This window comes from Desulfoferrobacter suflitae (assembly GCF_022603395.1).
GTDB lineage: Bacteria > Desulfobacterota > Syntrophobacteria > Syntrophobacterales > Syntrophobacteraceae > Desulfoferrobacter > Desulfoferrobacter suflitae.
Genome location: NZ_JAIBKA010000007.1, coordinates 112,805 through 287,146, shown reverse-complemented (window position 1 = coordinate 287,146; position 174,342 = coordinate 112,805). Strand labels below are relative to the sequence as shown.

150 protein-coding genes, 1 tRNA gene and 2 pseudogenes (1 of these 153 running past the window's edge) are annotated in these 174,342 nt (G+C 54.2%); 77 read left to right on the top strand and 76 right to left on the bottom strand.

What is annotated here, in order from left to right; all coding sequences use genetic code 11:
• From K1V27_RS14350 to K1V27_RS14340, 3 genes are all read left to right on the top strand, one after another.
• A partial coding sequence (locus K1V27_RS14350; protein WP_258930727.1) for a nitroreductase family protein occupies positions 1-306 on the top strand: 306 nt, incomplete at its 5' end.
• Between the two features lie 418 nt (positions 307-724).
• Positions 725-1,084, top strand: a complete 360-nt coding sequence (locus K1V27_RS14345; protein ID WP_258930726.1) for a hypothetical protein — start codon at positions 725-727, stop codon at positions 1,082-1,084.
• 198 nt (positions 1,085-1,282) lie between these two features.
• A complete protein-coding gene (locus K1V27_RS14340; protein ID WP_258930725.1) occupies positions 1,283-1,987 on the top strand; it encodes a PP2C family protein-serine/threonine phosphatase in 705 nt (234 codons plus the stop codon).
• Between the two features lie 185 nt (positions 1,988-2,172).
• Here the strand turns inward: K1V27_RS14340 and K1V27_RS14335 are convergent, their stop codons facing one another.
• Together K1V27_RS14335 and K1V27_RS14330 are read right to left on the bottom strand one after the other, a co-directional pair.
• Positions 2,173-3,879 (bottom strand): potassium channel family protein, encoded by a 1,707-nt coding sequence (locus tag K1V27_RS14335; protein ID WP_258930724.1) that lies wholly within the window; start codon positions 3,877-3,879, stop codon positions 2,173-2,175.
• 266 nt (positions 3,880-4,145) lie between these two features.
• Positions 4,146-4,583, bottom strand: a complete 438-nt coding sequence (locus K1V27_RS14330; protein ID WP_258930723.1) for a hypothetical protein — start codon at positions 4,581-4,583, stop codon at positions 4,146-4,148.
• A gap of 787 nt (positions 4,584-5,370) precedes the next feature.
• Between K1V27_RS14330 and K1V27_RS14325 the strand changes: the two genes are divergently transcribed.
• Positions 5,371-7,038 carry an ATP-binding protein gene (locus K1V27_RS14325; protein ID WP_258930722.1) on the top strand — a complete coding sequence of 556 codons (1,668 nt, stop codon included), beginning with the start codon at positions 5,371-5,373 and terminating at the stop codon, positions 7,036-7,038.
• Between the two features lie 93 nt (positions 7,039-7,131).
• Positions 7,132-8,523, top strand: coding sequence for a sigma-54-dependent transcriptional regulator (locus tag K1V27_RS14320; RefSeq protein WP_258930721.1), 1,392 nt, complete (start codon positions 7,132-7,134; stop codon positions 8,521-8,523).
• Positions 8,524-8,581: 58 nt separating this feature from the next.
• On the opposite strand, the gene K1V27_RS14315 is transcribed toward K1V27_RS14320, so the two are convergent.
• The 3 genes from K1V27_RS14315 to K1V27_RS22840 all read right to left on the bottom strand — a co-directional run bounded on the left by K1V27_RS14315 (position 8,582) and on the right by K1V27_RS22840 (position 11,722).
• Positions 8,582-10,684, bottom strand: a complete 2,103-nt coding sequence (locus tag K1V27_RS14315; RefSeq protein ID WP_258930720.1) for a heavy metal translocating P-type ATPase — start codon at positions 10,682-10,684, stop codon at positions 8,582-8,584.
• A gap of 146 nt (positions 10,685-10,830) precedes the next feature.
• On the bottom strand, positions 10,831-11,457 hold the full coding sequence (locus K1V27_RS14310; RefSeq protein WP_258930719.1) for a hypothetical protein: 627 nt from the start codon (positions 11,455-11,457) through the stop codon (positions 10,831-10,833).
• Between the two features lie 154 nt (positions 11,458-11,611).
• Positions 11,612-11,722: a helix-turn-helix domain-containing protein gene (locus tag K1V27_RS22840; RefSeq protein ID WP_353740580.1), complete on the bottom strand. Its 111-nt coding sequence runs from the start codon at positions 11,720-11,722 to the stop codon at positions 11,612-11,614.
• Between the two features lie 590 nt (positions 11,723-12,312).
• Here K1V27_RS22840 and K1V27_RS14305 point away from each other — a divergent pair.
• From K1V27_RS14305 to K1V27_RS14270, 8 genes are all read left to right on the top strand, one after another.
• Positions 12,313-12,618, top strand: coding sequence for a hypothetical protein (locus K1V27_RS14305; RefSeq protein WP_258930717.1), 306 nt, complete (start codon positions 12,313-12,315; stop codon positions 12,616-12,618).
• 59 nt (positions 12,619-12,677) lie between these two features.
• Positions 12,678-13,163, top strand: a complete 486-nt coding sequence (locus K1V27_RS14300; protein WP_258930716.1) for a hypothetical protein — start codon at positions 12,678-12,680, stop codon at positions 13,161-13,163.
• A 123-nt stretch (positions 13,164-13,286) separates the two neighbouring features.
• Entirely contained in the window at positions 13,287-14,717 is a 1,431-nt protein-coding gene (locus tag K1V27_RS14295; RefSeq protein WP_258930715.1) for a TolC family protein, read from the top strand.
• A gap of 18 nt (positions 14,718-14,735) precedes the next feature.
• Complete coding sequence (locus tag K1V27_RS14290) at positions 14,736-15,014, top strand: YHS domain-containing protein (RefSeq protein WP_258930714.1); 279 nt, start codon at positions 14,736-14,738, stop codon at positions 15,012-15,014.
• Positions 15,015-15,074: 60 nt separating this feature from the next.
• The gene (locus K1V27_RS14285) at positions 15,075-17,342 is read left to right on the top strand and encodes an efflux RND transporter periplasmic adaptor subunit (protein ID WP_258930713.1); all 2,268 of its coding nucleotides are present in this window, start codon (positions 15,075-15,077) and stop codon (positions 17,340-17,342) included.
• Positions 17,335-21,273, top strand: coding sequence for an efflux RND transporter permease subunit (locus K1V27_RS14280; RefSeq protein ID WP_258930712.1), 3,939 nt, complete (start codon positions 17,335-17,337; stop codon positions 21,271-21,273). The genes K1V27_RS14285 and K1V27_RS14280 overlap by 8 nt, the downstream gene beginning before the upstream one ends.
• A gap of 218 nt (positions 21,274-21,491) precedes the next feature.
• Entirely contained in the window at positions 21,492-21,812 is a 321-nt protein-coding gene (locus K1V27_RS14275; RefSeq protein WP_258930711.1) for a hypothetical protein, read from the top strand.
• 322 nt (positions 21,813-22,134) lie between these two features.
• Positions 22,135-22,551, top strand: a complete 417-nt coding sequence (locus K1V27_RS14270) for a hypothetical protein (protein WP_258930710.1) — start codon at positions 22,135-22,137, stop codon at positions 22,549-22,551.
• Positions 22,552-22,572: 21 nt separating this feature from the next.
• Here K1V27_RS14270 and K1V27_RS23165 read toward each other — a convergent pair whose 3' ends face one another.
• Both K1V27_RS23165 and K1V27_RS14260 read right to left on the bottom strand, forming a co-directional pair.
• Entirely contained in the window at positions 22,573-22,911 is a 339-nt protein-coding gene (locus K1V27_RS23165; RefSeq protein WP_435051671.1) for a HEAT repeat domain-containing protein, read from the bottom strand.
• A 497-nt stretch (positions 22,912-23,408) separates the two neighbouring features.
• On the bottom strand, positions 23,409-24,995 hold the full coding sequence (locus K1V27_RS14260) for a peptide chain release factor 3 (protein WP_258930708.1): 1,587 nt from the start codon (positions 24,993-24,995) through the stop codon (positions 23,409-23,411).
• A gap of 497 nt (positions 24,996-25,492) precedes the next feature.
• Between K1V27_RS14260 and K1V27_RS14255 the strand changes: the two genes are divergently transcribed.
• Positions 25,493-26,659 (top strand): D-alanyl-D-alanine carboxypeptidase, encoded by a 1,167-nt coding sequence (locus K1V27_RS14255; protein ID WP_258930707.1) that lies wholly within the window; start codon positions 25,493-25,495, stop codon positions 26,657-26,659.
• Positions 26,660-26,892: 233 nt separating this feature from the next.
• On the opposite strand, the gene tmk is transcribed toward K1V27_RS14255, so the two are convergent.
• The 3 genes from tmk to K1V27_RS14240 form a co-directional block, all read right to left on the bottom strand.
• Entirely contained in the window at positions 26,893-27,549 is a 657-nt protein-coding gene (gene tmk / locus K1V27_RS14250) for a dTMP kinase (protein WP_258930706.1), read from the bottom strand.
• Positions 27,550-27,613: 64 nt separating this feature from the next.
• Positions 27,614-28,252, bottom strand: coding sequence for a dUTPase (locus tag K1V27_RS14245; RefSeq protein WP_258930705.1), 639 nt, complete (start codon positions 28,250-28,252; stop codon positions 27,614-27,616).
• Positions 28,249-29,277: an FAD-dependent thymidylate synthase gene (locus K1V27_RS14240; RefSeq protein ID WP_258930704.1), complete on the bottom strand. Its 1,029-nt coding sequence runs from the start codon at positions 29,275-29,277 to the stop codon at positions 28,249-28,251. The genes K1V27_RS14245 and K1V27_RS14240 overlap by 4 nt, the downstream gene beginning before the upstream one ends.
• Before the next feature lie 237 nt (positions 29,278-29,514).
• Between K1V27_RS14240 and K1V27_RS14235 the strand changes: the two genes are divergently transcribed.
• Together K1V27_RS14235 and K1V27_RS14230 are read left to right on the top strand one after the other, a co-directional pair.
• Positions 29,515-30,114: an MlaC/ttg2D family ABC transporter substrate-binding protein gene (locus K1V27_RS14235; protein WP_258930703.1), complete on the top strand. Its 600-nt coding sequence runs from the start codon at positions 29,515-29,517 to the stop codon at positions 30,112-30,114.
• Between the two features lie 511 nt (positions 30,115-30,625).
• The gene (locus K1V27_RS14230) at positions 30,626-31,621 is read left to right on the top strand and encodes an Lcl C-terminal domain-containing protein (protein ID WP_258930702.1); all 996 of its coding nucleotides are present in this window, start codon (positions 30,626-30,628) and stop codon (positions 31,619-31,621) included.
• Positions 31,622-31,777: 156 nt separating this feature from the next.
• Here K1V27_RS14230 and K1V27_RS14225 read toward each other — a convergent pair whose 3' ends face one another.
• A complete protein-coding gene (locus tag K1V27_RS14225; protein ID WP_258930701.1) occupies positions 31,778-32,062 on the bottom strand; it encodes a hypothetical protein in 285 nt (94 codons plus the stop codon).
• A 176-nt stretch (positions 32,063-32,238) separates the two neighbouring features.
• On the opposite strand from K1V27_RS14225, the gene K1V27_RS14220 reads away from it, so the two are divergent.
• The 7 genes from K1V27_RS14220 to K1V27_RS14190 all read left to right on the top strand — a co-directional run bounded on the left by K1V27_RS14220 (position 32,239) and on the right by K1V27_RS14190 (position 38,140).
• The gene (locus K1V27_RS14220) at positions 32,239-32,454 is read left to right on the top strand and encodes a hypothetical protein (RefSeq protein WP_258930700.1); all 216 of its coding nucleotides are present in this window, start codon (positions 32,239-32,241) and stop codon (positions 32,452-32,454) included.
• 33 nt (positions 32,455-32,487) lie between these two features.
• Positions 32,488-32,637: a hypothetical protein gene (locus tag K1V27_RS14215; protein WP_258930699.1), complete on the top strand. Its 150-nt coding sequence runs from the start codon at positions 32,488-32,490 to the stop codon at positions 32,635-32,637.
• Positions 32,638-32,657: 20 nt separating this feature from the next.
• Positions 32,658-33,407: an arginase family protein gene (locus K1V27_RS14210; protein WP_258930698.1), complete on the top strand. Its 750-nt coding sequence runs from the start codon at positions 32,658-32,660 to the stop codon at positions 33,405-33,407.
• A 55-nt stretch (positions 33,408-33,462) separates the two neighbouring features.
• Positions 33,463-34,299: a rhodanese-like domain-containing protein gene (locus K1V27_RS14205; protein WP_258930696.1), complete on the top strand. Its 837-nt coding sequence runs from the start codon at positions 33,463-33,465 to the stop codon at positions 34,297-34,299.
• A gap of 599 nt (positions 34,300-34,898) precedes the next feature.
• Positions 34,899-35,912 carry an ABC transporter substrate-binding protein gene (locus tag K1V27_RS14200; RefSeq protein WP_258930694.1) on the top strand — a complete coding sequence of 338 codons (1,014 nt, stop codon included), beginning with the start codon at positions 34,899-34,901 and terminating at the stop codon, positions 35,910-35,912.
• A 142-nt stretch (positions 35,913-36,054) separates the two neighbouring features.
• Entirely contained in the window at positions 36,055-37,287 is a 1,233-nt protein-coding gene (locus K1V27_RS14195) for a quaternary amine ABC transporter ATP-binding protein (RefSeq protein ID WP_258930693.1), read from the top strand.
• Positions 37,280-38,140 carry an ABC transporter permease gene (locus tag K1V27_RS14190; protein ID WP_258930692.1) on the top strand — a complete coding sequence of 287 codons (861 nt, stop codon included), beginning with the start codon at positions 37,280-37,282 and terminating at the stop codon, positions 38,138-38,140. Before K1V27_RS14195 ends, K1V27_RS14190 begins: the two co-directional genes overlap by 8 nt.
• Before the next feature lie 72 nt (positions 38,141-38,212).
• Here the strand turns inward: K1V27_RS14190 and K1V27_RS14185 are convergent, their stop codons facing one another.
• Both K1V27_RS14185 and msrA read right to left on the bottom strand, forming a co-directional pair.
• A complete protein-coding gene (locus K1V27_RS14185) occupies positions 38,213-38,662 on the bottom strand; it encodes a SpoIIAA family protein (protein WP_258930691.1) in 450 nt (149 codons plus the stop codon).
• Positions 38,643-39,278 carry a peptide-methionine (S)-S-oxide reductase MsrA gene (msrA, locus tag K1V27_RS14180; RefSeq protein WP_258930690.1) on the bottom strand — a complete coding sequence of 212 codons (636 nt, stop codon included), beginning with the start codon at positions 39,276-39,278 and terminating at the stop codon, positions 38,643-38,645. The genes K1V27_RS14185 and msrA overlap by 20 nt, the downstream gene beginning before the upstream one ends.
• A 474-nt stretch (positions 39,279-39,752) precedes the next feature.
• Between msrA and K1V27_RS14175 the strand changes: the two genes are divergently transcribed.
• From K1V27_RS14175 to K1V27_RS14165, 3 genes are read left to right on the top strand one after another with little or no spacing between them, the layout of a single operon-like run.
• Positions 39,753-40,604 (top strand): CheR family methyltransferase, encoded by an 852-nt coding sequence (locus K1V27_RS14175; protein WP_258930689.1) that lies wholly within the window; start codon positions 39,753-39,755, stop codon positions 40,602-40,604.
• A gap of 13 nt (positions 40,605-40,617) precedes the next feature.
• Entirely contained in the window at positions 40,618-44,391 is a 3,774-nt protein-coding gene (locus tag K1V27_RS14170; RefSeq protein ID WP_258930688.1) for a response regulator, read from the top strand.
• A gap of 10 nt (positions 44,392-44,401) precedes the next feature.
• On the top strand, positions 44,402-46,384 hold the full coding sequence (locus tag K1V27_RS14165) for a response regulator (protein ID WP_258930687.1): 1,983 nt from the start codon (positions 44,402-44,404) through the stop codon (positions 46,382-46,384).
• Between the two features lie 56 nt (positions 46,385-46,440).
• Here K1V27_RS14165 and aat read toward each other — a convergent pair whose 3' ends face one another.
• From aat to clpS, 3 genes are read right to left on the bottom strand one after another with little or no spacing between them, the layout of a single operon-like run.
• A complete protein-coding gene (gene aat, locus K1V27_RS14160) occupies positions 46,441-47,142 on the bottom strand; it encodes a leucyl/phenylalanyl-tRNA--protein transferase (protein ID WP_258930686.1) in 702 nt (233 codons plus the stop codon).
• Between the two features lie 31 nt (positions 47,143-47,173).
• Positions 47,174-49,471, bottom strand: coding sequence for an ATP-dependent Clp protease ATP-binding subunit ClpA (clpA, locus tag K1V27_RS14155; protein ID WP_258930685.1), 2,298 nt, complete (start codon positions 49,469-49,471; stop codon positions 47,174-47,176).
• The gene (gene clpS, locus K1V27_RS14150; RefSeq protein ID WP_258930684.1) at positions 49,472-49,786 is read right to left on the bottom strand and encodes an ATP-dependent Clp protease adapter ClpS; all 315 of its coding nucleotides are present in this window, start codon (positions 49,784-49,786) and stop codon (positions 49,472-49,474) included.
• Positions 49,787-50,060: 274 nt separating this feature from the next.
• Here clpS and aroC point away from each other — a divergent pair, with 274 nt between their 5' ends.
• From aroC to K1V27_RS14115, 7 genes are all read left to right on the top strand, one after another.
• A complete protein-coding gene (gene aroC, locus K1V27_RS14145) occupies positions 50,061-51,119 on the top strand; it encodes a chorismate synthase (RefSeq protein ID WP_258930683.1) in 1,059 nt (352 codons plus the stop codon).
• Between the two features lie 110 nt (positions 51,120-51,229).
• Positions 51,230-52,486 (top strand): glycosyltransferase family 9 protein, encoded by a 1,257-nt coding sequence (locus K1V27_RS14140; protein WP_258930682.1) that lies wholly within the window; start codon positions 51,230-51,232, stop codon positions 52,484-52,486.
• Positions 52,487-52,567: 81 nt separating this feature from the next.
• Complete coding sequence (locus tag K1V27_RS14135) at positions 52,568-54,049, top strand: B12-binding domain-containing radical SAM protein (RefSeq protein WP_258930681.1); 1,482 nt, start codon at positions 52,568-52,570, stop codon at positions 54,047-54,049.
• Positions 54,050-54,064: 15 nt separating this feature from the next.
• Complete coding sequence (locus K1V27_RS14130; RefSeq protein WP_258930680.1) at positions 54,065-55,321, top strand: DegT/DnrJ/EryC1/StrS family aminotransferase; 1,257 nt, start codon at positions 54,065-54,067, stop codon at positions 55,319-55,321.
• Positions 55,322-55,348: 27 nt separating this feature from the next.
• A complete protein-coding gene (locus K1V27_RS14125; protein WP_258930679.1) occupies positions 55,349-56,524 on the top strand; it encodes an aminotransferase class I/II-fold pyridoxal phosphate-dependent enzyme in 1,176 nt (391 codons plus the stop codon).
• A gap of 10 nt (positions 56,525-56,534) precedes the next feature.
• Positions 56,535-57,581: a lysylphosphatidylglycerol synthase transmembrane domain-containing protein gene (locus K1V27_RS14120; protein ID WP_258930678.1), complete on the top strand. Its 1,047-nt coding sequence runs from the start codon at positions 56,535-56,537 to the stop codon at positions 57,579-57,581.
• 33 nt (positions 57,582-57,614) lie between these two features.
• Positions 57,615-59,216, top strand: coding sequence for an ArnT family glycosyltransferase (locus tag K1V27_RS14115; protein WP_258930677.1), 1,602 nt, complete (start codon positions 57,615-57,617; stop codon positions 59,214-59,216).
• On the opposite strand, the gene K1V27_RS14110 is transcribed toward K1V27_RS14115, so the two are convergent.
• Complete coding sequence (locus K1V27_RS14110) at positions 59,213-59,545, bottom strand: hypothetical protein (RefSeq protein ID WP_258930676.1); 333 nt, start codon at positions 59,543-59,545, stop codon at positions 59,213-59,215. The genes K1V27_RS14115 and K1V27_RS14110 overlap by 4 nt on opposite strands.
• 262 nt (positions 59,546-59,807) lie before the next feature.
• On the opposite strand from K1V27_RS14110, the gene K1V27_RS14105 reads away from it, so the two are divergent.
• The 4 genes from K1V27_RS14105 to K1V27_RS14090 all read left to right on the top strand — a co-directional run bounded on the left by K1V27_RS14105 (position 59,808) and on the right by K1V27_RS14090 (position 63,771).
• On the top strand, positions 59,808-60,674 hold the full coding sequence (locus K1V27_RS14105) for a sugar phosphate isomerase/epimerase family protein (protein ID WP_258930675.1): 867 nt from the start codon (positions 59,808-59,810) through the stop codon (positions 60,672-60,674).
• Complete coding sequence (locus K1V27_RS14100; protein ID WP_258930674.1) at positions 60,665-60,961, top strand: MTH1187 family thiamine-binding protein; 297 nt, start codon at positions 60,665-60,667, stop codon at positions 60,959-60,961. Before K1V27_RS14105 ends, K1V27_RS14100 begins: the two co-directional genes overlap by 10 nt.
• A gap of 35 nt (positions 60,962-60,996) precedes the next feature.
• Positions 60,997-61,227: a KH domain-containing protein gene (locus K1V27_RS14095; protein ID WP_258930673.1), complete on the top strand. Its 231-nt coding sequence runs from the start codon at positions 60,997-60,999 to the stop codon at positions 61,225-61,227.
• 78 nt (positions 61,228-61,305) lie between these two features.
• Positions 61,306-63,771 carry a Lon protease family protein gene (locus tag K1V27_RS14090; RefSeq protein ID WP_258930672.1) on the top strand — a complete coding sequence of 822 codons (2,466 nt, stop codon included), beginning with the start codon at positions 61,306-61,308 and terminating at the stop codon, positions 63,769-63,771.
• Positions 63,772-63,876: 105 nt separating this feature from the next.
• On the opposite strand, the gene K1V27_RS14085 is transcribed toward K1V27_RS14090, so the two are convergent.
• From K1V27_RS14085 to K1V27_RS14075, 3 genes are all read right to left on the bottom strand, one after another.
• Positions 63,877-64,803 (bottom strand): ADP-ribosylglycohydrolase family protein, encoded by a 927-nt coding sequence (locus K1V27_RS14085; protein ID WP_258930671.1) that lies wholly within the window; start codon positions 64,801-64,803, stop codon positions 63,877-63,879.
• A gap of 156 nt (positions 64,804-64,959) precedes the next feature.
• Positions 64,960-67,293 (bottom strand): PAS domain S-box protein, encoded by a 2,334-nt coding sequence (locus K1V27_RS14080; protein WP_258930670.1) that lies wholly within the window; start codon positions 67,291-67,293, stop codon positions 64,960-64,962.
• Positions 67,294-67,536: 243 nt separating this feature from the next.
• Positions 67,537-67,905: a response regulator transcription factor gene (locus tag K1V27_RS14075; protein WP_258930669.1), complete on the bottom strand. Its 369-nt coding sequence runs from the start codon at positions 67,903-67,905 to the stop codon at positions 67,537-67,539.
• Positions 67,906-68,209: 304 nt separating this feature from the next.
• Between K1V27_RS14075 and K1V27_RS14070 the strand changes: the two genes are divergently transcribed.
• Positions 68,210-68,896, top strand: a complete 687-nt coding sequence (locus tag K1V27_RS14070; protein ID WP_258930668.1) for a response regulator — start codon at positions 68,210-68,212, stop codon at positions 68,894-68,896.
• 119 nt (positions 68,897-69,015) lie between these two features.
• Here K1V27_RS14070 and K1V27_RS14065 read toward each other — a convergent pair whose 3' ends face one another.
• Both K1V27_RS14065 and K1V27_RS14060 read right to left on the bottom strand, forming a co-directional pair.
• Positions 69,016-69,654, bottom strand: a complete 639-nt coding sequence (locus tag K1V27_RS14065; RefSeq protein WP_258930667.1) for a zinc-ribbon domain-containing protein — start codon at positions 69,652-69,654, stop codon at positions 69,016-69,018.
• 189 nt (positions 69,655-69,843) lie between these two features.
• A complete protein-coding gene (locus K1V27_RS14060; protein ID WP_258930666.1) occupies positions 69,844-70,044 on the bottom strand; it encodes a hypothetical protein in 201 nt (66 codons plus the stop codon).
• A gap of 3 nt (positions 70,045-70,047) precedes the next feature.
• On the opposite strand from K1V27_RS14060, the gene K1V27_RS14055 reads away from it, so the two are divergent.
• Together K1V27_RS14055 and K1V27_RS14050 are read left to right on the top strand one after the other, a co-directional pair.
• Entirely contained in the window at positions 70,048-70,323 is a 276-nt protein-coding gene (locus K1V27_RS14055) for a helix-turn-helix domain-containing protein (RefSeq protein WP_258930665.1), read from the top strand.
• 91 nt (positions 70,324-70,414) lie between these two features.
• Complete coding sequence (locus K1V27_RS14050) at positions 70,415-71,068, top strand: transposase (protein ID WP_353740584.1); 654 nt, start codon at positions 70,415-70,417, stop codon at positions 71,066-71,068.
• Between the two features lie 135 nt (positions 71,069-71,203).
• On the opposite strand, the gene K1V27_RS14045 is transcribed toward K1V27_RS14050, so the two are convergent.
• The 10 genes from K1V27_RS14045 to K1V27_RS14000 form a co-directional block, all read right to left on the bottom strand.
• Positions 71,204-72,187 carry an ABC transporter ATP-binding protein gene (locus tag K1V27_RS14045; RefSeq protein WP_309574016.1) on the bottom strand — a complete coding sequence of 328 codons (984 nt, stop codon included), beginning with the start codon at positions 72,185-72,187 and terminating at the stop codon, positions 71,204-71,206.
• 17 nt (positions 72,188-72,204) lie between these two features.
• Positions 72,205-73,179, bottom strand: a complete 975-nt coding sequence (locus tag K1V27_RS14040) for an ABC transporter ATP-binding protein (protein ID WP_258930663.1) — start codon at positions 73,177-73,179, stop codon at positions 72,205-72,207.
• A 56-nt stretch (positions 73,180-73,235) separates the two neighbouring features.
• Positions 73,236-74,069, bottom strand: coding sequence for a transporter substrate-binding domain-containing protein (locus tag K1V27_RS14035; protein ID WP_258930662.1), 834 nt, complete (start codon positions 74,067-74,069; stop codon positions 73,236-73,238).
• Positions 74,070-74,329: 260 nt separating this feature from the next.
• Positions 74,330-75,259 carry a formate dehydrogenase accessory protein FdhE gene (locus K1V27_RS14030; RefSeq protein WP_258930661.1) on the bottom strand — a complete coding sequence of 310 codons (930 nt, stop codon included), beginning with the start codon at positions 75,257-75,259 and terminating at the stop codon, positions 74,330-74,332.
• Between the two features lie 90 nt (positions 75,260-75,349).
• On the bottom strand, positions 75,350-76,090 hold the full coding sequence (locus K1V27_RS14025; RefSeq protein WP_258930660.1) for a 4Fe-4S dicluster domain-containing protein: 741 nt from the start codon (positions 76,088-76,090) through the stop codon (positions 75,350-75,352).
• Positions 76,091-76,144: 54 nt separating this feature from the next.
• Positions 76,145-79,183 (bottom strand): formate dehydrogenase-N subunit alpha, encoded by a 3,039-nt coding sequence (gene fdnG / locus K1V27_RS14020; RefSeq protein ID WP_258930659.1) that lies wholly within the window; start codon positions 79,181-79,183, stop codon positions 76,145-76,147.
• A gap of 207 nt (positions 79,184-79,390) precedes the next feature.
• Entirely contained in the window at positions 79,391-80,215 is an 825-nt protein-coding gene (fdhD, locus tag K1V27_RS14015; protein WP_258930658.1) for a formate dehydrogenase accessory sulfurtransferase FdhD, read from the bottom strand.
• Positions 80,216-80,221: 6 nt separating this feature from the next.
• The gene (locus K1V27_RS14010) at positions 80,222-80,641 is read right to left on the bottom strand and encodes a winged helix-turn-helix domain-containing protein (protein ID WP_258930657.1); all 420 of its coding nucleotides are present in this window, start codon (positions 80,639-80,641) and stop codon (positions 80,222-80,224) included.
• Between the two features lie 9 nt (positions 80,642-80,650).
• The gene (locus tag K1V27_RS14005; protein ID WP_258930656.1) at positions 80,651-81,397 is read right to left on the bottom strand and encodes a DUF364 domain-containing protein; all 747 of its coding nucleotides are present in this window, start codon (positions 81,395-81,397) and stop codon (positions 80,651-80,653) included.
• Between the two features lie 228 nt (positions 81,398-81,625).
• Entirely contained in the window at positions 81,626-83,260 is a 1,635-nt protein-coding gene (locus K1V27_RS14000; RefSeq protein WP_258930655.1) for an FmdE family protein, read from the bottom strand.
• A gap of 184 nt (positions 83,261-83,444) precedes the next feature.
• On the opposite strand from K1V27_RS14000, the gene modA reads away from it, so the two are divergent.
• From modA to K1V27_RS22835, 8 genes and pseudogenes are all read left to right on the top strand, one after another.
• Positions 83,445-84,239 (top strand): molybdate ABC transporter substrate-binding protein, encoded by a 795-nt coding sequence (modA, locus tag K1V27_RS13995; RefSeq protein ID WP_258930654.1) that lies wholly within the window; start codon positions 83,445-83,447, stop codon positions 84,237-84,239.
• Positions 84,239-84,937, top strand: a complete 699-nt coding sequence (gene modB / locus K1V27_RS13990) for a molybdate ABC transporter permease subunit (protein ID WP_258930653.1) — start codon at positions 84,239-84,241, stop codon at positions 84,935-84,937. The genes modA and modB overlap by 1 nt, the downstream gene beginning before the upstream one ends.
• A 3-nt stretch (positions 84,938-84,940) precedes the next feature.
• Positions 84,941-85,603: pseudogene (modC, locus tag K1V27_RS13985) on the top strand (molybdenum ABC transporter ATP-binding protein); the annotation flags it as partial.
• Between the two features lie 210 nt (positions 85,604-85,813).
• Entirely contained in the window at positions 85,814-88,495 is a 2,682-nt protein-coding gene (gene fdhF, locus K1V27_RS13980; RefSeq protein ID WP_258930651.1) for a formate dehydrogenase subunit alpha, read from the top strand.
• A 723-nt stretch (positions 88,496-89,218) separates the two neighbouring features.
• Positions 89,219-89,398 carry a hypothetical protein gene (locus tag K1V27_RS13975; protein WP_258930650.1) on the top strand — a complete coding sequence of 60 codons (180 nt, stop codon included), beginning with the start codon at positions 89,219-89,221 and terminating at the stop codon, positions 89,396-89,398.
• Positions 89,389-89,465: transfer RNA gene (locus tag K1V27_RS13970), tRNA-Arg, on the top strand. Before K1V27_RS13975 ends, K1V27_RS13970 begins: the two co-directional genes overlap by 10 nt.
• A gap of 885 nt (positions 89,466-90,350) precedes the next feature.
• A complete protein-coding gene (locus K1V27_RS13965) occupies positions 90,351-91,160 on the top strand; it encodes a DUF3786 domain-containing protein (protein WP_258930649.1) in 810 nt (269 codons plus the stop codon).
• 438 nt (positions 91,161-91,598) lie between these two features.
• Positions 91,599-91,838 (top strand): CGGC domain-containing protein, encoded by a 240-nt coding sequence (locus K1V27_RS22835; RefSeq protein WP_353740579.1) that lies wholly within the window; start codon positions 91,599-91,601, stop codon positions 91,836-91,838.
• A 199-nt stretch (positions 91,839-92,037) separates the two neighbouring features.
• Here K1V27_RS22835 and K1V27_RS13960 read toward each other — a convergent pair whose 3' ends face one another.
• The 3 genes and pseudogenes from K1V27_RS13960 to ilvB form a co-directional block, all read right to left on the bottom strand.
• Complete coding sequence (locus K1V27_RS13960) at positions 92,038-94,719, bottom strand: cation-translocating P-type ATPase (RefSeq protein ID WP_258930648.1); 2,682 nt, start codon at positions 94,717-94,719, stop codon at positions 92,038-92,040.
• Positions 94,720-95,028: 309 nt separating this feature from the next.
• Complete coding sequence (ilvN, locus tag K1V27_RS13955; RefSeq protein WP_258930647.1) at positions 95,029-95,361, bottom strand: acetolactate synthase small subunit; 333 nt, start codon at positions 95,359-95,361, stop codon at positions 95,029-95,031.
• Positions 95,354-97,034 (bottom strand): annotated as a pseudogene (gene ilvB / locus K1V27_RS22830) (acetolactate synthase large subunit). The gene ilvN and the pseudogene ilvB overlap by 8 nt, the downstream one beginning before the upstream one ends.
• A 583-nt stretch (positions 97,035-97,617) precedes the next feature.
• On the opposite strand from ilvB, the gene K1V27_RS13940 reads away from it, so the two are divergent.
• Positions 97,618-98,013, top strand: a complete 396-nt coding sequence (locus tag K1V27_RS13940) for a phage holin family protein (RefSeq protein ID WP_258930646.1) — start codon at positions 97,618-97,620, stop codon at positions 98,011-98,013.
• 289 nt (positions 98,014-98,302) lie between these two features.
• Here the strand turns inward: K1V27_RS13940 and K1V27_RS13935 are convergent, their stop codons facing one another.
• Genes K1V27_RS13935 through fadR form a run of 4 tightly spaced genes read right to left on the bottom strand, consistent with a single transcriptional unit; the run spans position 98,303 to position 104,075 of the window.
• Positions 98,303-100,348, bottom strand: a complete 2,046-nt coding sequence (locus K1V27_RS13935) for a 3-hydroxyacyl-CoA dehydrogenase NAD-binding domain-containing protein (RefSeq protein ID WP_258930645.1) — start codon at positions 100,346-100,348, stop codon at positions 98,303-98,305.
• A gap of 3 nt (positions 100,349-100,351) precedes the next feature.
• Positions 100,352-101,563, bottom strand: a complete 1,212-nt coding sequence (locus K1V27_RS13930) for a thiolase family protein (RefSeq protein ID WP_258930644.1) — start codon at positions 101,561-101,563, stop codon at positions 100,352-100,354.
• Between the two features lie 23 nt (positions 101,564-101,586).
• Positions 101,587-103,446 (bottom strand): acyl-CoA dehydrogenase, encoded by a 1,860-nt coding sequence (locus K1V27_RS13925; RefSeq protein WP_258930643.1) that lies wholly within the window; start codon positions 103,444-103,446, stop codon positions 101,587-101,589.
• On the bottom strand, positions 103,443-104,075 hold the full coding sequence (fadR, locus tag K1V27_RS13920) for a fatty acid metabolism transcriptional regulator FadR (protein ID WP_258930642.1): 633 nt from the start codon (positions 104,073-104,075) through the stop codon (positions 103,443-103,445). The genes K1V27_RS13925 and fadR overlap by 4 nt, the downstream gene beginning before the upstream one ends.
• A 134-nt stretch (positions 104,076-104,209) precedes the next feature.
• Between fadR and K1V27_RS13915 the strand changes: the two genes are divergently transcribed.
• Complete coding sequence (locus tag K1V27_RS13915; RefSeq protein ID WP_258930641.1) at positions 104,210-105,817, top strand: MBL fold metallo-hydrolase RNA specificity domain-containing protein; 1,608 nt, start codon at positions 104,210-104,212, stop codon at positions 105,815-105,817.
• A gap of 65 nt (positions 105,818-105,882) precedes the next feature.
• On the opposite strand, the gene K1V27_RS13910 is transcribed toward K1V27_RS13915, so the two are convergent.
• Complete coding sequence (locus K1V27_RS13910; RefSeq protein ID WP_258930640.1) at positions 105,883-106,680, bottom strand: inositol monophosphatase family protein; 798 nt, start codon at positions 106,678-106,680, stop codon at positions 105,883-105,885.
• A 339-nt stretch (positions 106,681-107,019) separates the two neighbouring features.
• Here K1V27_RS13910 and K1V27_RS13905 point away from each other — a divergent pair, with 339 nt between their 5' ends.
• From K1V27_RS13905 to K1V27_RS13895, 3 genes are read left to right on the top strand one after another with little or no spacing between them, the layout of a single operon-like run.
• Positions 107,020-107,610, top strand: coding sequence for a flavodoxin family protein (locus K1V27_RS13905; protein WP_258930639.1), 591 nt, complete (start codon positions 107,020-107,022; stop codon positions 107,608-107,610).
• 19 nt (positions 107,611-107,629) lie between these two features.
• On the top strand, positions 107,630-109,468 hold the full coding sequence (locus K1V27_RS13900; RefSeq protein ID WP_258930638.1) for an ABC transporter ATP-binding protein: 1,839 nt from the start codon (positions 107,630-107,632) through the stop codon (positions 109,466-109,468).
• The gene (locus K1V27_RS13895; protein ID WP_258930637.1) at positions 109,458-111,296 is read left to right on the top strand and encodes an ABC transporter ATP-binding protein; all 1,839 of its coding nucleotides are present in this window, start codon (positions 109,458-109,460) and stop codon (positions 111,294-111,296) included. Before K1V27_RS13900 ends, K1V27_RS13895 begins: the two co-directional genes overlap by 11 nt.
• A 95-nt stretch (positions 111,297-111,391) precedes the next feature.
• Here K1V27_RS13895 and K1V27_RS13890 read toward each other — a convergent pair whose 3' ends face one another.
• Positions 111,392-112,090, bottom strand: coding sequence for a DUF554 domain-containing protein (locus K1V27_RS13890; RefSeq protein ID WP_258930636.1), 699 nt, complete (start codon positions 112,088-112,090; stop codon positions 111,392-111,394).
• A 16-nt stretch (positions 112,091-112,106) separates the two neighbouring features.
• Complete coding sequence (locus K1V27_RS13885; protein ID WP_258930635.1) at positions 112,107-113,411, bottom strand: M48 family metallopeptidase; 1,305 nt, start codon at positions 113,409-113,411, stop codon at positions 112,107-112,109.
• A 207-nt stretch (positions 113,412-113,618) separates the two neighbouring features.
• Here K1V27_RS13885 and K1V27_RS13880 point away from each other — a divergent pair, with 207 nt between their 5' ends.
• From K1V27_RS13880 to K1V27_RS13870, 3 genes are all read left to right on the top strand, one after another.
• Positions 113,619-113,810, top strand: coding sequence for a rubredoxin-like domain-containing protein (locus K1V27_RS13880; protein ID WP_258930634.1), 192 nt, complete (start codon positions 113,619-113,621; stop codon positions 113,808-113,810).
• A gap of 278 nt (positions 113,811-114,088) precedes the next feature.
• The gene (locus tag K1V27_RS13875; protein WP_258930633.1) at positions 114,089-114,517 is read left to right on the top strand and encodes a hypothetical protein; all 429 of its coding nucleotides are present in this window, start codon (positions 114,089-114,091) and stop codon (positions 114,515-114,517) included.
• Positions 114,518-114,671: 154 nt separating this feature from the next.
• Positions 114,672-115,310 (top strand): hypothetical protein, encoded by a 639-nt coding sequence (locus tag K1V27_RS13870; RefSeq protein ID WP_258930632.1) that lies wholly within the window; start codon positions 114,672-114,674, stop codon positions 115,308-115,310.
• A gap of 61 nt (positions 115,311-115,371) precedes the next feature.
• Here the strand turns inward: K1V27_RS13870 and K1V27_RS13865 are convergent, their stop codons facing one another.
• The 10 genes from K1V27_RS13865 to K1V27_RS13820 form a co-directional block, all read right to left on the bottom strand.
• Positions 115,372-116,895: a B12-binding domain-containing radical SAM protein gene (locus K1V27_RS13865; RefSeq protein WP_258930631.1), complete on the bottom strand. Its 1,524-nt coding sequence runs from the start codon at positions 116,893-116,895 to the stop codon at positions 115,372-115,374.
• 213 nt (positions 116,896-117,108) lie between these two features.
• Positions 117,109-117,798, bottom strand: a complete 690-nt coding sequence (gene mtgA / locus K1V27_RS13860; RefSeq protein ID WP_435051670.1) for a monofunctional biosynthetic peptidoglycan transglycosylase — start codon at positions 117,796-117,798, stop codon at positions 117,109-117,111.
• Positions 117,799-117,921: 123 nt separating this feature from the next.
• Positions 117,922-119,748, bottom strand: a complete 1,827-nt coding sequence (locus K1V27_RS13855; RefSeq protein ID WP_258930629.1) for a diphosphate--fructose-6-phosphate 1-phosphotransferase — start codon at positions 119,746-119,748, stop codon at positions 117,922-117,924.
• A 311-nt stretch (positions 119,749-120,059) separates the two neighbouring features.
• Positions 120,060-120,461, bottom strand: coding sequence for a pyridoxamine 5'-phosphate oxidase family protein (locus K1V27_RS13850; protein ID WP_258930628.1), 402 nt, complete (start codon positions 120,459-120,461; stop codon positions 120,060-120,062).
• 208 nt (positions 120,462-120,669) lie between these two features.
• A complete protein-coding gene (locus K1V27_RS13845; RefSeq protein WP_258930627.1) occupies positions 120,670-121,629 on the bottom strand; it encodes a YheT family hydrolase in 960 nt (319 codons plus the stop codon).
• A gap of 75 nt (positions 121,630-121,704) precedes the next feature.
• The gene (locus K1V27_RS13840; protein ID WP_258930626.1) at positions 121,705-122,361 is read right to left on the bottom strand and encodes an HAD family hydrolase; all 657 of its coding nucleotides are present in this window, start codon (positions 122,359-122,361) and stop codon (positions 121,705-121,707) included.
• Positions 122,362-122,508: 147 nt separating this feature from the next.
• Positions 122,509-122,946, bottom strand: coding sequence for a PilZ domain-containing protein (locus tag K1V27_RS13835; RefSeq protein WP_258930625.1), 438 nt, complete (start codon positions 122,944-122,946; stop codon positions 122,509-122,511).
• 22 nt (positions 122,947-122,968) lie between these two features.
• A complete protein-coding gene (locus K1V27_RS13830; protein ID WP_258930623.1) occupies positions 122,969-125,503 on the bottom strand; it encodes a mechanosensitive ion channel domain-containing protein in 2,535 nt (844 codons plus the stop codon).
• Positions 125,504-125,879: 376 nt separating this feature from the next.
• On the bottom strand, positions 125,880-126,308 hold the full coding sequence (locus tag K1V27_RS13825) for a complement resistance protein TraT (RefSeq protein ID WP_258930622.1): 429 nt from the start codon (positions 126,306-126,308) through the stop codon (positions 125,880-125,882).
• Between the two features lie 181 nt (positions 126,309-126,489).
• A complete protein-coding gene (locus K1V27_RS13820; protein WP_258930621.1) occupies positions 126,490-126,762 on the bottom strand; it encodes a DUF2845 domain-containing protein in 273 nt (90 codons plus the stop codon).
• A 575-nt stretch (positions 126,763-127,337) separates the two neighbouring features.
• Between K1V27_RS13820 and K1V27_RS13815 the strand changes: the two genes are divergently transcribed.
• Together K1V27_RS13815 and K1V27_RS13810 are read left to right on the top strand one after the other, a co-directional pair.
• Positions 127,338-127,631, top strand: coding sequence for an HU family DNA-binding protein (locus tag K1V27_RS13815; RefSeq protein WP_258930620.1), 294 nt, complete (start codon positions 127,338-127,340; stop codon positions 127,629-127,631).
• 171 nt (positions 127,632-127,802) lie between these two features.
• Positions 127,803-128,111: a hypothetical protein gene (locus K1V27_RS13810; protein ID WP_258930619.1), complete on the top strand. Its 309-nt coding sequence runs from the start codon at positions 127,803-127,805 to the stop codon at positions 128,109-128,111.
• A 182-nt stretch (positions 128,112-128,293) separates the two neighbouring features.
• Here K1V27_RS13810 and K1V27_RS13805 read toward each other — a convergent pair whose 3' ends face one another.
• Positions 128,294-128,452: a hypothetical protein gene (locus tag K1V27_RS13805; protein ID WP_258930618.1), complete on the bottom strand. Its 159-nt coding sequence runs from the start codon at positions 128,450-128,452 to the stop codon at positions 128,294-128,296.
• A gap of 333 nt (positions 128,453-128,785) precedes the next feature.
• On the opposite strand from K1V27_RS13805, the gene sppA reads away from it, so the two are divergent.
• The gene (gene sppA, locus K1V27_RS13800) at positions 128,786-129,769 is read left to right on the top strand and encodes a signal peptide peptidase SppA (RefSeq protein WP_258930617.1); all 984 of its coding nucleotides are present in this window, start codon (positions 128,786-128,788) and stop codon (positions 129,767-129,769) included.
• 171 nt (positions 129,770-129,940) lie between these two features.
• Here the strand turns inward: sppA and cooS are convergent, their stop codons facing one another.
• Entirely contained in the window at positions 129,941-131,899 is a 1,959-nt protein-coding gene (gene cooS, locus K1V27_RS13795) for an anaerobic carbon-monoxide dehydrogenase catalytic subunit (RefSeq protein WP_258929200.1), read from the bottom strand.
• Positions 131,900-132,377: 478 nt separating this feature from the next.
• Positions 132,378-133,664: a CBS domain-containing protein gene (locus K1V27_RS13790; protein WP_258930616.1), complete on the bottom strand. Its 1,287-nt coding sequence runs from the start codon at positions 133,662-133,664 to the stop codon at positions 132,378-132,380.
• Between the two features lie 171 nt (positions 133,665-133,835).
• Between K1V27_RS13790 and K1V27_RS13785 the strand changes: the two genes are divergently transcribed.
• On the top strand, positions 133,836-134,078 hold the full coding sequence (locus K1V27_RS13785) for a YMGG-like glycine zipper-containing protein (RefSeq protein WP_258930615.1): 243 nt from the start codon (positions 133,836-133,838) through the stop codon (positions 134,076-134,078).
• Positions 134,079-134,178: 100 nt separating this feature from the next.
• On the opposite strand, the gene K1V27_RS13780 is transcribed toward K1V27_RS13785, so the two are convergent.
• On the bottom strand, positions 134,179-134,328 hold the full coding sequence (locus tag K1V27_RS13780) for a hypothetical protein (protein WP_258930614.1): 150 nt from the start codon (positions 134,326-134,328) through the stop codon (positions 134,179-134,181).
• Positions 134,329-134,646: 318 nt separating this feature from the next.
• Here K1V27_RS13780 and K1V27_RS13775 point away from each other — a divergent pair, with 318 nt between their 5' ends.
• From K1V27_RS13775 to K1V27_RS13765, 3 genes are all read left to right on the top strand, one after another.
• Positions 134,647-135,312, top strand: a complete 666-nt coding sequence (locus K1V27_RS13775) for a CDP-alcohol phosphatidyltransferase family protein (protein ID WP_258930613.1) — start codon at positions 134,647-134,649, stop codon at positions 135,310-135,312.
• Positions 135,309-135,869 (top strand): nucleotidyl transferase family protein, encoded by a 561-nt coding sequence (locus K1V27_RS13770; RefSeq protein WP_258930612.1) that lies wholly within the window; start codon positions 135,309-135,311, stop codon positions 135,867-135,869. The genes K1V27_RS13775 and K1V27_RS13770 overlap by 4 nt, the downstream gene beginning before the upstream one ends.
• Positions 135,870-135,930: 61 nt before the next feature.
• The gene (locus tag K1V27_RS13765) at positions 135,931-136,224 is read left to right on the top strand and encodes a hypothetical protein (RefSeq protein WP_258930611.1); all 294 of its coding nucleotides are present in this window, start codon (positions 135,931-135,933) and stop codon (positions 136,222-136,224) included.
• A 20-nt stretch (positions 136,225-136,244) separates the two neighbouring features.
• Here K1V27_RS13765 and K1V27_RS13760 read toward each other — a convergent pair whose 3' ends face one another.
• The 12 genes from K1V27_RS13760 to K1V27_RS13705 form a co-directional block, all read right to left on the bottom strand.
• Positions 136,245-136,655: a YidH family protein gene (locus K1V27_RS13760; RefSeq protein ID WP_258930610.1), complete on the bottom strand. Its 411-nt coding sequence runs from the start codon at positions 136,653-136,655 to the stop codon at positions 136,245-136,247.
• Between the two features lie 58 nt (positions 136,656-136,713).
• The gene (locus tag K1V27_RS13755; protein ID WP_258930609.1) at positions 136,714-137,925 is read right to left on the bottom strand and encodes a nucleotidyltransferase family protein; all 1,212 of its coding nucleotides are present in this window, start codon (positions 137,923-137,925) and stop codon (positions 136,714-136,716) included.
• A 141-nt stretch (positions 137,926-138,066) separates the two neighbouring features.
• Positions 138,067-138,210, bottom strand: coding sequence for a hypothetical protein (locus K1V27_RS13750; RefSeq protein ID WP_258930608.1), 144 nt, complete (start codon positions 138,208-138,210; stop codon positions 138,067-138,069).
• 80 nt (positions 138,211-138,290) lie between these two features.
• Positions 138,291-139,742: a B12-binding domain-containing radical SAM protein gene (locus K1V27_RS13745; RefSeq protein WP_258930607.1), complete on the bottom strand. Its 1,452-nt coding sequence runs from the start codon at positions 139,740-139,742 to the stop codon at positions 138,291-138,293.
• 36 nt (positions 139,743-139,778) lie between these two features.
• Complete coding sequence (locus K1V27_RS13740) at positions 139,779-140,462, bottom strand: hypothetical protein (RefSeq protein ID WP_258930606.1); 684 nt, start codon at positions 140,460-140,462, stop codon at positions 139,779-139,781.
• Positions 140,463-140,846: 384 nt separating this feature from the next.
• A complete protein-coding gene (locus K1V27_RS13735; protein ID WP_258930605.1) occupies positions 140,847-141,185 on the bottom strand; it encodes a lasso peptide biosynthesis B2 protein in 339 nt (112 codons plus the stop codon).
• Between the two features lie 149 nt (positions 141,186-141,334).
• The gene (locus K1V27_RS13730) at positions 141,335-141,604 is read right to left on the bottom strand and encodes a PqqD family protein (protein WP_258930604.1); all 270 of its coding nucleotides are present in this window, start codon (positions 141,602-141,604) and stop codon (positions 141,335-141,337) included.
• Positions 141,605-141,848: 244 nt separating this feature from the next.
• Positions 141,849-143,099, bottom strand: coding sequence for a sensor histidine kinase (locus tag K1V27_RS13725; protein ID WP_258930603.1), 1,251 nt, complete (start codon positions 143,097-143,099; stop codon positions 141,849-141,851).
• A gap of 3 nt (positions 143,100-143,102) precedes the next feature.
• Positions 143,103-144,173, bottom strand: a complete 1,071-nt coding sequence (locus K1V27_RS13720; RefSeq protein ID WP_258930602.1) for a cobalamin-dependent protein — start codon at positions 144,171-144,173, stop codon at positions 143,103-143,105.
• Positions 144,174-144,708: 535 nt separating this feature from the next.
• On the bottom strand, positions 144,709-145,419 hold the full coding sequence (locus K1V27_RS13715) for a Crp/Fnr family transcriptional regulator (RefSeq protein ID WP_258930600.1): 711 nt from the start codon (positions 145,417-145,419) through the stop codon (positions 144,709-144,711).
• Positions 145,420-145,445: 26 nt separating this feature from the next.
• A complete protein-coding gene (locus tag K1V27_RS13710) occupies positions 145,446-146,099 on the bottom strand; it encodes a flavodoxin family protein (RefSeq protein ID WP_258930599.1) in 654 nt (217 codons plus the stop codon).
• Between the two features lie 557 nt (positions 146,100-146,656).
• The gene (locus tag K1V27_RS13705; protein ID WP_258930598.1) at positions 146,657-147,484 is read right to left on the bottom strand and encodes a hypothetical protein; all 828 of its coding nucleotides are present in this window, start codon (positions 147,482-147,484) and stop codon (positions 146,657-146,659) included.
• A gap of 602 nt (positions 147,485-148,086) precedes the next feature.
• Between K1V27_RS13705 and K1V27_RS13700 the strand changes: the two genes are divergently transcribed.
• Positions 148,087-150,483 carry a PEP/pyruvate-binding domain-containing protein gene (locus K1V27_RS13700; RefSeq protein ID WP_258930596.1) on the top strand — a complete coding sequence of 799 codons (2,397 nt, stop codon included), beginning with the start codon at positions 148,087-148,089 and terminating at the stop codon, positions 150,481-150,483.
• On the opposite strand, the gene K1V27_RS13695 is transcribed toward K1V27_RS13700, so the two are convergent.
• The 5 genes from K1V27_RS13695 to K1V27_RS13675 all read right to left on the bottom strand — a co-directional run bounded on the left by K1V27_RS13695 (position 150,480) and on the right by K1V27_RS13675 (position 155,915).
• Positions 150,480-150,809: a carboxymuconolactone decarboxylase family protein gene (locus K1V27_RS13695; RefSeq protein ID WP_258930595.1), complete on the bottom strand. Its 330-nt coding sequence runs from the start codon at positions 150,807-150,809 to the stop codon at positions 150,480-150,482. The two genes, K1V27_RS13700 and K1V27_RS13695, sit on opposite strands and share 4 nt — an antisense overlap.
• 432 nt (positions 150,810-151,241) lie before the next feature.
• The gene (coaE, locus tag K1V27_RS13690; RefSeq protein ID WP_258930594.1) at positions 151,242-152,663 is read right to left on the bottom strand and encodes a dephospho-CoA kinase; all 1,422 of its coding nucleotides are present in this window, start codon (positions 152,661-152,663) and stop codon (positions 151,242-151,244) included.
• On the bottom strand, positions 152,663-153,892 hold the full coding sequence (locus K1V27_RS13685) for a PHP domain-containing protein (protein ID WP_258930593.1): 1,230 nt from the start codon (positions 153,890-153,892) through the stop codon (positions 152,663-152,665). The genes coaE and K1V27_RS13685 overlap by 1 nt, the downstream gene beginning before the upstream one ends.
• Before the next feature lie 31 nt (positions 153,893-153,923).
• A complete protein-coding gene (locus K1V27_RS13680; protein WP_258930592.1) occupies positions 153,924-154,421 on the bottom strand; it encodes a hypothetical protein in 498 nt (165 codons plus the stop codon).
• A 486-nt stretch (positions 154,422-154,907) separates the two neighbouring features.
• Positions 154,908-155,915, bottom strand: coding sequence for a LuxR C-terminal-related transcriptional regulator (locus tag K1V27_RS13675; protein WP_258930591.1), 1,008 nt, complete (start codon positions 155,913-155,915; stop codon positions 154,908-154,910).
• A gap of 276 nt (positions 155,916-156,191) precedes the next feature.
• Here K1V27_RS13675 and K1V27_RS13670 point away from each other — a divergent pair, with 276 nt between their 5' ends.
• From K1V27_RS13670 to K1V27_RS13655, 4 genes are all read left to right on the top strand, one after another.
• Positions 156,192-158,789, top strand: a complete 2,598-nt coding sequence (locus tag K1V27_RS13670) for a hybrid sensor histidine kinase/response regulator (RefSeq protein WP_258930590.1) — start codon at positions 156,192-156,194, stop codon at positions 158,787-158,789.
• Positions 158,786-159,820 (top strand): alkaline phosphatase, encoded by a 1,035-nt coding sequence (locus K1V27_RS13665; protein WP_258930589.1) that lies wholly within the window; start codon positions 158,786-158,788, stop codon positions 159,818-159,820. Before K1V27_RS13670 ends, K1V27_RS13665 begins: the two co-directional genes overlap by 4 nt.
• Positions 159,821-160,471, top strand: coding sequence for a hypothetical protein (locus K1V27_RS13660; protein WP_258930588.1), 651 nt, complete (start codon positions 159,821-159,823; stop codon positions 160,469-160,471).
• Positions 160,472-160,589: 118 nt separating this feature from the next.
• Complete coding sequence (locus K1V27_RS13655) at positions 160,590-161,291, top strand: phosphatase PAP2 family protein (protein ID WP_258930586.1); 702 nt, start codon at positions 160,590-160,592, stop codon at positions 161,289-161,291.
• Here K1V27_RS13655 and lptG read toward each other — a convergent pair.
• From lptG to K1V27_RS13640, 3 genes are all read right to left on the bottom strand, one after another.
• Complete coding sequence (gene lptG, locus K1V27_RS13650; RefSeq protein WP_258930585.1) at positions 161,275-162,351, bottom strand: LPS export ABC transporter permease LptG; 1,077 nt, start codon at positions 162,349-162,351, stop codon at positions 161,275-161,277. The two genes, K1V27_RS13655 and lptG, sit on opposite strands and share 17 nt — an antisense overlap.
• 1 nt (position 162,352) lies before the next feature.
• Complete coding sequence (locus tag K1V27_RS13645) at positions 162,353-163,546, bottom strand: LptF/LptG family permease (RefSeq protein WP_258930584.1); 1,194 nt, start codon at positions 163,544-163,546, stop codon at positions 162,353-162,355.
• Positions 163,547-163,762: 216 nt separating this feature from the next.
• On the bottom strand, positions 163,763-165,478 hold the full coding sequence (locus K1V27_RS13640; protein ID WP_258930583.1) for an ABC1 kinase family protein: 1,716 nt from the start codon (positions 165,476-165,478) through the stop codon (positions 163,763-163,765).
• 269 nt (positions 165,479-165,747) lie between these two features.
• Between K1V27_RS13640 and K1V27_RS13635 the strand changes: the two genes are divergently transcribed.
• The 9 genes from K1V27_RS13635 to xseA all read left to right on the top strand — a co-directional run.
• Positions 165,748-166,755: a DMT family transporter gene (locus K1V27_RS13635; RefSeq protein ID WP_258930582.1), complete on the top strand. Its 1,008-nt coding sequence runs from the start codon at positions 165,748-165,750 to the stop codon at positions 166,753-166,755.
• On the top strand, positions 166,727-167,533 hold the full coding sequence (locus tag K1V27_RS13630) for an SAM hydrolase/SAM-dependent halogenase family protein (RefSeq protein WP_258930581.1): 807 nt from the start codon (positions 166,727-166,729) through the stop codon (positions 167,531-167,533). Before K1V27_RS13635 ends, K1V27_RS13630 begins: the two co-directional genes overlap by 29 nt.
• 120 nt (positions 167,534-167,653) lie before the next feature.
• Positions 167,654-167,893, top strand: a complete 240-nt coding sequence (locus K1V27_RS13625) for a hypothetical protein (protein ID WP_258930580.1) — start codon at positions 167,654-167,656, stop codon at positions 167,891-167,893.
• A gap of 232 nt (positions 167,894-168,125) precedes the next feature.
• Positions 168,126-168,962 carry an undecaprenyl-diphosphate phosphatase gene (locus K1V27_RS13620; RefSeq protein WP_258930579.1) on the top strand — a complete coding sequence of 279 codons (837 nt, stop codon included), beginning with the start codon at positions 168,126-168,128 and terminating at the stop codon, positions 168,960-168,962.
• Between the two features lie 177 nt (positions 168,963-169,139).
• Positions 169,140-169,787, top strand: coding sequence for a YqaA family protein (locus tag K1V27_RS13615; RefSeq protein WP_258930578.1), 648 nt, complete (start codon positions 169,140-169,142; stop codon positions 169,785-169,787).
• Complete coding sequence (locus K1V27_RS13610) at positions 169,780-171,390, top strand: peptide-binding protein (RefSeq protein WP_258930577.1); 1,611 nt, start codon at positions 169,780-169,782, stop codon at positions 171,388-171,390. The genes K1V27_RS13615 and K1V27_RS13610 overlap by 8 nt, the downstream gene beginning before the upstream one ends.
• A 15-nt stretch (positions 171,391-171,405) precedes the next feature.
• Complete coding sequence (locus K1V27_RS13605; protein ID WP_258930576.1) at positions 171,406-172,404, top strand: ABC transporter permease; 999 nt, start codon at positions 171,406-171,408, stop codon at positions 172,402-172,404.
• A gap of 61 nt (positions 172,405-172,465) precedes the next feature.
• On the top strand, positions 172,466-173,500 hold the full coding sequence (locus K1V27_RS13600; RefSeq protein WP_258930575.1) for an ABC transporter permease: 1,035 nt from the start codon (positions 172,466-172,468) through the stop codon (positions 173,498-173,500).
• Between the two features lie 184 nt (positions 173,501-173,684).
• Positions 173,685-174,342 carry the beginning of an exodeoxyribonuclease VII large subunit gene (gene xseA, locus K1V27_RS13595; RefSeq protein ID WP_258930574.1) on the top strand. 773 nt of this gene lie beyond the right edge of the window, so only the first 658 of its 1,431 coding nucleotides appear in the window; the start codon lies at positions 173,685-173,687; its stop codon lies beyond the right edge, outside the window.

Here is a 174,342-nt window from a genome sequence, read left to right as displayed (position 1 = left end):
TATATACCAAAAGAGATCATTTGTCATGAAAGCGAAATGGATGAGCGAGGTCGCTTTCATCTTGAATTCAAGAGGCACAGTCGTCTTCTGAGTGCTTCCGCGCTCATCCAGAATTTGCTGTTGATTGCCCATGCCAGAGGACTCGGGACCTGCTGGATGACCGGTCCCCTGTATATGAGCCAGGAGATCAATGAATTCCTCGGGCGGCAGCAGAAAGAACTGGTTTCTCTCATAACCATTGGATATCCGGATCAATCCCCACCGGCACCGGTGAGAAAAGAACATGTGATACACTGGATCGATTGATGGTCATGAGATCTACTCTGACACCGGCGTCAAGTTTTTCGAAAAAACGATGAAGTCGACAGATCTTGATGTCCGGTCCTGCGGACTACTCCATTCAATTCCAGTGAAACAGCAGTCATGTCCCGCATGGCCCGGCCCTGTCCACGGCCTTGTTTCAGTTTGATCCTGTGGCTATTTTTATTTTGTGGTAGACGGGAAAGTCTTCTGGGGAGTTGCCTTGAGTACAGCACCACACAAGAGAGTGCCCGAAATGCAGCGGACTTACAGGGGCTTAGGTGGAGTGGAGCTGTTCTTAAACTTATGCACGAGTCAGACAGATAAGCTTTGCCGGGTACGTTTCCGAGCGATCTTGGAAGGGACCTGGAGATCAGTCTGTAGAAAATGGTGGGCGAAGCTTTAATCAGCAAAAGAATGATTCATGGCGCATGATGAGCAGCGGGTGAAGCGAATTGCGATGATAAAAAGAAATCCTGTCGGATATCTTGATAGCGCTTTAAAGACCTTGAAAACTTGTCATTGTGAACAACTTGTTGATTGCCTGTATGTTTTCGAGCGGCTGGGCAGCGGAAAAGCCGGGCAATTGCTCGGTTCAACAGAAGAAACGGCGAGCGTGCGCGATCAAATCCCCGCGGGTCTGTGGCTGAAGCATTTACCGCCAGAGGAGCGGGACAAGGTGAAATTGACGCTCAGCACATTTGGCATAAACATCAACAGGAAAAGCACCGCAGAGGTCATCGCCGAAGTTGAGGCGAAGTTGCAGGAGCTGCTCAAGGCTTGAAAAATCGGAGGTGCAGACCAGTGCGGCTGTGCCCCACAGCGATGCCGCTGCAAAAACCGGCAAAGAAGGTGTTGGGTTGCGCCGCGCGAGCCGCGCAGCTCAAACCAGTCTGAGACTGATTAGTCGGCTCGATCCCCGTGAAAAGTCTGGGTTGAGCGAAGCTGATTTCCGGGGAGTGCGAGGTATCATAACAGCAATATGAAAACACATGGCGTGACCCATATCGGACGGCGCGAGAGCAATGAGGATCGTTTTGCCGTCAAGGAGTTTGGTGACCGTAAGGTGTTATTGGTCGTCGCAGATGGAATGGGCGGGCATGCCGCCGGTGAGAAAGCTGCAGAAATTGTGTGCGCGAGCCTGCTGAAGTATGACAGCCATGCGGCTGGTCCCGAAGACGAGTTGGCCAGGCTTGCGCGCGAGGCCAACCGAAGAGTTTTGCAGCAGGTGCGGCTGGATTCCGGGCTGGAAGGCATGGGATCTACTCTGACCGCTGTGTTCGTTGATAATGGTGTGGCGTATTGGGGGAACGTGGGTGACAGTAGACTTTATTTGGCCCGTGGGGGCATCGTGGTGCAAATCACGGACGATCACACCGTTCCGGGTGTGATGCTTCGACAGGGTACTCTGGAGCGCGAAGGGGCGCGTCTTCACCCCCTGAGGCATATGCTGTTGAGCTGTATCGGCAGAGAAGAATTTCGCATGGATACCGGCCGTTTCACTCTGGATTCCGGGGATCTGTTGCTGTTGTCCACCGACGGTCTGCACGATCAGCTCACGCAGGAACAGGTGGCATCCATTGTACATGGCAAGGCCGACCTCAAATCCCGGCTGTGCGCCCTGGTAGATGCGGCACTTGCCGCCGGGGGGCGGGACAACATCACGGTGGTGGCGCTCGAGACTTAAAACTATTGCAACATTATGCTTTATCGTCACCCGGTACGTGCCGGGATACGGGAATGGCCGAAATCCTGGATTCCGGTTTTTGGTGAAACGGTCTGTGAACGAGGTTTCCCATGTGTTGCGATAGCCAATCTTAAATTGGCCGGCTGCGTTGCGACGCCATCTCGGCCAATCGGGTTTTGGGCGGCTCAATAGACCATGTGCGGAAACTCATGGATAAACCTCTTCTCGGCGTCGGCGACGCCGATCAGGACCAGGTCGTCATGTTCCCTGAGGATAATGGACGGTTCCGGGTTGATGATCAACTGCTCCCCACGCTTAACGGCAATCACACTGCAGCCGGTTTTTTCTCTTATGCGGTTTTCGCGCAACTGCTTGTTGATGAAGGAGGGACCGACAGTCGCCCGGAATATGCTCAAGCCTTCTGAAAGCATCAGCAGCTGGCCGGGTTTGAGTAGATTTATGATGGTGTTGGTGCACAGGGAAGTGAAAGACATGACGAGGTCAGCCCCCGCCCGATGCAGCGTTTCGACGTTGCGATCGAGACTGGCTCGGCTGATGATTTGTGCATCGCGTCTCAGGCGGCGGCAGTAGATGGTCAGATAGATGTTCAAATCGTCGTCATGAGTGGTGATAATGACGGCGGGGGTATCGTTGATGCCTGCTTTGAGCAGAACTTCAAGATCACCGGCGCTCCCGAGGATGAAAGTTGATCTCTTGTCGACGATGTCGCGTCTCTTTTCCACCACTCGGTAATGGATCCCTCGCTCTTCAAAGTTGTCCGCGATGGACTGGCCTACCCTCCCGCCGCCCAGAACCAGCACCGGGCCTTGGTTGAGGTGGTGCTGGCCGGCACTGCTGATCAGCCTGTCATAACGTTCGAATTGTTCCGCGGAACCGGCTAGAAGCAATACATTGGAAGCATCTATGATGGTGTCGGGATGGGGAATTTCAAGCTTTCCCCGTTCCCAAATCCCCGCAACAGTGACACCGGTGATTTCGCGCAAACGACTTTCGGCCAGTGTCTTCCCCTTGAGGCCCGTGTGCAGAGCCGGCGCCTCGGCGATCAACAGTCGATCAAACCTGCCGACAATGTTGGCCTGCATGTCATGTCCTGCGACTCTTCGAGCCAGGGATTTGCCCAACATCTTGGTGAACTGGAACACGTGGGTGCTTCCGGCCAGCTGCAAAATATCCAGCGAATCATCCAAGTCCGCATTGGTCACCGTGGTCACCTGGTCACTGAGTCCCCTGATGGTGAACAGAATATTGGTGCTTTTCATATCTTCGTTCAGGACCACCACCAAAGCAGCCTGTTGCACGTTGAGTCGCTCATAGGTTTGCGGGCTGTCCAGATCGCCCACCATCACCTTGAAACCCATGTCATGCAGCTCCAGCGCCCTGTGTAGATCTTCGATCAGGATGACGTAGGGTATGCCGAACTGTTTCAATCGATCCACCACATTCACCGTTACTGAATCGAATTGAGTAAAAATAACATGATTCCTGATATCTTTGTCCAGCGCGCGCGGTGCACGGGCTCTGTTTTGAGCTTCCAGCCAGGGGGCATAGAAAAACTGAATAAAGGTAAAGGGCAGCATGACCAGGAGAAACACGATGCCGGTAAGCAGCACTGTTATGGAAAACAGGCGGCCGAGATCCGTCGCAAAGGTTATGTCACCGAATCCAAGGGTGGACATAACAGTCAGAGTCCAATAGAAACCGGTGATCCATGAATAATCGCGCCCTTCCCATCCCATGATCAGGTGGAAAATTATCGTATACACTACGAAAAAAAAGGTGAGTACTGCGAGGAATTTGAGCAGCAGGCGCACATTACTTTGACCGAACTTGTCGCGCAACAAAGCAGCCACTTGAGAAGATATGGACTTCATCAATTTAAAAATCCCAGAAAAGTCTGTTTCAGCAAACGGTTCTTTCTGCAGATCGCCCTCCCCGTAGGGCGGCTACGGCATCCTTCCCCGGCAGCCCTCGTGTACTCCCCTGGTGAGAGGGCTTTGCTCCCTGCTTCCATGATTGCCGGGACTGGAGACTATCGCTGCAGGAGAATTCGTGAAGGCATTGAGCTTAGTCTGGACCATGAGCTGCCCGATACGCGGCCATATGCTCTGCCGCGGCGAGAAGTCTGATTCGGGGCGCTTTAATAGATGGATTCGATGCTTCCCGTTTCCTTGGTTACTCGCCATGTATCCACCGGCGACCCATTCTTTGAGGTGATTTCCACCAGGTAATGATCTCCCTCATCGGAAATCTTGCCAAGTCTCAGGTTGGGGTTCCTGGTCGCCTCGAGTTTGTCCTTAACGAGCCGCTCGGCTTCCCTTTCGGAAACAGGGCCGCTTGCCGTCTGTGAAGCCTGCTCGGGGCTCGCCCGCCAACCACCACCCTTCCACGGGCAGCGTCCTCCGGGCTGTGGCTGCTGACGTTGGAAAGCCTGTCGACTGGCTTTCCAACCGCTCCCCGCCCAGGGACAGCCGTGCCCTCCCGCTTTCCGCCCGCTGCCCTGCTGGGCCAAAACCGTCTGAGCCAGGATAAGCGCTGCGACTACCGGCAGCGCAACCATTAAAAAAGTGCTGCGCATTACAAAGCGCCCTCGGTTACTCCCTGCACGCTGCCTTTTGTCGCCACCCGGACAGCGTGTGTACAAAAGCGATCCCCTGAAAAATTCTATTCCCATGATAATACTTCTATACCGGTTTTGCATTAGAGGTTTCATTATTCGCAGGCCTTGTTGATGGGTTTCGCTTCGCTCTACCCATCAGTGACTAAACAGTCTGCAAAATTCTGGAATGCAGGATTCGATCTTCAACAAGGATACAAGGCGCCGAGTAAAAGTATCAAAAAATGTGCCCATCAGTGTACCATGCGATCTGCTTTCTGCAATCGTGAGGGGAAATGTTTCCCTAAACAGGGGCTTGTCCGGAATGCAGGATCCCTCGCAAGGGAGAGGGAGCCCTCGGACAGCCCCCTGGCACTAAAACCGGCATTTCCTTCCCTTCTCCCGCCCTTGCGGGGGAAAAGGTCCGACGCAGGGGACATCCTAAGCTGATTTCTCCCTCATCCTGAGCCTCACCCGAAAGGCAGGGAAACACGCGTGATTCCAGGCAGGGCAAGGAATCTTCAGTATAGCAATAGTACGGGTGGATCAGCGGGCATTGGTTAAAAATTATCCATTCTATTGGTAATTTTTAACCAATGGGCTAAAAAATATTGACCCATACGCTGTCTGACAAGATCGACGCGGGTTGGCATCAAATCTGGAAAGCAGTGAAATATGGCTCATGCACGACGCCATAAGAGCCGCTGGCATGGAATGTGACTGAGGTTTGCAGTCTTCGCCTTGAAATCCTCGGTACAAGGGATGTGAAATGAACAGGCAAACGGATTCTTGTGCAGCACAGCCCTCCGCATGGTCGTGGCTGTCGCCCTGGATGATACTTGGCATGGCTGGTATCCTCGGGGGCATCCTCATGGTTTTGGCCCTCAAGAACGTGCATCGTGAGCGGGAATTCATGGAGCAGGCGCTGCTTTCCGAAGCGATTGTTCTGATGAATGCGCTGGAAGCGAGCAGCCGCATGAGCGGATGGGGGCAGCATCAGACCCAGTTTTTGCTGGAGCAGACCGCCCAACAGCCGGGAGTCCTGTACGTGGCTTTAGTGGCCGCTAACGGGCAGGTGATTGCCGACAGCAATCCCGACCGGGTGGGCATGGCCATGCCCTTTCAATCACCCCAGCCCGGCGAAGTTTTGCACCGTTTTTCGCAGCAAACCGCGGGCAAATCCTTTGACGTCATTCGTTCCTTCAAACCCCGCCCAGGGCGTCGCACCTCCCGCCATGGGCCAGCGCCGGAAGATGATCTGTTCATTGTGGTGGGGCTCGATCCCGCGCCTTTCGAAGAGGCTGTGCGGCAGGACCTGCACCAGACCATTCTGCTTTTTTCCATCATGTTTTTGGTGGGGGCGGGCGGTTTCATTTCTCTGGTATGGGCCTCCCATTATCGGCAGGCAAAACGTTCTTTGAGGGATGCTCAAGCATTCACGGCAACCATCATCAATCAAATGCCGGTGGGCATGATAGCAACCGATGAGCGTGGTCGGATTCAACAGATCAACAACGCAGCGAAAGCCATACTCAGGCTTCCCGGGGATTCTTTGGGAAGCCTTCAGGATTTGCCGGGTCTTGCCCCTGTCGTGCGTGAACTGGAAAGCGAAGAAACCGTGCTGGAAGAAGAGATCCAATGTGAGCTGGACGGCAACGTGTGCGTTCCGTTACTGGTCAACGCAGCGGTGATCCGTGATGGGGAGCGACATGTGGTGGGCCATGTCTTCCTGTTCACAGACATGACGGGTATCAAGCAGCTGGAAGAGCAGTTGCGCAGGAGCGAACGGCTCGCTTCACTGGGCAAGCTGGCAGCCGGGGTGGCACATGAAATCCGCAATCCACTGGGATCCATTAAGGGTTTCGCCACCATTCTGGCCGGCCGTTCGCAACAGGATGAACGCAGCCAGGAGATCACCCGGGTGATGAAGGATGAAGTGGATCGATTGAATCGGGTCGTTACGGAGCTCCTGGAGTTTGCCCGCCCCACTGAAATAACCAAGCGGCTCTATCCTTGCAGACATCTCCTGCAACACACTCTTGAGCTCATCAGAAGTGATGCGGCGCATCATTCGGTGGAGATTGACTGGCGCGTGGTGCCCGACGACCTTGAAGCGGCTGTCGATCTGGACAGGTTTTCGCAAGTTCTTTTGAATCTTTACCTGAATGCCCTCCATGCCATGGAGCATGGGGGTGTTCTTCAAATCGCCGTTTACCGCGAAGCTGACGCGGTGGTATTTAGGGTGGAAGATACCGGCGCGGGCATTGCGGCGGAAGATTTGCCGCATATTTTCGATCCCTATTTCACCACCAAGGCTAAGGGTGTCGGGCTTGGCCTGGCAAATGCGCACAAGATCGTCGAGGCGCACGGAGGAACGATTACCGTGTCGAGCAATGCGGGCGAAGGTGCGGCCTTCATTGTTCGGCTTCCCTTCTGATCTGTGCTTGCAGCTGGCTAAAGATACTGGAAGCCTTGCCTATCGAGCAACTGTGATCTCCAGGCAAGGCAGGAGGATTGGACAGGATTTCCCATGGCAAATAAGACTCTCCCGCTGGTGCTCGTTGCGGATGATGACGGAGCACATCGTCTGATGTTGAGGACTCTGCTTAAGGATTGGGGCTATGCTGTTGAAGAGGCACCGGATGGCCGGATGGCGGTGGATTTTGTCCGGCTGAGGCCGGTGGACCTGATCTTGATGGATATGCGCATGCCGGTTCTGGACGGTCTCGAGGCAACCCGTCAGATTCATCAATTCAATCCGGCCATCCCCATCATCATCATCACCGCCTATTCGTCTATCCCAACCGCTGTGGAAGCGCTTAAATCCGGTGCCTTCGATTACCTCACCAAACCCCTCGATTTTGATGCCGCCAGGGTCGTGATTGACAGGGCCCTCAAACATGTTCGACTTGAACAGGAAAATGAAGGACTTCGGCAGCAGCTTGCACGCCTACAGGTGTCCCGGCTTGTCGGCAACAGTCCGAGCATGCAGGGCCTCTTGGAAATGGTTGCCCTGGTCGCTCCCACGGAAGCCACCGTGCTGATCACGGGTGAGAGCGGTACCGGAAAAGGGCTGGTGGCGAGAGCCCTGCATGCCAACAGCGGCCGCAGGGAAAAACCCCTGATAGAAGTCAATTGCGCTGCCATTCCGGAGAATTTGATGGAATCGGAATTGTTCGGCCACGAGAGGGGCGCCTTTACCGGAGCCGACCGCAGACGTTCCGGGCGCTTTGCCCTGGCGGACGGCGGTACCATTTTTCTCGATGAAGTGGGGGATTTGCCCTTGCTGATGCAGGTAAAGTTGCTGCGAGTGCTGCAGGAGGGAGACATTCAGCGCGTTGGAAGCGATTCGGCTATACCTGTTGATGTCAGGGTGGTTGCCGCGACCAATCGAGATCTCGAACAGATGGTTAAGGATGGAACTTTTCGCGAGGACCTCTACTACCGGCTCAATGTGGTGAGAATCAATGTCCCTCCCTTGTATGAAAGGAAGGAGGATATTCCACTGCTGGCCGAATATTTCCGGCAGCGATTTGCTGAAAAAAACCGCAAAACCGTGCGCGGAATCACACCCCGGGCTATGGATCTTTTGGTCAAGCACATGTGGCCGGGTAATGTCAGGGAGCTTGAAAATGCCATGGAAAGGGCAATCATCCTGGTGCAGGGAGACTACATTTCCGAGAGGGAATTGCCCGCGCCCATCCGAGAACTGGCGGCCGAGTATGGTGGAGAGGAACTAGGCGAGAAGGAACCCTTTGCACTGAATGCGGACTGGACACTGGCTGAAGTGGAAAAGCAGATGATTATGAAAATGCTGGAGGAGACCGGAGGCAACAAGAGTGAAGCAGCGCGCCGTCTGGGCATAACCCGGCGGACTCTCAAGCTGAAGCTGAAAAAGTATGAAGAGCAGGGTCAAAGGTAGAGGGTGGGGGATCTTGTCGCTGGCGCCTTTGTGCCGGCGGTATGCCGGCGTCGATGAATTACTTCGGAGGAGTTTGCTGGTGCCGCAGCAAGCGGGCGGAGTTGGCCAGGATTCCCAGGTCCGGCAGCGATTGAGCGGCTGCGGCAAGGATGGGCGGCAAAAACCCCAGGGCGGCGAGCGTCAAACCGACAACATTGTAGATTCCCGTAAAAACCAGGTTTGATTTGACCACGGACATGGTGCGGCGAGCAGTCAGGAATGCTTCCGGAATGAGCCCCCAGTCTTCGCGCATCAGGGCGATGTGGGATGCCTCGATGGCGATGTCCGTCCCGGCGGCTCCCATGGCAATGCCGACATCCGCCTGTGCTAATGCCGGCGCATCGTTCACCCCGTCCCCGACCATCACTACAACACGCCCCAGCGCCTGATATTCTTTGACTGCGGCAATCTTAAGTTCGGGCAGGAGGTTGGCTCGATAAGCCACTCCAATCTGCCGCGCAAGGGCCGCTGCAGCCTGCTCATGGTCACCGGTCAGCAGCTCGATGTCACGCATGCCGAGAGCGCGCATCCTGTGAATGGCTGTCGGAACTTCCTCGCGCAAGGTATCTGCAGCGGCCAGGACTCCAACCAGGCGGCCGTCACGTTCAACATACAGGAGGGTCTTGCCCAGTGCTTCCAAGTGTTGTGCGGGTGGCACCGGATCTGTCAATGAAAGCATTTGCCGGCTTCCCACGACAACCTGTGCTCCTTCGACGGTGGCGCGAACACCCTTGCCGGGAACTGCTGCAAACTTGGAGGCTTCAAAAAGCCTGAGGTTTCGCGCTCTCGCAGCAGCGACCAGTGCTTGGGCCAATGGATGTTCGGAATAGCGCTCGACGGAAGCGGCCAAAGCAAGGATTGCATCCGCTGACAGGTGACCGCAGGGCACAATGTCGGTGATCTCTGGGCGTCCGAGGGTGAGCGTTCCGGTTTTGTCGATCAACAAAACATCGGCCTTTGCCAAAGATTCAATGTACTTGCCTCCTTTTATCAGGAGTCCTCGTTTGGCACTGGCGCCCACCGACGCAAGCATGGCAATTGGGGTGGCGAGCGCGATGGAACACGAACAGGCGACAACCAAAACCGCCGCAACCGACAGCGGATCACGCCTGAGGATAAAGGTGAGCAGAGCTATGGCCGCCACTATGGGTAAAAAGTAGCCACTGAATTTGTCTGCAAAACGCTGTACGACGGCTCGGTTGGCTTCCGCCTGCTCCACCATTCGCACCACCCGTCCAAAGGCAGAGTCGGCCCCGATGCGGGTGGGCCGGATTTTCAGACTCCCCAGCTGCACAATGGTGGCTGCATAGACATGGGAACCGGCGGTCGCTTCCGCCGGCATGGATTCACCGGTGATGGCCGCCTGATCGATGGTTCCGTGCCCCTCCAGCACAGTTCCATCGACGGGTATTTTTTCCCCCGGCCGGACAATCACCAGGTCTTCCGGAGTGACGGCATCCATGGCGACTTCCTGCTCGCTTCCGCCTCTTTCAACCCTGGCGGTCTGCGGCGCCATTTGCATCAGGTCGTTGACGGCTGTACGAGCACTCTCGGTGGTGAAGCTCTCGGCGTAATCGCCAACCCGCATGAAGAATACGATCACTGCAGCAGTCGTCCATTCTCCAACGACCAGTGCAGCCAGCAATCCCATGGTCATCAGGGTGTGAGGTGTGGCCCGCCCCCTGAGCGCGCTATGCAAGACGTTTTTCAGAACCGGCCAGCCGGTCAGAAGAACAATCGTCACGCCAAGCCAGAAAGGAACCAGTGAAGTGATTCGCCTGAAAAGACCGAGCCATTCTCCGAGCACAACGACGCATAGCACGGCCCCGAAAACAAGGGCAAGGAGCCCCAGGATCCGCCGTGAATAATTCTGGATGCCGCGTTTATCCTGGTTTTCTCCAAGGGGCCCGGTCGTATTATAACCGGCCCGCTTCAGGGCCATGCGTATGGCCGCAGGATCGGTAAGCGCCGGGTCGTATTGGACGACGGCTTTCCGCGAGCCCACAAAAAGCTTGGCGGACCTTACGCCGTGCAGCTGTTCGATGGCCTGCCGAACATGCCGTGCACATTCGGAGCAATCGAGGCCCGAAATGTTGGTTTCAAAAGTCTCAAGATCAGCCAATAGAGCCTCGCACCTTTCTATGCGGCAGCTGTCCAAAACCCCACAATTCCTCTATCGCAGCTTGCCCGAGGATCCCTCTTCCTTGATGGTGGCGAATATACCATTTGCGAACAGTCTCCTGGAGAGACCGGAGTCTGGAACAGGCACTACCTGGGAACAAAATATTCGATGCCGGGGAGTTCCTTTGCCGCTTTTGTCCTGGTCGGAGTTCTCCGACCGGATTGCGCCGATTTTTCGGCATGGCACTGGCGTTCTCTTTCCACGGCCGTCCAGTTGGTCAGCTTGATCACGTTGCCGTCCGGATGGTCCAGGTTCCCTTCCACGGCATGCTGGAGTATCATGCTGATGCTGTCTTTGTTGCTGTTCTTGAAGGACCATTTCCAGGCGATGAAATGATGAAAAGCATCACCTCGCCACTCGCTGGGCCGCCCGAATTTCTTCTTGAAGGCGTTCAACAGACTTTCGTAGAATTGTTTGGAAGAATCGGCATACTTCATTTTGATTCTTACGATTTCCCCCGGTTCGGTGCAGGTTCCATAAACCACGGTTCCTTTCTCGTAGCCGAGCGCGGGTTTGGTATTGACTTCGGTGAGGAACCTCATGTCAGCGACCGGAATCGCGGTTTCCTGGTCAATAAGGTCCTGGTACTGGCTGATGTCTGCGCCTAACCTGAAGCCGGCCACTTCGGTGGGATTTGGTGCGGCTTTTGCCTCAGGAATGCTACCCATTGCAAAGCAGAAAACAATCACCGCCAAAGATGAAAATGTGCGCATCGATTTCCTCCTTTTGCTGGAGTTAGTTTTGCGGAGCCATGGCTCATACCCGGGACAGGTTTGCAACTGTATCAAATTGTATTCTAAAACGATGTTCGGAAGAACACCTATGAAAAAAATATTCACTCAGGACTTCCGAAAGCCACCATTTCTGTTAGCGCTCCTCCTCGATGCCATAGTCGTGCAGCTTCTTCCTGAGAGTCGGACGGCTCACCCCAAGTATTCTGCACGCTTCCCCATAGTTACCGGTGGTATGTTGCAGCAAATAGCGAGCGGGTTCTGTCGATCGCGACGACGGATCAATTCAATACGTCGTTTTGGGGGGAATTGCCAAAGCCGATCAAAAGAAAGCCATTCCAGCACCCATCCAGCGTTATCCGTGGGAAGCTTTCGACCAGGTCGGATTCCGTTGTGCGCTGGATATCGAGGTGGAGTGATCTCCTTCCGTCCAACCGGTCAAGCGTTTTGTTGAGCTGTATCGGATGTCAATCCCTGCAGGGTTCCGCGGTGGGTCTCGGGGTATGAGCCTTCAGAAGTGAAAATATTTTACAGGCCGATGAAAGTTTCTTTCAATTTCTTCTTCCGATCAGTCCAAAACGCTCATAACAACAGCCAAATCAGGTTGGCATAAGTATTGCTTCACCAACAAATGTAAAATGCCCGAAGGAATCTCTTGTAAGCCTTCAGTCGGCCTGGCAAGAGAAACTTTACAACCCTTAGCCAATAGAATCAAAGTTGGCAAGGCGAGACCTCAAAGGGTGGTTTACGATGGAGAGGGATCTATATGCTCCCTTTTTGAGGGATATGATCCTTGCCCTGACCATTCCCGAACAACCATCAAACAGGAGGCCGATCATGGCAAACGAAAAGACTAAAGGGCGCGAATCTGACCGGGGAATTTTTGACCGAGACGACGACTCGTCCATCCCGGGCAAAGACGGGATGAGTGCCGCTACGGCTAAAGCCGTCATTGACCGCGATCTTCGGCAAAAGATTATGCAGGATTACGATCTTGTTGAGCTGGAAAATAAGGGCCGTTACTATGCTGCTAAGGCATATAGCAAAGACGGCTGTTGGCTCAATGAACTTCTGATCGACAAGCAAACAGGCAGCATCAGTGTGGTGAGCCGAATCGAAATGCACCGAGATGGAAACGCTTGAGCACCTTCTGCGAGATACTGACTGTGATGAAGGTGATTGCAGCAGGAAAGGAAAACACTATGAAAACAAAGATTATTGTCCTCGCGATACTGGTGATCGTTTTTTCCTTCACATCCCACATCCCGGCGCAGCAAACCGACCCTGACGCGCATCAGGCGGAATCGAGTGAGAGGTCTGGTCATGCACAGCACCATGCGGTGGTGGAAGAGAACATCGGGCAGGACGAATCGGCTGATATGATGTCAGAGCACGGCCGCATGATGTCCATGATGCAGAAAATGGATCAGGAACTGGCGAGCAGAGTTGCTGCCATGAACTCGGCAACCGGCGACAGAGAACAAATCGAGGCTATGAAGGCGGTCATCAATGAGTTGGTGTCGCAGCGCAAACGAATGCACCAGAAAATGATGGGTATGCAGGGTAAAATGTGCAAAATGATGGGTCGAATGAAAGCCCGCAACAGGGGGGAGAAACCTGTCACACTGAGAATGGGCCAAAAGGAAGATGGCAAAGACAAGAACATGATCATAATCATTCAGGAGTAACCTCATTTCTAAAGCACGACAGCGAACCAAGGGTGATGCGATTCGCAGGAAGATTGGAGCTGACTGGGACGAGCAGGGTGCTTATGGTAACTATGGTGGTGTATTTTGCGAGGAGGCGGGACAATGAAACGAGCGGCCCAATGGTGGTTGCTGATGCTGGTCGCAGCGGGCGGTTGGAACTGCACAGCCGGTCCATCCGAGAAGCTGCGGTGGGATAAGCCCTATATTGAGACCGGCGCAATGGCCTCCACAGTCCAAAGAGAGGAAGTGCTTCCGCAACTGCACGATCAGTCTGGTCTCAGTGATTACCTGACATATGCCGCACTGAACAATCCCGGGCTCAAAGCGGCGTTCTTGCGCTGGCGTGCGGCCTTGGAGAAAATTCCCCAGGTGACTGCGCTTCCCGATCCTCGTTTCACTTATGGTTACTACATTCAGTCTGTGGAAACCCGAGTGGGACCTCAGAATAACCGGTTTGGGCTGCTGCAGACTTTCCCCTGGTTCGGTAAGCTCGAATTGCAGGGCGGTGCCGCCGCCGAGGCCGCTCGCTCGGAAAAGGAGCGCTATGAAGCTGCCAAACTAAAACTTTTCTACCAGGTTAAAGAGGCTTATTTTGAATATTACTATCTCGCTCGGGCCATCCTGGTGACCGAGGAAAATCTTGGACTGATGCAACAGTTGGAGAGTGTCGCACGGACTCAGTATGCCGCGGGCTTCACACCTTACTCCAATGTGATGAGAGCCCAGGTGGAGCTCGGCAAACTTGAAGACCGGGTCAAGACCCTCGAAGATCTCCGTGAACCCATTGTGGCAAAACTGAATGCCGCCCTCAACAGGCCTGCCGATGCGCCCCTCCCCTGGCCGCGAGAGGTTCACGAAGAGGCCGTCAAGGTGGATCAGGAGCAGCTGATGGCCTGGCTGAGAGAGAACAATCCGGATCTCAAAGCAGTTGGTTTTTTGGCCGAGAAGGAAAAGAAGAACATCGATCTTGCCAGGAAGAACTTTTTCCCCGACATAACCCTTGGCGTTGAGGCTATCGATACCGGCCAGGCATTGAATCCTGCAACGACGCCGGACAGTGGCAAGGACGCGGTGGTAGCCTCCCTTTCCCTCAACCTTCCCATATGGTGGGAAAAGTACAGCGCCGGTGAACGGGAGGCCCTGGCGCGCTACGAAGCTTTCATGGGTGAGCGCAGTGACCAGGAAAATCGACTGGCCGCCGACTTGAAGCTGGCTGTTTACAAGTATCGCGATGCTGAAAGGAAGATCAATCTCTATCGGGACACACTAATTCCCAAGGCCGTCCAGTCGGTCGAAGTTTCGCTGCAGACTTTTGAAACCGGCTTGGGGAGCTTCCTGGATTTGATTGATTCCATAAGGACCCTTCTGGAATTTCAGCTCGCTTTCGAGAGGGCCTTTGCCGACCAGGTCCAGAGGTTGGCTGAAATCGAAATGATTGTGGCAAGAGAGCTCCCGCGAACAACTGACGGTGAGCAGGAGAATAATGCCGGCAGCAGGGTGGGAGAGTACCAACAGCAGCAGGAAAGTGAGTGAGAAAGGAGCACCCCGGTCATGAAAAGATGGATTGCTTTAAGTCTTTTGCTTTTGTTCACGGTAGCCTTTGCGGTCAATCCCGTCCTGGCGTTGCAGAAGGCCGCTGAAGGAGAGCCACAGACGATCTGCCCGGTTATGGGAGGAGCGATAGACAAGAACGTATACGTCGATTACCAGGGCAAACGAGTGTACTTCTGCTGTGAGAGCTGCAAAGAGCAGTTTATGCAGGAACCTGAAAAGTACATGGAAAAACTGGAAGCTCAGGGCGTGACACTGGAAAAGAGTCCCGTTCAGTAGTTCCTGCTCCCACGCTTTGCGTGGGAACAGGATTGACTGGCTGTGCCAGGTGCGTAACGGATGAGAATGATGGGCGATGTGCAAAGGTTTATCTTGGCGTGGGCATATGTTGCTCTGCTTGCAGTAATCTGCTTTTCCGCTTCGACAACCGGGGCGCAGCATGAACATGGTGAGTCCCGGGTGGTGCGGCCCGGCGGTCCGATGGATGAACAGGTGCAGGCCTACACCTGTTCGATGCATCCTCAGATCCAGCTGCCCAATCCGGGCAAGTGCCCTATTTGCGGGATGGATCTCATCCAGGTGAAAACCGAACCGAGACGGGATACAGGGACGGTTCAGAGCATGCGCGAGCTGACCCTTTCCCCTTATGCCGAAGAGCTTGCGCAGGTTCGCACTCAGGTGGTTGAGCGCAAATTCGTCCAGGCTGAAGTGCGCATGGTGGGCTTCGTCAACTATGACGAAACGCGCCGGGCCTACATTACCGCCTGGGTGCCCGGGCGCATTGATCGCCTTTATGTGGACTTTACCGGCACCATGGTGCGCAAGGGCGAACCGATGGTCTACCTGTACAGCCCGCAGCTGCTCTCTGCCCAGCAGGAGCTGCTGCAATCCGTTCGAGCCGCCGGCGACCTCAAACAGAGCCGGCTCATGGTCATGCGAGAGACCGCACAGTCCACCGTGACGGCGGCAAAGGACAAGCTGCGCCTGTGGGGGCTGATGCCGCAGCAGATCGAGGAGATCATAAGGCGTGGGAAACCTTCAGACCATACCACCATCATGGCACCCATAAGCGGGGTGGTGACTCACAAAAACGGCATTGAAGGCATGTATGTGCAAACCGGGACCCAGATCTATACGGTCGCCGATCTTTCCGTGGTTTGGATTGAACTGGAAGCGTATGAATCCGATCTTGCCTGGATCCGGCTCGGGCAGGAGGTGGAATTCGAAGTCAAAACCTATCCCGGTGAAATCTTTAAGGGTGAAGTCGCCTTCATTGACCCCTTTCTTAATGAAAAGACCCGCACGGTGAAGGTTCGCCTCAATGCCCCCAACCCGGATGGCAGATTGAAACCGGATATGTTCGTTCATGCGGTCCTGCGCGCTACTCTAAGCGAAGGCAATCGAGTGGTTGTCGGACCGACCGCAGGTGAGAAGCCTCCCCTGGTGATCCCCGCCGAAGCTCCGCTCATAACCGGAAAACGAGCCGTTGTGTATTGTGCGGTGCCGGACCAGCCCGGCACTTTTGTCGGGCGTGAAATTGTTCTGGGTCCCCGGGCCGGCGATCACTATCTGGTCCGGGCCGGCTTGCAGGAAGGCGACCTGGTCGTGACGGCGGGCAATTTTATGATCGACAGCTCTCTCCAGATTCAGGCCAAACCCAGCATGATGACTCCACAGGGGGGTGGGGGAGGAGTGACGCATGAACACGGCGGACATGGGGCAGCGCCTGCCAAGGCGCCCGGAACTCCGAGTCGCGTGCGGGAGATTCCCGTACAATTCAAACAGGATCTGATGCCTGTTGCGGCCGCTTATAAGGCGCTTGCCGAAGCGATGGGCGCGGCGGAGCTGGAGAGCATGCGAAAGGAATTCAGGGCCTTCAGGAAATCCCTCATGCAGGTGGATGGGAGCGTGCTGTCAGGTCATCCGCTCATGGTCTGGCTGGAATTGGTGGTGCGGTTGGAAAACGATGCGGTGGTCGGCAGCGAAACCGTGAGCATCAGGGAAGCCGGGCGCGTTTTCGATGAACTGAGCCAAAACTTTGAACGACTGAACCAGCAGTTCCGGCTGGAGCCTGCGGGTTATCAGGCGGAGACTACCGCCGTCCCATTGGCAAAGGTTCCACAAGCTTTCCAGACGCAGATCGGGGAAACCCTCAAGGCATACCTCGCTGTGCACGACGCTCTGGCCGAGGATCACTTCGAGCAGGCGCAACAGGCCATGAGGTTTCTAGCGGACGTGGTGGGTGCGATCGATATGAATCTTTTGGAGGGCGAAGCGCATGCCACCTGGATGAAGTTCTTTTCCAACCTGCAGGCGGCTCTCACCCAATTGCATGAAGCCGAAGATTTGGAGACATTTAGAAAGTGTTTTGCTCTGGTTTCAGAGGCTTTGGCGCTGATGGTCGAGACTTTCGGCATTTACCCGCCACAGCCGGTTTACAAAATGCGGTGCCCGATGGCCTTTGATAACCAGGGGGCTGTCTGGCTGCAGAAGGAAAAAGATGTCCGCAATCCGTACTTTGGTGAGGCCATGCCCAGCTGTGGAGAAGTGATCGGAACGTATCTGTCAGAGCCTCAGGGTGGTCAGGAGGTTCATCAGCATGAATGATGCTCCCGACAATACGCCGCAATCACCGTCCCAAGGGGGCCTGATAGGGCGTGTCATCCGCTTCTGCCTGGAGATGAAAATTGTCGTTTTTCTCATGATTATCTTTTTTGTCGCCTGGGGCATCATGGTCGCTCCCTTTGACTGGGAATTCGAACGGCTCCCGCGCAATCCGGTGCCGGTGGACGCCATTCCGGATATTGGAGAAAATCAGCAGATTGTTTTCACCGAATGGATGGGCCGTTCACCTCAGGACGTCGAGGACCAGATCACCTATCCTCTGACGGTTGCGCTGCTGGGCGTGCCCGGCGTGAAGACCGTGCGCAGCTATTCATTCTTTGGCTTCTCCACGATTTACATAATCTTCAAGGAAGACATCGAGTTTTATTGGTCGCGCTCGCGCGTGCTGGAAAAACTGAACAGCCTGCCCGCCGGAACGCTGCCTGCGGATGTGCAGCCGGCTTTGGGGCCTGATGCCACCCCGCTCGGGCAGATCTTCTGGTACACCCTGGAAGGACGGGATGCGGATGGAAATCCGACCGGCGGCTGGGACCTGAACACGTTGCGAACGGTGCAGGACTGGTATGTTCGCTATGCATTGCTGTCCGCCGAAGGGGTCAGCGAGGTCGCCTCCATCGGCGGGTTTGTTCAAGAGTATCAAATTGATGTCGATCCCGATGCCATGAGGGCCTATGGAGTCGGCCTGGATGAGGTCTTCGGGGCGGTAAAAATGTCCAACATCGATGTGGGAGCCCGCACCATCGAAGTCAATAATGTCGAGTACGTCATTCGCGGGCTCGGTTTTATCAAAGACATTAAAGACATTGAAGAGAGCGTCATCAAACAGAGGGACAACGTGCCGGTGAGCATCAAGGATGTGGCGCACGTGTCGCTCGGACCTCTCATTCGCCGTGGGGCCCTTGACAAGGAAGGTGCCGAGGTGGTCGGTGGGGTGGTGGTGGTGCGTTATGCCGAAAACCCCCTGGCCACCATCAAGAACGTCAAGCAAAAAATCACCGAAATCGCCGCCGGCCTGCCCAGAAAGACACTGCCGGACGGCACCGTCAGTCAGATCACCATCGTCCCCTTCTATGATCGCACTCAACTCATCTATGAGACTTTGGGCACGCTGAATTCAGCACTTTTCCAGGAAATCCTGGTCACCATCATTGTGGTGCTGGTGATGGTGGCCCATCTGCGCAGCTCCCTTCTCATCTCCGGCTTGCTCCCACTGGCGGTTCTGATGTCCTTCATCGCCATGAAGTACTTCGGTGTGGATGCCAACATCGTCGCTCTTTCCGGTATCGCCATAGCCATCGGCACGATGGTGGATATGGGCATTGTCATCTGCGAAAATATTCTGCAGAAACTGGACGAGGCAGAGCCCCGGGCCAATCGCCTGGAGGTGATCTGGCAGGCCTCGACCGAAGTGGGGGGCGCCGTCTTGACCGCGGTTGCGACCACCATTGTGAGCTTCCTGCCGGTCTTTTCCATGATCGGGGCGGAGGGTAAGTTGTTCAAACCGCTCGCCTTCACCAAGACTTTCGCACTGGTTGCATCAATCATTGTGGCTCTAACCATCATTCCGCCTCTGGCGCACCTGCTCTTTACAGAAAAGGAGCCGCCAAAGGAGCGCAGATCAATATTTCGAATCATGCTTTATGCTGCATGGCTGACACTGGGCGTTGCCTTGTTTTTTGTCACCAGCTGGTGGGTTGCGGCCATAATTTTAATCATCGCAGTATATCATCTGGTGGAAAAGTGGATTCCGAAGGCGCTTGCCGGCTGGATGAATTATGCAGTCATCGGAGTTGCCGTTGTCGCCGTGGGTCTGTTACTGACGGAAGATTGGCTGCCCCTGGGCCCGGAGCTGGGCATGGTGCGCAATGCAATTTTTGTGGCGCTTGTCATTGGAGGATGGCTGGCAATTCTTTGGTTGTTCCAGTGGGTCTACCCGTCTCTTCTGCGCTGGACTCTCCGCCATAAAGTCCTTTTTCTATCTGTTCCCATGGCTTTTGCCCTGTTTGGTGGCATGATCTGGCTCGGCTTCGATGCGTTTTTCGGCTGGTTGCCCGACGGGGCCAAAAACAACAGTATGGTTTATTTTATGGAAGAACAATTTCCGGGATTGGGAAAAGAGTTCATGCCATCTTTGGATGAAGGGTCGTATTTGTTCATGCCTACCACCATGCCCCATGCTTCCATTGGAAAATCTTTGGATATCTTGCAGAAGCAGGATATGGCCATCAACACCATTCCGGAAATTGAGTCGGTGGTCGGAAAGCTCGGGCGAGTCGAATCGCCGTTGGATCCCGCTCCCATTTCCATGTTCGAAACCGTAATCAACTACAAGTCCGAATATCTCACGGACCATAGTGGAAACAGACTCAAGTTTCGTTTCGATCCGGATGGTAAGGACCTGTTTCGTAATGAAAAAGGTGTGCCGCTGACTGCACCGGACGGCAGAGCCTACTATGTCCGCGGGCGCTTTGTCAGAGATGAGGCCGGCTTGTTGATTCCCGACCCGGATGGCATTCCGTTTCGTCAGTGGCGGCCGCCCCTAGACCCTGAGCTGAACCGCGGCCGCGCCTCCTGGCCGGGAATTCAGAATCCCGACGATATCTGGGACCAAATCATCGTGGCGGCAGAAGTTCCCGGCACTACTTCGGCGCCCAGACTGCAGCCCATTGCTGCCAGAATCGTTATGCTGCAAAGCGGCATGAGGGCGCCCATGGGAGTCAAAATCAAGGGGCCGGACCTGGAGACCATCGAAAAGGTCGGGTTCGAAATCGAGCAATATTTGAAACAGGTACCCTCCATTGAGCCGGCTGCTGTTGTGGCCGACCGCATTGTCGGCAAGCCTTATCTGGAAATTGCCATCAACCGCGCGGAAATCGCCCGCTACGGTATTAAGATCAAACAGGTGCAGGATGTGATTGAAGTGGCCATCGGCGGCCGGCCTATTACCACCACCGTCGAGGGTAGAGAGCGCTATCCCGTGCGCGTTCGCTACCTGAGAGAACTGCGTGACAACATGGAATCTCTCGGTAAAATCCTGGTCCCGACGCCTGCCGGACAGCACATTCCCCTGGGTCAACTGGCGGACATCCAGTTTATTCGCGGACCTCAGGTGATCAAGAGCGAAGACACCTTTCTGGTGGGCTACGTCATTTTTGATAAGAAGCCCGATTATGCCGAGGTAGACGTGGTTGAGCAAGCTCAGGCGCATCTCCAGGCTAAACTCAGAAGCGGTGAGTGGGAGCTTCCGGCGGGTGTGAGCTACGCCTTTGCCGGCAGCTACGAGAACCAGCTGCGTGCTGCCAGGAAACTGGCGGTTGTGCTGCCGCTGGCCCTGTTCATTATTTTCCTCATACTCTATGTGCATTTTCGCTCAGTGGGAACGACCCTGATGGTTTTCTCCGGCATTCTGGTCGCCTGGTCAGGCGGTTTCATCCTCATCTGGCTGTATGGTCAGCCCTGGTTTCTTGATTTCAAGATTTTTGGGACTTCCATGAGGAGCCTGTTCCAGGCGCACACCGTCAATTTGAGTGTCGCGGTGTGGGTCGGGTTCCTCGCTTTGTTCGGCATTGCCACGGATGACGGCGTGTTGATCGCGACTTATCTGGATGAGAGCTTCGCTGCGCATCGCACAAAAACCGTCGAAGAAGTGAGAAAAGCCGTGGTGGCGGGAGCCTTGCGCAGGATACGCCCGGCTATGATGACAACCGCGACCACCATCTTGGCCCTGATACCGGTCTTGACCTCGACCGGCCGCGGTTCCGATATCATGGTGCCCATGGCCATCCCTTCGTTTGGTGGCATGCTGCTTGCCGTCATCACCGTTATGGTGGTGCCCAACCTGTATTGTGCCAGAGAAGAATTTAAGCTGAAGCATCTGAAACCGAAAGCGGATGGCCATGAAAGCACGAAATAGGGGAACACAAAAGGGGAAGTCAACAATGGCTGCAATTTGCCTAACGATGCCAGGCGCATCAGCCTCTATGTCCGATGTTGGGCGAGGTGATTTGATCGTAGACAGTTTTGGACAAACATAGTAAAGGAAAAGCGTTTGATCTGGATCAGGCTTGATGTTCTATGCATTGCGTGATTGAGGTGACGTATCGTGAAATTTGTTAGAAATGGAGGGGCCTTATGAAATCCGTTCGCCTGTTGGTTTTGGTGTGCCTTGCTTTGGTGCTGACTTCCTGCGGTGTTAAACAGACCTGGGCCATTTTCGGTACATGGCAGAGTGTGGAGGGCAACGAAGTCATCGAGTTTACCAAGCACGGCTACATGACTCTGAAAAATGATAAAACAGAAATCAAGGCCAGTTTCAAATTGGTTGATCCCAGGAACGTCCAGATTTATTTCGGGAACCTCGCTACACTGGAGCTGCAGGTTTCGGTTTCTGATAATGAATTGGCGCTGATCCATCCCGACGGAACAGTGAGCAAGTATGTGAAGTTGAAATAGATTCATGTCAAACGTTGCCTCCGCGGGATATAGAGCAGCAAGATCTATTCGTCCGGGCGTTCTTGTCATTTGCAAAGCCCGATTGTGAGCAGTATCCAGAAATGGGCGGGATGGACTTCCGCCCGCTTTCCTGCAACAACCCATCCAACGGCTGGGAATTTCCTTCCTTGTCATGCCGTATTGCCTGCCTCCGGTCGGAAACCCAGTGAAGGCCATCAGCTGTCGCAGCCTCATCGCTGGAGGCATCCTGTTTGGCTCCGGCATTGAGCACAGCCAGGTGCAATCAATTCGGCGGGGGCAAGGCTTCGAAGAAGAGTGAACCATGGATGAAACCAGGTTGGAAGAAAAACTGGCCTTCGCTTTTGTCGAAGGTTGGAACATAACTCCTACGGGCAACGGCTTTCTTTTGACCAGCGACTGGCGTTGGCCAAATGAGGAACACATAGAAATTCACGTGCGAGCAGTGGGTGAAAGGGAAGACTTGTACCTCGTTTCCGATGGCGGCGATCTGTTTAATTTTCTGTTTTCCCACGGGATTGATCTGACCAGGGACAGCATGGCGTTGTCCAGGATAAATGACGTTGTGGAAATGTATGAGAGCAAATTTGTCGATTTTCAGATTGCCAGGGGTGCCAATGAAGAGGAGCTTGCCCGGTCGGTCCGGCTCGTTTTGGAGGCCATCAAAGACGCATCACTCATCTTGTGGCACCGCTTTGAAGCGGGCAAGAATCTGCACTGAGACACAAACAACTGTTGGCCGCTACCAATCGTCTTCCTCGTCCAGTTCGTCCAGGCTGGCCGCTGCTTCCGCATAGCTGAGGGCTTCGTAGGCCGCGTCAACCAGATCATCGTCTCCCGAGTCAAGCAGGGGGTTCAGGATGGCCGCTGCTTCCCGAGGCCGGATGCCGGCGACGGCTTCTATGGCAGCCAGCCGTAGAGCCTTCTCGGTGTGGTCATCGGCAGCCAGCTTGGCAATGTGCTTCCAGGCGCGGTCCACTTGCCATGCCCCGGCAGCATGCACGGCTTGATAATGGATATCCGCATCGTTGCTCTGCAAGGACTCCGTAATCTCCTTTTCAAACCCGCTGACAAAGCGCATGCAAAACACCGCCGACAGGCGCCAGTCTCTGTCGTCGCTGTAGTAGGCTGCTCTCACGGCCTTTTTCTGCCAATCTTGCGGCGCGCGCACCGCCGCTTCCAGGACACTGCGCCGGACCGGTGGCGGCAGAGCCGGCTGCTCATAAAGTTTGCGCAAAGAGTCCTGGATTTTCGAGAAAACCTGTTCGGAAATGGGATCTTCTTCCGCGTCTTCGAATTCCATCGTGTCACAGTAGTCGAGGGCGGGGCCAAGGGAAATCGCCGCTCTGCTCCGCAACTCCTCGGGTTCGTCGCCATCTTCGACTACGGACAGCAGCGTTTCGGCAAGTTCATCGCACAGCACGGCGAACTCCCCGGAAAACTCGGCAGCCAGTAACCGGTCGGCCACTTGTTCTCGTTTGTTGCTGAGCATATTGCGCAGGAAGATCTCGGTGTCTTCCGGCCATTCCCAGGGAGGAATGTTTTCCAGCTCTCTCAGATCCATTGTGCGGGCCTCCTTCAGTTGTGTTCACGCGCTTTGCGAAAAGTGATATCGGGCCAATCTTGCATGACAAAGCCAAGCCGCCACTCGTTCGCGGCCAGGTAAGTCAGATGTCCTTCAGCGTCGTAGGCCATGTTCGGCCGATGCTTCCGCTCGAACTCTTCCAGCTTCTTCCTGTCGTCGCACTCCACCCAGCGCGCCGCGGCAAAACCGGCATTTTCATATACGGCGTCCACTCCGTATTCGTCTCTCAGTCGAGCCATCGTGACATCGAATTGCAGCACCCCTACTGCTCCGAGTATATACCCGTTGCCTGTGAGAGGTCGAAAAAACTGCACGGCACCCTCTTCGGCCAGTTGCACCAGGCCTTTATGCAATTGCTTGCTCTTCAGTGGGTTTTTCAATACTACCTGGCGGAAATGCTCCGGGGCAAAGCTGGGTATTCCGGTGAACTGCAACGGTTCCTTTTCTGTAAAGGTGTCGCCGATTTTGATCGTTCCGTGGTTGTGGATGCCTATAATGTCGCCAGGATACGCCTCTTCAACGTTGGTGCGATCCTGTGCCATAAAAATGGTGGCATTGGCAAGGGAAATTTCTTTTCCGAGCCGATGGTGCACGACCTTCATGCCGCGCTTGAATTTTCCTGAACAGACCCTCAGGAAGGCAATGCGGTCGCGGTGGGCCGGGTCCATGTTGGCCTGAATCTTGAATACAAAGCCGGAAAAGGGTGATTCATGGGGAGAAACGTTGCGCGAGGCCGCAGGTCTTGGTCCCGGCGGAGGGGCCATGGCGACGAAAGCATCGAGCAGTTCGCGCACTCCGAAGTTGTTGAGGGCGCTGCCGAAGAAAACCGGCGTCTGGTTGCCTCGCAAAAAGTGCTTGACATCAAACGGGTCGGCCGCTCCCTGCAGCAGCTCCACATCCTGGCGCAGACTGATGGCCGACGAGCCCAGAAGCTTGTCCACGATGGAATCCGCTAAGTCCTTGACCAAAATGCCGTCTTGCTCGCGGGTTTCACCGCCGGGAGTAAAAAGATGCAGCTCCTCGCGGTACAGGTTGTACACTCCCTTAAAGTACTTGCCCATGCCGATCGGCCAGGATAGCGGGGCACATTCAATTTGCAGCTTTTCTTCTATCTCGCTCAGGATATCCAGGGGATTCATCCCTTCCCGGTCGAGTTTGTTGATGAAAGTGATGATGGGGGTGTTGCGCATACGGCAGACTTCCATCAATTTTTGCGTCTGTGTTTCCACTCCCTTGACACTGTCGATCACCATCAAAGCGCTGTCTACCGCGGTGAGCACCCGGTATGTGTCTTCGGAAAAATCCTGGTGTCCCGGTGTGTCGAGCAGATTGACTTCAAAGTCCTTATAGTTGAACTTCATGACCGAGGTGGTCACGGAAATGCCCCGTTCGCGCTCGATGGCCATCCAGTCACTGTGTGCGTGCATGGCTGATTTGCGGGCTTTAACTGCGCCCGCCATCTGGATGGCGCCGCCGAACAAGAGTAACTTTTCCGTTAAGGTGGTTTTGCCGGCGTCGGGGTGACTTATGATTCCAAAAGTGCGGCGCCGCTTGACTTCCCTCTGATGTTGTTTATCCACTCCAGCTTGTCCTCAAAAATTAGCAGTGCGAAAGAGCAATTTGCCGTTACAGCGATGGTCAAACCCGGCAGCTTTCCTGCGAGCTCCCGCTGCATCTTGTGCTGTATGTTTTTACGATCAACATGTTATTCTATTCGATTATTGATGCAAGGTCGATCCCTTCCTCCAATCTTCTGTGGCTCCGGTTGGTTTCCCGCTGAAGACCAGGGGAATACGATGGATTATTGCGGGTGGGGATTGCCTGTGATTCATTTCCAGTTGACAAACCAGGCACGATGGTCGCATACAGTCAGAAAACAAACGTAGTGCCGCCTGCTGAGCGGCCGTAAAAGATGAGGGGCTGGATTAACAGCCTTTGGCATGATTTCAGTTGACAACAGGGCCTGCTGAGCGGACCGCAAGAAGCTTACTGGAAAGGTGCAACACCCCCCGAACCCTTGTGGGATCAGCCTTTTGAAAGCCGCCGGTTTTTCTCTCTACTCTTCCTGGGAGATGTGATGATGAAGCGTTTCCAACACAAATGGATTGGCATCTTCTTAGCTTGTACCGTGACCATATCTCTGGCTTTTGGCGAAGCCGGCGGTGCTGTTTCCAATTTGATCCATGCGCGCTCTGCCATCCTGGTGGATGCTTCTGACGGACGGGTACTGTTCGAACAGAATGCGGATGTTCCCATCGCACCGGCATCCATCACCAAGGTGCTGGCACTCTATCTGGCCTTCGAAGCCGTGCAGGCGGGTCGCGTTCATTTGACGGACATGGTTTATATCAGCAGGGCGGCAGCCAATGCTCAACCGGTGAGAATGGGATTGAAGGCGGGAGATCGGGTGCCTTTGGGAGAGCTCATTCGAGGCATGGCCATTGTGTCAGGAAATGACGCTGCGATTGCCGTGGCGGAGTACCTGGGTGGCAGCGTGCACAACTTCGTAACCCTGATGAACATAAAAGCCAGAAGGCTCGGCATGCTGCACAGCCATTTTGCAAATCCCAACGGGCTGCCCGCCAAAGGCCAGGTGACCACTGCGCGTGATGTGGCCAGGCTTTCCATGGCTTATCTGCAGCGTTTTCCAGAGGCGCTGGAAATTCACTCCATGCAGCAATACACCTACAACAATATCACACGACGCAATGCCAACAAGCTACTGGGAGTTTGTCCCGGCGTTGACGGCTTGAAGACCGGATTTGTCAATGCGTCCGGGTACAACTTGTCGGCCACGGCGGTACGCCGGGAGAGGCGTCTAATTGCCGTGGTGCTGGGAGCTTCCACCCCGCGGCTGCGGACTCTGGAGACCACCAGGCTGTTGGAATATGGCTTTGGCGGTGCGCCCCTCACTTCTGTCCCCGTAGAACTGGTCAAATACAAACCGCATGAACCCCGCGTGAAGGTAACGACCAAAGCCCGGTCCAGCAGGCCCAGCAAAGCACGGCTCAACAAATCTCGCACGGCTGCGGCCAGGAAGCAGCAACCGGCAAAACTGAGCAGCAGCAAATATAAGTGCAAGCCCAAACAAACGGTTGGCAAAGACAAAAAGAGCACTGCTGCAAACAACGGCAGCAAAACAAAGCTCGAGAAAAAATCTGCAAGCCGCAAGACCGGAGGTGTGAAGAAGCACACTCAGGGAAAGATCAAGGGCAAGAGTTCCGTGCCCCAGAGCCGGACTTAGGGAACAAGGCTAGTGTGGGATTTGCACGCCGAATTGCATGGTCACAGGCCGTTCTGCAAGGGAGGGCGCCTCGTCCGGCGACGGCCAACCGCCCACCAGGGGCCACCCGTTCAAACGGAGCTGCTGGCTCATCAGACTCACAGCTGCCGCTCAACCCAAAATAACCAGACCTTGCTGAGCAGCCTGGTAGATCAAGCCCTGTTCATTGTACTTTCGACTTGTAACGCACAGGATTACTGTGCCGCAACCTGGCGAGACCGATGACAATGCGGGTGCCAGAACAATGTGAGTAAATCCTGCACCACTTCAGTGAGGGGTTTTTCACCGTTCAGGATTACAAACCGCTGCGGTTCCGCTTGGGCAAGTTCGAGATAACCTTGTCTCACGCGCTGATGAAACGACACCTGCTGCAATTCCATTCGGTCTGCGACCTCCAGGCGGTCATGCAGACGTTCCAGAGCAACGTGGACGTCACAGTCGAGCAGCACGGTGTGGTCGGGCCAAAGGTCGTCGCTGGCCCACGCTTGAATTTGTCTCAGACGCTGCACATCGAGCCGCCTCCCGTAACCCTGGTAAGCCAGGGTGGCATCAATGAAACGATCCGCCACCACCCATACGCCATCCTGCAAGGCCGGTTTGATCACTTCCCGCACAAGTTGCGCGCGGCTCGCAGTGTAGAGGAAAACTTCAGCCCATGCGTCCATCATGTGGTAGGCGGGATCCAGGAGCAAACGACGGATGCTCTCTCCAAGAAATGTTCCACCCGGTTCTCTGGTTCTTATGTGGGGTATGCGGGACTCATCAAGCCACGCACACAAACGGTCCAAAAGGGTGCTCTTGCCGCATCCGTCAATACCTTCAAAGCTTATGAATTTTGCATCCGGCTTCACTGTCTGAACTTATCCCACCTCAGCATGAAACACTGGGCAAATGTTGCGGCCGTCAGGGGAAGGTTCATGCCTGACTGATGGCGGCTTTCAATGCCTCGTTGTCTTCCTCGGTTTTAGTGTCTTCGTTGTAGTTCTCATCCTGGCGTCTGAAATTGATTTCATTCTTGCCGAGGTAAATTCTTTTGACCTGTGCCTGCTCCAATCTGAAAACGGCGCACAACTCATAAAAACGGTCCCATAGATCCATCACCGCCCGGGTTGCTCTGGCGGAATCAAATCCACCTCCCCTGGCCCACCACTTCCATTTGAGGCTGTTCTGCAGGTCGTCCAGATTGAGGAACGTGCTAATGACCGTTGCGTCGAACGACAAGCCATGCTTCGGGGCCGTTTGCTGGTCGGTCTTCTCTACTGCCTTGCAGGCTGAGGCCCCGGGAAGCTGGGCGGCGCTCAAACCCACGATGTGGGACAGGCTCACCAGAAAGTGCAGCATGTCGACAATTTCAATCTTACCGTTGTCGGTTCCTATGCCGAACTCTTTGACTTCGCGGGTGAGTTCCGCCAGTTCTGCAGACAGCGCTTTTCTATAATTGTCTATCCAAAGTGGCTTCTGTTGAGGGTCTGTGATGGTCGCCCGGTAGTCGATGCCGATCTTGTTCAGGGTGTAGGTGTTAAGCTTCCACTGCAGGTCAAAGATTTGTTTCACGTATGCACCTCGTCTCCCCCGCAACTGAGCCCCAGGGACGCAAAATACTTTCTGACCGCTTGGGCAATGATGCGGATCCGGGGGTGGGCCTGGCGGGAATCCCGCAGCTCGATAAAGTGCTTCCAGCCGCTCCAGCGTCCGCTCACAAAAATCTCGCTCTTCAGCAGGTTGGGCAAGATATCCCGGGCTATCTCAGGCCTTCGCCCTCGATTGACATCGGCCTGGTACCACTGAAAGAGCTGGTCTGCTCTCGCTTCCCACATGGTCACCAGGGATTCTCCCTGGTGCAACGCTGCCGTTTCAGGATCATAATACGGCTCGAGCTCTTCGGGAAGGATCAGGGTCATTCCTTTGTTCTTGTAGTTGACATAACGGGTGCTTTCCTGCGTGAAGGAGAATACCCGGTGGCGCACGATTTCATGGGTGATGCCGCGGTCGCAGACGATCTTGAAGATGAAAACCGGCAAATCGGATGAGTTGTCGTTTTTGAGGAGAGCCAGTTGCTGCTGGCTGTCAAGTAGATCGATGTCGCAACCAGGTCTGCAGGGAGTCGACTCGCTTGCCTTGAAAAGATTGGGAAAGAAGCGATGCATTGCACCGGCCAACCAGTGGTACGCATCGTTGGAACGGTCCTGCAAATAGCGCAGGGTCTCCATCCAGCCCCGGAAATTCCCTGCAATGGCCAGCGCATTCGCAGCGGGCAGAACATGGGTCCGGTGGTAAGCGTTTCGTTCCTTCAGGCAACTGACGAGATTCTGCTGAAGGGTTTGCACGGGCTCGACGGCACCAGTTTGGGAGTGCACATCGGCCGTCACCCGCAACACTGCATTGCTGTGCTCCAGAACAGACAAGTGACCATGTTTTTTGAGCATCAACACGAAGGCTTTGGCCGAATCCGGTGTGATCTTATCTTCCGATTTATAGGCTGTCCTGCCGCAAACCTCGATCATTTTCAGTGCATCCGTTTCACTGGAAGGGGCCATGCCGTGCGGAGAAACTTCTATTTTTACAAATTGTACAGCCATGGTGGTTCTCCTTTATCACCCCACGAGCGGGCGCATGGTTGCGTGCCGACGGGCTGTGAGCGGGATTCTCGCGCGGAGGATTTGCCGTCGAGTTGCAACGCGTGATCCCCCAGGATAAGAGAGGTAATTTAGCAGCATGCCGCTCATCTTGAAAGCCCAAAATGGGTGCATTACTTTGCAATGGAAAGAGCTCCAATGGCGATGCCCGGGGTTGGTTTGGAAAGGGGGCGAGCGAAAATGAAAACAATGGCAGCTCTGTGGTCGGTTTTGTTGATCGTCTTCTTCGCTGCCGGGCCTGTGCAGGGTGTAACGCCGTCCCAGCAGCTCAAGCAGTCCATGGATGACGTGATTGCTCTGGTTGGAGAGCACCATCCTATTGATTCCAGTAAACAGTTGATGCGTAAGAATCAAATCTTTAAAATTTTGGAGAACCGCTTTGACTTTGGCGAAATGGCGCGCCGGATGCTGGGTGATCATTATCTGCAGCTGTCAGACGGGGAGCGTGCCGAGTTCGATCTTGTCTTTTCCAGGCTGGTGGAGGAGACTCTTGTCCAAAATCTTGAATGCTCCCGAGGGCAGCAGGTCCAGATTGTCAGAGAGAAGGCCGTTGGTGACAAATACTATTATGTGTCCACTGAGGTGGCAGGGGCCGCCAGGGTTATGACGGTCGATTATTTCTTGCGCTATGAACGCGGCCAGTGGCTGGTATGTAAAATCGATGTCGATGGCGTGCCGCTCATGCACGTTTATCGAGCCCGGTTCCGCCGAGCCATCAGAGAGAACCGGTTCCAGGCATTGATGGGTGTGTTCAAAGCCAGGATGGACGGCCACGGATAGTCTTCTTGCGAAGGATTGCGGTGGTCAAAAATGGTTGACAGCTGAGAGAGCGTTTCCTTATTACCAAGGAGCGTGCCCGAATACTCCCTCTCCCTTGGGGAAGAGGTTTGGAGTGAGGGTTTGAGTGATTGAAATCTCACCCCCTAACCTAACCTTTCCTCCTCAGGGTGGAGAGTAATCTTCCATTCGCCGACAGGTGCCCGGGAACTGTGTGCGAATTTGTAACCGTTCACCATACAGCCCTTTTATGAACCACAAAGGCGCAAAGAACGCCAAGGTTGCAGCGGTTGCGCCGTTTGGGGAGGGCTCTTTGCGCGACTTTGCGTCCTTCGCGTGTTGGCGGTGAACGATTAGGCGAATTTTATCCGAGTGGAGCCGGAAAATTGTACAGGAATGAGAGATTTTTCATATTTCTGCCGCTAAGGTGGTATTGCGCCGGTATGATCAGTGCCTGCACATCTGGTCGCTAAATTTGGGTTAACCTAAACGAGTATAATGGGAGGGGGACGTCATGGGAAATTCGATCAGACTTTTGATATTGGTCCTGGTCGCCGTTTGGCTGAGTGGTTGCGGAGGGGTTGAAGACCAGCAAGGCAACCCGCTGCAGGTGGGGACACATTATCTGATGACCGAAGAAGGGCTGAAGCCGGTTCCACATCTGGCCGACAAGGACGGGCGCGGGTTGATCGTCGGGCAGCAGTATGTCATGACTCCAGACGGTTTGGAATTGATTCCCTACTTGACCGACAAAGAAGGTGCCAAGGTCGATGTCGGCAATGAATATGTGATGACCGGCCAGGGACTGAAATTGATATTGAGCCGCGGAATTAAGGGCGTCATCCAAGACGCTGGCGGGCATCCTCTGGCGCGGGTTGAGGTCGCCGTGGCGGGGTCTGATGACAAGGCCGCGACCAGGGGGGACGGCTCCTTTAGCCTGCCGTTCATAGAAGGGTACGTTCGTCTTGATTTTACAGTTCCGGGCCTGCCCGAATGGTGCAGAATCAGCCCGGTAGAAAGCTCTGCGGTCACGCGCGAGCGCTTTCCCGACGGCTGGGATTTGGGGACCGTAACGCTGCCCTGCATTCAGGTAGCGGTCAGCGACGGCAAAACTGCCTGGGCATCGGCCAATGGCCAATATGTCGACAACGGTGACGGGACCGTGACCGATACCGAAACCGGTCTGATGTGGGAGGCAGAGGTCAATAAGCATGCCATCTCGTGGGATGCGGCCAGAGGATACGCCGAGCAACTGGCTTGTGGCGGCTACTCCGATTGGCGCATGCCGACGATAGATGAGCTCAAGGCACTGCACGAGGGGGGGATCGCCTGCCCGTGGAGCGGCCCCGCCATGATCAGCGGAGCTCTGAGTCTTTGGAGCTCGGATCGGGTGGAAGATTCTGCCCTGGTATTCAATGTCTGTACAGGCAAAAGCCGCAACAGCAGCGGTTTCGATGAAGGGGTCAACGTCAATCCCGCGGTGTTGGCCGTACGCACAGCGACTCAATGAAGATGCACGCGTGAGGGGCCCTTTTTGCCAGGGTGTCGTGACGGGTGCGCCACGCGTTTTCCGCTCATGACGAAGCCCGTTGCAATCCGCAGCCATGCAAGTGAGAATTTTCCCCCTGAAGCGGCATCGCAGCAAGGGCTGGCCGGCAGAGGTCAGCTACAGGGCAGAGAGCCTCTCCATGGCATTGACAGCCGAGCCGTAATGCTGCTCGTCCGTATGCTCATCCGGTTCGTACAGGCGAGCCAGCATGATCAGGTGGAGTTTCAGCTCGGATAGTGTTTCCATGGCCCGTGTATTGGCTGATCGGGTGAATTGTTCCTCCAATCGCAGTAGATGAGGATCCAATTTCTTATAGAGCGAAATGCGATCGTCTTCGGGCCAGGTCAGCATCGTTTTGGCCAGCTTTTCAATTTCGCTGAGCACTTTCTTGATTGGTACCATGTTTTTCTCCATAGGGAACGCCCAACCCTATCTTATTGAAACAAGTATCTCAGTGCCACCGGTATTGTTTCTACAGGTAAACGACACATGGTTCAAGGTGCCTTGTTTTTTTTGACGGTTTCACCGCCGGGCGATTGCGATGACCCGGTGACACAGTGCGACAGAAAGGAGGCCGTGTGGATTCTCAGGACGCAAGAGAAGTCGTTGTGGTCGATATCAGGATGAAATTTTGGTCGATGGTTTTTTTCATGGTCAAATGGGTCATTGCATCGATTCCTGCCATTATCATCCTGGCCCTCATATGGGTTATTTTTATGTTGATCTTTCAAGCTGTTACGGGAGGAAGCGGGATGTGGTGGCATGGACGTTTCATGCATCCGCCGGCAATGTAGTGTGACACGATGAAACAGCGCAGGAACCATTGTATGAAGTATTTCGCTGGCGTGGCGGTGCAGTGGCAGGAAATGGGCCGTGCGATCGGCGAAATACGAAAACAAAGAGCCCAATGGCGCCGCTATGTGGCAAACCTTAAAAGTCGGCAATCATTGCTGTGCCGTTGGTTTGCCATGGATTAAGGGCACAGGAAGGACGTCTCATGAAGGTTCTAACTCATGCGGATTTTTGCCGGGTCTACACGCATGATCCGGCAGCGGCACCGGGCAGGATCGAAGCTATCTTGGAAGCGATCAAAACGGATTTCCCCTGGCAGGAGGGTGGATATCCTGCAGGGCTGGATGATCTGACCGCGGTCCACACCGATTCTCATATCAACAGAGTGAGCCGCCAGGGGCTTTTCAATATTGCTGCACTGGCCGCCGGTACGGCCATTGAAGCGGCGACTATCGGTCTGGCCGAGCCCTGTTTTGGGTTGATCCGCCCGCCGGGACATCATGCCTCGGCTGACAGCGCCTGGGGTTTTTGCTACTTCAACAACATGGCCATTGCGCTGGAGCACCTGCGGCGCAATCACCAGATCGAGACGGCCTATGTGCTCGATTTTGACATGCATTACGGGGATGGAACCGTTTCCATACTGAAAGACAGAGGCTATGCAGCCATCCACAACCCCAGTGCGGATGATCGTTTGAGTTACATGCACCAAGTGCAGGATCATCTGGCCTCGGCGAAGGCCGATGTATTCGGGATCTCGGCAGGTTTTGACAATCATATGCAGGATTGGGGCGGACTGCTGCGCACGGAAGACTATCGCACCCTCGGGAGTATGCTTGGAGAAACCTGCTCCCGGCTTGGTGCAGGCTGCTTTGCGCTGCTTGAGGGAGGCTACAACCAGCAGGTGCTTGGTTTGAATGTATTGGCGTTTCTGCAGGGACTGAGCGGTCTGTGAGTCCGACGCGCGGCAATTCGAAGCACGTCATGCCAAGCATAAAGGGAGAGCAACAATGCCGGGCCAAAAGGGTCAAAAAGATCAGGTCAGGGTGATGTTTCCTGACGATGTGCAGCACTTCATGCGGGAGCAAAAGGAAGGCACCTATGTGTTGCTGGACGTGCGACAACCCGTCGAATATGAAAAAAACCATCTGCCCGGCGCTCGATTGATTCCACTGCCGGAACTGGCCGATTCGATGGAGACTCTTCACAGGTCTCAACCGACCATCGTCTATTGCGCCGTCGGGGGGCGCAGTCGCATGGCGGCACAACTGCTCATGAATCAGGGATTCCGTGACGTGTATCATCTCATGGGGGGCATCGAGGCGTGGGATCAGCCCGTCGCCTCAGGTCCCACGGAGTTTCATCTGAAATTCATGCGGGGTGACGAGTCACCGCTCGAGATGATTTTGATGGGCTATGAGTTTGAAGAGGGCCTGAGGAAATTCCATGAGACCGTCAAGCATCGTACAACGGACAGAGAATTTGCAGACCTGCTGACCTCGCTCACCCAGGCAGAAGAGAGCCACAAGCAGACTCTGTTGAGTCTTGTTCCTGCCACAGAGCGGGTAGTGTTCGAGCAGCAAATCGGCGGTCGCTCCGATGATGTCCATGTGATGGAGGGCGGGATCGATTTGGCAGAATTCATGGAACGAAATGAATCGTATCTGCAGACCATTTCGGGGTACCTGGAGCTGGCCATGATGATCGAAACTCAAGCCCTTGACCTGTATCTGCGCATGGCGGCGGCGAGCAGGCAACAGCAGACCAGGGAAGTTCTCCTCCGCGTATCCGAAGAGGAAAAGGCTCACCTGGCGGCTTTGGGACGTCTCCTGGAGCACAAGATTTAACGTAGAGGTTAACCAGAGCCTCACATTTCACTCTTTGTTACAGATCCAAAGGCCACGCCATCTTTGCAGCGGTGCACCACCCCTCCGATGCCCCCGTGACGCCGGCTGTGCTTGGGTGCGGAGTCTTGCTGTCGTGCCGTTTGTGTAAATAACCTAAATTCGCTGGAAAAGAGCAGTCGTAGGCGTCGTTTGCGCAAGCGGGATGGGATGAGCGGTGACGAAATTTGGTTTATTCATCAGTCAGCCCCGCAGCTGTCCAAAGCAAATGAAGTACGCATACAAGTGGACCGGGAATAAACTTTGAGTTGATATAGTTCCAGTCAATATAATCTCAGATAAGAATACTTGACATCGATAGCTTTCACTTGTTAAGTTTTGACGGATGGCCAGCCATCAGGCCCTGCCCGGTTCGACCTCAAATTAAGACCGGTTGCTGCCCGGAGGAGAAGCCAGCACACCGGTGCAACTCATCCCGCCCCTCTTTCCGTGTTCGTCACCGCTGCTCGAGGGTGTGCAAGGGATGGCCGCGTTGATGCGAGGCAAGCCCGGTGCGACCGGCCCATTGTCAAACGATGACCATGAGAAGAAAAGGAGAAGCTATGACAATATCCCGGAGTCTCTTGTGCAGGATCTTTCTGATTGCACTGGCAGCAGTGTTCTGTTTTTCGGCGCTGAGTGGCCCGGGCCTTGCGGAGTCCAGGACTCCTATTCGGTTCAACGATCGCAGCTGGGACAGCATCCAGGTGCACAATCGCATTGCCGGTTTCATCCTCGAACATGGCTATGACTATGAAGTGAATTATCAACCTGGTGAAACGGTGCCGTTATTGACCGGGCTTATTCGCGGAGATACGGATGTGGACATGGAGTCCTGGACGCAAAACAGCCAGGAGATCTTCGATAAGGGATTGAAGGAAGGCGCCATCGTCAACCTCGGCCCCAACTTCAGTGATGCCGGTGAGGGCTGGTTTGTGCCCACATACGTGATCAAGGGGGATGAAGCAAGAAATATCAAGCCGATGGCTCCAGATCTCAAATCCGTGTACGATCTTCCCAAATACTGGGAGCTCTTCAAAGACCCGGAAGATCCGAGCAAAGGGCTGTTTGTCAACTCGGTTCCCGGCTGGACCGTAACCCGGGACAATGAGCTGCGATTCAAAGCGTATGGGTTGAACAAGACCTTCAATATTCTCACTCCGGGCTCGGATGCGGCCCTGGCCGGCTCGATGGTGGCCGCCTACAAGAAAGGCAAGCCGTGGGTTGGCTATTACTGGGCACCGACGTGGGTGCTCGGCCAACTGGACATGACCGCTCTCGAACAGCCGGAATACAGCAAGGAAGTCTGGGAAATCACTCATGAATGCGGCTTCACCACTCCGATAGTGGATATTTACGTGAACGCGAGTCTCCTGAAACGGGCTCCCGACGCGGTGGAAATGCTGAAAAAGTACGAGACAACGGCCGAGCTGAACAACAAGGTGCTGGCCTATATGCAGGAAAATAAAGTTGGCACGGACCAGGGAGCGATTTATTTCCTGGAGAATTATGAAGATCTATGGACCAGGTGGGTGCCTGACGACGTGGCGCAAAAGGTCAAGGCAGCACTGCAGTAGCCAGAATGGTTGTGCGATCCCTGCCGCCGACCGGCAACCGCACCACACAATTTCAATGGTGGTTCCAGCGGGAAGGACGGCTCACGAGATCCTCGCAGAAGGAGAGCAATACACCGATCACCCCCTCAACTGGAGTGGAATATTGGAAAACAGGGAAGAGCTTTCCCACGGCAGTGATAAATTCCTGGAAGTCAAAGAGCTGTGGAAGATCTTCGGCCCCAAGGCCGAAGATCTATTGCAGTCCGACCTGAAATTCTCATCAAAACAGGAAATATTGGATCAGACCGGTTGTGTGGTGGGTTTACGCAATGTTTCCTTCAATGTGCGACGGGGCGAGTTTTTTATGCTCATGGGGCTTTCCGGCAGCGGCAAATCAACCTGCATCAGGTGCTTGCTGCGTCTCATCGAGCCTACGGCAGGTCATGTCCTGGTCAATGGAGAGGATATCTGTGCCTTCGACAAAGCCACACTGATGAGCCTTCGCCGCAAGACTTTCGGCATGGTTTTTCAGCACTTTGGGCTGTTTCCCCACTACACCGTTCGCGACAATGTGGCATATGGTCTCAAGGTGGGAGGGGCTTCCAGAGTCGAAAGTTACGAAAAGGCTCAAAAAGCCATCGAGACGGTCGGGCTCAAGGGATGGGAGGATTATTTGCCGGGATCTTTGAGCGGCGGCATGCAGCAGCGAGTAGGCATTGCCAGGGCCCTTGCCAAGGATCCCGAAATCCTGCTCATGGATGAGCCCTTCAGTGGTCTGGACCCTCTCATCCGTCGCGAAATGCAGGATGAACTGGTGGAATTGCAGGACAAGCTGCATAAAACCATCATTTTTGTGACCCACGATCTGCACGAAGCACTCAAGCTGGGAGACCGCATCGCGATCATGCGCGATGGCGAAATCATTCAGTTGGGCACTCCGGAAGACGTGGTCACCTCGCCCGCCGATGATTATGTGCGAGAGTTCGTCCAGGATGCTTCTCCCGCTAAAATCTTGACCGCCGACCGCATCAAGGAAGAGCCCTCGCTGCTCATCTACGAGTGGCAGGGGCCGCACGTGGTGCGACACCTGCTGCGAGCGGCCCGGCGTCAAAATGCATTTGTCGTGTCAAAACATCACACCCTGCTGGGACTGGTGACGCGAGAGGGCATTGACGATCTCATCAAGCAGGGCGCCGCCTCCATAAAGGAGGCGATCCTCGCGGATGTCCCCAAATGCGAGCCGCACACAATCGTGGAAGATCTTTTTCCCCTCGCCACTTCCAGCCATTTTTCCATAGCCGTCACTGACAGCGCAGGCAGATTCCTGGGAGTGATTCACGACCGCACCATCCTCGACAGCATGATCTCGGACAGGGAGGAAACCAACAATGACTAAGTTTCCTGCAAATATTCAGATTCCACTGGCGACCTGGGTAGATGAATTGATGGACTGGATTCTCGCCCATTGGGGTGGCTTTTTTGACGCCCTGGGTGATATTCTCCTGCAAGTGCTGCTCTACATCGAAAAGTTCTTTCTTGTGATGCCGTGGTACGTGGTTCTCATTCTCGTGGGGTTGGTCGCCTGGAGGGCCCTGGGCCGCTGGTGGCACGGACTGGTTATGGCGGCTCTGTTGTTCGTCATAGGCACCTTCGGCTACTGGCGACTGGCTATGATGACTCTGGGGCTGGTGACGTCGGCGGTCATCATTTCCCTGACCATAGGGATCCCCGCCGGCATTCTGATGGCCAGAAACAACCTGGTCGAGCAGTTGCTGAGACCCTTTCTGGACGCCATGCAAACCATGCCCAGCTTCGTGTACCTGATTCCTGCACTGATGCTGTTCGGGCTGGGAAAAGTTCCGGCAGTATTCGCCACCATCATTTATGCGGTGCCGCCGGTCATCCGCCTGACCAACGTGGGAATACGCCAGGTGCCGCAGACCGTCCTGGAGGCCGCTGAATCGCTGGGGTCGAGCTCTCGCCAGATTCTGTTCAACGTGCAGCTGCCTCTTGCCTTCCCCTCCATCATGGTCGGCGTCAACCAGACGACCATGATGGCCCTTTCCATGGTGGTGGTGGCGTCCATGATCGGTGCACGAGGATTGGGCCTCGAGGTCCTGCTGGCGATCAATCGTATCGAGGTCGGCCGCGGATTTGAAGCGGGCTTAAGCATCGTCTTCCTGGCTATCATCATCGATCGCATCACACACGCTCTGGCAGCCAGGCAGCGTCAGTTTACATCCCATTAGGACATTAGGGCAAACGGGGGAAGGTTGTGCACCGGTTTGCCCCAATAATTTATTTAAGCTTCGGCTAAGGGTTTATACTGTTGAACTTTGGACGAATTCCCATGCCTTGTCGATCTCGGACGTATCGAAATACTTCTCGATGAGCTCTTTTTTTTCACTTCCAAACAACTTATTGTCGAGTTCCACGAGTACTTTTTTCAGCTTGCTGTCACCCACAACAGCAATGTGCCGCAAGTTGTTCAGATACTTGAGTGAATAAATTGAATCCTGCAAAATTGCGCTGAGTCTCACTTTGCCGGGGGCCAAATTGTCTATCTTCACCAGTACGTTTACACGATGATGCCCCTCGGCCAGCTTGCTTTCGAAAAGCTTTTTGAATTCTTCAACATCCGCTGTAGTGTATTCACGACTAATTTCCACTCCCAGCACATTGCCCTCACTTTTTAAGACCTGTAACATTCTTTCTCCCTGTCTTTGATGAACTGTGATCGGCCCTGTAACGTCAGTCGCCAGCAGCGTCACGCCAGATCTCCTTCAGTCGTTTGTCACGGCCGCAACCATACCGGTAGAACTTGTAACGCACCGGATTCTTGCGATAATAGTCCTGATGATACTCTTCGGCCGGGAAAAATTCCGCTGTCGGCCCAATCTCGGTGACGACCGGGCGGTTTGCACCAAGTGAGTTTTGCAGTCGAGCCTTTGATGCTTCAGCCTGTTTCCTTTGTTCTTCGTCATGATAAAAGATGGCCGAACGATATTGGCTGCCGCGATCGCAAAACTGGCCATGGGCGTCGAAGGGATCCACATTGTGCCAAAAGACCTCGAGCAAATCGGTATAGCTGATCTTTTCAGGATCGTAGAGAATTTGAATGGCTTCGGCGTGGCCGGTCGCGCCCGCGGAGACTTCCTCATAAGTCGGCCTGGCCTTGTGTCCTCCCGTGTAACCCACGGTTGTTGAAACAACCCCCTCGAGCTTATCAAACGGCGGCTGCATACACCAGAAACAGCCGCCTGCGAAGGTAGCCGTCGCCCGCTTCTTGTCGCTTTGAGCAGGGTTGACGGCAATAGCAGCGCTCAATAGAAATGGGGCCAGTGAGCTGATCGTAAAGATAAAAGTGAATAGCGCATAGGGTCGCATACCTTGTAGCCTCCTATTGGACCAAGTCATTGATGAGCAACGCGCGGTAAAGAGCTGCAGCAATGTTCCACGGTTAATCTGCCTGATTTCTCGGACTCCATCTAATGGTAAGTATTGTTCTGATGGGCTCAAGGGATAGCCGTCGGTTATTGTGCCCGTGTTCCTGCGAGTTCGAATATCCGGCTTTGTTTTCCTTCGCGTTTGTTTTAATCGATGCTCCGCTGTGATCGCGGCTTGATATTTTTGTTGTTTTACGTCATTCTAGGCTCGACGAGTTGCCGCTTTCCGAACGAATTCTTTGCCAACACTCATCGCCCCATATCCTTCGTGTGACGAGTTTCATGGCAACCCGAGATTTTTTGATCCATTGAATTCAACCAGTCCGCCCCGCTCCACCCCAATAAGAATGGTTTTAACACGTGATGTGGATGCACCTTGGTGCTCGGGGCAAAAGGGACAGGAGATTCTTTTCCAATGTACAGGCGGGCGACGCAGGAAAGGGATAGCGGAATCGAGTCCATCCTCGATTACCTCATGGAAAAGAGGGGCTTTGATTTTTCCGGATATCACCCGGCCATGCTCGAGCGTCGCATCGGCCACCGCATGATCACTGCACATTGCAGCAATTATCATGACTATCTCGCCTACGTCAAAGACAGTACGAGTGAAATGGATCAGCTCCTCGATGCCATCACCATCAATGTGAGCCGGTTTTTCCGGGACACACTGACTTTCGAAGTGCTCGCCGAGCGAATCCTGCCGTTTATCGTCCACGAAAAAATTCGACTTGGGGATCGCTCCCTGCGGATCTGGTCAGCCGGTTGTGCCATGGGTGAGGAACCTTATTCCGTTGCCATCCTGATCCATGAGCTGCTGTGCAGGGAAGAGCTTGTCCTGGACGTGCACATTTTTGCCACCGACATTGACGCCCGTGTGTTGAAAGACGCCCTCAGGGCCGTCTATCCTGTCTCCAGTGTGGACCATATCAAGTATCGACTGCTTATCAAGTACTTCACCCAAGAGGGGGGATCATTTCGCCTGGTCCCGGAAATCCGGCAGTTGGTGACATTTTCCCTTTACGACATGCTGGATACAAAGCATTGTGTTCCGCCGGAGAGCATCTTTGGAAATTTTGATCTGGTGTTTTGCCGGAACCTACTGATTTATTTCAACCCCAAGTATCAGCAAACCATTTTTGCCAAGCTGCATCATGCCCTCGCCCGCAATGGCTACCTCATTCTGGGCGAAGCGGAAGCGCCGACGTTGAAATACCAGCGCTATTTCAGCCGGGTGTTGGACTTCAGCCCGATCTATCGCAAAAGATAGGAACAGGTGACCAGTGCAATACAAGAATCCGAAAATCAGTACGCAACTGAAGATGGGCCTGGGGGTCGTCCAGCTATTCGTCATATTCCTGGGTGTCGTAGCCTGGGTGCAAACGAGCCTGCTGTGGCAGAGCACCAAAGATCTGTACTCTCATCCGTTTATGGTAAGCAGGGCGGTGGGCCAGATCATTTCTGATGTGTTGACCATACATCGGGGAATGAAAGACATTTGCCTGGCGGATAATGGACGGGAGCGGAAAGCGATCCAGCGGGACATGGAAACGCTTGAAGCCGACGCCCGGCGGCAGTTTGATATACTCTATGAGCGTTACCTGGGAAATCGACAAGACCTGGATGCCGCCTTCAACGCCCTGGTCCAGTGGAACAGCATCCGCCGGGAGACCATCCGCTTGCTGCAAGCAGGGCACACGGCCGAAGCGATGCAGCGCACCAAGCCGACCGGCGTCGGCGGAAGCCATGCGGATAAGCTGCTCGGCTACGTCCAGAAAGTGAGTGACTTTGCCCGACAAAAGGCGGACGATTTTTTTCAGGAAGCCACTCGGCAGCATAATTTTTTGAGGGTGCAGCTGGCGGTGGTGGTTGGTCTTATTCTGGCGCTTACGGCAGGGGGCGGCATCCTCTTGTATCGGCGGATTCGCGAGCCTTTAAAAGACCTGACTGCGGTGACGGAATGTTTTCAAAGAGGCGATCTTGACGCTCGCAGTCAGTATGCCTCCGCCAACGAATTTGGCAGCCTTTCGGCCGCCTTCAACCAGATGGCGGAAGCCATTTCGCTGCGCGTCGAAACGGAGCAGAAGGGAACTCTGATAGCCGAAGCACTGATCACTGCCAATGAAACCAAGGCATTTGCGGAAACCGTCCTGGAGAAATTCATGGACATCACCGGCTCCAGCTTCGGGGCTTTTTACCTGCGGGATAAGAATGATGGGTTGTTTTCCCCCTTGGCTGCCATTGGAGTCAGCCGGGAACTGCTGGAGCCGTTCGACGCCTCAAGCTTCGAAGGGCAGCTCGGCCTGCCTTTGAAGACCGGCAGGGCATCCCACATCCGCGACATTCCCGAGGAGACCCTCTTTACTTTCAAGACGTTTGCGGGTACGGCGATTCCCCGGGAGATCATCAGCCTTCCCGTCATGGTGGACGAAAAGGTCCGGGGCATGCTTTGCCTGGCCACTGTCAGCGCCTATACAAAAGCTTCTTTGGTGATCCTGAGCAAGCAATCAATGACTGCCCTGAGCACGGCCTTTTCCAATCTGCTGGCCAATGACGAGACGCGGCGGCTGACCGAGGAGCTGCGTGGCAAAAATGTGGAACTGACGGCCCAGCAGGAGGAACTGCAGATGCAGGCGGAGGAGCTGCGGCAGCAGTGGGAAGAATTGCAGGAGCAGAATATTCAATTGGAGCAGCAGCGGCTGGCGGTGGAAGAGGCCAGCCGACTGAAGAGCCAGTTCCTCTCAAACATGAGCCACGAGCTGCGCACACCGCTCAATTCCGTATTGGCCCTCTCACGTGTCTTGATGATGCAGGCCAGGAATAAATTGAGCGATGAAGAGCTCAACTATCTGGAAATTATTGAGCGCAACGGCAAAAACCTGCTGACCCTGATTAACGATATCCTGGACCTTTCCAAGATCGAGGCGGGCAGAATGGACCTGCACCCACGCTCTTTTTCATTAAGCCTGGTCCTCGAAAATGTCGTGCAAAGCATCTTGCCTCTGGCCGAAGAAAAACGCATTGGGATCCATGCTCAAGTCCCTGCAAACCTCCCACCCATCGAAAGTGATGAGCTGCGGGTCGCACAGATTCTCCAGAACCTGCTGGCCAATGCCGTCAAGTTCACCGACAAGGGGAGTGTGACCATTGCTGCCACGTGTGATGAGGAGAGAGTCTCAGTGCAGATCGCGGATACAGGGATTGGCATTGCGCAGGAGGATATCCCCTTTATCTTTGATGAGTTTCGACAGGCAGATGGATCGTCCTCGAGACGCCATGAAGGTTCAGGACTGGGGCTGGCGATAGCTCGCAAGGCGGCTCATCTGCTGGGCGGTAACATTGCTGTGAGCAGCACGCTGGGTGCCGGATCTACCTTCACCCTGACTCTTCCCCTCGTTTGGCAGGGGGCAACACCGGCTCATGAGCCCCTCAGTGTGGGAAGCACTGTAGGTTCCAGGCATGCCGAAAAGACCATTCTGATCGTAGAGGATGAGCCGCAAACCGCCGCGATGATTTCCCGTTACCTGTTCCAGGAGGGTTACCGTACAGTCATTGCCCTGTCCGGGGAGGAGGCTTTGAAGCTGGCCGCCAGTGAGCTTCCCTTTGCCGTCACCCTGGACATCATAATGCCGGACATGGACGGCTGGGAGGTTTTGCAGGGGTTGAAGCAGAATCCTGCTACCAGAGATATCCCGGTGATTGTTGTCTCTGTGTCAGAAGAAAAAGAGACCGGTTTCGCCCTCGGTGCCATCGGCCACGTCACCAAGCCGGTTCACAAGAAGCGGTTGATCTCGGAAATCCGTAGGCTCGGCAGCCCGGCAATGCGCTCCATCATGATCGTGGATGACAACGAAATAGACCGCCTGGAAATAGGGCGGATCGTTGCAGCGGCAGGTCTGACGCCGGTCGTTGCACAAAGCGGATCCGCCTGTCTCGAGATGATCGAGAAAGAGGCTCCCGACCTCCTGGTTCTCGATTTGATGATGCCCCCGCCGGACGGCTTTGCCGTGCTGGAAAAAATCCGCAGCAAACCAGGCCTGCGAGACCTGCCGGTCATCGTTGTGACGGCAAAGGATCTGACGGAGGAGGACCGGAGCAAATTGAGCGGCAATGTGTTTACGGTACTGGAAAAGAGCGCAGCAACAGCGCCGACGCTGCTGCGGGAAATTAAAAGAATCCTGCTCAGGCTGGAGTATCTGCCGAAACCGCAGGCCTCTGAGAAGTCGCCCGATGCTCCCCGGATTCTCCTGGTCGAAGACAACGAGGCGGCTATCATCCAGTTGCGATCGGTCCTGCAGGAGGCGGGCTATGTGGTGGAAGTGGCGCGCGGTGGGCAGGAGGCCTGTGCCTATGTGTCTCATACCGTCCCCGACGGGATCGTGCTGGATCTGATGATGCCGGAAGTCGACGGGTTTGCGGTCCTGGAAAAAATCCGCGGCAGTACGGTTACGGCAAATATTCCGGTGTTGGTGCTCACCGCCAAGGATTTGACTGCAGAGGACTTTAAAAGACTCAGCGCCAACCACATCCAACAGTTGGTGCAGAAGGGGGATGTGGACCGGGAAAGCCTGCTGGCAAAGATGAAAACCATGCTGGGCGGGAAATTGGGTGCGGCCCCTGTAGAACTGCAGCCCGACGGCACGCGTGCGCTGCGGGATAGCACTCAGGCAGCTCGCTTGCGGGGCGGCTCACAGGCAGCAACCGTCCTCATCGTGGAAGACAATCCGGATAACATGACCACGCTAAAAGCCGTGTTACAGGACCGTTATCAAATTCTGCAGGCGACAGACGGTGAAGAGGGTTTGCGGATCGCTTCTCAAGCCTGTCCTGACCTGATTCTTCTGGATATTGCCCTGCCCAAGATGGACGGTTTTGCGGTGGTGCGGCAGCTCAAAGATGATGAGAACCTGCGTCACATTCCGGTGATCGCTCTGACCGCGCAGGTCATGAAGGGTGATCGGGAAAAAATTGTGGAAGCGGGCTGTGACGACTACATTCCCAAGCCGATCGAACCGGAGAGCCTGCTGAGCAAGATTCGTCGATGGCTGAAAGGATGATGGAGGGAGTATGCCGAGAATACTGGCGGTTGACGATAAGATGGACAACCTGGTCGTTCTGGCCGCCTTGCTGAAAAACTTAATGCCCGAGTGCTTTGTAAGCACTGCCCAGTCGGGCGTGGAGGGAATAGAAAAGGCGCGATCGGAGCGGCCCGACGTCATTTTGCTGGATGTCAAAATGCCCGTCATGGACGGCTATGAAACGTGTCGGCAGCTGAAAGCCGATGTCGCCACCAGCCACATCCCGGTGGTCATGATCACCGCCATCAGGACCGATGCCGAAAGCCGCACCAAAGGGTTGGATCTGGGAGCGGATGCCTTTCTGTCCAAACCGATCGATTCCGCTGAACTGGTGTCACAGGTCAGGGTCGCCCTGCGCATCAAGAAGGCAGAGGATGCGCTGCGGCGTGAGCGGGATTTGCTGGAGCGCATCGTTCAGGAAAGGACCGCCGCCCTGCGCGAAAGTGAACAGCGTTTTCGTCAAATTTATGAACATGTGGCCTTCGGGATTGCACGGGTTTCCCTTGATTTTCGGATTGAAAATGCCAATCAAGCTTACTGCGGCATGCTGGGATACACCGAGGAACAACTGATCGGCAAGTATCTGAAGGATATTACCGCTCCGCAAAGCCTGGAGGAGAATCTTGAGCTGCAGTCGCAACTGGCCAGAGGCACAATCAATCACTATCGCATGGAGAAGCAATTCATTCACCGTGATGGCCATGTGGTCCACGGGCTGCTCGATGCCACTCTAATCAGAAGTCCACAAGGCCGGCCGGCGCATTGTATCAGCTGTATTGTCGACATCACTGAGCGCAAGCGTGCGGAAGAATCATTGCGCCGCAGCGAAGAAGCCCTCAATCGGGCCCAGAAGCTGGAGTCCATCGGCCGCTTGGCGGGTGGCGTTGCCCATGATCACAACAACATGCTGGGAGTGATTCTAGGATACACAGAAATGGCGCTGGAAAAGGTGCCTGCGGATGATCCGCTGCATGCCGACTTGATGCAAATCCTGCATGCAACCCGCCGCTCGACCGATCTCACCCGGCAACTGCTCGCTTTTGCCCGCAGACAAACCATTGTTCCCAGGGTGCTGGATCTAAATGAAACTGTCGAGAGCATGCTCAAGATGCTGCGCCGCCTGATTGGTGAAGATATCGACCTGGCATGGCTGCCGGCATCGGACTTGGGGCTGGTCAACATGGACCCCGCCCAGATCGATCAAATTCTGGCCAATTTATGTGTCAATGCCCGGGACGCCATCGCGGGAGTGGGCAAAGTGACCATAGTGACAAACAATGTGACGATCGGTGAGGAGAACGACGACAGGAACGATGGTGCGGCACCGAAGGAGTATGTTTTATTGGCTGTGAGCGACAGCGGCTGCGGCATGGACAAGGGAAAGCTGGAGCATATATTTGAACCGTTTTTCACCACCAAAGAAGTGGGGGTGGGCACGGGTCTGGGGTTGGCGACCGTGTATGGCATAGTCCAACAAAATAACGGCCTCATTGAAGTCTCCAGCAATCCGGGAACAGGAACCACCTTCAAGATATTCCTGCCGCGCATGGTGGGGGAAGCCGCTGGGCCGAGCGCACAGGTTGTGGAAGAAATCCCACAGGGCAGTGGGGAAATGGTGCTGCTGGTAGAAGACGAGGCGGTGATGCTGAAGATGGGTCAAGCGATGCTGGAAAGATTGGGTTACCGGGTGCTGATTGCAAACACGCCGGATGACGCCCTGCGAGTTGCTGCGGAACATGGTGACGCAATCGATCTCCTCATCACCGATGTGGTCATGCCAAAACTGAACGGGCGGGAGCTCGCCGACAGATTGCAGTCGCTGCACCCCAATCTCAGGACTCTTTTCATGTCCGGCTACACAGCCAATGTCATAGCCCACCGGGGTGTGCTGGAAGAAGGCGTGCACTTCATTCAAAAGCCGTTTTCCAATCGAGATCTGGCCCAGAAGGTGAGAGCAGCCTTAAGAACTTGATGCCCTGCAGGGAGCTATTGCACGGGTGGATCCCTCGAGCAAAACCATATGCCACCTCAAAAATCGCCGGAAATGTGTTTCACCGCCCAGATATCCGGACTGACCGGATTCTTGATGGCTGCGGCCAGACGGTTCAAAAATTCTGTACGGGGTATTTCCCGGGCACCAAAATTCTTGAGGTGGTGCGTGGATATCTGGCAATCAATCAACTGATACTCTGAACGCTGCAGCATTCTGACGAGATGGACAAAGGCAACCTTGGACGCATCGGTCCTTTGGGTGAACATGGACTCGCCGAAAAAAACCCGTCCAATGGCCACGCCGTAAAGACCTCCCACCAATTCCCCCTCCATCCAGCTTTCAATGGAATGGGCAAATCCCAGTCGATGCAGACGGCAATAAGCGTCGATCATATCCGGCAGGATCCAGGTGCCTTCGCCCTGAGTCCGACGTATCTCGGCACACCGTTGTATGACCTGACCAAAGGACCGGTCCACAGTCACCGTAAAAAGGTTTTTCTTGATCACTCTTTGAAGGCTCTTGGAGATTCGAAGTTCATGCGGAAACAGGACAAGCCTGGGGTCGGGCGACCACCAGAGGATGGGGGTGTGCTCGGAATACCAGGGGAAAATCCCCAATCGATAGGCAAGCAGCAGACGTTCGGGGGAAAGGTCTCCGCCTATGGCCAACAGTCCGTCCGGTTCCGCATAGTGGCAGGGAGGGAACAGCAGCGCTTTGGTCAGTCGGAAAATGGGCATGGCTACAAAGGCACATGGTCTGGATGCGGCCCTAGTCCTCCAAAAAGGAAAAGGTCAGATTTTCACCGGACCGCATGTAGTCTTCTTGCAATCCCTCTGTCGGTCTGTCTATCCGCACCCGGCCTCCGTTCTGCAATCGGCCAAACAGGATCTCTTCCGCCAAAACGTCTTTGATCTCATTTTGAATAAGCCTTGCCAACGGTCTCGCTCCGAATGCCGCATCGTATCCATTTTCAGCCAGCCACAGGCGCGCCGGTGCAGTCAGCTCAAAGTGGATCTTCTTTTCGGACAACTGAATTTCCAGCTCGGCGATGAATTTGTCGACGATCCTTTCCATGATTTCGATAGTCAGACCGCTGAATGGTACCGTCCCGTCCAACCGGTTCCTGAATTCGGGACTGAAGAGCTTTTCCACGGCCTTGACCCCCTTGGCGGTCCGGTTTTCGTTGTCCATGTTGCCGAAACCGATGGCGGGGCTGTTCATTTCCCGAGCACCGGCGTTGGAGGTCATGAGTAATATGACGTTGCGAAAATCGGCCTTTTTCCCGTTATTGTCCGTCAAAGTGGCATGATCCATGACCTGCAGCAGAATACTGAAAAGATCCGGGTGAGCCTTTTCGATTTCATCCAGCAACAAAACGCTGTACGGATTCTTGCGTATTGCGTCAGTGAGAAGACCACCCTGATCGAATCCGATGTAGCCGGGAGGCGCGCCGATTAAACGCGCAACCGTATGCTTCTCCATATATTCGCTCATGTCGAAGCGCACAAAGTTGACCCCAAGTATGCCGGCCAGCTGCAGTGCCACCTCGGTCTTGCCTACACCCGTTGGCCCGATGAGCAGGAACGATCCGATGGGCTTGGTCGGGATACGCAGTCCGGCCCGCGAACGCTTTATGGCTTTGCTCAACATTTCAATGGCAACATCTTGGCCAAAGACCCGGTTCTTGAGCTCATCTTCCAAATGTTGAAGGCGCAATTGATCGTTGGATGAAACGCTGCGCGCCGGTATCTTCGCCATGCGTGCAACGACGATCTCAATATCCTTGGGATTGACCACCTTGCGAACGCGACGATCCTTTTTGAGCCTCAAGCTCGCCGCCGTCTCGTCGATCACATCAATGGCCTTGTCCGGCATATAGCGATCGTTGATATGGCGCGCAGCGAGATCGGCGGCCGTTCTCAATGCCGCATCCGTGTAGCGTATCTGATGGTGTTCCTCGTAGTAGGATTTAAGTCCCTGCAAGATCTGGTAAGTTTCCTCGACGGACGGCTCGCGGATTTCAACTTTTTGAAAACGGCGGCTCAACGCCCTGTCCTTTTCAAAGTGATTCTTATATTCTTCGTAGGTGGTTGATCCGATGCAGCGAATGCCGCCGCTCACCAGCACGGGTTTGAGAATGTTGGAGGCGTCCATGGAGCTGCCGCTGGTGGCCCCGGCTCCGACCACTGTATGGATTTCATCGATGAAAAGAATAGCTCCCGGTTTCTTCTTGAGCTCCTGAATGACCCCCTTCAACCTGGCTTCAAAATCGCCGCGAAATTTAGTTCCTGCCAGCAGGGCACCCATGTCCAAAGCGAATATCTCCACGTCATGGAACGTACCGGGGACTTCCCTGTGCGCGATTTTGCGCGCTAAACCTTCGGCGATGGCCGTTTTGCCGACCCCCGGATCGCCTACAAAAATCGGGTTATTCTTGGTGCGTCTGCCCAGTATTTGCAACGTTCTGAGGATCTCGTCTTCACGTCCGATGAGAGGGTCAATGAGTCCTTCCGATGCCCGCTGAATCAGATTGACGGTAAAACTTTCCAGGGCACCGGCCTTGCGCGTTTCCTGTTTCTGGTCGGGAGCGGGGGCCAGAGAAGGCCTTTCGTTGGGTGCATTTTCCGGTTCTGCGACCTTGGAGATGCCGTGGGAAATGTAGCTCAACACATCCAGCCTGGTAACCCCTTGAGCTTTGAGAAAATATACCGCATAGGAGTGTTCTTCGTAGAACATGGCGGCGAGTATGTCGCCCGCATCTACCTCTTTTTTCTCGGCTCCCTGAACATGCATGATGGCTCTTTGAAGCACTCTTTGCACGCTCATGGTCTGGACGGGATCCTGGTCATGGCCTTCCGGCAGCACCTCGACCCTTTCCTTGAAAAACTTTTCCAGGCGCTCCTTCAAGGTTTCCAGGTCGGCACCGCAGTGGTGCAGTATGCGCCTGCCTGTCACATCATAGAGCATGGCATAGAGGATATGTTCCAGAGTAAAAAATTCATGGCGCCTGGTTTTAGCCTCTTTGATCGCCGCCGCAAATGTGATTTCTAGTTCCCTGTTAATCATTTATGCTTCTTCCATGGTGCATTGTAATGGAAAACCGTTCTTCCTCGCCAAATGGTGGACTAATTCGACTTTTGTCTCCGCCAGTTCAACGGTGTAGACACCGCAAACCCCCACTCCGTTTCTGTGAATGAGCAGCATGATGCGGGTCGCTTCTGCGGGAGGTTTGTAAAAGACTTTTTGCAGTATTTCCACCACGAACTCCATGGTGGTGTAATCGTCGTTGTGCAGCAGCACCTTGTACATTGGGGGCTCTTCGAGCTCTTCTTCAACACCACTCGCCAGTTCTTCCCCAAAATCAGGATGATGCTCACTCATCCCCGCTCCTTCCTTTCACCATCAATTCCCAGACATCAAGAATCGAGCAGAAGACCCGGTCAGGAGTCGCCAAGGCATCACACACACCGTTGTAGCGGTCTCTACGTCACCAGATCCCTGGCTCCTGTCCAGTCGACAGCGCAACCTCCTGACCAGGAAAGCTCTTACAAATCTCGCCCCTTTATGAGATAATTTAGAATAACTTTTTCCGCTGAAGAGTCAACCCGCGCACAGCTCAGCGGGCGCGGATATAATTATGGGAAGGGAGTCATTTATGGCGGGGAATACCTTCGGGCGCATCTTCTGCGTCACTACCTGGGGCGAATCTCATGGACCTGCCCTTGGAGCTGTGATTGACGGCTGTCCACCAGGCATTGCTTTGATGGAGCAGGACATCCAATCGGACCTGGACAGGCGCAAGCCGGGGGGCCGGTTTACATCGCCTCGTCGCGAAGCGGATCGGGTTGAGATTTTATCCGGGGTTTTTGAGGGAATCACTACTGGAACCCCCATCAGTCTTATCATCTACAACCGGGACGTGAGGAGCAAAGATTATGGTGCGCTGGCCAAGCTTTATCGTCCCGGGCATGCGGATCGCACCTACGAACAGAAATACGGGGTGAGGGACTGGCGCGGCGGAGGACGCAGTTCGGCCCGGGAAACCGCGGCCCGGGTGGCAGCTGGAGCCGTTGCGCGCAAGTTTCTGCGCCAGTGCGGTATTGCTGTGCAGGCTTACACCAAAGTGTTGGGAGGTGTGCGGGCACGCAGGCATGAGTGGGATGAAATCAATCGCAATGCTTTCTACTGTGCCGATCCGGAATGCGTCCCGGCGATGGAGGCGCGCATAAGGGAAGTCAAGGAGGCGGGAGATTCGATCGGTGGCATTGTCGAAGTGTGTGTCCGCGGATGCCCGCCCGGATTGGGAGAACCCGTCTTCGATAAAATCGATGCGCAGCTTGCCGGAGCCCTCATGTCCATCGGCGCGGTCAAGGGGGTTGAGATCGGGGACGGATTTGTGTCGGCCGGAATGCTCGGCAGTGAGCACAATGATCCCATTACCGCGCAGGGCTATGCAAGTAATCATGCAGGGGGGACACTGGGAGGCTTATCCAACGGATCGGATATTATCATACGCGTGGCTGTCAAACCAATACCTTCCATTTCTATCCCGCAACAAACCGTCACCACCTATGGTGAGTCGGCAACCGTTGCCGTAAAGGGCCGTCATGACGTTTGTGCTATCCCGCGTATCGTGCCCGTTTGTGAAGCGATGGTGCTGCTGGTTGTGGCCGATCTGATGCTGCATCCGTTCCCGCGATCGGTTGAGTCTTGAAATCCATTGCAAGTCGTGTTTTTATGTCAAATTCCTACTGCTGAATGCGGAATTCTTAATGACCAACAAGTCCAATAGGTTCTGACAGTGCATTGATTGATGCGGGTGAAATGAAGGTCTCCACATTGCGCAACATAGATCGATGGCTCGGGACGGGGATCACCCTGGCTTTGACCATGGTCTGTAAATTGCAAAACATTTTGCGGACCCATCGTGCAGGGCCGGTCAAAAAGATTCTTTTCGTAAAGCCGGCCGAGCAGGGATCGACCGTGTTGGCCCATGCGGCAATTCTTCGCGCCACAAAGATGGTGGGCCGACAAAACGTATACTTTTTGGTGTTCGAGGAAAACCGCTTCATCCTCGATGCGCTGGATGTCATCCCGGGCAGGAATGTGATTTGCATCAAGACCGATTCCCTGGTTTCTCTGGTGGTCTCAGCCATGGCAGCCATTCGACGCATGAGATCTCTGGAGCTGGATTCAGCCGTGGACATGGAGTTTTTTGCCAGGGCCTCCGCCATTTTTACCTATTTGAGCGGCGCCGTGCGACGCGTCGGCTTTCATTCCTACGCCGGTGACGGACCTTATCGAGGCAATTTGATGACTCACCGGCTGGTGTACAACCCTCATATCCATACTGCGCAATCCTTCGAAGTCATGGTTGAAGCTCTCAACCATCCTGCTGAGCTCTTCCCGGCTTTTGGCATGCCGGCGCCGGCCCTGAGCCGCAGCGCCCTGCCGACCTTTGCGCCGCAAGCGGATGAGATCGCGGCGGTGAGATCCATGATCCGCGAGTTGACAGGACAGGCTCAACCTCCCCCGATGATTCTCTTGAATGCCAATTGCAGCGATTTGCTTCCGCTCAGGAGATGGGACCGCCACAAATACGTCCAATTGGCACAGCGCCTTCTGGTTCGCTATCCGGCCGTTTATATTGCCTTTACAGGGGCTCCAAACGAGCAGGCATTGGTCGAGCATCTGGTCCTTGAGGTTGGCTCGGAACGCTGCTTCAGCCTGGCAGGGCGTACGACGCTCCGACAGCTCCTCATTGTCTATGCGGCAGCCGAAGTGCTTGTCACAAACGACAGTGGCCCCGCTCATTTTGCCACCCTGACGCCCATCGACGTAATTACGCTGTTTGGACCGGAAACGCCCCGCCTTTTTGCCGCTCCGTGCGAGCGCAGCCATGTCATCTGGGCGGGTACTGTGTGCAGCCCGTGCGTCAATGCGTATAACAACCGCCAGTTGACATGCAGGAACAATCTTTGTATGCAGCTTATTTCGGTCGACGAAGTTTATGACAAGGTTTGCGCCGTTTTTGACAGGCGTGTTGAGAATCACTCGAATGGCATGCAGGCTGCGATATGAAAACAGACGCAACAGTGGCTCGCCGGTACCCCTCGGATTTTAGATGGCTCGGTCTGTTTATCTGAACATCAGGAGATTGTTGTGGAAATCAAGTCAGTGCTGCTTGTGCGTGTGACCTCGGCGGTAGACAAAGAGGTTGATCACCCGCAGTTTTTTGATCCCTGCTATCCTCTAAAATACATTCAGGCGGGCTTGGAAACCTACCGTGACCTCCAGGTAACCAATGTCGATTGCTGGATTCATCCGATGGGCGTGGCCGAACTGCTCGAACTGGCAGACCATATCCGCCCGGATTTGATTGTAGTTTCAGCGTCCAGCTTTGACGTTCAGGTGGCCGACCAGTTTGCTGCAGCTTTGAAGCGCAGACCCGAGCCACCCCTCATTGTCGGCATAGGACAGGGGTACTACTCGAAAAACGGCAAGGAAAACTCAGCGGGTCATCCCTACGATGCGATTCTTCTGGGCGAGCCCGAGGAAGTGTTTTTTCGCCTTTTTGAATGGATCAGGCGGGGTGGGGTCGAACAGGGCGAGACGTGGCAGAAGCATTTTCTCAACCATTACCTCGAGGGGCGGCGATTCGTCGTGACCGATGCTGATCGGCTCCCATTCCCTTCCTACACCAAGGAAGAGTTGGAAGCATACCGCTCGATTTTTCCGGTTCGCGTTCCCAAACGGGTCATTTGGGGCTATATCATCGCCCTGCGAGGCTGCCCGCATAATTGCGTTTTTTGCAGTGAAGTCATGCGGGTAAGCGTCGGTAAGAAGCTGCGCAAACGTTCACCTGCCAACGTGGCCGACGAATTTGAACATATGGCGCGCCAGGGAGTGAACATAATCTCCTTTCAAGACGACAGCTTCTCTGCACACCGGGGATTTGTCCGGGAGATCTGCCGGGAACTGATCGCACGCAAATCTGACATCCCATGGATGGCGCGCGTGCGTGTCGATGAAATCGATTATGACCTTCTCAAGGTGATGAAGCAGGCGGGTTGCGTCATGCTGGGCATCGGGGTGGAATCCGGTTCGCAACGCATCATCAACGCTATGAACAAGACCACGAAGACTCAACCGTGGCCGCAACTTTGCCGGCGGGTATTCAACTGGACGCGCGAGCTCGGTATCGGAACCAACGCCTACTATGTGATTGGCAATCCGACTGAAACCCGGCAGGAGATGGAGCAAACCATCCGCTTGGCTCAACAACTTGATTCGGACAGCATTCAAGTACACTTTTACACCCCTTATCCCGGTTCCAGGGCGTGGGAAATGTACCGGCATAAGCTGGCAGGGGTCGAACCGGCCGAAATGTTTCATTACGCAACGCCCAAGGTCAATCTCTCGGAAGTGCCGCTGGAAGACCTTGTAAAGCTACGTTCCGAATTTTACCTGCGCTACATATTGCGCCCGCGATTTGCTCTGAACCACCTGTGGAAGCATTGGCGGTTCTATCTGCATAACCCGGACATATTGAAAACACTTCTCGGCATCCGCAAGGTCTTCTGGAAAAAGGAGTCTACCAAACGGGAGTACAAGGCGGCTCTCTGCTGTAAAGCCGACTTCTAAGGAAACAGGATTGTTATGGCGCTCATCGGCACGGTACCTCGAAGATGTGTGAATCTTCCCCCGGGAACACTCAGGTTATTGATCACAAGTATTGTTACTAAATCGGTGCGTGAGGGTACGGCGCTGGAAGAATTCCCCAGGCGATTCGGCCAATGGTTGGGAGTGCCTTACGTGTTTGGCACTTCCTCCGGACGTACTGCGTTCCAGTTGACACTGGAGGCGCTCGATCTGGACAAGGGCGCGGAGATAATTTTCCCGGCCTTCACTTTTCCGGTGATGCCAATGGTGGCCAAGCTGCTGGGCTATAAGCCGGTTTTTTGCGATGTCGATCCACATACCTTCAATGCAGGGCCGGAGCACATAGAGCCAAAGATCAGCGAAAACACCGGTGCTGTTCTGGCCACTCATATCTTTGGACAACCATGCCCCATCGGCGAGATAGCGGAGTTGACAAAAAGCCGCGGCATCAAATTGCTTGAAGATTGTGCCCACGCTTGCGGGGTCAGGGTGAACGGTCGACAAGCGGGGGCCTTTGGTGATGTTGGAATATTTAGCTTTGCAGAAGGGAAGAACATGCCGTGCTTTGGTGGAGGAGCCATAGCCACGGCCGATTCGGGAATTGCCAAGCGGGCTCGGACGATACTATCGAAAACCCCCCTTCCTGAGACGAATGCGATCCTGGGGCAGGCGGCCTCCATATGGACCAAGTGGCTGGTGACCCGACCAGTGGTGTTCGGGCTGACCGCCTATCAGGTTTTGCGACTTAAGCTTGCTCTGGGGAAACCGCTCATGGATTCAGCTGTGGGGGAGGAGCTCCTCGATCGGTTTGCCGCGGCCCTGCCACTCATCGAACCTATGGCAAATTTACAGGCAGCCTTGGGATTGCTGCAACTTAGACATATCGATGCGTTTAACGAGGGTGCCCGGCAAAACGCTCGGGTGCTGACGGAAAATTTGGGAGAGGTTCCCTGGGTGCAGCCACCTAAAATGTTACGGGAAGACCACGTCTATGTCTACTATCCGCTCACGGTGGATCCCCGGAAACGCAATGATCTTAGAAACTTCCTGCTGCGTCATGGAATCGATGCCAAGACTACGGACATGACCGACTGCACGCAGCTCAAGCACTTTCGCTTTGAGAAGAAGCGCGATATTGAGCCGACTGTTCCGCGCGAGGCGTCGTTACTGGAAATCTGTGTCTATCCCATTATTCCGCAACGGCAGATGAAAAGAATAGCGCAGCTGATACGGTCATGGGCCGGCATCGCATAACCTCTTGAGTGAATGAAAGCATGATGGATGTCAACGGAGCGGCTTGAGCGAATCTTTTATGGCTTGAACGATGAGAATTTGGAACGTCTTGTGCGGGAGGTCCTGACGGAGGATCTTTCGGTAACCGAAGGAGGCATTCTCGAGCGTTTTGAAAGCGCAGCCGCTGAATTTTTCGGCGCCCGTCATGCCGTTGCCGCCTGCAACGGCACTGCAGCTTTGCACATGGCCTTGTTTGCTCTGGATATCCAGCCGGACGACGAGGTCATAATTCCCGCCTATGGATACTATGCCATGGCACTGCCTGTCTGCCTGTTGGGTGGTGTTCCCATATTTTGCGACGTTTGCGCCGACAATTTCACGGTGAATGTCGCAGAAGTCGAACAGGCGATAGGCCCTCGCACCCGTGCCGTCATAGCGCATCAGCCGTGGGGATGCCCCGCTGATGTGAGGGCCCTGAAGAGCCTGGCGCAACGACATCATCTGGCTCTCATCAGTGATTCATCGCACGCCCACGGAACCCTTTGGAACGATAGACCCCTGGGGTATTATTATGATTTTGTCTGCACCTCGTTTGGCAAAGGTAAGCTGATATCCGGGGGAGAGCTCGGAGTAGTCACCTGCAACGACGACCGCCTGCGTGACCGTATGTTGCTGTATGGTCATGTCAACCGTGTCCCCCAGGCTTTCATCACGGCGGAATACAAGCACATGCACAACTCCGTGGGGGTTAAGTATCGACCCCATCCCTTTGCCATGGCACTGGCCCTTGAGCAACTGCAAACCTATGGCGAACGGTCTCAACGGCTGGTTGAAAATGCACGACGATTCGAGCAAGGTCTCAGCTCGGTGCCCGGCTTTCAGACTTTTGTGACTGCGCGGGAAGGCAGCCGGGTCTATTGGCGTATTCCTGTGCGCGTCGATACTTCAGCCCTTGGCCCCTTGGAATCTGTTCTGCAGCGCTTGCAAGAGCAAAGCTGCCCCGTGGAAAGCAAGGGCGGTTTGCTTATCCCCGAACATAATGCACTGGTGAATTTCTATGGGGTAAAGACGCGTCGCCGGTTTCCCGTTGCGCAGCGCCTGCTTTCTGAGACCCTTCAGGTGAACGCCTTTGCTCTTTACGATGACAAAGCCGTCGAGCGCACGCTTGCTGGTTTTCGCGTTGTCGCCAATGGTAAGAACCCCGTCGGCATGGCATCACGATAAGGAATCTGGAATGGGACGCGAGCAACCTCTTCTGCTCAACGGGACCCAGTCATCTCCCAAGCTCTGGGGTTGGCAGTCCATTTTGAGTGGATCGGCAACGGTGGTTTTTCTTTCAGTGCTGGTCACATTGGTAGACTGGCAAAGTGTTTGGGATCAGATACTCGGTTGCAAAAAGCAGTATGTGCTGCTTGGAGCATTGTGCCATTATCTCTGTTACCCGGTGCGCGGTTGGCGCTGGCAACACAGTCTCGCCCATCTGCCCAGCAGGGCCCGCAGCTCCGATTACGGGCAAGTGGTTTTCTTTTATAACTTTGTCGACAATTTGGTGCCGGCTAAACTGGGAGATATCTATGGGGCACATCTGGCGAGGATAAATTTCGGCATCAGTCGCTCCGAAGCTATAGGGTCAATAGTGTTTCAGCGCACGCTCGATGCGTGGATCCTGCTGTCTTTGGCAATTTTGGCTTCCTGGCTGCTGTTGTCCTCACAGTTGCCCAATTCCGTGCTGTGGGCCTTGATCGGGGGCAGCGCCATCGCGTTGGGGTGTACCTTAATCATGCTGGTCTTCTTTATTCTCAATCAGTCGCTGCCCGGATGGATTCCAGAAAAGGTGCGAACTCTGATTCGCGCGTTTCGCAACGGCATGTGGCCGCGTGTCGGTGAAATGCCGACGATCCTTGGGCTGACAGCTGTTATCTGGGCCTTGGAAGCGGCCTGGATCTTTTTCCTCGCGTATGGATTTGGCATGCCGTTAGATCCTGGCAAAGTTCTCTTTCTGACCGTGATTCCACTGTTGGCTTCGGCTTTCCCTCTGACTCCTTCCGGGGCGGGCGTAGTCGAGCTCACGATGTTCAGCTGCCTGAGCATCATAGGCGCGGGTACTCCGCTGGCCGGGTCGATCACCTTGATGAACCGGTTCATCGATTATTGGCTGCATATTGGCTTGGGCATTCTGATGTGGCTGTTCAGACGCCGGCTTGGGTTGCGCACCTGGCGGGATATGGGCAAAACCGAGTCGGTCGCGTCGTCTATGGTGCCCATCAAGCTTTCACGATAAATCGACCACCGATCATTCATCGCCGGTACAACTGTGACCACAAAGCTTACCCGCGCGCGACTCACGCCGACAAACCTGCCAGACCACTACAAATGGGCTGTGCTGCTGATCTTATTGACTGTGGTTCTGCGACTGCCCGCAATCGTTCACCCCAAGCCGGTCGACGACGAAGGCGGCTATGCGGTGATTGCCAATGAGCTTCTGCACGGAAAGTCCCTCTACATTGATGTGGTCGAGCGCAAGCCCCCTTTGCTGTTCTATATATATGAGGCCATTTTTGCCGTAGTCGGCCCATACAACTGGGTACCGTTGCACCTGATCGGTGTAGGCTGGATTCTCCTCACCATGTGGGGTCTTTACGCCATCGGCAGGGAGCTGTTTGACAGGTCTACGGGGTTGACGGCCGCACTGTTTTACACCATTGCGACAACTCCCAGCCAGTCCCAGACGCTCGCTTTCAATGGCGAAGTCATGATGAACCTGCCCATCGTCTGGGCTTTGTTCATTGCATTCAAACAGAGCCCTTGGCGCTCTCGACCGGGGCTCGCTGTGAGCGGGTTTCTGCTCTGCTGCGCGTTTTTTATAAAGCAGCCCGCTGCGGTGGCAGCCATTCCCATCGGTATTTACCTGTTGCTGCCGTCTTATCGCAGTAAGCACAACTTGACGGTGCTGGATAGCTTTTTGCAAGCTTCGATTCTCACTATCAGCTACTTTGCCACGCTCGGCATAGCAGCGTTGATATTGCACCATCAGGGCATTTTGAGCCAGACTTATTACTGGATCATTCAAGATCATGATCTCTACCACGGTCCGACCGATCCCATGTTCTGGCGCATAGGAATCAGCCACACTGTGGGCTATGTCGCCGCCTGGCATCCGATGGTGATTGCCTGTTATGTTTCCCTGCGGGAGTGCTGCAGCAGGGGGGCTCACTACTGGCAGGCGCTGCGTGCTGAATTGGTTGCCCTCCTGATTCTCCTGGGGCTTTCCTTGATCGGTGTCAGTGCCAGCGGTCGATTCTATTCACACTACTATATCCAGTTGCTGCCCGCCTTGACCCTGCTGGCTGCGCCCGCCATGAGTGCCATCTGGACGGGAAAGCGTTCGTATCAGTCCTTTTTGCTGCGCCCACGCACCTTGAAAGTCCTGCTGGGGTTTACCGCCGTTGCGTTTCTCTGCATCAACACGTACTATTTGTGGCAGCTGCGACCGGAGGACGAACTGGTGCGCTACCTGCGCCACCATTCCAAGCCAACGGACAAAGTGTTTTTCTGGGGAAGATCAGACAACTTATATGCGGAAGCCAACCGGCGACCCGCATCGCGATACATCCACTACTATCCATTGACAGGCTATATTTGGGGTAGTCCGCTGAAAGATGATCCCCACTTCGACACCACAGACCGCATCCATTCCGGTGCGTGGGAAACCCTCCAGGAAGAGTTCAAAACTTCACCACCGGCTTTCATTATCGATACGGACCCCGGCACGCCTGCCAAAAAGTACCCTCCATCGCGCTTTCCCTATCTCAAGCAGTTGCTCGAAAATGAATATGAAGCCGTCTTCTCGACTCCCGATGGAGTGGTCTACAAGCGAAAGGAACAGTCAACAACGGATGCCGGCGGGAGTGGTTAAATCTTTATGTTCAATTGCTCGAGCATGTCATCCGCAAAACAAATGATATGATCCCGTTGTTGGGGAGAAGCATATCCGATGCATGCGCAGCGAAGAGTTTGATGACTCCTGATCAACCATTCGAAAGAAACTTGTTTTCGAGTCAGATTGATCGCAAAGTAATAAGGCTGACAGTCATGATGTGCTGCCTGGATCTCAGTATACAGTTCTTCTGGAAGATCCACTTCATAGATTTCAGCAAACACGGTTTTCTTTGCCCGCGGTTCAAGGTAGTCACGGATTTGATCGTAATCCGACTCGCGCAGTTGATCGATGACATACTGTTTCATTGGTTCCATTCTCTCTTGTTGTTCCAGCCTCATTTTTTGCCTGTTCCGCAAACCCTTAGCAAAGCAGCGCACGTTCGTCAATGGCGACGACATGGCAACAAAGCTGACCAACCCGGAGGAATTACTTTACGGGTATGCTGTATGTGTGTTCTAGGGCAATTCTCTCGGATTCGGGAGGGATTGGCGGGCAACTGAAAGATATTGACATGCTTAGGTTTGATGGTGAGTATATGTTGGTGATTTACAGATCCAGTGCGGAGAAATGATGATCATACTGGCGGATGACGCGTTGCAGACAATCAAAACGGTGCATATCAGCGTGCCGTGGAAGTTTATTCCGCGCTATATGGACACCATCATAAGCTACCGATTGAATGTGGAAATAGGCTTCGAAGCCGAGGAACTGGACCAGGTCGGGCGATCGGAATTCAAGGCTGTAGCAAAACAATTGCAGAAAATCTCCTGCGGTATTACTCTACACGCTCCCTTCTGGGATTTGTGCCCCGGCAGTCTGGACCCGTTGATCCGGCAGGTGACCGGTTTGAGGCTCCATCAATTTTTTGACCTTGTAAACGTGTTCCAACCGACCCAGGTGGTGTGCCATACAGGCTATGATCCAGCTCACCATCAAGGATTGAGGGAATTTTGGCTGGACAAGAGTGCTGCTCTATGGGAACCGTTGATTGTTCGGGCGGAAAATGCCAACGTACCCATAGTGCTTGAAAACGTTTGGGAAAAGGATCCTGAATTCCACGTGGAGTTGCTGCGCCGGATGGATTCCCCCTGGTTCGGGTTCTGCCTGGATGTGGGTCACCAGAATTGCTTTTCCAACACCAGCTTGGGAACCTGGCTTCACAGCCTGGCTGACCATTTAAAGGAATTGCATTTGCACGATAATGATGGTGGGTTGGATGATCATCTACCCATAGGGCGCGGCAACATAGACTTTTTGCTGCTGTTCCAGTTTCTGCAGCAGAGAGGAATCAGGCCGTTGTTGACCTTGGAGCCTCATAGGGAAGAACATCTTCAGGAGAGCCTCAACGGACTACGAGCCGTATTGGCCCGGCAGAGCTCGAGACCAGCTTCCATGCCGCTTTACGCACACACAGGGAGCGAACCATGGCGATAGTCGAGATCAGTATCGTACCCATGGGTGTCCAGGGGACCAGCGTGAGCGATTATGTCGCCAAAGCCGTTGCAGTCGTTCAAGCAAGCTCACTCAAATACGAACTGACCGCTATGGGCACGATCATCTGCGGCGACCTCCAGGAGATTTGGGATGTCTTGAAGCGCATGCATGAGAGTGGTTTTGATGTGGGTGCCCCCAGAGTCCTGACGCAGATTAGAATCGATGACCGCCGGGATAAACCTGGCAGCCCCGAGCAGAAAATTCGATCAGTCATGGAAAAATTGTAGGTGCTCGGCACGGCAGAACACTTGAAAGGAATGATATGAAAGAGTTGGTCGAATATCTTGTGAAATCCATCGTTGACAGCCCACAGGAAGTGCTTCTTGACGCCCATGAGAATGACGGCACCCTGCTCATGGAACTCAAGGTGGCAGACGACGATTTGGGGCGGATCATAGGCAAGAACGGCAACACCATCAATGCCATTCGAACCGTAGTGCAGGCTGCTGCAACCAGCCATAAAAAAAGAGCCAAGTTGGACGTTTTGAGTTAGTTGACAACCACTTTTACTGGTTCCCAATATTATCGACCTAGTCTTTTTACCCATTGAATCCTAGAGAAGGAGCAGAGTATGGCAAAGCAATTTCCAGAGCTGGCGATCGATCAGCTGCGGGCCTACGTTGACCCAGAGTCGCTTCCCTTTGACAGTACCGAATCCCTGGAAGCCTTGGAAAAAAAGGTTGTCGGGCAGGAGCGAGGGGTAGACGCCATAAAATTTGGCATGGGTATGAAAGAGTATGGATACAATATCTACATTGCCGGGCCGTCTAAAGCCGGCCTTACCTATATTGCCAAGACCTTCATCAAGGATCAGGCCAAACAGGAGCCTGTGCCGCCCGACTGGTGCTATGTTTACAACTTTAAGGAAACCGACAAGCCCAAAAGCCTCAAGCTGTCTCCCGGCCGTGGCAAAGAGCTCAAGAAAGATATGGCTGAGTTCATCGACACCCTCCAGGCGAAAATCCCGGAGGTATTTGACAGTGATGATTACCGGGCAAAAGAAAGTGAAGTCCATCAGTCTTTCGAGAAACGACGCAGGGAAATAATCGACGAGCTCTCTGAAAAGGCCAAGGAAGAAGGCTTTGTCCTGCAGTTTTCCCAGGTGGGAATGGTGATCATTCCCGCTAACAAAGAAGGAGAGCCTATGACGCAGGAGGATCTGCGTCAACTCGAAGAAGAGGAGCGCAAGAAGCTGCGCGAAAAAAGCGATGAGCTGCACGACAAGATGAAGGACGCCATCAAGCAGATTCGTGAGGCCGAAGCGGAATTCAAAGAAAAGCACACCAAGCTGGATAATGAGATCGCTCTTTTTGTCGTCGGCCAGTTGATGGACAGCTACGAAGAGAAATACAAGGAAGAAGAGCATGTCCTGAATTATCTGAAAATGGTGCAGGAAGACATCCTGGAAAATATCGACGATTTCAAGAAAAAGCCGGAAGCGCAGCAACAGCCGGGTGCTCCTTTTCCCATGCCGCAAAAGGAAGTCAATCTCAGAAAATACGAAGTGAACGTACTCATTGACAATTCCGAAACGGAAGGAGCGCCGGTGGTGATCGAATCCAATCCGGCCTACCCAAACCTTTTTGGAACCATCGAGAGACAGGCATGGTTTGGTGCACTGTTTACCGATCACACCATGGTGAAGCCCGGAGCTCTGCACAAGGCCAATGGCGGTTACCTTGTGATGAAGGCGCTCGACCTGTTGAAGTGGTATCTGTCCTGGGAGGCTCTCAAACGTGCTTTAAGGGATAAAGAAATCAGAATCGAAGACCTGGGAGAGCTCTACGGAATTTTCAGCACGCGCACCATTCGCCCTGAACCGATTCCCATCAATCTCAAAATCGTTCTGACCGGCGACCCATACATCTACCAACTGCTCTACACCTACGATGACCGTTTTCAGAAGCTGTTCAAGGTCAAAGCTCACATGGACAACCAAATGGACAGCAAGGAAGAAAATATTCTGGAATCTGCCAGGATGATGGGTGCGTTCTGCCGCGACCATAACCTGCGCCATATGGATAAGACAGGGGTGGCGCGTGTCCTCGAATACAGCATGCAAGTCACCGAGGATCGCGAGAAGCTCACACTGGAACTGGGGGATATCAGCGACCTCATCAAAGAAGCGAATTACTTCGCAGGGCTTGAAAACAGCCAGTTTATCCAAAAACAACACGTGGAAAACGCTATCCAGAAGCGCATTTATCGTTCCAACCTCATCGAGGAGCGCATCAAAGAGCTGATCGAGAAGGACATCTTCTGGATCGAAACGGATGGTCATAAAGTGGGGCAGCTGAACGGATTGTCGGTGCTCATGACGGGGGACCACGAATTTGGCAAGCCCAACAGGATAACAGCAACGGTTTCAGTGGGGCGAGAGGGAGTGGTGGCCATCGAGCGCGAATCGAAAATGAGCGGCAATATCCACACCAAGGGTGTTATGATTCTGAGCAGCTTCCTCAAAGAACGCTTTGCACATAACAAACCCATCTCCCTGACCGCATCGTTGACGTTCGAACAAAGCTACGGAATGGTGGATGGCGACAGCGCATCGAGCACGGAATTGTATGCGCTCCTGAGCGCAATTTCGGGAGTGCCCATTTATCAGGGGATCGCTGTTACCGGCTCCGTCAGCCAAAAGGGCGAGATTCAGCCGATCGGTGGTGCGGTGCATAAGATCAAGGCTTTCTTCGATATTTGTAAGCATAAGGGATTGAATGGCAAGCAGGGAGTCATGATTCCTTCCAAGAACATTCGCAATGTGGTGTTGCAGGAAGAAGTGGTCGAAGCGGTCAGGGAAGGCAGATTTCACATCTGGCCCGTCTCCACCATTGAAGAAGGCATTGAAATTCTCACCGGGATGGAAGCCGGAGTGCTCCAGGAAGACGGGAGCTACCCCGAAGGAACTCTGTTTAGAAAGGTAGACGATCGGCTGAGAGAAATTGCTGAAATCGTCAAAGAGTATGGCAAAGGTTTGGAAGGAGGCGGGAGACGAGAAGAAGAAGGCGGCGGGTGCCCCACCTGCGGCGGAAAATGAACAAGCGGCAGGCTGAATTCTGCGCGCTTTCCTGGCAGAATTTAGCCTGCATTCCACTCGCTGGTCAGGAAAAGACCGGCACCTTGCAGCGTCCTGGTAGGATTCTCAGCCGGCGGTTTCAGCCCCATCGATTGTTGCCAGGAGATTCCCAATATGCGCTGCGCCTTTGAGCCCCGCAAGCCATTTTTCGGGCAGGGCAGGCATGCCGTTGTGTGCGCCAAGAATCATTCCAAGCAGTAATCCCCTGGCGGCCGAGTCCCCTCCTGCCATCACATTCTCGATCAAACCTTCCTGCAAATTTGCCTGATACTTCGCTGCAAGATACACCACGGAACGGAAAGCTCCCTCTGCGGCGCAGCTCCGGCCGAATTTGCCGATGACGAGACGAGGTTCCTTGTCAATGTTTTCAATGGCTTCCGCAATCCAATGGGTGAATGGGGCAGTGTTTCCAGGATGCTCCTGGCGCGATTCGCTGAAGGCAGCGAGTGGCGCTTTCCCCGCAAGGATTTGCACTACAACCTTTGCAAACCATTCAGAGCTGTCAACCACTGCCGGGCTATTATGAGTCATGGCGGTCTGGGATCGGCAGTTGACGATCAGTTGGGCGGGAGCGCCATAATAGGCATAGATGAGTGGTGCAATGCGCGAGGCGCCGGCCAGGTCTGTGGATGCAGATCCGGATTCGGCCGGTGGTTTACCTGCAGCGAAGTTCTGCAGGGTGGTCTTGGTTGCATGGTCAAAATAGCCCGGGTAGCCTGCAAAAAGCCTTTTCCAGGCTTCAGCAAATTTGTCCAACAAGAATCCCGACTCCGCCGCAAGTGATTCCAGCAGAACCATGGTCTGGTCACCGTAATGGGTGAATTCTCCCGACTTTTTGGCATGGTGGTAGGAACTCTCAGGGGGAGCCCGTAACTCGTCCACGCGCCCGAAACGCTGGTCAATTTCCTCCGTGTCATAAATCCAGTGCGCGGGCATGGCCAGGGAATCACCCAGAAAGGAAGCCATCACCATAGCCTTCAACTTTTTCTTCATCGTTCACCCCCATTGATCTCCTCAGACATTCGCAGGCGTTCAGGTTCACACTCTAAGGTCTCCAGGATAATCCCAAATGATTTTCAGCAAAACTGCGCCCATTGCCCATCCCCATGACCCCGTGCAAACGGGCTCACATTCGCGCAGGAAGGCAGTCTACAAATCCCGGGCGATGGATATGCAAAAGGTTGTTCCCCCTGCATGAGGCACCTCCATCCACACCTTGCCGCCATGCTGTTCCGCGATCTCCTTTACGATCGCCAATCCCAGGCCGGTGCCTTCAATTTCCCTGGCGGCGCCGTGTCTTTCAAAAATGTTGAACAATTCTGCAGAATTTTCACCTTTGATGCCGACCCCGTTGTCACGGACCGACAGGACATGAAACTTTGCGGTTTGATCATAATCGATTTGAATTTCATTCAATCCTTCACCGCCGTATTTCAGAGCGTTATCGATAAAATTCCTGAAAACTCTCAATAGAGCAATTCGGTCGGCTCTGATCTCCGGCAGCTCTTGCGGTTCAATCCAATGGACCTGGCGAATGTTGAGCTGGGCAGAAAATTCCTCCTTGATCATGTGCAGCACTTCCGCCACCCTCACCACTTCGATTTCAAGGGGAGCCTCTTTGGCGGAGATATATAGATTGACCTTTTGCACGAGCGCCGCAATTTGTTCTGCAACCTTCAAAATCTGATCACAATAGGTCCTTCCCCGTTCGTCGAGAACATCCCGGTACCTGTCGTGCAGAAGTTTTGTAAGGCCGTACAGCCCGACGGCCGGGCTCTTCAAATCATGGGAAACGCAATAGGCGAACAGTTTTATTTTTTCTGCACTCTTTTGCAGTGCCTCCTCCATGAGCTTCCTCTGGGTCGTGTCTCTCCCCACGGATTGGACTTCAAAAGGGTTTCCTTCATGATCGAAGATGAGCCGATTGGTCCACTGCTGCCAGCAGATCTCTCCGTTCGGCAGCAGCACTCTGTGTTCCAGGGTCGCAACCGGGTTTGTTTTTCCAAGGGCGCGAAAATGCTTTTCAACCTCCGCCCGGTCGTCGTGCAATACAAACGACATAAAGCTGCCGCCGAGCAGGTCCGCGCGGTCTTTCTGGAAATAACGGCAGTAGGCCTCATTCACGAAGGTGATGCATCCGTCAGGTGCGGTGCGGCAGATCAGTTCAGTTTGATCTTCCACGACTGCCCGATACTGAGCTTCTCTTTGCCGCAATGCCTGTTCGGCCCTTGTCTGTTCGGTAACATCCCGAATGATGCCCTGGTAACCGACAATGTTACCATCCTTTGCTCTCTTGACGCTTGATGTGAGCAGGCAATCCATCTCTCTGCCGTCTTTTTTGCGCAGCTTCACTTCAAAATCTCTTACCGACCCATGACGCGATATCTTTTCAATGAAGCGTTTTCGGTCAGACGGTCTGACGTAGGTTTCGGAGACATTGACGCGGCCCAAAAGCTCTTCCCTGCTGTATCCGAACAGTTGCAGCGTGGATTGATTCGCGTCGATAAAACGGCCGTCGAGGCCGGTAATGTAGATGGCATCTTTGGATTGTTCAAATAGGCTCCGGTATTTCTCTTCGCTTTCTCTTATCAGACGTTCCGCCTGTTTGCGCTCGATGGCAATGCCCAACAGGTGAGCCGCCGATTCCAGTGTCTTGAGGTCATCTGGGCTGGGGCGACGTGGTTGTGCAGCGTATACGGCAAACGTTCCCAGTACTCTACCGGAGCTGCTGCGGATTGGCACCGAGCAACAGGATCGCAAATTGAACCTGCTGGCCAAACTGCGGTAGTCCTCCCAAAGAGGATCACAAAAAGTATCTTCTACAATTACGGTTTCACCCAGGTAAGCGGCCGTGCCGCAGGAACCGGAACGAGGTCCGACGACCAGGCCGTCAATGGCTGCAACATAGTCTTCGGGCAAGTGCGAGCCAAACCCGTGGTGGAGGCACCGGCCGTCCTCGTCCAGCAGCAGCACAGAGCAGCAGGTACCCGGCAGCGCTTTTTCTATGACTGCCGCCACGGCGGCCTGGGTATCCAGTAACGGTTTGCCCACAGCAATCATCTCGAGGATGTCGTTGTAGGCCTCGAGCACCATTTCAATTCGCTTGCGGGCGGTGATATCGAGGATCATGGCCTGCTTGGAGATTTTGCCGTCAGCCAAATAAATAGGTGTGTTGACAATGAAATACCACCGGTTGTCTTTGGGGCTCTGCAACTCCCAGCGAACCGTCCTGCCCTGGAAGACTTCCTCATTGACACACCATGGACAAATGGAATCACGGTCGTGCAAAGCCCTGTAGCATAGTTCGCCGGTGGGATCGTAGCCGGTCCGTTCAATGAAGTGTGAATTGACAAATTCGATATGATAATCCTGCGAGCATACATAAATCAATCCGTCAAAAGCTTCCACGATGGCTCTGTACTTGGCCTCACTGTCATGCAAAGCGGAATCGCTGCACCTTGATCCTAAATTTTGACTGTCCACATCGGTCCTCCAAACACTTCGCTACTCGTCTGCCATCACACGATCCGCTTCCAGGGTTCTCCGCGGGTTTACCTCGAAATGGCGTTCGCCTCTCCAGGCCAAGCTGGCAACTGCGCGTCGATCGACCTGCAACGACTCGATTATCGGGAGGGGTTAGAAATTGAATCGTGTCGGAAGATTAACGAAGAATTTTGCTGTCGACAACAGAAATGGTAAGAATTGAGGATAAATCCCCCTTTATTCTCAATCTGCCACAAGGGATTCGATCAGGGAGGCAATTTCATTGCCTGTTGTGCTGTTTTTTGTCAGGAAATGGTCCGCTCCGCAGGAATAGGCGGCAGTTCTGTATTCGGGCAATTCATGACTGGTCAGCATAATAATGGTACCCGACCAGGCGGTCCCTTTGATTCGCCGCGTCGTCTCAAAACCGTTCATCCCCGGAAGGCAAATGTCCACAAAGACAACTTCGGGATCAAAGGTGAGCATTTTACGCATTGCCTCTTCCCCGTCGGATGCCTCCTCAATGGTCATCGCCGGGAATCTGTAGAGGAGGGTCTCTTTCAAGGCTTTTCTGAAGAGGACATTGTCTTCAACAATGAGCGTTCGCAGCATGATCCTTGTTCCACATTCACAACAGCACCAATCCCATTGATATTCTGGAGCTTCAGGGGTAATCTTGCATGAGTCAAAGGGAATCGTAAATACAGTGTACTTTGTATATTACATGGGCCGGGGACAGTATTTAAAAGTACATGGTCGAAGGGGACGGCGCCTCAGGAAATAGACTGTCGCACCGGCAGAAGTGATGGAAGGCTATGAAATAGTAGCCTTTTATGCTTAATCCAAGTAGAATCCCCATGCAAAACCCGGTGTTGAGCTTTGTATTGGGCGAGAGCATGCAGAAGCGGGGAACACAATGGGAGGCAAAAAAAGCATAATCATAGCTGAGGACCACACGATTCTTAGAGAGGGTTTGAAGATGCTGCTTTCCTCCAATCCTCAATACCAAATCGTGGCCGAAGCGGAGGACGGACTGCAGGCCATCCGCTTCAGCGAAAGCCTGAATCCCGATTTGGTGCTCCTGGATCTTTCCATGCCCAGGATGAATGGCATGGGAGCATTGCAGGAAATCAAGAGACAGAACCCCCAAACAAAAATACTGGTGCTGACCGTTCATAAAACCGAAGAATACATTTTGGCGACTCTCAAGGCCGGTGCTGACGGCTATGTCTTGAAAGATGCCACGCATGGGGAGCTAGAGCTGGCCATTGAGTGCGTCTTTGCCGGAAAGCCCTACCTCAGCCCCGGGATCTCGGAGAAGATCATTGAAGGGTATCTGGAGGGGAAAAAGAGCATTAAACCGGTCTCCTCGTGGGATACGCTCACTCAGAGAGAGCGCGAGATCCTGAAAATGATCGCCGAAGGCTACAAGAACAAGGAAATCGGCCACTATCTTTGCATTAGCACCAAGACTGTAGAAAAACACCGGGCCAATCTCATGAAGAAACTCGATCTTCACAGCAGCTCCGCCCTCACAGCATTTGCCATGGAAAAAGGCCTGATCAATCCAGATATTGCAATGAATCGGGCGGATGGCGACTAACAATTAAGTAGGGACTTCAGTAGAAGGTTGGGTTGCATCACGCGTACCGCGTGACTGTATCTGCCCTATAGCCCTGCAAGTCCGCTGCATTTCGGACACTCTATTGCGTGGGGTTGTGCTTAGAGTAATCGTGTGAAAATAAAATAAGATATCAGGGCAAGGCAAACAATTACGAAGAGGCCGTAGAAAACGGATTCATTGTCGGATCGCCTTCCAGGGTTGTGCAGCGATTTGAATCGTTTGGCACAAAAAGCCGTTTGTGCAGGGGTTGCCGTCTCCCTGATCAGCTTCTCCCTGCCGGGCGGGCCAACATGATCCGAGTGAGCTACGTCGGATACCGTGAAAGCTTCCTCGTCTGCAAATTCCCATTGGGATTCGCAGCTTTGTTCTTCATCCTCGTCAATTGCTTCACTCAAGCAGATGCAGGAATCGCTCTCGGGCATTTCGAGGGTACATGAATTGGGAAAGGAGCTTAACGGGCGTAGGGGATTTTGCTCTTCAGCCGGCGATTCCTCGCCGGGGTCTACCGTTAAATCATACCCGCCGGAATCGGACGGAGATTTTAGCGCCGTAAAGGCCGAAAAGGAAATGACTTTGGACTGCGGGTTCGCTGCCTCACGCGCCGGATTTTCTGTTTCCAGTTCCAGGGAAAACCGAGTTCTGCACACTCTACATTCGACCAATTCCAGATCTGCCGGAATTATAGTTTCGTCAAATGTGTAGTGCTTCTGACAATGCGGACAAACGATAGTGATCATGCGATCCTCTCTCCCGACGTTGGAACAATCTAGCTCTTTCACTCTAGTACACTGCGGCGAAAGTAAGTACCTCATGTTTACGTAATCGCTAAACTTTTGGCTGGACGAATGATCGTCCTTCATGTAGGGTCAAATTCTCGAAGACCTTAACATGGAGGATATTTGCCCGTGCCAAGACTCAAACCCGACTCAATTGTACTGACTGATCAACAGCGTGCTCTGCTTGAGAGGATAGTTCGTCGAGAAAAGAGCACGCAGCAACAGATCCGACGAACTCAAGTCATCTTGGCGGCAGCCGATCAGTCGGAGAATCGGTCCATAGCCAAACGATTCAATTTGAATGTAAAAACTGTCCGCCTTTGGCGTCGACGTTGGATCGAGGTTAGCCAAGCCATGCACACTGCTGAAAAGAATGGTGACATAAAGCAATTGGAGCAACTCATTGTCGATGCCCTCACGGATGAAAAGCGTAGCGGCAGACCGGCTCTGTTTACCCCGGAGCAGATCTGTCAGATTGTTGCCATGGGCTGCGAAAAACCTGAAGATTCGCAGCGCCCCATCAGTCACTGGACGGCAAGGGAACTGGCTGATGAGGCCATCAAACGCGGCATAGTTGAAAACATCTCGCCCCGCAGTGCAGGGCGATTTTTTAAAAGAAGCAGACCTTAAACCCCATCTGTCCCGTTATTGGTTGAATGCCAAATATGATAATCCACAAACCTTCAACGAACAGGTCGTCGGCGTATGTGATGTCTATGCTATGGCACCCACCGCTCAAGAAGACGGACTGCATGTGATCAGCACGGACGAGATGACCGGCATCCAAGCACTCGAGCGCCTCCATCCTACGAAGCCCATGGAACGGGGTAAACCTGAACGACGCGAGTTTGAATATATTCGCCGCGGAACACAGACTCTGATTGCCAATTTTGATGTGTCTACCGGCAGAATGATTACGCCCACGGTGGGGGACACACGCACTGAAGAAGATTTTGCCGAACACATCAAACGTACCATCGAAACAGATCCTCAAGCGCGGTGGATATTCGTAATGGACCAACTCAATACCCACAAATCAGAAGCTCTGGTCCGCTTGGTTGCCGACCAATGTGCACTCAAGGAGGACCTCGGGATCAAGGGCAAATCAGGTATTCTCCAATCCATGGAAACGCGGGCCGCTTTTCTGCAAGACAAGAATCATCGCATTCGTTTCGTTTATACCCCGAAGCACGCTTCCTGGCTCAACCAGGTAGAAATCTGGTTCAGCATACTAATGCGAAAGTTACTCCGTCGTGGCAGCTTCACTTCAAAAGAGAACCTGCGGGAAAGGATCTTGGCTTTTATCGACTATTTCAATTCCACCATGGCCAAGGCTTTCAAATGGACTTACGCCGGCCGCCCGCTGGCATGCTAAAATGGGCCACGCACTTTCGCCGAGCTGTACTAGTAAATGAATAGGCAGGATGTTCGCAAGGGAAAAATCGTCAGTGCCGATGACCGGGACAGTGCTCGATTCGTGACAATAGTTGCGTCGCTGCTCACCAGGGGATTATGCGTTGGAGCGATAACACCTCACCCAATGATCGGGGCGAACTTCGTAAAACGTCGGGATTTCTGCTTCGCACTCCGGTGAACTGTGGGGGCAATGTGGACTGAATTTACATCCATGCGGCGGGAACGGTGCATCGTTCACACCGGCGACCAGCTCTTTTCGCTTCCCGGCGGCTGCGGGATCGGCAACCGGCACCGCCTGCAGAAGGGCTTGAGTGTATGGATGATAAGGGTGTTCGTAAAGCTCGTCTTTCGGTGCCATTTCGATGAGCCGGCCAGAGTACATGACAGCCACCCGGTCACTTATGTGACGCACCACGGACAGGTCGTGGGAAATGAAAAGATAGGTTAAATCATATTGTTCCTGCAGATCCTCGAGAAGATTGATGACTTGAGCCTGGATGGAGACATCCAGAGCCGACAACGGCTCATCGCAAATGATGAATTCCGGCTGCAGAGCAAGAGCTCTGGCGATGCTGATGCGCTGCCGCTGACCGCCGCTGAATTCATGCGGGTAGCGGTTGATTTGTTCAGGTCTGAGTCCCACGATGTCCATCAAATGCAACACGCGCTCCCGGCGCTCAACCGCTGATCCGATTTTGTGAATGACCAGCCCTTCTCCTATGATTCGTCCGATCGTCTGCCGGGGATTTAACGAGGAGTAAGGATCCTGAAAGATAACCTGCATTTTTTTCCGCAACCGGTGAAGGCTTGAACCTTTCAATGCGTTCAGACTTTTCCCGGCAAAGAAAATCTCTCCTGCCGTGAGTTCCTCGAGTCTCAAAATCACTCGTCCCAGGGTTGATTTGCCACAGCCACTCTCGCCCACCAATCCCATTGTTTCGCCCCGGTTAACGTTCAGGTCAACGCCATCGACCGCCTTGACGGCTCCAACCTGGCGGCGCAAAATTCCGCGGGTGATGGGATAATGTTTCTTAACACCACAAAGGGTCAGTAACGTTGTATTTTGTTCGGCCGCCAAGGCAAATCTCCCAGTGGTTACGCGTAAAGCCAGCACCTGACGGGATGCCCCAGGTCGGGTTCCAGCAGGCCGGGCTCAGGATCAGTGTAGCAGCGCTCGAAGGCATGAGGGCAGCGAGTATTGAATTTACACCCCGCCGGCAGTTCGAGCAGGCTCGGCACTACCCCGGGAATTGCAGTGAGCCGCCTCTTGCCTGTGTGAGCTGTTCTGCCCGGTATGGACTGCATCAGACCCTGGGTGTACGGGTGCAGAGGATTGCGGAAAATGTCTTTGCATCGAGCTTGTTCTACGGCGCGTCCGGCATACATAACGACTACATCTTCGGCAACTTCCGCTATGACCCCCAAGTCGTGGGTGATCAATAGAACCGTGGTCCCTGTCTCTTCTTTCAGTTTTCTCAGCAAGTCGAGGATCTGAGCCTGGATGGTTACATCCAGGGCCGTGGTCGGTTCATCGGCAATGATCACCTGAGGTGAACAGGCGACGGCCATGGCGATCATGACCCTCTGCCGCATACCGCCGCTCATCTGATGCGGGTAATCGGCCATGCGCTCTCTCGGGGAGGGGATGCCCACTTGTTTTAATAACTCCGCCGTCCTGGCCGAGGCTTCCTTGTTGCTCATGGTTTCGTGGCGCTGCAGGATCTCTATGATTTGGTCCCCAACGCGGAATACCGGGTTGAGTGAAGTCATAGGCTCTTGAAAGATCATCGATATTTCTTTTCCTCGAATGGACCGCATGGCTTCCTCAGAAAGAGTGAGGAGGTCCCTTCCATCAAACCAAATTTCACCTTCAACAATCCTACCAGGAGGTTGAATCAGCCGCATGATGGACAGTGCGGTGACACTCTTGCCGCAGCCTGATTCCCCCACGACCCCGAGTGTGAGAGATTTCATCAACTTGAGACTGACTGCGTCGACAGCCTTGACGACACCTCTTTCGGTGAAAAACTGAGTTTTGAGATCTTTGACGTGCAGCACGGGTAACGCCATAAAGGCAGAGCCCTCCAGCGATATCTTCCAAACGGCCGGGCTTCAGGAGAGTTGGTTCACCGGGGCAGCCGAGCAAGCCATTGGTTGTCTTCGAACCAGTGTGCCTTCAGGTCATCGAGGGCCCCGCTTTCCTCCATGGCATTGAGAAAGTTTTCCACCCAATTGACCAGGTGTGGATCGCCGGCAGGCATGGCAATGCCGAACGGTTCATAGGTGAAAGGCGTGAGAAGCGAGTAGAGGCCTTTCTGAGGGTAGCGCATCAAAGAGACCAGGCATATGGGAAAATCGGCGATGAACGCGTCCACCTTATTGTTGATCACCATATCGACGGCCAGATCATAATCCTGAGTGGTCACCAGTTTGGCCTTGGGAATGGCTTTCTGGGCGAAAAATTGGCTGGTCGAACCGTGGAGGGCCGCGAGGGTGATATCGGGCCGGTTGATCTCGGACACTTGCTGAGCAGAAGCGATTTTTTCCTTCTTTGTCAAGAATGCTTTTCCCGAGACAAAATAGGGTCCCACAAAGGAAAACTTCAGGTTACGTTCGGGAGTGATGGTCATAGCTGAAATGATCATGTCCACTGTGCCGCTTTCCAAGGCGGGCAGCAATTCCGCGAATGGCATGACCTTAAGCTTCAGCGTCACTCCCATTCCATCTGCCAAATACTTTGCAAGATCCACATCGAGCCCGATGATTTCGCCGTCTCGGGTTGTCATATTGAAGGGAGGCATGCTGCCGGCTGTCCCAACTACCAGTTCACCCTTTGCGGTGATCCGCTCGAGCACCGACAAGGAGTCGCCGGCGCCGACCGTCTGCACGCTGTTGTGAGCACAGCCCGCAAGCATAGTCATCAGCAATGCGACAAGGATAGGTACATAAGCTCTTTTCATGGCATCTGTTCTCCGATAAATGTGATGAAGTTGAAGGAAACGGATTCGACTGCATCATCCGTTTGCGCCGCCAATGTGTGATATGAGGACTCTATTAATAACACTGGTGATACCAACATACCAAATAAATAGAAGAGAACTGCTGGCAAGAATCCGGTCGTTACTCGACAGGTTCGACCGTTTTACCGCAGGAGGGAAAGGGTAGCGGACGTGTCCCTGTGGTATGGGTGAAGAAGGGAGAACGAAAAGGGCACCATATTTTATTGGATCAAGTTCCATGGAGTCTGGACAAGGGGATGATAGCCCTTTTCAGAAGCCCAGGCATCCAAGTGAACCATACTGATGGCAGCCATATCCATCGGCAGTTTGACGTGTCCTTCGCGCAAGTCGATGCAGGGCAGATAAGCGTTACAGTTGCAACACACGTCGACCCGTTCGGAATGATCCTCTTGCGCCTGGAAATAGAGCTGCAAATCTCTGTCTTCGGTTTCGCAGGCGGGGCACTTGTTGCGCATAAAGCGCCAGTCGTGACCGCACAAAGAACAGTGAAGGTATCTTTGTCCGCCGCCGCCTCTAAGAAATTCCGAACCGAGATCGTGGGCTTCCGCCAGGTAGCTTATGGAAGGCATGGATCCACAGATGGGGCAATACCCCCGGTACCAGTTCAGTTCACTGACATAGTTGCGCACAGTCGGCTCCAGGGCCGTGAGCAGCGACGAGAGAGTGGTGTTCAAGGCTAGCGCCAGAACAATCTCTGAGATGTGGGTGGCTTGTGCGAATGAATGCAGCACCGAAATTTCTCCGCCTAGATACGCCCTCGATAACTCAAATAAATCCAGTTCATTGCGGCTCTGTAACGATTCGAGAGAAGTCAAATCGGCGGCGATGCTGCCGAAAGTTTTCTTCAGGACCGGCAGGATCGCGCGAAAAGCCTCCTGCAATGGTTCATCCAAGATACCCAGGGACACGTCTGCAAGCAGTGGTACGCCCTGCAACAAACGCTCCGGTCTCAGCAAAGGGTCGAGTTGCACAGTGTTGACTCTCAATTGGTTGACAACTTCACTCTTGGCCGACAGGATCTCAGCAAAAGATCGTACGATGGGCTCTAGCATGGGGCGTTTCTCAATTACTTTCTGTGCTGCCAGAGCAATGTCGCTGGCTGCTTGGGTAGAGACGATTTGTGTCGGCATGGGTTGCACTCCGTTGTTGGGTGGGCAGCCTCGTACAGCTAATAATCGGCTGCCCACCGGTCTGTTTCATTCCTCGAAAAGGACCGGTCTTTAGGCCCTGACGGCCCGTTGCATCGGTCTTCGCAGCGGCCCGAACACACTGGACAGAAATTGTTTGCGATTTAATCCTGTCCGAACGGAGGCCACCACATGCTTGTGGTATTTTTGCGGCTCATCCATGAGAAGAAAAATGGTGTTGACACTGTCTGCGTCGGCCAGTGTGGCATTCGGGTATGTTTTCTTTGCTTCGGCGAGGCGCTTCTCGGCCAGCTCGAGCATTTCGGCCCGCTCCCCGAAATTCATGGTTCCCGTGGGGCACACCTTGACGCAGGCCGGGAGCATACCGTTGCTCACCCGGTCAAAGCACATGGTGCATTTGGTGAGAAGCCCGCTTTTTTCGTCCCAGCGGGGAATGTCATACGGACAGGCGGCCCGCACCGCTTCACAGGCTTCCGGTGCAAGCTTGGCCGTCAAATCGGTGAACAGCACGGCGCCCGTCTTTTCGTCTTGAATGACGGCGCCGTCCATGTATCCCTCCGCCTCGTTTTTGCAGGGCGGATCGATGCAGTGGCGACACTGATCCGGAAAGAAAAACCACTTGATTTTGCCATTTTCCAGACTTTCGCTGAACCGGACCAGCTTGTAATTGAAAGGATTTAAGTCGGGCGGGTTCTGGTGACTGCCCCACTGTTTTGTCTTGTTCGCCGGCAGTTCATGCCACTCCTTGCATGCGACTTGGCAGCCGCGGCAGGCGGTGCATCGGGATGTGTCGATCAAAAAGGCTTTCGGCATGGCGTTCTCCTTATCCGTAATGGGCGGGATCAACGACCTCGCCCATCATTTCTTTCAGGCGAGTTCCGTCAGTTTATCGGCTTTCTTCACGTTGACCAGGCAGGCCTTGAACTCGGGAATTGAAGTATTCGGATCACCCACCGATGGCGTCAGACGGTTGGTTGAATCTCCACTGCCCGGTGTTGTCCAGCCAAAGCAGAAGGGCATGCCGATTTCATGGACGATCTTGCCCTGAATTTTCAACGGGCGCATGCGTACCGTGACCATAGCAATGGCTTCCGCTCTGCCGCGGGCACTCTCAATGATGACACCGTCACCGTTCTTGATCCCCTTTTCTTCTGCCAGTTCGGGACTCATCTCTACATAAAGCTGCGGCTCGGCTTCCAACAGATTGGGTACGTTGCGCGTTTCCCCCCCACCGCACCAATGCTCGGTGACGTTGTAGGTGGTTAAAACGATCGGATACCTTGGATCCGCCGGTTCTGCCAGGATGTCCATGTCGCTGCTGACAGATACGTAACAGGGATTGTTCAGCTGCTTGGAGAACGGATGGCTCTTGACGGGTGTTTCGACGGGCTCATAGTGCTCGGGAAAAGGTCCTTCCATACGACCCGGACCGTAATGCTGGCCGAAGCCATGGACGGTCATAATGAACGGGTGCTTTCCCTCGCCGGTTGCCATGGGAGGCCAGCCGCCGTCCGGCACGTCTCCGACCCATTTGCCGTCCTGCCATTGGATGACCGCCTTGTTGGGGGCGTACGGTTGACCTTCCAGGTTCACCGACGCGCGGTTGTACAGAATCCGGCGGTTGACCGGCCAGCACCAGGCCCAGTTGGGATAAAGACCGATGGCCGCCTGCATGGGTGTCTGTTTGGGGTCGCGCCGCTTGGTCTTGTTGCCGTCCTCTTCAGTGTAACTTCCGCAATAGAGCCACTCGAGGCTGCTGGTGGAGCCGTCATCGGCCAGTGCGACGAAGCTCGGGACCAGCTGGCCTTTCTTGTACTCCTTGTCTTTGACCTTGGTGTCAACGGTGAAAACTCCGTTGATCCTTCTGGCCATCTCATCTGCATCATACCTTTTTGGCCAGTCTATTTTGAGGATTGGGTCGGCAAATGCCCCCGAATTCTCTGTGTATAGAGTGCGCACTTTGTTCATCAGATCCACCAGCATGTCGCCGAAGGTGCGCGCCTCTCCCGGCGGCTCCACCGCCTTGTAGTGCCACAGCTGCCAGCGACCGCTGTTGGTCACCGTGCCGTCTTTTTCCAGGCGATGCGCCGAGGGCAGTAAAAACACCTCGGTTTTTACGCTCTTGGGGTCGACTCCCGGACGGCGCCAGTTGTCCGTCGTTTCGCTGTGGTGCACGTCGACTGTGACCAGCCAGTCGAGATTGTCCATGGCCTTGCGCAGTTTGTTGGAATTGGGCACGCTGTTCATGGGATTGAGTCCGAATATGAAGCCGCCCTCGATTTTCCCCTGGTACATGCGGTCGAAAAGGAAGAGGTAGGAATAATTGGCCCCCTTTTCGATTTTTGGCAGCATACCGTAGCCGAAATCGTTTTCCTTGGTGGCGTTTTCTCCAAACCAGCCTTTGAGCAGGCTGTTGAAGTACTTGGGCTTGTTTTGCCACCAGTTGGCGCTTTGCGGGTCATAGCTCACGGGAGTGTTGGCCTTGTGGTAGTCCGCCAGTGTCTGCCAATCGGCAATTGGCATGGCCATGTAGCCCGGCACCAAATGGTAGAGCAGCGTATGGTCCGTGGAGCCCTGCACGTTGGGTTCACCGCGCAGCGCGTTGATGCCGCCGCCGGCGATGCCCATATTGCCGAGCAGAAGCTGCAGGATCGCCGCTGCACGGATGTTTTGCACGCCCACTGTGTGCTGCGTCCAACCGAGTGCGTACAGCATGGTGCCCGCCTTGTCCGGTGCACCGGTAGCGCTGTAGGCTTCATAGACTTTCACCAGATCCTCTTTGGAAACGCCGGTGATGTCCGAGACATCGTCCAGGGTGTAGCGCGAATAATGCTGTTTCATGAGCTGAAAGACACAGCGTGGATCGTTCAGACTGGGATCTCTCTTGGGAACCTTGTCGTCATCCAGCTGAAAAGCCCATTGGGTTCGATCGTACTTGCGCGCCGCAGGATCGTAGCCGCTGAATAAGCCATTTTCAAACCCGAAAGCATCGGCGACCAGCAAGGAAGCATTGGTGTAGTTGACCACGTAGTCCTTGAAATACTTGTCCTTCTCGATGATGTAGTTGATCATGCCGCCCAGGAAGGCAATGTCGGTGCCCGAGCGGAGTGGCACGTGAAAATCCGATCGAGCCGAGGTGCGGGAAAATTTGGGGTCCACATGCATGACGACGGCACCTCTGGACTTGGCGTCCAGGACCCACTTGAAGGAGATGGGGTGATGCTCGGCGGCATTGCTCCCCATGATCAGAATAGCGTCCGCATTCTTGATGTCGATCCAGTGGTTGGTCATTGCACCGCGTCCGAACGACTCTCCCAGAGCCGCTACCGTGGCGCTGTGTCAAATGCGTGCCTGATGATCCATATGGACCACGCCGAGAGCTCGCATGGCCTGGTGTGTTAAGGCACACTCCTCATTGTCCATGTGTGAGGTGCCGAGGGCAAATACATGCTCCAGCCGGTTCACTGTTTGACCTTTGGTGTTGGTCAACTGCAGATTTTTGTCCCGGCTTTCCTTCACTCGCCGCGCGATTCGATCAATCACCCAACCCCAGTCCTTTTCTTCCCATTTGTCACTGTTCGGGGCACGGTAGAGGGGTTTGGTCACGCGATGAGAACTGCGGGTCAAGGAGAGCATGGCCGCGCCTTTGGCACAGAGAGCCCCCTGGTTGATGGGATAATCCGGGTCTCCTTCGGTGCTCACCAGTTGGCCGTCTTTGACATGAGCGATGATGTGGCAGCTCACCGAACAAAACGGGCACACACTGATGACTTCTTTGGCGCCCGCTATTTTCAGCTCGGCCGCATAGGCCTTGAGGGGTTTCAAATCAAAGCCGAGTTGTGACAGAGAAAGACAGGCAATGCCGGCCCCCGTCACCTTCATGAAATCACGTCGGTTCAACTGCATTGCAGCCTCCTTTCCCGCCGGCGAATGCCGGCACCTAACTTGGGTTTGAACGCACCGGAATGATGGCATAGTGGTTATGCCAAAAGTGGCATAATAGATCCGGGCAGTCAAGATAAAACGTAGTTATGTTAATATGTTATATTGAACATATAGGGTCTTGGGAAGGCTGGTGCTCGCTCGAGTATGTCGAAGGTGACATAACGCACGTCAAAAATTTTTCCTGTCCGAAAAATTCGTCAGGATCCGCTCGGGGTGCGTGTAAATGGTCAGGCTCTGGTGGCGTAAAAAGCCGATCAGCGTGATGTTTAAATCGGCGGCCATGGCGACGGCCATGCTGGTGGGAGCAGACAGTCCGCACAGAATTTGTACTCCGGCACGTGCGGCCTTTTGTGTCATTTCAAAGCTCAGGCGAGAAGATACGATGGCCAGGAATACTTCTTCCAAGTGGTCTCCTTGCAGGATTCGGCCAATGGTTTTATCAAAGGCATTATGGCGGCCGATGTCTTCCGCAAACGCGAGCAGGTCCCGGCTCTGGTCGAAAATCGCCACCGAGTGGGTTGCTCCGGTGATCTTGAAAAGCTCTTGCCGGCAATCGTACATGGACTTCAGCCGCCAGATATCACGTAGGTTCAGTTGATCGAACCGGCTCAAGGGCTGAATGTTCATGCATATATCGCTGGCTCGCTCCTTGCCGCATACCCCGCAACCGGACTTGCTCACATGCCCTTTCCTGAGGCTGTGCGGGGCCGCCCCGGGTGGCCCATTGGCTCTGAGGCGAACCATCATCCGATTGGGATTCCGTGCGGCACGGCAATGCGCAATTTCCAGGAAATCATTCCAGGCATCGACGATTCCCTCGCTGAAACAAAACCCGGCAACCAGGTTGAAATCGTCTCCCGGCAAGCGCATGGTGGCGGCATAGGGGCTGTCGTCAATATAAATCTCGAGCAGTTCTTCTATGGCCAAAGCGTATTCGGCGTGGAACAGGCTGTCATTCTTAAAAGTGGCCGAACGATGGGTGAGGGTGTGCATGCCGATTCATTCCTTGGATGCAGGGGGCGGAGCATGGCAAGTCGCCTCGTCAAAGCTCTCTATGGGCCAGGGGAAGAGTTTCCGGGCCTTTTCCAGCGCAAGGTGCTCCATTTCATGATACCATGTGTTGAAGCCCTCCAAAAGCGTGCGTCCGAATTCCGTCAACTCATAGCCATCCCTCCTGTTGCCGCAGCGTGCAATCAACTTTGCGCCGACCACGGTCTCCGTTTTCTTGATTTTGCCCCATGCGGCACGATAGGACATCCCCAGCTCATCAGCCGCTTTCTTTAGGGACCCGTACTCGTCAACCTTGGCGAGCAACTGGGCGCGTCCGATCCCAAAGAAAAGACCGTCAGACGTTTCCAGCCACAGATGAAGCCTCAGGGTTGGCGGTTGTTTGATGGCAGCACTGTTTCTTTGTGTCACGAAGCTCCCTCAATCCCCGCCGAAATTTTCCCAAACCACATAGCGGATACCATGCAATTGTTTGAAGGGAAGGCCTGCCAGAATACTCTGCTTCACCAGTTCGCGATCTTCCACAATGCTGCCGGCGAGAGCCTGGATTCCGTAGCTGAAAAGCGAAGCAGCCAGGGGAGTGCTCGGGCCAAGCATGATTTTAACCGCACTTTTTGGGCACAGAGCCAGGATTTCTGCGAGGGTGCCGTTGGCCAGGGTGGTGGCGGATATGGCCACTGCGTCGGCAGCGGGAAGGATCTGCGGGGCCTCTTCCGCCCTGCGGTCCCCCGCTCTGGGTGATCTTTCCAGCACCCAGAACTGCTTGAATTGATGACGGATAGTCGCGACAAAGGGAAAATGCCCGATGACCGCGACTTTCTTGCCTCGACCGTAGCGCAACAAGAGATTCTGCGCCTTGATGTTCTGTAATTCCCGGGCGGGGGGCACCGGCAGCATGGAATTCAAACAGGCGAGGCCGATGGTTGCTTCCCTGGGATCTTCGCTGAGCAGGTTTTGCACCAGCTGTTTGGCTGATCCGCCGGCCGGGGGAAGAGGCAATTCATGCGCCGGGACAGGACGGTGCAGCGCCCACGAAGCGATGCCCATGCGGGCTGTTTCGACGGCCACAAGGTGACCGAAGTCACCGGCTATAATTTCATGCACGCGACAATCCGGGTGACTATCGAGTTCCCGAACGAGGTCCATGAGCAGTTGGTGTTGGTTCATAACCATTGCGACCTTATCGATGAGGATTGGCACGCTCGATGTGATCATCTGTCATGTATCAGACAATGATCTCGTCCGCCAAGATGTATTCACCATACCCGCGATTGCCTCGCCGGAAAACGTCTGCTTTCACCCTTTAGGAACCTGTCCGGCGTCACTTCTTTGACGCACGTGAGTCCCTCCTGTAACTCCCCAACGGAACATGGGGTTCTTGCCCGTGATGCACCGTTACTTGCCGAAAGGACATTTTGGAAAGGTGCACGATTTGCACTCCAAACACAAGGCTCCATGCCCCATCCTGGCAAGATCACGGCGGCTGATGGACACCCCTGCAAGCAGCCGCGGCAAAAGCAGGTCCAGGCTGGTGGTCTTGAAATACAGGGCGCAGGCAGGGACCCCGATCACCTGCACATCGCCGATGCGGGCGAGCAAAGTCATGGCCCCGGGCAAAATCGGGGTGCCGTAGAGCACATCGGTAGCCCCTGCGTCGCTAAGACCCTGCCGGGTGGCGTCGTCCGGATCCACAGACAGACCTGCGGTGGTGACAATGAGATCTGCCCCCACCTCAACAAGGTTTTGGATGCCAAGGCGGATTGCCAGACGATCGTCGGGAACGATTTGCGTGTGTACTACTTCACTCGAGAGCCTCTCGACTTTCGCTGTAATGATGGGAACGAATTTGTCTTGAATCAATCCCTGAAAGATCTCGGTGCCGGTGACCAGGATACCGACTCGGGCATGCCTAAAAGGCAGTACGCGAAAAAGCGGTTTATCGTTCAGGATGTTCAGCGCCTTTTCGAATTCTTTTCTGGCCAGGAAAAGCGGAATCGCCCGCGTTGCCGCCACCGTTTTCCCTTCGTCCACCAGCGAATAACTCTGGCGGCTGGCGCACATGACGCCGGGTGACAGGTTGAATGTTTGCAACCGGTCTTCCTCGACCATGAACAGTCCGTTGCGTTTGGCCACCAAGTTGATTTTGCCCTCTCGAGCAGGTCCATTGAAGGTGACTCCATCACCCGCCATGGTTTGAGCAAATGCGAGGGCGACCTCGTTCTCATGGACCCACAGGGAAGAGAGTGGTTCCTCAGCGGCCACGTAAATACTTTGTCGGCCCATCTGCTGGAGTCGACACAGGTCGCCTGCGGTGATCCTCTGCCCATGTTGTATGGCGGGTGCCTTAATGATATTTGGAATGATCTGAGTCATATCATGCAGGGCAATATGCCCCACCGCTTGCTGCAGCGGAATGGCCTGCAGCGGGGGAATTGCCATCTCTTCGCCGTCATTGCAGGGTGGTGCAGCCGCATAGGGAGAATCGCCCTGGCAACCTCGGCAGACGGCTCCATGCCACCTCGGGTAAGACTCTCCGCAGACCGGGCAGACGCACATGGGTCCCGTGCTTTTCCTTTCCAGGTAATGCGGTGACACCTGGATGGCCTGCCGGCCGTACAGTCTCGCCCCCGCCTGTTCGATCTGGTCCAGCAGCAACTGAGTATCTTGTTCGGGTTTGGCTTTGAGCTTGAACAACCATGTCTTGATTTCACTCCATTTTTCGAGCTCCTGCGGATCGATAAACACGCGCACGCCATTGCCCTGGTATTTGTCGTACAGGCTCAGGGCGAACCGGCCGAGGTTCGCAACCTTCAGCCAGCCGTTGCCCGTGGTGCAGGGAGTCAGCAACTGGATGGCATCGGGCAAACACTTGGGGGTTTCGCTGATTGCATCATAGAGGACGCCCTCGGCGATCTGCCGAAGGGCGACTTCAACCATGCACCCTCCGATGACAACGCCCGGAGCGGTGTACCCGTGAAATTTTTCCACCGCATCGAGGAACTGCCGGTAGAAATAGGGGCCAATTTGCATGTTTGTCCTTTCGCTATTCATTATGTTCATGTTGACATAACGAATAGCGGAGTTTATCCTCTGTCGTCAACAAAAAAACGAAATGGGGTTGGCGGTTTCTGGCTGCGGCTGCCGTTTCACAGGCGGTTCTTGCGTGGCATTGGGGATTGTGGGTGCAAGTCAACTGGGATCTTGGAGGGACAACATGGAACAAATTCGGCCACCGCGGATAAGGGTCCTGGCGTTGTTGTGGACTGTGATACTGAGCTTTGGATCCATTGTTCAAGTGCAGGCGGAGCCAACCGATACGGTGGTTGTCTTTGCTGCCGCCTCGACCACCGATTCGCTAAATGAGATCGGGAAACTTTTTGCGCAGCAAGGGGGGGGCAAATTCGTTCCATCATTTGCTGCGTCGTCAACTCTGGCCAAACAGATCGAACATGGTGCACCGGCTAACGTGTTCCTGTCCGCCAACGTCAAATGGATGGATTATCTGCAGGAAAAGAATTTCATCGCGGCGGACGGCCGCTTTGACCTGTTGGGCAATCGAATTGTTTTGATCGCTCCCGCCGATAGTGAGATCGATCAATTAGACATCCGTCCGGGGTTAAATCTGGCTGCCCTGCTGGGAAACGGCCGACTGGCCATGGGTGATCCCGAGCACGTTCCGGCTGGCATGTATGGTAAGCAGGCGCTGGAGAAACTGGGAATTTGGCACAGTGTGGCCGATAAAATTGCCCCGGCCAAGGATGTACGTGCTGCTCTCGCCCTGGTCGAACGTGCAGAAGCACCGCTTGGCCTGGTCTACGCCACGGATGCGGCGGTTAGCGAGCAAGTTAAAGTCATTGGGGTCTTTCCGGAAGATTCCCATCCGCCAATTGTCTATCCCGTAGCCTTGGTTGCCGGGAATCAAACGGAGGTTGCCAAAAGATTCATGGATTTCTTGAGGAGTGCCGAACCCAGAAGGATTTTTGAAAAGTTTGGATTCACGGTGCGTTGATGCCGTTGATCAGTCTGACGCCGCAAGAGCTGGAAGCGCTGCGATTGAGCCTGTGGGTTTCGATCTGGGCTGTACTGGGAAGCCTGCCCTTGGGAATCCTAACGGCTTGGGTGCTGGCACGTTTGCGATTTCCGGGCAAGTATCTTGTGGACGGCCTGATTCACCTGCCGCTGGTGCTGCCTCCGGTCGTGATAGGCTATCTTCTGCTGGTCCTCTTGGGCCGTAAAGGGTTTGTCGGGGCGTGGCTGCATGCCACCTTCGGGGTGAGCCTGGCTTTCAACTGGAAGGGGGCTGCGGTGGCCGCGGGAGTCATGGCCTTTCCGATGATGGTGCGCGCCGTAAGACTTTCCCTCGAGGGGGTCGACAGCGGCTTGGAGGCGGCGGCCAGAACTCTCGGTTCCGGACCCGTTCGAGTGTTCTTCACCGTCACTTTGCCGCTGATTTTGCCAGGGATTATCACCGGGACAATCCTTGCCTTTGCCCGCAGCCTGGGGGAATTCGGTGCAACCATTACGTTTGTCTCCAATATTCAGGGGGAAACGCAAACGCTTCCACTCGCCCTTTACACCTTAACCCAGGTGCCGGGCGGGGAATGCGGAGCCATACGCCTCTGCGTCATTGCAGTCGGCATCGCGATGGTTGCCCTGATTGCCTCCGAAATTCTTGGCAAACGCTTTGGTGCCCGCGTGCGGGGGTGAATGGTGCTCGATATATGCGTCCGCAAAAAGCAAGGTGATTTCACTATCCATGCGTCCTTCACCTTGCAGGGAGTTGGAGTTACTGCGCTGTTCGGCCGTTCCGGCTCCGGCAAAACCTCCATTGTCAACATGGTGGCGGGGCTCATGCGGCCCGACGAGGGCCGCATCATTGTCAACGGTCACACCTTGTTTGACTCCGCTAAAGGAATCAACGTTCCCCCCGAAAAAAGACGCATTGGCTACGTTTTCCAGGACGACCGACTTTTTCCCCACCTTTCCGTACGGGCCAACCTCACATACGGCATGCCCGGCCGCCGTTCCAAGAATCGCTGTGTGGCGTTTGAGCAAGCAGTAGCAGTCCTTGGCGTCGAACAGCTGCTCGACCGGCGGCCGGCAAAGCTCTCAGGCGGTGAAAAACAGAGGGTCGCCATCGGCCGAGCGCTTCTCACGAGTCCTTCCATCCTGTTGATGGATGAGCCACTGGCCTCGCTTGACGGTGCGCGCAAAGCTGAGCTGCTGCCGTTTATTGCGCAATTGTCCCGGGAGTTTTCCATTCCGATCCTTTATGTCAGCCATGCGGTGGAAGAAATTACCGTCCTGGCTGACCGCATCGTGCTGGTCGATGCCGGTTGTGCAGTGAGGACAGCAAGGACGGAAGAGCTGATGAGGCATTGCCAAAAGTAGAAATTCAACAGCCGAGACGGCTTTGCCGACCTTGGATAGGCCCGCGGCGCCCTTCATTGGAATCGCAACTGGTCTTCCCCATAGCGCCCCCCTTTGATTTGCCATTGACATTGGCGTGAGCCATACTATACATATATGCCAATTTTGACATAATAAGAATCTCATGCGCAATGCGGCAAAGGAGAAGCCACAATGGCAATGGTGAAAATGACGATCGACGGCAGGGATGTGGCGGCGCCGGAGGGCAGTACCATCCTTCAAGCGGCAAAGAGTGTCGGAATTCGAATTCCAACTCTGTGTTATCATGAAAGATTGAAGCCGATTGGCTCGTGTGGACTGTGCATTGTTGAAGTCGATGGGAGTGCAACGCCCGTGGCTGCATGCGAAACACCGGTGAGGGATGGTATGGAAGTCGTCACCAGCTCTGATCGGCTGTTTTGCATGCGTCAGGAGGTATTAAAGTCCATTCTGGTGCATCATCCATTGGACTGTCCCATCTGCGACAAAGCGGGTGAATGTTTGTTGCAGGATCTTGTCTACGAGCATGGTGTCACAGGCGTTGAAGCTCCGGCGCCCAGTGCGAAATTTCGTAATGGGTACGCAACCGCCTTCCTCAGGTCCTGGCCGGAGCGCTGTGTGTTGTGTTTTCGCTGCGTGGCGGCGTGTACGGAGATCCAGGGGCATTTTGCTCTGTCTACCGTGGAAGGACCGGATGGCAGCCCGCTGGTTGCCTACGACGAAAGCAAATGCGTTTCCTGCGGCGAGTGCATCCAGCTGTGCCCGACCGGGGCTTTAGTCGAAAAAAAATCCGAACGGCGCTGGCGCAACTGGGAGGTGGAGCAGAAAGTCCGCACCACCTGCCCTTATTGTGGAGTTGGATGCCAGCAACTGCTGCATGTCAAGAATGGCAGGATCGTCAAAGTTTCGGGCGTGGAGGGGGCCGAGCCCAACCAGGGTCGCTTGTGCGTCAAGGGTAGATATGGCTTTGACTTCATCTATTCGGAGGAGCGGCTGAAAACGCCCTTGATCAGAGAAAACGGTCGGTTCAGGGAAGCTTCCTTTGACGAGGCATTGGATCTGGTCGCCGGGCGCTTCAAGAAGATCATTGCTGAGAGCGGTTCCGATGCCATTGCCGGGGTCAGCTGCGCACGCAGCATCAATGAAGACTCCTATCAGATGCAAAAGCTGTTTCGCGCGGTGATCGGTACCAACAATATCGACCACTGCGCGCGCACCTGACACGCCCCAACGGTCGCCGGGCTGGCGGCTTCGTTTGGTTCAGGTGCAATGACAAACTCATTCAATGAATTTGCCAAAGCAAAAATGTTTCTGGTGATCGGTTCCAATATGACCGAAGCCCACCCTGTGGCGTCTACCTTTCTCAAGAACGCGGTTTTCAACGGTGCGCAACTGATTGTATTTGATCCGCGCAAACATAAGCTGTGCGATATAGCCACCCTGCACCTTCCCTTGAAGGTCGGCAGCGACATCGCGCTGCTCAATGCCCTCATGCATGTGCTCATCAGCGAAGATATTTATGATCATAAGTTTGTGGAATTCTGTACGGTCGGTTTCGATGAACTCAAGGCAAAGGTCATGAACTATCCTCCCGAGCGGGTGGCGGATATATGCGGTATCGACGCGGGGATCATCCGCGATACGGCCAGGCGCCTGGCTGCGGTAAAGCCGGTGATGGTCTGCTACACGCTCGGCATCACGGAGCATACCTGCGGACGGAATAATGTTCTTTCCGTAGCCAATCTGCAGATGCTGCTAGGGAATATGGGCCTCGAGTGCGGCGGGGTGAACCCCTTGCGCGGCCAGAACAACGTGCAGGGGGCATGTGACATGGGGGCGCTGCCCAACGTGTTTCCCGGATATCAGAGTGTTACCGATGCGGCCATTCGCGAAAAATTCGCACAAGCCTGGGGAGTCAACGATCTGCCGGAACAGCCGGGCTTGATGATTCCGCAAATGCTGGAAGGCCTGGTTACTCGACAGGTCAGGGGCTTCTATATTTTTGGGGAGAATTTGGCCAATACCGAACCCGATATCCGAAAGGTCGAGCACGAGCTGGCTTCTGCTGAGTTCATCGTGTGTCAGGACATTTTTGAGACCGAGACCACCCGTTTCGCCCACGTTGTTTTTCCGGCCGCCGCCTGGAGTGAAAACGACGGTACTTTCACCAGCAGCGAACGCAGAGTCAACCGCGTGCGCACTGCCAGTGCGCCTCCCGGGCTGGCCAAGCCGAATTGGTGGATATTCAAACAGATTGCCCAACGGATGGGACATGACTGGCCGTCCGACAGTGCACAGGAGATATGGGATAACGAGGTATCCGTCCTGGCCCCCAGCTATATGGGTATTAAGTACACGCGGCTGGAAAATAACGGACTCCAGTGGCCCTGTCCCAACGAGGATCACCCGGGAACCTGCTATCTGCACCAAAACGGTGAATTCACCTGCGGTCTGGGCAGATTCAACGCGGTGGACTGGACCCCACCGGCGGAAGTGCCGGACGGCGAATATCCCCTTGTGCTTTCCACCGGAAGGCGGCTTTATCATTACCATACCCGCACTCAAACGGGTCGTTGCCAAGGGTTGAATGACCTGCTGGGAGAGGAAACCGCAGACATCTCATTGCAGGATGCGAGTGCCATGGGGATTGAGCAGGGAGAGAAAATAAGGGTCAAATCGCGACGCGGAGAAGTGACCGTCAAAGCCCGGGTGACCCCTGAGGTTCAGCCGGGCATGGTGTGGATGGCGTTTCATTTTCGCGAAAACTGTTCCAACTGGCTGACCAATCCGGCCTTTGATCCGGTAACGTTAACGGCTGAATACAAAGCCTGTGCGGTGCGCATTGAAAAGCTGTAGTGCCGGCACTGTGGGGGGGCGTTGACAGCGGCTCCCCCACCGCCCTTTCCGCCGGCAGGCACCTGCCGGGTACTCCAGGTCTCTATGCAACTATCCGAGTACACTCAAACTATGCGCCATCGTGTGGCACACTACCACTGCGCATCAGCGGCACGAAACCACGCGGAAACGATCTTCATCTGCCGTGGTTCATCACATGATACCAATATAGCTTCCAAGATAATGTTTTTGGTGTAGGTTGGGTTGAGTCACGCGTTTCGGGTGACGAAACCCAACGCCTATTTTGCTGGGTTTCGTATCTCAGCCCAGCCTGCTTGGGAGCCATAGCTGCCCTAAAGCGCATGCTTGATATGGATGTAAAGCAGATGTCACCCGTTGTTGACAAGGTGCCGCATATTCCATTGTTGCAAGAGAAGCAAGAGAAGGCAGTGAGAGCAGGATTGTCGACGGCACATTCGCACGTAACCCAGAGGACTCGAAACACTGAAGGGTGTATTATCTACTTGGGCGATGAGCTAAAAGAGGTGTTCGAGCAGGCAAAGAAACGACGAAAAATCGCTCAAACCGCTTTGCCATGGAGGAGGAACGGACCAGGTCAAACGCTTCGACCGGGCATGGAAAACGCCTTGCAAAAATGTCGGCATTGGTTTAAGAATCTTCCACGATTCTCGACGCACAGCCGTCAGAAATATGGTTCGAGCAGGTATTCCGAAAAGGGTTGCAATGCAGACCAGTGGTGGCCACAAAACAGGGTCAGTGTTTGAGCGCTGCAATATTGTGAGCGAAGCTGATTTGATGGCCGCGGCGAAGATGCAACGGGAATATCTCGATTCTCAGCCAATGGTTACAAAAACGGTTACAATCGACAAGGCCAAGAGCCGCAAACCCGCACTGCGCCTGTAGCTCAGGTGGATAGAGCAACGGACTTCTAATCCGTGGGTCGGGGGTTCGAATCCTCCCAGGCGCACCAAGTAAATTCAAGAAGTTGGCCGGAATCGGTCATGGATCTGTCTTTGCTCTTCAAGAGCACTTAGCATGACCGGAATGTGCTTGATAGTTCAGAGGTCAGAATTCAATTTTTTCGAAATTTGAGATCATCGGCCTAGAGATCAAAAACTCTGCGGGTATGTGACGCTCTCATCTAATCTCTTGAGAAAAGCCGGCGGAAGCGCCCTGCCTTGCACTTTGAGTTTAAGATGAGACTTTTGCGGGGATTTTCATAACTCAACGAAAAACTTCAGTCACTTGCGGAACCAGTCGTGCCTAAAACAATGAAGAAAGGGGAAGGTGTGACCACCGTTCCCCTCTCTGCATGTCTGATTCTGTTCAATACCCTATAACAGCATCCTGTAATCGGTATTCAGGGCTTGTGCCGGCTTTTTGGCATTTTCTTTGCCGATGGGACCAAGGCCATTCTCCATATCAGAAATGTGGCAACGCGGAATTGAAAGCCTTCCATGAAGGCGACCACCGCCTAAGGCAGGTCAGGTGGTTCTCCCAGGCGGATCTCCTCTATTCCGTTGAAGCGGAGGTTTTGGAAGCAAAGCACTGCAACTTGGGACATCATAAAGGCCGGGATCCGAACGATTTTCATTTTATGCGGGTGGTTCGCTGCCCGGACGCGGGAGTCGACTGTCTCGGTTATGGACAAGTGACGGTGAAGATTCAGGTTGTTCCACGAGTGAAGGGATGAGCTTTTTTTACAGGCCTGCTGGAAAACTCATCCGCTCAAAAAAATCACCATCATCCCCCAAATGGGGGATTCCGTTCTGATTCAAATGTGGTCTATCATTGTGAGATCCGTTTTTAGTGGTGGAGCCTATACACCTTGAATTGCACGCCTCAGGAGCGAGTCATGAGCCATTTGAATCATTTGGACATTTACCGAATCCTGGAAAAGACGAACTGCAGGCAATGCAGCCTGCCGACCTGCCTGGCATTTGCAGTGGCGGTCATGAAAGGGGAAGTGAAGCTCGGTGCCTGTCCTCATCTGGAAGAAGATGTTCTTGCGCGGTTTGAGGGACAGGTGGGCAAGCGATCTTCTCTTGAAAATGATTGGGAAAAGGCCCTGAAAGGCCTACAAAACAAGATAAGAACGATCGATTTTGCATCTTCGGCGGAAAGGCTGGGGGCTCGACTTTCCCTAAGTGGCCTGGCGATTAACTGCCTGGGCAAAGACTTCCAGGTCGATCCTCAGGGAAAAATCATTTCCGACTGCCATGTCAATCCCTGGCTGAGCATTCCGCTGCTCAGCTACATCATCCATTGTGAAGGGAAAAGACCTGCCGGCCAATGGGTCCCCTTGCGGGAACTGGATAGCGGGGCAACCTGGAGCCGGTTGTTCAGCCAAAGATGCGAAAAACCCTTGAAGGCATTGGTTGACAATCACACCGATCTGTTTGAGATTCTCATCGATCTTTTTGCGGGAAAATCAACCACTGCCGCCTTTTCCTCGGACATTTCCATAGTCCTCCATCCCCTTCCTAAATTGCCGATGCTGGTTTGCTACTGGAACAAAGAGGGCCAGCTGGACTCGACCCTCCATCTCTTTTTTGATTCAACTGCAGACAAGAATCTCAACATCGAGTCTATTTACCAGCTCGGCGTGGGGCTTGTGACCATGTTTGAAAAGATCGCCCTGAGACACGCTGGATTTGCATGGTAGTTGGTGGGATGCTGAGAGCTGCCGACGGACTTATTGAACCCTGCGAACTGATATGGTTTGGATACCAAACTCAATCGCCTAAAGATCGACAGGCGGACAACGGTCAACCTGAGATTTTCAGAATTGCTGGAAATCAGCCCTCATCCAATCATATTCCCGATGACTGTCAAAGCATTTCAGTCATTGATTTGCAGCCAAGGACAAGGGGTTTGATGGAGCCATCATCGCCCGAGCCATCGGCAGGACCACTTCGGGGGTGTTCGACCGGATCAGAAAACTCGAACAGAGAGGAATCATTAAGTCCTACCAAACCATAATCGACCCGAAGGCGGTTGGTATCGACTTAACGGCGTTCATATCCGTGAAAATTCATCCTTCGCGAGAGACCCGCAAGACAGTGATTCTGTAACAGCAACTTCAATTCACAAGGAGGATGACATGGCAAGGATCGGTATAGTTAACTGTTCGAACAGTACCCAGGAAATGAGCTGTGCTTCAGTAGTCTGCCTGGCAGACATGCGAAAGCGAAGGGACTTTTTCGAGAAGTACTCACCGGGTGAACAACTCGATCTGGTAGGGATCATCAGTTGCGCGGGCTGCCCAACTCTAGCCGCACCGGAAAAAATACTGCGAAAAGTGCGGGCAATTGCAGAATTTAGGCAGCAATTCTCATTTTGACATTTGTTGGCTTTCGCTAACAGGCGTTGAAAAGTTTAAGAACAAAGCTGTTCGTTGCGTTTTTGGCAAAAACGTTTGGGAGATTCAAATCTTTTATGTTTGTTCGCTTTCCAGGTGGGCAAAATACGCTGATGATGTCCTCTCCACAATCAACGGATTAACCTGGTGAAGCCCGTGGGGCGAACGGGACGTTCTTGAATTAGTTGACTTGGGCGGCAGATCCAACCATCCGCCTCCGCTTGGTCCATTTTTCGATTTCCACTGCGAGGAAAACGACTGAAGATAAAATGAGAGTGAGCCCCAGTTCATACAGCGTCAGCGGTTCGGTTTTAAATATCGGGTTTAGAAAGGGCACATAGACGGTTGCCATCTGCAGAGCTAAAGTCAGGAGAAATGCCCCCACCAGCGGCCAGTTGGACAATAGCCCCTGGGTGAACAGGGATTCCTTTTCCGATCTTATGGCCAGAACATGTCCCATCTGACTCAAACACAATACCGTGAACACCATCGTCTGCCAGTGGGCATGCCCCGTTTTAAGGGACCACGCCTGCGTAAAGATCGACACAAGCCCCATGAGGAGACCCACCCAGATGATATGAAGGCCAAGCCCATGAGCAAAAATGCTTTCCCTGGGATGCCGTGGCGACCGTTCCATGACACCCTTTTCCGGTGGCTCCGCGGCCAGGGCAAGACCGGGAAGCCCGTCGGTGACGAGGTTGATCCAGAGAATGTGAATAGGCAGAAGAGGAATGGGAAGTCCCAGCAGAGGGGCGAGAAATATGGTCCAAATCTCACCCGAGTTACTTGTCATGGTGTACTTGATAAACTTGCGGATGTTGTCAAAGATGCGCCTGCCCTCTCTGATGGTTTTCACAATGGTCGCGAAATTGTCGTCGAGAAGGATCATGTGGGCGGCCTCTTTGGAGACATCTGTGCCGGTAATTCCCATGGCAATTCCAATGTCGGCTCTCTTCAAGGCCGGTGCATCATTCACTCCGTCCCCGGTCATGGCGACAAACTGCCCCTTATCCTGAAGAGCTTTCACAATTTTTAATTTCTGCTCGGGGGCCACCCGTGCATAAACCCTGATATCCTCAACCCTTTCTTCAAATTCCTCTAAAGTCAGCCGGCCAAGCTCTCGGCCCGTGAGGATCGAAGCTCGGTCGTTGTCGATGATGCCGACGCTTTGGGCTATGGTTCGGGCAGTAAGGGGATGGTCGCCGGTGATCATGACCGGGATGATTCCCGCTGTCTTGCACATTGCTACGGCTTCTTTTGCCTCTTCTCTAGGAGGATCTATCATTCCGACAAGGCCCAAGACCGTGAGCTCCCTCTCAGCAATTTCAGGGGACAAAGCAGCAGGCAGGCGGTCCCATTGTCGCATGGCAACGCAAAGTACCCTCAAACCGTCAGCTGCCATTCTTTCGTTCATTTCAGAAAGCTCCCTGGGGTCGAGTGCCTTTGATCCTTGCGATGTCAAAACGGTGCTCGAGGAATCCATCAATACATCCACCGCGCCTTTAGTGAAGGACACAAAGCCCGCTTCATCACCTGATGGCGCAGGCACTCGATGAAATGTGGTCATACACTTTCTTTCGGAGTCGAATGGGAGCTCCGCCACCCTTGTGTATTCTTTTTCCAGCGCTTCTTTGTGAAAACCCTGCTCTTGCGCCATGTTGAATAGAGCGATCTCAGTGGGGTCTCCAAGGATAGAGCCGTTGGCTGACGGCTGGACGTCATTGCTCAATGCCAGCGCCTTGAAGAATTCACGATAGGGAGGGGAAACGGTTTCCGAAGTTTGCCAACTTTTCGCTTTCCCGCCATTCAGTTCGGTTTCCGTCTGCCTTTTGCCATCCGCGTAGATTTCCACCACGGTCATCTTGTTCAGCGTAAGGGTTCCGGTCTTATCCGAGCATATATAAGTTACCGATCCGAGGGTCTCCACCGCCGGGAGCTTCCTGATGAGGGATTTTTGCTTCACCATTTTCTTGGCCCCAAGTGCCAGTGCGATAGTGACCACCGCGGGAAGTGCTTCGGGAATCGCGGCGACCGCCAGGGATATGGCTGTGAGGAGCATGAGAAAAGGCGGCTCTCCGCGCATGATGCCGACGGCGAAAACGATGACGCATATGGCAAGCACCGCAAGAGCGAGCCTGTGACCAAAGACGGCAAGCCGTTTTTGGAGAGGCGTTTTCACTTCCTCTTCTTCTTGCAGCATGGCCGCGATCTTGCCGATCTCAGTTTCCATTCCGGTTGCCACAACGACACCCGCGCCCCGCCCGTTAACTACGGTAGTGCCTTTGTAGATCATATTTTTCCGGTCGCCCAGAGGGAGGAGTTCGTCATGGAGGACATGGGTATGTTTTTCGGTGGCTTCGGATTCTCCCGTGAGAGCGGCCTCTTCAACCTTCAGTTGAGCCGCCTCGATGATGCGCGCATCCGCGGGGACGATCATCCCGGCCTCGAGCAGAACCACATCTCCGGGCACGATCTGAGAGGCGGCAAGACTTTCAACCTGACCGTCCCGCATGACCATGGCGGCCGGGGCCGCCATTTTTTGAAGGGCCGCTATGGCTTTTTCCGCTCTGTATTCCTGCACCAATCCAATGACCGCATTGAGGAGCACAATCACAATAATGGCTATGGTATCGGATATTTCTCCAATGAATCCCGAAATAACGGCGGCAGCAATGAGGACAAGGATCATGAAGTCCATGAATTGATCCAGGAACATCTTGAGTAAGGTCTTTTTCTCTTTCTCTTGGAGCGTGTTGGGGCCGTATGTTTCGAGTCGGCTGAGGGCGGCCTCGGAAGTGATGCCGTTTAGAGATGAGTCAAGTTCTTCCAGTACCCTGTCTGCCTTCTTTTGATGCCAGTGCATCCTAACGCACTCCTTTGTACAGATTGAATCCAAATCTCATCCGAAAATCGCCGACAGGTATGATCTCACAACCCGGCAAGGATCAGTAGTCCAATGGCGTATTCTGTGCCGGGTCTTTCATAACAGCTCATCTACCCTGCAATCAACTCCCATGGCTCAACCGAACTGATTCCGGCAGCGAGCAGGTTCTCGTTGGCTGTGCTCTGTTGCATCATGATGAATTACTGCGAGCCAGCCGGAAAATGCTGATTCTATGCCATATCGATGCGAAGCAAAAGTCGCCGGTCCACATGGTTGCTGGATTATAGTTTACCTGCTGTTGCTGTCCAGTAATTGCTGGAGTTGCTCGAGCAGTCGGGGCTCCACAGTGCGGCATGTCACGTCCAGTACATCGGGCAATTTCCGCACCTGCTTGACCATCTGATCAAGCCGCTGATCTTCGTTCACCAAAAGCCGGATTCTACTGTGTTCGCCTTTGCCGATGGGCATGCAGAAAATTCCCTCAACGTTGTAGGCTCTCCTTGAAAACAGCCCGCAGACATGCGACATGACTCCAGGATGATTCTTCACGGTCAAATCCAAGGTAACTTGCTGCCTGCTTTCGCAGGGTTTCGGCGATGGTTGAAAAGGATGGTCAGACATGCGCTTCACCTCCTATCATGGTTCGATTGGCAGCACCGGGAGGTACCATGGGATAAACCATCTCGCGGATATCGACGGCAACGTCGATAAGACAAGGTCCCGGCTCGCTCAGCACCTGCGCAAGTGCCTGTTGAGGATCATCACTCCTGTTCAGATCGCAGGCTCGCACACCGAAGCCCTCGGCAACTTTCGTGAAATCCACCCGCGCCTGATAATCAGAGGCAAAGATCCTCCTGGCAAAAAAAAGCTCCTGCTGCTGATGGACCAGCCCCAATGAGTTGTTGTTCATCAGGATGATCTTGACGTTGACATTCTGTTCGACCGCCGTCGCCAGTTCTTGAATGTTCATGAGCAGACTGCCATCCCCGCTGAAGCACACTACCGGGCAGTCGGGGCGTGCCAGGGCGGCACCGATAGCCGCCGGCAATCCGAAGCCCATGGTGCGGAGTCCTCCCGAGGTGAGCCAGTGACGCGGCCGGCGGAAAGGATAGACCTGAGCGGTGCGCATTTGATGCTGGCCAACATCGGTAACCACAATGGCTTGATCGCCCAGCAGCTGCGCAGCAAGACGGGTTAGCCGGTAAGGGTTCAATGGATCGTTTGCACCATCAAACCGCTGAGGGTGTTCTCGTTTGAGTCGAGAAACAAGGGTCAGCCATTCTTTACGAAGCTGCTTTTCGACCAACGGCAGTAAACTCTTCAGTACGGCACCGACATCGCCCACAATGCCGATATGAGAAGTTTTTATTTTATCAAGCTCACTCGGGTCGATGTCGATGTGGATGATTTCGGCGCCGGGGCAGAATTCCGCCACTTTACCCGTGGCCCGATCGTCAAATCGAACTCCCGCTGCGATCAGTAAATCACACTCCTCGAGAGCCAGATTGGCATAGCGAGCGGCATGCATACCCAGCATGCCGAGCGAAAGCGGGTGATCCGCGGGCATGGCACCCAGCCCCAGCAACGTCATCACGGTTGGGACGGACGCTTTTTCTGCGAGATCCACAGCCAACGAACCGGCTCCCGACTGAATGACCCCCCCCACCGATGTACAAAATCGGGCGGCGTGAACGGTTAATGAGTCGGGCTGCGCTCTTCAGATCAACCGGATCGAAACGGGGAAAAGGATCGGGACACCCCGGTTCCGGCCACTCCTCAAATTCAACCTCAGCCACCTGAACATCTTTTGGTACATCGATCAGGACCGGTCCGGGTCTTCCCGAAAGTGCAATGCGGAACGCCTCGGGAATCACCCACAGGAGATCGTCTGCCGAGCGGACCAGGAAGTTGTGTTTGGTGATGGGGATGCTCATGCCGTAGGTATCGACTTCCTGGAAGGCGTCGGTGCCGATCATGGCATAGGGCACCTGGCCGGTAATGCAGACAATTGGAATCGAATCGAGTTTGGCGTCGGCTATGGCTGTAAGAACGTTAGTGGCTCCGGGGCCCGAGGTGGCAAAACACACGGCGGCCCTTCCCGTTGCTCGGGCCATGCCCTGGGCAATAAAGCCGGCACCCTGTTCATGCCGAGTCAAAACGTGCCGAATCGCCTGATTTTGCGCTAAAGCGTCATAGATGGGCAGATTGGCTCCGCCCGGGATTCCTGCAATGGTTCGGATTCCCTGGCGCTCCAGCAACGTGATGATGATTTGTGCTCCAGTCTTTTTGATCATCGGACTCGCCTCCTACTTTCGTCAACAGGGTGGTTGCAGAGCGCAACCCTGTGCGGTGTTTTCCCGAATCGGCATCGAGTCCGGCGTGAGGTCAATCGGTCCAAAAAGAACCCCCCAACCGGCTCGCGCCGGCGGGGGGTGGATTGGTAAGGATAGCTTTGTCGATCCCGCTATGGCGCGACGCCGTCAACGACGCATACGAGTACTACTACGCTCACCAAAACCGCAGGAACGCTCGGAATGGAACGGGTAGCCGTGGTGTCGCGCTTCATAGACATTGCCTCAAACAAAGGGGGTGAATGACTAACCGGAGTGAGAATACCTCCGGCCATCGATACTGTCAAGGCATTGCATCGATGAATTGCAGAAGAATCGATAAATTGGTCAGACGATTCCAAGAAAAATACCGGTACGGTACAGGCGACAAGACAGGCACCCCTGTTGTATACTATACCCGGTCTGTCTGCTGTGCAGATCATCAACCGAAATTGCCATTTCAGACGTTTTGGCGGGGAAGCGCAGTGAGTTCACTGGACTATTTTCCACAGAGATTTTGCGAGGCAACTCAGAACAGGAGGATGCGATGCCGGGGCTTTTTATTCGATGGCTGATTCTTACGGTTTCAATCATTGCTGCATCATACATTATTGGTGGGATTAGGGTGGATAGTTTCTTTTCCGCGGTTTTCGCCGCCGCGATTCTGGGAGTGCTGAATGCCTTCTTTCGACCCATCCTCCTGGTTCTCACGCTGCCCATCAATATCCTGACGCTGGGTCTCTTCACCTTCGTGATCAACGCATTGATGCTGAAGATGGCCTCGGGCGTCATCCCCGGATTTCACGTCTATGGATTCTGGGCTGCCGTGTTTGGAGCTCTCATCATCAGCGTGGTCAATTGGCTGTTGTTATCGTTTGTGAGCGATCAGGGAAGGGTCGGGTACATCGATTTGCAGCGCAAAGAGGGTGACCGGTGGGAATAGTGATGGCAAGGCTGGGTTGAGGCACGCGGGAGGTGACTCAACTCAACCTGTGCCTCAACCCTCTTCCCTTGAGGCCGCTGGGCGGAGACAGATTTGCCCACGCGGCTGGTGTGCAGAGTCTAAAACCCGGCGATTCCAATGGACTGGGCTCCCTCTCCCCGTGCGGGTGGAGAGGGAGCGAGTGCCGCGGAGCCCTGTGCGGGTTGCTGTCAGTCCGCAAGGGAGAGGGAGTTCTCGGACAGTCTGCCAGGGTCTGCTGATCGGTTTCGGTACTCCTCGAACCAACTCCTCATATACTAAAAAACACCTTCTGCAGCACCTTGGGGGTGATTCCCGCCAGATCGAGATACATGGTGATGCCACCCATGAAAAACGGCCAGCCGGCGCCCATGATCATCGCCAGGTCCACATCCCTTGAACTCGCCACCACTTTCTCCTGCAAGATGGAATCGATTTCCCGTGCCAGATTGCTCAAGACCGTTTTCTGAATTTCCTCGGGATGAAATTCCCGCTTGTCGCTCTTCACCCAAAGCTTTTCTACCTCCGGATCCACGCGCCTGGTCTTGCTGTTGGGGAGATAAATGGAAGGCTTTTTGGCAGCCACCAGCTTGGCGAAACTGTCGCTCACGGGAAACCGCTCGGAACCGAATGCCCGATTCAGCGTTTCATTGACATGCAGAGCGACAGGCGGGCCCACCAGGGCCAACAGCTCGAAGGGCGCCATGGGCAGTCCGAGTGCCAGCATGGCATCGTCCACCTGCTGGAAGGAGGCCCCTTGATCCACCAGGCTCACGCAGTCCACCAGCATTCTTGTGAGAATCCGGTTGACCAAGAAGGCCGGGGCGTCTTTGACCAGGATGCCGGTTTTTTTGAGTTTGCGGGCCAGTCCGAAAGCGGTCGCAAGAGTTCCCTGGCCGGTTTGTTCGGTTTTGATGATTTCAACCAGGGGGAGCACCGCCACCGGATTGAAGAAATGAAAGCCCACAACCCGCTCGGGGTTCTTCAAATCGGCCGCCATGCGGGTGACACTCAAAGAGGAAGTGTTGGTCGCCAGAATGGCATCGGGCCTGATGAAGGTTTCCGCTTCAGCAAACACCTGCTGTTTGACCTGCATCTCTTCAAACACGGCTTCGATTAAAAAATCGCAGTCGGCAAAGTCCTGAGAATCCAGGGTGCCGGTCAGCAGGCTGGTAAAATAGCGTCCCTGCGCTGCGGACAGTCTGCCCTTCTCGACCATCTTCTGAAATTCTTGAGCGACGTAGGCGCAACCTTTGTCGACAAATTCCTGCTTGATATCTTTCATGACCACCGGCACGCCCAACCGATAGATGAAGAGCTGCGCCAGTTGCGAGGCCATGAGACCGGCTCCGATGATGCCCACTTTGTTGACCGCTTGCGGTTTCGCATCCGGCATGCCCCTGGGCTTTTTAGCGTAGCGGTTGACCAGATCGAAGGAATAGATCGAGGCCTTGCATTCCCTTGTTTTGATGAGATCGCCCAGGGCCTTGTTTTCTTCCTCGAAGCCCTGTTCGACATCCCACTTGCACGCCCCTTCGATCAGCTCCAGAGCCCGGTAGGGTGCAGGTGCTGCGCCATGCACCTTGCTGTCGACAAAACCTTTGGCTTTGGCAATGGCACTCTTGACATTGCCGGTTTGAGCCGGCGGACGCTCCACCTTGACCTGGCCGGCAATGATATCCTGCAGAAACTGCAGCGATTCGTCGAGAAATTCCGCGCCGTCCAACAACCGATCCGCCAGCCCCAGTTGAAAGGCCTGGGGACCGTTGATCATGCGATTCTGGTTCAGCGCGTTGAATATTATGAGCTCCAGGGCCTTCTCTGGTCCCAGCAGCTTGGTGGCCAGGGTGCAGCCGCCCCAACCCGGAATGATCCCCAGAAAACACTCGGGAAAGCCAATCCCCTGGGCACTCCTGGCAACGGTGCGGTACTGGCAGTACAGGGCAATTTCCAGGCCGCCGCCCAACGCAACGCCGTTTATGGCTGCCACCGTAGGAAAAGGCAGATCCATAATGCGTTTCATGGCGAGGTGCCCGAATTGTCCGATTTGATAGCCCTGCTCGAAGGTGGTGATGAAGGGCACTTCGGTCAGGTCGGCTCCAGCGGCAAAAATGTAGGGTTTCCCCGTCAGCATCATGCCCTTTACGCCGCCATCCTTGCTGATCTCTTCCAGCGCTTTATTGAGCGAGCGCAAGGCGGATTCACTGAAGGTGTTGGGCTTTTTGTAATCGTGCCCGTTATCCATGGTCACGATGGCAATTCTGCCCACAGGTGACTCATAGAAGCGATTGTAAAAACGGGTTACCGGTTCTCCCATGGTTTACCCCCTTTGCTTATTCTTTTTTGGTTTTTCTTGCAGATTTTCCCAAATGGCAGATGCTCCCTGGCCAAGGCCTACACATAGAGTGGTCAGCCCATAGCGGGCCTCCGGGTGCGCGGCAAAAAGATGGGCAAGATGGGTTACCAGTCGCGGGCCGGACGCTGCCAGCGGGTGCCCGAACGCGATGGCACCGCCCCACGGATTAAGCTTCGGATCATCCGGAAATTTCAAGCCGAATTCGCGCATGAACACGATGCACTGAACAGCGAAGGCTTCGTTCATTTCGACAAAATCCATGTCATCCATGGATAGTCCGGTGCGCGCGAACAGCTTCTGGGTGGCGGGCACCGGTCCGTAGCCCATGATTTCCGGCTTAACCCCTGCGTAGGCGTAGCCGATCAGACGCATTCGCTGGGCAAGGTTGAGCTCTCGAGCCTTGTCGGCCGCCATGAGCAGTACCCCGCAGGCACCATCGTTCAGCCCGGATGCGTTGCCCGCGGTGACCTTGCCCTGCACTCGGAAAGGGGTCTTGAGGCTGCGCAGTCCTTCCATGGTCGTTTCGGGACGCGGTTGCTGGTCGCGGTCCGCCACAACCCAGCCTTCCTTGGTATAGACCGTCATGGGCGCAATCATCTGTTGAATCTTCCCCTCGGCATAGCCCCTGGCCGTTTTCATTTGAGAATGGCAGGCGTATTCATCGGCCATTTCCTTGGTGATATCGGGAAACATGTCGTGCAGGTTTTCGGCCGTCTTACCCATCACCAGGGCATCCTCGGAAACCAGTTTTTCCGTCAGAAAGCGCGGGTTGGGATCGGCGGTGGCTCCCATGGGATGATGCCCCATGTGCTCCACCCCACCGGCTATGGCAATATCACAAGCTCCGAAAGCGATCTCGGAAGCCGCACTGGTAATGGCCGTGAGCCCGCCGGCGCACATTCGATCGACCGAAAAGCCGGAACACGAGTCCGGCAGTCCCGCCAAAAGCGCCGAGGTGCGCCCCAAAGTCAGTCCCTGATCGCCTTCCTGGGTAGTTGCCCCCCAGACGTTTTCTTCCACCATCTCCGGCTTTACCTGAGGGTTACGACGCAGCAGTTCACGAATCACTCTGACCACCATGTCATCGGCTCTTGTCTGCCAGAAAAAGCCCTTTTCACCGGCTCTTCCAAAGGCCGTCCGGATGCCGTCGACCACCACTACATCTCTCGCTTTCATGAGAGCTACCTCCTTTGTAAAGTTTATCCGAGAACAAATCCATCCACCGGCACTTCGAGCGGTGATTTGTCGTTGTTCATGATGCCCCTAGCCTTCCCCGCCGCCTGAGTGAGAACCTGATTGATAAAAAACTGAGCTGAGGCGATCTTGCCGAAGTAAAAAGCCGCACTGCGATTTTCCTGGATGAGTCTTTTCTGCGCCTTCTCATCTTTGGCGTTGTGGTCGCGGTAGATCTCCTGCAGCCTGCGATCGGCTATGTGAGCCTGCCAGAGCAGCACAAAGCCCATCACCACGTCGCCGAACAGATCCAGGTACGGCTTGGCATAGAGAACGGGAACATGGAACTCATCGGTCATGCTCTTGAGGGCAAAGAATTTGGTCACCTGCACAAGGTTTTCCTCGGCTTCCTCGTAGATCTGCGCCAGTTCATTGAGGCGGAAATTCTTGCGAAACTTGATCAGCATTTCCCTGGTTGTCTTGAGTGCATTCTTGATCAACTGGCCGCGCTTCATGGTCAGTTTGCGGCCGATCAAGTCAAGTGCCTGGATGCCGTTGGTGCCTTCGTACAGAGAAGCGATCTTGCAATCCCGCAGGAACTGTTCCACCGGATACTCGCTGATGAACCCGTAGCCGCCGTAAACCTGAATGGCCGTTTCGCACACGCGAAAGCCGAGGTCGCTTCCCACGGACTTGCAGATGGGAATCAAAAGATCCACATGGCCCTGAAACAACTCGCGCTCTTCCTCGCTTTCCGCCACACGTTCGCGGTCGATGCAGTAGGCCGCCAGATGCAACATGGCACGCATGGCCTCGGTGCTGCTTTTCATGAACATCAGCATGCGCCGCACGTCCGGATGATCAATGATGGGAACGCGGGGCGCTGCGGCGTCCTTCATCCTTTCCACCGGTGCCCCCTGCAGCCGCTCCTTGGCGTACTGCAGTGCATGCAGATAGGCGGCACTGGCGTGCCCGAGGCCCTGCATGCCGACGAACAGACGCGCTTCGTTCATCATGTCAAACATGATCCGCATGCCCTTGTTTTCCTGGCCCATGAGGTAGCCGACACAGTTGCCGTTCTCGCCAAAATTGAGGGAACAGGTGGCCGAGCCGTGGATGCCCATTTTGTGTTCGATTCCGGAGCAGACCACATCGTTTTCCACTAGATTGCCATTCTCATCGACGCGCAGGCGGGGCACCAGAAAAATTGAAATGCCGCGGGTTCCCCTGGGCGCCCCTTCGATGCGTGCCAACACCATGTGCACGATATTCTCCGTCAAATCGTGCATGCCGGATGAAATGAAAATCTTCTGCCCCTGGATTGCGTAGGTTCCATCGGCATTGCGCACCGCCCTGGTCGTTAAATTCCCCACATCGCTGCCGGCGCCCGGTTCCGTCAGGCACATGGTGCCACCCCATTCGCCGGAAAACATTTTATACATGTATATGTTCTGCAACCGTGGTGTGCCGTATTTTTGCAGGAGGCGGGCTGCGCCGTGCGTGAGTCCGGGATACATGATGAGCGCCCAGTTGGCCGCACTGAAAAACTCCAGAGCCGCATTGGCCACCACAAACGGCAGTCCCTGGCCGCCTACTTCCGGGGGATCGGCTATAGCCAGCCAACCGCCCTCACAATAGTGCCGGTATGCTTTATGAAACGCTTCCGGAGCTCTCACCACGCCGTCTTCAAAGCGGCAGCCCTGCTGATCCCCCAGTTTGTTTGCGGGATAGAGCTCCTTTTCCGCCAATTTTTCCGCCTGATCGATCACCATATCGAACAGTTCTTGGGAAAAATCAGAATAGGCCGGGTACTTGCACAATTCCTCCACGTGCAGCTGTTCATACAATACAAACTTGATATCGCGTTCATCTGCAAGCAATTTCATTGGACAACCTCCTGTTGTTGGTTACCTTGCCCCCGCACCTCGCAATCCCGTTGAACGCCGCGCAGCAGAAGATCCACTACGAGGTCCGCCTGGGCTCTCAAGTCGTAGCGTCTGCCCGCCAATACCCAGGTAGACACGATCTCGTCCAACGTTCCGAAGATGAAACGTTTGATCAGTCCTACGGGCAGTTCGTCGCGGAACAGATGCTCTCTTTGTCCCTGCTCGACTATTTCTCCGATGAGGTCCAGGTAAAGCTTCAACTCCATTTTTTCCGATTCGTGCATGAATCGGCTGCTCTGGCGCAGCTCGACCTGGAAGACTGCTGCCAGGTCCGGGTTTGCCTGAAATTCTTCCAGATGCATGTGGATCAGGTGTTTGAGCTTTGCCACGGCATCGCCTTGTTGGTTGAGCGCAGCCCGAAAGTGGGCAATGACTTCCTGCATTTTGATTTCAAAGATTGATATGAGCAGGTCGTCTTTATTCTTGAAGTAAAGGTATATGGTTCCGTCGGCGACCCCGGCTTCTTTTGCGATTTCCGATACTTTGGACTGAAAAAAGCCCTTTTGCGCAAAGACCTTCACGGCCGCATCGAGTATCCGTTGGTATTTTTCTGCACTCTTGTTGCGCATGGATCTCAGCCTTCCACACACCAGTTCGTTAACTGAATGAATAATCATTCATTTACCCGGCATTTCTTCCCTTGTCAAGAAAAATTCACTGTGAAAAGATGCACTCGTCTGCAATCAAACAGCAAGGGGGAAATATGCAAATCACTTGTCTGGGAGCCGCCGGATGCGTTACGGGTTCGTGCTTTCTAATCGATAACGGAAAAAAATATTTGGTCGACTGCGGCCTGTTTCAGGGCGGCAAGCAGATGGAGGCATTGAATCGGCAGCCGTGGGGTTTCGATCCTGCAGACATCCAGGCGCTGTTTCTGACCCACGCCCACATTGATCACAGCGGGCGCATCCCCAAACTCGTGAAGGATGGGTTTCGCGGCAGAATCTACACGACTCTGCCGACCGCCGAGCTGTGCAAAATCCTGCTGCTCGACTCGGCTCACATTCAGGAGTCTGAAGCCGAGTGGCAGAGCCGCAAAAATCGCCGGCGCGGCGAACCCGAAGTCGAGCCTCTCTATGTTGAGGCAGACGTTATGGCCTGTTTCCCTCTACTGGAAGTGGTGGCAAACAACCAGGTCATCAACGTCGATTCCCGTTTCAAAGTGCGTTTCCGCAACGCGGGTCACATCCTGGGATCCGCCATCCTCGAATTCTGGAGTAATGCGCCGTCGAACTCCTGCAAGGTAGTCTTTTCGGGAGACTTGGGACAAAAGGATCAACTGATCGTACGCGATCCCCATTCGATTTTTGATGCCGACGTGCTGTTCATCGAATCCACCTACGGCAATCGCGACCACCGATCGTTTGAAGAGAGCAAACAAGAGCTTCTGGGTGCAATCCGTTACAGCCATCGACATCAAGAAAAAGTCATGATTCCGGCATTTGCCGTCGAGCGGACGCAGGAAATACTCTATGTGCTCGGGGAATTTTTTCGGGACAGGCTGATTCCTTCCATGCCCGTTTATCTCGACAGTCCCCTTGCCATTGCGGCAACCGAAATCTTTCGGCAGATGAAAACCTTCTATGATGCAGATGCCATCGCCATTGTCAATGAAGGGCATGACCCATTTGATTTTCCGCAACTGATTCTGTCGCGCACTGCAGAGGATTCCATTGCCATCAATCAAACTCCCGGACCTGCCATCATCATTGCCGGCAATGGGATGTGCACCGCCGGCAGGATTAAACATCACCTCAGGCACAACCTGTGGCGCAAGGGCAGTTCTCTTGTAGTGGTCGGATTCCAGGCGAACGGCAGCATCGGCAGGAGGATCATCGAAGGGGCCAAATCGGTCAAGATATTTGGTGAAAAAGTCATTGTGCGTGCCAAAGTGTTTACTATTGGTGGGTTCTCGGCGCACGCCGGTCAATCGGACCTGCTGGCCTGGATCGACCACTTCAGGAATCCGGCCATGCGGGTCTATGTCACGCACGGTGAGCGCGGAGTCAGCGAGTCATTTGCGCAACTGGTTGAGAAAAAATTCCAACTCACCGCTCATGTGCCCGACATCGGTGACCTCATCGTGGTCACCCCTCCGGCGCCAGAAGTTACTGCACCACGGCCTGCTTCCAAATGGCGGCGTGACGTTGCCAGGCTTGTTGAGACGGCCGAGGCCCTCGTAACAATTCGCGAACAATCGCCTGAAGCGCTGTCGGCTGAGACACTGCGCCAGGTGGAAGAAGAGTTGGCAAGGACCCAGGAACGGCTGGCAAAAATTCTGCGTGGAGCTCGCGAGTCAGCCGACAAGTGAACCTATCAAGCCGGCTGTGCCGCCCAGCTGGTCGGCGCAGGGTGAGGGCTTGCGCTCTCGCCGCGCTACAGTTTCTGTAAATACATCTGGATGTTGGAATGGGAATTCTCCGGAGCTGCCAGGAGGTGATCTTCAATCCGTTGACCGTCCAGATAGTCGTTCAGAAAGAAGTCTGAACCATCCATTTTGCAGATTCTGCCGCCGGCTGCCTTCAATATGATTTGTGCCGCCGCCAGATCCTGGTAGGAGACGTTGGCGATGAGAGCCGCTTCGGCCCGCCCGTGAGCCACATAACACAGGTGTGCGGCGGTGCAGCCAAGGTTGCGGATTTTACCGGGAAAGGTTGAGCGATACTGATTGTGAAATCTGGAATAGGTCAGCAGCACGCTCTCGTTGCTGATTTCGTCAGGTTCGGCCGGGTGGATCGGGGTTTTGCCGCAATACGCCTGCTGTCCTGCCTGGGCGTAATACGAATCGCCCGTCACCGGCATGTAGAACATGCCGAAAATCGGCCAGAAATTCTCATACAGGGCGAGTGATGTGCCCCAGATGGGAATTCCCGCCTGAAAATTGGCTACCCCATCCAGAGAATCATAGATCCACAGATGCCCCTCTTCCCCGTGGGTATATTCTTGCGCGGGCATTCCGTCACCGAAGATCTTGTGTTGCGGAAACTCGGCATTCAATTGACTTCTGAACAGGTCGGCCAGGCGCAACTCTGCTTCGGTGACCAGCTCGCTGTCGAATCTGACCGCGGGATCCCCCTTGCCGTAAAACTTCAGGGCCTCATCGCCTACCCGCTGCAAAACCTCTGTGGCGAATCGCGTCAGATCTTCAAAATTGGGACTCCCTGAGTGCTCCATCTTCCCTCCTTGGTTGTTTCGAAAGTTAAAACCCCGGACCAGTGTAAGCCTCTTGCCAAAGTCCTGCAGCGGTATTGTGCCGGGATGACCGTGTTACTGAATCTTGCAAGACGTCCATCATTATAATGGCACTAAGGGATTCGAATCAATTTTGCAATTGATCTTTTCTTTTCCACATGAGCCTATACAATTTTAGGGGCGTGGATCCAGGGGATGTTTGCGGGCAAAACGCGCCGGATGGAGGAGGTTTGCCGGCAGGGAGTAATTCTGTTGGTGTTTAGAGCAGCCGCATACAGTGGAAATTAGTATGGGGGGAGCGCTACAGGGAGGTTGTCGAGGATGGCGAAGATTTTGGCGGTCTATGGCAGTCCCCGGCGCAAAGGGAACAGCTCTTTGCTGCTGGAGCAAGCGGTGCGCGGCGCACGCGATGCCGGGCTCGAGGTGGATGAGATTGTGCTGCGCGATCTCAAGATGTCCCCCTGTTTGGAAATTTATGGCTGCAAAAAGAATGGCCGCTGTGTCATCGAAGATGATTTCCAGGGGGTCTATGATCAACTTTTGGGTTGCCGCGGTTTAATGCTGGCATCCCCCATGTTCTTTTATACGGTGAGTGCGCATACGAAGATTTTTATGGACCGATGCCAGTCGCTTTGGGTCAAGAAATACTGGATCGACGAAACACCTTTCGGACAATGGGAGACCAAGCGTCTGGGCTTGTTCATATCAGTCGGGGCAACCCGGGGGAAGAAGCTTTTCACAGGGGCGCTGCGCACCATCCGTTATTTTTTCGATGTCTTGGATATGGCGCTGTGGCGCAGTCTGCTTTATAGGGGTCTCGATTTCGAGGGAGATGTGCTCGCACACCCGGAATACCTGCAAGAAGCTTACGAGTCCGGAAGAGAACTGGCCCGGGCCGTGGCTGAACTATAGCCGATGCTGCGGTGCTTTGATGAAGCCAGGTGGTAAAACCGACGCAACGTCTCATTTTGCGGCAGAGAAAGCGGCAAAGGAAGTCAATCCATGGTCCGCCGTCAAGGTTATTTCACCTTACCTCAAGCGCTATTCCATAAGGATCACCGTGGGGTTTCTCGCGCTCATTGCAGTTGATTTCCTGCAGCTCTGCGTCCCCCGCATCATAAAAAACGCAGTCGATGATTTGCAGGCGGGCCTGGCCACATCCAACAGACTTTTGGTCTATGGCGCCATCATCATCGCCATTGCACTGGCGATCGCCATGTTGCGCTTTGTCTGGCGTATATTGCTGCTGGGATTTTCCCGCCGGCTGGAAATGCACCTGAGAAATCGCATGATTTCTCATATCTTGACACTGGATAAGGCGTTTTTCCAGCGCAGGACAACAGGCGAAATCATGGCCCTGGCAACCAATGACCTGTCGTCTGTGCAGCTGGCTACAGGGATGGGTCTGGTGGCGGCTGTCGATGCCCTTTTCATGGGACTGGCGGCGATCGGTTTCATGGCGTTCATCGACTGGCGTTTGACTCTGATGGCCATAGCGCCGATGCCTTTGCTCGCTATCCTGACCCGGTTTTTGTCTTCCCGATTGCACCGTCGCTTCAAGAGAGTTCAAGAACAGTTTTCCATCCTGACGGAGTACGTTCGATCCTCGTTCAGTTCCATCCGGCTGATCAAGGCGTATAATCAGGAAACGCAGCAAGCCGGGAGATTCGACCGTCTGGGCACAACTTACGTACGGGACAATCTTCGACTTGCAGCCATTTACGGCACTCTTTTTCCTTTATCCGGTTTAATCGGCAACTTGAGTCTTTTTATTGTGCTTTTCTTCGGCGGTCGCATGACAATCCACGGCACCATTACCGCGGGCGACTTCGTTGCATTCATCACCTACCTGTTCATGATGACGTGGCCCATGATGGCCCTGGGCTGGGTTTCAGATCTTTTCCAGCGCGGCGTGACATCCCTTGACCGTATCCATGCTCTACTGAAAGAGCAACCGGCGCTCAGATCCCCCGCAGGAGCTGAACAGGGCATATCCATCAGGGGAGCAATAAGCATAAGAAGCTTATCCTTTGGCTATCCAAATCAGCCGCGATTGGTTTTGAAGAATATTTCACTGGACATTCGGCAGGGCCTTTTGCTCGGCGTCGTGGGCCGCACCGGGTCCGGCAAAACCACTCTGTGCCATCTTCTGGCAAGACTGTATCCAGTGCCCTCTGGTCAGATATTGCTGGACGGCACGGATATCAACCGGCTTTCTCTTGCAACGGTTCGCGGCGCCATTGCCTATGTTCCGCAGGAGGTTGTGCTGTTTTCGGAGAGTATTGCTTTCAATATTTCGATGGGGAGAAAAGACGCCACCTGGAAAGAGATCGAGGAGGTGGCCAGGGCCGCGGCCATTCATGATGAAATAATGGCCATGGAACACGGCTACCAGACCAGGATAGGGGAGCGCGGCGTCAAACTGTCCGGTGGCCAGCGCCAGCGTTTGGCCATTGCCAGAGCGCTTTTGCTGGATCGGCCCATCATCATTATCGACGACGGGCTTTCCGCCGTCGATATGGAAACCGAGCACGCCATAATCCGTTCCATTGCGTCCTACCTGAAGGGGCACACGTGCATCATTGTTTCTCACCGGCTGGCTCCGTTGGCTGATGCGGATGAAATCGTAGTGATGGAAGAAGGGCGTATCGTGGAACGCGGCACCCATTCTCAACTCCTGGAAAGGAGTGGTTTTTATGCCACCATCTATTATCAGCAGACGAGCCTCGCGGGGGCATCGGAACTAGCGGGCCGGGCGGATGCAACATAGTTACGGGTATTTCGAGGAAGACCATCTCGGCCAGATCGGAAATGTGGGGCTGTGGCGGCGCCTGCTGATATTCGTCGCTCCATATTGGAAGTGGGTGTCGCTGGCGGTTTTCCTTTCTCTGATCGTTACGGCAGCCAGCCTTGCTCTCCCCCGCCTCATACAGCTGGCAATGGATGAGTACATTCTGCAGACGCGCTTATCCATCGACCAGAGAGTCTCAGGTCTCCTCTATTTGAGTTTGATCTTCTGCGGGATCATCCTCATTGGCTTTGTCGCTAATTTTCTGCAGGTGATTGTGTTGGAATGGGCAGGGCAAAAGATCATGCACGCCATGCGGCAGAACCTGTTTGTCCATCTGCAGCGGCTGAATCTATCCTTCTTCAATGCTCACCCCGTGGGAAAACTGGTCACCCGGCTGACCAATGACATCCAGAACATGTACGAGATGTTCACCTCGGTCATTGTGACTCTGTTCAACGACGGTTTGAAGCTGATTGGCATCATGGCCATCCTCTTCTGGATGAATTGGCGACTGACTTTGCTGCTGAGCGTCATGCTCCCGATTATGCTCATCATTACGTTGTGGTTCGGGCGGCTGGCCAGGGATGCCTTTCGAAAAATCCGCACCAACCTTGCTCGAATCAATGCCTTTATCCAGGAGGCGGTTTCCGGAATCACCATCATCCAGCTGTTTTTGCGGGAGCAAGACACCCTCGATCGATTCACCGATCTGAACCGAATTTACTACCGTTCTACCATCTACCAGATACACATCTTCGGTCTGTTTATCCCGTTGATCGAAGTCATGGGCTCCGTCACAATGGCACTCATTATCTGGTACGGAGGGCGTGAGATCATTCAGGATCATATGACGCTGGGTATTCTCACTGCATTCATTTCGTACATGAGGCTTTTCTTCCAGCCCATCCGGGAGCTCTCGCAGAAATACTCGATCGTTCAATCGGCTATGGCTTCCGCCGAGAGAATTTTCCAACTCCTGGAGACTCGAGACGTACTTCCGGTTCGTTCGGATCCGGTGGTTTTGAACGATCTGCAAGGGGCCATCGAGTTCGGCAACGTTACCTTTGAATATGACCCCGGCCATCCCATTCTGAAGGATCTTTCCTTTCGGGTAGAACCGGGCGAGACCCTTGCTCTGGTGGGGGCGACAGGTTCCGGAAAAACCACCATCATCAATTTACTGGAGCGATTTTACGACCCCGGCGAAGGCGACATCAAACTGGACGGAATCAGCCTCAAGAACTTTGATCCTCATCGGCTGAGAGAGCAGATAGGGCTCGTCATGCAGGATGTTTTCGTTGTGCCGGGCAGCGTACGGGAGAACATTCTGCTTAACCTGGAGGCGGATGATGACCAACTTGAGCGGCTGGTACAGTTGTCTCAGCTGTCCGCCCTGGTGAATCGCCTGCCCGACGGCCTGGCGACCAGGATCGGTGAAGGCGGTATGGACTTATCCGCGGGTCAGAAGCAACTCCTGGCGTTTGCGCGAGTGCTGGCGAGGGACCCCTCTATCCTGGTGCTGGATGAAGCCACCGCCAATGTCGACAGTGAAACGGAAATGCTCATAGAGCAGGCGATTCAAGCGGCCCTAGCCAATAGAACCAGTATCGTCATTGCGCATCGGCTTTCCACCATTAAAAGGGCAGACCGGATTCTGGTGATGGATCACGGCACAATAGTGGAGCAGGGGACGCACCGGGAGCTCATGGCGCAGAAGGGCGTCTATTACCACCTGCAGAGCCTGCAAAATGACCTGGGCCGCAATGAGGTCATCCCGGCAGGCGGTCGGGCGCCTGTCCGAGAGTGATCAATTCCTCTCGGCAGCTTTCTCTTGTCTTGTTTTGACGACCGCCCGGCGCTCTGCAGCTGCACGCTGCGTATAGACTTTGCGGCTTGCTGTCGCTACCGGAGTGACCTGACTACCGGGATAAGCAAAACGATTAAAGGGGCGATGGCAAGAGCCGGTAAAAAATTGGCCAGTCGAATTTCCTTGACCTTGAGCAATTTGAGGCCGATGCCCACAATGATCAGACCTCCCGTAGCAGTCATTTCGACAATCATGGGTTGAGTGAGCACCCTATCGAAGAGTCCTGCGAACAGGGTGATGCCCCCCTGGTAAATGAGGATGGAAACCGCCGAGAAGGAGACGCCCCAGCCAAGAGTGGCGGAGAAGGCTACGGAGGCAAAACCGTCCAGCATGGATTTGACGGTGAGAAGGGAATAATCCCCCGAGAGTCCATCTTGAATCGACCCAAGGATAGCCATGGGACCGATGCAGAAGACTAAAGTGGCTGTGATGAAAGCTTCGCTGAACCTGCTGGGCCCGCCTTTTGACAACCTGGATTGGAGGAAACAGCCCAATTTTTCGATGCCCTCGCTGATATGTAGCAGTTCGCCGATCAACCCGCCGCACAGCATTGCTGCCAGGAGCACCAGGACATTCTCGGTTTGCAGAGCCATCTGCAGACCGATCAGGCTGGTAACCAGCCCTAATCCGTCAGTTACGGTATTGCGCAGGTTTTCCGAAAGCCTGGAACCCGCCAGCAGTCCCAGTGAGCTTCCCAGGAGGATAGCGGCTACGTTAATGAGGGTGCCAGTCATCTTCCATACTTTCCTGTCAAGCCACGAGGGGGAATGCCGCATCGGCTTCAAGGGCGGCGACCCTCTCGACCAGAGGCGGATGTGAGTAGTTGAATGCGACGTAGAGGGGGTGTGGCGTGAGGTTCGATAAATTATCCGCAGCCATGCGTTTGAGAGCGTTCGCGAGGGGTTGCGCGTTGTTTACCAGGCGTGCGGCAAAGATGTCCGCCTCTCGTTCGAAGTGTCTCGACACATACATAAAAAGGGGCTTAAGAAAGTAGCCCGCCTTTTGCCAAAAAATGCCAACCAAAAACAGTCCGACATAGGGTTCCTGGACTGCAAAGCCGAAGCCCGCAGAGAGCCACGGCCGGCCTATCACCTGGTGGGTCAGAAAGAAGCCCGCAAACATGCAAAGGGTGAACAGGGTCAGCTGCTTGGGGATATGCCGCTGCCTATAGTGGCCCATTTCGTGAGCCAGGACCGCGAGAATTTCGTCGTGTGGGTGTGACTCGATCAGCGTGTCAAACAAAACAATCTGCTTGGTTCTGCCAAGACCGGTGAAATAGGCATTGGTGTGGCGACTGCGCAGGGTTGCGTTCATTTGCAGGATCTTTTTCACCTTGAGGCCACTCCTTTCCATCAGTTCAGTGATTTTCATGGCCAGTTGAGCGTCTTCCAGAGGCGAGAATTTGTTGAAGACGGGGGCAATGACGATCGGGTAGAGCACCGCCAGGACCACCTGCACGAGAGTCACCGCAAGGAATCCCCACAGCCACCAATAAGTAGGAGAGTTTTTCACAATCCAAAGAATCAGAGCCAGGATCAGGGAGGAGAGAAAGAGTGTCAATAATCCTGACTTGACCTGATCAAGCAGCCAGATCCTGCGTGTGGTTTGGTTGAATCCAAATTTTTCCTCAACAACAAAGGTATGATAGTAGTCAAAAGGCAGGTCGATCACGTAGAGAATCATCCCCGGCAGGAGAAAAAATACCAGGCCGGACAGGACAAAGGGGACCGAATGTTCTCTCAGGAGCCAGGCCAATGCCGGCATTGCTCCCGACAGGATCAGCACCAGGAACAGCACATCTGAGGTGGCTGAGCCTGCCGAATTCACGCGGCTTCTTTGACGGGTGTAGGCGTTGATTTTGGACAGTTTTGCCCCGTCGACGAACCCCTCGAGCGAGGGCGGCACTGTATTGCTCGTCCGCTCCAGATATCGCAGGTTCAGATTTGCCAGGACGACATCAACGGTAGTCTGTAACAAATAGACTGCCACAAAGAATACTGTAAAAAGGTTCAGCTGGACCGTGGTCAATTGAGCCTGCTCCGCCGTTTTGTTCATGCAGCCGCGCCGGTTTTTTGATAGTGGCTTTGTATAGATGCCTTGCCGGAATAATTCAAGCCCATTTGAAAAGAGACGGGGAGCCCGCCAGTGCGGGAAAGCGAAAAGTAAGAGCTCGACATTGATTTCCGGTCTCCTCGAAGGTATAGTGAATAATTAAAGAAAATGTATAGTAAAATGGGAAAACCGATGCGAAAGGAGCAAACCATGCCCGTATGGAAATGCAACAACTGCGGCAACACCATCGACGTTGCATCACCGCCTGAAACGTGCCCGTCATGCAAGGAAAGATGTGAATTCGTCGACGTCTCCTGCTACATTCCAGATTGTGGAGGCCCTGAGGGGGGAACAATCAATACGCAGGTCTACCAGGAAAGTTATAAAGCCGACAAAAAGTGAGTGGCTTGCAGCGTCCTCGCCCGAACCAATCAAACGGCCAACCCTTTCACAGAGATCGCAACTGCAGCAGGGAGCGTTCTCTGTGATTTTTTTTCGGCCCGCCACCCGCACGCCACGTCTTCCCATGTGCGCATGGCCCCTGTGAAGAATGGAAACATCGCGGTGTCTCACAAAATTTCCTCAAATCCCTGCGGCCCGTGGCTTGTCACTTCTCCCTTCCATGCTTAAAAGACTTTCAATAGATGGTTACAGAACGACAGGCTAAAGGAGGTTAGGCCATGAGAGATAAACGCAGTTTACACCTTAAGGTGCAGGAATTGTGCGACTGTTTTGCGACGTCGGACCCTCTGAGAGAAATGTCTCTGGTGAAAAAGGAACCCGACAAAGCCGAAGGTGCTCTGAAATGGGTGGCGCTGGCAGTGTTACACGGCATTAATGACAATGCCAAGAAGATTACCGTCACCAAAGCCAAAGACGGCAAGATCACGGTGAAGGGCAAATATTATACCTGCGAACTGCCATCTCCCGGCGCGGATGTGGGCGATCAGATCTTTCAGGTGGTCAAGGAGGTCGCGCATATGGAAGGTGAAGGCGGGAAAGTACCCTTGGCCTTGGGAATCCGGGACAGCAGCATCCAGGTTGAGGTGAAGATGGAGCATGATGATGGTGGAGAATCGTTGAGCATTAAATTCCCCAAGAGCAGGTAGCCGGGGGGACCATCATTGAGCTTGATAATTCGAGATAATCTGCTAAGTTGACGTGTCAAGAGCGGTGAAGAACCAAACTTCAAAAGCCGATTCGTTCCAATCGCGGCGCGGACCAAGGGGGCGGATCGGCTGATCATTGATGGGGAAATGTGAGATGCCGATGTTACGAATTGCCTGTTTTTCACTGATGGCTTTGATGGCCGTGAGTTTGATCTGGCCGGGATTTGTGCATGCAGAGGTTGCAGCGCCGCATGAAATTGCCGGTTTTCGTTTGCAGAACCACATCGATCAATATGGCGATCGGATTGATAAGAAAAGTGCCATTTCAGTTCGAGATATGGCCTACTTGGAAGAAGTGGATGTGATGGCCCCGGCGGGCTTCAAGAGTGGTTACCTGGTTTACGGGAAATGCGCACACCCCGGCCATATCGTAAAAGTGAGCATGAAATATGCGGATTCCAGCAAGGATTTTTTCGATAAGCTGCTCGATCGTTTCAAGAAAAAATATGGAGATCCTGCCGAGTGGCGAGGCGATCCGTTTCACGTCTATGTCGCCTGGAAATGGTCATTCGTGGACCGGGACAACCGCAGAATCAGCATGATTTTGCAGCATTACAGCGGGGACGAGGATGTTTACAAGAACGGCAATTCGGTGAAGCTGTCCATGTACGAGCTCATCGAGCAGGAACAAGCATGTTACGCCAAGAAACACCCGCAGGCGCAGACCCCATCGGTGGAGCAGCCCCAGGTGCCGGGTAAGGTTGACATTGATGATCTGGTGCCGATTCCTTAAAGGTTCCACGTAGATCCTCCGATCCACACAGTCTTGGCAATGCAGGGCGTGTGCCCGCATATCAAAGGCCATCGCAAAAAAACGGTGCATGGTTGCTGGTAAAAAACGGCGGGTCCCTTCTCAAGATGGAGGCGACAGCCGGGTGCCGTTTGAACTCTTTGTCGAGAAATTGTCTGACCAATCCTCGGTGCCAGCCTTGGGGATGAACAAAGCCCGTATAGAGAGAAAGATCGCCTTCATACGCCGGTTGTGTTGCGAGTTCATGGGTATCGGGAGCGTACACGGGCAGGTTGAATATGGCAAGATTCAAGAAATCGATGTATTCGCTGTGGGCCGCGGTAAAATGAAGAGTCTCCCGTGCCGTCTCCGCCGTTTCCGAAGGCGTTCCAAACAGCAAATATGCATACGTTGCGATTCCTGCTGTTTTGATTGTGGCGAGCGCCGTTGCCGCCATTTCAAGATTCACTCCCTTGTGCTCACGATCCAACACATCCTGGCTTCCCGATTCCAGCCCCAATTTCAGCATGACGCAACCGCAGCGTTTGAGCGCTTCACAGAAATCCTGGTTAATGAAATGTTGAGTGATCCTGGCGAATCCATACCACGGCACCCCTGGAGGATCCAGACACAAGGCTTTTAACAGCGCAGGACTGAGGGCGTTATCCAACAGATGGATCAGTACCGGCCTGGTCTGCGCAGTGAGGGAGTGGAGGTCCGCTATGGCCTGATGGACGGGTACCGGCACATAAGGATTCTTTTCAGCCCGTTCCGGGCAAAATGAACACCTGTTCCAGTAGCACCCGGCGGATGCGCTGTAGGGCAGAATGAACCCGGGAGAAAAATACTCGTCGCCAGGCAGTGCCTGGTATTCCGGCCTGTAAAGAGCTTCTTTGTCGGCTTCCACACCCAGAAAAGACAGCAGCGCGTGCTCCCCCGGTCCGGCTGCCAGGTGATCCACCAATCCACCAAAGGGGTTCACCCAGTCAGGCTTGTGCATCCACGAAGTGACCAGCCCGCCCCCGACGATTAGTGTGAGTTCTGGAAAATATCGCCGCAAAAAACCGACCATTGCAAAGGTGCATAAGGCCTGGCTGAGAAAGTTCAAGGAGAAACCAACCGCCTTCCTCGGGTTGTTGCACAGAAGCTCAGTCAGTCGCTTGCTGAAATAAGAAAAAAAAGGATTATCTTCGGGCACCTCCGCCGCATGCAACAGATCGCCGCTGCGCACTGGCGAAAGGTTGTGTTGTTGATAGTTGGACAAGCTCACACCGGCTGCAAAAGATACCGAAGATGCCTCCAGTACGCGATTTAAATCAAATACTGTCCGTCGGTACCGATCACTATTTTGGTAAGTTTGCCGCTCCTTGAGGGCAGTGAGATTCCTGTGAGCGTTCCGGTATGCCCTTTTGGTCCAACGATCCGAGCCTTCCCCGGGTCGTGTCATGAGATAAACAAGCCCTTCCAGATTTGCATCGAGCAGTTCATGCTCCACTCCATGGCGGCTCAACATTCCCGCCAGTCTGGCAATCCCGGCCGGCGGTTCGCAGGCTTTGGTCACGGGAGGATGAACTAACAGGAGGGACAATTGGATCTCCGGTTATATACTGTTAAAGAAATTGATTTCGGCTTCCAAGTAGGCTGGGTTGAAGTACGAAAGCCAGCAAAATAGGCGTTGAGTTTCGTTACGCGAAACGTGTGACTCAACCCAACAACACCAAAAACATTGTCTTGGAAGCTATAGACATGGCCAACGGCAGCGTTTCTCGGAGCCCTCAGCAGCGCAGTCTTGCAGTCGAGTTCATAATCCGGCCAGATAACTACTGCCTCCCAATTGACTCATCTGCTTCAGTATCCAGCGTTGCCGGTAGCGTACATAACGGGAAGGTTTGACAACCGAGTATTTTCCCGGGTTTGGCAGCACAGCCGCGATGAGTGTCGCCTGTTGGCGATTCAGACGGCTGGCCGGCACATCGAAATAGACTTCGGAGGCGGCTCCCATGCCAAATGTTTTCTCCCCCGTTTGGGCAAGGTTCAAATACACCTCCAGAATACGCTGTTTGCTCCACGTCAGCTCAATGAGTAGTGTAAAGTACGCCTCCAGGGCCTTTCTCAGATAACTCCGGCCGGACCAAAGAAAAAGGTTCTTTGCCACTTGTTGACTGATGGTGCTGGCTCCCCGCAGCCGACCGCCTTTTTTGCGCTCATTCCAGGCATGCCCAATGGCTTCAAAATCAAATCCCCAGTGGTTTGGAAAATTTTGATCCTCGGCAGCGACGACGGCCATCTTGGCGTGGGCAGAGATGTCCGCATAATCGACCCACTGGTAATGGATCGTGTCGCTGGTCGAGGAGAACAGTTCTCCGAGCGTTTTCTGGAGCATGAAGGAAGAAGTTGGAGGATCAACCCACTTCAATATCAGGACGGAGAGGAAGGTTGCTGCAAACACAATGATGAAACTCTTTGCAGCAGCTCTCAGCAGCCACGCCAACCGCCGGCGGGAAGATCGGTCCGCCCGGGTTTTCTGCGCATGTGAAGTCCTGTCGTCGGCTGTAGCCCGGACATCCTCTGCGTTTCCCAACGTATTTCCCTTACCAATTCTCTTAAACTTGCGCTAATCTACTCCAACGACTCGCTCCTCACCCAGATCGAAGGACTGGTAGCCGGTATAGCCCTGATTGAGGGCTACCGAGATGGGCATCTGCCTGCTCGTCGGTCCCCAATGCTGAATGGGTCCCGGACTGCTGAACAGATCATCCATGGCCCACTTGTCACGGTTTTTCGCAAAGACCTTGAACGCAGGCGAAGAAGTGTTCACCAGGTCCTTTGCTATGACCAGTTCTTCTCTGCCCTTGCGAGTCTCACAGGCGATGAGGCCGGATATGGGAAGAGCCAGCACTCTGCCACCCTTGTCGAAATCGGTCACGGATGCCATGTAGCCGGTTTTTCCCTGGAGCACCAGTGACCCCGCGGCCAACCCCAAATTGAATGTAAAAGCGGCGTCGAATGCAGTCGGTTTGGCACTGCGTCCCTCATAGCCGAGAAAGTGAGACTGGGTCGAAAAGCTAGCCGCCTTGAACTGCTCAATCTGCCGATCGGTGGCTTCAATCTTGCCTTCGCCGTCTCCGAAGAACCTATGCGTATGTCGCTTGAGCTGAGACATCCTATACCTGATTTTCTCGATTAACAGCTTTTCCGTTTCAATTTGGGAAACCTTGACATTGCCATGATCGTCCCGGTCCAAAATGAGCATTTCCTCAATGTCATCGGGAAGGGAAGCCATTAGCTGTGCCGACTGCGGGGTCAACAGGGGATAAATATATTCCTGCTTGTTCTTGAGGGTCGGCAGATCCTTGATGTCTCTCTCATATTCGGCGAGAACATGATTGAGCTCCTGAATGAGGGATTTCATTTCCGGAATGAATTCGATCAGTCCCTCGGGAACCAGCACGACTCCGTGGTTGATGCCCTTCAGCCGACGTTTGGCAATGATGTCTGCAACATATTCCACAACACTTTCAAGGGACATGTGCTTTTCCGCAATTTCCTCGGAAATGAGGGTAATGGCAGGTTTGGTCTGCAACGCAACTTCGAGGGTTATCTTGCTTGCGGTGCGTCCCATGAGCTTGACGAAATGATAATATTTGACCGCGGAGGCGGCATCCTGGGTTAAATTCCCGACAAGTTCCGAATACACCTTGGTGGCGGTATCAAACCCGAATGAAATGGGAAGATATTTGCCCACCGCCATATCACCGTCAATGGTTTTGGGAATGCCGACAACGCTGCAGTCGACCCCTTCGCGTAAAAAGTATTCGGCTATGTAGGCGGCATTGGTATTGGAATCATCGCCGCCGATGATGATCAATCCATCCAGTTTATTGTTCACAGCCGTTGCTTTGACTTTGGCGAACTGCTCCGCGGTCTTCACCTTGGTCCTGTCGGTGCCAAGAAAATCGAATCCTCCGGTGTTGATGATGGCCCTTATTTGCTCGCTGTTGATTTCGAACAGGTCTCCGTTAATCAGCCCCTTGGGGCCTTTTCTGATGCCCAGCAGGGTACCGTCTCTTCCCAAGACGGCCTTGAGACCGGCGAGCACGTTGTGACCGCCCGCTGCAGGCCCGCCGGAGAAGAGCACAGCTACCCGCTTGCCATCGATGCGGGGCGCACTTTTACCAGGAAACGCCTGCAGAACAATGTCCTTACTTTTTTCGATAGATCGGGTAAATTCTTTGGAGGTCCGTCCGTGATCCTCACATTGAAAAATCATGTCGGTTTCTTTGAAAACTGCCGGGGCAATGCGGCCCTCTTGACTGACGAAGACAGAGCATACGGGAATGGGCAGCTTGCGGATCTCATCTTCAAAAATAGAATGCTTTCCTGCTGTACTATGAAAATGCTCTAATGAGTTGAATGAAGGATTAAATTGATCGGATGCCATCTCGAAACTCCTTATCATGCTGGATTATTCCACCGCTGTTGCTGACGTGGTTCAATGCTGCGTACCAGCCTCGCTGCCCCTGCGCTGAAAAACAATGCAACCAGATGCAGCCGGGGGTTGTCTCTCTCCCCATACCTTGTTGCCCGGTGGGTACCTCCCCTCGTGCAATTCAACTGTGGGCCGTCGATGGTTTTTGAGGCACTTATTGTGACAACAGATTGATTAGGTTTCAAGGAAATATGAAGGACTCAACTTGATCTTGAAGACTGCAGGAGCGGTCCGGCCCAAGCGGCCGGACCGTGCAAATCAGCCTAATTGATTTCAACGGGCGGGTTGCCCGCTCCAATGAGAGGCAGCACTTCCTCCACTTTGAAAAAAACCAAAAACAAGGGTCCGCGCTGCGCTTCGCCGTCTGCGGGATATTCTTTGCGACGGAGGGTATAGAGCAGCTCGCTGTCCTGTTCTTCACGCAGCTTGGTCAGGTACAGTCGCACCCCCTTGTAGCCGGCGCCCTCTTCGATGAAAAGATAGGCCGCCTTGGGGTTGGACTGGAGATTGTGGTGAGTCAGACGATCCCGCATGATGAAGGCTACGGTATGATCTTCCATGACGTGAGGCGTCGCGTAGACAGCGATATCGACTTTTCCAGCCGCATCGGCGGTCGCCATGACTCCATGCCCTTTTTTGCCCACAAAATACTCGCTTATCTTCATTGAAACTCCTCCTTGTGATTGTACTCAAATGAATTGCAGGTGTTCCTTTTCCAGCCCATAAGTGCTCCCAGCTAAATTAAGCACTCTCTATGAAAAGGGGAGGAGCCCCTCTCGATTTGCACCGATCAATCCGGGGTTCGCACGGCCCATGATCGGTTTCGATGAGCGCAAACAACGAACAAGAAACATTACAGCGGGTCGGATTGAATCACACCTCGATGAATTGCATGGCCCGCTGCTCAGACCAGTATTCTCCCGCCGGATTAAAATCGATGAAACCGACATGCCCTCCTGATTCAGGTATTTCAAGATAGAGATTCGGATTGTGCTGCGCTTCTGCCAGGGGAAAACAGGATGGAGCCAGGAAAGGGTCATTTCGGGCGTTGATCAGCAGGGCGGGGATCGATATGTTTTTCAAGAACTGCTTGCAGCTCGCTTTTCGGTAGTAATCCTGTGCGTTCTCGAAGCCATGCAGAGGTGCCGTATAACGATCATCAAATTGCTGGAATGTCTTTATCTGCCGGTAGCCGATGTCATTGATCTGAGCGGGCATCAGGCGCATCTTATTGCGAATTTTGTGGTGTAATGTTCGAAGGAAGCGGATCATATAGATGGTATTGGAAAATTCGGCCATCTTGATGGACCCTGCGCGCAGGTCGCAGGGGACGGAAAACGCTACCGCGGCTTTTAGAGCTGCAATATGAGGCGACCTTTCACCCAGATACTTCAAAGTGATGTTCCCGCCCATGCTAAACCCTATGAGGACAATGGCTGCATAGCTCTTGCGAGCCTCCACGTGCGCAACTACCGCATGCAAATCTTCGGTTGCGCCGCTGTGGTAGAAACGAATGGATCGGTTGGGTTCTCCGCTGCACCCTCGAAAGTTCCAGGCCAGGGCATCCCAGCCCCTGCGATTGAGTGCCCGAGCCATGCCGAGAATATAGGACCTGTTGGAGTTGCCTTCCAACCCGTGGCTAAGAATCGCCAGCCGGTTTGCTCCCGTAGTCGACCAGTCCAGATCAAGAAAATCATCGTCTGGAGTGCTTATTCGCTCCCTTTGGTAACTGACCCCGTGCACTTTCCGGAAGAGAGCGGGAAAGATGGTCTGAACATGTCCATGGGAAAAAAATGGCGGAGGTGAATAGCTGGATGGAGAAAATAAGGGCATCGCTCGGTCGCATCGTGTGAAGTTCAAACGCATCAGCAGGTACTGTTGACAGCAGGATGTTGCGGCAAACGAAAATCAGGACGCCAGCAGGTGGAGAATTTCCACAGGCTTTTCAACCAGCACTTTGGCTCCACTGCCAAGTAATTCGTCCGCCTCCCGAAATCCCCACAAGACCCCAACCGCATACATGCCGGCCGCATTGGCCGTCAGCATGTCGGTACTGGTGTCGCCGGCATACAGCAGCGCTGAAGGCGGGATATTCATGCTCCGACTGATTTGTAAAGGTATCGTGGGATCGGGCTTCTTGGGCACTGATGGCCGCGCTCCCACAACAACCTCAAAGGGCCAGCGCGACAAAAACCGGTTCACCGTAATTTGCGTGAACTCATCCTGTTTGTTTGAGAAAATGGCCATCTTGATGCCGCGCGCCGCGAGCGCGGTCAAGAGCTCCGGTATGCCGGTGTAGGGGTGCGTTCTTTCCATCCATCGTCTGCCGTATTCTTCCTGCATGGCCGCAACACACTCGGAAAGCAGCGGTTGATCCCTCCTGTTCTGCGGGATCGCCCTGCGGACAAGGCTTTCCATTCCATCTCCAACAAAATACCTGTAGGATTCCAACGGATGTTGCGGAAAACCGTAACGCTCCAGAACACGGTTCATTGCATTGCCAAGATCCTCGAGTGTGTCCAGTAGAGTTCCATCCAGATCGAAAAGAATACCGTGATATTGCACGCTGGCTCTCTCCCAATTTGTTCTCACCGATTCAATGTCGGCCTGAAACACGCAACCTTGTCAGGCAGAACCTTCAGCGTCATTCAGCTGATGTGCCGCCAAGAGTGGCTGGAACACTGCCTGGTCCGATTCCATGATGGTCCCCGGTCAAAGGGCCTTTATTTTTTCTTGGAGCAGCACCTTGCTCTCCTCAGGCATATCACAAAACTCAATGCCAACGGTGAAAAGCTGCTCATCCTCCTCGCGGTTATACCAGCGCAGAATAATGTTTGAGCGGACTTCTCCTTCGGGCATTTGAATTACCATTTCGAGTTCATCGGGATTATTGTCAACCATCAGATGGTAGCTTCGCAAATGCATTCGATGTAGAAGGATCCTTGCACCGTTTGGCGATATCTCGATCACTTGGGCCTGAAGTCGTTCTGTCACACCAACAGGAGTACAATACAGGGAAGCCTCCCAGGCTACAGCTTTTCGCTTGCGCCGGCGTCGCTCGGTAAAGGGCCACATTGCAAAGATGCTCTCCTCTCTTTCGAATAAGCACAACTTCATCACTCGAGAAACCTGCATATCAGGCGGTTCCATTTTGCTGCCTCACGAGCAGCCGTCAGTTTTTGTTATCCGGTTCATCTTTTTTCAACCTGCCGGATAATTCGGGCGTTATCGTGCGTATATGGATGTCCCGTTGCGGAAACGAAATTTCGATCTCTCTTTCGCGAAATAACCTGTCGATCTCAAAGCGAATTTCCGTCTCAACCGCAAAAAAATCAGTTAACGTGGACCAGAAGCGCAAATCAAAAACCAGAGCGCTGTCGCCAAAGTCCGAAAACAACACATCGTATTTGGGATATTTAAGAACCTTCGGGTGGTTGTTGGCGATTTCAAGCAATGTGTCTTTCACCCGTTGAACGTCAGAACCATAAGCCACCCCGACCGTTACGCTGCGTCGCAGCCTGGGGTCTTTAAAGCTCCAATTTACGACCTGGCTGCTGATGAAATCAGAGTTGGGGATAATGAGTGAGGCATTGTCGTAGGTTTGAACAACGGTCGAACGAAAGTTGATTTTGTTCACCGTGCCCCATTTTCCGCCAATCTCGATCACTTCGCCCACTTGTATGGGACGTTCGAAAAGCAATATAATGCCGCTTATGAAGTTGTTGAAAATGTTTTGCAGCCCAAAGCCGAGCCCAATGCCCAAGGCACCGAAGACAACCGCCAAAGACGTTGAGCTGACCCCCAGCGCATGAAGTGCCGCAAGAATACCGAGCATCCAGAGGACATAAACCGATAGGGTCGCAACAGACTCCTGCAGACCCTCCTCCAGGCCACTGCTGGTGAGGATTCTTTTCTTGAGTGTCGGACGCCAGAATCGAGTTGCAGCCAAGGTAAAGGCCAAGATGAGAAAGGCGTAAGCGATGCCCAACAGGTTGAGCCGAATCTCGCCAAGTTCAATAGACTGATTGAGGACATGGAAAAAGCCCAGAACCATAGCTTTCGTGGCCCCCCACGCCATCATCAAGAAAGCGGTCAGGAATCCCAGCCAAATGACCCCTAGAAGTCGGATCAACAGCCAACCGGCGTGATGCGTTTCTTTTCTCTCGGAGAGAGGCACCAGAGTAACGGAATGATTCCATTCCAGCAGCGCGAGGAGCAGCAATGCGGCCCAAATCGCCACGACAATGGATCGTCCCCAGGAAGCGTACCAGTAAAGGGCGAGTTGTCCGTAGCCGGCCAATTCAAGCAGAAAGCCTCCCAAGCCCACACAATAACCCCAGCCGATGACACCGGTTCTTAACGTGGAGAGTTGTTTTGACGACGTCAGCACTGAATTTGCCGAGGAATACTGAAACCTTCTCCAGAAATGTACGGTCCAGATGATCAGGTAGAGTTCGAAACCGATGCGCGCCAGGGCAAGAAATATGCTGGTAGTGCCGAGGTTCCACTGCAGGACCAGATAGGGGACGGCAAAACTGCGAATCGCAAGCATGAGTCCGCGAATCCCCGTCAGCAATTGCTGCGGAACCTGCAGCCAGTTCGAACTTCTGATCAGTTTGGCGAGGTCCAGCACCCAGCGGGTGAGCAACCAGGCCAGCAGCGAGTCGATAATGACCCAAATAAAAGGGAACCCGGAAGTTACATCCTGCAGCTGCACATATCCGTAGAGGAACAAGACGGTGCCGGCAAGGGGCGAGGATTGGCGAAAAAGGTCGAGGGTGAGACAGAGCCAGGGTCTCCGTTCCTGCAGCCGCTCTCTCCAGGCGGCACAAAGTTTACGCAGGCGAAAAATGAGAAACTGAACGATGACAAACAACAGCAGGGCCTTGATGAACAGAAGTCCGCCAGCCTTCCACACATTTCTCAGTTGCTTCACCCAAAACTCGCTGGCAGACACCTGGCGGGCAACATTTACGATCTTTTGCAGGTCGCGGGAGATTTCTTCCCAATCGATGGATATAAAAACATTCTCGTTTCTGCTGAAGAGGTCTTCCTTTTGTTTTTCTTCAATCTGCCGGTCATAGTTTTTCGCCAAACTGTCGATGGACTCCTGAACCTCGGTCAATTGACCGACACTCTTCAGGTAGATGGCCTCCATATTGGAGGTGGTTTGAAGCTGTTCGGAAATGGTTTTGTTGAGTGCCTGCAACTGGTCAAGAATCGCTTTGCCCTCACGCGTGCCGGTAGCGGTCTTTTTGATGATTGCCAGTTGCTGGTTGTTATAATCGTATTGTTGTTTCTCCTCTTGGTTCAGCTTGCGGACTATTTCCAGGTTGTCCGTGAGGCCCACCAGACGTGAGGCAATATCCTGGATGATCGTTTCCAGTTCGGCTCTGACCTTCTTTAGTTCCTCAATCGGGGTTTGTCGATGCAGCAGGTTGCTATAGGCCGATGCAATCACTTTGTAGGCGGTGATTTCAGTATCCAGGGTTTTGGTAGCAGTCCGCACCTGACCCAGTCGTTCCTTCAGTTCATCGAGCTCTTGCCGTTCTGCGGTGAGGCTTTTGCCGAGGGCATTGCTGAGATCCTCCGCTTGCAGCACCTGGCTGGAAGGGTTGTCCCCGTTGCTCTGTTGAGCGTGCGCCTGCCCCATGTGTAACAGGAACAGTGAAAGCAGCAGAAGGCTATAACAGATCCGTGTTGACAATGGTTTGGCAGCTGCACATTGCCTATGCATAAGGTGTTGCCCGCAAGATTCTTTTACGCTCCTGGTAAATACAAAAAAATATTGAATCAGTTGATGTACCGCAACTTTCGGCACCCGATGCGGGGCCGGTATAGCAAAATGCCGGAAGTATGAGCCTGAGAAAAGCAGCCAACGGCTGGGGCCATGACCAATCCGGCATTCGGCAAAAACCGTAACCCTTCACCATACAGCCCTTTTATGAACCGCAAAGGCGCAAAGAACGCCAAGGCTGCAGCGGTTGTGTCCTTTGCGGAGGGCTCTTTGCGTGACTTTGCGTCCTTCGCGTCTTGGCGGTGAACGGTTACAAAAAACCAGGTGATATTCCTGCTATCCTGACCTAATAGGGAGGATCGCACACCTCCCGTTCATAATCAGCCACCACCTGACCGTATTCACGTACGATCGTGCGCACCGTCCGGCACCGGTCACGGCTGCCGGAACTGTAGGACTCGTAACCGGGTGGGGGTGGTGCAGGGTCGTAATAGCGCGACGGTGGAGGCGGCGGTGGAGGCCCTTCAGCATAGTAGGGCCGAGAGTTCTCGATGGCGGTTCCTGCCAGGTAACCGGCGGTCAACCCTGACAAACCCCCGAGTGCCGCACCCATGGGATCGCCACTAATGGCATAGCCCATTGCTGTGCCCAGTGCACCCAATCCGAAGGAAGTCGTGGCAACTCGCTCATAGCTGCCGGGAGCAGTCGCGCAACCCGAAATAAAAACCGGCACCACCACCAGGAGGAAAAGGAACTGCATACATTTTTTCTTCATCTTTTCACCTCTCCCGCATTAGGCCCAAATTCCTTTTGATAGGCTCTTATCAATTTGGATAATAAACCGACTCGCGGGTTAAGTCACCGAAAATTCTCCATGTGAGTGCTCGTGCAGTGCGCGAGTTCGTCCAATCATGAAAGATCCCTCTCCTGCAAGGGAGAGGGGAGCGAACCAGCACTTAGTAGCCTAGACCGAAGTCACCGGCCCGCCCGAACGCCTTGACTTTGCCTTCCTTGAGCTGGACGAAATAATCGTCTGTCATGAATCCCCCCCTGTAGAGCCTGTAGTTCAGGTACTCGAGATCTCCTTTGGCGCTGGTGCTGGTGGGCTGACCCACTGCTGCAATGACCTCTTGCTTCGTCATTCCAATGTTGACTTGGTTCATTCTGCTGGATGAGGCACAGCCAAACACAAACAGAACCAACACGGTTAGCGTCATTAATGTTTTCATCTGTTCTCCTTCTGAGTCGCGTTACATCTGGTGGAGCACGCTGCACCAATATGAACAAAAGTCTGTCTCATAAAACACCGCGCCTGCAGAGTATAATTTTAGGGCAATTTTGTAAATAATGTCGTGCGGGGTGATCAAATTAGATGGGGTGGGCGTGCAATTCCGGTTTGGGAATCAAGGTCCACCTGCAAAGCCGCGCAACGGGGAGGGGTGGTTGTCGTTTCGCGCGGCGTGATCGGCCGCTATGGGCGCACCTAAAAGTGCATTTATTGCTTGACAAGATGCGCGGACGTAAGTTTAAGTGTGATCGGTTAGCGTCGGACGAGTTCCAGCTGTGTCCTCCTGTTTATGCACTAGCATCGCGTTAAACTGATTCTGGCGGTCTAGAACACCCCACCGTTGCTCTTGCAATATCTACTCCAGTCGACTGTATCGGGCTTTTTGGCGCAAAGAAGGAGTTTTGGCAAGCCGAGCAGCAGCGTCTCATCCAAGGCTTCAAAAGCATTTGCTTTTAGAAACATAATACGTTTGGAAGTCAGGTTATTGGACACTAACAGACAGGGCAGGAGGAGAACATGACGAAGGCTGAATTAGTGGACAGGATTGCCAAAGACTCTGAGATCACTAAAAAAGCGGCTGGTGCGGCACTTGATTCGGTAATGAGCGCCATCAAGGAAGCGGTGAAGACGGGCGATTCGGTAACGTTGATTGGTTTTGGGACTTTCAAGATGGTGGAGCGGGCAGCCCGAGAAGGTCGCAATCCGAGGACAGGGAAGAAGATGAAGATCCCCGCCACAAATGTAGTCAAGTTCAGTGCAGGAAAAGCCTTCAAAGAATCGCTCAACGAAAAAAAAAGGAAGAAGAAATAAACGCCTAATTAAAAACGAGAAGATCCGACTTCAGGCAGTGCTTGAGGAAAGAGAAAAAGCCGGACGTTGCAACGTCCGGCTTTTTCTCTGGCACCACAACCACTGAAATGTGAAGGACAAGGGGGTGCGGTCGACAGCCCCACATTTGACAAATGTTTTGGATTTACTTGCATGGCCCTGGTTTTTTGTTTTAATGTTCATAGACGGGTTGGAGGTCGAGCAGCACAAGAGAGTTTAGACCCAGTTCTTATATCCAATTGGCTACGAATCAATTTGATTGCAGAAGGAGAACAGCAGATGACCGAAAAAAGGGAAGTTTGCAAATGCACAAAATGCGGAAACGAAGCTGAGATGATTATAACGTGCGAATGGGTTGATACTGAAGTCTCGCCGGGAGTTGCCAAACAGCGGCAAAAAGAAACGCGCAAGTGCACCCTGTGTGGGAATGAGGCCGACATGATTATTGATATGGACAGTTGATCCCGTTCATCTTCCCCATGATCCTTAGTCAAGGCTTTTTGCTGGATCCGCCCCGGGCAGTCGCACGGTTATTGATATGAAGGACTGACATTCCGACAAAACAACAGCTTTTCATCCATCGCACCGGTGCCCCCCTGGTTGTCTCTGTCGCCAAGTGAGACAGTAACAAAAGGGGGGGACTATCACTCTTCAATGCGAATTATCACCTCGGTATCCTTAAGCACCTTCTCGATCTCGATAAAGTTGTCGACGAATTTTTCTGTAGGTATTTTCGACATTACGACCAGATAGGTGTCGGCATCAATAATATCTCCTTTCTTGAACTTGAATACGTACTCCACAGCATCTTCCTCGTCAGCCGTTAGTTTAGGTCTGTGACATCAATAGGGGCTCTGGTCGTCACCAGGATTACCAGATGCTTTTCATCCACGCGATCCATGAGAAGCGGTCTACAAATGTGTTGACCTTGCCGCCGTCACCCCCTTATATTTTCTATTTTGCAGGAGAAATCAGAAGCCGTTAAATTGTCTGAAATGTTATCGGCAGGGGCCAGGTGCCTTGTTTGTTTACAACCATGCGTCGTCGCGTGCCGGATGAGTCTACTGCTCTGTTCGCAGGCATCATGGAGAAGCCGACATTTTTTTCAGCCCGACGAATAAAAAGTAGCGGCAAACATGATAATTTATAAATTTGCGATCATTACGTTAACGATGCTGTCTATTGCTGCCTGTAGCCCCAAAATAAACATTTTTCCGGATACCACCAAGCCGTTGAAAGAAAAGATTTTACAGGGTTCCGGCAAAGACAAAGTGCTCCTGGTGCATATCAGAGGATTTATTTCCGACACTCCGGGTACATCCCTCTTTCAGCCCAAACCCAGCATGTTGCAGGAAATCGTGGCACAATTTAGACTGGCCCAGAAGGACGACCACATAAAGGCGGTTGTGCTGCAAATCAATACCCCGGGGGGGTCGACAACCGCAAGTGACATACTTTACCAGGAAATCGTGCGTTTCAAACGAAAAAGTAACGTTAAAGTTGTGGCGGCCATGATGGACGTGGCCGCATCCGGCGGGTATTATATTTGTTTACCCTGCGATTATATAATAGCCCATCCTACCACCGTTACCGGCTCGGTAGGAGTTCTTTTCATCACTCCGAAAGTCATCGGCCTCATGGCCAAAATAGGTCTCGAGGTCGAGATCAGCAAATCCGGTGAGAATAAAGATATGGGATCCCCTTTCAGGGCAGCAACTGAAGCTGAGAACCAAATCGTGCAGGGCTTGATTGATGAACTGGGGCAGCGATTCATTGACCTGGTGGGCAAACATCGCAAACATGTGAGTCAGGACGAACTGGCCCGGATTGCCACGGGACGGATATATCTCGCCAATCAAGCGTTGAAGGTGGGGTTGGTCGATGAGATTGCCTATATGGATGACGCCGTTTCCAGGGCAAGGGAGCTCGCCGGACTGCCTGAGGATGCTAAAGTGGTGAGTTATAGAAGAACCGAATACCCTGATGACAACCTGTATAACACCGCTACGTCGGAACATCGGGACCAGAAAGCCAGCTTGATCGATACAGGCTTTCTTAATATTTTCTCCTCGTTGCCTAGCGGATTCTACTATCTTTGGCTTCCTGCAAACCAGCAGTGATTAGGAGAACATCGCAGGAATGGCCTGCGCACCCCGTCGGGTGTTCGCGGTGAAGGATGGAGCCATCAGACTGTTCTACAGGGGGGATCGGCTGATCCCCCCGCAAGCGTCAATTTATTGTCAACCGTTCCATCGGTTGCGGCAACTGTTTCCGCAGGCTGCCACGCGGCCTTAGGCCCTGCGGTCTTCCATGCTGAACAGCTTGCGTTCGCGCTCGCCCATGATGCCCAGGGCCTCGCGCTTCTTGTCGATATGGGCGATCATCTTGTGGGCCATATCGTGCGGATCGACCGCGAAATCCCATTTGCCCATGCCCATCTCTTCCAGGCCCTCGAACAGCAGCTTGTGGAACTTGGTTCCCTCGATGCTCGGGAAGGTCACACCAAAAATGGTGTACACACCGGAAGCCACAAAATAATGGCCGATGGAGATGGCCTTCTCGCTCATGTACTCGGGCGCCGCCCCCGCTACCGGCAGATCGGCGATGCTGTCGCCCAGGCCACCGATCTTCACCATCTCGGCACAGGCAATCAGAATACGGCTGTTGTCCACACACGACCCCAGGCTCAAAACCGGCGGCATGCCCACCGTCTCGCACACTTCCCGCAGCCCGTCACCGGCCAGTACCGCCGCATCCGGCTTCATCAGGCCGGCCTTGGCCAGAGAAATCTGCGAACAACCGGTCTGCACCACCAACACATTGTTCTTGATCAGCTCCTTGACCAGTTCCACATGCACGTAGTCATGCTTCACGCGCGGATTGGTGCAGCCCACGACGCCCGCCACACCGCGAATGCGCCCGTTGATGATGTTGTCGTTGAGCGGGGTGTAGGAAGCCCGGAAGGTCCCTCCCAGCATGTAATTCACGTACTCATGGGAAAACCCGTGAATGCCCAGATCGCGGCGCTGCGGAATGACAATGCGGGCCGGACGGTTCTTGAACCGCTCAATGGCCATTTCCACCACTTTGTTGGTGCACTCGCTCGGGGTGTGCTCATGAAATTCGATGTGGGTCGCCCCGTCGATCTTGGCGCGCGGATTGGTGGTGAAAAACTTGGTGCCGTAGCACTCGGACAACTTGGAGAGAGCCTGCATGATGCACTGCACATCCACCGCCATGGCGTCCACCGCGCCGGTGGCAATGATTGCCTCCGTGCTCATGAAGTTCCCCGCATGGGGCACCCCGTGACGTCCCAGCACCTCGGCCCCGGAACAGCACATGCCGAGCAGCTGAATCCCCTCGGCTCCCGCCGCCTTGGCCTTCTCGATGAGAGCCGGGTCATTGACCGAGGTGATCATGGATTCAAACAGATTCGGTTCATGGCCATGCACGATGATGTTCACATGGTCCTCTTTCAGATAACCCATGTTCACGCCGGCCACCAGCGGCTTGGGCGTGCCGAACAGAATGTCGGAAATCTCCGTGGCCACCATCGAGCCGCCCCAACCGTCCGCCAGGGCCGTTCGCGAACACTGCTTGATGATGTTCTCATAGTCCTGATCCACGCCCATGTGCGTGCGGTGCATGATTTCCATGATCTCGCGCATGGAGCCGCGCGGCACGATCCCGTGCTTGCGCCAGGTCTCCAAAGTCTTGGCCGGAACCCGGCTGACAAATGGAATTTCCCCCTCAACCTGCGTGTAGGTCCGCTCCAGCTCCTCGTAGAGTTCCTTGGCCACCTCCATGGTCGCGCGCCCCACCACCTCGATGCCCACACTCGCCGCCACATCGCGCAGCTTCTCTTCGTCTTTGATCTGGTAGTCTTTGATCCGGCCGTTCACCACCTCACGGAACACGTCCAGCATGGACATGCCGTGGTCGGTGTGCGCCGCACAGCCGCTCGCCACCATCCTGGCAAAATTGCGGCCCGCTATGGTGTCGATGGTCGCCCCGCAAACCCCCACCTTGGAATAGGGATCCTTCGGGTTCAAGCGGCAGGGACCCATGAAACAGTGCTTACAGCATGCCGAATCGGCCCCGATCGGGCAGGCCTTCATGTCCGCCGCGCGGCTGAACGCCGTCTCTACCCCGTCCTTGGCCGCGATCTCCAGCATCTGAATGGTCGCTTCACAGGTTGACATATCCCTGAAGTTCAGTACCTTCACCTTTTTTTCCTTTTCTTCCGCCATGATATTTTTCCTTTCCAGAGGTTTTGGCTGCACTCGGAAATCAAACTTATTCCGTGCTGCGAATAATTCGCAAATTCCGTGCCGGATGTTCAGTTTAGAAAATATTATATATATGTAAGATACTTATATTGATTCAAAAGATTCCACGCGGACCTGGATATTCCAATATGGAATAGTAATGACTCCATTGTGGAATAGTCAGCGCTGTCCCGTGGGGGGTACAGGGGGGCGGGAACGATTGTTGCGACTTGAGCAGGCATAAAAAAAGAGAGCCGGGAAGGAGGGGGAAAACCCGGCTCTCCTTGGAGGAGGAAAGAGTTGCTTTCCGGTTTCTATTGTATCAAGTGTCTCAAATTAATCAAGTGAGTCCATCAATTTTTTTAACTATCACAGAATATTGGTCCCTTGCGGAAAAGCAAACGCCTGTGCTCAAAGCGCTCCCAATTCGGCCGCCGTGCTTTCCTTGCGGGTTTGGTTTTCACAGGTCATAGATGTGCAGCATCAAGTCTGCCCGCGTCACCACTCCGACCAACCTGTCTTGGGCCATAACCGGCAGCAAACCCACCTCCTCCTCTTTCATCAACCGAAGTGCCTCTCCGACAGGCTGGGCGGGATGCAGCACCGCAAACTTCGTTTTCATGAACGCCTTTACGGGAGCCCTCAGCTGCGAGTCGGATTTGGCTTTATTCACTTCGGCGTCGGAAATGATGCCCAGTAATACGTCTTGATCGGTAACGACTGCGGCATGCACGTGCTTTTTCTGGAGAAGAGCACGTGCCTCCAGTATACTGATACCGGCGCGCAGGCAGAGCTGCGGTTCCGACATGATTCCACCGACCAGCATTGCCGGGCGCTTGGCAAGATCGATCAGATCAATCAGATGGCGATAAACTTGAGCAGGATGTTCGCTTTTCACCATGGCAGAACCGGCTGCCGGATGGCCCCCGCCTCCCAGCTTGCGCACCACCGCCCCCACATCCAATCCCGTGCCGCCGCCGCGTCCGATGACCACACACCGGTCACTCTCGTTACAGAAGATGCCAAAAGCTGCATCCAGGCCCTTGAGCTCCTTGTATTTTGTCACCACTGACGCCAGCATGTTCATCCCCCTTTCGATGGGTAGAAAAGAAACCCCCACCCGGTAGCCGGAGACTTCCAACACCTTTGATGATTCCAGCATGAGTGTAAGAAGTTCGGTTTGGTCATCATCCAGCGAGATGGAAAGGTATGCCGCAGCAACGTTCAGGTCGGCTCCATTGTCCAGCAGGTAGCCTGCGGCATAGGCATCGTCCTTGGTTGTAGAGGGGTAGGTCAGGTTGCCGGTGTCATCATACAGACCCATCAGAAATAAAGTCGCCTGCATGGGCGCAAAGGCGCAGCCGCGCCGACGCATTTCACTCAGCATAAGAGTTATGTTGGCGCCCGCTTCCTGCCGGCACTGCCATGTTGCTTTAATGTTTCCACCCTGCATATGATGGTCCCACAGGATCACTTCCAGGCCGTCCTCTTTTTCCAGTTTGTGCATGCGATCCAGGCGATCCCAATGATTGGTGTCCACCACAATGAGTCTGGTCACCTCAGAAAGATCCGCTTCATTTCTCAACTTCAGTCGGAAGAGATCCTGGTGAATGGCGAGAAATTCTCTGACTTTCGGCTGGATTTGCGTTGGCAATACCCCGACCGCTCCCGGATATATGAAAGTGGCAGCCACCAACGAAGCCAGCGCATCAAAGTCCGTGTTGACATGAGTTGTTGCTATTTGCATACGTCCTCCCTGGCCGAGGATCGGCAAGTGTGCTCCGGTAATCGATGAAGCGCGGGATTGCAGGGTGAGTCAAAAATGTCCATCCAGACCTGTTCCGTCAGGGTGATTATGGATTACCTTTGTGTTTGCCGCTGTGATGCTTAAGTTTAGAAAAAATAGAGGAGGTCAATCATGAACACAACGAGAAAAGCATTGATGAAAAAGTTTGCCGTTGTCGTCGTCTTGCTGACGATGCTTGTGGGCTGTGCGGGAATGAGCTCGACGCAGCAACGCACGCTGAGCGGTGGAGCCATTGGCGCTGGAACGGGAGCAGCAATTGGTGCTATCTCGGGCGGCTCTCCAATGACCGGTGCCGTGATTGGCGGCGCAGCTGGAGCCGCAGGAGGTTACTTGTACGACAAGTCCAAAAAGTAGCTCTGGGTGTGCTGAGCGATCGTTTCTGAGGCAAAGAAGGCAGAGCCGAATCGACTCTGCCTTCTCCCTGTAGTGATATATTCCTGACAGAGCGGCTCACCTATCCAGCATGGGAAGGCGTGCATTGCTGTACGCGCTCTTTCCATTCTCCGGAGCTGCAGATCATGCACTTTCCAGCGATGCAATCCTCGCTCCCGTGCGGATAGATTTTGCCCTCATGGGTGCAGAATTCCTTGTTTTCTTTTTCCATTCCACACATCTCCTTGTAATCCTACTCTGTTATACTGCCTCACGGTCTCACCGTTATAGGCGGCCCGAGCCGTTTGATTCTATACACCATCTTAATTTATGTATTTTTTTGCTGCTTGCCAGCCCTCGCTCTGTTGCACTAGAGTGGTCGATGATTGTTAACCGACGGCACGGGATGGAATGCCCCGCACCGCTTCTTCTATGATCCGGCTCGCAGTGGGAGCGGCGGAGCTGTTTGCCGGTTTCATAATGCACATGGTCGGCGATAAAGGTGAAGAGTCTGGGCTATGCAAGCAAATGACCTGTATCAGGCGAAAACATGAAGACCGATTGCTGGCAGACTAAGCCGACTGATCGGTTCCTGTTGAAATGGATTAAAGTCCATCTAGCGTCCAGGATCACCCCTCGGCTGCTGCCGTGGAAATGGCTTCGCCCCTGGATGATCACCGTCTTTTCGGCGTGCCTTGGCGTTTTTGCCGGAGTGGTTTTTGCTCTCGGCTGGGCGTGGTTTGCAGGTTGTGTTGCCGCTGTTTCACAAGTGATGGATGGGGTGGATGGCCAGTTTGCGCGGCTAACCGGGCAACAGAGCAGAGCGGGTGCTTTTCTGGATTCGGTGCTGGATCGCTATGCCGATGGCGCTTTGATGATAGGGCTGGTGATCTATTTGATACAAATACCAGTTCCTGTGCCGCTGTGGATGTTACTGGTATTGGGTTCGCTGGCGGTGGTCGGAGGCAGCCTGGTCAGCTACACCACAGCGCGTGCGCAAGCACTCAACCTGGATACCGGCCGTCCAACTCTGGCGAGCAAAGGAACCCGCAGCAGCATCACCATCCTCACTGCCTGGATGAGCCTGTTGTGGAACGGCATGCCCATCATTGCCCTGGTCTATCTGGCGCTGCATCCAAACGCCGTAGTGATGATACGTTTGATTCGCACTTTTCATGACGGCTGTGGAGCTTCGGGTATGGAGGGCGAAGCGTGAGCGAAACAGGTGTCATTCACGGCCGTTTTCAAGTTTTTCACAATGACCACTTGAAATACCTGATGGCGGGCAAGGCGCGCTGCACCCATCTGGTTGTGGGGATCACCAACCCGGATCCCACCCTGATTGGCAAGGATGTCTCCGACCCGCAGAGAAGCAGCCGTCTCTCCAATCCGCTCACGTACTTCGAGCGATATACGATGGTTCGGGCCGTTCTGGCGGAGGCCGGCGTGAGGGGAGAAGAGCTTTCGATCGTGCCCTTGCCCATCAATTTTCCGGAATTGTACCGTTTTTACGTGCCCCTCGAGGCTACATTCTATCTGACCATTTATGATGGATGGGGAAGGCGCAAGCTCGAATTATTCCATTCTCTGGGGTTGAAAACGGAAATTCTCTGGGAAAAGCCCCCCGAGGCCAAAGGCGTGACTGGTGGGCAAGTGCGCAAGCTGATAGCAGAAAAAGGAATTTGGGAGCACCTGGTACCGCCGGCCACTGCTTGCCTGATCAAAAAATGGAACCTGGAGGAACGGCTCAACAAATTAGCCGTCGAATCATAAATTATGCAGTGCATATTACACTTCCTTTTTGACAGGAAGAGGAGCTTGCAGGGGAAAGAACATGATGGATAAATTTGTCTATGAATACGCCATCGAAGCCATTTTCAACGATGGTTTGGAGAAAGTTGTCGAAAGGTGGGATTGCCCCGAATGCGCTGCCAGCTTCATCAAGATCAGTTGTTCAAAGCCGCATCTACGCCAGGATCTTCTGCTGCATAACGAGCACCAGGGCAAGGGATGGAAGATCCTGTCCATCGTCTATCCGGAATTCGATATCGAAAATTCGTGCGAATGTGCCGGTGATAAGCCGCATTTGAAGCTGATCCGCAACGCGCAAAAAAGCGTCGACAGTTAGTTTCGGCCAATACGACTCGGTTAAGGTCTCAGTCCATAAGCGAAAACTTCAACCAGGATGATGACGAGGGCCATCAGTCCGATGCAAGCCAGGGCGATTGAAACCGATGTGCCGAGACCGCTCGGCCTATAGGAATAATCATCGCGCTCAAGAGCTTTCAGTTCGCGGGTGTGCCGCAGGGTGGCCGCGACCACTGCATAAATTCCGAGAAGGATAAAGCACAGGCCGATTATCGCGGTGAACACATGGTGGGATCGCTGCGTACCGAAAACCTGGACGACCTTATAAATGGCGAACCCAAAGGTGATCAGGGAAAGGGATGTACGTATCCAGGCCAGCAGGGTTCGCTCGGCCGCTTCAAAGTTGCGCTGTCTGGCAAGTTCATTGGAGAGGCTGCTAATTTTTCGCTTCTCCCTGAGCTCACCGTCCATTCGCCCCTCCAATCACGCAAGTTTTTCACAGCAACTGAACAACACCGTCTGGATGTCTCTAGCGGCGCGCCAATCGCAGCAAACGGGAAACGATCCGTACTGGCTGCAACATGCGGGTTTGCCGAGCAGCGGCGCTGTTCCAAAGCTGCATTGGCGCCGGATCGAACAGCATGAAGCGGGCAACTGCAAGCCTGTCCTTCCATCTGGCAGGCAGCAGGACGGAACCCACGTGCTTGCTCACAACGGACTGCCCGGCGAACAGCCTGTACTTGTACAAAGTCAACAGTGGGGCAGGAATACTGCAATGTAATTCACGGACGAACCGATCCACCTTCTGGTCTTTCAATGGCCCGGTGACTTCGAACACCAGCATCAGGGCTATCCAAAAGACTAATTTGCACTCTCTGGTGGGGGCAAACCGCCCGATGAGCTCCCAATCCAGCTGATCCCGCATCAAGGCGAGATACTGGCAAAGATCAAGGAACCATTTCAGTCCATTGAAGACGTTGTTGAGGGCAAAATGATAAATGCTTTGGGCAAAGTGTAATTCCGGTGTAAACCATTCGACGGCAGTATGCAGCAACGGAGCCTTCTCGGTGAATTGGAGCCAGTGCAGTTGATCCAGCGGGTATAAAGAGCGCACGGGAGCCCACCACAGGGCACTAAAACCCCAGTGCATATCGATGTTGAGATGATAGCATCCCTGGACTTTGCTGAAATGCATTTCCTTCAACAGCTGCTCCCAAAGGGTCAGCTCTGCGGGCGCAAGGGGAGTGCCGTCATCACACGTGGCCGAGTATTCATATCCGTCCTGCAGCAAAAGGCTTTTTACCAGCGCATAATCTTCGGCGTTGATGAGAAAATCAAGGTCCTGGAGGGGCCTTTGTGAGTTATCTCCATACAACCGCTTTGCATGGCTGAATCCTTTGAGAAGCACACTGCGAATTCCAGCGGCTTGAAAGAGACCCACCAGTCGAGCACATTCGCGTTCGAACACCATGTTATGCAGGGCCATTTGCCCGCTGAGTATTTTCCAGTTCCGGAATAAATCCGAAGGTAGTCTCAGGGGTACTTCACCGTTTGCGAGCCTGGCGAAAAAGAAGGGCAGGACATCCTTCCTGATGAGTTGGCGAGTGAGCTCCGAGGGGTTGCAATGATCGAACAATGCTTGCAGACGGCCACTGCTGCCGAACGAGTAATACTCCCTGAGAAATTCGTACATGAACGATTCTTCGGGAGTCCAGTGGAGCAACATCGGTCGCCTCGGCATGAAAGCTCAATCAATTCGCAACAAAAAAATAAAAGCCGCGTGGTCACGCTCATGACGCGGCTTGTCAATTTGCGTCCCGGCTTCAAAGGGCACGAAGCCCTGGATTACCCTGGGCGCAAGTGGTGAAGGAAACAATCAGAGCTAAGGCAATGGTTTAGAAGGATCCACAATACCACCCGTCAGGTTCTGTAGACTCTCATACAAATAGAGTTCGGGTTTTTCGTAGGCCTTCTTGCTCGCTCCATTCTGTGGGGATTTGTCTTGTCCCTCTTGATCTCGTTTCATACTCTCCATCTCCTCTTTAAGTAAATGTTTGGACTGCCCAAAACCACGCTATCAGAACCATAAGTGACTGTCAATAAGGATTATAATCGTCTTGCCGGGAGGGGCTGATGTGTTCTGTGATTTCGATATTTGCGTATAAACCTCCAGAGGTCATCGAAAAATAGTAACAGCAGTTTGGGAAGAGGGTTGCGGCGCAAGATGCCGAGCCGTTTGTATCGTTTTGCAAATGGGCTGAAGTTCTTTTTCATCCATAAGCGGCGCTGTTCAGCCGGTATTGAGGAAAGATAATCCTGCCTGTAATAAGTGACCACTCGATCCTCAGTCCAATCATTTTTTTCAAAGAAATCGAGCTGCTTGCGTTGGTACAGGGGACTCGCCGGGTGAATCTGAATGGGTTGCCAGGAAAAGCTGGTCGGCCGCACTTTTTTTAACCAATTGAGTCGATTTTCCAAATCGACCAGCGTCTCACCTTCGAAGGAAGTCAACATATAGGCATGCACGGACATACCCATGCTTCGGCAGATCTCAACGGCTTTTTCATTGGCATGAACGGTACTCATCTTCTTAACTGCATCGAGCTCCTTTTGTGATGCAGCTTCGACCCCGGTTTCGATGACCACGCAGCCGGCCCTTTTCAGCAGCCCCACCACCTCGCGATCCACTCGGTCACTGCGCGCCTGGATGGCCCATTTAAGTCTTTTGTGCAGTCCGTTCGCCATGAATCCCTCGCAAATCCGCATGGCTCTCGCCCGGTCCGCCAGAAAATCATTGTCATGAAAGTAGATTCCTTCCACCCGGTAGTCCCTGGCGATCTGCTTGACCCATTCGATCACATATTCCGGGCTATGGAACCGGACGCCTTTTCCGTAAGTCAAAGATTCGGTGCAAAAACTGCAATTTTTGTCACAACCTCTCGAGGTCAGAAGAGAAATGGAGGAAAGGCAGTAGCCACGGATGGGCAGAACACTCCGCCGGGTGTAAAAGGATAAATCGAGTAGATGCAGATCCGGGAAAGGCAGAGAGTCAAGGTCTGCAATTTGCCTGGCGGGGGTGTTCGTGATGCTGCCGTCTGCAGCCCGCCACCAAAGTCCCTCTATGCTCTGTGGGAGGTCTCCATCCAGCAGTCGCAACAGGGGAAGTTCCCCTTCACCCTGGACAATTCCATTCAACCGCGGCAGTTTTTGCAGGGTCAAGGCCGGTACGGCTGTGGCGTGGTGGCCACCGGCCAGGATAACCCCCTCATACTCGCGGCGAATGGTTTCCACGCATTGAACGGCATCATAAATGAGCGGTGAAACCGTGTTAAGACCTATAATGTCCGGTCGAAATTCTCTGATGCCTTGGAGCATTGCCTGGTTAATGAGGTGTGTTGCGGGCCCCAGGCGCGCCATTTGGGCGAAGCGATCAAAAATGCAAACTTCGTGGCCTGCCCGGCGCACAACGGAGGCAATCGAAGAGAGCCCCAAAGGCATCCAGCTTGGGGCTGGAATGCCCTTTTGCCTGGTGAGAGGATATACGAGAAGGACTTTCAAAAGGAACTCCTGCAGTTGAGCGATTGGATGAAGCCGTCAGGATGCCGCCAGGTTCATGATCGTTTCGGAAAAGTGCTGCATATCGGTTCCGAACCAAACTCGATAGCACTCGACTTGTGCGAGGACGCCGGCGAGGAAGTGAAATTTTCCGGCCAGTTGCCAGGGCTCGAAGGCGTTTAACGTCACCGGAAACAAATGTTCCACCGTGCGCGCAGGGTGCATTCTTTCCAGGCGACTCTTAAGAGTGCCGCTCTTTTCTAAAACTATCAAGTACTTCACTGTGGTTAGCGGGGAATGTCTGAAGTGATCAATGGCACCTGTCTTAAAATAGCACTCATCGGGCGTTTGCCAGAAGGTCTGCAGGTTTTCCGCCTCAGGAAACAGGTCACGCATGGCGGTTCGATTGAGTTTAATCACATCACTTATGACAGCAGCCCCTATCACATCCTTTTTGAAAAGCAGTACCCGTTCATCGGACAGCACCGCTTGACCTGCCTGCAGCATCGCAAAAGCAGCCGTCGACTTGCCGCTGCCGCTGTCGCCAGTGATGAGCATGCCCTTGTCGCCTACACGAATGCACGCCGCATGCACAGCGTAGAGTTTTAATTTGGCCAATAAATTGTTCAGAAGATTGAAGCTAAACAGCAGGTGATCGTAAACTCGATCTATACCGCAATTCCTGTATCTCAAAACGGTTGCGGTGCCCAGGGAGTAATCCACCCAGGTACGTCCATATCCCCCAAGCTCTACCCACCGTCTAGGACTGTCGATATAGCTTCGACAAGGAACAGCTCGATTCAGCTGGAGAAGATATTCGTTTTGTTGCAATGCTGCGTCAGGCACAGGAATAATCCGGTTTGCTTCATCTTCCCCGTCAACCTCAAAAAATGACAAGCGAATATCGGCAGGGCGTTGATCGTCGGTTTCCGGCAAGCATAAAAAATCGGCCGTGGAAGAGAGCCAATCAAGGCAGTTGTGCTCAATTCTAATGCAGCTTCCCAAGAGCTCATATGAGATCACCCAGCAACCGGAAGCGCTGCTTTGCGGTAAAATCATTCTAGTGTGTCACGCGGTGTTTGGTTCAAAACAAAATGTGTTGCTCCCTCACTCTATCAATATCCTTGGAGACTGCTGCCATTCGATGATCGGGATGTAGCGCGCCAGCTCCATCGGGTCTTCTCTGAAGGCTTTGCCGTCCAAGACAATCCACGCATGGCTCTTGAGTTGGCGACCCTCCCTGATAACGCCGATTCTTACGGTTACTCCTGCCATTTTTCCGGCAAGCCAGTGTTGCATTACCAGAGTTCGGCACAGGCATGGATTGGACGACCGCAGCACGCGGCAGAGCATAAAAGAAGCTGCTCTCCATACCTTATCCAGCCCTTGTTGATCTTCAATTGAAAGGGTAAATCGGAGCGGCTGCGAGCTCTTTTTGGCTGCCATTTTCTTGCTGATGCCATGGAGTGATGCGCAACGAATCAGCGCGTAGTAATACAGAGTCAGTCCCGCAACCTGCAAAAGCAGCGGAATATCTCGGGGGAGCGCGTAATTTCTGTACGTCCGCAGTTTATTTGTTGTTTGCCGGTACAGGCTCATCTTACATACAACAAACCCTGGCGTTGCATCTCAGCGATCAGCTCCAACACATCGCGGGTGACCGCTGCCTCTGGTACATCATATTCACGCATCAGCAGTTGAATTATTTCTGCCACCGTGCGTGATCCGTCAATCTTTTCCCAAAAAGAACATCCTACGCTGTTCAGACCATAATAATCGCCCGTCGCTTGATTGAGCAGAACGGCTTCCCCTTCAATAGTTCGCCAGATGATATTGTCATTCAGCCGGATGATTTTTTCGAGCATAGGGGCTCCGTACACCAAATGAATCGGGGAGTCTGTATAAAAGTCTGCTGGTCGCCCCCATCCACTCCTCTTACAGGGGGCCGGGAAGCAACCCAATCACTCCAGCCCGGCGGCACACGTGCAACACCTGAATCAGACGGTGGTGCATCGGCATGACACAAGGTCATGGGTGAAATCGCTCGACTTGGGAAAGAAAAATGGGGCGGTACCAGCTCGCGAAGGTAGCACAAAATGATCGGGCAATCTAGTTTTTTATCTGCAATCTTCTGCTAACGCTCTCCTCCTCTTCTGGAGGGTTCGCAGGACCGACCGGCAATGCCACAAAGAAGGTAGACCCTTCTCCGAGCTTGCTTTCCACCCAGACTTTGCCCTGGTGCTCTTCCACAATCTTCTTGACAATGGCCAGGCCGAGGCCGCTCCCTTTCTCTCCGCTGGTCCCCTTCACGCTCTTACTAAATGGGTTGAACAGGCGCTCGAGTTCGTTCGGCGCTATTCCCGACCCGTGATCCTGAACTTTGATGAGCACCTGGTCGTCGTCCTTCTCAAGGTACACGTCCACGGTACCGTGAGGTGCAGAGAATTTTACAGCGTTGCCAATGAGGTTATTGAGAACCTGCTCCATCCGCCCAGAGTCTATCAGTATTGGCAGTCTTTCGCCGCTGTAGGCAAAGCGCAGTTGGATTTGCTTGGGCGCGGCCAGGACTCTATTCAGAGCGATGTTGCGCTCAACCAGAGCAACCAGGTCGGTTGGCCGACGGTCCAGTTTCAGTTTGCCGGACTCGATTCTGGTATAATCCAGCAAATCACTGACCAATTGCAGCATGAAATCGCTGGATGAACGGATGATGGAGAGAAATTCCAGGTGTTCCTCGCTCAAGCTCGGTCCGGCTTCGTCAATGAGGAACTCACTGTATGCGAGGATATGTCCCAAAGGGGTGCGAAGATCATGCGCCGCCATGCCCAGAAACTGGTTCTTGAGGCTGTTCAATCGTTCCAATTCAACATTCTTTTTGGCCAGTTCGCGCTGCAGGGTGACCAGTTCATTGTTAAGACGGCTCAGTTCGTCATAAAGGGAGCCATCTTGTTCCGACCGGGTCTTGAACTTGCGCGCCTTGTCCTTGAGCGCCAAACGCAGTGCGTTCACCTGTTCGTTGTTGATCCTGACCAGTTCTTCGTAGAGTTCCAGCACGCCGTTGCGTGTTTGAGAAGCGAAAATCAACAGTAAGCCTTCAACCACGGCGCCGCCGAAGTGCAGAGTTGTGACCTTCCCGCCAACCGCAACGTTGATCTGCCAGTCAAAGGTCGCCTCGTTCGCTTTGAGCTCAACCAGGAAATTGAGCGCCTTGCCGATACTCCCCCGGTCAACCAGCTGAATCAGCATCTGACCGGGTTTAACCTCTCCACCTACGTTGAGCTCATTGCGGATGACCTTGAGGATCACTCCCTGTCGATCACATACCAGGGCTATTCCGGCCGGTTGCATGCCGCTGTCCATTTGTCACGGTCCCCGTTGTGCCGTTATCAGCCGGTTTGCTTCAAATATTGCCCCCGCGGCATCAACGGCATATCCATCCGCTCCAGCCTGTTGCCATAAGCCTCTGGAAATATTAAATGGATAACCGCCCACCAGGATCTTGATGGCTTTGCCGACTTGAGAGGATTGAACTCGTTCGATCAGCTCAGTCACTTTGCCGATATGGAATGTCATGGTAGCAGATATGGCCAATATATCCACCTGGCGTTCTGCGATGCTTCGCAAGATGCTGTCGGTGGGAGTGTTTGCCCCCAGGTAGTAAGTGTCCCAGCCCTCCATTTCAAAGAAGTCGGCGACCATGCGTATGCCGATCTCATGCAGTTCTCCTCCCACACAGCAGGCGATCAGCCGACGTCCGATTTTTTCGCCGGCAAACACGTATGGGTAGAGTTGGGACATAACCAGCTGTGTGGCGGCAGTACAGTAATGTTCCTGAGCCACGCTGATCTGGTTGGTCTGCCACAGTCGTCCAATTTCGTGCTGACTGGGCTGAAAAACGTGTAGATATATATCTTTGACGGGCGTTCCTTGCTGCACTGCTGCAAGCACCATCTGGCTTGCGGCCCGGCGGTCTCCATGCAGAAGCGCCTGCAGGTAGTCTCTGGCCAGGGTGTGTAAAGGTGCTTCTTCCTGGAGAAATGATCCGGACTCGGATGGTTGAGTCAGCTGCATCAGTCCGGCTTCGACAGTCTCAGCCACGATAGCCTGCGCGTCACTGGAGAGCTCGACTTTTAACGTGTCACGCAGGCATTCCAGACTAATTCTCAGATCGTTTGCGGGTATATTTAATTCGTTAAGCAGGACCTTCGCCCATGCAACATAGTCGGCAAACAGCACCGGGCTCGATGCTCTGACAGCTTCGGCCAAATACAGCAGATGATAATCGACATCCTGAACGCATTTGGACCAGCCGTGCTCCCCATATCTCGAGGCAAGGTCATGCTGCAGTTCAAATTGCCGGGCAACAACAGCTTCGGCGAGAGATGCCCGGTTCCGTTCGATGGCCTGGATGATCTCCTGTCGGGCAATATGCATGCCGTCCCCTTGTCATGAACACATATGTACGAAAGATCGCAACTTGGTGCTCCTGGAAACCAGTTTGAGCCCTTTGGGGATCCATTGGTGCGATGCCATTCCGGAGGCCGTCCTCATTTTCCCCGAATGCCTGAAACGTGTTGGCCGGGAAACGGATTGCCGCAAAAAACCGGCACCATTGTCTCATTTGTCGCACCGAAAAGCAAAGGGTCTTTGACTGCGCTTCGTCGGAAGCGGCCTCTCGATTCGATTGTCGATCGGCAACGATTTCACCGATTTATACCGGTTAAGCATGAGATGTTTCATTGTTTGCAGGCCTTTTGTTGATGGGTTTCGTCACGCCGGGGCGTGACTCTACTTATCCTGCAGCATTACGGCACTGCCCGTAACCACTTTGATGTGGAATGGGTGGAGTCACGCCCAGGCGTGACGAAACCCATCAGTGACTGCCGCCATAGAAATGCAAGTTTCTTTCCTTAACAAGTATAGATTTTCATGTTGAGGTTGGGGAGGGCTTGATGCTGGAGGGTAACCCTCATTGGAAATTTTCGAAGGGCAGCGTTAGGGTTCTGCCTTGCTGGATGATTCGTCCGGATTCCCGCAGGCTTTTCATGGCGCGGGTGATGCTCACTCGATGGGCGCCCACCAGGAAGCTCAAATCTTCGTGGGTCAGAGGAAACTGAATGACCAACCCATGTGAGCTTGTGGCTCCATGTTCCCGGGCAACGCTCACCAGAATGCCGTGCAGGCGGTCCTCCAGGTTGGTGATGGACATGCTGCCCATGCGCGTGGTGAGCCAGTTGATCCGATTGCTCAGGTTGCGTATGACCTGCAGGCCGATGTTCGGGTGCTGTACAACGATTCTCTCGAAGCAGTCCTTGTCGAACCCGCAGATGAGAGTTTTTTCCATGCACCAGGCCGTCACCGGATAGGTGATATCCTCGCTCAGCATGTTCTCTCCCAGAAAGTCGCCCGCCTTGCGGATATCAAGCGTGATTTCCGCCCCGTCTTCCGTGATCTTGCTCAATTTGACACGCCCCGCTTTGAGCAGGAACATCTCTCTGGCCGGGTCGCCTTGCAGAAAAACCGCCTGCCCGCGATCGTACACTTTTCTGATGGCGTTCTGAACCAACGCCCCCATTTCCTCTGCAGTGAGGTTTTCAAAGATCCACAGATGTCCAATACAAACCGACGAGAGGTCAACATCCTTGCCGGCCAGCACTTCACAAAGGCATCCCTCGGACATGGTGCTGCTCCAATCATGATGGGCGACTACATGGCCAGGCGGGCACGCAGGCGAGCGGCCATCTGTGCACCCAATTGCTGCGCCTGCTGCCACGTTTCGCTCTGATCCTCCACACGGGAAAACTTCTCCTGTGTCACTTGGGTGTCGTCCCCAAATATCCAGGGGAGGGCGCTCATCGGGCAGGTTTCGCCGTAGCCGCAAACCATGCATTCGGGATTGCCCACCGCCTTGAGCTGCCCCAGCACTTCCATCCCTTCCAGCTTCAGGGCGTGGGCTATCTGATTGCTGCCTTCATCGAGTCCCGGCGCACCACGACCGATGCCGGTCGCCACGACAACAGCCAGCTTGCCTCGGTTGAGCCCGTTTTGGTGGCGTAACGAAAAAAGTCGTTCCAGAAATGCTTTGACAAAACCGTCTGCCGCGCCGTAGGGGGTGTATCCCCCAACAACTATGGCACCCGCCCGACGGACTTTTGCCGCCAGTGGTGGAAAATCGTCCTGCACCTTGCAGACGTTATCGGTTTTGCAGCGCAGACAGGCAATGCAGGGGCGAACCTGAAGGTCACTCAGTTTGATGAACTCTGCAACCAAGCCGCTGGCGTCAAGAACCGCCCGGATGAGTCGATCGGTGTTGCTGTTTTTAATGGGACTGCCCGATATTCCAAGTACCTGGGGATGCATCGGCGTTGTTCTCCTGTGAGTCAATTGCCATTGAAATCTGCCCCTGTCGCTCCAAACTGCAGGGACTTTCCGAGTTGCCAGGGCGGCCGTCAGGCCGGCACTGCTCTATTCAGCAGATACCTTTGACCTCTGGGTGAGCAAAGCCCTCGACGGTCGCCCTGAAGCGCAGGTTATTATTTTTCTTTTTTTTCCTGTTTTTCCTCCAAAACCACCTTCTTGCCACAGAGATCACACTTGCCCTCCTCTGTGATACACGGTTGCTTTGGCGCCTCACCGCCACAAATTCCACATTTCGGCATGCACGTTCACCCCCTTTCTCTGCATTCTAAATACTGCGGCTTCTTGCAAAGGGGTATATCCAATCCGCTCGAACATTTCTGTAGCAGACGCTACACAATGCCATTTTTCTAACGCACATCATGCCGATTTTGGCCCCTTCAGTACAGCTCCACCCAATGGAGTGTCCGAAATGCAGCGGACTTGCAAGGGCGCAGGTCGGGTGGTGCGCAGCGAAACCCAACGACTACGTTAGTCCGCCCTGCCTCGATCGAAGGGGATTAAAATTTCCAATTGGCGCTGACTTCAAAGAATCCATCGATGGATACTTTAACCGGCAGCCTTCCGACACCGAAGGTCCGTGCTTCATTGAGATCAAAGGAGAAGGGCCAGGCGTATTTGCGTTCATTATTCCAGTTGAACATGACGTGATGCGATAGGCCTATTTCCAGTCGATCAGAGAGATTGTATTCAAAGAAATACTGCAAGATCGTCCGGCTGGCAGAGACACCGTTGCCATCGGCTGAAAACGACCAGAAGTGCTGTGAGGAAAGGCCAAGAATCCAATCGTTGCCATGATAGAACCCCGTTGCAGCAGGCCCCAGTTGCCAGTTGCCTTCGCCGTACCCATCCTCCGTTGCGGTGGGCAGTGTGATGGCAGGGCCTGCTCCCCAGGTGAATGCCCCGCCAGGCTGGGCAGGAGACACAAGCGCCATGAAAGTCGCGTCGCCGAGCGCGTAATTTTCTTCGAACGCGTCGTATCCATGAATCACGCCCGCGTTGTGCGCGACAAACAGGGATTGCCGTCCAACCAGGTGCCAATTGCGGCTCAGGGCAATGGGAAAGCTGGATTTCAGATGCAGAGTTTGAGTGTTTCCGTAAATGGCGGCGGCACGTTGCATCCACAGGTCCATGCGGTTGAAGGCATGGTCAAAGAGGGTTGCTCTAGATCCGTTGGAGAACTCCAGTCGATCAATAAAAGCATTGTCCGGGTAGGGTACCGGGCTGCGCCTGTGGGTATCCAGTGGTTCCGCACGCGAAATCCTTGCACTCGCAGCCGAGGAAAACAGCAGGCCCAACAGAAGGATCGATGCCCACTTCTTCATCATCCCTTGCTCCCCGTCGAAAACACGTTTGCCAATGGAAATCACACAACCGTGAGACTCAGGTTTCTTGCGTTGGATCGCGTTTGCTATAGCTTTCAAGATAATGCTTTTGATGCGGGTTGGTTGCGTCACGCGCTGCGCGCGACGAAACCCAACGCCTGTTTTGCTGGGTGTCGTAGCTCAACCCAGCCTACTAAAAAACCAAAATCATTTACTTGAACAGTACAGGTGCCGGTTCGTTGCCAGGAATAGAGGTGTTGTCAAAATCCGAATCGGTCAAAGCCATCACAATCGGCACCAGAGAAGCTCCGATCATGATGTGGAAAGATAAAGGCTCACGTTCAGCCGCCCAATTGAAGTCTCAGCCAAGTCAATTCAAATCATTAAAACATGTTCCTGGAGAGATGAATAGCATTTTTGTATTGCGTCTTTGCAGTGAACGATTACGGGTATGGCCAATGCTTCTGAAAAATGTTTGCTCGAAGGTTGCAGGTTGAAGCAAACTGTGGGAAATAGGCTTTGATGATGGCAGAGAGGCACTTGCCGGGCCAATGACAGGCAACACACCACCCACTCGAAAGGTTTAATGAAGCAAAGTGACCTGTTTGATTCGTCTGAATGATGACGCGGCTCTGGATCCGAATTTGGTCGGGCACAAGTTTGCATCGCTTGCACGGGCACACCGTGCCGGTATGCGGGTTCCAGCGGCGATCGCTGTGAGCGTCGAGGCGCATCGTCTATTCCTCCGCCACAGAGAATGGTCACACGATATGTTGCAGGAAGTCTTGCACGCCGCCGCCGAGCTCGACCTTACCCGGGGTCTTGCCATCCGATCCTCTGCGGCGGTGGAAGATCTTCCCGGCGGCAGCTTTGCCGGCCAGTATCGAACTTTTCTTAATGTGAAAGACCAGGCTGCAGTGACAGAAAAAATTGAGCTGTGCTGGGCTTCATCTCAAGACGTTGCCGAATTCTATCGTGCCCGTTTTGTCGGCGGGGATGAGGCGCACAATTCCAACCCGCTCATGGGGGTGGTTCTGCAGAAAATGGTGCAAGCCAAGTACGCCGGTGTTGCTTTCAGTCGCAATCCCATGTTTCCGCGCCGAACGGAGGTGGTCATTGAGGCTGTTGAAGGATTGGGAGAACCGCTTGTGAGTGGCCGCATCACACCCTGCCGGGCATTTGTCAGGGAAGGACGTAAGGTGCGTACCGAGTTTCCGTCGGACCCCCAATCCAAGCGGCGATGCGCGCTCAGCACCCGCCAGTGGAGGGAAATCGCCAGCCTTGCGCACAGGGCGGAACAACTGGCCATGGGTTTGCCCCAGGACATTGAATGGGCGTTAGACGCGGACGGCGTCGTGTGGCTGCTGCAGTCGCGACCGATCACGACTATCCAGGATGTGGACCGGCACGCTCCCGCAGGGATTTGGACAAGAAAAATAGCCGATGATTTGTGGGCGGATCGTCTCACGCCTTTTCTGGCAGATGCCATGCTTGCCAACGCGCCCCGTTTTGATTTATCCAGGTACGCCCGGCTGTTGGGCATTCAAACCATAAGCCCGAGCCTGGCCGTCATCAATGGATTTCTTTACGTCAGCGGAGAAGCCTTACAACAGGTGCTCCAGCTGATACCCAATCGTTTTCGCACGACCGACTTGCGTGTCCTGTTGCCTCCCGGCTTGGAGGCAGACGTGACCTCGCCCGCCGTGCCCAAGTTGGCTTCTTTTCTGGCCAGGTGCGTCGTGCTGCCGTGGATCGACCCACAAGCCAATCCGTTCCTCTGCCGCCGTCTTACGACGCGCCGCATGAAAAAGCTCGGGGAGCGCTTGCAAGCAATCAAACCCCGCCCCCCCAATGCGACCCCTCAGGAACTCCTCGATCGAGTGCAGGCAGCTGTCGAGCTCATGGCCAATCTCCAGGAATTGAATCAATGGCCGTACAGCTACGCCACGATTCTTACCTGGCTGCTGCGCTGGCTGGTGGAAGATGTCGGTCGACTGCCGCACGCGGATTTCCTGGAACTGCTGAGCGCGGGGGGCAACAATGTCAGCGTCCGGATCGAGGCAGAGCTAACCAGGATTGCCGCCATCATCCGCCGGCATGATGAACTAAACAGGCTCTTGCGTGAATTCCCGGTAGACGAGTTGAACCATGTTCTCCCGCCCGTCATCCGGCATGAATTGAACTGCTTTCTCAACAGGTTCGGCGCCCGTTCGCGCCACAGAACCTTGTATGTCGAACGCTGGTCGGAAGCTCCGGAGCAAGTGATCGGCATGCTTGCGCTGCTGGCCAAAGAGCCGCCGGGCAAATTGAAAACCTCCGGTAACAGGTTCAAATCGGTGGTGAATCGGCTCTCCCCCGCACTTCGTCTTGTCGCACGGCCCGTGTGTCGCAGTACTGTGAAATACTTGGACTTGCGTGAAGATCTGCGCTTCTTTCTCGACCAAGTCCTGTACCTCATGCGAACCTCCCTGCTCGACCTGGGAAGAGAGTTGGGTCTCGACGGCAATGCCATGTTTCTGACCCTGGACGAATTATCAAGTGTCCTGGCGGGGCGAGCGAGCGTCGCCGAGGCCGAGCGTCTCGCAATGCTGAGATGCAAGGAATTTAGACAAGAGTGCGAGCCGTGCACGTATTATGTAGATGGACGTCCCATCAATGAGCTGTTCCCCAACGCGCAGATCATACGCGGCGTTGGAACCAGTCCGGGCAGGGTATCAGGTCCTGCGAGGATCGTTGCAGATCCGGGTCGTTCGCACCTCGGGAAAGGGGATGTTCTTGTGGCCAAAAGCACCGATCCCGGCTGGACGCCCATCTTGAGTGTGGTGGCGGCAATTGTTGCAGAGGAAGGGGGCCTCCTCAACCACTGTTCCATTGTAGCCAGAGAGCTCGGTATACCGGCGGTAGTCGGTGTTCGCGGAGCCACCCGCAGGATTCGCGAAGGAGCTTCGATTACTGTTGACGGCGACCTGGGGTTGGTCCAATGGGGACGCTCACCCCTCTAAGCTCCGGACTCATCCAGCACTTCCAGCACCACGGTAGCCACATGCGCTACGGCCGGACCTCCCGCCATCAACACGGCAACTCCCGTTGCTTCCAGAATCTCCGCGCGGGACGCCCCCAACTCCAGGGCGGCCTTGACATGGGCTCGAATGCACGGAGCACAGCGCTGTGTCACGGCGACAGCCACCATCATGAGTCGCTTGGTCTTTGCCGTCAAAAGACCGTCCTGCGTCACCTGGTTCATGAGCTCGCCGAATGGACCCATGACCTGCGGCATTTGTTCCTTCATGCTCATCATGCCTTGTTCCAGGCTGTATTTTGCTGTCATATGCTCTCCTTTCATCTCATCTCTGGCTTCCAAGATAATGTAATGTTTTTGGGGTAGGTTGGGTTTCGTCACGCGCAGCGCATGACAAAACCCAACGCCTGTTTTGCTGGGTTTCGTAACTCAACCCAGCCTGCTTGGAAGCCAGAATCATTTTTTTGAACAATATGTAAGGCTGCCCGAAAAACCGCGCTTCGATGCTCCCGCCTGTCATGCCGACCAGATAGAACGAAGCAGTGCAGGATGAGTGGAGCGAAGCGAAGCCCATCAAAATTCCAGATGAGGCTGACGAAGCTTCTTGTCAACCGGCGGCTTGACATTCGCCGGAACGACTGACGCGCACCTATCGATGGTTCCCGGACAGCCCCCCGGCTTGGCTTCACTGCCAATGGTTGCCGGCCGAGTCATGCGCATCGGCCCAGCCAACGGCTTGACTCAGCCGCTTAGGCGTGACTGCTGCAGTTCGTTCAATTTCTGCCACACCGCTCGCACCTGTTTGCTGGTATTGTCCAGATCTTGCTCATTGTTGACGACGAAGCTCGCAAAAGCCTTCTTTTCGGCGATGGGGAGCTGCGCCTTGAGAATATTGGCGGCTTCCTCCGTGGTGATGCCGTCCCGCTCGGCAAGCCGTCTGATCTGCTCTGCGGGAGATATGTAAACCAAGACAATGGTGTCGAACAAATACTGGAGATTCAGTTCTATGAGGAGCGGCACCGCCACCTGAATGATGGCATTGGGATTTTCCGCTGTGATGGCGTTGACCTGATTGAAAAATTCTTCATAGATGGGTGGATGAGTGAAGCTTTCCAATTTCTTGCGCTTTTCAAAGTCGCGGAAAACGATCTGGGAGAGCTTCTTGCGGTCCAGCCGACCGTCCGGCTGCAGCACCTGGCGGCCAAAATAGTCGACAATCTTTTCCAGCGCCGGGGTGCCGGGTTCCACCACTTCCCGCGCAATGACATCAAAATCGATGAGGGGAGCGCCCAGTTCCATCAACATTTTGGACACGGTCGTCTTGCCGCTGGCAATTCCTCCAGTGAGCCCCACCAGCAAGGGATGGCCCCTCCCTTTGACTTTTTCCATCATGGCTTCCAGCCCCTTATAGGTCACTGGAAACTGTGGGGTAATGTCCGCCTCTGCACCGGCATAGCTGATGGGGTAGCGCACGCCTCTGCGATACAGAGCTTCCATCCCCTGCAGTGCCTTTTCCATAAGACCTGCCGGTACTGCCATCACCAGATCTTCGTCCTGTGTGTGGCCGTAGCGCCGCTCGCCATAGCAGGGGATGCTGAGGGACGGTTTGCCCGTATTGAAGCAACGGGCAATGGCGTCCGAACAGGACGATTCCCCCACGCAAAAGAACTGCATGACCTCATATTGACTGAACTGGAGCGAATTGATGAGGAGCATCATTTGGGCGGGATTGGCATAAATGAGCACCATATCCGGCTCGAAGGGGTTGTATACCAGTGGCGCCAAGGCTACCGCCTGGTATTCCCCCAACGGAAGTCTGGGAATGGACGCTTCAAATTTGCGGCCGTCCTCCTTGGTCGCTACCCAGACAATACTGCGAAAAGTACCATCCTTGTGGCTGTCCGGTACATCTGCCAGCCCAATGACAGAGGGGCAGGAAGGAAACAGAAAATCGTCAGCAGCGGCGCCCACCGTCCAGTCGAAATTGCGCACGAGATTGATGAGCTGGCAAAGGGTGACCTTATGGTCCGGTCTTCTCAGGAAGGGCACGGCGTCCAGATCCGATTTTTCCCGCAACATCTTGAAAGCTACTGGAAAAGACTTCAAACGCATGAGCCGCTCAATCCGTTGGGTCAATTTTTCCCAATCGCACTGTGCTTCCATCACACCGTCTCCTTTTCTACATATGAGCTGTGAAACAATTCTTTTTCCTGGCGAAAAGGAACCGCCAAATAGTCGCCGCTCTTGAGTGCGGCAATCAATTCCGCTTCCGTTTGAATTGGTGTGGAAAACCGTGTGGCATAACAACCCACCTCGGTCATGTCATGCGCGTCGCTGCCACCGGTCGCCGGAAGCCCCAACTTTGCCGCGACACTCGCGGCCAGGTTATTCTCTTTGACCGTTACCTTTCCATTCATGACCTCGATGGCGTCAACCCATTGAAAAAGGGCTCTTTGTGCGGCCCGTTCCGGGGTGAGTCCCAGTTCCCCGGCACCGAAGGTGAGAAATCCGCGGAAAGGATGAGCGGCAATAATGAATCCTTCCGCCCGGGCTACCTCCTCTTTCAGATCTTGCAGCTTGACAATGCCCTTGATATCTTTTTCCAGGCCAAACACCAGCATATCCCCCTGGTCGGTGGTGATTTCATTGCCGCGCAGAATGAGGAACCCGTGTTTCTGCCGTAGATCCTCGACCTGAGCCGCGCTCCAAACGTGGTTGTGGTCGGTCAGACAGATGCCGTTCAGGCCGATGCGCCTGGCTTCCTGGATCAGCTGGTCTTCCGATGCTGAACTGCAGGGAGAAGCGGGAAAGGTATGAACATGGAGATCAATCACACATCCGGCAGCGCCCTTTTGCGACTCCAATGGATCCGGCTTCGACTTCTCCTGTTGTGCTTGAATAATCGGGGTGTCGGCGGATTTTTCGGGTGCGCCGCGCTGCTCTGCTGATGCGGATTTTTGCTGTGCGGTTTCACCGGGTGCCGCCGCTTTTGCCGCCACAAAATCCTTCAGAGCAAGATCCGGTTGGTCCTCTTTGGCCGCCTCCCAGCCCACCACTCGAGCGGCTTCCCTGGCCGCATAGCAGCATTCGATCAACAGGTTGGCAAAATGACGGCAGGCTTTCCTTCCCACGATCTTGTGAATCTTGCCGTCGATTGTCTCGTCGATGCAAAACCCTTGCGCTTCCTGAAGAAACTCGATGGCCCGAGGGCACTCGGGTGTTGTCCAACGGTGCCATTTGCCTTCAATAGAAAGAAAGGTGAGATCCTTGATCCCTACACAAAGGTCGACCTCAACACTGTAAATATCATCGTCCAGGACACCGTGGATAGACAGCACATCATCATTTTTTCTGGCCACACCGACCAGCTTGTTGCGAGCAAATTTCAACATTGCGGAATCCTTTTCATTAACAGTCAACGGTCTACTGGGGCGGTTCGATTCCTTGCGTGAGTCGGGTCCCCGGTGCAAAGGCGGCGCAACGATTGTACAATCTGATGTTGTCCCGGACCATTTTCGAGAAGAATTCCAGCTTCCCTTCCTGGTTCACGGGGGCCTTGATGAGAATGTCCCGGGTGAGGGCCAGAATGATCCCATGACAGCATTCTTCCACCATATAGGTGAGCTGATCGAGATCTTCAGCGTCACCCATGAGGCCCTTGATGATTTTCAGCATTCCCGATCCGACTCGCACTCCCAGGACTTTTTGCAGGACCTCATTGGGATCTGAAAGTTGACGCCATTCATGGTGAAATTGCCCCTGGACGGCGACAATTTCCAAATCGGGCAGGCGCACCAGGATTTCAACGCAAGCCGAGGTGAACGTATCGGTTAGCCGGCAGACCGACTTCAGGGTGGTTTCGTCGACCGGCTCCACGCTGGTGCAGCGATTCATGGAAAATTTCAAAATATTCTCAGACATGGTACAGCACTCCTCTCCAGGTTTTTCGATAGCTTACCAGCTCCCCGCAAAACGACAGCCGACATCCTTCCGGCAAAATGCCGCCAGGGCGACAGAAATCCGGGTTGCCAGGAGCTTGTCCGAGCATGAAAGATTCCTCTCCCTCGGGGGGGGAGGGAGTTCTCGGACAAGCTCCCAGGGGTTTCCGTGCCCCGGTGCTCACGGCGGTGACCATTCAGCCCGGTTTTGCACGGCGCTCGTAACTGTCACCGTCATCATGGTGCGTTGTGCAATTCTTACTGGTTGGGAAGGCCAGTGCAATACCAAATAATTTTGGGGTAAATCCCAGGTTAAACCTGGGATTTTGGCGGATGGAGGACACCCGTATCCATGTTTGTCATTTTCTCAGACACGACCGGCAACTGGCTCGTTCCCCCAATCGTCACGCCGGAATTTTCGGACCGGCTCCAGCGATGGGGCATTATGCCGGGGCGGTGGGCGCGGCCGCTATTGCAGGGAATGCAGGTAAGTGCTGAGATTGGTCTTGTGTTTCTTGAGTCCGAGCTTTTTTCGGATGTTTTCCCGGTGGAATTCGATGGTCCGCACAGAGGCGCCAAGAATCTCGGCAATTTCTTTGCTGGTATGGCCGCCTTTGATGAGATCGGCGATCTGGATCTCCCGTGGGGTGAGGTTCAGATACTTGGAAGAAAGACGTCGCGAAAAAGGCGAGATGACATCATCCAGGTTGGCCATGATGATATCCAGGAGGGCCGCCTGCTCCAGAGACAGCCGGCTGCCTCTGACCTTCTTCAGGTAGGGAAAAACGAGCTCCCGTACATTGGAGACGACTCTGTCTTCCAGGTCCTTCTTGTCTTCTTCACGTGCCTTCAGCATCATGCGCAGGGCAATATTGGCCTCTTCCAGGGTTTTGGATTTGACGTTCAGCTCTTCGGTCTGCTTAATCAAAAGGGCTTCGGTGCGCTTTCTTTCAGCGATTTGCTGCTGCAGGCGAGCGTTGGCCTGCACCAGTTCGGCGGTACGTTCGGCGACGCGCATTTCCAATTGGTCATAGGCGTCCCACAAGGCGTCTTCCGCCCGCTTTCGCTCGGTAATATCGCGCGTCACATAAACCAGCCCGAGCAAGCGTTCCTCTTCACTCAAAATGGGGGAGGCGGAAACAAGAAATGTTTTGCCCAAATCCTTATTGTTGAATTCCGCCCTGTGCGGCAGTCGATCCTGCAGCACCAGGGATGCCGGGCATTGTTTGCAGGGAGTGTGCTTTCCCCAGAAAAGCTCATAGCAGTGAACGTCCCGCACCGCGCTGCGATCAATCTTAAAGAATTCCGCTATCGCCCGGTTCATGCGAATGATGAACAGGTCGGGGTCGAGGATGGTGACGAAATCATCGATGGCATCGAAAGTCCGTTCCCATTCTCTTTTCGCCTCGATGCGGCGATTTTCAGCCTCTTCCCGCCGTTCGTTCTCTTCCTGTAGTCGTTCTGAACGCTGTGCCAATTGTTCCCTCTCAGTCACCCAACCCGCCGCCGGCCACTGGCAAAAATCCAACAATTCAAGCTTAACCGGTAGGGCCTTGGTCCTTAAAATGCCACATCCCCCACGCTCTGACAACACTCTCGCCAACGCAAGACCAGGTTACAAAACGTGAATTGCTGCCGACCGCATCAACTGACTTGAACAAGTGTCCGTCATTGTGTACTTTAGCTTTCCTTCAGCCGTTTGGTGATCGACTCACCCTGACAGCCAAGGCTTTGGCCCCTGAGAGGAATCAGCATGGAAGACGACGATAAGACCCGAGGCGACCTCATCGATGAACTGATTCGACTTCGCCGACGTGTTGCAGAACTGGAGAAAAAGGGGGCCGAGCGGACGGAGGCGGAGCAAGAACTCGCTGAAATCTTTTCCATGTCGCTGGATATGATCTGTATTGCTGATATTCACACTGCAACGTTCATTAAGGTGAATCCTGCATTCACGAACAATCTTGGATGGTCCGAGAAAGAGCTCCTAAAAACGCCCTTTGTAGATTTTGTTCATCCCGAAGATGTTGATGCAACCCTTAGAGTGATCGAAGAAAAACTCAAGAAGGGCGAAAAGATCATCAGTTTTGAAAATCGCTACCGATGCAAAAACGGGGATTGTCGCTGGCTAAGCTGGGTATCCCATCCGGTTCCGGAAAGAGGCATCACCTACGCCATCGCTCACGACATCACGGCGCGCAAGCAGGCTGAGGAAAAAACGCTCGAGTCGGAGAAGGAAAAAGCCATCCTCAACGAGATTGCAAGAGTCTTTTTGACCGTTCCCGACGATCGCATCTACGCAAATGTTCTGACCATTCTTCTCAAAGTCTTTCATAGCCAATACGGCCTGTTCGGATTCATCGGGGAGGGCGGCGATCTGGTCATCCCCAGTCTCACCGGAGAGATTTGGAGCGTCTGCGGCGCCTCCGAAAAGTCCAACGTGTTTCCCCGCCACAGTTGGGGAGAAAGCCTGTGGGGTAAAGCCATTCGGGAACAGCAATCGATTATTTCCGACGGCCCTTTTAAAACGCCCGCAGGGCACGTGCCCATCAAGAATTTTATGACGGTGCCCGTAATCTTTCACGGGAAGACCATCGGAATCTTTTCGGCAGCCAACAATGAAGGAGGATTCACGCAAGGGGACCGGTTGCTGCTGGAGCGGATCGCCGATTATGTGTCGCCGATCCTCGCCAGCCGGCTGCAGCGCGACGCCGAAGAGCGAGACCGCAAACGGGCGGAGAAGACGCTGCGGGATCGCGAAAGGATTCTGCAGAAGATCTTCGACATCCTTCCGGTCGGCCTCTGGTTTGTCGACAAGCATGGCAAGCTGCTGCGCGGGAATCCGCGGGGGATAGCCATCTGGGGAGCCGAGCCGCTCGTTAGTCCGGATCAGTACGGTGTTTTCAAGGCTCGACGCTTGCCCTCGGGAGAGGAGATCGCCCCTGACGATTGGGTCCTGGTCCATACCATCAGAGAAGGGGTGACCATTGAAAACGAGATGCTCGAGATCGACGCATTCGACGGCAGGAAAAGGATTGTTCTCAACTACACCGCCCCCTTGCTGGATGATGACGGAACAGTCCAGGGAGCCATTGTGGTCAACCAAGACATCACCGAGCAAACCCGGACGGAAGCGGAAAAAGAGCGCCTTGAGGCGGAACTTCGCCATTCTCAAAAAATGGAAGCAATCGGTACTCTGGCTGGAGGAATAGCTCACGAATTCAACAACATACTTGGGATTGTCCTGGGCAACGCGGAGCTGGCCAGAGAGGATATCCCGGATTGGAATCCCGCCCGGCATCACCTGGATGAAATCAAATCGGCCGCCATGCGGGCAAAGGAGGTGGTGCGCCAGCTCCTCACTTTCAGCCGCAGATCCGAAGAGCAGAAAAGGACCCTGGACCTGGTGCCGATCATTAAAGAAGCCACCAGGTTTTTGCGCTCTTCCATTCCGATGAACATTGAATTTCGAATGAACATGCCTGCCCAGTGCAGGTCTGTTGAGGCCGACTCGACACAAATCCATCAGATTTTAATCAATCTTTGCAGCAATGCAGCCCATGCCATGGAAGATTTCGGCGGCATTTTGGAGTTTGCGCTGGCGGACATCACGTTGGACAACAATAGTCCTTTTGTCTCGCGGGAATTGGCTCCCGGTGACTATGTCATGCTCACCATCACCGATACCGGCTGCGGCATTCCACCCGGTATTCTGGAACGTATTTATGATCCTTACTTCACCACCAAGGAAGTCGGCAAAGGAACCGGTATGGGCCTTGCCATTGTTCACGGCATTGTGGAAAACCACGGGGGCTCGATACAGGTTGAAAGTCGGCCTGGCAAGGGAACCACTTTCCGGATTTTTTTCCCTGCCGGCAGGGGCAGGATCCAGTCTCAAACGGTTCCAGCCGAAAGGTTTCCAGCCGGAGCCGAGAGTATCCTTTTCGTTGACGATGAAGAGTCCATAAGCAACCTCTGCCGTTTGCTGCTCGAGCGGCTCGGATACCGGGTGCACAGCGAGACCAGTCCCGTCAGAGCACTGCAAATCTTTGCAGCGGATCCGAGCCGGTTTGATCTGGTCATCACCGACATGACGATGCCGGAGATGAACGGCGATCGATTGCTCGAAGAAGTTCTGCAGATCCGCCCCGATGTGGCAACCATTCTGTGTACCGGCTACAGTGAACGGATGGATGAACAGAGGGCGCGGCAAATTGGGGCCGGCGCCTATGCCTTGAAGCCGCTCAATCGGGCGGAGCTGGCAAGACTGGTGCGGATGGTGCTGGATGATGCGCCAGGTCGTCGCGGCGAAATTTTCACGGGTCCCGACAACCGAGGGGGGGATGGATGATTCGAGTGAAAAAGCCGTTTTTCCGCCGACTGATGCCGGCTGTCCGGGTTTTGCTGATCCTGCTGGGTGCTTGTGACATGGCCGAGGCTGCGCGGAGTGCAGCCAGAAACGTCATTGTGATGATTGTGGATGGATGTTCCAGCGAACAATATACGTTCGCTCGCTGGTATAAGGGCGGTCCCCTCTCCCTGGACGATCACCTGGTGGGTGCCGTCAAGACCTTCACCGCCGATTCAGTCGTGGCCGACTCGGCTCCGGCCGCTTCGGCTTTTGCCACAGGGATGCGCACCAGCGACAAGTTCATCAGCGTAGGAGCCCGTGACAACACCATCGAGCCGGTTCCAGAACCCCCTCGGGATCTGCACTACAAACCTCTGGCAACGGTCCTCGAAGGGGCCCGGCTGCTCGGAAAATCCACCGGCATCGTTGCCACCTCACGCGTCAGCCATGCGACTCCCGCCGCCTACATGGCGCATGCAGCAAGTCGCAAGAGAGAAAATGACATCATGGAGCAGGCCGTCTACGGCAACCTGGACGTGGTGTTCGGCGGCGGCATGCGCCATCTTATCCCGCAGGATGCAGGCGGTGCGCGTACCGACGGAGAAAATCTGCTGCAGGTCTTACAGCAGAAAGGCTATGAGATTGCAGATACGCGCGACGAGATGATGCAGGTCGAACGCGGAAGGGTGTTCGGCCTGTTCGCCGACAGCCACATGGCGGCGGAAATCGACCGAAGTCAGATTGCGGTGCAGCAGCCGACCCTGGCCGAAATGACCGCCAGGGCCATCGAAATCCTCGCCAAAAATCCGCACGGATTTTTCCTCATGGTGGAAGCCAGCCAGGTGGATTGGGCCTGCCACGCCAATGATCCGGCGCACCTGGTGAGCGACCTGCTCATGTTCGATCAGGCGGTCGAGACCGCCCTGGACTTTGCACGAAAGGACGGCGGCACACTGGTGCTGGCTCTCTCGGACCACAACACGGGAGGATTTTCCCTGGGCAACTATGCAACCAGCAACAGTTACTCGTAAATGAAACCCGAAGCACTTCTGCGGCCCATAAAGAACATGAAAGCGTCTGCGTGGCTGCTGTGGAAGCTTATCGCCGAAGATCCAAGCGTAGAAAACCTCAAGCGCGTGGTGAAGCAGGGCTGGGAAATAGACCTTACCGACCGGGACGTCGAACAGATATTGGCACTCACCGAAGTCTACAAAGAGGAACCGCACCATGCCCTCGGTGAAGTGATATCTCGCCACTACACCCAGGTCGGCTGGAGCACACACGGCCACGTGGGCGGCGACGTTCCGCTGTTTGCTTACGGGCCGGGCAAGCCGGCAGGGCTCCTGGACGCCCCTGATATCGGCCGGGTGACGGCGGCGGCGATGGGGCTCGACCTGGACGAGTTAAATCGACGCCTGTTTACCGAAGCTTCAGCGTTTCCGGGCGTGACGCTGACTATCGACAAAACCCGTAAAGAAAACCCCGTCATAACGGTTGCATACCAGGGCATCACCGCACAATTCCCGGCAAACAAGAACCTAATCAAAGTGGGCGACAAGGTCACGGAACTGGAGGGCGTAGTCGTTTACCTTCCCGAAACCGGCAAGGCCTATCTGCCGTTGCAGGCCCTGAGAACCATGGGCGGGTCCACGCAGCCTTTACCGTCGGTGGCGGCGCGATAACGCGCACAACGGCGCGCGATGAAGGCTCATCATTTGTACCGGTTGAGCATCAGCGACTGCCGGGATACGAACGAAAGTTCTTGTACAGGAATCAATGTCAAATTTCTCAAGGTGATTGATGCGCCATTTGATCAAGGATTTTCTCCTGCCATTGTTGATCTTATCCTGCTTGACACTGCTGTTTCGCCTGACCGACCTGGATTTGACCATCCTCGGTCTGTTCTACAGCGAATCCGATGGATGGATATACCGCAACGATAACCCCTGGGTGTTCCTTTACAACTACGGCGTCATCCCGGGCATTGTCCTGGCGGCGGGTGCTCTGATCGCCCTGCTCGCTTCCCTCCGCCTCGACACCTTGGCGCCTTTCAGAAAACAGATGCTCTTCATTTTGCTGGCCCTTGTGATCGGACCGGGCTTGCTGGTGAACTTCGGTCTCAAGGAAAACTGGGGCAGACCTCGACCACGGGAGATCATGTACTTCGGGGGCCACAAGGAATTCCACCAGGTATGGGAAAAAGGCCCGCCGAAAAATTATTCTTTTCCTTCCGGCCACGCCGCCATAGGCTTCTTTATGATCTGCCCGTATTTTATCCTGCGGGCCCGCCACAGGACGTGGGCTCGTGTCTTCCTGATCTGCGGCCTGGGTTTTGGCTTGACCATGGGTTTGACGCGAATGGTTCAGGGGCAGCACTTCCCCAGCGACGTCATCTGGTCGGGAGGGCTGGTCTATTTGTCGGCGGCGGGGTGCTTCTATCTCCTCGGCCTGCACCGCATAGAAAATCAGGGGCGCGGCCGGGATTCTACTGATCGTTTGTGACCCACAAAAAGCAGGTGAAAGCGGCGAACGCCACATTGACCATCCACACGCCGACGGCCGCAGGCAGAAGACCCGAGGTGGCCAGTGAACAACCCACCTGGGACAGGGTCAGGTAGGCGAATGCCAGCAGCAGCGCGACAATGGCACCGCTCGCTATGCCTCCGTGGAGTCCCTGGCGCAAAGCCATGTTGATGCCCAGAAGGGCCAGGACAAAAGTCATGACCGGGAAGGCTACGCGGCGATGCAGTTCCACTTCGTAGGGCGCCGCCACATAGCCTTCGCTGCGCAGTTTGCTGGTATAGTGGCGCAGGTTTTCCCAGCTGAGGTCCTCGGGGGCTGCTTCGATGCTTTTGAAATCTTCAGGAGTTTCGGGCAACTGCATGGGCTTTGCGGTAAACCATTGCTGCTGCGGCTCGGAACCGGTGAAATTGATGGTGACCCCGTCCTGCGCCACCCACTGGTCATTGATCCAGCGTATTTCCTTGGCATCGATGCGCTGCTTCAGGCGGAAATCCGCATCCACGTAAAATACCGTGACATTTTCCAGGGCATGCCTTCTCTGGTCATAGAGACGAATGTGGTAGATGGCGTCTTTTCCCCAGTACCAGACATTCTCCTGGGTCCACAGGATGGGTGTTTCGTGCCCGCGGATCTGATGATCCCAGACTCGTTGCGCAGCCTTGTCCAAGGGACGAGCCAGGGATTCCCCCAGCCAGAACTCGGCCACGGACAACAGCAGGGCCATGGCGACCATCGGTCCCACGTAGATGTAAGGACTTACCCCGGCCGCCCGCAGCGCGATCAGCTCACGGTTTCTTTTGAGAATGCCTAGCGTTATAACGACTGACAGGAGCACCACCAGGGGAATTCCCTGGGCGATGATGGCCGGCGAACGGTACAGAAAGTAGGCAAAAGCGGATGCCGCGGACGCGGACCCTCCCAGGATGTCGTCCATTTTCTCGAAGAAATCAATCACCAGGTAGAGTCCCACGAAGGCCGACAGCGCCAGCCCGAAGATCGGCAGGAAAAGCCTCAGGATGTAGCGTGTTATGATCTTCACACTACGCCTCGTGCTTTCGAGACAAGCGCACCGCTTTGCACCAACCGGCCGTGGCCTCGCGCAGACGGTCGTAGAGAACCGCTGTCTTGAAAGGAGAATCCTGGTGAGCTTTGTTCCAGAGCAGCAGGCCGGCGGCCAGCATCACCAAGTTGGGAGTCCATACCGCCACAAAACAGGGAATGATTCCATTCTTGCCCAGTCCGCTTCCGGCGGAAAGCAAAACATAGTAGGCCACGAAGAGGCCCAGAGCGATGGCGACCCCGGTCATCCTTCCGGCGCGCCTGAAGAAGGTTCCCAGAGGCGCTCCCAGCAATCCCAGAAACAGGCAGCCTACGGGCAAAGCAAAACGTTTGTGCAGCTCGAGCGCATACGAGTAGGAGCTCTCCAGGCCTCTTTCCCGGATGACGCCCTGCAGCTCGCTGACGGTCATCATTTCCCGCTTGGCCCTGGAGCCGGTGGCGGCTTTGGACACGATTTCGTCCAACGGCAGACTGAGCTCATATGTCTTGAAGAGGATGTTCTGACTGTCGTCCAGATCTTTCCCTACCCTGGTGATGCTGCCGTTGTGCATATTGAAGACGATCTGGGCGGGCTCGGGTTGATAGGAAATGCGCGCCCCTTGGGCCACAATGGCTGCGCTGATTTCACGCTTGCGCTGGTCCTGCACGAAGATCCCCTGGACCGACAAAGCGGAAGGATTCACTTCCTTGAAGAAGAAGACCACGTTCGGGATGAGATCGATGAACACCCCTTGCCGCAGCAGCACGGACAGGTTGGATCGCCCCAGCGACACCAGCTTGTTCTGCAGCGCCTTGTTGGCTCTCGGTACCGCATAAATGGAATTGACCAGGGAGAAAACGGTGGTCAGCAGCAGCACGGATAGAACCGCCGGCAGAAACTGGCGGAAACTCACGCCGGCGGCTTTGAGGGCAATGATTTCGTTGTCGCCGCTCAACCGGATGAATCCCAGCAAAACCCCCATGATGGCCGCCATGGGCAGGGCGTAAAGCACCAGTTGAGGCAAAGCCAGCAGGATGATTTCCAGCAGGCCGAAGGAGGAGACCGAGGTGGAAAAAAGGTAGCGGATCAGCTGGATGAGCTGGCCCGTCACAAGCACCAGGCTGAGCCCGAGCAGACACGTCAGAAGCGGTGCCAGCTGTTCCTTCACCAAATATGTGTATAAGGTCGGCTTCATGGTGGCTAAATGTAACGAAGGGCGGCGGCGAAGGTCAATGGTCAACCGCAAAACCGTCGACCGCCCCCCCCGTGCGCGACGCTGAAAGCGCCGATGCCGCGCCGCGCGTGACGCAACCCAAGCTACGCAACTGCTTCAGCAGTGAGTGCAGGGGAAAAGGAGTGATGAGTTAAAACTTGCTTGAGGCGGATCGGTCTGCATCATGCGGCTGTGCACTCAGAGCTTTCCCGAGCGCAGAATGGAGACGATAAGCCAGACGCCCAGAATGGTCGCAATGACATAACCGACAATGCCCAGCAGGGCGGTGATGGATATATTGTGGGTGCCTGCCAGGGGAATGGCGAATTCCAGGACCTTCTGCGAGGAGTTCAGGATCAGCGCCGCGGCAATGATGGATGCGGCAATGACCAGCCCGACGGTGAGCCGGTTGATCCCTTTCTCGAACCGGGCATCCAGGGACTCGAAACCGGTGTGGTGGAATTCGAGGCGCTGTTTGCCGGCGGCCGTCTGGCGCAAAATATCGTGCACATACCTGGGCGCGGTTTTCAGATAGCCGCCGATAATGCGGCTGTCTCTGCCGATGTTCTTATACAGCTTCCTGGCATCGTAGCCCTGCTGCAGCAGTTTTTTGGCATAGGGGCGAGTGACTTCCAAGATGCTGGCGTCGCTGCCCAGGATTTTTCCGAGCGCTTCCGTCTGGATGAAGGTCTTGAACAGCAGCAGCAGGTTGCGCGGCAGCCGAATCTGGTATTTCAGCACCAGTTGCATCACCTGATCGTAGACGTCCCTGACCGAGATATTTTGCAGCGATCGACCGTAGAACGACTCGCTGACGTCCTTCAAATCGATTCTGAAACTGTTGAGATCCATGGACTGCTCGTCGATGAGCCCGGCGTCCCACAAGGCTTCCATCACCATGTCGTAGTCGTGTTCGGCGTAGCCCAGGAAGAGGTTGGCGATCTGGCGCATCATTTCATCGTCGAGATAGCCCGTGATGCCGAAATCGACCAGGCTGACGCGGCCGTCGGGCAACACGATGGTATTGCCCGGGTGCGGGTCGGCATGAAAGAAACCGAATTCCATCAACTGGCGGGAAAAGGAGCGCAGGCCGATCATGGCGATTTCCTTGGGATCGATTCCGCGCGCCACGATGGCATCCACCTGGTCCATCTTAATGCCGTCGATTCGTTCCATGACGAGAATGGATTTGGTCGTATAATCCCAGTAGACCTTGGGGATGTAAATCTCCTCCACCTGAGCAAAATTGCGCGCGAATTTTTCGATGCTCCCTGCTTCGATGAACATATCCAGTTCTTTGAAGATGGTCTTTTCAAATTCCTTCACCAAGTTGGTCGCACCGATGATGCGACCGATCTCGAAGGACTTTTCGATCTTGTCCGCCAGGAGGTACATGAGGCGTATGTCTTGGCGGATTTTCCCGTCAATGCCGGGTCGTATGACCTTCACGGCAACCTTTTCCCCGCTGAACAGCCTGGCCAGATGCACCTGGGCGACGGATGCCGCGGCAATGGATTCTGTGCTGAACTCGGCGAAGATCTTGCCGATCGGTTTGCCCAGCTCCTGTTCGATGACCCCCTGGATCTCCCGGTACGGGATCGGGGGAACACTGTCCTGCAGCTTCTTGAGCTCTTCGATGTATTCCGGGGGGAAAATATCGGCGCGGGTGCTCATCAGCTGACCCAGCTTGATAAAGCTCGGCCCCAGTTCTTCCAGAACCAGGCGGATGCGACGCGGGGATGGAAACCCGGAGCGCAGCAGCAATTCCTTGCCCTGCGGTGCTTTCGGCCGTCCACCGGAACGGCCGAACAGCCGCTCGACCACGTCCCCGAACCCATGCTTGAGCAGCACCCGGGAGATGGCTCCAAACCTTCTCAGTCCGGCCACACTGTACTGGCTTCTGGAAAATCTCATTCGCTCACGCCCCTCGATCCCCGGTGAGTGTTCAAAGCTGCGACCATTTCCCGGCAAATTCGCGACGGCGCAAAGAGCGCCAAGGTTCGCAAAGGTTGTCTCCGGCGGGGAGGGATCTTTACGCGTCTTTGTGCCCTTTGCGTCTTTGCGGTGAACAATTTCAGCAAAATTACTCCCTTACCAATGAGTTGTAAAGGAGACTTTGGCGGGGAGCTTTTTATTTATCCGGTTTTTAGTTATGGTGACGGCCAAGGAGGAGGTATGCCCAAATGACGACGTTATCCGCTTCTCCCCGCTGGGGTTATTTTTGTGTGATTTTGGCCGCCGTGCTCTGGGCGGTATCCGGTTCGTCGGGGAAATTCCTGTTCCAGCAGGGTGTGACCCCCCTCGAGCTGGTGCAGTTGAGGGTGACGCTGGCCAGCGCCTGTCTTTTCCTGTGGCTCCTGGTGCGCCGCCGCCCGCTGCTTGCCATTGCGCCGCGAGACGCCGTCTATTTTATGGTGTTGGGCGTCTTGGGCATGGCCATGGTACAGTTCACCTACTTCTACGCCATCAGCAAAATCAAGGTGGCGGCGGCCATCCTGCTTCAGTACCTGGCGCCTGCCCTGATCGCGCTCTATTCGGTTGTGTTTGCGCGCGAAAAGCTCACCCGGCTCACCCTGGCCGCCATTGTTGGCGCCACCATGGGTTGTTACCTGGTTGTGGGCGCCTACAATCTCGATCTGTTTCAGCTCAACAAACTGGGTGTCCTGGGGGGTCTGTGTGCCGCCGTCGCCTTCGCCTTCTATTCGATCTACGGAGAGCGGGGCATGCGGCGCTACAATCCCTGGACGGTGCTGTTCTACGCTCTGCTCACATCGGCGGTCTTCTGGAATATGGGCCGGCTGCTGTGGAGCGGCGCGCCGGCACCGTTCGAATCTTTTGCCCGGGACTACAGCGGCATCGAATGGTTCTGGATCATCTACATCGTGGTGCTGGGGACGGTGGTGCCCTTTGGACTTTATTTCGAGGGGATCAGCCTGATTCGCTCGACGCGGGCCAGCATCACGGCGACCCTGGAACCCATCACGGCCGGTGTGGTGGCCTACCTGTTTCTGGGGGAGACGATGGAGCCGCTGCAGCTCCTGGGGGGCTTGCTGGTCATTGCTTCGGTCATTGTGCTGCAGCTGCGTCAGGAATTTGACGACAAGGCTCCCAGCATCATTCGCGCCCGTCATCAAATGGAACGATCTGCGGTTATGGGGCATCATGGGACCGATCATCACCCTGCTGACTGACTTTGGCATGGAAGACGGCTACGTGGCGAGCATGAAGGGGGTCATCCTGGGAATTTGCCCGGGAGCTTCCCTGGTGGACATTTCTCACGAAATTCCGCCGCAGGATGTGCGTGCGGGAGCCTACGTGCTCTCCACCGCCTACAGCCATTTTCCGGGCGGCACGGTGCACCTGGCGGTCGTCGATCCCGGGGTCGGTAGCGGGCGCCGCGCGTTGGCCGTGAAAGCCGCCGGCCAATATTTTGTGGGACCCGACAACGGTTTGTTTGCGCTTGTGTTGCGGGAATCTTCGGGGTGGAATGCTCGAAGCCTGGAAAATTCAGCCTATTGGCGACCTGAAGTCAGCACTACGTTCCACGGTCGCGACGTGTTCGCACCGGTAGCGGCTCACCTGGCGGCAGGGCTGGCCATGGAGGCGCTCGGGTCGCCTGCGGAGGTGTTGCTGCCGCCATGGAATGCCGTCAGCCGTAAAGGCAACCGGCTCGAGGGCGAAGTGCTGCACATCGATCGTTTCGGCAACATTATCAGCAACGTGAAAAAGGAACAGATGCAAGGCGTTGCTGCTGCCGATGAGCTGACCGTGATGCTCGGTGAGCATCGCATCGACCGGTTTGTCGACACCTACGCCCAGGTGGAACCGGGCCGGCTTTTGCTTCTCTTCGGCAGCAGCGGCTATCTCGAGGTGGCCATGAATCAGGGCAGCGCTGCTGCGGCTCTGGGTGTGCGCAGCGGGGATCGGCTCGAGTGCATTGTCCGAGAACGTCCCGGGGAAGGCGATTAGAATCGGCCGGGGACCACCGTGCAAATGTTTTATCGAAATGATTCTCGCGCTTTACTTTGAAAACAAGTGTGATTAGTGTACACTTACCATACAAAATATCGCTGCAAGGAGGAGTTCAAGATGAATTTTGCTGAAAATATAAAACCAAGGGCTGATTGGCTCAAAGGGCATGATCTGGCCAGCAGGACCATGGAAGGCCCCAATACCGGCGAAGAATCGCTGGTTCCCGCGGTCAATACGACTCTCAATTCCGAAAGTTCCGAGCGCGATGCGGCATCCGAGGAGCGCGATGCCAAACTGGAACTGTGGATGGAAGACATCAAGACGTTTATCCGCAACATCGATGTGAACAACCTGTAACCCTTTGATTGCGCATCTCGACATTGCAGGAAGCCGCTGACCCCTTTCTCGCGAGAGGGGTTTTTTTTATGGGGACTCGACGTCAGCGTGACGCTGTTTTAAGGGCTGCACATTGACCTTGTTGAACCCCGGGCTATGTGGTAGAAGCATCCACCGGTGACAGGGTGCGCGCTGTGCCGCCGTTTGAACATGGACTTTAATCCTGTACCGCGGGGACGCTCCAGGGGGTTGGATGAATCTTTCAACAGCTGTTATGCTGGGAGTTGTGCAGGGGATCACCGAGTTTTTGCCCATCAGCAGTTCGGGGCATCTGGTGATCGCCCAGCGTCTGCTGGGCTGGAAAGAGCCGGCCGTCTTTTTTGACGTCTGCCTCCACCTGGGGACATTTCTGGCGGTTTTGGCGGTGTTCCATAAAGATGTCCGGGATCTGGTTCAGGGCGGCATCCATTTGACGTTGCGGCGCCCCTTCATGAAGTCGAATCCCCGCCGCCTGAACATGCAGGAGCGAATATTCCTGCTGGTGTGTGTTGGAACGTTGCCGACGGTGTTCGTGGGTCTTTTTGCCCGGCATGCCCTGGAGAGTGCTTTCGCATCGGTCACCGCCGTATCGATCAACCTGTTGATTACCGGGACATTTCTGTGGCTCACGCGGTACGTCAAACCTCCGGTGCTAAAACCGCCGGGGCTCACCCGCGGCAAGCAGGCCCTGTGGATAGGGGTGTGTCAGTCGATGGCTCTGGCTCCCGGCATATCGAGATCCGGGGCGACCATTTCGGCGGGACTCTTTCTGGGTCTTGAACGCGACTGGGCAGGACGGTATTCTTTTCTGCTGTTTGTGCCGGCGGTCATTGGCGCTCTCATTCTGGAGGGGGCGCACATCAAGCTGGAAAATGTTGATGTGCTGCAAACCGTGGTAGGGATTTTGACGGCCGGCGTGTCCGGGTACATGGCTCTGCGGATACTGCTCAAAATCGTGCGCAAAGGGAATTTTTTTGTGTTCGCGCCGTACTGCTGGCTGGTGGGGGCGCTTGGCCTGGTTTGGGCGCTCTGGATGCCGGGAATGAATTAACCGACAATGAACGGCGATGGGTTTCGCTGCGCTCCACCCATCCTCCGGTTAATTCATCCCCGGCATTCGGTACCATGGGATGGGTGGAGTGAAACGGAACCCATCAAAATTCCAGATGAGGCCAATGAAATTTTTTATCAACCAACGGTATGAGACTGAATGGTGAGCAAATAACTGATGGAGAGCTTGCACGCACTGAGTGACTGGGTGATTTCCTGGGCTTACACCCCCTACGGGGCGTTGGCGTTGGGCTTTCTGGCTTTTGCCGAGTCTTCCTTTTTCCCGATTCCACCGGATGTTTTACTGATCGCTCTGTGCCTGATCAATCCCAAGGGATCGCTCGTTTACGCCGCCATCTGTTCGATCGGTTCGGTGCTGGGCGGCGGTTTCGGCTATGGCCTGGGGCGTTACGGGGGTCGACCCCTGCTGCGCAGAATGTTTTCTGACGCCAAAACGCAATTGGTCGAAAGTTACTACCAGCGCTATGACGTGTGGGCCGTGGGAATCGCTGCCTTCACGCCGATTCCCTACAAGGTCTTCACCATTGCGGCAGGGGTTTTCCTGCTCGATTTGAAGCGTTTCATGCTGGCATCGTGCATTGGCAGGAGCGGCCGCTTCTTCGCCGTGGCCCTGCTCTTTTTCTTTTTCGGGAAACCCATTGCGGCTTTTGTTCAATCGTACCTCAATATCCTGTCCGTCCTGTTTGTTGTGCTGCTTGTGGGCGGTTTCGCTCTCATCCACTACTGGTCGCGCAGGCAGATGATCAAGACGGCCGCCCCTGCATCCATGGATGGGGCGCAGCAAAAGGCCATCGAGGATGCATGATTCACTGAGGCCGCAGCGCATTTTGCCCTTGGCGGCGACTGCCTTGCTCATTCTGCTGCTCAGCTCCTGCAGTGACTCCAGGAATGCCACTGCTTTTAACAAGGATTGGCTGATTACCCATCTGAGTGCCGAACCGGCCACACTCAATCCCATAACCTCAACCGACGCCTATGCTTCCAACATAAACGACTACATTTACGAATCTCTGTTGAAACGCGACGAAAAGACCATGGAACTGGTCCCGGTATTGGCGGATTCATGGGACATTTCAGCGGATCACCTGACCTACACCTTTCACCTGAAAAAAGACATCCGTTGGCAGGACGGTCATCCGTTCACCGCCAATGACATCCTCTTTTCCTTCGAGCGCATACGCGACCCGAAAGTGGATTCGGCTCACCTGCGCAATTACTATCAGGACATTGATCGACTCGAGGTCATCGACGATCACACGGTGCGTTATCATTACCGCATTCCGTACTTTCGCGCCCTCGAATTCTGCGGCGGCATCCCGATCGTTGCGGCGCATCTTTTTTCCGAAACGGAAGATTTCAACCAAAGCCCCATCGGGCGAAGCCCTCTTGGGACGGGTCCCTTTCGGTTTCTCAAGTGGGATACGGGCAAGGAAATCGTTTTGGTGAGAAACGAACAGTATTGGGGTGAAAAACCGAAACTCGAGCGGGTGGTGTTCAAGGTGATCACCGATTCCACCGTGGCGTTGCAGGTCCTGAAAAAAGGCGGCCTGGACCTGATGAGCCTGCGCCCCATCCAGTGGGTCAAGCAGACCGGCAGCGAGCGCTTTCACAAAAACTTTCGGAAAATCAAATACTATCTTCCGACCTACAGTTATGTTGGGTGGAATTTGCGCCGGCCTATGTTCAGTGATCGCAGAGTGCGGCAGGCCATGACCATGCTCGTCAACCGGGAAAGTATTCTGAAAGAACTGCTGTTCGGCCTCGGCACGATCGTCACGGGAAACTTTTACATCAACAGCCCTGCTTACAATCGTTACATTCAGCCCTATCCCTACGATCCCGAAGGTGCCGTCGCCCTGTTGAAAGCTGCGGGTTGGGAAGACCACGACGGCGATGGAGTCCTTGACAAGGATGGCGCTCCTTTTTCGTTCGAGTTTCTGATTTCCGCCGGTTCCAAGTTTGCCGAGCAGCTGGCCACCATAATGCAGGAGAACCTGAAGCAGGTGGGTATTCAAATGGGTATTCGAAAGCTCGAGTGGGCGGTCTTCATTCAGAACATTCAGCAGCACCAGTTCGATGCGTGCACGCTTGCCTGGAGCCTTTCCTGGGAATCGGACCCGTTTCAATTGTGGCATTCTTCCCAGGCGGAAAAGGGATCCAATTTTGTCGGGTTCAAGAACGCCGAGGCGGATGCCATCATTGAAACCGCCCGCAAGGAATTTGATGCGGCAAAGCGCAATGTGCTGTTCCACCGATTCCACGAAATCATTCACGAGGAACAACCCTACACCTTCCTGTTCACCACTGAAGCGCTGGTGGCGGTGGCTCGGCGATTTCAGAATGTTCAGGTTTATCCCATGGGATTGGCGCCGCGGGAGTGGTGGGCGACCGAACAACAATCGGAATGAAGGAGATGAACGCAGATGGCAAATTACATCATCAAGCGGCTCCTGCAAGTCATACCCACCCTGCTTGGGATCACCCTGATCACTTTCCTGATCATTCAACTGGCGCCGGGTAACCCGGCCACCCTCAAATTGCAGATGGCCGGCCAGGGAGAGATGGGGGAAAGCGCCATAGCCCAGCAGATCATCCAGCAGACCAAGGAGCTCTACGGGCTCGATAAGCCGCTGATAGTGCAATACCTGCTGTGGGTCAAAAGAGTCTTCACCCTGGACTTCGGCAATTCTTTCAAGGACCATCGACCGGTCCTGGCGAAGATTGCCGAGCGGCTCCCCATAACCATCCAGTTGAATGTCATATCGATAGTCCTGGTCTACCTGATTGCCATCCCGTTCGGCGTCTATTCAGCTACCCATGCGGATACCTTCAGCGACAGGGCGCTCACCTTGTTTTTTTTCTTCCTCTATTCGCTCCCCAGCTTCTGGGTGGCGGTGTTGCTCATAATGTTTTTCGGCGGGGGCGACTTCCTGGATGTTTTCCCGGTCTACGGGATTTCTTCCATTGGAGCCGATTCCTGGCCGTTTTTCCGCTGGTTGACCGATCGCCTCTGGCATCTCATTTTGCCGGTCACCTGCCTGACCTACGGGGGATTGGCCTACCTCTCGCGGCTCACGCGGGCAGAGATGCTGGAGGTGATTCGTGAGGATTACATCCGAACGGCCCGCGCCAAAGGACTGAGCGAGCGGGTTGTGATATTCAAACACGCCCTGCGCAATGCGCTGCTCCCAATCATCACCCTGCTTGCCTTTCTGCTGCCGGCCATGTTCGGCGGCAGCGTCATCATCGAGAGCATATTTTCCATACCCGGCATGGGGCAACTCGGGTTTGAATCCGTTCTGAGCAGAGACTATCCGGTGATCATGGCGATCACCACCATTTCTGCGCTGCTCACCCTGGTGGGGCTGTTGATTTCCGACATCCTTTACGCGACCCTGGACCCGAGAATCAAACTGGAGTAATGTTGGGTCAATTTCAATGGAGTTCATCGTATTTTTGCCTTGATCGCCGTCGGCGGAGTTTATGAGACAGCAGCGAGAAACCCCGCATACTTATTGGCGGATGGTTTGGAAACACTTTCGACAAAAGCATCTTGCCGTTGCAGGATTGGCCGTCACGCTATTTTTCTTCGCTGTCGCTATTTTCGCTCCCCTGCTTGCCAATGACCGGCCGATCCTGGTGCGCCATTCCGGGCAGTGGTACTGGCCCATATTTTCCGGCCTGGAAAGAGTGGGGCCGTATCATTGGAAGGAGCTCAAAAGAGACAACCTTCCCCGCATCTATCAGGGTGATCTGGGGGCTCCCGGGGATTTTGCCGTATGGCCGTTGGTGCCTTATTCGGCCACGGAATACGATCTGCTGGCCAGTCTTGAGCCGCCCACCGTCCAGCATTGGTTTGGAACCGACGATCGCGGCCGTGATGTGCTCAGCCGAATGATTTATGGGGCGCGCATTTCGCTCTCCGTAGGATTTGTCGCTGTCGGCATCGCGGTTTCCATAGGTATTCTGCTGGGAGCACTGGCCGGTTATTTTGGGGGGTGGGCGGACCAACTGGTCAGCCGGTTGATAGAAATTCTGCTCACCATTCCCACTTTTTTCATGATCATCGCCATCATAGCTTTTCTTCCACCCAGTATCTACAACATCATGGTGGTGATCGGCCTGACTGGCTGGACCGGCGTGGCGCGCTTTGTCAGGGCCGAATTCTTCAAATTGAAACAGCTGGATTTTGTGCTCGCGTCGCGCGCGCTGGGAGCGTCGAGCGCGCGGCTGATATTTGTCCACATGCTGCCCAATGCAATGGCGCCTGTGCTTGTTTCCGCCGTGTTTGGCATAGCGGGAGCCATACTGACGGAATCCAGCTTGAGTTTTCTGGGATTTGGTGTGCCCCCGCCGACCCCGAGCTGGGGCGATATCTTGTCACAAAGTCGGGACTATATTGAATTTGCCTGGTGGCTGACGATTTTTCCAGGCGTGGCTATTTTTACCAGTATTACAGCGTATAATCTGGTCGGTGAGGGACTGCGGGACGCTATGGATCCCAAGCTGTTCCGATGAACGGCGCTCGATTTAGTTCACTGCCGCAAACCCAAGTGGCCGAATTCCTTTGGGTTTCGTCACTCGGTACGGATAGCGAAACCCAAAACGGGCTGCGCAGGCCAGCGTACTCGTTGGGTTTCGCTGCGCTCCACCCAGTCTGCACCGTGTGGAAATGCTGTGGGATGGGCAAGTACGGGATGGTATGAAAGAATCTCGAGGGAAAAGCACGCTCTATTCGATCCTGGAGGAAACGCGCGTTTTCACCGTGAGCGATTTGAATGCTCAGATCAAAGCGCTGCTTGAATCACATTATCGCTACATCTGGGTACGGGGCGAGATATCCAACCTGAGAATGCCCGCCTCCGGCCATTACTATTTCACCCTGAAGGACGAAGGGAGCCAGCTGCGAGCGGTTTTGTTCCGCGCCCAGCAGCGCAATCTGAGATTTGCTCCGGAAGACGGTCTGGAAGTTCTCTGCCAGGGGCGCATCAGTGTCTATGAGCCGCGCGGCGAGTATCAGCTGATTGTTGAGATCATGGAGCCCAAGGGCCTGGGTGCGCTGCAGCTGGCCTTCGAGCAGTTGAAAAAAAAGCTCCAGGCGGAAGGGCTTTTCGATTCCGCCGTGAAGACTCCCATGCCTCGCTGCCCGCAACGAATTGCCGTGATCACATCGGCTACGGGGGCTGCAATTCAAGATATCTTCAAGGTGTTAAGGCGGAGTCCCTACCCCCTCGAGATTTCCCTGCTGCCGGTCCGGGTGCAGGGGCAGGGAGCGGCGGCAGAAATTGCTGCGGCGCTCGATGCGGTCGGTCATTTGCAGGAGCGCTTTGCATGGGACTTGATCATTGTCGGCCGGGGTG

Coding starts and splice junctions, on each gene's coding strand:
- K1V27_RS14345 (WP_258930726.1), top strand. CDS start 725: ATGGCGCATGATGAGCAGCGGGTGAAGCGAATTGCGATGATAAAAAGA.
- K1V27_RS14340 (WP_258930725.1), top strand. CDS start 1,283: ATGAAAACACATGGCGTGACCCATATCGGACGGCGCGAGAGCAATGAG.
- K1V27_RS14335 (WP_258930724.1), bottom strand. CDS start 3,879: ATGAAGTCCATATCTTCTCAAGTGGCTGCTTTGTTGCGCGACAAGTTC.
- K1V27_RS14330 (WP_258930723.1), bottom strand. CDS start 4,583: ATGCGCAGCACTTTTTTAATGGTTGCGCTGCCGGTAGTCGCAGCGCTT.
- K1V27_RS14325 (WP_258930722.1), top strand. CDS start 5,371: ATGAACAGGCAAACGGATTCTTGTGCAGCACAGCCCTCCGCATGGTCG.
- K1V27_RS14320 (WP_258930721.1), top strand. CDS start 7,132: ATGGCAAATAAGACTCTCCCGCTGGTGCTCGTTGCGGATGATGACGGA.
- K1V27_RS14310 (WP_258930719.1), bottom strand. CDS start 11,457: ATGCGCACATTTTCATCTTTGGCGGTGATTGTTTTCTGCTTTGCAATG.
- K1V27_RS14305 (WP_258930717.1), top strand. CDS start 12,313: ATGGCAAACGAAAAGACTAAAGGGCGCGAATCTGACCGGGGAATTTTT.
- K1V27_RS14300 (WP_258930716.1), top strand. CDS start 12,678: ATGAAAACAAAGATTATTGTCCTCGCGATACTGGTGATCGTTTTTTCC.
- K1V27_RS14295 (WP_258930715.1), top strand. CDS start 13,287: ATGAAACGAGCGGCCCAATGGTGGTTGCTGATGCTGGTCGCAGCGGGC.
- K1V27_RS14290 (WP_258930714.1), top strand. CDS start 14,736: ATGAAAAGATGGATTGCTTTAAGTCTTTTGCTTTTGTTCACGGTAGCC.
- K1V27_RS14285 (WP_258930713.1), top strand. CDS start 15,075: ATGAGAATGATGGGCGATGTGCAAAGGTTTATCTTGGCGTGGGCATAT.
- K1V27_RS14280 (WP_258930712.1), top strand. CDS start 17,335: ATGAATGATGCTCCCGACAATACGCCGCAATCACCGTCCCAAGGGGGC.
- K1V27_RS14275 (WP_258930711.1), top strand. CDS start 21,492: ATGAAATCCGTTCGCCTGTTGGTTTTGGTGTGCCTTGCTTTGGTGCTG.
- K1V27_RS14270 (WP_258930710.1), top strand. CDS start 22,135: ATGGATGAAACCAGGTTGGAAGAAAAACTGGCCTTCGCTTTTGTCGAA.
- K1V27_RS23165 (WP_435051671.1), bottom strand. CDS start 22,911: ATGCGCTTTGTCAGCGGGTTTGAAAAGGAGATTACGGAGTCCTTGCAG.
- K1V27_RS14255 (WP_258930707.1), top strand. CDS start 25,493: ATGATGAAGCGTTTCCAACACAAATGGATTGGCATCTTCTTAGCTTGT.
- K1V27_RS14240 (WP_258930704.1), bottom strand. CDS start 29,277: ATGGCTGTACAATTTGTAAAAATAGAAGTTTCTCCGCACGGCATGGCC.
- K1V27_RS14235 (WP_258930703.1), top strand. CDS start 29,515: ATGAAAACAATGGCAGCTCTGTGGTCGGTTTTGTTGATCGTCTTCTTC.
- K1V27_RS14230 (WP_258930702.1), top strand. CDS start 30,626: ATGGGAAATTCGATCAGACTTTTGATATTGGTCCTGGTCGCCGTTTGG.
- K1V27_RS14225 (WP_258930701.1), bottom strand. CDS start 32,062: ATGGTACCAATCAAGAAAGTGCTCAGCGAAATTGAAAAGCTGGCCAAA.
- K1V27_RS14215 (WP_258930699.1), top strand. CDS start 32,488: ATGAAGTATTTCGCTGGCGTGGCGGTGCAGTGGCAGGAAATGGGCCGT.
- K1V27_RS14210 (WP_258930698.1), top strand. CDS start 32,658: ATGAAGGTTCTAACTCATGCGGATTTTTGCCGGGTCTACACGCATGAT.
- K1V27_RS14205 (WP_258930696.1), top strand. CDS start 33,463: ATGCCGGGCCAAAAGGGTCAAAAAGATCAGGTCAGGGTGATGTTTCCT.
- K1V27_RS14200 (WP_258930694.1), top strand. CDS start 34,899: ATGACAATATCCCGGAGTCTCTTGTGCAGGATCTTTCTGATTGCACTG.
- K1V27_RS14190 (WP_258930692.1), top strand. CDS start 37,280: ATGACTAAGTTTCCTGCAAATATTCAGATTCCACTGGCGACCTGGGTA.
- msrA (WP_258930690.1), bottom strand. CDS start 39,278: ATGCGACCCTATGCGCTATTCACTTTTATCTTTACGATCAGCTCACTG.
- K1V27_RS14175 (WP_258930689.1), top strand. CDS start 39,753: ATGTACAGGCGGGCGACGCAGGAAAGGGATAGCGGAATCGAGTCCATC.
- K1V27_RS14165 (WP_258930687.1), top strand. CDS start 44,402: ATGCCGAGAATACTGGCGGTTGACGATAAGATGGACAACCTGGTCGTT.
- aat (WP_258930686.1), bottom strand. CDS start 47,142: ATGCCCATTTTCCGACTGACCAAAGCGCTGCTGTTCCCTCCCTGCCAC.
- clpA (WP_258930685.1), bottom strand. CDS start 49,471: ATGATTAACAGGGAACTAGAAATCACATTTGCGGCGGCGATCAAAGAG.
- clpS (WP_258930684.1), bottom strand. CDS start 49,786: ATGAGTGAGCATCATCCTGATTTTGGGGAAGAACTGGCGAGTGGTGTT.
- aroC (WP_258930683.1), top strand. CDS start 50,061: ATGGCGGGGAATACCTTCGGGCGCATCTTCTGCGTCACTACCTGGGGC.
- K1V27_RS14140 (WP_258930682.1), top strand. CDS start 51,230: ATGAAGGTCTCCACATTGCGCAACATAGATCGATGGCTCGGGACGGGG.
- K1V27_RS14130 (WP_258930680.1), top strand. CDS start 54,065: ATGGCGCTCATCGGCACGGTACCTCGAAGATGTGTGAATCTTCCCCCG.
- K1V27_RS14125 (WP_258930679.1), top strand. CDS start 55,349: ATGTCAACGGAGCGGCTTGAGCGAATCTTTTATGGCTTGAACGATGAG.
- K1V27_RS14120 (WP_258930678.1), top strand. CDS start 56,535: ATGGGACGCGAGCAACCTCTTCTGCTCAACGGGACCCAGTCATCTCCC.
- K1V27_RS14110 (WP_258930676.1), bottom strand. CDS start 59,545: ATGAAACAGTATGTCATCGATCAACTGCGCGAGTCGGATTACGATCAA.
- K1V27_RS14105 (WP_258930675.1), top strand. CDS start 59,808: ATGATGATCATACTGGCGGATGACGCGTTGCAGACAATCAAAACGGTG.
- K1V27_RS14100 (WP_258930674.1), top strand. CDS start 60,665: ATGGCGATAGTCGAGATCAGTATCGTACCCATGGGTGTCCAGGGGACC.
- K1V27_RS14095 (WP_258930673.1), top strand. CDS start 60,997: ATGAAAGAGTTGGTCGAATATCTTGTGAAATCCATCGTTGACAGCCCA.
- K1V27_RS14090 (WP_258930672.1), top strand. CDS start 61,306: ATGGCAAAGCAATTTCCAGAGCTGGCGATCGATCAGCTGCGGGCCTAC.
- K1V27_RS14085 (WP_258930671.1), bottom strand. CDS start 64,803: ATGAAGAAAAAGTTGAAGGCTATGGTGATGGCTTCCTTTCTGGGTGAT.
- K1V27_RS14075 (WP_258930669.1), bottom strand. CDS start 67,905: ATGCTGCGAACGCTCATTGTTGAAGACAATGTCCTCTTCAGAAAAGCC.
- K1V27_RS14070 (WP_258930668.1), top strand. CDS start 68,210: ATGGGAGGCAAAAAAAGCATAATCATAGCTGAGGACCACACGATTCTT.
- K1V27_RS14065 (WP_258930667.1), bottom strand. CDS start 69,654: ATGATCACTATCGTTTGTCCGCATTGTCAGAAGCACTACACATTTGAC.
- K1V27_RS14055 (WP_258930665.1), top strand. CDS start 70,048: ATGCACACTGCTGAAAAGAATGGTGACATAAAGCAATTGGAGCAACTC.
- K1V27_RS14050 (WP_353740584.1), top strand. CDS start 70,415: ATGGCACCCACCGCTCAAGAAGACGGACTGCATGTGATCAGCACGGAC.
- K1V27_RS14040 (WP_258930663.1), bottom strand. CDS start 73,179: ATGGCGTTACCCGTGCTGCACGTCAAAGATCTCAAAACTCAGTTTTTC.
- K1V27_RS14035 (WP_258930662.1), bottom strand. CDS start 74,069: ATGAAAAGAGCTTATGTACCTATCCTTGTCGCATTGCTGATGACTATG.
- K1V27_RS14030 (WP_258930661.1), bottom strand. CDS start 75,259: ATGCCGACACAAATCGTCTCTACCCAAGCAGCCAGCGACATTGCTCTG.
- K1V27_RS14025 (WP_258930660.1), bottom strand. CDS start 76,090: ATGCCGAAAGCCTTTTTGATCGACACATCCCGATGCACCGCCTGCCGC.
- fdhD (WP_258930658.1), bottom strand. CDS start 80,215: ATGCACACCCTCACCCATCGTTCGGCCACTTTTAAGAATGACAGCCTG.
- K1V27_RS14005 (WP_258930656.1), bottom strand. CDS start 81,397: ATGAACCAACACCAACTGCTCATGGACCTCGTTCGGGAACTCGATAGT.
- K1V27_RS14000 (WP_258930655.1), bottom strand. CDS start 83,260: ATGCAAATTGGCCCCTATTTCTACCGGCAGTTCCTCGATGCGGTGGAA.
- modA (WP_258930654.1), top strand. CDS start 83,445: ATGGAACAAATTCGGCCACCGCGGATAAGGGTCCTGGCGTTGTTGTGG.
- modB (WP_258930653.1), top strand. CDS start 84,239: ATGCCGTTGATCAGTCTGACGCCGCAAGAGCTGGAAGCGCTGCGATTG.
- K1V27_RS13975 (WP_258930650.1), top strand. CDS start 89,219: ATGCAGACCAGTGGTGGCCACAAAACAGGGTCAGTGTTTGAGCGCTGC.
- K1V27_RS13965 (WP_258930649.1), top strand. CDS start 90,351: ATGAGCCATTTGAATCATTTGGACATTTACCGAATCCTGGAAAAGACG.
- K1V27_RS22835 (WP_353740579.1), top strand. CDS start 91,599: ATGGCAAGGATCGGTATAGTTAACTGTTCGAACAGTACCCAGGAAATG.
- K1V27_RS13960 (WP_258930648.1), bottom strand. CDS start 94,719: ATGCACTGGCATCAAAAGAAGGCAGACAGGGTACTGGAAGAACTTGAC.
- ilvN (WP_258930647.1), bottom strand. CDS start 95,361: ATGTCTGACCATCCTTTTCAACCATCGCCGAAACCCTGCGAAAGCAGG.
- K1V27_RS13940 (WP_258930646.1), top strand. CDS start 97,618: ATGCCGGGGCTTTTTATTCGATGGCTGATTCTTACGGTTTCAATCATT.
- K1V27_RS13935 (WP_258930645.1), bottom strand. CDS start 100,348: ATGGGAGAACCGGTAACCCGTTTTTACAATCGCTTCTATGAGTCACCT.
- K1V27_RS13930 (WP_258930644.1), bottom strand. CDS start 101,563: ATGAAAGCGAGAGATGTAGTGGTGGTCGACGGCATCCGGACGGCCTTT.
- K1V27_RS13925 (WP_258930643.1), bottom strand. CDS start 103,446: ATGAAATTGCTTGCAGATGAACGCGATATCAAGTTTGTATTGTATGAA.
- fadR (WP_258930642.1), bottom strand. CDS start 104,075: ATGCGCAACAAGAGTGCAGAAAAATACCAACGGATACTCGATGCGGCC.
- K1V27_RS13915 (WP_258930641.1), top strand. CDS start 104,210: ATGCAAATCACTTGTCTGGGAGCCGCCGGATGCGTTACGGGTTCGTGC.
- K1V27_RS13910 (WP_258930640.1), bottom strand. CDS start 106,680: ATGGAGCACTCAGGGAGTCCCAATTTTGAAGATCTGACGCGATTCGCC.
- K1V27_RS13905 (WP_258930639.1), top strand. CDS start 107,020: ATGGCGAAGATTTTGGCGGTCTATGGCAGTCCCCGGCGCAAAGGGAAC.
- K1V27_RS13900 (WP_258930638.1), top strand. CDS start 107,630: ATGAAGCCAGGTGGTAAAACCGACGCAACGTCTCATTTTGCGGCAGAG.
- K1V27_RS13895 (WP_258930637.1), top strand. CDS start 109,458: ATGCAACATAGTTACGGGTATTTCGAGGAAGACCATCTCGGCCAGATC.
- K1V27_RS13890 (WP_258930636.1), bottom strand. CDS start 112,090: ATGACTGGCACCCTCATTAACGTAGCCGCTATCCTCCTGGGAAGCTCA.
- K1V27_RS13885 (WP_258930635.1), bottom strand. CDS start 113,411: ATGAACAAAACGGCGGAGCAGGCTCAATTGACCACGGTCCAGCTGAAC.
- K1V27_RS13880 (WP_258930634.1), top strand. CDS start 113,619: ATGCCCGTATGGAAATGCAACAACTGCGGCAACACCATCGACGTTGCA.
- K1V27_RS13875 (WP_258930633.1), top strand. CDS start 114,089: ATGAGAGATAAACGCAGTTTACACCTTAAGGTGCAGGAATTGTGCGAC.
- K1V27_RS13870 (WP_258930632.1), top strand. CDS start 114,672: ATGCCGATGTTACGAATTGCCTGTTTTTCACTGATGGCTTTGATGGCC.
- K1V27_RS13855 (WP_258930629.1), bottom strand. CDS start 119,748: ATGGCATCCGATCAATTTAATCCTTCATTCAACTCATTAGAGCATTTT.
- K1V27_RS13850 (WP_258930628.1), bottom strand. CDS start 120,461: ATGAAGATAAGCGAGTATTTTGTGGGCAAAAAAGGGCATGGAGTCATG.
- K1V27_RS13845 (WP_258930627.1), bottom strand. CDS start 121,629: ATGCCCTTATTTTCTCCATCCAGCTATTCACCTCCGCCATTTTTTTCC.
- K1V27_RS13835 (WP_258930625.1), bottom strand. CDS start 122,946: ATGGAACCGCCTGATATGCAGGTTTCTCGAGTGATGAAGTTGTGCTTA.
- K1V27_RS13825 (WP_258930622.1), bottom strand. CDS start 126,308: ATGAAGAAAAAATGTATGCAGTTCCTTTTCCTCCTGGTGGTGGTGCCG.
- K1V27_RS13820 (WP_258930621.1), bottom strand. CDS start 126,762: ATGAAAACATTAATGACGCTAACCGTGTTGGTTCTGTTTGTGTTTGGC.
- K1V27_RS13815 (WP_258930620.1), top strand. CDS start 127,338: ATGACGAAGGCTGAATTAGTGGACAGGATTGCCAAAGACTCTGAGATC.
- K1V27_RS13810 (WP_258930619.1), top strand. CDS start 127,803: ATGGCCCTGGTTTTTTGTTTTAATGTTCATAGACGGGTTGGAGGTCGA.
- sppA (WP_258930617.1), top strand. CDS start 128,786: ATGATAATTTATAAATTTGCGATCATTACGTTAACGATGCTGTCTATT.
- cooS (WP_258929200.1), bottom strand. CDS start 131,899: ATGGCGGAAGAAAAGGAAAAAAAGGTGAAGGTACTGAACTTCAGGGAT.
- K1V27_RS13790 (WP_258930616.1), bottom strand. CDS start 133,664: ATGCAAATAGCAACAACTCATGTCAACACGGACTTTGATGCGCTGGCT.
- K1V27_RS13785 (WP_258930615.1), top strand. CDS start 133,836: ATGAACACAACGAGAAAAGCATTGATGAAAAAGTTTGCCGTTGTCGTC.
- K1V27_RS13780 (WP_258930614.1), bottom strand. CDS start 134,328: ATGGAAAAAGAAAACAAGGAATTCTGCACCCATGAGGGCAAAATCTAT.
- K1V27_RS13775 (WP_258930613.1), top strand. CDS start 134,647: ATGAAGACCGATTGCTGGCAGACTAAGCCGACTGATCGGTTCCTGTTG.
- K1V27_RS13765 (WP_258930611.1), top strand. CDS start 135,931: ATGATGGATAAATTTGTCTATGAATACGCCATCGAAGCCATTTTCAAC.
- K1V27_RS13760 (WP_258930610.1), bottom strand. CDS start 136,655: ATGGACGGTGAGCTCAGGGAGAAGCGAAAAATTAGCAGCCTCTCCAAT.
- K1V27_RS13755 (WP_258930609.1), bottom strand. CDS start 137,925: ATGCCGAGGCGACCGATGTTGCTCCACTGGACTCCCGAAGAATCGTTC.
- K1V27_RS13750 (WP_258930608.1), bottom strand. CDS start 138,210: ATGAAACGAGATCAAGAGGGACAAGACAAATCCCCACAGAATGGAGCG.
- K1V27_RS13735 (WP_258930605.1), bottom strand. CDS start 141,185: ATGGCAGCCAAAAAGAGCTCGCAGCCGCTCCGATTTACCCTTTCAATT.
- K1V27_RS13730 (WP_258930604.1), bottom strand. CDS start 141,604: ATGCTCGAAAAAATCATCCGGCTGAATGACAATATCATCTGGCGAACT.
- K1V27_RS13725 (WP_258930603.1), bottom strand. CDS start 143,099: ATGGACAGCGGCATGCAACCGGCCGGAATAGCCCTGGTATGTGATCGA.
- K1V27_RS13720 (WP_258930602.1), bottom strand. CDS start 144,173: ATGCATATTGCCCGACAGGAGATCATCCAGGCCATCGAACGGAACCGG.
- K1V27_RS13715 (WP_258930600.1), bottom strand. CDS start 145,419: ATGTCCGAGGGATGCCTTTGTGAAGTGCTGGCCGGCAAGGATGTTGAC.
- K1V27_RS13710 (WP_258930599.1), bottom strand. CDS start 146,099: ATGCATCCCCAGGTACTTGGAATATCGGGCAGTCCCATTAAAAACAGC.
- K1V27_RS13705 (WP_258930598.1), bottom strand. CDS start 147,484: ATGATGAAGAAGTGGGCATCGATCCTTCTGTTGGGCCTGCTGTTTTCC.
- K1V27_RS13695 (WP_258930595.1), bottom strand. CDS start 150,809: ATGACAGCAAAATACAGCCTGGAACAAGGCATGATGAGCATGAAGGAA.
- coaE (WP_258930594.1), bottom strand. CDS start 152,663: ATGGAAGCACAGTGCGATTGGGAAAAATTGACCCAACGGATTGAGCGG.
- K1V27_RS13685 (WP_258930593.1), bottom strand. CDS start 153,892: ATGTTGAAATTTGCTCGCAACAAGCTGGTCGGTGTGGCCAGAAAAAAT.
- K1V27_RS13680 (WP_258930592.1), bottom strand. CDS start 154,421: ATGTCTGAGAATATTTTGAAATTTTCCATGAATCGCTGCACCAGCGTG.
- K1V27_RS13670 (WP_258930590.1), top strand. CDS start 156,192: ATGGAAGACGACGATAAGACCCGAGGCGACCTCATCGATGAACTGATT.
- K1V27_RS13665 (WP_258930589.1), top strand. CDS start 158,786: ATGATTCGAGTGAAAAAGCCGTTTTTCCGCCGACTGATGCCGGCTGTC.
- K1V27_RS13660 (WP_258930588.1), top strand. CDS start 159,821: ATGAAACCCGAAGCACTTCTGCGGCCCATAAAGAACATGAAAGCGTCT.
- K1V27_RS13655 (WP_258930586.1), top strand. CDS start 160,590: ATGCGCCATTTGATCAAGGATTTTCTCCTGCCATTGTTGATCTTATCC.
- K1V27_RS13645 (WP_258930584.1), bottom strand. CDS start 163,546: ATGAAGCCGACCTTATACACATATTTGGTGAAGGAACAGCTGGCACCG.
- K1V27_RS13640 (WP_258930583.1), bottom strand. CDS start 165,478: ATGAGATTTTCCAGAAGCCAGTACAGTGTGGCCGGACTGAGAAGGTTT.
- K1V27_RS13635 (WP_258930582.1), top strand. CDS start 165,748: ATGACGACGTTATCCGCTTCTCCCCGCTGGGGTTATTTTTGTGTGATT.
- K1V27_RS13630 (WP_258930581.1), top strand. CDS start 166,727: ATGGGACCGATCATCACCCTGCTGACTGACTTTGGCATGGAAGACGGC.
- K1V27_RS13625 (WP_258930580.1), top strand. CDS start 167,654: ATGAATTTTGCTGAAAATATAAAACCAAGGGCTGATTGGCTCAAAGGG.
- K1V27_RS13620 (WP_258930579.1), top strand. CDS start 168,126: ATGAATCTTTCAACAGCTGTTATGCTGGGAGTTGTGCAGGGGATCACC.
- K1V27_RS13615 (WP_258930578.1), top strand. CDS start 169,140: ATGGAGAGCTTGCACGCACTGAGTGACTGGGTGATTTCCTGGGCTTAC.
- K1V27_RS13610 (WP_258930577.1), top strand. CDS start 169,780: ATGCATGATTCACTGAGGCCGCAGCGCATTTTGCCCTTGGCGGCGACT.
- K1V27_RS13605 (WP_258930576.1), top strand. CDS start 171,406: ATGGCAAATTACATCATCAAGCGGCTCCTGCAAGTCATACCCACCCTG.
- K1V27_RS13600 (WP_258930575.1), top strand. CDS start 172,466: ATGAGACAGCAGCGAGAAACCCCGCATACTTATTGGCGGATGGTTTGG.